The organism is Agromyces sp. NSFZ (assembly GCF_056156205.1).
The window spans coordinates 1515821-1740716 of the sequence record NZ_CM149585.1; the positions used below are offsets into that span (position 1 = coordinate 1515821).

A 224896-nucleotide genomic window follows, 5' to 3' on the forward strand; every position below is an offset into this window, starting at 1 on the left:
GTCTGCCGGGCCTGGGGCTGCGCCGACACTGGCAGGGGGCGATCGCCGCGTGTCTCGCCGATGCCGAGGGCCTCATCGTGGATCTCCGGTCGGAGGGATACGCCGACCTCGGCACGGCACCGGCAAGAACGGACAGCGTGTTCGTGCGCGTCGTGGCCGAGGATGCCGACGGACGCCGGCGTGCCATGAACCACTTCAACAAGCAGGCGAAGGGGCGCTTCACGCGCGCCCTCCTCGAGTCGAGAACCGAGCCCGGCTCGGTCGACGAGCTCATCGACTGGGCCGCCGCGGCGGGATTCACCCTGGAGCTGGGGCGGTCACCGTCGGGCGACGCGCCGCGCGAGCTCCAACTCGTCGCCTGAGCCAGTCGGATCGGGCGCTTTCAGTCCGCGCCGACCACCGCGGGCGCCGCGGTTCGTGCGCGGTGACACCCGGAAAGGTGGTCGTCGACCATGCCGGCGGCCTGCATGAGGGCGTACATCGTGGTCGGGCCGACGAAGCGGAACCCCCGCTTGCGGAGCTCCTTGCTCATCGCGGTCGATTCGGGCGTCACCGCGGGCACCTCGGCGAAGGTACGCGGCGAAGCTTCGCGCGGGGCAGGCGCGAAACTCCAGAGCAGCTCGGGGAGCGGCTGCTCGAGGGCGAGGGTCGCGCGCGCGTTCTGGATGGTCGCCTCGATCTTGCCGCGATGACGGATGATGCGCTCGTCGCCGAGCAGGCGCTCGATGTCGGCCTCGGTCATGGCCGCGACGCGTTCGGCGTCGAACTCGTGGAAGACCTCCCGGAAGGCGGGGCGTCGTCGCAGGATCGTGATCCACGAGAGTCCGGCCTGGAACCCCTCGAGGCAGACCTTCTCGAACAGCCGCACGGGGTCGCGCTGGGGCGTGCCCCACTCCTCGTCGTGATAGCGGCGGTACTCGGGGTCGGTGGCACCCCACCCGCACCGCACGAGGCCGTCGTCGCCCTGGATGAGCTCGGCGCGCGGGATGACGCTCACGCCGCGAACCCGATGCGTTCGTGCCCGAGGAGCCAGAGCTTGGTGGGGATGCCGTTGCCGCCGGAGTAGCCCGTGATGCGGCCGTCGGAGGCGAGCACGCGATGGCAGCCGACGATGATGGGCACGGGGTTCGCGCCGACGGCGCCACCGATCGCCCGGGCCGAGCCTGGCTTGCCGACGGCGGCAGCGAGTGCGCCGTAGGACGTGGCCTCGCCGCAGCGGAGCCGTTCGAGCTCGTGCCAGACCGCCAGCTGGAAGGGCGTGCCGACGAGCCGCACCGGCACGTCGAACTCGGTGCGGGTGCCGGCGAAGTACTCGACGAGCTGCTCGCGTGCGGCATCGAGGACGGCGTTCGATCGCTCGGGCTCGCCGTCGTGAGGGAGTGCACCGTCGCGCTCGATGTTGAGTGCGGTCACGGCGACCTCGTCGCCGAGGAGCTCGAGGCGCCCGATGGGGCTGTCGAGACGGGTGAGGAACACGCTGGTCATGGTTCGAGCGTAGCCGCGGCATCCGACATCGACTCGCGGGAATCGGACATCGCGGAACCTCGACCAGCAGGCCCGCTGTGGAGGACGAGTCCGCCCTAGGCTGAGGGGATGACCGGACTCGAGCACCGTCCCCTCGGCCGCTCCGGCCTCCGCGTCTCGGCGGTGGGCCTCGGCGGCAACAACTTCGGCCGCGCGGGCACCGCGACCGCGACCCAGGAGGGGACCGCGGCCGTCGTCGACGCCGCGCTCGACGCGGGCGTCACCCTCATCGACACCGCCGACGTGTACGGCCGGGAGTACGGGCTCAGCGAGGCGCTGCTCGGGCGAGCGCTCCGCGGTCGCCGCGACGAGGTCGTCATCGCGACGAAGTTCGGGCACAGCGGCATCCGCTCGGCCCTGCCGTCGTGGGGAGCGGGCGGATCGCGTCGCTACATCCGGCTCGCGGTGGAGGGCTCCCTCCGGCGGCTGCAGACCGACTGGATCGACCTCTACCAGCTGCACACCCCGGATCCCGGCACACCCATCGACGAGACGCTCGCCGCGCTCGACGACCTCGTGCGAGCGGGCAAGGTCCGCTACCTCGGGCACTCGAACCTGTCGGGGTGGCAACTCGCCGAGGCGGAGTTCGTCGCACGCGAACTCGGCACCGCCCGCTTCGTCTCGGCGCAGAACGAGTACAGCCTGCTCGCCCGCGGCGCGGAGGTCGAGGTGCTGCCCGCGGCCCGTCACCTCGGCGTCGGCTTCCTGCCCTTCTTCCCGCTGCAGAACGGACTGCTGACCGGCAAGTTCCGACGCGACGAGCGCCCGGCCGACACTCGCATCATGCGGCAGCGGCCGCACCTCGTCGAGCAGGCCCCGTGGGAGGTGCTCGACCGGTATCGTGCATTCGCCGAGGAGCGCGGCCTCACCATGCTCGAGGCGACGTTCGGGTGGATGCTCGCCCAGCCGGCGCTCGCGAGCGTGATCGCCGGGGCGACCCGGCCGGAGCAGGTCCGCCAGAACGCCGCGGCGGGTCCGCGCTGGCAGCCCTCCGAGGCCGAGGTGGCCGAGGTCTCGGAGATCTTCGCGGCTCGCTGACTCCCCCTCAACACGCTCGTTCGGGCGTGCGGTCGCCCCGGACCGGCGGCGGCGACCACGGTGACGGATGCCGCTGCCGCACGCTGGCCCGCATGACCACCATCATCCGCGCCGGCGCGGCACACGACCTGCTGGCGCTCGTTCCGGCGCTGGCCGGCTTCCGTCCGACTCGATCCGTCGTCTGCATCGCCTTCAGCGGCACTCGCTCCATCGGCGTGCTCAGGCATGACCTTCCCCGAAGGGCGCGCGACCGTGTGGCCCTCGTCACGTCCATCGTGGGCACGCTCTGCCGCATGCGCGGCGTCGACGGCGTGGTGCCGATCGTCTACACCGACCGAACGTTCGCCGCAGCACGCGGCCTGCCCGAGCGCACCCTGCTCGGCCTCGTGGTGCGAGGTGCCGAGCAGGCCGGCTTCCTCGTGCGAGACGCACTCTGCCGGGCGTCCGATGGCTGGGGGTCGCTCCTCGACCCCGACACGCCGAGCTCGGGGCATCCGCTGGCCCGCATCGAGCAGAGCGAGGCCGCGGCGCTCGTCCCCGACGGCGATGCGGATGCCCCGGTCGTGACCGGCGCGCTTCCCGAACCCGATCCGGCCTCGGCCGCCGCGATCGCCGAGGAGCTGGCAGCGCTCGCCGACCCGGGGCGCGTGGAGGGATGCCTGGAGCGGCTCGGGCGCGAGGCGGACCCCGTCGAGCTCGTCGAGGCCCTCGTGGCGGAGTCGTCCGCTGCGGATCCTCCGCATCGGCTGGCGTGGTTCGCGCACCTCGCGGCGTCGCCCCCGATACGCGACGCCATGATGCTGCAGCTCGCGTTCGGCGCCGACGTAGGCAGGCTCGCGCTCGACGACGCCGAATCCACCGCTGTCCGTGCCGATTCGAACGGTGAATCCGTCGACCGCCTCGTCGGGCGCGAGCTGGAGCTCGGCACCGAGGGCGAGGTGAGCCGCGCGCTCGGGAACCTCCTGCTCGGGCAGGCCACGACGCGGCCCGAGTCCCGACGTGTCGAACGCGCGCTCGGTGTGCTGCGCCGGCTCATCGTCGAGGCGCCCGCCGACCGGCGGGTGGGGCTGCTCTGCATCGCGGCCTGGCTCGCCTGGTCGCTCGGCCGCGGTTCGGCGGCCGGCGCGCTCATCGATCGCGCGGTCGCGGCCGAGCCGCAGCATTCCATGGCGAACCTGCTGTCGGCGTTCATCGGCAGCGGCGCCCTGCCCGAGTGGGTCTTCGCCGCCGCCGGGGAGGATCCCGGCGATCCCGACGGCGGTGCTCGCGGGTCGCGGAGAGGACCGGGATCCGAACCGGAGACCCCCGACTTCAGTGACCGGTGAGCGGGGCGATCAGGCGCGCGGCCATCGAGGGCCGGCGGGTGACGTGCTCCTCGAGATCGGCCAGCTGCATGCCGAGGATTCCGAGGTTCGCGCCCGCGAAGCGCAGCGGCTCGGGTTCCCACAGCGGCGAGCGGTGGTTCGTCCACGGCAGCCGGGTGAGCTCGGTGTCGCGCCCGAGCACGAGGTCGGCCAGCGTGCGTCCGGCGAGGTTCGTCGTCGACAGCCCGTCGCCGACGTAGCCCCCGGCGAAGCCGACGCCGGTCTTCGGGTTGTAGCTCGCAGTGGCGTGCCAGTCCCGGGCGACGCCCAGGGGGCCGCCCCAGTGGTGCGTGATGCGCGCCGACGCGGCGGCCGGGAAGAGGTCGCCCAGCGACTGCCGCAGGTGCTCGAAGACCCGGTCGACGCGTTCGAACGAGGGGTCGACCCTGCTGCCCCAGTGGTAGCGGGCGCCCCGCCCACCGAACGCGAAGCGGTTGTCGGCGGTGCGCTGCCCGTAGACGAGCAGGTGGCGGTAGTCGCTGAACGTCTGGCCGTGCTCGATGCCGATCTCGTCCCAGACGTCGTCACCGAGGGGCTCGGTGGCGATCATGAGGGAGTACAGCGGCAGGATGCGCCGGCGGACCCTCGGCAGCTGCGGCCCGTAGCCCTCGAGCGCGATGATCACGTGCCGTGCCCGCACGGTGCCCTCGAGACCGTCGTCGACGGCACGGAACCGGACCATGCCGGCAGCCCAGTCGACGACTTCGGTTCGTTCGAAGATCGTGACGCCGAGCGAGTCCACGACCTTCGCGAGCCCGCGCACGAGCTTCGCCGGGTGCACCCTCGCGCAGGCGGGATCGAACGTGGCCGCGGGCCGGCCGTCGTCGACGCCGGTCACCCCGAACCTCGCGGCGACTGCGCCCCCGTCCCAGTACTCGAGCCGGTCGACGCCGACCTGACGGGCTTCCTCGACGTCGGCTCGGGCGGCCCGGCGCTGCACCTCGGTGCGGGCGAAGACCACCGTGCCGCCGCGCTCGTAGTCGCAGTCGATGCCCTCGGCCGACGCGACGCGGCCGACCTCGTCGACCGTGTCGATCATCGCGCGGCGCATCGCGGCGGCGGCGTCGAAGCCGTGCTCGCGCTCGAGGGACGCCGCCGACCGCGGGAACAGCGCCGAGCACCATCCGCCGTTGCGCCCGGAGGCGCCGAAGCCCGCGATCTCGCGTTCGAGCACGGCGATCCTGAGTGTCGGATCGGCCTTCGCCAGGGCGTACGCCGTCCAGAGCCCCGTCAGCCCGCCGCCCACCACGCACACGTCGAACTGCGCGTCTGCCGTGAGCGGGGGTCGGGGCGCGAGGTCATCGCGCCCCGAGACCACCAGGTCGTCGAGCCAGAAGCCCGATCGGCGGTACGAGGCCTGCGACGCGTTCGTCGTCGCAGGCCGGCGCACCCCCGTCATCAGACGCGTGCGGGCACGAGGAGGTGCTCTCCGCCGTGGCGGTGACCCTTGAAGTCCGCCGCGCGGTTCGTGGCCTCGGTGAGCACGCCGCGCAGGATCTGCTCGATCTCCTGGAACTCGGGCACGCCGATCGTCAGCGGCGGGGCGAGCTGGATCACGGGGTCGCCGCGGTCGTCGGCGCGGCAGTACAGCCCGGCGTCGAACAATGCCTTCGACAGGAAGCCGCGGAGCAGGTGCTCGGACTCCTCGTCGTTGAACGTCTCGCGGGTCGTCTTGTCCTTGACCAGCTCGATGCCGAAGAAGTAGCCGTCGCCGCGCACGTCGCCGACGATCGGGATGTCCAGCAGCTTCTCGAGTTCGGCGCGGAACAGCGGCGAGTTCTCGCGGACGCGCTCGTTGAGCCCCTCCTCCTCGAAGATGTCGAGGTTCTCGAGCGCGACGGCGGCCGACACGGGGTGACCGCCGAAGGTGTACCCGTGGTAGAACGACGTGGTGCCGGTGCGGAAGGGCTCGTAGATGCGGTCGGAGATGATCGTGGCGCCGATGGGGGAGTAGCCCGACGTCATGCCCTTCGCGCACGTGATCATGTCGGGCTGGAACCCGTAGGTGGTCGACGCGAACATGTTGCCGATGCGTCCGAAGCCCGTGATGACCTCGTCGGCGACGAGCAGCACGTCGTACTGGTCGCAGATCTCGCGAACGCGCTGGAAGTAGCCGGGGGGCGGCGGGAAGCATCCGCCCGAGTTCTGCACCGGCTCGAGGAAGACGGCCGCGATCGTCTCGGGCCCCTCGAAGAGGATCATCTCCTCGATGCGGTTCGCCGCCCAGATGCCGAAGGCCTCGACGTCGTCGGCCGGCGCGCCCACGTCGGCAGCGCGGTAGAAGTTCGTGTTCGGCACCCGGAAGCCGCCGGGGGTGACCGGCTCGAACATCTCCTTCATGGCGGGGATGCCCGTGATGGCGAGCGCACCCTGGGGCGTGCCGTGGTAGGCGACCGCCCGCGAGATCACCTTGTGCTTCGTGGGGCGGCCCTGGAGCTTCCAGTAGTACTTGGCGAGCTTGAAGGCCGTCTCGACGGCCTCGCCGCCTCCGGTGGAGAAGAACACGTGGTTGAGGTCGCCGGGCGCGTAGCCCGCGAGGCGGTCGGCCAGCTCGATCGCCGCGGGGTGCGCGTACGACCAGATCGGGAAGAAGGCGAGCTCCTCGGCCTGCTTGGCCGCAGCCTCGGCGAGACGTCGGCGGCCGTGACCGGCGTTCACCACGAACAGGCCCGAGAGCCCGTCGAAGTACTCGCGGCCCTCGATGTCGTAGATGTGGTGGCCCTTGCCGCGCGTGATGATGGGAACGCCCGACGTCTCCATCGTCGACTGACGGGCGAAGTGCATCCAGAGGTGGTCCTTGGCCTTCTGCTGCAGCGCCGCGTCGTCGTAGCCCGCGGCTCCGAGGCTCGTGGCCGGGTCGAGGGTGGTCATCTCTGTCCTCCTTTGCGGGGCCCGCTCAGCGGGTGCCCCAGTTGTAGAACTGCTTCTGCAGCTTCAGGTACACGAACGTCTCGGTGCCGAGCACGCCGGGCAGCCCCCTGATGCGCGAGTTGAGGAGATCGATGAGCTCCTCGTCGTTCTCGCACACCACCTCGGCGAGCACGTCGAAACTGCCCGCGGTGAGCACCACGTAGTCGATCTCGGGGATCTCGGCCAGGCGCTCGGCGAGCTCGCGCGTGTCGCCGCCGGCGCGGATGCCGATCATGGCCTGCCGCGTGAAGCCGAGCTGCATGGGGTCGGTGACCGCCACGATCTGCATGACGCCCGACTCCGTGAGTCGCTGCACGCGCTGCCGCACGGCCGCCTCGCTCAGGCCGACCGCCTTGCCGATGTCGGCGTACGAGCGGCGCCCGTCGGCCTGCAACTGCTCGATGATCGCCTTCGACACGTCGTCGAGGATCACCGGGCGCGCCGAGGCCGGGCGGGCTGTGTTCGTCATTCGTCGATTGTGACAGTGAGGGATGCCGCATGCAAGTGAATCAGTCGAAATGCAGGTCCCGGACAACTGATTCCACATCTGCTCCCTCGCTTTCACGACGGATCCCCGGCTACCATGGGCGCACGGCGCCACCCCGAGCGCCGAGGGCGGCCGCGGTCGCCCAGGCACCGACCAGAGGACGCACCCGCATGGGCAACGCACCACTCCGCAACTTCATCGGCGGCGAGTACGTCGAGGCGCGCGGCGACGAGGCCATCGACCTCATCGACCCGGCGACCGAGGAGGTCTACGGCACCTCGCCCGTCTCGACGACGGCCGACGTCGACGCCGCGTACCGCGCGGCATCCGACGCCTTCGAGGTGTGGGGCGAGACGACGCCCGCCGAGCGCCAGCTCGCGCTCTTCCGCATCGCCGACGCCATGGAGGCGCGGGCCGAGGAGTTCGCCGACCTCGAGTCGCAGGACACCGGCAAGCCCCGGGCGACGCTCGTCGCCGACGAGATCGTGCAGTCGGTCGACCAGCTCCGGTTCTTCGCGGGGGCCGCCCGGAATCTCGAGGGCCGCTCGGCCGCCGAGTACCTCAAGGACCACACGTCGTTCGTGCGCCGCGAGCCGATCGGCGTCATCGGCCAGGTGACCCCCTGGAACTACCCGCTCAACATGGCGGTCTGGAAGGTCGCACCGGCCATCGCGGCCGGCAACACCGTGGTGCTGAAGCCGAGCGACACCACGCCGCTGTCGACGCTGCTCCTCGCCGAGGTCGCCGCCGAGTTCCTGCCGGCCGGCGTCTGCAACGTCGTGACGGGCGACCGTTCGACGGGCAGCGAGCTCCTCGGCCACGAGACCCCGCAGATGGTCGCGATCACCGGCTCCGTGCGCGCCGGCATGGAGGTCGCGCGAGCCGCGGCATCGGACCTGAAGCGCGTGCACCTCGAGCTCGGCGGCAAGGCGCCGGCCATCGTGTTCCCCGACACCGACCTCCGCCAGGCCGCCGCGGGCATCGTCACGGCGGCGTACTTCAACGCCGGGCAGGACTGCACGGCCGCGACCCGCGTGATCGTGCACGAGTCCGTGCACGACGAGCTGGTGGCCGCGCTCGTCGCCGAGGCACGCGAGAACGCGCGCACGGGCGGCCCTCGCGAGGACGGCGTGCTCTACGGCCCCCTCAACAACGCCAACCAGCTCGCGCACGTCTCGGGCTTCATCGATCGCCTCCCCGACCACGCCGACGTCGCGCTCGGCGGACGCAGGCAGGGCGAGGTCGGATACTTCTGGGAGGCGACGATCGTCACGGGGCTCCGACAGGACGACGAGGCCGTGCAGCGCGAGATCTTCGGGCCCGTGCTCACGGTGCAGACCTTCCGCGACGACGCCGAGGCGCTCGCCATGGCGAACGGCGTGGACTACGCGCTCGCGTCGTCGGTGTGGACGAGCGACCACGGCCGCGCGATGCGCTTCGCCAAGCGCCTCGACTTCGGCTGCGTCTGGATCAACACGCACATCCCATTCGTGTCGGACATGCCGCACGGCGGGTTCAAGCACTCGGGCTACGGCAAGGACCTCTCCAACTACGGCTTCGAGGACTACACGCGGATCAAGCACGTGATGAGCGCCATCGGCTGACGACCCGGCCCGACGGTGCCAGACTTGTCGGCATGGTCGCGGGATCCCTCATGAGCGCCGCCGTGCCCGGCGCGATCGCGTGGGACATCGTCGTGGGCGAGCGGTTCATCGCCGCGCTCGCCGCCCCCGCAGTCGATGCGGGCGTCTCGGCGCTCGCCGAGGCGGCCGGCGACGACCGCGTGCAGATCGAGGCCCTCGTCGGCGCGATGCCCGCCGGGCCCGCCGGCCACGTCGGGTCGTTCGCGATCGTCTGGTGGCCGGGTCCGGACCCGACCGAGGTGACCGCGGTGGTCCGCGGCGACGCCGTCGTCGACCTCACCTCGCCCGGCGGGACGCGACGGTTCGACGCCCGCGGCATCCGCCCATGGCATCTCGCGGAGTTCGCCGAGGTGGTGGCGTTGCGCATCACCTCGGGCGACGCCCCCCTCGACCGGCTCGGCGGGGCGTCCGACCCCGTGCCGCACGCCAGGGCGAGCCTGTGCGCGACCGCCATCGAGTGGGAGTCCGCCCCGAACGCCGCACGCGATGCGGCACGAGCGCTCCGTGACGCCGCCGCCGCGGCCGCGGTCGCCGACACCATCCTCGTGCCTCGGAGCCTGCTGCCGCACCCCGCAGACGCCGACACCGTCCGCACGACGCGGCGGCCAATGGACGCCCCGACCACCCCGGTTCCGATCCCCGCGTTCGACCTCGAGCTCCCCGGCCGTTCGACCGCCGCGAGCGGGTCTCCGACGGGCGCCCCGCACGCCTCCGGTGAGCCCGTGCCGGCCAGTGCAGCGCCCGCCGAGGCCGAGGTCCTCGTCCCCGCCATCCGCATCGGCGCCGCCCCGCCGCGTCCGATCACTGCGCCCGTGCTCATCGGCCGCCGCCCGGTGCCGCCGCGCGTCCCGGTGGCGGGCGCCCCGCACGAGCTCGTGCCAGTGGACTCCCCGCGCGCGGTCGTCTCCGGCACGCATCTCGAACTGCGCGTCGAGGGCACCCGGCTCGTGGCGACCGACCTCCGCTCCACGAACGGCACGGTCGTGCGCAGCCCGTCGGGAACGCGGCGGATGCGATCGGGGGAGTCCATCGTCGTCGCCCCGGGCACCATCCTCGACCTCGGAGACGGTACGATCATCGAGATCTCCCTCGCTCCCGCCCCCGGAGCCCCCGGAGTCCCGGCAGCCCGATTCCCGACAGACAGCAGGCCGCACCCGTGACGCAGATTGGCAACGGCATCGCCCGGCATCGCGTCGCCCTGCCCGACGGCAGCGAGCTGGAGATCTCGTGGGCCGCGGTGACCGACACCGGCCTGCGGCGCGAGGTCAACGAGGACAGCTTCGTGGCGCAGGCGCCCATCTTCGCCGTGGCCGACGGCATGGGCGGGCACGCGGCCGGCGACTTCGCGAGTGCCGCCGTGGTCACGCGGCTGGCGGAGCACGGCGGCAAGCCGATCATGGGCACGCCCGAGATCGACCAGTCGCTCCGGCTCGCCGTGCAGGACATGGGCCGCGGCGCAGGCGTCACCGACGAGGGCAGCGGCACGACCGTCACGGGCGCCGCCATCGGTGCCATCTCCGACGAACCGGCGTGGATCATCTTCAACATCGGCGACTCCCGCGTCTACCGGCTCGTCGGCGGCGTCCTCGAGCAGCTCACCGTCGATCACTCGATCGTGCAGGAACTCGTCGACGCCGGGCAGATCACGCGCGAGGAGGCCGACACGCATCCGCACTCGAACGTCATCACGCGCGCGGTCGGCTTCCATGAGGCGCCGATCCCCGACTACCGCGCCATTGCGATCGAGGAGGGGATGCGCCTGCTCATCTGCTCCGACGGCCTGACCAAGGAGCTCACTGCGTACGGCATCCGGCACTTCCTGATGGCCAACCGGAAGGCCGACGCCGCGGCGCGGCAGCTCCTCGAGGCGGCCCTGGGCAACGGCGGCCGCGACAACGTCACGGTCATCGTCCTCGACGTGCTGAAGGTCGTGCGTCCCCCGGGGGCCCGGCACAGCGCCGACGGCGGCGACCTGCACTGACCGACGCCCCGGGCTGCGCCATGTGAACACCGCTTCGTCGTGGCATCCGTCGCCAACCTACAATGGGGGCACCGGTCGCCGCCGGATCTCGGGTGGCGTCGAGGCACCGGAGTGCAGGGAGGAACGTGTCGAGGCGTCTGCCGTCCACTCCGCCGAACCTGCCCGGGTTCGCGTTCATCCGCGTGCTCGGCTCCGGCGGGTTCGCCGACGTGTTCCTCTACGAGCAGAACATGCCGCGCCGCCTGGTCGCGGTGAAGGTGCTGCTCGCCGAGGTCGTGAACGACGAGATGCGCCAGATGTTCCAGGCCGAGGCCAACATCATGGCGCAGCTCTCCTCGCATCCGTCGATCCTCACCGTCTACCAGGCCTCGGTCGCCGCCGACGGCCGGCCGTACATGGTCATGGAGTACTGCTCCGCGGCGCTCGGGCAGCGCTACCGCGCGGTGCAGCTTCCGCTCGCCGAGGCGCTCTCGATCGGCGTGCGCATCGCCAGTGCCGTCGAGACGGCGCACCGGCAGGGCGTGCTGCACCGAGACATCAAGCCCTCGAACATCCTGACCACGGCGTACGGGCACCCGGTGCTCAGCGACTTCGGCATCGCGGCGACGCTCGGCGAGGCCCAATCGTCCGACGCCGTCGGCCTGTCGATCCCGTGGTCGGCGCCGGAGGTGCTGCACGACGACATCTCGGGAACCGTCGCGAGCGAGGTGTGGTCGCTCGGGGCGACGGTGTACTCGCTCGTCGCAGGTCGCAGCCCGTTCGAGGTTCCGGGCGGTGACAACTCGTCGATCACGCTGATGTCGCGGATCGAGAAGGCGAAGCTCGCCCCGACCGGCCGGCCCGACGTGCCCGAGAGCCTCGAGCGCGTGCTCGCCAGGGCGATGTCCCGCCGGCCGCGGGATCGGCAGGTGACGGCGCTCGAGTTCATCCGCGACCTGCAGGCGGTGGAGGAGGAGCTCGGGCTCCCGCAGACGCCGCTCGAGGTGGCGATGGACGACTGGGCGCTCGCCACCGCCGTCGACCTCGACGAACGCACCCGCATCAACGGGCAGCACGCGATCGACGGCGGTCTCGGCATGCGCCGGCGCATCCGCAGGTCCACCCCGCGCGGCGCGGGATCCGCGCTCGGCGGCGACGCGCGATCGTTGGAGCCGTCGACGGGCCGAGCCCGCGTCGCGCCGCCGACCGCGAAGCGTCTCGTGTGGGGCATCTCCCTGGCGGCGCTGCTCCTCATCGCCGTGGTCGGCGCGGGGATCCTCACCGTGCTGCAGGGCTCGCGGTCGATTCCCGTCGTCAGCGACGTGGAGGGAGCGTTCGACGGTGCCGCCGTGGTGTTCACCTGGGACGATCCCGGCATCCAGAACGGCGACGCCTACGTCGTCACGGTCGACGGCGAGCCGCGGCCGATGCAGCGCGCGGCTCGCGTCGACGTGGCCGTCGACGACGGAGATCGCGTGTGCGCGAGTGTGACCGTGACCCGCGACGGCAAGTCCGGGGCGCCGAGCGCGGAGCGCTGCGTCGACGTGGAGCCGGGGGTGGGCTGATGCGGATGCCACGCCTCACCGCCCACCGGTCGGCGCTCGCGACGGCGGGCGCCGTCACCGCGATCGTCGCCCTCGTGGCCGGCGTCGCGGTGGCATCGGGAGGGTACGCGGCGCAGCGGGTGGATCTCGGCGACGCGGCCGTGTGGGTCGTGAACGACGGGCTGCAGGTCGTCGGTCGCGCCAACACCGCGGTGCACGAACTGAATTCCGTCGTCGAGACCGGCGGGTCGTCGTCCGAGGTCGTGCAGCACGGCTCGACGGTGCTTGTGTTCGATCCCGACCGCGCGAGCGTCGGGGTGGTCGACCCCACCACGTCGACCGTCGTCGAGACCGTGGCCGTGCCCCCGGAGTCCAGCGCCGTCGCGCTGGCGGGGTCGCGCGTCGTCGTCGCTGCCGACGGCGACGTCTGGTCCGCGCCGGTGTCGGAGTTCGCCGACTTCGACAGTGAGGCCGACCCGATGCTCACGTTCGGCGCGGGCGCCGTGACCAGCGTCGACCCCGCCGGCGTCATGTTCGCGTACACGCCCTCGACGGGTGTGGTCGCCCGGGTGGATGCCGCGGAGGCCGAGACGGTCGCCGCGCGGTGGCAGGTCCCGGCCATCGGCGGGGACCCCGACGTGCAGGTGACATCCGTCGACGGCCGGTGGGTGGTACTCGATGCGAAGGCGGGCACCCTCTGGGTCGACGGACGCAAGGTCGACCTGGCCGAGGTGCTCGAGCCGTCGTCGGACCCGGTGCTGCAGGCGCCGTCCCTCGAGGGCGACGCGGTGGCGATCGCGCATCGGCGCGGCCTCGTGGAAGTGCCGCTCGACGGCGGCGAGCCGCAGGTGCTCGTCGACGACGTCGTGGGCGCGCCGGCCGCCCCGGTGCAGCACGACGGATGCCTCCACGCCGCATGGGGGCGCGGGGAGGCGTGGCGCTCGTGCCCGGGCTCGCGGGAGCGGCAGGTCGAGCTCGACGGCGCCACCGGTGCTGGCGACCTGGCGTTCCTCGCCAACGGTGAGGCGCTCGTGCTCAACGACCGCGGGAGCGGCAAGTCCTGGGCCGCCTCCGCCGACTACGGGCTCATCGACAACTGGGACGACCTCATCCGCGACGAGCGGAACGAGGAGACGGTCGAGCAGAACGACCCCGACCAGAAGCCGGTCCTCGAGAAGAGCCAGGTGCCCCCGGTGGCCGCGGCCGACGAGTTCGGCGCTCGCCCGGGGCGCTCCACCCTGCTGCCCGTGCTGCTCAACGACTACGACGCCAACGGCGACGTGCTCGTCGTCGACGGCGTCGACGGCGAGCTCCCCGGCGGCGCCCGGCTCGACCGGGTGTCGGACAACCAGCAGCTCCAGCTCACCCTCGGCGACGAGGCATCCGGAACCGTCTCGTTCGGCTACACGGTGGGCGACGGGCGCGGCGGCACGGCGCACGCCACGGTGACCGTCACCGTGCGCGACCCCGACGAGAACGCGCCGCCGGTGCAGCGACGCGAGACGAAGGCCTCGGTCGAGGGCGGCGGACGCCTCACCACGGCGGTGCTCGGCGACTGGGTCGACCCCGACGGCGACCCCTTCTTCCTTCGGGAGGTGCAGACCGCCGAACCCGACAAGGTGTCGTCGACCGCCGACGGCGTCGTCGTCTTCACCGAGCAGGGCGGCGCCGGTGCCGCGCGCACGGTCTCGCTCGCCGTCTCCGACGGCCGGGATGACGGGGCAGGAGTGCTCAGCATCACGGTGCGAGCGCCGGGCGAGGTCGCCCTCATCGCCGAGCCGTTCGTGGCCCTCGCCACCGCCGGCGAGGAGATCCGCATCGAACCGTTGCGCCACGTGCGCGGCGGCTCGGGCCACGCCCGCCTCAGCGCGGTGCCCGCCAAGCCCGACGTGGAGCTCGTGCCCGACTTCGACGGCGGGAGCTTCCGGTTCACGAGCGCCGCCGTGCGCACGCACTACATCGAGTACACCGTGAGCGACGGCACGCAGACCGCCACGGGCCTCGTGCGGGTCGACGTGTCGGCGCCGCCCGACCGCGACACGACGCCGATCACCGTGCCGCACACCGCGTTCCTCAGGCTCGAGCGGGCCGTCGACGTGGACGTGCTCGCGACCGACATCGACCCCACCGGCGGCGTGCTCATCGTCACCGGCCTGGTCGGAGAGGACGACGTCGAGGCCGAGGGGGTTCGCGTCGAGATCATCGACCACCGCATCCTGCGGGTCACCCTCACGCAACCGCTGGCCACGGGCTCGACCGTGTTCGGCTACCGGGTGAGCAACGGGCTCGCCGAGGCCGAGGGCGAGGTCACGCTCGTGGAGGTGCCTGAGCCGAGCCGCACGCAGCCGCCCGTTGCGGCACCCGACACGGTCTCCGCCCGCACCGGCGACGTCGTCGACATCGCCGTGCTCGACAACGACGAGCATCCCGACACACTGCCGATCACGCTCTCGCCGCAGCTCGTCCAGAAGCCCTCCGCGGGGCTCCTGTTCGCGGCCGGCGACCGCCTGCGCTACTTCGCCCCGAACGAGGCAGGCGAGTTCGAGGCGGCATATCGCATCGACGGGCCCGACGGCCAGTTCGCGACCGCGACCGTGCACATCTCGGTGCGCGAGGCGGACCCCGAGACCAACAACGCGCCGGTGCCGCAGACCGTGACGGCGCGGGTGCTCGCCGGCGACACCGTGCGCATCCCCATCCCGCTCGGGGGCGCCGACCCCGACGGCGACTCGGTGCAGCTGCTCGGCCAGGAGTCCAACCCGGATCGGGGCGCGGTCGTCGCTCGCGGCGGCGACTGGCTCGAGTACGAGGCGGGGGAGTACTCGGCCGGCACCGACACGTTCCAGTACGCGGTGGTCGACGCGCTGGGCGCACGCGCCACCGGCTCGATCCGCGTGGGCGTCGCCCCACGGCTCGACGGGGCCCGCACACCGATCGCCGTCGAGGACGACCTCACCGTGCGCCCCGGCCGCACGGTCTCGGTGCGCGTGCTGGCGAACGACTCCGATCCCGACGGCGGAGCGCTCGTCCTCCGCTCGGTCGAGCCGACGACGCCCGGAGCACGCGCACGCGTCGAGGGCGACGTCATCCGCGTGGACGTGCCCGAGGGCGAGGGCGACTACGGCTTCATCTACACGGTGGAGAACGAGCGCCTCGGTGCGGCATCCACCTTCCTCCGGATCGAGGCCCGCGACGACGCGCCGCTCGCCCAACCGGAGGCCGGAGACACGGTGCTGACGCTGAGCGACATCCTCGGCGAGGAATTCGTCGACGTGGCGGTGCTGCGGAACGCCTTCCTCGCCGACGGCGACGCGGCCGATCTCGACGTCGCCCTCGTCGACGGGTACGATCGCGGCGCGCAAGTGCGCCGCGACGGGTCGGTCCGCGTCGAGGTCGAAGACGCGCGGCGCATCATCCCGTTCTCGGTGGGCCACCCCGAGGACCCCGAGGTCCGGTCGTACGCGTTCATCTGGGTGCCGGGGCGTGATGACGCGCTTCCGCAGCTCCGTCGCGACGCACCCGAGGTGCGCGTGCAGAGCGGCGAGGAGATCGTGCTCGAGCTCGAGGAGTACGTCATCGCCGCTTCCGGCCGGCCGGTGCGCCTCACCGACGCCGCGACCGTGCGCGCCTCGCACAGCGACGGCGGCGACCTCGTGGTCGACGAGGACACCCTCCGGTTCCAGAGCGAGCCGGGATACTTCGGCCCTGCGTCGCTCTCGTTCACCGTCACCGACGGCGAATCACCGGCCGATCCGACCGGTCGCACGGGCACCATCGTGATCCCGATCACGGTCGAGCCCACCGATGACCAGCCGCCCGCCTTCACGGGCGGGGTCATCGACTTCGAACCGGGCCAGTCGAAGACCATCGACCTCGTGCGGCTCACGAACTACCCGTACCCCGAGGCGCTCGACGAGCTCGAGTTCCGGGTGCTCGAGCCCGAGCCGGCGGGCTTCGGGGTGGCGCTCGACGGCCAGCAACTGACGATCACGACCGCCGAGTCCACGCCGTCCGGCACGCGTCAGGCGGTGTCGATCGCCGTCGCGGACGATCGGGGCGAGGGCAAGCCGGGGCGCATCGAGCTGCGCGTCGTCCCGTCGACGCGTCCGCTCGCGCAGCCGGCCCCCGACCTCGCCGTGGCGGCGCGCGGTCGCACGACGACGATCGACGTGCTCGCGAACGATCGCGCGACGAACCCCTTCCCGGCCACGCCGCTCCGGGTGGTCGGCGTGCGCGGCCTCGGCGACAGCCTGCCCGCCGGCGTGTCGATCGAGCCGAGCGAGGACCGCTCGACGCTCAACGTGTCCGTGTCGCCCGCGGCCGCACCCGTCAACACCACGCTGCAGTACCAGGTGGCCGACGCGACCGACGACCCCAGCCGGTACGCCTGGGGCACCGTCACCATCTCGGTGCAGGACCGTCCCGATCCGGTGACGGGCGCGCAGGTCACGGGCTTCGGCGACGGCAGCCTCGACGTGGTGTTCGGGGCAGGCGCCTTCAACAACTCGCCGATCACCGGGTACGACATCTCGCTCGTCGCCCCCAATGGTGAGGTCGTCGGCACGTCGACCTGCGGCGCGACGACCTGCACGGTGCCCACACCCGGCAACGGCCAGGGCAACGCCGTCACCGTGCGCATCCAGGCGCGGAACTCCATCGGCCTCTCCGACCCCGCCGACGCACCCGGACCCATCTGGTCCGACGTCATCCCGCCGCCGCCCACGGGACTTCGCGCGCTCCCGCTCGACGGGGGACTGCGCATCGAGTGGTCGCCCGTCGACACCGGGGCCGGCAGCGCCGTGCGCTCCTACGTCGTGACGGTCGGCGGGGTCTCCACCGAGGTGGATGCCGCGGGCTCGTGCACGCCGACGACCTGCTCGACGCAGGTCGGCGGCCTCACGAACGGCAGCCAGGTGCCGTTCTCGATCAGCGGTCGCAACGAGGCGTACCCCGCGCTCGCCGTCTGGACGTCGGCGGGCGGCACGGGCGTGCCCTTCGGCGCGCCGGTCGCGGGCGGCATCGACGTCGCCGGCGACTCCGCCGCCGGCACCGTCACGGTGTCCTGGTCGCCGTTCTCCGGCAACGGGGACGCCATCGGCGGGTACTACGTGCAGCGACTCGCCGACGGCCAGACCTCGGTGCCGTCGGGCCCGCAGGCCTGCTCGGTCACGAGCCCCGCGCCCGGTGAGGTGGTGCCGCCCGCGAGCGGCGGCACGGTCGCCGAGGTCGTGCAGGTGGGGCCGGATGCCGCGAGCGTGCAGTTCACGGGCACGGCGACCGAGTCCACCCGCTACTCCTTCGTCGTGTGGGGCTACAACCGGGCCGGATGCGTGAGCACCGAGGTCGCCGGCATCGTGGTGCGCCCCGCGCCGAGGACCGTCACCGACGTCGCGAGCGCCATGGACTGGATGAACGCCGAGACCTGGGACCGCTACATCTCCGACGTCAACGCCGGGCCGCGGCTGCAGATCGTCGCCGTCGACGCCAACGGGGTGCAGCTCGGGTCGCCCGTCGAGTTCCGCGGTTCCGGATGGCTCCGCTCGCTGCTCGGCCGTCCGTTCGGCGAGGCCGCACGGTTCCAGGTGCGCGAGTGCTCCGTCTGGGGCAGTTGCGGTCCCTGGTCGCAGGTGCTGCCGAGCGACGCGCAACCCTCGCTCACCTTCGCCCTGCCGAGCCGGGTGTGGAGCGAGGCCGACAAGACGTGGTCGTGGACCGCGGCCCCCGAGAACTCGGGACTGCCCGTCGCCTTCACCTGCGGCATCGACGGGGACCGCGACGGACGAACCGCCCAGACGGCCACCACGTGCCAGATCCCCGAGGCCAAGCCGGGCGACCGGGTCTGGTTGGATGTTGAGATCGCGGGCGTGAAGGCCAGGTACTGGAACCGATGAGCGAGGAGCAGACATGACGATGACCCCCGAGGAGGCGACGCGTTTCGCCGCGAACCTCGACCTGCTCGTCGGCGCGGTCGAAGAGGTGCTGCTCGGCAAGAACCGCGTCGTCCGGCTCGCGTTCACCGCGTTCCTCAGCGAGGGCCACCTGCTCCTCGACGACGTCCCCGGCACGGGCAAGACGTCGCTGGCGCGTGCGATGGCGCAGTCGGTGCACGGCACGAGCAACCGGGTGCAGTTCACGCCAGACCTCCTGCCGGGCGACATCACGGGCGTGACGGTCTACGACCAGCGGAGCGGAGCCTTCGAGTTCCACCCCGGGCCCGTGTTCGCGAACATCGTGCTCGCCGACGAGATCAACCGTGCGAGCCCCAAGACCCAGTCCGCGCTCCTCGAGGTGATGGAGGAGGGTCAGGTCACGGTCGACGGCCAGAGCCACTCCGTGGGTCGTCCCTTCATGGTCATCGCCACCCAGAACCCCGTCGAGCAGGCCGGCACCTACCGCCTCCCCGAGGCGCAGCTCGACCGCTTCCTGATGCGCACCTCGATCGGCTATCCCGACCATGCATCGACGATCCGCATCCTCGAGGGCGCCGACCAGCGTGCGCACGAGCACCGCGTCGAGGCCCAGCTCGATGCCGACGAGGTCATCGACATGGCTCGCCTCGCCCGGACCGTGTACGTCGACCCCACCATCCACGACTACGTCTCGCGGCTCGTCGAGGCGACGCGCACGGCGCGCGAGGTGCGTCTGGGCGTCAGCGTGCGCGGCGCGCTCGCGCTGATCCGCGCCGCGAAGACGCACGCCGCCGGTCGCGGACGCCACTACGTCGTACCCGACGACGTCAAGGCGCTCGCCGAACCGGTGCTCGCGCATCGGCTCATCCTCGATCCCGAAGCGGAGTTCGACGGGGTCACCGCATCGAACCTCATCGCCCAGGTGCTCATCGAGACGCCGCCGCCGTCCAGCAGGCAGGCCGTGTGACGTTCGCCGAGACCCGAACGACGATCCCCGAGGAGGCGAAACGAGAAGGCCTGCTCGCGGTCGTCATCGGGCGCGCCGTGCGCTGGGCGGGTGCGACCGCCGGCGTCCTCGCCCGCTGGGGGCGGGCGGTCCGCGGAGTGGTCACGCCGCTCGGCTGGTCGGTGGTCGCCGGGGCCGTCGTCGCCCTCGCCGTCGGGTACACGCTCGGCTGGGTGGAGTTCATCGCCATCGGATGGGGCCTCGCCGTGCTCGTGGCCGCGGCATCCGCGTGGCTCGTGGGCCGGGGCGCATCGACGATCGAGCTCGTGCTGCCGAATCCCCGCGTGGTGGTGGGCGAACCGGCCGAGGTGCGGCTCATCGCCGCCAATCCCGGCCGTCGCCGGTTCGGGGGCGTGCAGCTCGAGGTTCCGGTCGGGCAGCAGGTCGTCGAGCGGGTGCTCCCGGGGCTGCCGCGCGGCGGCGCGGTCGACGAGCAGCTCCGGATCCCGACCGAGCGTCGCGGCATCGTGCGCATCGGCCCAGCGCGCACCGTGCGCGCCGACCCGATCGGCCTGATGCGCCGGGAGATCGTGTGGTCGCAGGTCGTCGAGCTGCACGTGCATCCCCGCACCGTCGCCATCGAGGCACTGAGCACCGGGTTCATCCGCGACCTGGAGGGCTCGCCCACCCGCGACCTCACGGCGAGCGACATCGCGTTCCACGCGCTGCGCGAGTACGTGCCGGGCGACGACCGTCGATTCATCCACTGGAAGAGCTCCGCGAAGACCGGCACGTTCATGGTGCGCCAGTTCGAGGAGACGCGGCGCAGCCGGCTCATGGTGCTGCTCGACATCGAGCCCGGCGCGTACACCGACGACGCCGAGTTCGAGCTCGCCGTGAGCACCGCGGCATCCGTCGGCGCACGCGCCATCCGCGACGCGCGCACGGTCTCGTTCGTGGTGTCGGGCCCCGGGCGTGCGAGCGCGGGGCGCGGCAGTGCCATGCGCGAGCTTCCCACGGTCTCCCGCGATCGCCTGCTCGACGCCCTCTGCGTCGTGGAGCGAGAACCCGAGGCCGTCATGCTCCCCGATGTCGCCCGCTCCGCGGCGGAGGGCCTCCCCGGTGTGTCGCTCGCCTTCCTCGTGACCGGCACCGCACGCGGCATCGCGCCGTTGCGCGCCGCCGCCGCGCGCCTGCCGGCCGGGATCGAGGCCGTCGCCGTCAGGTGCGCCCCCGAGGGCGAGGCGTCGGCGCGCACCATCGGCGGCCTCACGGTGTTCGGCATCGGCTACCTCGAGGACCTCCGCGCCCTCTTCGCCAGATCGGCCTCGGTCGCATGAGTCCCGCACGGCGGCCCCTCGGAGCGCAACGACCGTGGCCGACGGCCATCAGCGTGGTGCTGGTCGTGGCGATGCTCGCCGCCGCCCTGGTCCCGTGGTGGCCCGTGTACGAGAGCCCCGCGTTCCTCGTCGCCGCCACGGTCGCGATCATCGCCGGCGCCGCCGTCGGCGTCGTGGGCGCCAGGCTCCGGTGGCCCGCGTGGCGCACGGTGGTCGCCCTCTTCGGCGCGTACCTCGTGCTCGGCGTTCCCGCGGCGGTGCCGAGTCGCGCCATCGGCGGCGTCATCCCGACGCCGCAGGGCATCGTCGAACTCCTCGCAGGCGCCGCGCTCTCGTGGAAGCAGCTGGTGACCATCGCGGTGCCGGTTGGCTCGTACCAGGCGCTCCTCGTGCCGCCGTTCCTGCTCGGACTCGTCGCCTCGGCGATCGCGGTCACCATCGCGTTGCGGAGTCGCCACCCGTCCGCCGCCATCGTGCCGCCGGCGCTCCTCCTCATCGCCGGTATCGCCCTGGGCGTGGTGCACTCCGCGCTCGGGCTCGAGACGGGTCTCCTGTTCCTCGTCGCGACCGTGGCCTGGCTCGTCCGGGTCGGGATCGCGAGGCGGCGCGCCATCACCGTGGGTCGACCGGTCGAGGCCGCCCTCGCCGACGCTCGCCGCGTCCTCGGGGCCACCGTCATCGTGGCGGTCGCGCTCGTCGGCGCCACGGCCGCGGCGTTCGCGATGCCAGGGCCTGCTCGCAGCGTCGTGCGGGCCGAGCTGCAACCGCCGTTCGAGCCGCAGGAGCACGAGAGCCCGCTTGCGGGGTTCCGCGCCGCGTTCGAGCCCGAGATCGCCGACCGGCCGATGCTCACCGTGACCGGATTGCCAGCGGGCTGGGGCATCCGCATCGCCACCCTCGACACCTACGACGGCATCGTGTACTCCGTCGGCGGGCCAGACGGCTCCGCCGAATCCGGGCGATTCACGCGCGTGCCCTACCGGCTCGACCAATCGGGCACGACGGGCCGGCAGGTCGACGTCGAGGTCTCGGTCCTCGGCTACTCCGACGTGTGGGTGCCGGGTGTGGGCCGGCTCAAGCACATCACCTTCCAGGGCGAGCGCGCCGATGTGCTCGCCGACGGGTTCTTCTACAACGACGTGACGGGATCCGCGGCCGTGCAGCCCGCGCTGCGGACGGGCGACCGCTACCGCGCCAGTTCCGTCGCGCCGCCTGCCGCCGAGGACCTCGCGGCGCTCGAGCCCGGAACCAGCGTGCTGCCCGCCGCGCCCGAAATGCCCGAGGAACTGTCGCGGTTGCTCGACCGATGGGCGCCCGCGTCCGACGAGCCGGGAGCGCGGCTCGCCGCCGTGATCGCCGGATTCCAGCGCGAGGGGTACGTGAGCCACGGGCTCGAGGACGAGCGGCCGAGCCGCTCCGGCCACGCCCTGGACCGGCTGGTCGAGCTCGTCACCGAGCGGCCGATGGTCGGCGACGGCGAGCAGTACGCGGTCGCGGCCGCGCTCATGGCGCGCCGCATCGGCTTCCCGGCACGCGTGGTGGTGGGATACCTGCCCGACCGTGCGGACTCCGACGACGAGGCATCCGACGGCACCACCGTGTTCGTGAGCGGCGAGCGGCAGGCCTGGATCGAGGTGCAGACCGCCGATGGCACCTGGGTCGGGATCGACCCGAATCCCGACGTGCGCGAGATCCCCGAGAAGGAGCCTGACGAGCCCACCGTCGTCTCGCGGCCCCAGTCGGCGTTGCCCCCGCCCGCCGAGCGGACCCCGGTCGACGGTCTCGACGCCGACCCCGAGCTCGCCCTCGATGATCGCGACGACGGCGCCGAGCCGTGGCTCGCCGTGCTGCTGGGCGTGCTCACCGTCGGCGGCTACGTCATGCTGGGCCTCGCCGTGCTGCTCAGTCCGTTCCTCGCCATCGTCGCCGCGAAGTTCCGGCGCCGGCGGTTCCGCCGGCTCGCCGCGACGCCAGTCGAGCGCATCGAGGGCGGCTGGCAGGAGTTCGCCGACACCGCCGCCGATTTCGGGTACCCGATCCGGCCCAACGCCACCAGGGCCGAACAGGCCGCGACCGTCGGCGGCCTCGCGCCGCTCGTGCTCGCCTCCGTGGTGGACCGTGCGGTGTTCGCGCCGGGCGGACCCTCCGACGGCGACGACCGTCTGGTCTGGGACAGCGTCGATGAGCTGCAGCATCGCCTCGGCGAGCCGCGCACGCGCCGCGAGCGGCTGCGGGCGGCGATCTCGCTCACCTCGCTCGGCGGGTACGCTGTCACCCGGAGAGGAGCCAGGTCGTGACGTGCCGCATCTGCGGGGCCGTGCTGCCCGAAGGCGCGATGTTCTGCGGCGACTGCGGCAGCTCCACCACCGCGACCCCCGAGTCGCGCCGACGCGTCGATCCCCGCCCCGGGGACACCACCGTGATGGAGGGGTCGGCGGTCCGGGCGAACAGCGGCGTCATCAGCATCCCGGTCGACGGGTTCCACACGCCGCTCCTCCGCGTCGAGCAAGCCGTCGCCGAGGCGCAGCCCTCCGTCCATCCGGCTCCCCGGTTCGTGCTCAGCTTCAGCACGGGGGAGGTCCGCACGGTGTTCGGATCCGGGCTCATCGGTCGCAGGCCGCTGCCGCAGCCGGGTGAGTCGTTCGACCAGCTGGTGCAGATCGCCGACCGCACGCTCTCGGTGTCCAAGACCCACCTCGAATTCGGCGAGCACGAAGGCATGTTGTGGATCGCCGACCGCTTCTCGGGCAACGGCACGATCGTGCGCCGCCCCGACGACGGGGCGCTCCGCTGCGAGCCGGGCCGTCGGTACCTCGTGCCGCGCGGGAGCCGGGTCGAGCTCGCGGAGCAGTTCTTCACCGTGGAGTGACGCCCCGGGGTCGCGGCACGCACCCCGTCTCGTCCTCCACAGCCGTGCGGATGCCGCAGGCCCGCGTCTCCGGCGCGATCGTCGCGGCTCGCAGCTGCACGACGTGATCGGATGCGTCGATGGACCGAGCCGACCCCGCAGCCGACGAGCCGGTCGGCTCGCCGATCGTCCTGCCCCCGCATCCGCCGGAGCAGGGGCCGACGGGGTTCCCGCTGCTCGCCACGGTCGCGCCGATCGCCGGCGCGCTCGTGCTCTGGATGATCACGGGGTCGGCGATCTCGCTCGCGTTCGCGGCCCTCGGACCGCTCGTCGCCGTGGCCTCCGTGCTCGATGCGCGGCGGCAGGCACGGCGCAGCCGACGCCGCGCTGCGGCCGCGCGGGCTGCGCAGCTCGAGGTCGTGCACGCGGAGATCGTCGAGCGGCACGCGGTCGAGCGAATCGCCGCGTGGCGACGCGCGCCCGCGGCACGACGGCTCGGCGAGATCTCCGCCGCCGACTGGCGCGACGCTGCGCCCGGCGCGGTGGTCATCGGACGCGGCGACACGGTGAGCACGCTGCGCGTCGAGGGCAGCCCGGCGGATGCCGCCGATCGCGAGCTCCTCGAGCGGGCGACCCGACTCGGGGACGCACCGGTGCAGGCGCATGCCGCACTGGGCATCGGCATCGTGGGGCCGCCCGCGCTGGCCAGGGCGCTGGCCAGGGGCGTGGTCCTCCAGCTGGCGCACCGCTGCCGCCCCGACCTCGTGGGGCTCGAGGTGCCCGACGACCCCGAGTGGTCGTGGGCCGGGCGGCTCCCGCATCGCGGCGGGGCGAACCACGGCGTGATCCGGGTGGTGGATGCCGGGGCGGCGCCGTCCGAGCGCGCGCAGCGCGGGAGTGCGGCGACCATCGCCGTGGCGCCCGTGCCCGCGGCCCTTCCGCCGGGCCTCGCGACGATCGTGCACGTGCGGGGCCACGGCACGGCGACCGTCGACCGACGCGGAGCCGGCGGTACGGCGAAGGCGATCGTGCCGGAGCTCATCGGCGTCGCCGAGGCGGCGGCCTGGGCGGAGCGGATGCGGGCGGCCGCCGCGCGCGTCGGCTACGCGCTCGACGGGGTGCTCCCGACCGAGGTCGCGCTCGATCAGCTCGACCAACCCGCCGCCGTGCCGGTATCGCGGGCGAGCCTGCGCGTGCACGTCGGGCTGCGTCACGACGGTCCGGTCGAGCTCGACCTCGTCGGGCGCGGCCCGCACGCCATCGTCGCCGGCACGACCGGGAGCGGCAAGAGCGAGTTCCTGCTCGCGTGGCTCGCGGCGCTCGCCGGCGTGCACCCGCCAGATCGCGTCGCGTTCCTCCTCGTCGACTTCAAGGGCGGGGCGGCATTCGAACCCCTCCGCGGGTTGCCGCACGTCGTCGGCATCGTGACCGACCTCGACGAATCCGAGGCGGAGCGCGCCGTGCTCAGCCTGCGCACCGAGCTCCGCCACCGGGAGGGCGTCCTCCGCGACGAACGGGTCCGGGATCTCGTCGAGCTCCGCCCCGGGGTGGACCTCGCGCGCCTGGTCATCGTGGTCGACGAATTCCAGGCGATGATCGAGCGGTTCCCCGACCTCGGCGCGGTCATCGCCGACATCGCCGCTCGCGGAAGATCGCTCGGCGTGCACCTGGTGCTCGCATCGCAGCGACCGAACGGCGTCGTGCGCGACCAGGTCACCGCGAACTGCCCGATCCGCGTGTCGCTCCGCGTCATGCAGCGCGCCGACAGCGTCGCCGTGGTGGGAACGGATGCTGCCGCCGCGATCCCGTCCGACCGGCCGGGGCGCGGCGTCATCGATGTCGGCGACGGTGCCCCGTTCGTCTTCCAGTCCGCACGCGTCGATCCCGCATCGCTCGAGCGTCTCCGCGTCGCCTACGGCAGTACGCCGCCGCCGCGGCGCCCCTGGCTGGACCCCCTGCCCGAGCGCCTCGCACCCGACGGGCTCGACCGCGCCGCGGCATCCGCTCGCCTGCGACCGGGCGCCCTCCCCATCGGACTCGTCGACGTGCCCGAGGGCCAACGGCAGGACGTGCTGACCTGGACGCCGGCCTCCGACGGGCACCTCCTCGTGCTCGGCGCACCCGGCAGCGGACGCACCACGGCGCTCGCGGCCGTCGCCGTCGCGGCCGAGCGGCAGCCACGGCCGCTCGAGGTGGCCTGGCTGGACGGACCGCGGAGCCGACGATGGGACCTGCTTCAGGCGATCCGCGCGCGGGTCGGCGAGGCCCGGCCGCAGCAGGAGCTCCTGCTCCTCGTCGACGACCTCGACACGGCCTTCCGCGATTGGCCCGACGAGCACCGGCATGCCGCGATCGAGACCCTCGAGGCGATCCTGCGCGACGGGCGTCGTGCCGGCGTCGTCGTCGCCGCGAGCGCCGGCGTCGCGCATCGTGTGGGCACGGGGCTCCGCGAGACGTTCGGGCGGCAGCTGCTCCTCCGCCATGCGAGTCGGGCCGACCTCGTGCACGCCGGCGGGGCCGGCGAGTTGTGGCGGAGCCGTGAACCACCAGGGGCGGGCCAGTGGGACGGGCACCGCGTGCAGGTCGTGGATGCCCCGCACCGGCCCGAGGACCCGCACCCGATGGCCGAGCCGCTGCAGGTCGGCGACGGCCAGTTCGCCGTGGTCTCGGCCTCGCCGAGAGCGGACCTCGCGGCGCTCCGCGACGCGGGGCTGCCGGCGATGCTGCTCGAGCCGACCGGGGACACGGCCGTGCGGACGATGATCGCGACCACGGCCGCGGGGTCGGGCTCGACCGCCGAGGCGCCTCGCACGCAGCTCGTCGTGGGCGACGCCGACGCCTGGACGGCCAACTGGTCGATCGCGGCGCTCGTGCGCGAGGACGCCACGATCGTCGTGCACGGCGGCCCACGGGAGCAGCGGGTGTTCCAGACGGGCCGCGGGCTCGCGCCGCTGCTCGACGACGAGGCCGCCCAGTGCGTCGTGAGGGCTCCGGGCGGGCCGCCGCGGAGAGCCGGATGGCCGCCGCGACCGGTGCAACTGAAAACATCACCTGAATGACCGATCGGGAACTGAATCCGAACGCTATGTCGTCAGAAATTAACGATTCGGACATGATCGCGTGATTCCGAGCCCTCAATGTGGCAATATCAACCCACCCCTTGCACGTGCACCACCCGAATGGAGTCCCCGTGAGCGCTCGGCCATTTCCCCAGGACCCGATGATCCGCAACCTGATCGCCCAGGCGCGTCGGGCGCAGCTGAATCGTCGCACCCTCCTCGCCGGCGCCGGCGCCGGTGCATCCGCGCTCGCGCTGGCCGCGTGCTCCACGGGCGGTGGCCAGGCCAAGCCGACGGCCGCCGCCGACGAGTCGGCGAACGACAAGACCCTCAACTGGGCGAACTGGGCCGCGTACATCGACGAAGACGACGCCGGCAACTACCCCACGCTGCTCGCCTTCGAGGAGGAGACGGGCATCAAGGTCAACTACGAGGTGGCCGTCGACGACAACAACACCTACTACGGCAAGGTCAAGGACCAGCTGGCCCTCGGCCAGGACATCGGCGCCGACACCGTCTGTCTCACCGACTGGATGGTCGCGCGCTGGATCCGCTTCGGATACACCCAGGCCCTCGACCACGGCAACATCCCGAACCTCAAGAACCTGACCGCCTCGCTGAAGGACGTCGACTTCGACCCGGGTCGTGAGATGTCGGTGCCGTGGCAGGGCGGCTTCGCCGGCATCTGCTGGAACAAGGAGGCCATCCCCGGCGGGCTCTCCTCGGTCTCCGACCTGTGGAACCCCGAGCTCAAGGGCCGCGTCGGCGTGCTCTCCGAGATGCGCGACACCATGGGCCTGCTCATGCTCGAGAACGGCGTGGACATCTCCGGCGACTGGGGCGACGAGGAGTACAACGAGGCGCTCGAGCAGCTTCGCAAGCAGGTCGACGACGGCCAGATCCGCAACATCAAGGGCAACTCCTACCTCGAAGACCTCAAGAGCGAGGACACCCTCGCCGCGATCTGCTGGTCGGGCGACATCACGGTCATCAACGCGGAGGCCGGCGACAAGTGGGAGTTCCTGATCCCCGCCGGCGGCGGCACGCTGTGGAACGACAACTTCCTCGTGCCCATCGGCTCGCCCCGCAAGACGAACGCCGAGAAGCTCATCAACTACTACTACGAGCCCGATGTCGCCGCCGAGGTCGCCGCCTGGGTGAACTTCATCACCCCGGTCGTCGGCGCGAAGGAGGCCGCCATGGCCATCGACCCCGAGCTCGCCGAGAACCAGCTCATCTTCCCGAACGAGGAGACGCTCTCGAACGCCTACGTGTTCCGCGCGCTCACGGGTGCCGAGGAGCAGAAGTACCAGGCGGACTTCCAGAGCATCCTGCTGGGTGCGTGACGATGTCGGTTCGCGAATTCGCCGAACGCGGCGCCGACCTCGAGCTGGTCGGCATCCAGAAGCGGTTCCCGGGATTCACCGCGATCGAGGAACTCGACCTGGTCATCCCCGCCGGATCCTTCTTCGCGCTCCTGGGCCCGTCGGGGTGCGGGAAGACGACGACGCTCCGGCTCGTGGCCGGCCTCGAGGAGCCGACGAAGGGCCGCATTCTCATCGGCGGCAAGGACGTCACCGACACGAAGTCGCACGAGCGACCCGTCAACACCGTGTTCCAGAGCTATGCGCTGTTCCCGCACATGACGATCATCGAGAACGTCGCGTTCGGGCTGAAGCGCCGCCGCATCGCCGATCCCATGGGCAAGGCGCACGAGGCGCTCAAGCTCGTCGAGCTCGATCACGTCGCACAGCGCAAGCCGCAGCAGCTCTCGGGCGGTCAGCAGCAGCGCGTCGCGTTGGCGCGCGCCATCGTGAACCGGCCGGCGCTGCTCCTGCTCGACGAACCGCTCGGCGCGCTCGACCTGAAGCTGCGACGCCAGATGCAGCTCGAGCTGAAGACCATCCAGGAGGAGGTCGGCCTCACCTTCCTGCACGTGACGCACGACCAGGAGGAGGCCATGACCATGGCCGACACCGTCGCGGTCATGAACAAGGGCGCCATCGAGCAGATGGGCGCTCCCGAGCAGCTGTACGAGCTGCCGCGCACCTCGTTCGTCGCGAACTTCCTCGGACAGTCCAACCTGTTCACGGGCGAGGTCGTCGGCACCACGAGCACGGCCATCACGGTGGCCGCCGCCGGCAGTCGCATCATCGTGCCGATGTCACGCGCACAGCGCCATCAGGGCGAGGTCACCGTCGGCGTCCGTCCTGAGAAGGTCGCACTGCACGTCTCGGAGCCCGCCGAATCGGCGGACCGCAACGTGCTCGGCCCCGGCCGGGTCGTGGATGTCTCGTTCTCGGGCGTGAGCACGCAGTACCTCGTCGACATCCCGGCCGCGGGCACCGTCGTCGTCTTCGCGCAGAACACGGGCGTCGGCCCGATCGCCGATCTCGGCAGCGAGGTCTGGCTGAGCTGGACGATCGACCACGGCTTCGGCCTCGAGGACGAACCGAACGAGGTCGGACGATTCCCCGCCGACGACTCGACGCGATCGATCGCCGTGCAGCGCCGTGAGGCGCTCGTCTCGGAGCTCGAGGAGAGCTGACGATGGCCTTCGCAGCGTTCGCGACAGCGGAGGCGCAGCCGCAGGCACCCAAGAAGAAGAGCCGCATCGCGCTCTTCCTCCTGCTGCCCGGCATCGCCTACCTCGTGCTGTTCTTCCTCACCCCGCTCGTCTCGCTCGTGCTCACCTCGCTGCAGCAGCCGAGCGAGTTCGGCGACATCGGGCAGTACGAATACGCCTTCAACTGGCAGAACTACGTCGTGGTCATCCAGGACTACCTCCCGCACATCGGGAGGTCGTTCGGGTACGCGCTCGCGGCGACGGTGTTCGCACTGCTGTTCAGCTATCCGCTGGCGTACTTCATCGGCGTCAAGGCCAGGCGGTGGCCGCTGCTCCAGAGCCTCATGCTGGTCCTGGTCATCGCCCCGTTCTTCATCAGCTTCCTGCTGCGCACGCTCGCATGGAAGCAGATCCTCTCCGACGAGTCGTTCATCATCACCTCGCTGAAGGCGCTGTCGCTCATGGCACCCGACGCGCACTTCACCGGCTCCGCGTTCGCGGTCATCTTCGGGCTCACGTACAACTTCATCCCATTCATGACCCTGCCGCTGTACTCGACGCTCGAGCGACTCGACATCCGATACCTCGAGGCCGGCAGCGACCTCTACGCCGGCCCGTTCACGGTCTTCCGCAAGGTCACGATCCCGCTCTCGATGCCCGGGATCGTCGCGGGCACGCTCCTCACCTTCATCCCGGCCGCAGGCGACTTCGTGAACGCCAGCCGCGACTTCCTCGGCGGGCCCGACACGCAGATGATGGGCAACGTGATCGAGGCCAACTTCCTCGTGCTGCTCAACTACCCCGCGGCGGCGGCGCTCTCGATCATCCTCATGGCCGCGATCCTCGTGCTCGTCGGCATCTACGTGAAGCGTTCCGGAACGGAGGACCTGCTGTGAGCGGCGAAGTCCAGGCGGGGGCCGTGCTGAGCGGGCTCGCCGAGAGCGAGCAGCAGGAGGCGCGTCGTCCGGCGCCGCGGCCCAGGGGTCGCCGCATCGGACTCGGCGACTGGCTGCTGCCCGCGTACGCGGCGATCGCGCTCGTGTTCCTCCTGATCCCGATCGTCTACACGTTCGTGTTCTCGTTCAACGACTCGATCAAGTCGAACATCTCGTGGCGTGGGTTCACGTTCGACAAGTGGCTGAACGTCTGCAACGTCGAGGGGGGCGCGGTGTGCACCGCGTTCGGCAACAGCGTGGTCATCGGCCTCACGGCCACGGTGATCGCCACCGCGCTCGGCACGATGATCGCGATCGCCCTCGTGCGGTATCGGTTCCGCGCCCGCTCGGCGATCAGCCTCCTGCTGTTCCTCCCCATGGCGACCCCCGAGGTCGTGCTCGGTGCGGGGCTCGCGGCCCAGTTCCTCGCCGTCGGCGTGCCGAAGGACATGACGACGATCATCCTGGCCCACACGATGTTCTGCATCAGCTTCGTCGTCGTGACGGTGAAGGCTCGCGTCGCCAGCCTCGACCCGGCGCTCGAGGAGGCCGGACGAGACCTCTACGCGTCGCCGGCCCAGGTGTTCTGGCGGGTCACCTTCCCGCTGCTCACCCCGGGCATCCTCGCGGCCGCGCTGCTGTCGTTCGCATTGAGCTTCGACGACTTCATCATCACGAACTTCAACTCGGGGTCGACCTCGACGTTCCCGAAGTACGTGTACATCTCGGCGTCGCGCGGCATCCCGGCCGAGGCGAACGTCATCGCGTCGGCGGTGTTCCTGTTCGCGCTCGTGCTCGTCATCGGCGCGCAGGTGTCGCGCGCGGCGCGCACGAAGCGGCTCGCCAAGCTCGGCTGACGAGACCACGGGGGCGGATGCCGCGACGGGGCCGATCCCGTCGCGGCATCCGTCGTCCGCCTTGGGGCGAGGATGCTCCGCGCCTGCGCCACGTCGGGAGCCGGCGCGCCACCTCGAGTGGCGCGGAGGCCGCCGAACCGGCGCAGGCGGCGAGGCTCAGACCGTCGCGCGCACCTCGCCGACGCGCCGCTCGCCGCCCATGACCCAGAGGTCGAGCTCGGTCTGCACGGCATCGACCGCGGCGTGCTCGACGGCGCCGGCGTCGGCGAGGAGCCGGAGGGCGATGATCGTCGACGCGCGCGACGATCCATCGAGCACCTTCAGTGCGGTGGTGGTGCCGTCGGGAGCGGTCATCACCATGACGCCCTCTGCGCCCACCTTCGCGAACACGCCGAGGCGCTCGATCGCGACGGTGTCGGGCTGGCCGGGGCCGCCGACGGCCCACGGGTTCTCGCGAACGGACTCAGTGAGCGCCGCCGCCTCGCGGAACAGCGCGAACGGGGAGGAGGTGGCCGCGGTCGTGATCTTCTGGATGCCGCGCGCGAGCGCGCCCAGGCTGATGGCGTGCACGGGGGCGCCGCATCCGTCGACGGCCGTGGCGGCGGGACGCTCGCCGGTGAGGCGCTCGACGACGTCGAGCACGCGCTTCTGCAGCGGATGCTCGGGGTCGAGGTAGCCGTCGAGCGGCCAGTCGTTGGCGACACACGAGAGCAGCATGGCGGCGTGCTTGCCCGAGCAGTTCATGTAGATGCGCTCGCGGGCCCCGCCGCGGCGGATCAGCTCGTCGCGCGCGACCTGGTCCGACGGCGCCGCCGGCGGGCACCCGAGCGCCGATGGCGGGAGCGACGCGCGATCGAGCAGTCCGCGCACCAGCGCGACGTGCGCCGCCGTGCCGGAGTGGCTCGCGGTGGCGATCGCCGCGTCCTCACCGCGGAGCGTGACGCCCGAGGTCATCACGGCGACGGCCTGGAACGGCTTCAGGCATGACCTCGGGAAGACGGGCGTGCGCGTGTCCCCGAGGGCGCGCAGGACCTCGCCTTCAGGGGAGAGCACGACGGCGGAGCCGGCGTGCCTGGACTCGATGAAACCACTGCGTTCGACCACGGCGAGTTCGACGGCGTCTGCGACGGAGAAAGTGCCGGTCACCGGGTCACCCGAGCGACGCGAGGCCGTCGTCGAGCACGCGGAGTCCGTCGTCGATCAACGCGTCGGTCACGGCGAGGCTCGGCAGGAATCGCAGCACGTTGCCCCAGGTGCCCGCGTTCAGGAACAGCACGCCGTGCTGGGCGGCGTACGCGACGAGCGCCGAGACCGCCTCGGGGTTCGGCTGCTTCGTGGTCTCGCCGGTGCCGGGCTGCACGAGCTCGATCGCCACCATTGCACCCTTGCCGCGGATGTCGCCGATGATGTCGTACCGCTCCTTGAGTCGCTCGAGGCCGGCCTTCAGGGTGCGCTCGACGCGCTCGGCCTCGCCGAGGAGGTGGTTCTCCTCGATGGACTCGAACACCGCGACGGCGGCGGCGCAGGCCACCGGGTTGCCGCCGAACGTGCCGCCCAGTCCGCCGGGGTGCGAGGAATCCATGATCTCGGCACGCCCGGTGACCGCCGCGAGGGGGAGTCCGCCCGCGATCCCCTTCGCGGAGAGCACGAGGTCGGGCTCCCAGCCGAAGTGCTCGCTCGCGAAGTATCGGCCCGTGCGGGCCATGCCGCTCTGGATCTCGTCGGCGATCATGACGACGCCGTGCTCGGTGCACCAGGCCTGCAGCGTGGGCAGGTAGCCGTCGGCGGGCACCATGAAGCCGCCCTCGCCCTGGATGGGCTCGACGACGAGGCACGCGAGGTCGCTGGCACCGACGGCCTTCTCGAGGTACGCGATGGTGCGCGCGGCCGCGTCGTCGCCCGACAGGCCGTCGCGGTAGGGGTACGAGCTCGGCGCGTGGTACACGTCGCCCGCGAACGGGCCGTAGCCGGTCGCGTACGGGTGGGCCTTGTAGTTCATCGCCATCGTGAGGTTGGTGCGGCCGTGGTAGGCGTGGTCGAGCACCGCGACGGCGCGACGGCCGGTGTGCTTGCGCGCGATCTTGACGCCGTTCTCGACAGCCTCGGCGCCCGAGTTCACGAGCACGGACTTCTTCGCCCATGCGCCGGGCGTGTGCTCGGCGAGGAGTTCGGCGACGCGCACGTACTCCTCGTAGGGGGTGATGGTGAACAGCGTGTGGATGACATCCTGCAGCTGGCTCGCGGCCGCCGCCACGACGCGCTGCTCCGTGTGCCCGACCGTGGTGACCCCGATGCCCGCGCCGAAGTCGATGAAGCGGTTGCCGTCGACGTCGACGAGGATCGCGCCGTTGGCGCGCTCGATGTACACGGGCAGCGCGGAGGACACGCCCGCGGACACGACCCTGGTGCGCCTCGCGTGCAGTTCCTCCGACTTCGGACCGGGGATGGCGGTCACGACCTGACGCTCCTGGGGCACGGAGTACACCGGGGCGGTCGCGGTCTCTGCGGGGGTCTGGGTGTCAGTCATGATGTCCCCAAGCCTATCGCCGCGGGCGGAGCCGGCCGTGGCTGCCAGGGTGCACAATCGAGGGCGGGACGGTACCAGGTCGGAAGGACGAGGCATGCTCGGCGAACATCACTACACGCTCGAACTCGAGTGGCTGGGCGACCGCGGCGAAGGCACGTCGCACTACCGCGCGTACAGTCGTGCGCACGTCGTGCGTGCCGCCGGGAAGCTGCACGAGATCGCCGGGTCCAGCGACCGCGTGTTCCATGGCGACCGGGAGCGATGGAACCCCGAGGAGCTGCTCCTCGCGGCGCTCAGCGAGTGCCACATGCTGTCGTACCTGCACGTCGCCACCCGTCACGGCGTGGTCGTGCGCGGCTACACGGACGCGCCGTCGGGCACGATGGTCGAGGACGGCCGGGGCGGGGGCGCCTTCCGGGAGGCGATGCTCCGTCCACGCGTGGTGGTGGCGGATGCCTCCATGGCCGAGGTGGCCCGCGAGATCCACGCCGAGGCCTCGGAGAAGTGCTTCATCGCGGCGTCCGTCAACTTCCCGGTGCACCACGAGCCGACGATCGTGGTCCTCGCTCCCTGAGCCGGTCGAAGGGAGACCGCCGAAGCTCCCTGAACCGGTCGAAGGGAGACCGCCGAAGCGAGCCGGTCATCGCGTCGACGAGACGCGCGTCAGGGCAGCGCCGCCGCCGGCAGCGTCGGCTGCGCCGGACACGGGTGCCCGTCCACGAGCCGCGAGCACGGCGGGAAGAACGCGGGCAGCCGCTCGTCCTGCGGGTCGCCGAACCAGCGGTGCCAGATGCGCCAGAAGTTCAGGTTCCCGAACGCCGAACAGGCGTCGCCCTCGTCGGGATCCGCGAGCGTCGCATCGCTCGGCTGGTACGGCGTGTAGTTGTAGAGGTTCGCGGTGGCCTGGTTTCGGATCTCGACGTGTGCCGCACCGCACGCGGCATCGGGGTGATAGCCGATCTCGACCGTGCCCACCCGGTACGCGCGCTCGGGTTCCTCGGTGTACTGCCGGAACTGCCAGGCCGCGTTGTACACCTGGTTGAAGAAGCCGAAGTACTTCGCCTCGCAGTCGGCGGTGTCGGGGCATCCGTAGCCCGTCGCCCGCTCGTAGCCGTAGGTGGTCGGGCGGGTCAGCAGCGACTGCTCCTTCTGCAGCAGCACGAGGAGCGTGCGCGGACTCACGCCGCAGGCGTCGGCGACCTTGGCGACGATGCGACTGGCGCGCTCGCGGATGCCGCCGCGGTACTCGTCGCAGTGCGATCCGCCGACCGCGGGCTGGGTCGTCGTCGACTGCGTGAAGTCGGCGAGGCAGCGGACGCCCTCATCGGCACGGCAGGGCACCGACTCGAAGAACCGCTGGATCTCGTCCTCGCTCATCGCGCGGCTGTCGAAGAACGCGTCGTCGCTCACGATGTAGCCCGGGTCGAACTCCGACGTGGGCGGCTCGGGCAGGTTCGCGCGGGCGGCGGCCTCGGGTGCCTTCGTCGGCTGGGGTGCGGGCGCTGCGCACGAGGCGAGCGACACGGCCACGAGCGCGACCGCGAGGCATCGGGCGGCGACGTCGGCGATCCTCATCGACGAGACGATACCGGGTGCACGCGAGCGGACGCTGGGAATCGGGTCAGACCCGCTCGCGCGGCACGACGCGGTCGACGATCTTCGCCAGCGTGCCCGAGGGCGGGGTCTCGTTGTAGTGCCCGGCGAGCTCCTGCCCGGTGAGCGCGTGGATGGCGGCCATGATCTCGTCGGTCGCGGCCCGCCGAGCCCGTCCGGACGAGGCGGACCCGTGCCGGCTCAGCTCGAGCGGCGCGCCGAAGCGCACGGTCACGGGGCGGACGCGAGGCAGCTTCGCGCCGACGGGCTGGATCTCCTGGGTGCCGATGAGGCCGACCGGCACGACGGTCGCGCCCGTCTCGAGTGCGAGCCAGGCGACGCCGGTGCGTCCGCGGTAGAGGCGGCCGTCGAGGGATCGGGTGCCCTCGGGGTAGAGCGCGAAGGCGGCCCCGGTCTCGAGGATGCGACGGCCCTGGTCGAGTGCCGCCTGCGCCTGTGCGCCGGCACCGCGTTCCACGCTGACCGCGCCGATCGCGGAGAAGAAGGTGCGGGAGACCCATCCGGAGAACCCGGTGCCCGTGAAGTAATGCGATTTCGCGAGGAACTGCACGGGGCGCGGGGACGCGAGGGGGATGACGACGCTGTCGACGAACGAGAGGTGGTTGCTCGCGAAGATGACGGGGCCGTGCTTCGGAACGTGCTCCGTGCCGGTGATCGTCGGACGGTACACCAGGCGCACGAGCGGCCGCAGGATGCCTCGGACGATGCGGTACAGCGGACCCTGCCGCACGACGGGCGCCGGAACGGCGTCGGCTTCGATCTCGCTCACCATCCGACTTTAGGCTCGGCGGCATTCCGGAGGCGGAATATTGCGCGCCGAGGACCGGAACGCGGCGCGACCGGCCGCGATGCGCGAGGATTGCAGCATGGACGTCACGACGGAGGGCGAGCTGGTCGAGCTCGAGGGCACGGGCGTCCGCGTCGTCGTGTTCGCCGGCTCCCGCCGCCCCCCGTCGGCCGACGCGGCGCTGCGCGGCCTCCTCGCGATGTCGTCGGGGGTGCCCGCCGAGGACGTCGAGCTCGAGCACGCCTGTGCGACGTGCGGGGCACGGCACGGCCGCGTCTCGGTCGGCTACCCGCTGACGCCGTCCGGCGCGCCCTGGTTCGCCGACGTGGCGGTGCACGGCGACGCCGTCGTCGCGGCGGCGGCCACGAGGCATCCGCTCGGCATCGGCATGGAACCCGCGACGCTCGACGCAGGCGAGGCCGTCGACGAGGCGGCGTTCCACGCCGACGAACGGGCGGCGCTCGACGAGCTCGATGCGTCGCGTCGCGCGCTGGTGCGGGCGACGCTGTGGGCTCGCAAGACCGCGCTGCTGCGCGCCGTCGGCCACACCGACTTCATCGAACCGTCGCGGCTCGCGCTCACGCTCCCCGGGGAGGACGGCGGGGTCGGCCGCATCGTGCGCAGCGTCCCCGAGTTCGGCTCCGTGTGGCGGCAGGTCGAGTTCCACGACCTGCAGGTACCCGGCAAGCGCGCGGCATCCGTCGCGATCATCGGCTGACGCGAGGCGACACGAGGCGACACGAGGCGACGCGACGCGAGGCGTCGTGAGCCGACGCGACGCGGCGTCGGCGTGCGCCCGTACAGTGGGAGCGTGCGCAGCGTCATCATCCTCGGCTCATCCGGTTCGATCGGCACCCAGGCGCTCGACGTCATCCGCGCCAACCCCAATCGCTTCGAGGTCGTGGGCCTCGCGGTGGGCTCGAACCGCGCGCTCCTCGACGAGCAGGCCGCGCAGTTCGGCGTCGAGCACACCGCCGTCGGCATCGACGAGGCCGTGCAGCTCGTGCACGACGTCGACGCCGACGTGGTGCTGAACGGCATCACCGGCTCGGTCGGCCTCGGCCCGACCCTCGCGGCGCTCGAGCGAGGCATGACGCTCGCGCTCGCCAACAAGGAGTCGCTGATCGTCGGCGGGGACCTCGTCACCCGACTGGCGCAGCCGGGCCAGATCGTGCCCGTCGACTCGGAGCACTCGGCGATCGCACAGGCCCTGCGGGCCGGTACGCACGCCGAGGTGCGGCGGCTCGTGCTCACCGCCTCCGGGGGACCGTTCCGGGGCCGCACCCGGGACCAGCTCGTGCACGTGACGCCGGCCGAGGCGCTCGCCCACCCCACTTGGGACATGGGCCTCGTGGTCACCACGAACTCGGCCACGCTCGTCAACAAGGGCCTCGAGGTCATCGAGGCGCACCTGCTCTTCGACGTGGACTACGACCGGATCGACGTGGTCGTGCATCCGCAGTCGATCGTGCACTCGATGGTGGAGTTCATCGACGGATCGACCATCGCCCAGGCCTCCCCGCCCGACATGCGCCTGCCGATCTCGCTCGGCCTCGACTGGCCGCACCGGGTCGCCGCCGTCGGCAGGCCGATCGACTGGACCGTCGCGGCCAGCTGGAACTTCGAACCGCTCGATGTCGAGGCGTTCCCCGCCGTGTCGCTCGCGAAGCAGGTCGGCCGCGCCGGCGGCGAGTACCCCGCGGTGTTCAACGCGGCCAATGAGGAGGCCGTCGCCGCCTTCCACGCCCGCCGGCTCGGCTTCACCGAGATCGTCGACACCGTGCGCGCCGTCGTGGAGGGCCATGAGGCATCCGGCGACCAGGTCACCGTCGCCTCGCTCGCCGAGGCCGAGCGCGCGGCTCGCCGGGCTGCCGAGGTGCGCATCGCACGCCTGACGCGATAGCGACCCTTCGACCGGCTCAGGGACCGGTCCCTGAGCCCGAAGAAGGGACCGGCGCGTGAGCCCGTCGAAGGTTCACAGCCGAAGGACAGCCGCCGCCGAGCCGGCGGCAGTACGCTCGTCGGGTGGATTCCGTGCTCGCCTTCATCGTCGGCGTCGTCATCATCGTGATCGGCCTCGCCGTGTCGATCGGGCTGCACGAGATCGGGCACCTCGTGCCGGCGAAGCTCTTCGGCGTCAAGGTCACGCAGTACATGATCGGGTTCGGGCCGACCGTCTGGTCGAAGCGGCGCGGCGAGACCGAGTACGGCGTCAAGGCCATCCCGCTCGGCGGCTACATCTCGATGATCGGCATGTTCCCGCCCGCGAAGGGCGGTCAGGTCGGTGCCGACAGCACGGGGTTCTTCCGCGGGCTCGTCCAGGACGCGCGCGACTCGAGCGCCGAGTCGATCACCCCGGGCGATGAGGACCGCGCGTTCTACCGGCTGCCCGTGTGGAAGCGCATCATCGTCATGCTCGGCGGCCCGTTCATGAACCTGGTGCTCGCGGTCGTGCTGTTCGGGGTGCTCCTCATGGGCTTCGGCGTCGCACAGCTCACCACCACGGTCGCCACCGTCAACGAGTGCGTGCTGCCGGCCACGAGCGACCGCCAGACCTGCGAGCCCGGCGACCCTGCCGCGCCCGGCGCCGAGGCCGGCATCCGCCCGGGCGACCGCATCCTCTCGATCGACGGCACGGCCATCGAGACGTGGGAGCAGTCCACCGAGATCATCCGCGCCCACCCCGACGAGGCGCTCGACGTCGTCGTCGAGCGCGGCGGTGAAGAGGTCTCGCTCACGGTCACGCCCATGCTGAGCGAGCGGTTCGTCATCGGCGACGACGGCCAACCGGTGACGGATGCCGCGGGCGACCCGGTCACCGTGCAGGCGGGCTTCGTCGGCATCGGCCCGACGTCCGAGACGGTGCAGCAGCCGGTCACGGCCGTGCTGCCCGCGGTCGGCGAGAACATCACCGGCGTCGCCGGGATCATCCTGAACCTGCCCCAGCGCATGGTCGACGTCGCCGAGGCGGCGTTCGGGCCGGGGGAGCGCGACCCGAACGGGCCGATCTCGGTCGTCGGCGTGGGCCGGGTCGCGGGCGAGATCGCGAGCATCGAGGAGATCCCCCTCGCGTCGAAGGCCGCCGGCCTCATCGGCATCCTCGCCTCCCTCAACATCGCGCTCTTCGTGTTCAACCTCATCCCGTTGCTCCCGCTCGACGGCGGGCATATCGCAGGCGCCCTCTGGGAGGCCATCCGCCGCGGCTTCGCGAAGCTCTTCCGACGCCCGGATCCGGGCCCCGTCGACCTCGCCAAGCTCATGCCGCTGACGCTCGGCGTCGTGGTGGTGCTCGGCGCCATGAGCGCGCTGCTCATCTACGCCGACCTCGTGAAGCCCGTTCAGCTGTTCTGAGCCGCCGGCATCCGCCGGTGCCGCGTGCCGGCGTACTCCCGTGGGAGTAGCCCGCGAGCGTCCGGGGGGCCGATTCCGAGCGGACGCCGCGGCGCTACGATCGGGGAATGCCCGTCACCGACGGTCGACCCCACTGGGACCAGCGGTGGGACGGACGACCCGAGCGCTTCCGGCCTCCGCCCGGCGTCGTGCTGTGGGTACCCGTGGTGGTCAGCCTCCTCGTGCAGGTGCCGGCGGCGTTGAGCGGCGTGTTCTGGCAGCGGCCCGGCCCCGCGGCCGCCCTCGCCCACGTCGCGCTCGCCGCGGTCGGGCCGCTGGCGTTGCTCGCCTCGCGGCGATATCCGGGACCGACCGTCGCAGTGGTCACCGCCGCCGCACTCGGCGACCTGCTGTTGTTCGCCGACGCCGGGCCGCCCTACCTCGCGCTCGCGTTCGCGATCGTGCTCGCGGTCGTGCGTCGCGCGCTCGTCTGGGCCGTGGTCTCGGTGGTCGTCGGGTGGGTCGGGGCCATCGCACTCGGCGCCGTGGTGGGGCTGGAGTGGCATCCGTTCCGCATCGCCTTCGCGACGCTCGCGCTCGCCGCATGCTTCGGCATCGGCGCGTTCGTGCGCGTGCGACAGGACCGGATCGCCGAGTTCCGCGCGGAGGCGCTGCGCCGCCGCCGCACCGCAGAGGAGCGCGAGCGCGTGCGCATCGCCCGCGAGCTGCACGACGTGATCGGCCACGCCCTGTCGCAGATCAACGTGCAGGCGAGCGTCGGGCTGCACCTCATGGATCGCGATCCCGAGCAGGCGCGCACGGCGCTCGGCAGCATCAAGGAGACGTCGAAGACAGCGTTGGAAGAGGTGCGGAGCGTGCTCGGCATCATCCGCAACGAGGGTGACGCACCGCTTGCGCCGCAGTCCGAGCTCGCCGAACTGCCGCGCCTCGTCGCCGGCGTGCGTTCACCGGGCTTCGAGGTCGAGCTCGTCGACCGGCTCGAAGAGCCGCCCGGCCGGGCCGTGCAGTTCGCAGCGTACCGCATCGTGCAGGAGGCGCTCACGAACGTCGTGCGCCACGCGGCCGCCACCCGAGCGGTCGTCTCGCTGGAGCGGCTCGATGACGAGCTGCTCGTCACGGTCGACGACGACGGACGCGGTGCTCGCGGGGCCGAGGAGGGCACGGGCATCCTCGGCATGCGCGAGCGGGCGGCGCTCCTCGGCGGCTCGGTCGAGATCTCGCCGTCGCCGCGGGGCGGCACACGCGTGACGGCGCGCCTGCCGTGGGGGGCGACGGCATGACCGGCGCGCGAGCCATTCGGGTGGCGCTGGCCGACGACCAGCTCCTCGTCCGGGCCGGCTTCCGCGCACTCCTGCAGGCCGAGGACGACCTCGAGGTCGTCGGGGAGGCGTCCACCGGCGAGGAGCTCCTCGACATCGTGCGCCGCGAGCCCGTCGACGTGGTGCTCATGGACATCCGGATGCCGGGCGGCGACGGGCTCTGGGCGACCGAGCAGATCGCCGCCGATCCCGACCTGGCGGGCGTGCACGTCGTCATCGTCACGACGTTCGAGCTCGACGAGTACGTCGCGCGCGCGGTGCGGGCAGGCGCGAGCGGATTCCTCGTGAAGGACACCGAGCCCGAAGACCTCATCCGCGCCGTGCGGGTCGTCGCGGGCGGCGAGGCGCTCCTCTCGCCGGGAGTCACGAAGCGCCTGCTCGAGCGCATGGCCGTCGGCCTCCGCGACGCGCCCGACGAGGAGCGGCTCGCCTCCCTCACCGAGCGGGAGCGCGAGGTGCTCCGCCTCGTCGGGCAGGGGCTGACGAACGACGAGATCGCGGCCCGCCTCGTACTGAGCCCGCTCACGGCGAAGACGCACGTCTCCCGCATCATGTCGAAGCTGCACGCGCGCGATCGGGTGCACCTCGTGGTGGTCGCCTACGAGTCGGGACTCGTGGCACGGGGCTGGCAGGAGTAGGCGCGGCCACTCGGCACGCATGCTCCCACGGGAGCAGTCGAAGTGCCTTCGCGAGGCGGATTCGCGGATGCCACGGCCGCACGAGCATGGTGTCGACGGCCCATCCCGGGGCCGCACGATCAAGGGACATCTCATGCTCACCACTCTCGCCACCACCGCGGTGGTCACCCACGCCGGCGCCTGGGGCGCCGGCTTCGGATGGCTGTTCCTCCTCATCCCGATCTTCTGGATCCTCGTCATCGGACTCGTGATCTTCCTCGTCACCCGGCGCCGGCACGCCTGGATGGGCGGCGGCCCCGAGGGCTACGGTCCGCCGTGGGCGCGCGGCGCGAGCGCCGAGTCGACCCTCTCCGAGCGCTTCGCGAAGGGCGACATCGACGAGACCGAGTACCGCGCACGCCTCGAGGTGCTGCGCGCGAACCGGCCGAACGCGTAGCCCCGACGTCTGCGCAGGAAGCCCGGAGCTCGCGCAGGGAATTGGACCCCATCCCTCGTCTGAGCGGGGGATGGGGCCCATTCTCCTGCACCAGCTCACGTCTCCTGCACGAGCTCGAGTTCAGGCGGCGAGGAGTCGATCGAGCGCCGCCGCCTGGTGACGGTGGCCGATCGTCTCGAAGCCCACGACGACGACGAGCGGGGAGGCGGCGGTGATCAGGATGCCGACCCCGAAGCTCGCCCCGGCCGCCACCGCGGCGACGGCGAGCGCGAGCACGATGATGCTGCCCGCGAACAGCCAGATGTGGAACGGGTCGAACTGCCGCAGGAGCAACGAGTAGACCGTGAACAACGCGACCATGAAGATCCCGACGGGCACCACGACCGTCAGCAGGGCCTGGACGATGCCGATGTGTGCGACGCCCTCGATCACGTACGCGGCCACGTGCAGGCCCGCGCCGGTGCCGGCCAGCGCGATGAAGATGAAGTAGTGTCCGTACCCCCACACGAAGCCGCGCCTCCGGAAGCGATGGAGCACCTTGCCTGAGGGCATCGTGAAGTACGTCCACCACAGGCCGAACGCGAGGGCCGTGCCGCCGAAGGCGACGAAGACGGTCTCGACCGTCCAGCCCTGCTCCTCGATCACCGCCGAGATGGCGAGGATCGTGCCGAGCAGGATCTCGCCGAGCGTGATGATGACGAGGAGGCCGTATCGCTCGGCGATGTGGTGGGCATGCCACGGCGTGCCGCCGTCGCGGCCGTGCTCGGCGACGTACGGGCCGACGAGTTCGAGGATGATGAGCGCCGCGGTGAAGGCGAGCGTCGGGGCGAGCGGCAGGTTGACGAAGATCAGCACGACCCAGCCGACCTGTGCCGCGGACACGAGCGTCACGTAGGTCAGGGCCGTCCGCCGGCGTGCGGCGTCGTGCCTGGCGGCGCGCAGCCACAGTGCGATCGTCGCGACGCGCATCACCACGTACCCGGCCACGACGATCCCGTTGTCGACATGTCGCCCCTCGTCGAGCGAGTGGAACAGGTCCGGCAGGCCGAGCGCGAGCACCAGCACGCCGAGCATCTCGAGCATCGTGGCGACGCGGAAGAAGATGTCGTCGGTGTCGTAGGCCGAGGCGAGCCACGAGTAGTTGATCCACGCCCACCAGATCGCGAAGACGGCGAAGGCGAACCCGCCGATGGCAGGGCCCCAGTGTCCCAGCTCGAGCAGGTGCGCGGTCTGTGCGCCGGCCTGGCTGAAGGCGACGACGAACGTGAGGTCGAACAGCAGCTCGAGCGGGGTGGCGGCGCGGTGCGGTTCGTCGGGATCGCGTCCGGTCATGCGCCGCAGTCGGTGGTCGAGCGGCGGGTGGGCGAGTGCCATGCGGCATATCGTCGCACGCGCCGAGGCGGCGGTCGAGTGCCGCCCCCGCCCAGAGCTCGTGCAGGAGAATGCGCCCCATCCTCGCCCTGACAGGGGGCGGATTCATACGGTCGTTGCAACATGGGAGGTGTTGCGTGGGTGGCCGGAGGTTGTATCCGGATGCGGTCCGGGAGCGGTTCGTGTCCTTGGTGCTGGGTGGGGAGTCGGTCTCGTCCGCGGCACGGTTGCTCGGCGTGCCGGTGCCGACGGTGGAGCGGTGGTGGAAGGCTGCCAGCGTGGGTGTGCCGTTGCGGAAGGGGCGTCGGGGCGGGCTGGTCGAACCGTTGCCGCCGCCGCATGGGAAGTCGGGCCGGTACCTGTCGGACGCGGATCGGGCGGTGATCCAGGCAGGGCTGGCGTGGAAACTGACCCTTGCCCAGATCGGCGCGATGATCGGCCGGGACAAGTCCGTGGTCAGCCGGGAGGTGACCCGGAACCGGGGCGCGGACGGGGTGTACCGGGCCGCGTTGGCTGATCGGGCCGCGGCCGCGAAGCGGCGCCGCCCGAAACGCGTCAAGCTCGCCGGGAATCCGCGGCTGCGGCGGCAGGTCGAGGAGTGGATGGATGATGGCTGGAGTCCGGGGCTGATCGCGCGGATGCTCGCCGCCGACCCCGACCGGGATCAGACTGGACGGGTGAGTCACGAGACGATCTACCGGGCCCTGTACGTGCAGGGGCGCGGCGTGTTGCGGCAGGACCTGGCGCGGAAGCTGTCCACTGGCCGCACCCGTCGCAAGCCTCGGGGCAGCGTGGATCGACGCGGTCGGGCGATCTACGAGGACGCGTTCACGATCAGCGACCGACCGGCCGAGGTCGCGGACCGGGCGGTGCCCGGGCACTGGGAGGGTGACCTGATCATGGGCGCCGGGAACCGGTCCGCGATCGGGACGCTGGTGGAACGCTCGACCCGGTTCGTGATCCTGCTGCACCTGCCGGACCGGCATACCGCGGACGAGGTCGCGGGCGCGATGATCGAGCGGATGGGTGAACTGCCTGACCATCTTCGCCGGTCGATCACGTGGGACCGTGGTGTCGAGCTGGCCGGCTACGAACGGATCCAGCTCGCCCTGCGGGCGCCGGTGTACTTCTGCGACCCCCACTCACCATGGCAGCGTGGGTCGAACGAGAACACCAACCGGCTCCTCAGGTTCTGGTTCACCAAGGGCACCGACCTGAACGCCTGGGACGCCGACGCGCTACGCCGCGTCCAGGACACCCTCAACCGGCGCCCCCGACCCACCCTCGACTACCGCACCCCAGCCCAAGCCCTCAACGAGCTCCTCACCCGACAAGTTGCAACGACCACTTGACATCGCCCGAGGGATGGGGCCTCTTCTCCTGCACAAGCCCGCTGCCGGGGCGGGGAACAGGTCAGCGCGAGAGCAGGAGCGCCTCGCCCTGGCCGCCGCCGCCGCAGAGGGCGACCGCGGCGCGACCGCCGCCGCGCCGCGCGAGCTCGAGCGCCGCGTGCAGCGCGAGCCGCGCGCCCGACGCGCCGATCGGGTGGCCGAGCGCGATCGCGCCGCCGTGCACGTTGACGAGGTCGTTCGAGATGCCGAGCTCGCGCGCCGACTGCAGCGACACGGCCGCGAACGCCTCGTTGATCTCGACGAGGTCGAGGTCGCCGGCCTGCAGACCGGCCTTCTCGAGCGCGGCGGCGATGGCGTTGGCAGGCTGCGAGTGCAGCGAGTTGTCGGGGCCGGCGACCTGTCCTGCGGCGCCGACCAGGGCGAGCCACGGAAGCCCGCGCTCCTCGGCCCACTCGCGGCTCGCGACCACGACGGCCGCGGCGCCGTCGGACAGCGGCGAGGAGTTGCCGGCGGTGATGCTGCCATCGGCCGAGAACGCCGGGCGCAGCCTGCCGAGCACCTCGATCGTGGAGTCGGGTCGAACGCCCTGGTCTTCGCCGACGACGACGGGGTCGCCCTTGCGCTGCGGCACCTCGACCGGCACGATCTCGTCGGCGAACACGCCGGAGGACTGGGCCCGGCCCGCGCGCACGTGCGAGGCGGCGGCGATCTCGTCCTGTTCGGCGCGGGTCAGGTCGTAGCGGGCGTTGAAGCGCTCGGTCGACGCGCCCATGGAGTCGTGGTCGAACGCGTCGGTCAGGCCGTCGTGTGCGGCGTGATCGACGAGTTCGACGTCGCCGTAGGCGAAGCCCGCGCGCGAGTTCGGCAGCAGGTGCGGCGCGCGCGTCATGGATTCCTGGCCGCCGGCCACGACGACGGATGCCTCGCCGAGGCGGATGAGCCGCGCGGCATCCGTGATGGCGACGAGCCCCGACAGGCACACCTTGTTGACCGTGGTCGCCGGGACGCGCCATGGGATGCCCGCGGCGACGGCCGACTGCTTGGCCGGGTTCTGGCCGGCGCCCGCCTGGAGCACCTGGCCCATGATCACGGCGTCGACGTCGTCGGGGGAGACCCCGGCCTTCTCGAGGGCGCCGCGGATGGCGACCGTGCCGAGCTCGACGGCCGTGCGCCCGGCGAGGTTCCCGCTGATGCGGGCGAAGGGCGTGCGAGCTCCGGCGATGATGACGACGTCGGGGGTGGTCATGGTTCGGTGAACTCCTTCGTTCCGAGGCAGGCCTGCGGTTCAGGTTGCGTGCGCTTCGACTTCCAGCCTATTGTACTTTCCTGAGACCTGAACCAGCTGTCAGGTTCGCACCAGAAGTCCAGCCATTCACTGTCGAGAGGCATTCACATGCGGGTTACGAAGAAGTCCCTCGCGACGGCGTTCATCGCCGCCGCGACCCTTGCGCTGGTCGGGTGCGCACCGACCACGGCGACCGGCGGCGCCGGCGATGCCGAGGAGGCCGGTGCGCCGGTCAAGGTCGCGATGCTCACCTCGCAGACGGGTCCGCTCGCCGCGTACGGCGCGGCCTACACGGCGGGCTTCGAGGCCGGCCTCGACTACGCGACCGACGGCACCGGCACGGTCGACGGCCGTGAGCTCGAGATCGAGTGGGCCGACGACCAGGGCAACCCCGACACGGCCGTCTCGAAGGCGAAGGACTTCATCGGCCAGGGCTACGAGATCCTCGCCGGCACCGCGGCATCCGGCATCGCCACCGCGCTCGCCGAGCAGGCCGCGCAGAACCAGATCCTCTACATCTCGGGCCCCGCGGCCGCCGACGCCATCACGGGCGTCAACGAGTACACGTTCCGTTCGGGCCGCCAGACGTACCAGGACGTCGCCACCGCGGGAACCTTCATCGGCGACCCGGCCGGCAAGAAGGTCGTGGTGTTCGCGCAGGACACCGCCTTCGGCCAGGGCAACCTCGCCGGCGTGCAGGCCGTGCTCGGCGGCCAGGGCGCGACGGTCGAGGGCGTGCTCGTGGCAGAGGACGCCACCGAGTTCACGCCGTTCGCACAGCAGCTGCTCGCCGCGTCGCCCGACCTCGTGTTCGTCGCGTGGGCCGGAGCCTCATCTGGCGCCATGTGGACCGCGCTCGCGCAGCAGGGCGTGTTCGACGCCGTGCCCGTCGTCACGGGCCTCGGCGATGTCGCGACCTACGGCGCCTACGGCGACGCATCCGACAAGATCTCGTTCCTCAACCACTACTTCGGGGGCGCATCCGGCACCGATGCGGAGAAGGCCATGATCAAGCACCTCGAGGAGAACGGCGCCGAGGCCGACCTCTTCTCGCCCGACGGCTTCGTCGCCGCGCAGATGATCGTGCAGGCGATCCGCGAGGGCGGCGACACCGTCGACGGCATGATCGACGCGCTCGAGGGCTGGACCTTCGAGTCCGTCAAGGGCGAGATCACCGTCCGCGCCGAGGACCACGCGATGATCCAGCCGATGTACCAGGCCAAGCTCGTGCAGGACGGCGGCAGCTGGGTTCCCGAGCTCGTCGAGACCATCGACGCCGAGACGGTCGCACCGCCGGTCGCCGGCAAGTGAGGCGACGGCCGCCCGCGTCGCCACTCGGCGCGGGCGGCCCGCCCCATCTCGCCACCAACACCTTCCAACGCAGTGAGGCAGCCATGACCGACCACCCGATGCTCCGTCTCGAGCACGTCGGCCTCCGCATCGGCGGCGCACGCATCCTGAGCGACGTGTCGCTCGACGTGCCGGCGGGCGAGATGCTCGGCGTGATCGGCCCGAACGGCGCCGGCAAGACGACGCTCTTCAACGTCGTCTCCGGCGTCATCCGTCCCACCGAGGGCCGCGTGCTGCTCGACGGGCAGGACGTCACCCACGTGGCCATCCACCGCCGAGCCGCGGCCGGCCTCGGTCGCACGTTCCAGACCTCGAGCCTGTTCCCGGCGCTCAGCGTCGTCGAGAACGTCCGCCTCGTCGCCCAAGCCCACGCCGGCGGCGCGACGAGCGTCTTCCGAACGCCGCGGCGCACGGATGCCGCCACCACGCGTGCCCTCGAGACGCTCGCCGAGGTGGGCCTCGAGCATCGGGCCGAAGCCGCGGCATCCGGCCTCTCGCACGGCGAGAAGCGCAAGCTCGAGATCGCCATGCTCATCGCCATGGAGCCCAAGGTCATCCTCCTCGACGAACCGATGGCGGGCGTCGGCTCTGCCGACGTGCCGGCGCTCACCGAGGTCATCCGCGGCCTCCACCGCGGCGGACGCACGGTGCTCATGGTCGAGCACCACATGGAGGTCGTGCTCGGACTCGTCGACCGCGTCGCGGTCATGCATCACGGCGAACTGCTCGCCGTCGACACCCCGGAGGCCGTCATGGCGAACCCCACCGTGCAGTCCGCCTACCTCGGGGAGGCCGTGTGAGCGAGCCCATCCTCCGCGTCGCGGGCCTCCACGGCCGCATCGGCGGACAGCAGGTCGTCGAGGACGTCTCGTTCGAGGTGCCGGCCACTGGCGTGACCGCCCTGCTCGGCCGCAACGGCGTCGGCAAGACCTCGACCATCAAGTCGATCCTCGGCCTCATCGACCGCTCCGGCGAGGTGCATCTCGGCGGTACGCGCATCGACCGCATGTCGACGCACCGCATCGTGCAGCTCGGCGTCGGCTACGTGCCCGAGGACCGCGAGGTGTTCGGCTCGCTGACCGTGGCCGAGAACCTCCGCCTCGCCGAGCGCGACGGCACGCCCCGCCGCGAGTTCATCCAGCGGCTCTTCCCCGACATCCACGAACGGCGCGCACAGCGCGCCGGCACGCTCTCCGGAGGGCAGCAGCAGATGGTCTCCCTCGCCAGGGCCCTCGTCAACGAGAACCGGCTCCTCCTCGTCGACGAGCCCACCAAGGGCCTCGCCCCGCGCATCGTCGACGAGGTCGCCGACACGCTCGCGGAGGCGGCGCGCACCGTGCCGATCCTCCTCGTCGAGCAGAACCTGCACGTCATCCGCAAGCTCGCCGAGCGCGTCGTCGTGCTCTCCGGCGGGCGGGTGGTGTTCACCGGAGAGGCATCCGACCTCCTCGACGACGAGGACCGCATCCAGCGCTTCCTCGGCGTGCACGACGCCACCGATCACGGCAGCACGGCGGGGAGCACCCGATGAGCACGGTCGTCCTCCTCCTCGTCACGGGCCTCGGGCTCGGCGCACTGTACTTCCTCGTCGCGAGCGGCCTCTCGCTCATCTACGGCCTCATGGGCGTGCTGAACTTCGCGCACGGCTCGTTCCTCACCATCGCCGCGTTCCTCGGCTGGGAGGTCGGCCGACGGGTGTCCGACGGCACCTGGTGGGGTCTCGCGCTCTCGGCCATGGTCGGCCTCGCGGTCGGTGCCGTCGTCGCGGCGGCGACCGAGTACTTCCTCATCCGCCGCCTCTACGAGCGGCACATCGAGCAGGCGCTCGTGACCGTGGGACTCTCGCTCGCGACCGTCGCCCTGTTCGAGGGCATCTGGGGCACCGACCCCATCTACACGCAGAAGCCCGACTGGCTCTCGCAGGTCACCGTGATCCTGGGTGCGAAGATCCCGAACCACGTGTTCCTGCTCATCGCGTGCGCGATCCTGGTGCTGGGCGCCATCGTGCTGTTCCTGCAGCGCACGAGGTACGGGCTCATCATCCGCGCGGGCGTCGAGAATCGGTCGATGGTCACGGCCCTCGGCATCGACGTGCGCCGATCGTTCACGATCGTCTTCGCGATCGGCGGCGCCGCGGCCGGACTCGGCGGCGTGCTCGCCTCCGTCTACTACGGATACGTCTCGGCGCACCTCGGCTCGGTGCTGCTCATCTTCGCGTTCATCGTCACCGTCATCGGCGGGCTCGGGTCGCTCACGGGCGCCGCGATCGCCTCGGTGCTCGTCGCGGTGCTGCAGCAGTTCGCCAACTTCTACCTCGGCGGCACCGGCGACCTCGTGGTCGTGGTCGCACTCGCCGCGGTCCTGCTCGTCCGCCCGCGCGGACTGATGGGGAAGGTCGCATGAACCAGCAGCTCACGGATGCCCCGGCACCCGCTCGCACGTCGGCACCTGCGCCCGTGGCATCCGCTCGGCGTCGCCCGCTCATCATGGTGCTCGGCGGCATCGCCCTCGTCGTCGGGTTCGCGATCCTGCCGCTGCTCGCGATCGAGATCCCCGGCGTGCTGCCGGGTCCGACCTACACGCCGGGCACGCTGCAGCTGCTCGCCTACGCGATGCTCATCGCCGCGCTCGCCCTCAGCTACCGCATGATGTTCGGGCTCGCGGGCCTGCTCTCGTTCGGACATGCGCTGTTCTTCGCGGCCGGCGCCTACGGGCTCGGGATGACGCTCAACGCGTTCGCCCCCGTCGAATGGTCGAGCGAACTCGTGTTCGCCGCGTCGATCGGCATCACGCTCGTGTTCGGCATCGTGCTCGCGGCGACGGTCGGGGCGCTCGCGCTCCGGGTGACCGGCATCTCGTTCGCGATGGTGACCCTGGCCTTCGCGCAGGCGGGCTCGGTGCTCATCCGACGGAACCCGGGCTCGGCCACGGGCGGCGACGAGGGGCTCTCGCTCGACATCGCGAACGTGCCGGAGGGCCTCGTCGGCGTGCGGAACACGGCCCATCTCTACTGGATGGCCCTGGCTGTGCTCGTGTTCGTCTACCTCGTCGTGCTGTGGGTCGAGCGCAGCCGCGCCGGGCACGTCGCCGAGGCGGCCCGTGAGAACGAGCTGCGCGTGCGGGTCATCGGCATCCGCCCCTACTCGGTGAAACTGCTCATCTTCGTCGTCGCGTCGACGCTCGCCGCGGTCGCGGGAATGGGCTACCTGCTGCTGCAGTCGGGCGCCTCGCCGCGCATCGCCACGGCCGACTTCACGCTGACCCTCCTCGTCATCGTGGTGCTCGGCGGAGTGGGGTATCGCTGGGGCGCGATCGTCGGCGGTATCGTCTACACACTGCTCGACCAGCGGCTCACGGCGCTCGCGGGCTCGGACTTCATCGCCGGGCTGCCCGCGGTGCTCCGGGTTCCGCTGAGCGAGCCGCTGTTCATCCTGGGCACGCTGTTCATCCTCGTGGTGATGTTCCTGCCGGGCGGCATCGCGGGGATCCCGCAACGCATCCGGTCGGGCCGCAAGCAGCATCCGGCCGAAGCAGAGGAGGCGACGGATGCCTGACGGCCTGCACACCCTGGGGCGCTGGACTCGGGATCGCGCGCGTGCGACCCCCGAGCGGATCGCCATCGACGACCGCGGAGTGGTCGTGACCTACCGCGAGCTCGACGCCCGCGCCGACCGGCTCGCGGCCGCCTTCCGCGACGCCGGGTACGCGATCGGCGATCGCGTCGCGACCATCACGGGCAACAGCGCCGACCACGTCGTGCTGTTCTTCGCGTGCGCCAGGGCGGGACTCGTGCTCGTTCCCCTGTCGTGGCGCCTGGCGCCGCGTGAGCTCGCGGCGCAGCTCGAGATCGCGGAGCCTGCGCTGCTCCTCGTCGAGGCCGAGTTCGAGTCGCTCGCGAGGGCCACCCTCGGGCGCGTCGCCCGACGCATCCCGACCGCGCCGCTGGGTATGCACGGCATCGAGGGCGAGGTGCCGGCACCCGGGCCTCGCGGCCTCGCGGACGAGGCACCCCCGACCCGCCACGACGTGCACGACGACGACGCGCTCCTCATGATCTTCACGTCGGGCACGACTGCGACCCCGAAGGCCGCCGTGCTCACGCACGCGAACTGCTTCTGGACGAACCTCTCGTTCTCGCGGATCGCCGAGGTCGGCGCGGGCGACACGGTGCTCGCGGTCATGCCGCAGTACCACGTCGGCGGATGGAACATCACCCCGCTCCTCGCGTGGTGGACGGGCGCGACCGTCGTGCTCGAGCGCACCTTCGACCCCGGCCGCGTGCTGCACCTCATCCAGGAGCGGCGCATCACGACCATGATGGGCGTGCCCGCGAACTACCTGTTCCTGGCGCAGCATCCCGACTTCGACGACACCGACCTCTCGAGCCTCGCGCACGCCATCGTGGGCGGGGCGCCCATGCCGCCCGCGCTGCTGCGCACGTGGCACGCACGCGGCGTCTCGCTGACGCAGGGCTACGGGCTCACCGAGGCGTCGCCGAACGTGCTGTGCCTGCCCGACGAGGATGCCCGCACCCGCGTCGGGTCGGCCGGCAAGCCGTATCCGCACGTCGACGTCGCGGTCGCGGACCCGGTGACCGGCGAGCTGCTCGACGGCGAGGGCGAGGGCGAGCTGCTCGTGCACGGCCCCTCCGTGTTCGCCGGATACTTCCGCGACCCGGCGGCGACCGAGGCGGCGCTCGTCGACGGGTGGCTGCGCACGGGCGACCTCGTGCGCCGCGACGCCGACGGCTACTTCACGATCGTCGACCGCATCAAGGACATCTACATCTCGGGCGGCGAGGGCGTCGCACCCGCCGAGGTCGAGGCCGTGCTCATGAGCCATCCCGCCGTCGCCGACGTCGCCGTGGTCGGCGTGCCCGACGAGCGATGGGGCGAGGCCGGCGCCGCGTGGGTCGTGGTGCGCCGCGGACGGGTGACGGATGCCGCCGAGCTCATGGAGTTCGCTCGGGCCTCGCTCGCGCGCTTCAAGGTGCCGCGCGAGGTGCATTTCGTCGCCGAACTGCCCCGCTCGACGGCGGGGAAGGTGCTGCGCCGCGTGCTCGCATCGGAGGCCCGGCCACGCGTGCAGGCGCCGACGACGGAGGAGGCACGATGAGCGCCGCTCCGCGCACCGCCCGCGGCGTCGAGACCCGGGCGAAGCTCCTCGCGGCCGCCGAGCGCGTGTTCGCGGACCACGGCTACCACGAGGCATCCGTGTCCCGCATCACCGACCGCGCCGGGGTCGGCCAGGGCACCTTCTACCTCTACTTCGACTCCAAGCTCGACATCTTCAACGAGCTCGTCGAGGACCTGAACCACCGGGTGCGGCAGGCCATGAGCGAGGGCGCGCGCGGTGCGACGAGCCGGCTCGAGGCCGAGCGCGCGGGCTTCGCCGCGTTCTTCCGCTTCACCGCCGAGCACCCCGCCCTCTACCGCGTGGTGCGCGAGGCCGAGCTGGTGTCGCCCGAGGCGCTGCGGCTGCACTACACGCGCATCGTCGAGGGCTACATCGACGGACTGCGCGAGGCCGCGGCCGACGGCGAGATCTGGGACATCGATCCCACCGTCGCCGCGTGGGCGCTCATGGGCGTCGGCGAGATGATCGGCATGCGCTGGGTGCTCTGGGGCGACCCCGACTCGGCCCCCGGCGACGACGCCGATCCGACGGCCAGCGGCACCGGTCGCGTTCCCGAGCACGTGCTCGACGAGATGATGCGCTTCATCGGCGGAGCCCTCGGGCGACCCGATCTCGCGCAGGGCCCGCGCCCGGGCGCGGGGGAGAAGGAGGAATCGTGACCGATCTCAGCGGGCGACGCGCCGTCGTCACCGGCGGGGCGAGCGGCATCGGGGAGGCCTGCGCGCGGGCCTTCGCGGCGGCCGGCGCGCACGTGACCATCGCCGACCTGAACGGCGAGGCGGCCGAGCGGGTCGCCTCCGAGCTCGGCGGCGAGGCATGGCAGGTCGACCTGGGCGACACCGCGGCGCTCGCCGACCTGCGGCTCGAGGCCGACATCCTCGTGAACAATGCGGGCATCCAGCACGTGCGGCCGATCGAGGAGTTCGAGCCCGAGCGGTTCTCGCTCATCCTGCGCCTCATGCTGGAGTCGCCGTTCCTCCTCATCCGGGCTGCGTTGCCGGGCATGTACGCCCGCGGCTTCGGGCGCGTCATCAACATCTCGAGCGTGCACGGCATCCGCGCGTCGCCGTTCAAGTCCGCGTACGTCGCCGCCAAGCACGGCCTCGAGGGACTCTCCAAGGTCACGGCGCTCGAGGGCGGGCCGCACGGCGTGACGAGCAACTGCATCAACCCCGGGTACGTGCGCACCCCGCTCGTCGAGAAGCAGATCGCCGACCAGGCGCGCGTGCACGGCATCCCCGAGTCCGAGGTGCTGCCGAAGATCATGCTCACGGAGTCGTCGATCAAGCGGCTCGTCGAGCCCGCCGAGGTCGCGAGCCTCGCCCTGTGGCTCGCGAGCCCCGAGGCCGGCATGGTGACGGGCGCGAGCTACACCATGGACGGCGGCTGGAGCGCGCGATGACGTACGAGACCTTCTCCGCGCCGGTCGGGGGCGGCACCCTCGCGGGCGGGCAGTGGCGGGCGGATGCCGCGGGCCTGCCGATCCTCGCCGTGCACGGCATCTCCGCCACCCACCGATCGTGGGACCTGGTGGCCGACGCGCTGGCCGACCGCCGCGTGATCGCCGCCGACCTCCGGGGCCGCGGACGCAGCAACACGCTGCCCGGCCCCTACGGGCTCGAGCGCCACGCCGACGACCTCGCCGCGGCGCTCGATGCCCTCGAGGTCGACCGGGCGTTCGTGGTCGGGCACTCGATGGGCGCCTTCGTCTCGGTCCGGTTCGCCGAGCGACACCCCGAACGGGTCGCCGGCATCGTCCTCGTCGATGGGGGCCTGCCCGTGCCGAACCCCGAGGGCGTCGCGCCCGAGGACCTGCCCGCGGTGCTGCTCGGCCCCGCGCTCGAGCGGCTCTCGATGACCTTCCCCGATCGCGCCGCCTACCTCGACTTCTGGCGGCGGCATCCGGCCCTCGGCCCGTACTGGAACGACGCCATCGAGGCCTACGTCGAGTACGACCTCGACGGCACCGAGCCAGCGCTGCGCAGCTCGGCGCGGGCCGAGGCGGTGGCCGAGAACGCCGTGCAGCTCGACGGCTCCGAGGGATACGCCGCCGCACTCGCCGGCCTTCCGGGGCCGGTCGACTTCTTCCGCGCGCCGCGAGGGCTGCTCGACGGCGCGCCGCTCTACCCTGAAGCGGTGGTCGCCGAATGGGCCGAGCGGATGCCGCAGCTCGTCGTGCACGAGGTGCCCGACGTCAACCACTACACGATCGTCATGACGGCCGAGGGCGTCGGGAACGTGGTCCCCGTGATCGGCACCCGCCTCGCGGCCGTGGAACTGAAGGAAGGTGCATCGTGACACTCGACAAAGTCGTCGGGTCCGCCAGGGAGGCGGTCGCCGACATCCCCGCGGGGGCGAGCCTCGCCGTGGGCGGGTTCGGCCTGTGCGGCATCCCGATGGTGCTCATCCAGGCGCTGCTGGAGGCCGGGGTCGACGACCTGAAGGTCGTCTCGAACAACTGCGGCGTCGACGACTGGGGCCTGGGGGTGCTGCTCGCGCAGCGGCGCATCTCGAAGATGACCTCGTCGTACGTGGGCGAGAACAAGGAGTTCGAGCGCCAGTACCTCGCGGGCGAGCTCGAGCTGGAGCTCACGCCGCAGGGCACGCTCGCCGAGAAGCTGCGCGCAGGCGGCAGCGGCATCGCCGCCTTCTTCACCCAGACCGGCGTCGGCACGCAGGTCGCCGAGGGCGGCCTGCCGCGCCGGTACCACGCCGACGGGTCGATCGCCGCGGCCAGCCCGGCGAAGCCCGTGCAGACGTTCGACGTCGCGGGCGAGCCGCGCGAGTTCGTGCTCGAGGAGGCGATCACCACCGACTTCTCGCTCGTGCACGCACTGCGGGGCGACCGCTACGGCAACCTCGTCTTCGAGAAGTCGGCGCGCAACTTCTCGCCGCTCACGGCGATGGCCGGGCGCGTCTGCATCGCCCAGGTCGAGGAGCTCGTCGAGCCCGGCGACCTCGACCCGGACGCCGTGCACCTGCCCGGCATCTACGTCGACCGGGTCGTCGTGGTCGGCACCGACATCGAGAAGCGCATCGAGCGCCGCACCGTCTCGCCCGAGAAGGCGGCATCCCGCGAGATGCCGGAAGGAGCCTGAGCACCATGGCACTCACACGTCTCGAGATGGCCGCGCGCGCGGCGAAGGAACTGCCAGACGGGTCCTACGTGAACCTCGGCATCGGCCTGCCCACGCTCGTCCCGAACTACGTGCCGGAGGGCACGACGATCCTGCTGCAGTCGGAGAACGGCATCCTCGGCGTCGGCCCGTACCCGACCGAGGACGACGTCGATCCCGACCTCATCAACGCCGGCAAGGAGACGGTCACGGTGCTCCCCGGCGCCGCGTACTTCGACTCGGCCACGAGCTTCGGCATGATCCGCGGCGGCAAGATCGACGCGGCGATCCTCGGCGCGATGCAGGTGTCGGCGACGGGCGACCTCGCCAACTGGATGATCCCCGGCAAGATGGTGAAGGGCCCCGGCGGCGCGATGGACCTCGTGCACGGCGCCAAGCGCCGCATCGTGCTCATGGAGCACGTCGCGAAGGACGGCTCGCCCAAGATCGTGAACGAGTGCTCCCTGCCGCTCACCGGCAAGGGCGTCGTCGATCGCATCATCACCGACCTCGCGGTCATCGACGTCACCCCCGACGGCCTCCGGCTCGTCGAACTCGCCCCCGGCGTCACGGTCGACGAGGTCGTCGCCGCCACCGAGCCGCCGCTCATCACCGACTGAAACGGAACCGACATGGTCGACACCATCTTCCCCGGCATCACCACGACCCGGGTGCAGACCCCGCGCCTCAGTGCGAACGTCCTCGAGCGGCCGGCGGATGCCCCGACGAAGACCGTCGTCTTCGTGCACGGCAACGTCTCGTCGTCGCTGTTCTGGCAGCCGATGATGCTCTCCCTGCCCGTCGACGTGCGCGCGCTCGCCATCGACCTCCGCGGCTTCGGCGACAGCGAGACCCTTCCGGTCGACGCGACGCGCGGCGTGCGGGACTTCTCCGACGACGTGGCCTCCGTCATCGACGCCCTCGAGCTCGGCGCCGTGCACCTCGTCGGGTGGAGCCTCGGCGGCGGCGTCACGATGCAGCTGCTGCTCGACCGACCCGAGCTCGTGGCGAGCCTGACGCTCGTCGCACCCGTGTCGCCCTACGGCTTCGGCGGCACGGCGGCCGACGGCACGCTCCTGACGGCGGATGCCGCGGGCACGGGCGGCGGGGGAGCGAACCCCGATTTCGTGGCCCGGCTTGCCCGCGGCGACCGCAGCGACGAGGCTGGCTCGCCGCGCGCGGTCTACCGCTCGACGTACGTCGCACCCGGATTCGAGTCGGAGCACGAGGACGTCTGGGTCGAGTCCATGCTCACGACCAAGACGGGCATCGACAACTACCCGGGCGACTCGACCACCTCGGAGCACTGGCCGGGCTTCGCACCGGGCGGTCGCGGGGTGCTCAACTCCCTCGCGCCCACGGTGTTCGACACGACCGCGATCGTCGACCTCCCGTCCAAGCCCGCGATCCTCTGGATCCACGGCGCCCAGGACGCGATCGTCGGTGACGCGTCGTTCTTCGACCTCAACCAGCTCGGCGCGGCGGGCATCATCCCGGGCTGGCCGGGTGCCGATGTCGCGCCGGCGCAGCCCATGATCACCCAGACCCGGGCGGTGCTCGAACGCTACGCCGCGCAGGGCGGATCGTTCACCGAGCTCGAGCTCGCGGACTGCGGCCACTCGCCGCACCTCGAACACCCCGAGGAGTTCCGGGCGGCGCTCGTGGCCCACACCGAGGGCGGGGAGCGCGCGGCGGCCTGAACCGGACGACCCGCTCCGTTACGATACCGTGATCCGGCGCGGCGCACCGGGACTCGCGCCGCTGCCAAGATCGTCACAGGCGTCCGGGCAGGCGGGCGTCGCCGATCCCCACGAAGGGCACGCATGACCCGATCCCGCCGTGTCGGCGCCCTGACCGCCGGTGCGCTGCTCATCGCGCTCGCAGTGAGCGGATGCGTCGCCAAGACGCCGAGCCCGGCTGCCGAATCACCGCGTCCCACCCCGGCCGCGACGCCGACGGCCGCGCCGGTCGATCCGCTCACGACCGTGACGGCGATCGTGGCGCGCCCCGAGGTGCTCGAGCTCCGCGACGTGGACGGCGCCGTGGTGCGCTCGATCGACTACCTCGGATCGGCGACCGATGCGGTGGCCGCGCTCTCGATCGTCCTCGGCGGGGCGCCCGAGGACGAGGCGTACGCGGGCGGCAACGAGTTTCCAGCCGGCATCCGACACGTCTGGGACGACGCCATCGTGATCGATGAGCGCTCCTACCCGGAGGAGGAACGGACCGGCCTCCCGAGCCAGCTCGTCTGGCCCCGGTTCGCGATCACGTTCCGAAGCGCTGCGATCCGGGGCGTCGACCTGACGACGACCGCGAGCGCCCACGTCGGCGACGGCTTCGAGGGGTTCGGTGACCTGATCGACGAGGACCTCTGGACGTGCAACGGGTGGGCGCTGGAGCACATCGAGGTGCCGAGAACCGATTTCCCGCCACTGAAGGTGGGTGTCGAGGTGGCGCACTCGACCTATGACCCGGCTTCGGGGAAGTGGATCGCGAACGTCGACCAGGTCGCCGCCATCTCGGCGCCGGTCACCGTCGCCGAAGGCTGCGCCTGACACAGGTTCCGCGGAACCGGCGCCCCGTTCCGATCCGGCCGAAGCGGGCGGGTGCGCACTGTACGTCGTGCGGCCCGCCCCGCCAAGTCCCTCCCGGCGGCGCGCTCGGTCGCGCAGGATGGTCCTTCGACCGACGGAGGGCCGATCATGACCGACACGCGACAGCTCGACGACGACCGGCACGCGCCGCACCCCGAGGATCCGCGCAAACCGAACACGCCGCCTGAGATCACGAAGCGATCGTGGAAGTACGTCTTCCGCAAGACGTTCCGCGAGTTCATCGACGACGAATGCCAGGACAGCGCCGCCGCGCTCACCTACTACGGCGTGCTCGCCATCTTCCCGGGGCTGCTGGCCCTCACCTCGCTGCTCGCGCTCATCGGGCAGCGGGGGAGTGCGATCGATGCGCTCCTCGGCGTGCTCGAGGGCGTCGCGCCACCCGAGGTGCTCGACGTGCTGAGCGAGCCGCTGCAGCGGTTCGCCGACTCGCCGGCGGCGGGGCTCGGCTTCATCACGGGTCTCGTCATCGCGCTCTGGTCGGCCTCGGGCTACGTGGGCTCGTTCGGGCGCGCGATGAACCGCATCTACGAGATCGAGGAGGGACGGCCCTTCTGGAAGCTCCGTCCCATCCAGCTCGGCGTCACCGTCGCGGCCGTGCTGCTGCTCGCCATCGTCGCCGTGATCCTCGTGGTGTCGGGCCCCATCACGGACGCCATCGGCTCGGCCCTCGGCCTCGGCGAGTCGGTCCGGGTCGTCTGGGAGATCGCGAAGTGGCCGCTCCTCGCGCTCGTCGTGGTGCTCATCGTCGCCCTGCTCTACCATGCGACCCCGAACGCGAAGCAGCCGAAGTTCCGGTGGATCAGCCTGGGAGCCCTGCTCGCCATCGTCGTGCTCGTCATCGCGTCGGCCGGCTTCGCGCTCTACGTCGCGAACTTCTCCAACTACGACCGCACGTACGGGTCGCTCGCCGGGGCGATCGTGTTCCTGCTCTGGCTCTGGATCGCGAACAACGCGCTGCTGTTCGGAGCCGAGTTCGACGCGGAGCTCGAACGAGGGCGCGAGCTGCAGGCCGGCATCCCCGCCGAGGAGCGCATCCAGCTGCCGCCCCGTGACACCCGGAAGATCGACAAGGCCGAGCAGAAGGAGCGGGTCCACATCGAGCTCGGCCGGCGCATCCGGCTGGAGCATTCGGATGCCGCGGGCGACGACTCCGCCGACCGCGATCTCGACTCCGGGGAACACCCCCGGCGATAGCCGCTCGCCCCTCCTCGCGGCCCATGTTTCCGTTCCCGCGTCGCGTTCCCGCTGACGCGGAAACGCGACGCGGGAACGGAAACACCGGTTGACCGGGATCGACCGCTCGACGGACCCGAGCACTCGACCTCCACAGGCGTGAGCGGCGATGGCATCCGCAGCGAGTGGGTCTCCCGCTCGGGATCGGGCCATGACGTCCACGAGACTCTCGAGCCATGGACGACGCCGCGATCTCGCTCATCACCGTGCGAGACCTCACGCTGCAGGGCGAGGACATCCGGTTCGTGGGCGAGACCCCGCTCGAGCGGCTCCGCCGCGGTGTCTACGTCGACTCGATCGCATGGAAGCAGGCGAGCCGCGAGCAGCGGCACCTCCTCGCGGTCGCTGCGGTCGCCGCCACGAGGCGCTCACGGCCTGTCTTCTCGCATGCGTCCGCGGCGATCCTGTGGGGCATCCCCATCGTGGGGCCGCACCTGCATCACGTGCACCTGGCCGCCTGCGGCCGTTCGTCAGTGAGGTCCAAGAACGGCGTGGTGTGGCATCATGAGCCCGTCTCAGACGAGGAGATCACCGAACTCGACGGACGTCTCGTCACGTCCTACGAGCGCACGCTCGTCGACGTCGCGCGGACGCTGCCGTTCGCGGCGGCCGTCGCCGCCCTCGATCACGGATGCCGCCCGCAGACGTCCGATCGCGGCGGGAACCCGATCCCGGGCGTCGTGCCCGAGCGACTCGCCGAGCGGCTGCTCGAATTCGGTGCGGCTCCGGGGATCCGGCGGGCCCGCGCGTCGCTCGAGTTCGCCGACGCGCGATCGGGTTCTCCCGGAGAGTCGATCAGCCGAGCGAACATGCACGTCCTGCACTTCCCTGCACCCGAGCTCCAGACATCGTTCGCCCGTGCCGACGGCGGGGTGGACATCACGGACTTCGACTGGCCCGCGCACGGAACGTTCGGGGAGTTCGACGGACTCGGCAAGTACCTCAAACCCGAGCTCATGAACGGGCGCACGGAGCGGGAGGTGGTCATGGCCGAGAAGGAGCGTGAGAACCGGATCCGCAAGCATCGTCCGTTCGGCGCGCGCTGGGACTGGCGGATCGCCATGGACCCGAATCTCCTGCGCACGGAGCTGATGCAGGCCGGCCTGCGCCCGACCCGATGAGTCGGCCGCGGCATCCCCTCGCCTGATGTTCCTGTTCCCGCGCCAGGTTCCCCGTGCGCCGGGTACCTGACGCGGGAACGGAAACGTGGCACGAGCGCGGAGCGCGGAGGCATCCGTTCGATTGAGGATGCGTTCACCCGGCCGGACGTAGACTCGACACGTGCCTGCAGTGAATCTCGGAATGCCCAAAGTCCCTGAGGTCCTGGCCCCGCGACGCAAGTCCCGCCAGATCAAGGTGGGCAAGGTGCTCGTCGGCGGCGACGCCCCGGTGAGCGTGCAGTCGATGACCACGACGCCGACGCCGAACATCAACGCGACCCTGCAGCAGATCGCCGAGCTCACCGCCTCGGGCTGCGACATCGTGCGCGTGGCCGTGCCGAGCCGCGACGACGCCGAGGCGCTGCCGATCATCGCGAAGAAGAGCCAGATCCCGGTCATCGCCGACATCCACTTCCAGCCGAACTACGTCTTCGCGGCGATCGACGCGGGCTGCGCGGCGGTGCGCGTGAACCCCGGCAACATCCGCAAGTTCGACGACCAGGTCGGCGAGATCGCGCGTCGTGCCAAGGAGGCCGGGGTGAGCATCCGCATCGGCGTGAACGCCGGCTCCCTCGATCCGCGACTGCTGCAGAAGTACGGCAAGGCCACGCCCGAGGCGCTCGTCGAAAGCGCGGTCTGGGAGGCGAGCCTCTTCGAGGAGCACGACTTCCACGACTTCAAGATCTCGGTGAAGCACAACGACCCGATCGTCATGGTGAAGGCCTATCGCCTGCTCGCCGAGCGCGGCGACTGGCCGCTGCACCTCGGTGTCACCGAGGCGGGCCCGGCGTTCCAGGGCACCATCAAGAGCGCGACGGCGTTCGGCATCCTCCTCTCCGAGGGCATCGGCGACACGATCCGCGTCTCGCTCTCGGCGCCGCCCGTCGAGGAGGTCAAGGTGGGCCTCCAGATCCTGCAGTCGCTGAACCTCCGGGAGCGCAAGCTCGAGATCGTCTCGTGCCCGTCGTGCGGTCGCGCACAGGTCGACGTCTACAAGCTCGCGAACGACGTCACCGACGGCCTCGAGGGCATGAGCGTGCCGCTGCGGGTCGCCGTCATGGGCTGCGTCGTGAACGGGCCCGGCGAGGCGCGCGAGGCCGACCTCGGCGTGGCATCCGGCAACGGCAAGGGCCAGATCTTCGTGAAGGGCGAGGTCATCAAGACCGTGCCCGAGTCCGAGATCGTCGAGACGCTGATCGCCGAGGCGAACCGCATCGCCGACGAGATGGGGGCGGATGCCCCGACCGGCACGCCGCAGGTGCTGACCCCGTAGGGTCGACGCACATGGCCCGCTTCCTCTCGGTGCTGCCGCTCGCCGGGGGGAACGTGTCGCCGACCCTGCTCATCGCGCGTGAGCTCGAGTCGCACGGGCATGCCGTGCGCATCCTCGGTCACCAGGACCTCGCACCCGAGGTCGAGCGGGCGGGTCTCGCTGGGCGTCTGGAGGCGTTCGAGCGGGCACGACCGTGGAATCCTCGCGTCGGCGATCCGGGCATCCGCAGCATGCTCGCCTGGCTGCCGCTCGCCTCCGATCGGGGCATCGCGCGAGACCTCGAGGCGGCGATCGCGCGCGAGCGACCCGATGCGCTGCTCATCGACTGCATGGTGCCGGGTGCCCTCGACGCAGCCCGGCGCAGCGGCATCCCCTCGGCGATGCTCCTGCACACCCTCCTCGGGTACTGGGAGGCGCAATGGTCGGCTGCCTCGCCGATGGGGATCTGGCTCCGCGCGACGGGCACCCTCCCGTTCTCCGGCGACCGGATGCCCCAGACCCTCGTGCTCGCGACCGACCCCGAGCTCGACCCGGTCGGTGCGGGGCGCATTCCGCGCGACCGCATCGCCCACGTCGGTCCGGTCATCCCCGCCGCCGCTCCGCCGCAGCCGGAGGAGCGCGACCGCCACGTCCTCGTGAGCTTCAGCACGATCGCGTACCCCGGGCAACACGAGGCGATCGCGCGCGTCGTCATGGCCCTCGGTGATCTGGGCGTGCGTGCCGTCGTCACGGCGGGTCCGGCGATCGATCGGGCCGCGCTGCCGAGCCCGTCGGGCATCGAGGTGCGCGGCCTCGGTGACCATGGCGAGCTGCTCCGCTCCGCCCGCCTGCTCATCGGGCACGGCGGCCACGGCACCACCATGCGTGCGCTGGCGGCGGGTGTGCCGGTGCTCATCGTGCCGATGACCCGCCACGCCGACCACCACCTCGTCGCGGCGGCGGTCGAACGCGCGGGGGTGGGTGGGCGGGCCGACAAGGGCGCCGCGCCCGCCGAACTGCGGGCGGCGATCACGGGCGTGCTCGAGGATCGCGACGCGGCGGCGCGTGCGCGAGCGGTGGGCGAACGCCTGCGTCGGTCGTCGGGGGCCGCTCGCGCCGCCGACGTGCTCGAACGACTGGCGGCGGCTCACAGCGCGTGACGCACGGGGGCGGAGAGCGACGGGGTCGCCTAGTCGGTGATGTCGACGTCGAGGTGCTCGGTGGCGTCGGGGTCTCGCGGCAGGCCGTCCTTGCGGGGGCGCTCGGGATCGGTGGCCGCGCCGTTCTCGGTGCCGTCGTCGGGGGAGACGATCGCGTCGGGGTTGCTCATGATGTCGCTCCTTCGTTCCACTTCACGGTGGCATCGCGTGACGGCGAGCGCACGGGGCTTGACAGCTTCCTGTGCGCCGCCGGCGCTGGTCGGCGCTCGCCGCGCGCGAGTAGGGTGAGCGCACGGATGTCCCGTCGCGGCATCCGTTCGCGAGAGGGGGCCGCGATGAGCGGAGACGGCACCGGGTACGAGTACCCCGACGAGGCCGGGTATCCAGACGGCACGGGAACCCTGCACGAGGGCACGGAGGACGCAGCGGAGGCTGCCGACGACGACGAGGCCGAGCTCGAGCACTTCGCCATGGAGGACGAGGAGGACGACGACGAAGGCGTCTGAGCCGGCGCCGCCGGTCAGACGAGCGGCGACCTGAATCCGACCGTCCCGGAACGGATGTCGGCGTGCTCGAGCACGACCGCGACGCGCTCGCCCGCCCGGAGACCGGGCGTCGCAGGGCAGCTCGCCGTCACCGCGGGCTCGACGAGCTGGATCAGCGCGTCGTCGCCCCGGACCTCGAGCACCGTTGCCGTGAACCGCTCGCCGACCCGGTCGGCGAGTACGGCGGCCTCGACCATGGCGACGGATGCCGCGGCGAGTCGGCTCGCTCGTTGCGACGAGGCGCCCATCAGCGACGGGATCTCGTGGAGGGAGTCCCGCACCCAGCCCGGCACGGGACGGCCGGCGAGCAGGGCCTCGCAGACCACGAGTCCCCAGCGGTCGACGAGGCGGCGGAGGGGTGCTGTGACGTGCGCGTACGGGCTCGCGAGCGCCGACTGCATCGGGTCGGCCGGAGCCTCGCCGTCCATCGCCTCGTAGCCGGCGCCGCGGAACAGGCCGCTCGCGGCCTGCATGATCGCGAGTGCGGCGGGGTCGTCGCGGTCGAGGGTGCGCAGGTACTCACCGTAGGTGATGTGCTCGGGCCACGGTCGGCCGAGGGCCTCGGTCTGCGTGCGGAACGCGGCGATCCGCTCGTCGGTCGGCTTCGGCATGGTGCGGAGCACACCCACCTCGGCTTCGAGCATGAGCTCGGCGGCGGCCATGCCCGTCATCAGCGAGAGCTGCGCGTTCCAGGACTCCACGGGCAGCAGGTGGCGACGCCGCAGTGCGTAATGACCGTCGTCGTCGCGCACGATCTCCTCGTCGGGCACGTTCAGGCTCGCGCCGCCGCGGGCGCGTTCCTGCTCGATGCGGGCCAGGCCGATCTCGCGCAACAGGTCGAGCGGGTCGGTGGCATCCGCGTCGATGCGCGCCTGCGCCTCGGGGTAGCTGAGTTGCTCGCGAGAGCGCACCAGCGCTCGCTCCAGGTGCGTCATCGTGACGACGCCCGCGTCGTCGACCTCGAACGACCAGAGATAGGCGCTGCGGTCGACGCCGGGCAGGAGCGAGGCCCGGTCGTCGCCGAGCACCGGCGGATGCAGCGGGATCCGCCCGTCGGCGGCGTACAGCGTCTGTCCCCGCCCGCGGGCCTCGAGATCGACGGCGCCGCCCGGGCGCACGAAGCCCGGGACATCCGCGATCGCATAGTGCACCAGGTACCCGCCCGGCCGTCGCTGGAGATGGAGCGCCTGGTCGAGATCGGTCGAGCCCGCGGGGTCGATGGTCAGGAACGGCAGGTCGCGTCGGTCGGCCTCGGGCGGGGGAGTGGCGGATGCCGCCGCCTGCGCCTCCGCCAGCACGTCTGCCGGGAACGCCTGGGGCAGCTCGAGCTCCACGCGAAGCTCGGCGAGCGCCTCGGCGAGCTCGCCCTGCGCGGCGGAACGAGCGATGCGGGACCGGCGTTCGGGCATGCGCCAAGCCTAGGCGGGCCGCCGAACTAGAATCGTCGGGTGCCCACTCGCCTCTCCAACTACTTCCTCCGCACGCTCCGCGAAGATCCCGCCGACGCCGAGGTGGCGAGCCATCGACTCCTCGTGCGCGCCGGCTACATCCGCCGTCAGGCGCCGGGCGTCTTCGCCTGGCTGCCGATCGGCCTGCGCGTCAAGGCCCGCATCGAGCAGATCGTCCGCGAGGAGATGACCGCGGCCGGCGCGCACGAGGTGCACTTCCCGGCACTCCTGCCACGCGAGCCCTACGAGGTGACGAACCGGTGGACGGAGTACGGCGACGGCGTGTTCCGCCTGCAGGACCGGAAGGGCGCCGACTACATGCTCGCGCCCACGCACGAGGAGGTCTTCACGCTGCTCGTGAAGGACCTCTACTCGTCGTACAAGGACCTGCCGCTCACCATCTACCAGATCCAGGACAAGTACCGCGACGAGGCACGTCCGCGAGCCGGTCTCCTGCGCGGTCGCGAGTTCACCATGAAGGACGCGTACTCGTTCGACGCGAGCGACGAAGGCCTCGATGCGAGCTACCGGGCGCAGCGCGACGCGTACGAGCGCATCTTCGCGCGGCTCGGCCTCGACTACGTCATCGTGGAGGCGGATGCCGGAGCGATGGGCGGCTCGAAGAGCGAGGAGTTCCTGCACCCGAGCCCCGTCGGCGAGGACACCTTCGTGCGGTCGGCCGGCGGGTACGCCGCGAACGTCGAGGCGTACCGCACCATCCCGCCCGAGCCGATCCCGTTCGACGCGCTTCCCGAGCCGGTCGTGCTCGACTCGCCGAACACGCCGACGATCGCGACGCTCGTCGACCTCGCGAACGCCGAGTACCCGCGCCCCGACGGACGGCCGTGGACGGCCGCCGACACCCTGAAGAACGTGGTGCTCGCACTCACGCATCTCGACGGCACCCGCGAGCTGGTCGTCGTCGCCCTGCCCGGCGACCGCGACATCGAGCTGAAGCGAGCCGAGGTGGCGTTCGCCCCTGCCGAGGTCGAGGCGGCGACGGAGGCCGACTTCGCACGTTTCGAGAGCCTCAACGGCCGACCCGGGCTCGTGAAGGGCTACATCGGCCCGTGGTCGCCCGAGGGTCCGGTGCTCGGGGCCGAGTCGTCGACCGGCATCCGCTTCTTCGTCGACCCGCGCGTCGTCGACGGCACCGAGTGGATCACCGGCGCCAACCTCGACGAGAAGCACGTGTTCGGGCTCGTCGCCGGACGCGACTTCACGGCCGATGGCGTCGTGGAGGCGGCCGACGTGCGCGCCGGCGACCCGGCGCCCGACGGATCGGGGCCGGTCGAGCTCGCCCGCGGCGTGGAGATCGGCCACGTCTTCCAGCTCGGACGCAAGTACGCCGACGCGCTCGGGCTCAAGGTGCTCGACGAGAACGGCAAGCTCGTCACCGTGACCATGGGCTCGTACGGCATCGGCGTGACGCGCATCATGGCGATCATCGCCGAGGACCACCACGACGACAAGGGGCTCGTCTGGCCGGCCTCGATCGCGCCGTTCGACGTGCACGTGCTCGCGACCGGCAAGGACGACCGGGTATTCGACGCCGCAGAGGAGGTCGTCGCCGACCTCGAGCGCGCAGGGTACGACGTGCTGTACGACGATCGCCCGAAGGTGTCGCCCGGCGTGAAGTTCGGCGACGCCGAACTCATCGGCGTGCCGAAGATCGTGATCGCGGGCCGCGGCGTCGCCGAGGGCGTCGTCGAGGTGTGGGACCGCGAGTCCGGCGACCGCGTCACGGTGCCGATCGGCGACGTCGTGGCGGAGCTTCAGCGCGGGGCATCCGCCGCGCCCGCCGTCGACGTACCGGTCTGACGCGGCCGCCCGGCCGCGGTACGTCAGAGCCGGGCGTACTTCGCGCGTGCGAAGCAGTACACGCCGTAGATCACGAGGCCGGCGCCCACCAGCCAGAGGATGATCTGGCCGAACGGCAGGGCGGCGAGGCTCTTCAGTGCCGAATCGAGCCCGCCGGCCTTCTCGGGATCGTGGGTGAGGGCGGCGATGACGAACAGTACGCCGACGACCCCGATGGCGATGCCCTTGGCGACGTAGCCGACCGTGCCGAGCGTGCGCACGCCGTCGCCGACCTTGCCGGCCGGCAGTGAGAGGTGCTTCTCGAAGGATCGCTTGATGCCGCGCACCACGAACGCGACGCCCACGCCGAGGATCACCAGGCCCACGAGCACGACCAGCACGACACCTCCCGGCGCGGCCATGAGCTGCGCGGTCATGGTCTGGCTGGACTGGGACGAGTCGGACTGGCCGCCGAGGGCGTACGTGAGCGCCGTGGCCCCGATCGCGAAATAGGCGATGGCGGTGCCGAGGTACTTGACGCGATAGCCCCACTTCTTCTTCGTGTCGGGATTGCGCTCGACGATCGCCTCGCCGATCTGCCAGACCCCGAGCGCGAAGAGGCCGATCGCGATCACCCACAGGACGAACGTGCCGAACGGCACCCGTGCGATCTGCTGCATCGCACCGCCCTGGTCGGCCTCGCCGCCGCCGGCACCCACCGCGACGGACACGGCGATGGCACCGATGACGATGTGCACGATGCCGAGCACCACGTACCCCACTCGGGCCATGGCGCGGAACGCGCGGCTGTTCTGGGCTGAGCTTGCGACGGCCTTGCCGGTATCCGGGTTCATGCGGTCAGGTTAGCGACCGTCGCTTCCGGGTCGCGCCCCCTTGCGAACGCAGCCGGATCTGTGCCTAGAAGGCGGGTCAGGAGCCCGGCGCGTCGTTCATCACCCGCGCTGCAGTTCGCCACCTCGGCGCGCCGCGGCCAGGTGTTCGATCGCCTCGGCCGCCGCAGTTGGTGCATCCGTCGCACGCAGCCGCTCGCCGAGTGCGGCGGCACGCGCCCGAAGCGCATCATCGCCCAGGAGTGCGGCCACGGCCGGCGCGATGCGCGTTGCAGGTGCCGTGCGCGGCAGTGCCAGGCCGACACCGTGGCGTTCGAGGGCCGTTCCGACCATCGGCTGGTCCATCAGCGGGTGCATGGGCATGACGAGCACGGGGACGCCGTGCGCGAGCGCCCGCATGGTCGTGGAGTGGCCGCCGTGGCCGACCACGGCGGAGACCGACGGCAGCACCTCGCCGTGAGGCATCGCATCGCGCACCTCGACGTTCGACGGCACCTGCAGGGCGCGGTCGGGGCGGAGGCCGCCGAGGGTGACGAGGCCGCGCACCGGAAGCGTGCCGAGGGCGTCGATGATCCGCTGGTACGTCTCGGTCTGGCCGGGGAACCAGGTCGTGCTCAGGCTGACGAGCACGAGCGGGGGCCGGTCCGGGTCGGATGCCGCCGCCGTGCCGGTCTCGATGGCGCCGATCCAGTCGCTCGTGCGTGCGAGGCGCGACGAGCGGGACGCGGCCGGATCGAGGCCGGCATCCGCCGCCACGATCCGCGCATCGGCCCGCGCCCATGCGCGAAGCGGATCGGCACCGCGGAGCCGGGCGAGCAGGCCGACCGGTCCGAATGCGAACTCGCGCGCCATGTAGGCGAGGAACGTGTGGATCAGGGTGGCGGTCGACGCCCCGCCCGCGCGGGCTCCGCGGATGGAGCCGGCCATGAGGGAGTCCACGAGGGCGACGTCGGAGCCGCTGGCTTCGACGGCCTCGCGGACCTCCCGCTCCACGGCCGGCTCGGCGGCGAGGCGCACGACGCGGTCGACGGCTGCGGGCACCGACCGCCGGATCGTCGGATCCCAGAAGTCGAGCGATGCCAGCGGCCGGAACGCGAGGCCGGCGGCGGTGATCGCCTCGGCCTGACGGACGTGCCCGAGCACCTCGACGCGATGCCCGCGGTCGGCGAGTGCGGCGGCGATGCAGAGCGCCGGCGGCACGTTGCCACCCGCGTCGACGGTGACGACGGTGACGGTGGACATGGTGGTTTCCCTTCGTCGTGGCGCTCAGTGCAGAGCGCGGGGATCGAGACGGTCGCAGACGGATGCCACGAGCTCGCGCATCCGACGGAGCGTCGTCTCGCGGTCGAGGCCGCGATCGCGACGCCAGAGCTTCCACGTCGTGACGTCCGTTGCCGCGACGAGCAGGTCGACGCCCTCGACGCGTCGCTCCGGGTCGAGTCGGTCGAGCGTGGCGGCGAAGACCTTCTCGACCCATTCGCGATGCAGCCGCTTGCCGTTCGACGTGATGCGGGCGGCGAACGGCTCCCACGACTCCTGACCGAGCATCAGCAGCGCGGTTCCGCCGCGGACTTCGTAGTGGTCGGCGAGCGAGGCCAGCGAGGCGTCGACGTCGTCGGGGTCGGCGAGCCGCTCGGCGAGCACGGCGGCCTCGCTGTGCTCGTGCGCGGCCTCGAACAGCCCGTCGCGGGACCCGAAGACGCGCAGGACCGTCTGCACCGACACGCCCGCGCCCTCGGCCACGGCCGGCAACGTGCAGGCGGCGAGCGGCCGTGAGCCGCCCAGGGCCTCGGTCGCCTCGAGGATCCGCAGCCGGGTCCGCTCCGCCTGCTCGGCCCGGGCTCGCATGGTGTAGGTGCGCGTCGTGGTTTTCATGTCAATCACCATTAACACCGAATTGGCATTTCATGTCAAGACCCATGAACATGGAATTTCCGCGACGGATGTCAGGTGCCCGCGACATCCGGTACCGTAGAGTGTCCGCTCCGAGGGGAAGCGGCTGAGAGCTGAATAGAGGAGGCCGGCGATGGATATCGACCTCAGCGTGCTCCGCATGATGGAGCGCGAGAAGGAGATCCCGTTCGACGAACTGGTGCAGATCATCGAGCAGGCGATCCTGATGGCCTACCTGAAGCACACCAACCCCGGCCAGCACGGCCACACGAACCCCAACGGCGCACGTGCGCACCTCGACCGCAAGACGGGGCACGTCTCGATCTTCGTGCCCGAGCACGATGAAGAGGGCAACGTCATCGGTGAGGCCGAGGACAGCCCCAGCGACTTCGGTCGCATCGCCGCGTTCGCCGCGAAGCAGGTCATCAACCAGCGTCTGCGCGACCTGGCCGACGACGCCGTGCTCGGGGAATTCCGTGGGCGCGAGGGCGACATCGTCGCGGGCATCATCCAGCAGGGGCCGAACCCCCGCATGGTGCACATCGACCTCGGCACCGTCGAGGCCATCCTCCCGCCCGAGGAGCAGGTCCCCGGCGAGGAGTATCCCCACGGGCAGCGCATCCGCGTCTACGTCACGAGCGTCGCCAAGGGCGCGAAGGGGCCGTCGATCACGGTCTCGCGCACGCACCCCGCGCTCGTGCGCAAGCTGTTCGCGCTCGAGGTCCCCGAGATCGCCTCCGGCGTCGTCGAGATCGTCTCGCTCGCCCGCGAAGCCGGCCACCGCACGAAGATCGCCGTGCGTGCGAACCAGCCCGGCGTCAACGCCAAGGGCGCCTGCATCGGCGAACTGGGCCAGCGCGTGCGCGCCGTGACCGCCGAGCTCGGCAACGAGAAGATCGACATCGTCGACTGGAACGACGACCTCGCGACGTTCGTGGCGAGTGCCCTGAGTCCCGCCAAGGTCACCAAGGCGTTCGTGATCGACGAGTCGACGCGTGCCGTGCGGGCGCTCGTTCCCGACTACCAGCTGTCGCTCGCGATCGGCAAGGAGGGGCAGAACGCCCGGCTCGCCGCGAAGCTCACTGGCGCGAAGATCGACATCCAGCCCGACTCGATCCTCGAGTCGCACTGAGCCCGGCCGGGCGTGTCGGCGGGCGTCCCGCCCGGAGGTGTAGGATGGAACCCGTCAGAACGTGCATCGGATGCCGTTCTCGTGCCCCGCGGTCCTCGCTCCTGAGGGTCGTCTCCCGGAATTCCCAGGTCGTCGCCGATGCTTCGGCTGTGCTTCCGGGCAGGGGTGCGTGGATGCATCCGACGCTCGAGTGCTACCAGCTCGCCGTGCGGCGACGCGCCTTCGGACGCGCGCTCCGCATCCGCGGCGAGGTGGACACCAGCAATGTAGAGAACAGGCTGAACGGCTAATGGACAACTCATGAGCGGCTCGAAATGAGACCCGTCCGTCATTGATGGTCCATCCCTGTTTCGGGGTGGACCCGGAACAGGAGAGAAGTGGCTGCGAAACCACGCGTACACGAGATCGCATCAGAACTCGGTGTCGACAGCAAGATCGCCCTTGAGAAGCTCAAGGAGATGGGCGAGTACGTCAAGGGACCCTCGTCCAGCATCGAACCCCCCGTCGCGCGACGCCTGAAGGCGGCGCTCGAGGCGGCCGGGGCGGCGAACGCGGCTGCTGCGGCCGGCACCGCCGGCACTGCCGCGAAGGCGGCGCCCGCGAAGGCGTCGGCGACGTCGTCCGCCGCGAAGCCCGGCCCCAAGCCGGCACCCAAGCCCGTGGCCGCTCCCGCCGAGCCGCCGGCCGAGGCGCCGATGACGGTCGCCGAGCGCCAGGCCCAGGCCGAGGAGAAGGCCGCGGCCGCGAAGGCGGCCCAGGCGGCCCAGGCCTCGGCCGAGACGCCCGCCGAGGCGCCCGCCGCGCCCGCGGCATCCGACGCCGTGAAGCCGTCGGCGGCACCCAAGCCGGGCGGGGCGATCCCGCGTCCGGCGCCGCGACCCGGTGCCCCCCGCCCGGGCAACAACCCGTTCTCGAGCTCGCAGGGCATGGGCCAGCGTCCCGCCCAGCCGCGCCCCGGCAACAACCCGTTCTCCAGCTCGCAGGGCATGGGCCAGCGCCCGTCGCCCGGCAACATCCCGCGTCCGCAGGCGCCCCGGCCCGGTTCGCCGCGCCCCGGCGCACCGCGTCCCGGCGGCCCCGGCGGACGTCCCGGCGGCGGCTTCCAGCGTCCCGGCGGCGCCGGTGCCGGAACGGGCGCTCGCCCCGGCGGTCCCGGCGGCTTCCAGCGCCCGGGTGGGGCGCCCGGCGGCGGCTTCGGCGGCCCGCGGCCCGCGGGCGGCGGCGGTCGTGGCCGCGGCCCCGGCGGCGGCACGGCCGGTGCGTTCGGCCGTGGTGGCGGCAAGAGCAAGGCCCGCAAGTCGAAGCGTACGAAGCGGCAGGAATTCGAGATGCGGGAGGCTCCGTCGCTGGGCGGCGTGAGCGTTCCCCGGGGCGACGGCAACACCGTCATCCGGCTGCGCCGAGGCGCCTCCATCTCGGACTTCGCCGACAAGATCGACGCCAACCCCGGCTCGCTCGTCACGGTGCTCTTCCACCTCGGTGAGATGGCGACCGCGACGGAGTCGCTCGACGAGGCCACGTTCGAGGTGCTCGGCGCCGAGCTCGGCTACAAGATCCAGGTCGTCTCGCCGGAGGACGAGGACCGCGAGCTCCTCGAGGGCTTCGACATCGACCTCGACCAGGAGCTCGAGGACGAGACCGACGAGGACCTGCAGCAGCGTCCGCCGGTGGTCACCGTCATGGGCCACGTCGACCACGGTAAGACCCGACTCCTCGACGCCATCCGCAACGCGAACGTCGTCGCGGGCGAGGCGGGCGGCATCACGCAGCACATCGGTGCGTACCAGGTGCACACCGAGCACGAGGGCATCGACCGGGCGATCACCTTCATCGACACCCCGGGTCACGAGGCGTTCACCGCCATGCGTGCCCGCGGTGCGCAGGTGACGGACATCGCGATCCTCGTGGTGGCGGCCGACGACGGCATCATGCCGCAGACGATCGAGGCGCTGAACCACGCGCAGTCGGCGAACGTGCCGATCGTGGTGGCCGTGAACAAGATCGACAAGCCCGACGCGAACCCCGCGAAGGTGCGCCAGCAGCTCACCGAGTTCGGCCTCGTGGCCGAGGAGTACGGCGGCGACGTGATGTTCGTCGACGTGTCGGCGCGCGAGGGGATCGGCATCCAGGAGCTGCTCGACGCGGTGCTCCTCACCGCCGACGCCGGGCTCGACCTGCGCGCGAACCCCGACAAGGACGCGCGCGGCGTGGCCATCGAGGCGAAGCTCGACAAGGGACGCGGCGCCGTGGCGACCGTGCTCATCCAGTCGGGCACGCTGAAGGTCGGCGACGCGATCGTCGCGGGCACGGCCTACGGCCGCGTGCGTGCCATGGCCGACGAGAACGGCGACCCCGTGCTCGCCGCGACGCCGTCGCGTCCCGTGCAGGTGCAGGGCCTCTCGAGCGTTCCGCGCGCCGGTGACACCTTCCTCGTGACCGAGGAGGACCGCACCGCCCGCCAGATCGCCGAGAAGCGCGAGGCCGCCGAGCGCAACGCGCAGCTGGCGAAGGCGCGCAAGCGCATCTCGCTCGAGGACTTCACGCGTGCCCTCGAAGAGGGCAAGGTCGAGGCGCTCAACCTCATCATCAAGGGCGACGTGTCGGGTGCCGTCGAGGCGCTCGAGGAATCGCTCATGAAGATCGAGGTCGACGACTCGGTGCAGCTGCGCATCCTCCACCGCGGTGTGGGTGCCGTCACCGAGAGCGACATCGACCTGGCGACGATCGACAACGCGATCGTCATCGGGTTCAACGTGCGGCCCGACGTGAAGGCTCGCGAGCGCGCGGCCCGCGAGGGTGTCGACGTACGCTTCTACAACGTCATCTACAACGCGATCGACGACATCGAGAACTCGCTCAAGGGCATGCTCAAGCCCGAGTTCGAAGAGGTCCAGTCGGGTGTCGCCGAGATCCGCGAGGTGTTCCGCTCCTCGAAGTTCGGCAACATCGCCGGTGTCATCGTGCGGTCGGGAACGATCACGCGCAACGCCAAGGCCCGCGTCATCCGCGATGGCGTCGTGGTGGGCGACAACCTCGCCATCGAGTCGCTTCGCCGGTTCAAGGACGACGTCACCGAGGTCCGCACGGACTTCGAGGCGGGCATCGGCCTCGGCAAGTACAACGACATCCAGGTCGGCGACGAGATCGAGACGATCGAGATGCGGGAGAAGCCGCGCGCGTAGTGCTCGAGGGTCGGGGTCCCGCTCTCTTCCTGAGCGAAGAGACGGGGCCCCTTCCCCGATTCACTCAGGAAGAGCGGGACCCCGCCGGCGCAAGCCGACGCGTGGTGAGAGAAGGGCAGAGGAATGGCTGATCCGGCACGGGCCAGGAAGATGGCCGACCGCATCAAGGAGATCGTCGCACGACGCCTCGACAAGGGGCTCCGCGACCCGCGGCTCGGCTTCGTGACGATCACCGACGTGCGCGTCACCGGGGACCTGCAGCACGCGAGCATCTTCTACACGGTGTACGGCTCCGACGAGGAGCGCCGCGACTCGGCGCTCGCCCTCAAGGCGGCCACCGGGATGCTCCGCAGCGAGGTCGGCCGCAACATCACGGCGCGGCTCACGCCGACGCTCGAGTTCATCCCCGACGCGATCCCCGAGAACGCCGAGCACATCGAGGCGCTCCTCCGCGAGGCGCGCACGCGCGACGCCGAGACGTCCGTGCTCGCGTCGACGGCCGCCTACGCCGGCGAAGCCGATCCCTACGTGAAGCCGCGCGACCTCGACGAGGACGACGAGGCCGACAGCACCCGCTGACCACTCCTCGGTCCGCCCCTCCCGCTCACGCGGTCAACCCCTCCCTCTCGCGGCCGCGGCCTCGCCGCAACCGAGGAGATCGCGACATCCGAGGTCGGATCAGCGACAGCGGCCCTCGAAACCGTCGATCTCCTCAGTTGCGGCAGCGGCACCAGTTGCCCCAGCGGCATCAGCGGCCGGCGTGCGCGCCGAGCAGCTCGGGTTCCACGGCGGCGGCGCGCGCATGCAGTGCCTCGATGAACGCGAGCACGATCGGTTGCCGCAGCGCCTCGGGGCGGCAGACGAGCCAGTACGGCAGGCGCTCGTCGATCTCGTCGGGGAACAGGCGCACCAGGTCGTCGTGGGGGTCCGCGAGGAACGCCGGGAGAAGGCCGAACCCGGCCCCGGCCCGCGTCGCGTCGACGTGCACGTAGACGTTGGTGCTCGACACGGACTCGAGCATGCCGCGAGTGGAGCTGCGCGCCTCGTCGAGGGCGTCGACCTGCAGCATCGATTCGATGAAGTACACGAGCGGCGCCCCGTCGAGCTCGGCAGGCGACGACGGGGTGCCGTGCCGCTCGAGGAAGTCGCGGCTCGCGTAGAGGCCGAGGGCGTAGTCGGCGAGTCGGATCGCCTCCGCGCGCTGCACGTGCGGCCGACCGACGACGACCTCGAGATCGACGCCGACCCGCTGCTGCGTCGCACGCCGGGTGGCCGCGACGATCTCGAGCGTCACGTCGGGGTGCGCCCGTCGCATCGCGACGATCGCTGGGGAGGCGATGAAGCCGCTGAACCCGTCGGTCGCCGACAGCCGCACGACTCCCGAGAGCCTCGGACCCTCGGGAGCCAGCGCGTCGAGCGCCCGCTCCACGCCCTCGGCGGCCGCGATCGCGTGTTCACCGAGGGGGGTGAGCACCCACCCCGAGGCGCCGCGGGCGAGCACGCGTCCGCCGAGGGCGTCTTCAAGGGCTCCGATACGCCGGGCGATGGTCGTGTGGTTGAGGCCGAGCTCGGCCGCGGCCGCCGTGTAGCGGCCGGCGCGCGCGACGGCGAGCAGCACGAGCAGGTCGTCGGGGCTCGGTCGGCGCCCCGGAAGCGGCGTCACGGACACCACTGCATACTCCCACATTCGGGGGACAGTGCGGCCGGTCGTTCCGGCGACCGGCCGCCCAAGGTCAGGAGTCGGGCAGCACGAGCGAGCCGCCGTGGCCGACCACCGCCAGCCCGTCGGCCACGAGCCCCGCGATGGCGTGTTCCAGCTGCGCAGCATCCGACCACACGCCGTCGAGTTCGCCGCGCGTGACCGGACGATGCGCCGCGCGCAGTTCCCGCATCACGAGCCCGCGCACCTGCCGATCCGACCCCTCGAAGCGCGACTGCACGGGCTTGCGGGGTCCGTCGTACGCCGGATACCCCGCCGCCCGCCACGCGCACGATCCGGCGACGGGGCAGACGTCGCAGCGCGGGGCACGCGCCGTGCACACGGTGGCGCCGAGCTCCATCGCGGCGGCGTTGAACACCCGCGCCGCGGCATCCCCCTCCGGCAGGAGCGCGTCCATCTCGGCGAGGTCGCGCGCCGTCGACGAAGGTCCGGGATGCTCCTGTCCGAGCACCGCGCGCGCGATGACCCGACGCGTGTTGGTGTCGACCACCGGATGCCGCGCTCCGAACGCGAACGCGGCGACCGCCCGCGCGGTGTAGGGGCCGACGCCCTGCAGCGCGAGGAGGTCGTCGAGCTCCTCGGGCACCCGGCCGTCGTGGCGCTCCACGATCTCGACGGCGGCCCGGTGCAGCCAGAGGGCGCGCCGCGGGTATCCGAGGCGATCCCATGCCCGAACGGCCTCGGCGGGCGGCTCGGCGGCGAGCGCGGCCGGCGTGGGCCACCGGGTGATCCACGCCTCCCAGCGTGGGATGACGCGCGCCACCTGCGTCTGCTGCAGCATGAACTCGCTCACGAGCACGGCCCACGGAGACACCTCGGCGGCGCGCCACGGCAGGGGCCGGGCGGCGTCGGCGAACCACGAGTTCAGCGCGGCCGGGAGGTCGGCGGCAACGGAACGCGGCATCCGACCAGCCTATGCCGACTGCCTATGCCGCATGCCACTGCCGACGCCGATGCCGCGAAGCTAGGCTCGTCGCCATGGAGCTCGTCACCACGCCGCGCGTCACGTTCCTCAGGGGCCTCGCCGACGAGATCCTGCAGCACTACGGGCGCGGACGCATGATCGTCGCGATCGACGGACCGCTGCAGAGCGGCAAGACGCGCCTCGCCGACGACCTCGCCGCGGTGTTCCGCGAACGTGGGCACCGCGTGTTCCGGGCGAGCATGGAGGGCTTCCACCGGTCGCGCGAGGCGCAGGGCGATTTCGGCCCCGACACGCCGGCTCGCTACTACCACTACGGCTTCGACGAGTCGGCCTTGCGCCGCGTCCTCATCGAGCCGTTCCGCATGGGCGGGTCGACGGCGTTCGTGACGGCCGTGTTCGATCCGACGCGCGACGCGTGGGTCGAGCCGAAGTGGCTCACGGGTCCCGCCGACGCGCTGCTCGTGATCGACGGGCGCTTCGTGCTGCGACCGCGCCTCACCGATCTCTGGGACTTCCGCATCGCCCTCGACGGTGACCCGGAGGACGCCGCCGACCGACTCGCCTACGCCGACAGCGACCCTCGGCTCGTCGCCCAGGCGGTCGTCGACGACCGCGACCCCGAGCACCCGAGTCGGCGGTACTTCGACAGCCTCTGACGGCGCGGACCGCGCGACCGCGAGACTGCGCGGTCGTCACACTCCGACGGCCGCGATCACGCGCGCAGCGGGCAGGTGTCCGCTCGCCTCCACGTCGTGCACGAGCGCGGTCAGCGCCGCGTTCACGGGCGCCGCGAGGCCGGCAGCGGAGGCCTCGCGCACGACCGCTCCGTTGAGGAAGTCGACCTCGGTCGGCTGGCCACGGCGCAGGCTCTGCTGGGTCGAGCCGAGGTTCGGCACGTTGCCCATGCGCACCCGCATGAGCCACGGCAGCACCTGCCCGAGCGCGAGCGGGAGGCGCGCGAACAGTCGCAGTCGTCGATCGCCGAGCCCCTGAAGCGACCCGAAGCGGATGCCGCGGGCGATCCCCACCCGCACCGCCTCGCGCATCGACGCGGCGACCACTCGGCGCAGGCGCCGGTCGTCGACGACGTCCTGCACGCTGCGGCCCACGATCGCCGGCACGGCGTTCAGCATGTTCACGATGAGCTTCGTCCACTGCGCGCCGCGGAACCCGGCGATCGCGACGACCGGGACGGCCTCGGAGAGGAGCGTCGCGGTGCGCCGGCTCTCCTCGTCGGGCGGGCCGTCGCCGCGGCCGAGGTAGCTGGTCGCGGGCGTCGTCACCCGCACCACCCCGGGCTCCGTGTAGTTCGCGGCGATGATCGAGAGGAGGCCCATGCACGACGAGTGGGGGAGCAGGCGCTCGGCGGTGGCGACGCCCTCGAGGCCGTTCTGCACGACGACGACCGGCGCCCCGTCGACGACGGCGGCGTTCGCCTCGATGGCGGCCGCGGCATCCTGCGCCTTGGTGCACACGAGCAGGAGATCGGGTCGCACGGTGAGCACCTCCGCCGCGGCGACGCGCGCGTGAGCGTCGCCGTACCCGCCGGAGAGCCGGATGCCGTCGGCCCGGATCGCCTCGAGCCCCCCACCGCGGGCGGTGACCTCCACCTCGTGTCCGGCGCGCGTGAGCAGCGCCGCGAACGTGCCGCCGAGCGCGCCGGCGCCGATGATCCCGATCCTCACCATCCCAGCGTAGGGGTCGGCCGCGAACCGGGCCGCGTCACCCCGGCTGTTAGCCTGTACGGCGTGAACAGCGGCATCCTCCTCGTCGACAAGCCGCAGGGGATCACGAGCCACGACGTCGTGGCCCGCACTCGCCGCCTCGCCGGAACCCGCAAGGTCGGGCACGCCGGCACCCTCGACCCCATGGCCACGGGGCTCCTGCTCCTCGGCGTGAACCACGCGACGAGGCTCCTGCATCACCTCGTCGGCCTCGACAAGACGTACCTCGCGACCATCCGCCTCGGCTGGAGCACGACGACCGACGACGCCGAGGGCGAACCGCTCGCCGCGGCATCCGCAGACCGGCTCGAGGCCGCGACCGACGCCGCCGTCGCGGCCGGCATGCGCGGGCTCACGGGCGTGATCGAGCAGGTGCCGAGCGCCGTGAGCGCAGTGAAGGTGGCGGGCAAGCGCGCCTACCAGCGCGTGCGCGACGGCGAGGCCGTCGAACTCGCCGCGCGCACGGTGACGGTCTCGGCGTTCGAGCTGCTCGACCTGCGCCGCGGCGAGGGCTTCGTCGACCTCGACGTCCGCGTCGAATGCTCGTCGGGCACCTACGTGCGCGCGCTCGCACGCGACCTCGGCGAACACCTCGGCACCGGCGGACACCTCACGGCCCTGCGCCGCACCCGCATCGGCGCCTTCGACGTCGCCGAGGCCGCCGCGCTCGACGAGCTCGACGTCGCCGCCGCGCTCATGAGCCCGGCGGATGCCGCGAGCCGGGCGCTGCCCGTCGTGCACCTGACCGAACAGCAGGCCGTCGACCTCGGCCACGGCAAGCGGGTCGAGGCATCCGGACCCCCCGAGGCATCCGGACCCCCCATCGCGCCGTCGGGCGCGCCGATCGCCGCGATCGGGCCCGACCGACGGCTCGTCGCGATCGTGGAACGACGCGGCGAGACCCTGAAAGTCGTCACGGGATTCCCCGCCGAGGAGGCCGGAGCATGATCGAGTGGTTCACGTGGGTGCAGCTGGCCGTCGCGGTCGCCGCGGGCGTCTTCTGCCTCGTGCTCGGCTTCGCCGGACGTGCGCCGAACGACCTCGCGAACGGCGCGCTCGTGCTCGTCGAGGTGCTGCTCCTGGTGCAGCTCGTCGTCGCCATCGCCGCGCCGGCCTTCGGGAACGAGGCGACCGGCAGCCTCCTCGAGTTCTACACGTACCTCGTCGGCGCGCTGCTGCTGCCGCCCGCCGCGATCTTCTGGGGCCTGCTCGAACGCAACCGCTGGTCGACCGTGGTGCTCGGCGTCGCGGCGCTCGCCGTCGGAGTCATGGTGTACCGCATGCTGCAGATCTGGACCGTGCAGCAGGCCTAGCCGCGTCTGAGAGAATCGAACGACATGACTGACGTGCAGAATGCCCGGCCCGAGACCGATCGCAAGCGCCGGATGACCGGCATCGGCAGCGTGCTCGTCGCCGTCTACGGCGTGCTCGCGCTCGCGGCGCTGGGTCGATCGTTCGTGCAGATCGTCGCCAAGTACGACGAGGCCCCCCTCGCGTACTCGTTGTCCGCACTCGCCGCGGTCGTCTACGTCGTCGCGACGATCGCGCTCGTGCGCTCGGGTCGCGGCTGGTACCGGGTGGCCTGGGCGACCATCGTCTTCGAGTTCACGGGCGTCATCGTCGTGGGTGTCCTGAGCGTCGTCTACCCGGCGCTGTTCCCGCACGACACCGTGTGGTCGTGGTTCGGGCGCGGGTACCTGTTCATCCCGCTCGTGCTGCCCGTGCTCGGCATGTGGTGGCTCGCGACGCACCGGCCGTCGTCGCCGGGGCCGGCGCCGTCGCCGTCGCAGGCGGGCGGGACGCCGTCGAGCGGGGCGGATGCGTCGTGAGGACGTTCAAGGGCCTCGCCGCCGTTCCCCGGGGCTTCGGCCCGAGCGTCGTGACCATCGGCAAGTTCGACGGGGTGCACCGCGGCCACCGGGCCGTCATCGACCGGGTGCACGACATCGCCGCCGCCGAGGACCTGCGCTCGGTCGTGGTGACCTTCGACCGCAACCCGCTCGAGCTCCTCGCCCCCGACAAGTGCCCCGCGGCGCTCGTGAGCGTGCGGCAGAAGCTCGACCTCCTCGGCTCGACGGGCGTCGACGCGACGCTCTTGCTGCCGTTCGACCGCGCGCTCGCCTCGGTGCCGGCGACGGAGTTCGTCGAGCGCGTGCTCGTCGACGCGCTGCACGCGAAGGCCGTGCTCGTCGGCAGCGACTTCCGGTACGGGGCGCGCGGTGCGGGCGACGTCCACCTGCTCGCCGAGCTCGGCGCGACGTTCGGGTTCCGGGTCGAGGTCGTCGACGACGTGCGTCCCGAGTCGGGGCGGCGGGTCTCGTCGACCTGGATCCGCGAGCTCCTCGCCGCGGGCGACGTGCGGCATGCGACCGAGCTCCTCGGGCACGCGCCGACCGTGACCGGGCTGGTCGTGCACGGCGCGAAGCGCGGGCGTGAGCTCGGGTTCCCGACGGCGAACCTGAGCCCCGAGTCCGAGGGCCTGATCCCCGCCGACGGCGTCTATGCCGGGTGGCTCACCGATGCCGGAACCAGGTACCCCGCGGCCATCTCGGTGGGGGACAACCCGACGTTCGAGGGCGTGCGGAAGAAGCAGGTCGAGGCGTACGTGCTCGATCGCGACCTGGATCTCTACGACCACGTCGTCGACGTCGAGTTCGTCGAGCGGCTGCGCGGCATGGTGGCGTTCACGAACGTCCCCGACCTCGTCGAGACCATGCGCGGCGACGTCGACCGCGCTCGCTCGGTACTCGTCGACTGACCCGGCGCGTCACTCGTCGGCGACCTCGCCGTCGCGGGCGCGCCGCGGTGCCTCGGTGCCGATGCCGGCGAGGAAGCGGATGAGCTCGTGCGCCGTGCCGACGAGCGCGGGCCCCTGCCCGATCGTCCAGCCCGCATCGGTCGCGTGCAGCCGGTGGCCCGAGATGACGGCCTTGATCGGGGTCGGTGCGGCGGCCGCGCGCCGGAGTGCGACTGCGCCGGAGGCGAGGGGCGGGACGGTGACCGGCAGGGCGAGGGCGTCGCCGACCAGGATGGCCGCGACGACCGCGTCATCGAGCTCGATCAGGCGGGTCGGCTGCCGGCGCTCGGCGACGAGGATCGCACGGGCCTCGAGGGCGGTCGCGGCATCCGTCGCCCCACTCGGAGCGGCCACGGCCGCGGCCGTGCTCGCCTGCATGCCGAGCACGCGCTGCGCCGAATCGAGGACCCGTCGCGCCGGTGCCCGGTCGAAGCCGGCGATCAGGCGCGCAACGGCGGCCGCCACCGTGCCGCCGTCGTCCGTGGGGGCCTGCCATCCGTCGGCGCCCGCCCCCCGCAGTGCGCCCGCGATCTCGCGGAGCACGGCAGCGGTCGGTGCACGCCGGTCGCTCGTCACGCCGCGTTCGTCGGTGCGTGCACGCTGGCTGAGCGGGAGGTAGCGGGCGAAGTCGGCCACGCGACCAGCCTAGACTCGTGATGATGCCCCCGATCCAGCCCCGACCGCTGTGGGCTGGGCGAACGCTCGCGCTCATCGGCATCGTGCTCGTCGCGTTCAACCTCCGCACGGCCGTGGCCTCGCTCTCGCCGATCATCGTGCAGATCGAGCAGGACGTGCCGCTGTCGCCCGTGATCGTGGGACTGCTCGGCATGCTGCCGCCGCTGTGCTACGCCGTCTTCGGCATCGCCACCCCGGCGATCGCCAAGCGCGTGGGTCTCGAGATCGCCCTCGTCGGCTCGCTCGTGGCGCTCGCCGTCGGCCTCGCCGGACGCGGGCTCGCGGGCGACGCCCTGTGGCTGGTGGCCGCCAGCGCGCTCACGTTCGCGGCGATCGGCGTCGGCAACGTGCTGCTGCCGCCGCTCGTGAAGCGCTACTTCCCCGACCGGATCGGGCTGGTGACGACGCTGTACGTCACGGCGATGTCGGTGAGCACGTTCACGCCCCCGCTCATCGCGGTGCCGGTGGCGGATGCCGCGGGCTGGCGCGTCTCCCTCGGCCTCTGGGCGGTCGTGGCCGCCGTCGCGCTGCTGCCCTGGCTCGCGCTCCTCGTGCACCCGCGCGGCCGGTCGGCTGCCGAGCTGCCCGAGGGCGTTGCGCCGGGGCTGCTGCGTTTCGCGCTGCGCTCGCCGCTCGCGTGGGCCGTCACGATCCTCTTCATGGTGTCGGGGTTCACCGCGTACTCGATCTTCGCGTGGCTGCCGGCGATTCTGCAGGAGGAGGCGGGCGCCTCGCCCGCCGAGGCCGGCGCGCTGCTGTCGCTCTTCGCGGCCATGGGGCTGCCTGCGGCCCTCGTCGTGCCGATCGTGGCCGCACGCCACGGTCGTATCCGCCTCATGGTCGGGATCGCGTCGGCGACGATCGTCGCGGGGTACGCCGGGCTGATCCTCGCGCCGGCCGTCGCGACGTGGCTGTGGGTGTCGCTCGCCGGCATCGGCACCCTGCTGTTCCCCCTCGCCCTCGTGCTCGTCAACCTCCGCACGCGGACGCACCAGGGTGCCGTCGCACTGTCGGGCTTCGTGCAGTCGGCGGGCTACCTGATGGTCGCGGTGGGCCCGTTCGCGGTCGGTGTGCTGCACGACCTGACGGGCGGCTGGCTCTGGCCGCTGCTGTTCCTCATGGGCTCCGCGGTGCCCGCGGCGATCGCCGGGCTCGTCGCGTCACGGCCGCGGTACCTCGAGGACGAGCACGCCGAGGCGTGATCGCCGACGTCGCACGCCTCAGGCGAGGAACTCGGGTCGGTGCACGAGCGCTGCGGCGCCGATGAGCGGTCCCTCGTCGGACAGCGCGGAGGGCACGATCTCGACGCGCGAGACGAACGGGAACGCCGCGCGTTCGGCCACGGCCGCACGAGCGTGCTCGAAGAGCGCGGGGGAGACGCGCGAGAACCCGCCGCCGATGGCGACGACGTCGAGGTCGAGCAGGTTCGCGGCCGACGCGATGGCGTGGCCGAGCGCGGTGCCGGCCCGGGCGACGGCCGCCACGGCGATCGGGTCCCCGGCAGCGTGCGCGACGGCGAGGTCCTCGCCGGTCTGGCCGGCGAACCCCTGCGTCCTCGCCCATGCCACCGTGCGCGGGCCCGACGCGACGGCCTCGAGGCATCCGCTCCCGCCGCACGCGCAGGCATCGTCGAAGCCGCCCACCTCCACGTGGCCGATGTGGCCGCCGTTGCCGGTGGGGCTCGCCGCGGCGCGCCCGCCGAGCACGAGCCCGCCGCCCACGCCCGTCGACACGATCATGCCGAGCAGGTTCGAGACGCCCTGCCCCGCACCCACCCAGTGCTCGGCGAGCGCGATGCACAGGCCGTCGATGCGCAGGGTCACGGGCGCCTCGGGCACCAGTTCGGCGACGGATGCCGCGAGCGGATGATCGCGCCACGCCGGCACGTTGAGCGGCGAGACGAGACCCTGCTCGGCGTCGACGGGACCCGCGGCCCCGATGCCGACGCCCGTGAGCGGCGCTCCGTCGGGCACGGAGTGCAGCGCGTGCTCGACGACCTCGCGCACGGCGTCCCCCAGGTCGATGCTCGACGCGGCGGCACCCGTCGGCCGCCGGTGACGCGAGCCGGGAAGGAGCTGACCGCGATCGTCGACCAACGCGGCTTCGACCTTGGTGCCCCCGAAGTCGACCGCGAGCGCGAGTGCCCGTTGCATGGGCACCAGCATAGGCGCGCGGCATCCGTGCCCGGTCTGCTCATATGAGCAGGATTGCCCGCGAGTGTTGCCGATGCGCAGGGGGCTGCCTACGCTGGTGATCGAGCGGAAGGATGCGTGTGGACGAGGTCGACGAGCTGCTCTCGATTCGGGCGGCCGAACTCTACTACGAAGAGAACAAGACGCAGGACGAGATCGGGCAGGCACTGCGCCTGACCCGGTGGAAGGTCGGTCGCCTCCTCGCGCAGGCGAAGCAGCGCGGATTCATCCGCATCGAGATCCTGCATCCGCGGGCGCGTCGCCTGCCGATCGAGCGCCGCCTCCGCGAGGAGCGCGGGCTCGACGACGCGATCGTCGTCTCGACGGCCGGCGTCCAGCTGCCCGAAGAGCTGCAGGAGCGCACCGCCCAGGCGGCCGCCGACTACCTCACGGCGCTCCGGCCGGTGCCCCGCACGCTCGGCGTGAGCTGGGGCCGCACGCTGTTCGAGATCTCGCAGCACCTCCGCAACGGCTGGGCCACGGGCGTCAACGTCGTGCAGATCAACGGCGGCGTGAGCCTCAATCGCCGCCCCGGCACCGCGGCGGCGACGGCCGTGGGCATCGCGCAGAAGGGCGGCGGCAGCGCCACCCTGCTGCCGAGTCCGGCCATCCTCGAACGCCTCGCGACGAAGGAGGCCATCGAGTCCGACCGCGTCGTCGCCGGCGTCATCGAACTCGCCCGGTCCGCCGACGCATATCTCTTCAGCGCGGGCCCCGCCGACCACACGTCCGTGCACATCGAGAGCGGGTACCTCTCGACGGCCGACGTGGACGTGCTCGTGCAGAAGGGCGCCGTCGGTGACGTCGTGGGTCGGTACGTCGACTCCGACGGCAACATCGTCGACCCAGCGCTCGACGCACGCACGGTCGGCCTCACCCTCGATGAGCTGCGCGCCGCGCCGCTCACCATCGCCGTCATCGCCGGCACCGCCAAGCACGCCGTCGCCGATGCGGTCGTGCGCAGCGGCCTCTGCTCGGTCCTGGTCACCGACGAGGCCACCGCCCTCCACCTCCTCGACGGCTGAGCGCGCCGCCAACAGGCAGCCCAGCGCCCCGACCCCGAAAGCCAGGTCAACACCATGCCAGCTCAAGTCAGCGCAGGCACCTCCCTCGTCTCCGCCAGGGAGCGCGCGCTCGCCGTGCTCGGCGGCGAACCCGACGACGCCACCCTCCGGCGCTACCTGCACGGCATCGCCGGCGTCGACGCGGTGGGGCTCGAGCAGCGCGCCGCCGCGCTCGGCACCCGCTCGATCAAGACCACCTCGAAGCAGTGGGCGCTCGACCGCATCATCTCGCTCATCGACCTCACGACCCTCGAGGGCGCCGATACGCCCGGCAAGGTGCGATCGCTCGTCGCGAAGGCCCTCAACCCCGATCCGGGCGATGCCACGACGCCACGCGTCGCGGCCGTCTGCGTCTACGGCGACATGGTGCCGTCGGCCATCGACGCGCTGGGAGCCGCCCACGGCGACCCCGATGACGGCGGCATCAGCGTGGCCGCGGTCGCCACGGCGTTCCCCTCCGGCCGGGCATCGCTCGACATCAAGCTCGCCGACACCGCCGAGGCGGTTGCGGCGGGTGCCGACGAGATCGACATGGTCATCGACCGCGGCGCGTTCCTCGCCGGGCGCTACGGGCAGGTGTTCGACCAGATCGCGGCCGTGAAGGAGGCCTGCCGACGCGCCGACGGCACGAGCGCGTCGCTCAAGGTGATCCTCGAGACCGGCGAACTTGTGACCTACGACAACGTGCGCCGGGCGTCGTGGCTCTCGATCCTCGCGGGCGGCGATTTCATCAAGACCTCCACCGGCAAGGTGCAGCCGGCCGCCACGCTGCCGGTGACGCTCCTCATGCTCGAGGTCGTGCGCGACTGGCACCTGATGACCGGCCAGCGCATCGGAGTGAAGCCCGCGGGCGGCATCCGGGCTTCGAAGGACGCCATCAAGTACCTCGTCACAGTCGCCGAGACCGCCGGCGAGGAATGGCTCCAGCCCCACCTGTTCCGCTTCGGCGCGTCGAGCCTGCTCAACGACGTGCTCCTGCAGCGTCAGAAGCTCACGTCGGGGCACTACTCCGGCGCCGACTACGTGACGATCGACTGAGCCCTTCGAGACGGCCCTGACGGGCCTCCTCAGGGACCGACCAAAGGAACCACCGACATGAGCTTCCTCGAATACGCACCAGCCCCCGAGTCGCGGGCGATCCTGTCGCTCCGCGACCAGTACGGCCTCTTCATCGACGGCGAGTTCGTCGACGGACGCGGCACCCCGTTCCAGACGATCTCGCCCGCGACCGAGGAGCACCTCGCCACCATCGCGAACGCGAACGAGGCCGATGTCGCCGACGCGGTCGCCGCCGCCCGGCGGGCGTACGCGAACGTGTGGTCGCGGATGCCGGGCCGCGACCGCGGCAAGTACCTCTTCCGCATCGCGCGCCTCGTGCAGGAACGCTCCCGCGAGCTCGCCGTGGCCGAGTCGCTCGACAACGGCAAGCCCATCAAGGAGTCACGCGACGTCGACGTGCCGCTCGTGGCGGCCTGGTTCTTCTACTACGCGGGCTGGGCCGACAAGCTCGACCACGCGGGCCTCGGCGCCGACCCCCGGTCGCTCGGCGTCGCCGCGCAGGTGATCCCGTGGAACTTCCCGCTGCTCATGCTCGCGTGGAAGATCGCCCCGGCGCTCGCCGCGGGCAACACCGTGGTGCTGAAGCCCGCCGAGACGACGCCGCTCAGCGCGCTGATCTTCGCCGAGATCCTGCAGCAGGCCGACCTGCCGCCGGGCGTCGTGAACATCATCACGGGCGCCGGCGACACCGGAGCCGCGCTCGTCGCGCACGAGGGCGTCGACAAGGTGGCGTTCACGGGTTCGACCGCCGTCGGCCGGGCGATCGCCCGGCAGGTCGCCGGAACCGACAAGAAGGTCACGCTCGAGCTCGGCGGCAAGGCCGCGAACATCGTCTTCGACGACGCGCCCATCGACCAGGCCATCGAGGGCATCGTCAACGGCATCTTCTTCAACCAGGGACACGTGTGCTGCGCCGGCTCGCGCCTCCTCGTGCAGGAGAACATCCACGACGAGGTCGTCGAACGCCTGAAGCTGCGACTCTCGACGCTGCGCCTCGGCGATCCGCTCGATAAGAACACCGACATCGGCGCGATCAACTCGAAGGAACAGCTCGAGCGCATCCACGAGCTCTCCGAGATCGGCGTCGCCGAGGGCGCCGATCGCTGGAGCGTGCCGTGCGAGATCCCCGAGAACGGGTTCTGGTACGCGCCCACGATCTTCACGAACGTGCAGACGTCGAGCCGCATCGCACGCGATGAGATCTTCGGGCCGGTGCTCTCGGTGCTCACCTTCCGCACGCCGGCCGAGGCGATCGCGAAGGCGAACAACACGCCGTACGGCCTCTCGGCCGGCATCTGGACCGACAAGGGCAGCCGCATCCTCGCGGTCGCCGACCAGCTGCGGGCCGGCGTCGTCTGGGCCAACACGTTCAACCGCTTCGACCCGTCGAGCCCGTTCGGCGGCTACAAGGAGTCGGGCTACGGCCGCGAGGGCGGCAGGCACGGCCTCGCCGCCTACCTGAAGCCCGCATCCGCGGTGGGTCGAGGAGTCGTGCAACGCCGTCTCGAGACCGGCGCCGCGGCATCCGCGGATGTCGAGACGGCCGCTGCGCGGCCTCCTCGATCAGCACGTTCGAAGAAGAAGGGAGTCGCGAAGTGAGCCGCCTCGCCGTACCCAAGACCTACAAGCTGTACATCGGCGGCGCCTTCCCGCGCAGCGAGTCGGGTCGCACCTACGAGGTCGTCTCGGCGACGGGCACGTTCCTCGCGAACGCGGCGAAGGCATCGCGGAAGGACGCGCGCGACGCGGTCGTGGCCGCACGTTCGGCGGTGCCCGGATGGGGCGGCGCGACCGCCTACAACCGAGGCCAGGTGCTGTACCGCATCGCCGAGCTCCTCGAGGGGCGCCGCGCGCAGTTCATCGCCGAGATCGAGGAGGCCGAGGGCGTCACGCGAGCCGTCGCCACCGCCCAGGTCGACGAGTCGATCGACCGATGGGTCTGGTATGCCGGCTGGGCCGACAAGTTCGCGCAGGTGGCGGGTAACGCGAACCCCGTCGCGGGTCCCTACTTCAACATCTCGGTGCCCGAGCCCACCGGCGTCGTCGCCGTCATCGTGCCGCAGGACTCGTCGCTGCTCGGTTTCGTCTCGGCGGTGGCTCCGGCCGTCGTGGCGGGCAACGCCGTCGTCGCAGTGGCGAGCGAGCGATTCCCGCTCTCGGCGATCAGCCTCGCCGAGGTGCTCGCCACGAGCGACGTGCCCAAGGGCGTGGTCAACGTGCTCACCGGCTCGCCCGCCGAGATCGCCCCGTGGCTCGCCAGCCACGCCGACGTGAATGCGCTCGACCTCGTGGGCGCGGGCGACCTCGACTGGATCTCCCTCGAGATCGACGCGGCGGACACCCTGAAGCGCGTGCTGCGGCCCGAGCAGGGGGCGGATGCCGCGGCACCGACGCTCGACCGCATCAGCGCGTTCACCGAGACCAAGACGGTCTGGCACACGAAGAGCCTGCGGTAGCGTCGGCATGTCCGGACGCAACGGAGCATCGGACGAACGGGGCAGACTCGTGTCTGACCCGTTCGACTATCGCGTCACGAAGCAGGGCGGCCTCATCGTCTCGCGCGGCGGACGCACCGTGATGACGGTCGGCGGACACGTCGCGGCCCGCCTCGTCGCGACCCTGCAACGCGCGGACGATTCACAGGTGCAGCACCTCCTCGCCCGGGCGAGCGGCAACTATCGTCGAGGCAACGAGCGGTCCTGACCGAGACGGGCCGTCGGTCGGGGGGTGGCGGCGTGCGGGTGCTCGTGACCGGTGCCACCGGCTACATCGGCGGACGACTGGTGCCGCGCCTGATCCAGGCGGGCTACGACGTGCGCGTCCTCGCGCGTCGGCCCGAACGACTGCGCGACGTGCCGTGGGCGGGTGACGTCGAGATCGCCGAGGGCGACCTCGTGCACGCGGCATCCGTCGATCGCGCCATGGCCGGCATCGAGGTCGTCTACTACCTCGTGCACTCCATGGGCGGGCGCGGCGACTTCGAGTCGACGGAGCTCGCCATCGCACGCCACGTCGCCGAGGCGGCTCGGCGACACGGGGCGCGTCGCATCGTGTACCTCGGCGGGCTGCACCCGGCGGGGGCGCGACTCTCGCGGCACCTGCGTTCCCGGGCGGCGGTCGGCGAGATCCTCCTGTCGTCGGGCGTGCCGACGGTCGTGCTGCAGGCCGGGGTCATCATCGGCTCGGGCTCGACGTCGTTCGAGATGATCCGTCATCTCACCGAGGTGCTGCCGTACATGCCAGCCCCACGGTGGGTGCGCGACTTCATCCAGCCGATCGCCGTGCGCGACGTGCTGCACTACCTCGTGCACGCCGCTGAGCTCCCGCCCGATGTGAACCGCGCGTTCGACATCGGCGGGCCCGACGTGCACCGGTACGGGCAGCTCATGAACGGCTACGCCGTCGAGGCGGGGCTTCGGCAGCGCCCCATCGCGGCGCTGCCGGTGCTCACCCCGTGGCTCGCGGGCCAGTGGGTCAACCTCGTCACCCCGATCCCACGCCGGCTCGCCGTGCCCATCATCGAATCGCTGCAGTTCGACTGCGTCATGCACGACCACGACATCGACGCCGTCATCCCGCCGCCCGCCGAGGGGCTGCTGCCGTACCGGGCCGCCGTGCGGCTCGCGCTCGATCGCGAACGCGCCGGTGATGTCGAGACGAGCTGGCGAAACGCCGAGGTCGCCGGCGCGCCGAGCGATCCGCTGCCGAGCGATCCCGAGTGGGCGGGCCACACCGTCTACGTCGACGAACGCGTCCGCCGTTCGACGGCGCCGATGACCGCGCTCTGGCGGGTCATCGAGGGCGTCGGCGGCGAGAACGGCTGGTACTCGTTTCCGCTCGCGTGGGCGCTGCGCGGCTGGATCGACAAGATGACCGGGGGAGTGGGCCTCCGCCGCGGCCGCCGGGATCCCGAGGTGCTGCACGTCGGCGACGCCGTCGACTTCTGGCGCGTCGAGGCGATCGAGCGGGGAACCTCCCTCCGGCTGCGCGCGGAGATGCGCGTGCCCGGGCGGGCCTGGCTCGAGCTGTCGGCGGCCGAGGCGCCGGACGGCTCGGTGTATCGACAGCGCGCGGTGTTCTTCCCCAAGGGGCTCGCGGGCCGGCTCTACTGGTGGGCGATCGCGCCGTTCCACGGCGTCATCTTCGCCGGCATGGCGAACCGCATCACCGCCGAGGCGGAGGCGGCGACACGCGCGCGGCATCCCGAGATAACGAAACGGTAACGGTCTTGCTAGAGTGACTCGCACCGATCGGGCAACGTCGCCCGCTCGGTGGAAAGGCCGAACCCATGCTCGACCGGCTCTCGCACCCGCCCCGACGTGCCGTGCGCATCGCGTGCGCCCTGGTCGGCACCGCCGTGATCGCGACGCTGCTCCTCGTCGCGACGACGCCCACCACCGCCTCGGCCGTCGACGTGTTCGGCGCGCTGCGCCTCCCTGGCGAACCCGCGTTCATCGTCGGGCACCGCGGCGACCGCTCGGAGGCGCCCGAGAACACCATGCCCGCGCTCGAACGGGCGATTGACGACCTCGACTTCGTCGAGACCGACGTGCAGCTCAGCCGCGACGGCGTTCCGGTGCTGTTCCACGACACGAGCCTCGAGCGGGTGACCGGCGACCGACGCGGCGTGGGCGAGCTCGATCTCGCCGCCCTCCGGCGCCTGGACGTCGGCGCCTGGTACGACGGCCGGTTCGCAGGTGAGCGGATGCCGACGCTCGATGAGTTCCTCGCGGAGCTCGCCCGCCGCGAGACCGCTCGCGCCCTCGTCGAGCTGAAGGCCGACTGGCGGATCGAGGAGGTGCGCCGGGTCGTGGACCTCGTCGAGCGCCACGGGCTCCGCGGACGCGTGGTCCTGCAGAGCTTCAGCCTCGAGACGCTCTTCGCCATCCAGCAGGTGTCGCCCACCACGCCGCGCATCATGCTCATCCGCGAGCTGCCCGCCGAGCCGGTCGCGCTCGCCGAGCGGCTCGGCGTCATCGGATTCGGCACGACCGCGGCATCCGTCACCGCCGTGCCGGGCGCGCTCGAGGCGCTCCACGAGGCGGGCGTCGCGGTGCTCTGCTACACGCTGAACACGCACGAGACCTGGCAGGAGGTGAGCGCGCTCGGGATCGACGGCATCATCACCGACCAGCCGAGCGAACTCGACCAGTGGCTCGCCGTCACCGCGCCCGGAACGTGACGGGCGGTCAGTCGACGTCGATGCCGAGTCGGTCGGCCGCGTCCAGGAACTCGTCGTGCATGCGGGCCGAGAAGAGCACGAACCGCACGAGCGTCGGCGCGCGTTCGGCCGTGGAAGCCGCGTCGAGCGCGACGGCCGCGGCATCGTCGGCGGGCCAGCCGTAGACGCCCGCTGAGATCGCCGGGACCGCGACGGAGGTCGCGCCGAGCTCGGCGGCGAGGCCGAGCGAGTTGCGATAGGCGCTCGCGAGGAGCCTGCGCCGCTCCTCGGCTTCGGCTCCTGGGCCGGGCCACACCGGTCCGACGGTGTGGATGACCCATCGCGCCGACAGTCGCCCGGCGTGCGTGGCCACCGCCTCGCCCGTGGGAAGGCCGTCGCGGTGGGTCGTCGCTCGGAGCTTGCGGCACTCCTCGAGGATCGCGGGACCGCCCGCGCGGTGGATCGCGCCGTCGACGCCGCCTCCGCCGAGAAGGCTCGAGTTCGCCGCGTTCACGATGGCGTCGACGCGCTCACGGGTGATGTCGCCCGTGACGATCCGGATGCGCCGCATGCGGGTGCTACCCGCGGTTGTTGCTGAGCTCGAAGATGCGAAGCAGCTCGGTCACCGCGGCGTCGCGCTGGTCGCCGCCCTCCTCGTACATGTCGGTGACATGCGTGCGCAGGTGGTTCTCGACGAGGAGCTTGTTGAGCGACCCGAGCGACTTCTGCACGGCGAGCGAGAGCGTGATGATGTCGACGCAGTAGTCCTCGTTCTCGATCATCTTCTCGATGCCGCGCAGTTGACCCTCGATGATCTTCGTGCGGTGCAGGGCGCGCTTCTTGATGTCGTCGATCACCCGTTCAGGATACCGCGCCCCGCTCGATACCCCACTGAGGTATCAGATCCGACGCGGGGCGCTAGCGTTGGGGCATGGTCAGTGCCCCCCTCCGCGCCGCCCTCGCGCTCGTCACGCTCGCACTCGCCGTGGGGCCCGTCGCCGCCGCGTCCGCGACGCCGACGACGGCGGGGCCCGGGCCCGTCGCGAACAGCCGGTCCGCGGCATCCGTCACCGCACTGCCCGCCGGAGTCGACGACTTCACCTTCGCGTCGTTCGACGCCGTGTACGAGCTCAGCCGCGACGAGGGGCGGCGCTCGGTGCTCGACACGACCGAGACGCTCGTCGCGGTGTTCCCCGAGTTCGACCAGAACCGGGGCATCCGGCGGGCCATCCCGCTGCGCTACCAGGGGCATCCGACCGACATCCAGGTGGAATCGGTGACCGACGGCGCGGGGAACGCCCGCGACTTCGAGGTCGAGCGCGACGAGGAGGGCGAGTTCCTGCTCATCACCGTGCGCGCCGACGACTACGTGCACGGCGAGCAGACCTACGTCATCAGCTACCGGCAGCACAACGTCACGCTCGAGCCCGACGACGCCAGCGTCGACGAGTTCTACTGGGACGTGAACGGCACCGGCTGGGCGCAGCCGTTCGGGCGCGTGCGAGCAGAGCTGCGGATGTCGGAGGACGTCGCCGAGGGGCTGACCGGCGCTGTCTCGTGCTACCGAGGCTGGTCGGGCTCGACGACGCCGTGCATGTCGCTGGCGACCGCCGAGTCGATCCCGCCGGTGATCACCGCGGAGGCCGTGGGCCTCGGCCCGTACGAGAACCTCACGATCGCGGTCGGCTTCGACCCGGCCACGTTCGAACCGCGCGACGAGTCGTTCGGCTCCTCCCCGGCCGCGATCACGGGTGCGGTGGGTGCGGCGGGCGCCGTGGCGGTGATGATCTGGGCGATCGTGCTGCGCCTCACGCGCTGGCGCGACCACCCCGGCCGCGGCACGATCATCGCGCAGTACGAACCGCCGCCCGTCAGCGCCATGGTGTCGTCCGAGCTCGTCGGCCAGCCCGGCAAGGGCGTGACGGCGACCATCCTGGAGCGCGCCGTCGAGGGGGAGCTGCGGATCGTCGAGACGGGGCGCAAGCGCTACGCGGTGGAGTTCATGGGCGGCGAGGCGGGCGACGCGGATGCCCGCTCGGTCGTGTCGGCCCTGTACCACGGCTTCCCGTCACGAGGCGCCCGTCGAGATCTCAAGACGCGCGACATCGTGCTCGGCAAGCAGTTGCTCGCCATCCGCCAACGGGTGAAGAAGGACGTCGTGACGAGCGGCCTCCGTCGCCGGCCCGACCTGGGTCGGCGCGTGCTGCTCGCGATCGGTGCCGGCGCGTTCGCGGCCCTGAGCCTCGTCTTCGGCATCATCGCGCTCGACGCGGCCATGGGCGGCGCTTGGCCCGCGCTCCTGTTCATGATCGCGATCGCGGCGGAGGTCGTCGTGATCATCACGGTCGCCGACGTGCGGCCGCTCACCGAGGCCGGACGCGAGCTCCGCGACCACCTCGAGGGCTTGCGGCTCTACATCAGGCTCGCCGAGGCCGACCGGCTGCAAGTGCTGCAGAGCCCGAGCGGCGCCATGCGCGTGGACCGACCCGGCGCGACGGCCACGCTCGACTCGGCCGTGGTGCTGAAGCTCAACGAACGGCTCCTGCCCTACGCGGTGCTCTTCGGACTCGAACGGGAGTGGAGCCGCGAGCTGGCGGCCCTCTACGAGCAGCGTGGTGAGACCCCCTCGTGGTACGCGGGACGCGACGGGTTCAACGCCGGTGCGTTCGCGGCATCCGTCTCATCGTTCTCGTCATCGGCGAGCTCGTCGTGGTCGGGCTCGAGCTCGAGCTCGTCGTCGAGCGGCTCGGGCGGCGGCGGCTCGTCGGGCGGTGGAGGCGGAGGCGGCGGAGGCGGCGGCGTCTGACGCTCCCGTGCGCGCGGTCGGCGGCTAGTCCTCCTCGGAGGGGGCCGCCGGCTCATCGGGCAGCGGCACGCGACGCTCCTCGTCGATGCCTGGCACCTCGTCCTGGAGGCTGTCGTCGAGCGTGCGCTCGTCGTCTTCGAACGCCAGCTCGGTCTCCTCGAACTCGGTGTCCTGCGAAACCGTGAATTCGTCGTCCTCGGGCGTGACGTCCGCCCCCGCGCGCTCGTCCATGCCAGAAGCATAGGCCGACTCGCGCTCGTCCGCACCGGTGCGCACGAGGCGCCGTCGGGGCATCCGGCCGTATGCTCCGTTCATGCCGGAATGGATCGGGGCGGCGCTCTCGGGACTCATCGCGGGAGGCGCACTCGTGGTCGGCGCCGCCATCGCCTGGGTCGTTCGGGTGCCGGTGCGCCTGGTCGCCGCCGTCATGGCGTTCGGTTCGGGCGTGCTCATCTCGGCGCTCGCCTACGACCTCGTGCTCGAGGCGCAGGACGAAGGCGGATTCTGGCCGACGGTCGTGGGATTCGGCATCGGAGCCGTCGTGTACGTCGTCGCGAACCAGCTGCTCGATCACTTCGACCGACGGAACCCGCGCGGCGCCGGGGAGGACCCGGGCACCGGCACGGGCATCGCGCTCGGGGCCCTGCTCGACGGCGTTCCGGAGTCCGCAGTCCTGGGCCTCAGCATGGTCGGTGGCGGCGGGGTGAGCGTTCCGGTGCTCCTCGCCATCGTCATCTCCAACGTGCCGGAGGGACTCTCCAGCACCGCCGAGCTCAAGCGGGCCGGGCGCCCGTCGTGGTACGTGTTCCTCCTCTGGTCGGGGATCGCCGTCGCGAGCACCGTCGCGGCGGTGCTGGGCTTCGTGCTGCTCGACACGGCGGGCGGGGCGACGACGGCGTTCATCACGGCGATCGCCGCCGGCGCGATCCTCGCCATGATCTGCGACACCATGATCCCCGAGGCGTTCCGCTCGGCGCACGCGCTCACGGGGCTCCTCGTCACGGCGGGCTTCCTCCTGAGCTACGCGGTGCACAGCGCGGCGTAGCTCGTCGAGCGTCACGCGTCAGCGCGGGTGCCGCGGAACCGCTAGAATGGCAGGGCGCCCGACGAATCCGTTCTTCGGCCGACCGCGTGAGCTCCGCTCACGTGCTGCTCGGTTCGGGATTCGGCGTACCGCGAGCGGGGGCTCCGATGCCCCGAGCGGTCCGGCCACCGTGACCGGTGCATGGGGCGCATGGCAGTCGGCCGGAAACTGGAGGACCATGGCCCAGCAGACGAGGCAGCGTCAGCGAACGCGATCGCGCGACGACGACGCGCCCATCATCCCGATCCTCGCGCGCAAGGTGCGCGAGGTGGAGACGAAGGCCCAGAAGGGCAAGCTCGGCCCCACGAACCGCACGAAGTTCCAGGTCATCGCGCTCCTCATGCGCGAGGAGCGCGCCCGCGTCAAGGCCGACCCCGAGCTCACCGACGCCGCGCGCGCCGAGCTCCTCAAGCGCCTCGACGGCATCGCGCAGATCCTCGCGAAGACGGCGGCCCGCGACACGAGCCTCATCTCGCTGCTCGAGCCCGACGCCTCGATCTCCACCGTCGCGCAGCGGTTCCGCCGCGACTGGCTGCTCGAGTCCGGCGCCGAGCTGAGCCCAGACGAGCTCATCATCACGCGCGAGCCGATCGTGGTGCCCGAGCTCGCCGAGAACCAGGTGATCCCGGCATCCGTGCGCTCCCGCCAGCTCGCGAACCCGTTCCTCGCGCCCGACTTCTCGCGCGCCGCCGCGCCCGTCGTTCCCGTGCGCCGCCTCGCCAACTGGGAGCTGCTCGGCCCGCTGTTCAAGTCGTTCGAGCTCGGGTCGGGTGGTCAGGCCGCCTCCATGGAGCTGCCCGAGGCGCCCGCGGTCGATCGGCTCTCGCCGCGCGGCCTCGAGCTGATGAAGCACCAGGCGCGCTTCATCGAGTCGGCCCGCCAGGGCCACCGCACGTTCCTGCTCGCCGACGAGCCCGGACTCGGCAAGACCGCGCAGTCCGTGCTCGCGGCATCCGTCGCCGGAGCCTACCCGCTGCTGGCCGTGGTGCCGAACGTCGTGAAGATGAACTGGGCTCGCGAGGTCGAGCGATGGACCCCGCATCGCCGGGCGACCGTGATCCACGGCGACGGCGACTCGCTCGACGCGTTCGCCGACGTCGTGGTCGTGAACTACGACGTGCTCGACCGGCACATGGCGTGGCTCTCGACGCTCGGGTTCCGCGGCATGGTCGTCGACGAGGCGCACTTCATCAAGAACCTCCAGTCGCAGCGTTCCCGCAACGTGCTCGCGCTCGCCGACAAGATCCGGAGCACCGCTCCCGGCGGAGACCCGCTGCTGCTCGCGCTCACCGGCACGCCGCTCATCAACGACGTCGACGACTTCCGGGCGATCTGGCAGTTCCTCGGCTGGATCGACGGCGACAAGCCGTCGCCGGCGCTCCTCGGCAAGCTCGAGGAGACCGGACTCACGCCCGCCGACCTGGGGTTCTACCCCGAGGCGCGTCGCATCGTGATCGACCAGGGCATCGTGCGCCGACGCAAGGTCGACGTGGCCGCCGACCTTCCGGCCAAGCGCATCGCCGACCTCCCCGTCGAGCTCGACGACGAGCTGGGCCGCTCGGTGCGCGCCGCCGAGCGCGAGCTCGGCAATCGTCTCCTCGGCCGCTTCCGCGCGCTCGTGGAATCGCGGAACCTGCGCATCGGCAACCTCGACGACGACCTGCGCGACCAGTTCATCCGCGCCGTCGCACACGCCGAGCTCGAGGAGTCGAAGTCGGCGAAGTCGGGCGAGAACGTCTTCACCATGGTGCGCAAGATCGGCCAGGCGAAGGCCGGACTCGCCGCCGACTACGCCGCCCAGCTCGCGCGGTCGGTGGGCAAGGTGGTGTTCTTCGCCAAGCACATCGACGTCATGGACCAGGTCGAGGCCGCGCTCGCTGCTCGCGAGCTGCGCACGGTGTCGCTCCGCGGCGACCAGACGGCGCTGCAGCGCCAAGCCGCGATCGACGCGTTCAACAAGGATCCCGAGGTCGCGGTCGCCGTCTGCTCGCTCACCGCGGCGGGCGTCGGCGTGAACCTGCAGGCGGCCTCGAACGTGGTGCTCGCCGAGCTCAGCTGGACGGCGGCCGAGCAGACGCAGGCGATCGACCGCGTGCACCGCATCGGCCAGGACGAGCCCGTGACGGCATGGCGCATCATCGCCGCGCACACCATCGACGCGCGCATCGCGGAGCTCATCGACTCCAAGCATGGCCTCGCCGCCCGGGCCCTCGACGGCAGCGACGTCGAGCCCGGATCCGCCGACTCGGTGCAGCTCGACGCGCTGCAGCACGTGCTGCGCTCGGCGCTCGACGGCACCCTCTGAGGCGCGGAACCGAGCGGTCCTCGGCAACGCTATAGACTGCCGCAGTCGAATCGCCCCGAGGACGTGGCCTCCGGCAGCATCCATTCGAGTCGAGCACCTTTGGAGACGTCCACACATGAAGATCGGGATCCTCACGAGCGGCGGCGACTGCCCCGGCCTCAACGCCGTCATCCGCGGCGCCGTGCTGAAGGGCGTCATCTCGTATGACACCGAGTTCGTCGGATTCCGCTGGGGGTGGAAGGGCGTCGTCGAGGGCGATCTCATGCCGATCACCCGCCACGACGTGCGCGGGCTCTCGAAGCAGGGCGGGACGATCCTCGGCTCGAGCCGCACCAACCCCTTCGAGGGCGAGCACGGCGGTCCCGAGAACATCCAGCGCATGCTCGACGAGAACGGCATCGACGCGATCATCGCGATCGGCGGCGAAGGCACCCTCGCGGCGGCGCAGCGGCTCACCGATGCCGGGCTGAAGATCATCGGCGTGCCGAAGACGATCGACAACGACCTCGCCGCGACCGACTACTCGTTCGGCTTCGACACGGCCGTCGAGATCGCCACCGAGGCGATCGACCGCCTGCGCACCACGGCCGAGTCGCACAACCGCGCCATGGTGCTCGAGGTCATGGGTCGTCACGTCGGCTGGATCGCCCTCCACTCCGGCATGGCGGGTGGCGCGCATGCGATCCTCATCCCCGAGCAGCCCATGGGCATCGACGAGATCTGCCACTACGTGGACTCGGTGCGCGACCGCGGCCGTGCCCCGCTGATCGTGGTCGCCGAGGGCTTCAAGCTCGACACCATGGAGGAGGCGCACTCGCACCTCGGTCTCGACGCGTTCAATCGTCCGCGCCTCGGCGGCATCGCCGAGAAGCTCGCCCCCATGATCGAGGAGCGCACCGGATTCGAGTCGCGGCACACGGTGCTCGGCCACATCCAGCGCGGCGGCGCGCCGAGCGCCTACGACCGCGTGCTCGCCACCCGCCTCGGCATGCACGCCGTCGACGCGGTCTACGAGGGCGCGTGGGGCTCGATGGTCACGCTCCGCGGCACCGACATCGCGACGGTCTCGATCGCCGAGGCCGTCGGCAGCCTGAACCGCGTGCCGCAGCACCGGTACGACGAGGCCAAGATCCTCTTCGGCTGACGGATCCCACGGATGCCGCTGCCACAGGTCTGCGTCTGCTACCTCCTGCGCGAACACGCGGGCGGCACCGAGGTGCTGCTCGGACGCAAGAAGAAGGGCCTCGGCATCGGCAACTTCGTCGGACTCGGCGGCAAGCTCGAGCCGGGGGAGTCAGCCGTCGAGGCCGCGGTGCGCGAGGTGCTCGAGGAGTCGGGGCTCGTGGTCGCGGCATCCGACCTCGAACCGCGAGGGCTCCTGACGTACCACTTCCCGCATCGCCGGTCCTGGAGCCAGGAGTCGAGCGTCTTCGTGTGCCGCACCTGGTCGGGCGACCCCCGCGGGTCCGCGGAGCTGGATCCCGAGTGGTTCCCACTCGACCGGGTGCCGTACGCCGAGATGTGGGATGACGCGCGTCGGTGGCTCCCCGGCGTGCTCGACGGGGCATCCGTGCGACGCACCTTCGTGTTCGGCCCCGACCTCGCCACCGTGGTGGAGGAGCGGGAGTCGGTCGCGTAGTATCGTGCGGGAAGCACGGCGATCGCCGGTTCTGCAACCAACGTCCCCTGAACATCCGGTGAATATCAAGCACCGATCCAGAGAAGGTCGCCGGTGGATCTCACCCTCATCGTCGTGCTGGTCGTCGCACTGGCCCTCTTCTTCGACTTCACGAACGGGTTCCACGACACGGCCAACGCCATGGCGACGCCCATCGCCACGGGCGCCCTCCGGCCCAAGGTCGCCGTCGGGCTCGCCGCGATCCTCAACCTGGTCGGGGCGTTCCTCTCGACCGAGGTCGCGAAGACCATCTCGGGCGGCATCATCCGCGAGGGCGACGACGGGGTGTTCATCACCCCGGAGCTCATCTTCGCCGGGCTCATCGGCGCGATCATCTGGAACATGGTGACGTGGCTGCTCGGCCTGCCCTCGTCGTCGAGCCATGCGCTGTTCGGCGGACTCATCGGCGCGGCGCTCGTGGGCTTCGGCCTGCAGGCCATCGACTTCTCGGTCGTGATGTCGAAGGTGATCCTGCCCGCGTTGCTCGCACCGCTCACGGCCGGCCTCGTCGCGTTCGCGGCCACGAAGCTCGCGTACGCCATCACCCGCCGCTACGACGGCAAGCCCGACGGTCGCGACGGGTTCCGCTACGCCCAGATCTTCTCGAGCTCCCTCGTGGCCCTCGCGCACGGCACCAACGACGCCCAGAAGACCATGGGTGTGATCACGCTCACGTTCATCTCGGTCGGGCTCCAGCCCGTCGGCAGCGGCCCCCAGTTCTGGGTCGTCGTGGTGTGCGCCGTCGCGATCGCGCTCGGCACGTACATGGGCGGATGGCGCATCATCAAGACGCTCGGCACGGGACTCACCGACGTGAAGCCGGCGCAGGGCTTCGCCGCCGAGACCTCGACGGCCGCCACGATCCTCGCGTCCAGCCATCTCGGCTTCGCGCTCTCGACCACCCAGGTGGCGTCGGGCTCGGTCATCGGCTCGGGCCTCGGCCGCCGAGGCTCGAAGGTGCGCTGGCGCACCGCCGGCCGCATCGGCATCGGATGGCTGATGACGCTTCCCGCAGCGGGCGCGGTCGGCGCGCTCGCGGCCCTCGTCGCGCACCTCGGTGTCGTCGGCATCGTCGTGGACGTGATCGCGGGCGCCGTCATCATCACCGGCATCTTCCTGTGGTCGCGCCGGAGCGAGGTCTCGCATCGAAACGTGCTGAGCGAGGTCGCCGTCTCGGGCCGCGCCGTGAAGATCAAGCGCAATCCGAAGCCCAAGCGGAAGGTGACGTCGTGATCGACTGGTTCTCGTTCCTCATCGTCCTCGTCGCGGCGCTCGTGGGCGCGTCGGTCGTGGTCAGCGCCTACGCGCTCGGCATCCGCCTCCTCACCGTCTCGGGCCGCACCCCGATCGTGACGCCGGCCGCGTTCACCGACGCCATCACGATCATCTCCGCGACGGAGGCCGCGGCCGCCGCGAAGCGTGCCGCCAAGGCCGCGAAGAAGAGCCCGCTCACCGCGAATCAGAAGCGGGCGGCGTTCATCGGCGCCTGGGCGTGCTTCGTCGTCAGCGGGGTCGCGGTGCTCGTGGGCATCTACCTCATCGTCCCGGCGCTGCACGGCTGATCTCGAGCGATCCTCCCGGTGTACGAGGTCGAAGCGCCCTTCAGCTGACCGGCGGCGCCGTCGGCTGTGCCGGCGTCGTCGGCGGGGCAGGCTCGGCCGCCTCGTCGGTGCCTCGGAGGCGCGCGATGCCGCTCATCACGTGATAGATGACGATCGCGGCGATCGTGCCGAGGGCGATGCCGTTGAACGACACCGTGCCCGCCGCGAACGTGAAGTCGGCGATGCCGATGATGAGCGCGGTCGCGGCGGTGAACTGGTTGACGGGCCGGGTGAAGTCGACCCGGTTGTCGAGCCAGATCTTCACGCCGATGATGCCGATGAGGCCGTAGAGCGCGGTCGTCACCCCGCCGAGCACGCCCGCCGGGATCGTGTTGATGACGGCGCCGATCTTCGGCGACAGGCCGAGCAGCACGGCGAAGCCGCCCGCCACCCAGTACGCGGCGGTCGAGTAGACGCGGGTGGCCGCCATCACGCCGATGTTCTCGCCGTAGGTGGTCGTGCCCGAGCCGCCGAAGAAGCCCGCGACGGTCGTCGCGAGCCCGTCGGAGAACAGGGCCCGGCCCGTGGACGCGTTGATCGAGGCATCCGTCATCTGGGCGACGCCCTTGATGTGGCCGACGTTCTCGGCGATGAGCACGAGCACCACGGGCAGGAACGCCGGCAGCACGCCCCAGATCGCGGCGTCGGCGAACGGGTTGGCGGGGAGGTGGAACTGCGGCAGGCCGATCCACGCGGCATCCGCGACACCGCTGAAGTCGACCTCGCCCTGGATCACGGCGGCGACGTAGCCGATGACCACGCCGACGAGGATCGACATGCGTCCGAGGATGCCGCGGAAGGCGACGCTCGCGATGATGACCGCCGCGAGCGTGATGAGTGCGGTGAGGGGCGCGATGGTGACGTTGGCCTTCGCGACGGGCGCCAGGTTGAAGCCGATGAGGGCCACGATGGCACCCGAGACGACGGGAGGCATGAGCACGTCGATCCAGCGGGTGCCGGCCCATTGCACGACGAGGCCGACGAGCGCGAGCAGCACGCCGACGACCACGATGCCGAACAGCGCCGCCCCCATGGGGTCGTCGATGCCGGCGGCGCCGGTCGCCGCGACGATCGGGGCGATGAACGCGAACGACGAGCCGAGGTAGCTTGGTACGCGGTTGCGGGTGACGAGGAGGAACAGGATCGTGCCGATGCCCGAGAAGAAGAGCGTCGTCGCGGGAGGGAAGCCCGTGAGGATCGGCACGAGGAACGTGGCGCCGAACATCGCGACGACGTGCTGCATGCCGAGGCCGATGGTGCGCGGCCAGCTGAGCCGCTCGCCGGGGGCGACGACCTCGCCGGGGTTCACGTGCGCGCCGTCGCCGTGGACGGTCCAGGGCAGGGACATGCTGCTCCGATCGGGAGGGGGTGGGGGATCCCTGCGATCGTAGCGGGATGCGCGCCCACCGCTCGACTCGGGGGATAGCCCCATACCGGGCGACCACGTGGCATCCGTACCGTGGAATCACATCCGCGAACAAGGAGAGAAACCCCATGACCACCGCAACCCCCACCCAGCCGCAGGCGCCGTTCGGCGAGCCGAACCCCTACGCGGCACCCGCCGCGCCCGCGGAGGAGTCGCGCGGGTTCAGCATCTCGAGCCTCGTGCTCGGGCTCGTGTCGATCATCGCGAGCTACACCTTCTTCGTCCCGGCCGCGGGCCTCGTGCTCGGCATCATGGCGCTGAAGCGGGAGCCCGCGTCGCGCACCATGGCGATCTGGGGCATCGTGCTCAACGCCGTCATGCTCGGCGGCGCCGTGCTCGTGACGCTCGGCGCGCTCGTCTTCGGGCTCGCGATGCTGCCGTTCCTGCCGTTCGCGTTCATCTGATCGCGGGGCGCCACCGCGTTCAGGCGTAGAAGCCGCGCAGCAGCGCCTCCGTGCCCTCGACGTGCTCGGCCATCGCGGCCGCGGCGTCGTCGGGATTGCCGCGCAGGATCGCACCGACGATCGACCGGTGCTGCTCGTCGGAGTGGGCGATGTTCGGGGCGAGCAGCGGGATGCCGTCGAGCAGCTCGTTCACGCGCATGCGGACGTCGGCGACGAGCGGGATGAGGCTCGGAGCGCCGATGACCTCGGCGATCAGCAGGTGCAGCCGCGAATCCGCCATGCGGTACTGCGCGCCCGGCGCGGAACGGCACTCCTCGTACGCCTGCCAGAGGCGCTCGCGGTCGGCCGCGCTGAGTTCGCGCTCCGCGGCCCGGCGTGCGGTGCCGACCTCGAGCACGGCTCGCAGTGCGAGCGTGTCCTCGAGGTCGGCCACGGCCGTCGGCCGGCCGCTCTCGGCGCGTGCCGAGTGGGGCGACGGCGACGGCAGCTCATCGCAGACGAAGGTGCCGCCGTTGCGTCCGCGCCGGGACACCACCCAGCCGGCGTCCGCGAGCGAGGCCAGCGCCTCGCGGAGCGTGTCCCGGCTCACCTGCAGCATCCCCGCGAGCTCGCGTTCGGGCGGGAGCCGCTCGCCCGGGCCGATGAGCCCGAGGCGGATCGACTGCAGCAGGCGCTGCACGGTCTCCTCGAACGCGTTCGCCGGACGTGCGGGCGTCAGCAGGAGGCCGGCGCTCAGCACCTCGCCCGCGACATCCGCCGGCCCGTCGTCCCCCTGTCGCGCCATGGTTCGAGCCTAGAGCGGCGTGACGTAGGCCGAGCTGATCCCGCCGTCGACGAGGAACGTCGAACCCGTGATGAACGACGCGTCGTCGCTCGCCAGGAAGGCGACGGCGGCGGCGAGCTCCTCGGGTTCGGCGAAGCGGCCGACGGGGATGTGCACGAGCCGTCGCTGGGCTCGCTCGGGGTCCTTCGCGAAGAGCTCCTGCAGGAGCGGCGTGTTGACCGGACCCGGGCAGAGCGCGTTCACGCGGATGCCCTGGCGGGCGAACTGCACGCCGAGCTCGCGGCTCATGGCGAGCACGCCGCCCTTCGACGCCGTGTACGAGATCTGCGACGTGGCCGACCCGAGCACCGCGACGAACGACGCGGTGTTGATGATCGAGCCGCGGCCCTGGGCGACCATGTGCCGGAGCGCCGCGCGCGAGCAGAGGTAGACCGACTTCAGGTTCACGTCCTGCACCTTCTGCCAGGCCGGCAGCTCGGTGGTCTCGATCGAGTCGTCGTCGGGCGGCGAGATGCCGGCATTGTTGAACGCGATGTCGACCGACCCGTAGACGCGGGCGGCCTCGTCGAACAGGTGGTCCACCTGCTCCTCGTCGGTCACGTTCACCTGCACGAACAGGCCGCCGACGAGGTCGGCGGCGGCGGGGCCCGCCGTGGCATCCATGTCGCCGATGACGACGCGCGCGCCCTCGGCTGCGAGGCGCTTCGCGGTAGCGAGCCCGATGCCGGACGCGCCGCCCGTGATGACGGCGACGCGGCCCGCGAGCCGCTGGGTGAGGTCGATGCGGGGGAGGTCTGCCATGGTGCTCCAGTCTGTGCGTTTCGTGTCGGTCATTCGACGGCGATGAAGACGTTCTTCGTCTCCGTGAAGGCGAGGGGGGCGTCGGGCCCGAGCTCCCGGCCGAGGCCGGACTGCTTGAACCCGCCGAACGGCGTGGCGTAGCGCACCGAGGAGTGCGAGTTGACACTGAGGTTGCCGGACTCCACGGCACGGGCCACGCGGATGCCGCGGCTGAGGTCGCGGGTCCAGATCGAGCCCGACAGGCCGTACTCGCTCGCGTTCGCGAACCGGATCGCGTCGGCCTCGTCGTCGAACGGGAACACCGAGACGACCGGGCCGAAGATCTCCTCTCGCGCCGCGCGCGAGTCGCGCGACGGGGTCAGCACGGTCGGCGCGAACCAGAACCCGGGCCCGTCGGGCGCCGCGCCGCGGAAGGCCACGTCGGTGTCGTCGGGCACGAACGATCGCACCCGCTCCAGGTGCTGCCGTGCGACGAGCGGGCCCATCTCGGTGGTCTCGTCGGCGGGGTCGCCGACCTTCACGCCCTGCACGGCGGGCTCGAGGAGCTCCATGAACCGTTCGTAGGCGCTGCGCTCAACGAGGATGCGGCTCCGCGCGCAGCAGTCCTGCCCGGCGTTCTCGAAGACGCCGTAGGGTGCCGTGGCGGCGGCCTGCTCGAGGTCGGAATCCGCGAACACGATGTTCGCGCTCTTGCCGCCGAGCTCGAGCGTCACGCGCTTCACCTGCGCGGCGCAGCCGGCCATGATGTGCTTGCCGACCTCGGTCGAGCCGGTGAAGACGACCTTTCGCACGGTCTCGTTCGTCACGAAGCGCTCGCCGACGACGGAGCCCTTGCCGGCGATCACCTTGAACAGCCCCTCGGGAAGCCCGGCCTCGAGGGCGAGCTCGGCGAGCCGCAGGCTCGTGAGCGGGGTCCACTCCGCGGGCTTCAGCACCACGGCGTTGCCGGCCGCGAGCGCCGGGGCGAAGCCCCACGACGCGATCGTCATCGGGAAGTTCCACGGCGTGATGACGCCCACGACGCCGAGCGGCTCCTGGAACGTGACGTCGAGGCCGCCCGCGACGGGGATCTGGCGGCCGAAGAGACGCTCTGGGGCGGCAGAGTAGTACTCGAGCACGTCGCGCACGTGGCCGGCCTCCCACCTGGCCTGCCCGATCGGATGTCCCGAGTTGCGCACCTCGATCGTCGCGAGCTCCTCGACCGCCCCGTCGACGGCCGCGGCGAACCGGCGGAGCATCCGGGCGCGGTCGACGGGTGCGACGGCCGCCCAGGTGCGTTGCGCGACGGCGGCACGCGCGATCGCGGCATCCGTCTCCTCGATCGACGCGGCGGTGACGGTCGCGACGACCTCCCCGTCGGCGGGGTTCACGATCGTGTGGCTCACGAACGGCTCCTTCCCATGCGGTGCGTGCGGGCGGCGTCGACGAGGCCGGCGAACAGCCGGCGGTCGGCGGCGTTCTCCTCGGGGTGCCACTGCACGGCGAGGCCGAACGGCACCGAGTCGAGCTCGACGGCCTCGATGACGCCGTCCTCGCTGCGGGCGGTGACGGTGAGCCCATCGGCGACCTCGTCGAGCGCCTGGTGGTGGTAGTAGTGCACGGGCAGCGTGCGCTCGCCTGCGCCGAGCACCGATTCCAGGCGGGAGCCGGGCTCGACGGAGACCTCGCCCTCGCCGAAGACGGCGGGGGCCGGCTGGTACTTCTCGCTGCCGACGAGGTCGGGGAGGTGCTGGGTGAGCGTGCCGCCGAGCGCCACGTTGAGCACCTGCGCACCGCGGCAGATGCCGAGGAACGGCAGTTCCACGGCGATCGCCTCGGCGAGGAGGGCGTCCTCCCACGCGTCGCGGTCGGTGCGCGGGCGGCCGGTGCGCGGATGCGCCTCCTGGCCGTAGCGGGCGGGGTCGACGTCGGCTCCGCCCGACACGATCAGTCCGTCGAGCGTCGCGATGACCGAGCGCGCGATCTCTCGGGTGACGGGCTGCGGCGGCAGCAGCACGGCGATGCCGCCGGCGTCGGTCACCGCGTCGAGGTACACCTTCGGCAGGAACGACGCGGGCACGTCCCACACGCCCGTCTGCGCCTGCTCGAGGTAGGTGGTGACGCCGATGACGGGTCCCACCTCGTGGTGCGGTGCCCGCCCCTCGCGTCCATGCGGCTCAGAGTCGTTCGAAACCACGCACCCGCTCCCAGTCCGTGATGGCCGCGTCGTACGCGGCGAGCTCCACCTTCGCGTTGTTCAGGTAGTGGTCGACGACCTCGTCGCCGAAGGCCTCGCGCGCGAGCGTCGACCCCGCGAACAGGTCGGCCGACTCCCGCAGCGTGGCCGGCACGCGTGCGACGTCGCTCTCGTACGCGTTGCCCATGAAGACGTCGCCGGGCTCGAGCTCGTTGTCGATGCCGTGCAGGCCCGCCGCGATGAGCGCGGCGACCGCGAGGTACTGGTTCACGTCGCCGCCCGGCACCCGGTTCTCGACCCGCATGCCGAGACCGTGCCCCACCACGCGTAGGGCGCAGGTGCGGTTGTCGAGCCCCCAGGCGATCGCGGTCGGCGCGAAGCTGCCCGGAACGTACCGCTTGTACGAGTTGATGTTGGGCGCCGAGAACAGCGTGAGCTCGCGCATCGCGGCGACCTGGCCGCCCAGGAAGTGCCGGAACATCGTCGACATGCCGTGCGGCTGGGACTCGTCGCTGAAGACCGCGCTGCCGTCCTCCCCGCGCAGCGAGATGTGGATGTGGCAGCTGTTGCCCTCGCGTTCGTTGAACTTCGCCATGAACGTGAGCGACTTGCCGTGCCGGTCGGCGATCTCCTTCGCCCCGTTCTTGTAGATCGAGTGGTTGTCGCACGTGCCGAGGGCGTCGGTGTAGCGGAACGCGATCTCCTGCTGGCCGAAGTTGCACTCGCCCTTCACGCCCTCGCAGTACATGCCGGCACCGTCCATGGCGTTCCGGATGTCGCGGAGCATCGGCTCCATGCGCGTCGAGGCGAGCAGCGCGTAGTCGATGTTGTAGTCGCTCGCCGGCGTGAGGTCGCGGTAGCCCTTGCGCCAGGCGTCGCGGTAGGAGTCGTCGAAGACGATGAACTCGAGCTCGGTGCCGACGTAGGCCGTCAGGCCGCGCTCGGCGAGCCGTTCGAGCTGTCGCTGCAGGATGCGTCGAGGGGATGCCTCGACCGGGCGTCCGTCGAGCCACTGCAGGTCGGCGGTGACGAGTGCCGTGGCCTCGAGCCAGGGCGCCATGCGCAGCGTCGAGAGGTCGGGCACGAGGGCCATGTCGCCGTAGCCGCGCTCCCAGCTCGACATCTCGTAGCCGTCGACGGTGTTCATCTCGACGTCGACCGCCAGCAGGTAGTTGCACGCCTCGGCGCCGTGGTGCGAGATCTCCTCGATGAAGAGCCTGGCCGATGACCGCTTGCCGACGAGCCGGCCCTGCATGTCGGTGAACGCCACCACCACGGTGTCGACGTGGCCGTCGGCCACGGCGCTGCGGAGCTGGTCGAGCGAGAGGTATCCGGTCGGTGCCGACATCCGTGAGCTCCTCCTCGAGCGGGTGAAAAGGTCTGCAATGGCGACCATTACATCACAGGCGCCAATGGCCGCGACAGCATGAATTCGCCGAGGCGCGCTTCTTCGTCGCGGCGGCCCCCGAAAAAAGGTCTGTACGGGCGACCATTCCGCGTCCTATAGTCAGGGCCACACGCATCGCACCCCGCGCCCGCCCCCAAGGGCTTCGCGCGATGAGAGCAAGGGAGCCGTCATGGCGAAAGACACCCTCAGAGTCTCGGGAGTGAAGTACACGACCGCCGACTCCGGATACTTCGAGAAACGCAAGCTCACCCGCGCCGCCGGCGTCTGGGGCCTCTGGGGCCTCGCGGTCGCGGCGGTCATCTCTGGCGACTTCTCCGGCTGGAACTTCGGCATCGACTTCGCCGGGTTCGGCGGCATGCTGATCGCCTTCGCGATCCTCGTCGCCATGTACTACGGCCTGATCTTCTCGATCGGGGAGATGGCCTCGGCGATGCCGCACACGGGCGGCGCGTACTCGTTCTCGCGAGCGGCGATGGGGCCGTGGGGCGGGTTCATCACGGGCCTCGCCGAGACGATCGAGTACGTCGCGACGACCGCGGTGATCGTCTTCTTCTCGGCGTCCTACGCCGACGCGATCACGAGCGAGCTGCTGGGCTTCTCGATGCCCGGCTGGCTGTGGTGGGTCATCCTCTACGCCGTCTTCATCGGCATCAACGCCGCCGGCGCGAACATCTCGTTCAAGTTCGCCATCGTCGTGTCGATCATCTCGATCGCGATCCTGCTCGTGTTCAGTGCGATGGCGATCTTCTCCGGCCAGTTCTCGTGGGACGCACTCTGGAACATCGCGCCCGACGAGGGCCAGAGCGCATTCCTTCCGCACGGCGTGCTGCCCATCCTGTTCGCGCTGCCGTTCGCGATGTGGTTCTTCCTCGGCATCGAGGAGTTGCCGCTCGCCGCCGAGGAGTCGCACGACCCGGTGCACGACATCCCGCGGGCCGGACTCATCGCGCGGGCGACGCTCATCGTCACCGGGCTGCTCGTGCTCTTCCTCAACACTGGCGTCGTCGGCGCCGAGGAGACCGCGACCGCCGGCGAGCCACTGCTCGACGGGTTCCGGGCGATCGTCGGCGACGGGCTCGCGGCCGTGCTCGCGCTGTTCGCGCTCATCGGCCTGCTCGCGTCGCTGCAGGGCATCATGTTCGCCTACGGACGCAACATGTACTCGCTCTCCCGCGCGGGGTACTACCCGAAGTTCCTCTCGCTCACCGGCAAGCGGCAGACGCCGTGGGTGGCGCTCGTCGCGGGCGCGGTCATCGGCTTCGTGGCACTGGTCGTGCTCGACGTGCTCGCGCAGGTCGACGCCGAGGGGGCCGGAGCGGTCGCCGGTGCGATCGTGCTGAACATCGCGGTCTGGGGCGCGGTGCTGGCCTACCTCCTGCAGATGGTCGCCTTCGTGATCCTGCGACGCAAGTACCCGAACGCCAAGCGGCCGTACCGCAGCCCATGGGGCGTCCCCGGCGCGGTCGTGGCTGCCGTGATCGCCGCGCTCATCTTCCTCGGATTCCTCCTCAACCCGACGTTCGTGCCGGCGATCATCGCGATCGCGGTCGTGTACGCGGTCATGCTCATCGGGTTCGCGATCTACGGCAGGCACCACCTCGTGCTCTCGCCCGAGGAGGAGTACGCGGTGTCGGGCGGCCTGCACGGCGACCCGCAGAAGGAGGGCTACGGCGGCGCGGTCGAGGAGGAGCTCCTCGCGGCCGACGGCGTCGACACCCCGAGTCCCGAGCCCGACAAGGTCTGACCGGAGCGGCGGGCGGCGAGGCGGGGGGCCTCGCCGCCCGTTTCCGTGCTCACGCGGCGGTAGGCTCGAGACGAGTACGAGGCGCGGCGATCCCGCGCGAACCAGAGGCAATGGAGCCAAGACAGTGTCGATGACCCGACCCGACCACCTGCCCGAGCACACCTTCGCGGAGGAGCACGTGACGAACCCAGGCGATGTCCACCCGGCCACCCGAACGGAGACCGATTCGCTCGGCACCGTCGAGGTCCCGGCCGACGCGTACTGGGGCGTGCACACCATGCGCGCGCTCGAGAACTTCCCGATCTCGAAGCGCCCGATCTCGGTCTATCCCGAGCTCATCGTGGCCCTCGCCTCGGTGAAGCAGGCCGCCGCCCGCGCGAATCGCGAGGTCGGGGTGCTGGGCGCCGAGAAGGCCGCCTGGATCGACGAGGCCTGCCAGCGCATCATCGACGGTGAACATCACGACCAGTTCGTCGTCGGCGTGATCCAGGGCGGCGCGGGCACGTCGACCAACATGAACGCCAACGAGGTCATCACGAACCTCGCGCTCGAGGTCGCCGGCTACCCCAAGGGTCGCTACGACGTCCTGCACCCCATCGACGACGTCAACCGCAGCCAGTCGACGAACGACACCTACCCGACCGCGCTCAAGATCTCGCTGGCGTTCTCGCTGAAGACGCTGCTCGCCGAGCTCGAGCTGCTGCGGCAGTCGTTCGGGCGGAAGGCCGACGAGTTCCACGGCATCCTCAAGGTCGGCCGCACGCAGATGCAGGATGCCGTGCCGATGACGCTCGGCCAGGAATTCCACGGCTACGCCACGACCCTCGGCGAGGATCACGCGCGGCTCACCGAGACCATCTGGCTGCTGTCCGAGATCAACCTCGGCGCGACCGCGATCGGCACGGGCATCACCGCCGACCCAGGGTACGCGGCCGCGGCCGTGCGGCACCTCCGCGAGATCACGGGGCTGAACCTCGAGACGGCGCCCGACCTGATCGAGTCGACGAGCGACGCGGGCGCGTTCATGTCCTTCTCGGGGTCGCTGAAGCGCAGTGCGATCAAGCTCTCGAAGATCTGCAACGACCTGCGACTGCTCTCCTCGGGGCCGCAGGCGGGCCTCGGCGAGATCAACCTCCCGCCGCGGCAGGCCGGCTCGAGCATCATGCCCGGGAAGGTGAATCCGGTCATCCCCGAGGCGGTCAGCCAGGTCGCCTACGCCATTGCGGGCACGGATGTCACGGTCACCATGGCGGCCGAGGCGGGCCAGTTGCAGCTCAACGCGTTCGAACCCGTCATCGCCCATTCGCTGTTGCAGTCGATCACGTGGATGCGCCAGGCGTGCTGGACGCTGCGCGTGAACTGCGTCGACGGAATCACCGCGAACGTCGATCGCCTGAACAGCATGGTCGCATCGAGCGTCGGCGTCATCACGGCCCTCATCCCGTTCATCGGCTACACCGCGGCCGCGTCGCTGGCGAAGCAGGCACTCGCGACGGGTCGTCCCGTGGCCGACCTCGTCGTCGAGGCGGGCCTGATGACGCGGCACGACGTCGAGCGGCAGCTGGCTCCGTCGCGCCTGTCGGGCATCCACCCCGTGACCCAGGCCATTCCCGTCATCGACCTGCACGGCGAGCCCTCGGAGTAGCGCCGCCGGGCCCGACCCGCTCACCCGATGTTCCCGTTCCCGCGCCACGTCGCCGGCCCAGAGGGAACGTCGCGTAGGAACGGAAACACGGCCACCGAGTCGCGCCGCCCGTCCGAATCGGGAGCGGCGCGACCGGCGGCCGGCGTCGGCGGGGGACTCAGCTGCTCGTGTCGGTGCCGGCATCCGCGTCGGCGTCGGCGTCCGACTCGGCGTGGTCGCCGTGGTCGCCGTGGTCGCAGTCGCCCTCGCCACCGGCGCCCTCGCCAGCGGCGCCTCGTTCGCCGGCGTGCCCACCCGCGCTGCCCGCGCCCATGCGTCCGTTGCCGGTGCTGCCGCCCGTCTCATCCGCCGTCTCTGCGGACGTCGCGCCGTGGCGGTGCTGGGCCTGGTGCTGCGACAGGCTCGTCGTCGACTCGGTCGCGGCGTCAGCCGGATTCGTCTCGGCGGCCGATGCGGCACCCATGGTGAGGGTGCCGACGACCGCGGCGCCCGCGAGGCCGGCCATGATCATCCCTGCGCGCCGCGCGCGGCGGCCCGTCCGTGCGCTCTCCGGCGAGCGGGTGGGGGAGGTGCTCTGATCGTTCACTGGGGGATCCTTTCGTCGACGGCACCGGGGGAGATGCCGTACGACCACCGTCGCGAGCCGGGCTATGCGACCCCTCTGGCGACGCGGCGGAAACGCTGGACGTCGCGTGGCAAAGCCCTGAGCGGCGGACGCGCGGGTCAGATCACGCGGCAGTGCGTGGTGAGGGAGCCGATGCCCTCGATGCTGACCGTGACGGTCGAGCCGTCGCGCAGGAACACCTGCGGGTTGCGGGAGTAGCCGGCACCGCCGGGGCTCCCCGTGGAGATGAGCGTGCCGGGCGGGATCGTCGCCGACCGCGAAAGGTAGGAGATGATCTCGGCGACCGTGCGCACCATCTCGTTCGTGGAGGCGTCCTGCAGGATGCGGCCGTCGAGGTTCGTCGTGAGCCAGAGATCCTGCGGGTCGGGGATCTCGTCGGCGGTGACCACGACCGGTCCGGTGGGGGTGAAGCCGTCGAAGGACTTGCAGCGCGACCACTGCGCCTCGCTGAACTGCAGGTCGCGTGCGGTGATGTCGTTGACGACCGTGTAGCCCCAGACGTAGTCGAGGGCGTCGCGCACGTGCACGCCGCGGGCCGGGCGGCCGATGATCACGCCGAGCTCGGCCTCGTAGTCGACCTGCTTGGTGAGGTCCTCGGGCCACGCGGTGGTGGCGCCGTGCCCGGCGAGCGAGTTGGGCCAGAGCGAGAAGATCGTCATCGCCGTCTCGGAGCGGAGCTTCAGCTCGGATGCGTGCGCGGCGTAGTTGGCGCCGATCGCGATGATCTGCGCCGGCCTGAGCACCGCCGACGAGTGCCGCAGTTCGTGCACGGGCGAGAGCACGGCACCGGCCGCGAGCGCCGTGTCGACCGCCTCGCGCACCTCGGCCAGGCCGCCGGGGCCGCGCTCGATGAGGTCCTGCAGGTCGCGTGGCGGATTCGGCATGACCTCGTCGAGGAAGAGCGCCGCTTCGGCCACCACCGCCGAGAGTCGAGGGGTGGTCTGGCCTTCGACTCTCAGGTGCGCGAACTTCACCCGTTCAGGCTATCGGGCGGCGATCGGGCGAAGCTGTGCGCGATCCACAATGAAGCCGGGCGGCTGTGCACGGTGGTCGACAAGCTGCGTCATGCGTCGACGGATGCCGCGGCCGCCCGCCACAGGTGCATGGACGCGTAGCTGCGCCACGGCGCCCATCGGGCGCCCGCGGCGTCGAGCTCCCTGGCCGCGGCCGGAAGCCCGAGCCGCACGGCGCCGTTGCGAAGGGCGAGGTCGCTCGTGAGCAGGATGTCGGGCGCCCGCGTGACCCGCATGGCGAGGTACCCGGCCGTCCACGGGCCGACGCCGGGCACCGCGAGCAGGTCGGCGACGAGCTCCTCGCGGTCGCGCTCGGGCGCGACCACGAGTTCGCCCGAGTCGAGTCGCCTGGCGACGTCGACGATCGTGCGGATGCGCGCGCGGGGGCCGCGAAGCACGGATTCGCCGTCGGCGGCGATGGCGCCCGCCGTGGGGAAGAGCAGGCCGTGTTCGTCGTCGGAGGCATCGGCCACCCGCTCACCCAGTGCGACTGCGAGCCGGCCGAGCGCGGTGCGAGCGGACGCGACCGACACCTGCTGCCCGACGAGCGCGCGGAACACCAGCTCGTGCGCGTCGAGGCATCCGGGCACCCGCATGCCGGGCACCGCCGCGACGGATGCCGCGAGCGCCGGGTCGGCGGCGAGGGCCGCGTCGATCGCCACGGCGTCGGCGTCGAGGTCGAAGAGGCGCCGAACCCGAGCCACGAGCGGCGCGAGGTCGGCGAGGGTCGCGAGCCGAGCCTCGACCTCGATGGCCGGCGCGCCGCTGGCGTCGTCGGCGGCCGCGAAGCCGACGAGGGCCGGGCCGCCCGGCAGCAGCAGGGCGCGCCGGTACCGCAGGGCTTCGGCCGACTCGATGCCGGGCAGGGCTCGTGCCCGCAGCCACGCGAAGACCCCCGCCGCATCGAACGGCGCGCGGGCGGGAAGCCGCAGTCGCACGATGCCGGCGGCATCCGTCGTGGCATCCGCGCCCGAAGGCCGAGCCGGCGCAGACGCCGCAGACGCCGATGGGCGCCCCCGCCGGCGCAGTCGCGCCGCCGCCCGGAGCTCGAGCGGGCTGCGCTCGTAGACCTCGCGGATGGTGTCGTTGAACTGCCGAACGCTGCCGAACCCCGACGCGAACGCGACGTCGGCGACGGGCAGGCTCGTGGCCGTGAGCAGTGACCGTGCCGTCTGTGCACGGTGCGCCCGCGAGAGCGCGAGCGGCCCGGCGCCGAGCTCGGCGGTGAGCACGCGGGTGAGGTGTCGGGGGGTGTAGCCGAGCCGCGACGCGAGCCCCGGCACGCCCTCGCGCTCGACGACGCCGTCGGCGATGAGCCGCATGGCGCGTGCGGCGAGGTCGTCGCGCAGGTCCCACTGGGGGGAGCCGGGCACGGCGTCGGGCAGGCACCGCTTGCATGCGCGCAGGCCCGCCTCGTGGGCCGCCGCGGCGGTGAGGTAGAAGCTCACGTTGGTGGGCTTGGGCGAGACCGCGGGGCAGCTCGGCCGGCAGTAGATGCCCGTGGAGTGCACGCCCGTGATGAACTGGCCGTCGAAGCGGGCGTCGCGCGACTGCATGGCGCGGTAGCGCTCGGCGAAGACCGGGTCGTCGAGGGGATCGGCGGTCGATCGGAGGCTGCGGGCCGGGGTGGTCATGCCTCAAGCGTCGCATGCGCCGCCGACATCGACTGGCGGGAATCGGACATGGCCCATCTGGCTAGGGTGGAGGGATGCCGCTCGCCACGCTCGCCCGCCTGCAGGACGCACTCGGGGCATCCGTCTCCCTCGATCCCGACGTGCTCGACGCCAGCCGTGAAGACCGCTCGGGCTGGCGCGGCGCGACGCCGCCGCTCGCGGTCGTGCACGCGGCATCCGTCGCCGAGGTGCAGCAGGTCATGCGCATCGCCCACGAGACCGGCACCCCCGTCGTGCCGCGTGGCGCGGGCACCGGGCTCGCGGGCGGCGCCATCGCGAGTCCGGGCGCGATCGTGATCGACCTGTCGCGCCTGAACCGGATCCTCGAGATCTCCGAGGCCGACGAGCTCGCCGTCGTCGAGGCCGGGGTGCTCAACGGCGACCTCAACGACGCGCTGGCCCCGCTCGGGCTCTGGTTCGCTCCCGACCCGGCGAGCCGCGCCATCTCCTCGATCGGCGGCAACATCGCCACCAACGCGGGGGGCCTGCTCTGCGCGAAGTACGGCGTGACGCGCGAGGCCGTGCTGGGCCTTGCGGTCGTGCTCGCCGACGGACGGCTCCTGCGCACCGGTCACCGCACCGTGAAGGGCGTCACGGGCTACGACCTCACCGCGCTCATGACGGGCTCCGAGGGCACGCTCGGCGTCATCGTCGAGGCGACCGTGCGCCTGCGCCCGATCGCCCGGGGCGAGGTCGTCACGGTCGCCGCCGCGTTCCCCGACGTCGAGGCCGCCGCCGCGGCATCCGCCGCCGTCACCGCCGCGCGCATCCGGCCCGCCGTGCTCGAGCTCATCGACGCGGCCGGGCTCGCCCGCGTCGTCGCCCACCTCGGGCCCGACGGCATCGCGGGCACCCCCATCGAGCACATCACCCCGGGCGAGACGTTCCTGCTCGCGCAGAGCGACGCCGACGGCGCCGGCGTCGAAGCCGACCGCATCGCCGAGGTCTTCGCCGCGGCAGGGGGCCGGGTCTCGCGATCGGCGGATGCCGCGGACGGCGAGCGCCTCCTCGACATCCGCCGGGCCATGCACCCGGCGCTCGCCGCCTCGGGCCAGGTGCTCATTGAAGATGTCGCCGTGCCGCGCTCGCGGCTGCCCGAGATGTTCCGCGCGATCGACGAGATCGGCCGCCGGTACGGCATCGAGATCCCCACGATCGCCCACGCGGGCGACGGCAACCTGCACCCGAACTTCGTGTTCACGGGCGACGAGGTGCCGGCGGAGGTCTGGGCCGCGGCCGATGACATGTTCCGCACCGCGGTCGCGCTGGGCGGCACGCTCACGGGCGAGCACGGCGTCGGCGTCCTCAAGCGCCGCTGGCTCGCCGATGAGCTCGGCGACGACTCGTTCGAGCTGCAGCGCGGCATCAAGGCGCTCTTCGACCCGACGGGCATCCTGAATCCGGGCGTGATGTTCGAGGCATCCGACCGCTGACGCGGTCCGCCGGACGCCCGCTGACGGCCGGGATCGATATGCTGCGCGAGTGAGCACTCCGCAGTCGTCGCCGGCACCCAACCCGTCGCCGGCCCCGCCGATCTGGTCGGCGCCACCGCCGCGTTCCCGAGTCGGTGGAGGCGCGTTCGCCGCGGTCGGCATCGTGCTCGCCGGCGTCGTCGGCCTGCTCGTGATCGGCTACCTCGCCCTCGGCCTCGGGGTGTCGGCCCTCGTCATCGGCTCGCTGCTCGCGCTCGTGCCGCTCATGATCGTGCTGCTCGCCGTGCGCTGGGTCGACCGCTGGGAGCCCGAGCCGAGGTGGGCCCTCTGGTTCGCGTTCCTCTGGGGCGCGGCGGTGTCGGTCGCGGTCGCCCTCGTCGTCGACCTCGGCGTGCAGCTCGCGCTCGCCTTCGCGGCATCCGGCGGGCCCGACGACGCCATGCAGGCGGTCGTCCAGGCGCCGATCGTCGAGGAGCTGGCCAAGGGCATCGGGGTGCTCCTGATCTTCGCCTTCCGGCGCTCCCACTTCGACGGCCCGGTCGACGGGCTCGTATACGGGGCCACGGTCGCGGCCGGGTTCGCCTTCACCGAGAACATCCTCTACTTCGGGGCCTCGCTCGCCGAGGGCGGTGCCGCCGGACTCGGCGCGACGTTCGTCGTGCGCGGCCTGTTCTCGCCGTTCGCGCACGTGCTGTTCACGGCTTGCACGGGGCTCGCCCTCGGCATCGGCGCGCGTCGCGGCGGCCGCGTCGGCGTGCTCGGATGGTTCCTCCTCGGCCTCATCGCGGCCGTGCTGCTGCACGGCTTCTGGAACGGCTCGCTCGCGTTCGCGAGCGACGCCATCGGCCTCTACTTCACGGTGCAGGTGCCGATCTTCATCGGCTTCATCCTGATCACCTGGTTCCTGCGACGTGAGGAGATGCGGGTCACGCGTGCGCGCCTCGCGGAGTACGGCGCGGCCGGCTGGTTCAGCCCCGCCGAGGTCGAGATGCTCGCGACGCCCGCCGGGCGCCGTCAGGCCGTGGCGTGGGCACGCGCGCAGACGCCGTCGCGCACCGCCGCGATGCGCAAGCTGATCGCGGATGCCACGCACCTGGCCTTCACACGTCACCGGCTCGTCACCGGCCGTGGCGGCAGCCGGGCCGCGGCCGACGAACACGCACTGCTCACCGCCGTGACGGCCGACCGGGCCGCGTTGCTGCGCTGAACATGGGGCATCGGGATGCCACGGCTATGATGTCCGCATCCTGAATCGACGGCGATCGGAGACGGCATGTCCGTGCCGGGGCGGCATCCGCAGTGGGGCGACGCGAGCACGCTGCGCGAGCGCCTGCTGCGCGCCCAGCAGGACGCCATCGAGACGGGCGAGGTGCCGTTGAGCCTGCGTCCCGTCGTCCGCGACTCATGGGAGCGCGCGATCCGCGGCGCCATCGACCCCGACCGTGCGCTGCCGCGCATCGAGCTCGACGAGGACGCGTTCCACCGCTACCGCGCCTCGCACGCCCTGGCCCCGGTCATGCCGGTCATCCGCCGGCTCCTCGTCGACGGGGCGGATGACGCGGGCCTCGTCGTCGCGGTCGGCGACGCGCACGGGCGACTGCTGTGGGTGGAGGGCGACCCGGCGCTGCGCCGTCGTGCCGAGGACATGCTCTTCGTCGCGGGCGCCGACTGGTCGGAGGCGAGCATCGGCACGAGCGCACCGGGCACCGCGCTCGAGCTCGACCGCGCCGTGCAGATCCGGGGCGCCGAGCACTACAACCGCATCGTGCACCCGTGGAGCTGCACGGCGGCGCCCGTGCACGACCCCGCGACCGGTGCGCTCATCGGCGTGATCGACATCACGGGCACGGACCTCGCCGTCGCGCCGCACACCCTGTCGCTCGTGTCGGCGACCGTCGCCGCCGTGGAGGCCGAGCTGCGGATCGCGAGCCTCGAGTCGGCCGTTCGCACCACCATCCGTCGTTCCCGCATGCGCGCCGTCGTTCCCGCCCGCACGGCCCTCACCGTGCTCGGCGAGGGCCGGCCCCGGCTGGCCGGGCAGGAGCTCAGCCCACGGCACGCCGAGATCCTCACCCTCCTCGCCTGGCATCCGCGCGGCCTCGGGGCCGAACGCCTCACCGCGCTCCTCTACGAGGGCGAGGCGTCGCCGGTGACGCTCCGCGCGGAGCTCGTGCGACTCCGCCGCGTGCTCGAGGCGGCGGGGGAGCCGCCGCTCGAGTCCCGCCCGTACCGGCTCGGCCGCGACGTCGAGCTCGACGCGGCATCCGTCGCCAGCCTCCTCGGCCGGGGATCGCTGCGCCGGGCCGCGGAGCGCTACCCCGGACCGGTGCTGCCGTCGTCGAGTTCCCCCGGCATCGTGGAGATCCGGGAGGAGCTCGCCGGCCGGATGCGGGAGTCCATGTTGGCGGACGCCCCACCCGAGCTGCTGCTCGAGTTCGCCGAGCGCGACGAGCACCGCTACGACCTGGAGCTCTGGCGGGCGGCGCTCGAGCTGCTGCCGGCTCGGTCGCCGCGCCGGGCCTCGGTCGTCGCGCACCTCGAGCGCATCGACGCCGCCATGCGCTGACGGCACTGCAACCGGGTTGCAACGTTCGGGCAACGCGACCGCAACGGTGCGGCGCCTACCGTGACGAGCACCCCCGCACCGCGCCTGCGGTGCGGGGCACCAGACAACGACGTCACGAGGAGACACGATGACCGTGTACGCAGCGCCCGGCACGCCCGGGGCACTGATCGACTTCAAGCCGCGCTATGAGCACTTCATCGGCGGCGAGTGGGTGAAGCCCGCGAGCGGCGCCTACTTCGAGAACATCTCGCCCGTGAACGGGAAGCCGTTCACCGAGGTCGCCAGGGGCACCGCCGCCGACATCGACGCGGCCCTCGACGCCGCGCACCGGGCCGCGCCCGCGTGGGGCCGCACGAGCGCCGCGCACCGGGCCGCCGTCCTGAATGCCATCGCCGACCGCATCGACGAGAATCGGGAGCTCCTCGCCGTCGCCGAGACGTGGGACAACGGCAAGTCGATCCGCGAGCCGCTGAACGCCGACCTGCCGCTCGCGAGCGACCACTTCCGGTACTTCGCGAGCCTCATCCGCGCACAGGAGGGCAGCTTCACGCAGCTCGACGAGGACACCGTGGCGTACCACTTCGACGAGCCCCTCGGCGTCGTCGGCCAGATCATCCCGTGGAACTTCCCGCTGCTCATGGCCACCTGGAAGCTGGCTCCCGCGCTCGCCGCGGGCAATGCGGTCGTGCTGAAGCCGGCCGAGCAGACGCCCACGTCGATCCTCGTGCTCGTCGAGCTCATCGCCGACCTGCTGCCCGCCGGGGTGCTCAACGTCGTCAACGGCTTCGGCGTCGAGGCGGGCAAGCCGCTCGCGTCGTCGAACCGCATCCGCAAGATCGCGTTCACCGGCGAGACCTCGACGGGCCGGCTCATCCTGCAGTACGCGTCGGCCAACATCATCCCGTCGACCGTGGAGCTCGGCGGCAAGAGCCCGAACATCGTGTTCGAGTCGGTCGCCGACCGACGCGACTCGTTCTACGACAAGGCGCTCGAGGGTTTCAGCCTGTTCGCGTTCAATCAGGGCGAGGTCTGCACGTGCCCGAGCCGCTCGCTCATCCAGCAGTCGATCTACGACACGTTCCTCGACGACGCGATCGAGCGCACGAAGCAGGCGAAGCAGGGCAACCCGCTCGACACCGAGACGCAGGTCGGCGCGCAGGCCTCGAACGACCAGCTCGAGAAGATCCTCAGCTACATCGACATCGGCAAGCAGGAGGGCGCGAAGCTGCTGCTCGGCGGCGAGCGCGTCGACCTCGGCGGCGACCTCAGCGAGGGGTACTACGTGGCGCCGACGATCTTCGAGGGGCAGAACCGCATGCGGCTGTTCCAGGAGGAGATCTTCGGCCCGGTCGTCGCCGTCACGAGCTTCCGCGACTACGACGACGCCATCCACATCGCCAACGACACGCTCTACGGGCTCGGCGCGGGCGTCTGGAGCCGCAACGGCAACGAGGCCTATCGAGCCGGCCGCGACATCCAGGCCGGCCGCGTGTGGGTGAACAACTACCACGCGTACCCGGCGGGCGCGGCGTTCGGCGGCTACAAGTCCTCGGGCATCGGCCGTGAGAACAACAAGCAGGCGCTCGACCACTACCAGCAGACGAAGAATCTCCTCGTCAGCTACGGCGAGAATCCGCTCGGGTTCTTCTGATCGGGGCGGACGGATGTCCCCGGATCGCCCGGCTCGCAGGGTCATCGCGTCCGTGACGATCGGCGGCGGGTCGTCGTCGCGGGTGGAACTCGCACCCGCGGCGGTGGCCGCTCCGCACACAAAGAGACTCGCCGCCCTGTGGTGTGGCACTGCCGACATCTCTACCAGGCGACGAGTTCTCGGATTCCAGCGTGCAGGCTGTTCGCAGTCAGCGCAAGAGCGTGGTGGACGGTTGTCCCTGCGGCCCGCGTCGGTTTGGATGGAACGCATGACTGACACCAACAGCAAGCCCGAGGTCGACGCTCCCGAGGGTCCCGCCCCGGCAGATCTCGTCATCGAGGACGTCGTCGAGGGCACCGGCGCCGAGGCGAAGCCCGGCTCGACCGTCGACGTGCACTACCTCGGCGTCGAGTACGAGACGGGCGAGGAGTTCGACTCGTCGTGGAGCCGCGGGCAGTCGATCAACTTCCCGCTGCAGGCGCTCATCGCCGGCTGGCAGGAGGGCATCCCCGGCATGAAGGTCGGCGGCCGCCGCAAGCTCACCGTCCCGCCCCAGAAGGCCTACGGCCCCGCCGGCGGCGGACACCAGCTCTCGGGCAAGACGCTCATCTTCGTGATCGACCTGCTCGGCGTGAGCTGAGTTCCGCCATTCGCCCACGAGGAGGCCGCCGGGATTCCGGCGGCCTTCGGCGTTTCCACGCAGTGGATGACGGCGGCGTCGAGGGCCCTCGCAGGGGTTAGCATCGGAATACCTATCCCGAGAGGCACGACGACGTGACCCAGACCAGTGCGCCCACGCGCAGCAGCTCCACTCGACCGGTGTTCGCGGCGTTCGCGCCGTACGTCGTCGTCGGAGTGGTGCATCTCGTGATCCTGGCGACGGGGCCCGGCTGGGCGGTCACGGCCACGAAGGCGCTGCTCATGCCCCTGCTCGTGCTGGCCGTCGTGATCGTGGCACGTCCGCTGGCGGATGCCACGCTCCGATACCTCGTGCTCGCGATCGCGTTCTCCTGGGCGGGCGACATCGCCCTCTCCTTCCCGGGTCCGATCGCCTTCGTGGTGGGGCTCGGCTGCTTCCTCGGCGCGCACGTCGTCTACATCGGGGTCTTCCTCCGGATGCCCCGGGCCGCGCGTCGACCGCCCGCGTGGACGCTCGTCTACCTCGCCTGGTACGTGGTGTTCCTCGCGCTCCTCGGCCCTCACACGGGCGCGCTCCTCGTGCCCGTCGCCCTGTACGGCCTCGTGCTCGGCGGCATGGCGGCGGCCTCGGCGTGGCACGGCCCGCTCGTCGCCGCCGGCGGCGCGCTGTTCGTGCTCTCCGACTCGGTGCTGGGTCTCGGACGCTTCCTGCCGGGCTACGACTTCGCCCTGCACGACCTCGTCGTGATGTCGAGCTACGTCGCGGCGCAGGGCCTCATCGCGGCCGGAGTGCTGCGCACGCTTCGCACGGAACGGTGGTGATCCCATGTCACGCATCACGGCACGTCGCCGCGTCGCCCGCTACACGCTCGGGGAGCGCACGTCGCGGCGCGAGGACGAACTCACGGTCGAGGAGCCGCTCGAGGTCCGCGTCGGCGGCACGGCGCTCGCGGTGACGATGCGCACGCCCGGGCACGACGTCGAACTCGCGCTGGGCCTGCTCGTCTCCGAGGGCGTGCTGCGCCGGCGCGACGACGTGCTCGGTGCCCGCCACTGCGCCGGCGACCCGCTCGAGGGTTCGGGGGAGTACAACGTGGTGGACGTCGCGCTCGCACCGGGCGTGGCTCCGCCCGCGGCATCCGCCCAGCACGCGCTCATCATGACGAGTGCGTGCGGGCTCTGCGGCAAGGACTCGATCGACGCCGTGCGCTCGAAGTCGGCGTTCGACGTCGCCGACGACCCGGTGCGCCTCGACCCGGCGTGGCTCGCGGGGCTTCCCGACCGCATGCGCGACGCGCAGGCGGTGTTCGCACGCACGGGTGGCCTGCACGCCGCCGCGCTCGTCGATGTCGAACGCGACGAGCTCCTCGTCGTGCGTGAAGACGTCGGCCGCCACAACGCCGTCGACAAGGTCGTCGGCTGGGCGCTGCAGCACGACCTGTTGCCGCTGCGCGGCACCGTGCTCGTCGTCTCGGGCCGGGCGGGCTTCGAGCTCGCGCAGAAGGCCTCGATGGCGGGCATCCCGGCGATGGCCGCGGTGTCGGCCCCGTCGTCGCTCGCCGTCGACCTCGCGAACGAGGTCGGCATGACCCTCGCGGGCTTCGTGCGAGGGGCATCCCTCGTCGTCTACGCCGGAGATCAGCGGATGCAGTCCGCCAACGCCGCAGTGGAGGTGCGCGCATGACCAAGCAGATTCCCCAGCACGCCGAGTACCCCGACCTCGAGGTCGGGCACCCGAAGCACGAGGCCGTCGGCCCCGAGGCGATCGTCCGCACGCTCGACACGACGATCCGGGCGCTCGGGCCGGCGCGCGCCGCACGCCTCCTGCTCGACATCAACCAGAAGGACGGCTTCGACTGCATGAGCTGCGCGTGGCCCGACCCGGGCGACCGCAACAAGCTGGAGTTCTGCGAGAACGGCGCCAAGGCCGTCACCTGGGAGGCCACCCCCGTGAAGGTGGAGCGATCGTTCTGGCCGGAGCATCCGGTGTCGTCGCTGCAGGATGCCACGGAGTACTGGCTCGGCCAGCAGGGTCGTCTCATCGAGCCCGTGTACAAGGCGGCGGGCAGCGACGTGTACGAGCCGATCGGCTGGGATGTCGCGTTCGAGCTCATCGGCGAGCGGCTGCGCGGGCTCGATTCGCCCGACGAGGCGGCGTTCTACACGAGCGGGCGCACCGCGAACGAGACGGCGTTCCTCTACCAGCTGTTCGTGCGCGCGTTCGGCACGAACAACCTGCCCGACTGCTCGAACATGTGCCACGAGTCGACCGGCACGGCGATGGGCGAGGTGCTCGGCGTCGGCAAGTCGACCGTCACCTACGACGACTTCGGCAAGGCCGACCTCGTGATCGTGATGGGGCAGAACCCGGGCACGAACCATCCGCGCATGCTCTCGGCGCTGGAGGTCACCAAGCGCAACGGCGGCTCGATCGTCGCGGTGAACCCGCTGCCCGAGGCCGGGCTCATCCGGTACAAGAACCCGCAGAAGGTGCGCGGTGTCATCGGCAAGGGCACCCCGATCGCCGATCAGCACCTGCAGATCCGATCGGGTGGCGACCTGGCCCTGCTGCAGGCGGTGTCGAAGCGCGTGCTCGACGCCGAGGCGGCCGCGCCCGGAACGGTGCTCGACCATGCGTTCCTCGCCGAGCACACCGCGGGCTTCGAGGCGTTCGCCGAGGGGCTCGCCGACCTCGACGAGGCCGAGGTGCTCGCGGCGACGGGGCTCACGTCGGGCGCGATCGACGAGCTCGCGGCACGATATCTCGCGGCCGACCGGGTGATCATCACGTGGGCCATGGGCCTCACGCAGCAGCGCCGCGCGGTCGACACGATCAAGGAGATCGTGAACCTCCTGCTCCTGCGCGGCAACATCGGCAAGCCGGGCGCCGGCGCGTCGCCGATCCGCGGGCACTCGAACGTGCAGGGCGACCGCACGATGGGCATCTGGGAGAAGATGCCCGACACGTTCATGGACGCCCTCGGGCGCGAGTTCTCCTTCGAGCCGCCGCGGAAGCACGGGCTCGACGCGGTCGACGCACTGCAGGCCATGCGCGAGGGCCGGGTGAAGGTGTTCATCGCGCTCGGCGGCAACTTCGTCGGCGCCATCTCCGACACCGCGGCCGCCGAGGCCGCCATGCGGAGCGCCGACCTCACCGTGCAGATCTCGACGAAGCTCAACCGGTCGCACGTGGTCACCGGGAGGGAGGCGCTCATCCTGCCGACGCTCGGTCGCACCGAGGTCGACCTGCAGGAGACGGGGCCGCAGTTCGTCTCGGTCGAGGACACCGTGTGCGCGGTGCACGCGTCGCACGGCAGCATCCCGCCGATCTCCGACGAGGTGCGCAGCGAGATCGCGATCGTGGCCGGCATGGCGCGCGCGACGCTCGGCGACTCGACCGGCATCGACTGGACCGGCATGGAGCGCGACTACGACGTCATCCGCGACCACATCAGCCGGGTCATCCCCGGGTTCGAGCGGTACAACGAGGACGTGCGCCGCCGCGACGGCTTCGTGCTGCCGAACGGGCCGCGCGACTCGCGCACCTTCCGCACCGCGACGGGCAAGGCTCAGTTCAGCGTGAACGCGCTCGAGGCCATCGAGTGCCCGCCCGGTCGGCTCATCCTGCAGACGCTGCGGTCGCACGACCAGTTCAACACCACGGTGTACAGCCTCAACGACCGGTATCGCGGCATCAAGAAGGGCCGCGACGTGGTGTTCGTGAACCCCGACGACCTCGCCGACCTGGGCCTCGCCGACGGCGAGCGCGTCCACGTGGTCAGCGAGTGGCCGGGCGAGCCCGATCGCGTGCTGCCGAACCAGCGCATCGTCGCATATCCGACGGCCCGCGGATGCGCGGCCGCGTACTTCCCCGAGGCGAACGTGCTCGTGTCGCTCTCGAGCACGGCGATCGGCAGCAACACGCCGGTCTCGAAGGCCGTGATCGTACGGCTGGAACCGGTGGCCGCGAAGCCGGCGGATTCCGAGCCGGTGGGGGCGCGCATGTCGCGTTAGAAGAAAGTTCGGATGCGATGCATCCGTTTGCATGGATTCTCCGGAAACAGGTGGTGAAGGCAATTCACCGCCCCTCGTGGGCCGGATCTGGAGGACACCATGAAGAAGACCATCGTCGCCGCGCTCGGCGCCGGCGCACTCGTGGCATTCGCCGGCGCAGCGCCCGCGAACGCCGCACCGACCGACGCCGCCATGCTCTCGGTGCTGCACGGCGTGCCCGGCCTCACGGTCGACGTCTACGTCAACGACGAACTCACGCTCGACGACTTCGAGCCCGGCGACCTCGCCGGTCCGCTCGAGCTGCCGGCCGGCACCTACACCGTCGCGATCACGGCGTCGGACGCGACGGATGCCTCGTCGCCCGCGATCGGCCCGATCGACCTGCCGCTCGAGGGCGGCGTGAACTACACGGCCGTCGCTCACCTGAACGAGGCAGGCGACCCGACCGCGACGCTGTTCACCAACGACACGTCGCAGCTCGCCGCCGGTCAGGGCCGGCTGACCGTGCGCCACGTCGCCGCGGCCCCGGCCGTTGACGTGCTCGCGGGCGGCAGCCCCGTGATCACGGCGCTCGCGAACCCGCAGGAGGCGAAGCTCGACCTCGCGGCCGGCACCGTCTCGGCGGCGGTCGCCGCGACCGGCACGACCGAGCCGGTGCTCGAGCCGGCAGACGTCGAGGTCGCCGAGGGCGCCAACACCATCGTCTACGCGTGGGGCAGCCTCGAGGACGACAACCTCGCCCTCGCCGTGCAGACCGTCGCGGTCGCGGGCATGCACTCCAGCCCCGACGGCGTTCCCGCGGGCTCGGCCGGCCTCGTCGCCACCAATGGACCCGAGTCCGGCGCGCCGGTGTGGGCTGCCGTGATCGGGGGCACGCTGCTCGCCGCGGCCGCACTCCTCCTGGGCGTGTCGCGTCGCCGGGCGGCGGCTCGGGCGGAGCGCTGATCGGGATGCTCCGGGCGAGGGTCGCGAGCGGGGTCGTGGGGGCCCCGATCGCGGCCCTCGCCGTGCTCGTGCTCGCGGCGCTGGCGGGGTGCACGGTGGCGACGGGCGCGGGGCAGGCGGGCGGCGCGCAGGATGCGGCATCCACACCGGCTTCGGCGCCGACGCCCGCGACCCCGGCCGTTCCCGACATCCCGCGCACCTCGGCCGCGCTCGCCGACCGCCCGGCGCTGTCGGCGCCCGCGCCCGTGCGGCTCGTCGTGCCCGACCTCGGCATCGACGTTCCCATCGAGGCCGTGGGGCTCGACGACCAGGGCCGCATGGGACTTCCGGCCGATCCGAAGATCGCGGCGTGGTACCGCTTCGGCTCGGCGCCGGGCGACGCGACCGGCTCGACCGTGGTCGCCGCGCACGTGGACTCGGCGGTCTACGACATCGGGCCGTTCTCCCGGCTGGCGGGCGCGCCGGCCGGCACCCGCGTCGAGGTCACCACGGCCGACGGCGTGGTGCACGCGTATGCGTTCCAGTCCACGGCCGTGCTGCCGAAGGAGTCGGTGGACTGGACCGACACGTTCGCGCGCGACGGCAGCGCTCGGCTGACGCTCGTCACGTGCGGGGGCGAATTCGATGACGACGCCCGCCGCTACCTCAGCAACGTCATCGTGACCGCGACACCGGTCGGGTGATGGGTGATGGCTATGCTGATCGAGACGATGGAAATGATCCGGCCGCTGCCGGCCCTCCCGGTTCCCCGCGGACGGATCGACGGTCGACGAAGGGGTGGCTGGCGCGAGGTGACTGCTGCTGACCCGCGACCCTCCGACGACGAGGCGCTCGTCGCCGGCTTCCGGGCGGGCGAGGAGGCGGCGCTCCGTGACGCGTATGCGCGCTGGGGTGCGCTCGTGTTCCGGCTCGCCCTGCGCTCGCTCGGCGATCGGTCGGACGCCGAGGACGTCACGCAGCAGGTGTTCATCTCGGCGTGGCGCGGACGCGCCGGGTTCGACCCGTCGAAGTCGGCACTCGGTGCCTGGATCGTGGGCATCACCCGGCACCGGATCGCCGACGCACACGAGGCGCGCTCGAAGCGGGCACGCCTTGGCGACACCCTCACTGCCGAGGCCATCGCCTCGCCCCCCGTCCAACACGACGACCTGGCCGAACGCGCGATGGTCGCCGAAGAGCTCGATCGCCTCGAGCCCGTGCCGCAGCGGGTCATGCGACTCGCGTTCTTCGACCAGCTGAGCCACACCGAGATCGCCGAGACGCTCGACCTGCCGGTCGGCACGGTGAAGAGCCATATCCGACGTAGCCTGATGCGCATGCGCACCCGATGGGAGGTGGACGATGGGGCACATCGAGCCTGACGAACTCGCCGTCATCGCCCTCGAAGGGCAGGAGCCCGACGCGGCCGTGCGCGACCATCTCGATGCGTGCGCCGAGTGCCTCGCCGAGTACGAGGCGTACGCCCACACGGCGGCCCTCGGCCGCGGCGGCGTGCCCGAGCACGGAGACGACCTCCCGTCGGAGGCGGTGTGGGCGGGCATCCATTCCGAGCTCGGGCTGGATCGCGCGCTCGAGGCGGATCCGCTCGCAGCGTCGGCGCAGGCGGAAACGTCCCGCCACGAGCCGTCTCCACGTCGTGGCGGCGGCACCGGCGCCAAGTGGTGGACGTTCGCGCTCGCCGCGGCCGTCGTGGGCATCCTCGCCGGCGTGGCCATCGGCTTCGGCATCGCGCGCCCCGGGTCGCCGCCGCCGCAGACCGTGCTCGCCCGGGCCGAACTCGACCCGTTCCCGGGCTGGGAGGCGAGCGGCGAGGCCCTCGTCGAGGAGGATGCCGACGGCGCCCGGTCGATCGTGGTCGACCTCGACGCGACCGTGCCGTCGGGATCGGTGCGGGAGGTGTGGCTGATCCGGTCGGATGCGTCCGGGCTCGTGAGCCTCGGCCTGCTCGACGGGACATCCGGTCGGTTCGTCGTGCCGAGCGGGGTCGACCTCGCGGAGTTCCCGATCGTGGATGTCTCGGCGGAACCGCTCGACGGCGAGCCCGCGCACTCGGGCGACTCGATCGTGCGCGGCGAGCTGCACGACGACGAGACGTGAACGCGGGCGTCAGTCGTCGCGGTCGTGTCGGACGACCCCGCGGTCGGAGTCGCCACCGGGTCGCGCACGTTCGGGCTCGGCCGTGTCCTGGACGCGTTTCACGAGCGTGCGCCACGGGCCGGTGAGCTGGCGTTCGGCGAGGGTCGTCTCGTACGGATCGCAGCGGATGCGGTAGATGTACCGGTCGGGCTCGGGCGGAACGGGCGGCGGCTGCTCCCAGGGGATCTGCCTGATCAACAGGTACCACTCGTCGCGGTCGGGTTGCTCGTCGACGTGGACGTGCCAGACGAGCCGGAGCCCCGCCAGGCCGCCGCTCCGCGACACGATGACGTCCATGTCGTGATGGTACTCCGGCGCTACTCGAGCGGCGCCACTCCGAGTCCGACCTCGGCCCAACCGCCGGCGATGGCGCGCGCCTCGCGCGAGGTGCTGCCGTAGCGCTCGTTCGCGGCCCCGACGATCTCGCGCGCGAAGGCGCGGAAGTCGCTGGTCGGGCGAAGCCGTCCGGACGTGAGCACGTCGTACCAGATGCGTCCGGTGTGCTCCCACGCGAACCCGCCGAGCTCGACCGAGGCGAGCGCGAACGCGCGGTTGGGGATGCCGGAGTTGAGGTGCACGCCGCCGTTGTCCTCGTCGGTGTGGATGTAGCGGTCGAAGTGCGCGGGTTGCGGATCGCGGCCGAGCACGTCGTCGTCGTAGGCGGTGCCCGGTTCGATCATGGATCGGATGGCCCGACCCTCGACGGCCTCGGTGAAGACGCCCTCGCCGATGAGCCAGGTCGCCGACTCCGCGTCCTGCCCCGTGGAGTACTGCTCGACGAGCGCGCCGAAGACGTCGGAGACGTGCTCGTTGAGGGCGCCCGACTGCCCCTGGTATCGCAGTTTGGCGGTGCGCTCGGTGACACCGTGCGCGAGCTCGTGGCCGATGACGCTGAGCGAGCTGGTGAACCCGAGGAAGATCTCGCCGTCGCCATCGCCGAACACCATGCGCTCGCCGTCCCAGAAGGCGTTGTCGTAGTGGTCGCCGAAGTGCACGGTGGCCTCGAGCGGCATGCCGGCGTCGTCGATGGAGTCGCGGGCGAAGACCCGCGCGAACAGCTCGAACGTGTCGCCGAGCCCGTCGTAGGCCTGGTCGACCGCCTGGTCGCCCGTGTCGGGCTGGCCCTCACGACGTACGAGCCGGCCGGGAAGCGCGTCGGTGTTCTCGGCGTCGGAGATGCGGCGGTCGGGTTGCGGTGCCGTGCCCGGAGCCGCTGCCGGCCGTTCGTCGCGCGCGGCGTGGTCGCTGATGACGAACGACGGCGGTTCACCCGGGATGCGCCACTCGAGCATCGACCAGTCGCGCACGAGCGAACGGCGTGCGGCGTCGGCCGCGACGTCGAACCGCGGGTCATCGCTCGCCGCGATGCGGGCGAGCAGGTACGGCGGCACGATCGCCGCGTGCCGCGGCGGATGGAGTGAGGGCGGGAGCATCCGCGTCATGCATCGATCGTGGCATGATCTGCCGACAGCCATGCGAAGCTGAGGGGGTGTCCGCTACGCTCGCAGCCCCGGCCGACGTGCGCACCCACCCGATCGGCCTCGTGCCGGCGGCACTGGTGTGCGGCGCGGCCGTGCTGCTGTTCGGATTCATCCTGCTGGTTCCGGGGTACCTCATGCTCGCGGCCGGCCTCCTCGCCGCGTGGCTCACCGATCGCTCGGGCCGCACGAGCCGGCTGCTCGCCGATCTCGCGCTCATCGCGCTCGGCCAGGTGATCATCTCGACCATCTCGCTGCGAGCCGACATCAGCTACCCGAGCATGGCGCGGTTCGCCGTGGTGCTCGGCTCGGCCGTCGCGGTGCCGTACCTCATCTCGCGGTACGTCTACGGCGATCGGGTCATCCGATTCCCGTGGCGCACTGGTCGCCGCTGGACGCGCACGCAGTGGATCTACGTCGTCTCGGTCATCACGGCCGGATGGGTCATCCTGCCGTTCTACTTCATCACCTCGGGCGTCTACCAGAACTGGCCGACCGTGACCGCGCCAGACGAGATCATCCGCCTGTTCATCGGCGTCAACGCGGTCGGGACGTGGGACGAGCTGTTCTTCATCTGCACCGTCTTCGCGCTGCTGCGGCGGCACTTCCCGACGTGGCAGGCGAACCTGCTGCAGGCGGTCGTGTTCGTGTCGTTCCTGTGGGAACTCGGCTACCAGTCGTGGGGACCGCTGCTCACGATCCCGTTCGCGCTCATCCAGGGCTACACGTTCAAGCTCACGAAGTCGCTCACGTACGTGCTCGTCGTGCACCTGCTCTTCGACGCGATCGTGTTCGCGGTCATCGTGTACGCGCACAACGGCTGGCCGGCGATCTTCCCGTTCGTGCCGACGTGAGCGAGGGCGAGCGGATGCCGCGAGCCGACGATCGCTCGTATGCCGACGCCGTGCAACTCGACCGGGTCCTCGACGTGGTCGACCGGGTGCTCGGTGACCGGGTGGTGTCGGCGGTGCTGTACGGGTCGGCTGCGGCCGGCGGATTGCGCCCCGACAGCGACCTCGACCTGCTCGTCGTCGTGCCTTCGTCGCTGGGCGCCGCCGAGGTGCGCGAGCTCGTCGATGGCCTGCTGCCGATCTCGGGGCGGCGCGCCACCGTGGTGCCCGGGCGTCCGGTGGAGCTCACCGTCGTGGCACTCGACGACGTCGTGCCGTGGCGGTTCCCGCCCCGGCGCCAGCTGCAGTACGGCGAGTGGCTCCGCGACGAGCTGGCCGCCGGCACGATTCCGCCGCCCGCCGACGACCCTGATCTCGCGATCCTGCTCACGCAAGCACTGAGAGCGCACCGCCTCCTGCGCGGCCGGCGGCTCGCGGACGTGCTCGAGCCGGTGCCCGCCGCCGACGTGCGCCGCGGCATCCATGCGTCCCTGCCCGCGCTGCTCGACGACCTCGTGGGCGACGAGCGCAATGTGCTGCTCACGCTTGCCCGAATGTGGGCGACGCTCGAGACCGGCGATCTCCTCGCGAAGGATGCCGCGGCGGCGTGGGCGATCGAGCGGCTCGATGAAGCGGGGGAGGGTACGGGCGCGGCGGCCTCCGCCTTGCGAAGCGCTCGCGCAGGCTATCTCGGTGATGCCGACGATCGGTGGGACGAGCGCGGCGACCTCGCTGCGGCGGCCGCAACGGAACTCGCGGCGCGGGTGCGCGGCTGAGTGGGGCTCTCGCGTCGGTCGCATCTGCCAGACTCGAACCGCGGCGGCACGGATGCCGCACCAACTGGAAGGACGGCGACACCACAGTGGTCACGGGTGAATTGCGCAGCAAGGTCGACAGGGTCTGGGATGCGTTCTGGTCGGGCGGTATCGCGAACCCGGTCGAGGTGATCGAACAGATCACATACCTGCTCTTCATCCGGCGGCTCGACGAGATCCACACGCGCGAAGAGCGCAAGGCGAATCGCACCCACAACCCCATGGAGCGTCGCGTGTTCCCCGAAGGCTTGGACGACGCGGGTCGGGTGCCGCGGCCCTACGATGACCTGCGCTGGAGCGTGTTCACGAACCGTTCGCCGCAGGAGATGTTCGAGATTATCGGGGAGCACGTGTTCCCGTTCCTACGACGCATGGGCGGCGAGGGTTCAAGCTACGCACGAAACATGAAGGACGCGCGGTTCACGATCCCAACGCCGGCGCTGCTCGCGAAGGTGGTCGATCTCCTCGCCGACATCCCGATGGAGGATCGCGACACCAAAGGCGACATCTACGAGTACATGCTCGCGAAGCTCTCGCAAAGTGGGCAGAACGGCCAGTTCCGCACGAGCCGCCACATCATCAAGCTCATGGTCGATATGGCGGCGCCGACGCCGAATGACCGCATCATCGACCCGGCGGCGGGCACGGCCGGCTTCCTGGTGATGGCCGAGGAATACCTGCGAGAGCACTACGGCGACGAGATCTTCTCGGATGCCGCGAAGCGCGAGTTCTTCAACACGCGTGCATTCACGGGCTACGACTCGGATGCCTCGATGGCCCGCATCGCGAGCATGAACATGCTGCTCCACGGTGTGGAGGAGCCGGTCATCGAGCGGGCCGACTCGCTCGCCGAGGGGCATCCGGCCACCGAGGACTACACCCTCGTGCTCGCCAACCCGCCGTTCGCCGGAAGCCTCGACTACGAGACCACGGCCAAGGACCTGCTGCAGGTCGTGAAGACGAAGAAGACCGAGCTGCTCTTCCTCGCGCTCATGGTGAAGCTGCTGAAGAACGGCGGGCGTGCCGCCGTGATCGTGCCCGACGGCGTGCTCTTCGGCTCATCCAATGCGCACAAGTCGCTGCGCCGGATGCTCGTCGAAGACCACAAGCTCGACGCGGTCGTGAAGCTGCCAAGCGGAACGTTCAAGCCCTACACGGGCGTGTCGACCGCGATCCTGTTCTTCACAAAGACGTCGTCCGGCGGAACCGACGACGTCTGGTTCTACGACGTGCGCGCCGACGGCTTCACGCTCGACGACAAGCGCACCCCGATCGCGGCGAACGACCTGCCCGACGTGCTTGCGCGGTGGCAGACTCTGTCGCAACCTGAGTCACCCGAGCGCGCGCGCCCGCGCACCGCCCCGAGCTTCCTCGTGCCCAAGCAGGAGATCGTCGACAACGGCTACGACCTCTCGATCAACCGCTACAAGGAGATCGAGCACGAGGAGGTCGAGCACCGGTCGCCCGAGGAGATCCTCGATGAGCTGGAGGCGCTCGAGGGGGAGATCGCGGACGGGCTGAAACGACTCCGGGCGATGCTCTCGCTTGAAGAGGCCGAGGAAGGTGCGGCGTGACTACCGTTCAGCTGCGCGACGTTGCGCAAGCGGTCGGTGGCGGGACACCTCGGCGTAGCGACTTCCGCTATTACGGCGGCGACATCCCGTGGGTTACGCCCAAGGACATGAAGCGATCCATCATCTCCGCGGCGCAGGTCTCGCTGACAGAGCTCGGCGTACAAGAATCACCCGCCAAACTCGTACCTGCCGGCTCTGTGCTTGTCGTCGTTCGGTCGGGGGTACTGAAGCACACGCTTCCGGTTGCGCGCACCACCGTTCCGGTCACCGTCAATCAGGACATGAAGGCGCTCGTTCCTGGTCCCGCGATCGATGGTGCCTATCTTGCTCGGATGGTGAAGGCCATGGAGCCCATAGTCCTTAGCTGGGTGCGAGCAACAACCGCGGACAACTGGCCGATCGAGAAGCTGCTCGACCTCGAGTTTTCGCTTCCACCCCTCCCCGAACAGCGCCGCATCGCAGCCATCCTCGACGAGGCCGACGCGCTCCGAAACGTACGGAGCTCCACGCTCATGCTGTCCGAATCACTCGAGGATTCGATGTTCGCCTCGATGTTCCTAAATCAGGGATATCCGACGCGTCCTCTTGGTGAACTCGTCCGTGAATTTCGCTATGGCACCTCGGCGAAATCAGGCCCGGAGGGAATCCCCGTGCTTCGCATTCCGAACGTTCGAAGCGGCACCATCGACGATTCCGACGTGAAGGCTGTGGCGATCACCGACGCTGAGCGTGCGCGCTTGAGGCTCGGACCGGCCGATGTTCTCTTCGTTCGATCGAACGGAAATCCGGACCTTGTTGGACGATGCGCGGCGTTCGAGGGCTCATCGTTCCACACGTCGAATGCGGAGACGGTCTTCGCTTCGTACCTCATTCGCGCTCGACTCGGGGACGCTCTTCGTCCGCGCTACCTTGCCGCTTACGCGCGGACTTCTCAGGCAAGGCGCGAGCTCCGATCCATGGCGGCCACCTCAGCCGGACAGTACAACCTCAACACCAAGTCGCTGGCCTCCCTTGGAATCGTCTACCCGCCACTCGCCAGGCAGATCGAATTCGAGGAGCGGTTTCTGCTCCTTGCCGACCAGCGCGGGGCTCTCCGAGCAAGCAGTCGAAGCCTTGAGGTCCTCTTCGCATCCCTCCAGCACCGCGCCTTCCGCGGCGAGCTCTGATGATGAACCTCGCCGCGGCACCGGAACTCATCGGGTTCAGCGGGTTCGTGCCATTCGCCGACCTCCCAACGGCCGACGTCCCGCGCGGTCCCGGTGTCTACATGGTGCTCCGGTCCGAGCTGACCGCAGCCGTCTTCCTCGCGCAGAACCCGGCCGGCCGCTTCAAGGGGAAGAACCCGACGTTGACGAGCGCCGCGCTCGCAGCGAAGTGGGTGCCCGAGGCATCCGTCGTCTACATCGGCAAGGCTTCGCGCAGCGCCGACGGCCGCCGTGGGCTCAGGAAGCGGCTCGACGAGTTCCGTCGACATGGCGCGGGGGAGCCGGTCGGGCATTGGGGCGGGCGCATGATCTGGCAGCTCGCCGACAGCGACCGACTGCTCGTCGCCTGGCGAGAGACGCCTGACTCCGATCCAGAGGACCTCGAGTCCGCGCTGATCGATGAGTTCGTCGCGGCGCACGGGCGGCTTCCCTTCGCGAACCGCAAGCGTGGCCGCCGGCGCTCCGCCCGACCACCCCATCGAGAAGGAACGCTCGAGTTCAGCTCTGAGGCTGGACGAGTCTGAGACCGAGCCGCTGGTAGACGTCGAACGGCGACATCCACCTCACGCCGTGTGCATCGCACGCGTCGGGGATGAGGATTCGCTTCTTCGAGGCCGGCGCCGGTCTTTCGCGCGTCACCACGATGTGGTCGCCGGTCAGCCCGGCGACGACGAGGCGGTAATCGGCAGCCGCAAGGAACTCCACCCGCGCCCGGCATCGAGTACTGCGTTTCGCCGTTCATCGCCCACGTCGCGACTGCACGTAGGGCAGGCTGCGACTCATCTGCCTCTTCGAGCCAGAACTCCGATGGGAGCGTTCTCGCCCAATCAGCCAGTTCGTCGTCTTGGCGGAGGAGTTCATCACGCACGGCCGTGATGGAAGCGATGCGACCGGCATCGTGTTGCGCTCGCAACCAGTCCCAGTATCCGGGGCGACGTCGAATGGGTAGTACAGGTTCTTCGCTTCGATGAATGAGTTGGCGTCGAGGAGATGGGTCAATGCAGACCCAGCTTCCTCGCGTACGTGTCGACCTGCTCAGCGGATCGCATACCCAAGAGCGCGAACGCCTCCGTATACGTGACGGCGCCTCGATAGGTCTCGTTGATGACCGCTCGGGAGAATGCCTCGCCGAGCCTGAACGGCTGGTTGAGGTAGTGGTCGCCTCCGGAGCGAACTGGGGCACTTCGGAGGACCTCCGCCACGTGCCGAGTCTCCGCTTCCATGAGCTCGTCGAACCGCTGCTGGGATAGGAAGCCGGTGACCCGGAGCTTCACCAGGATCGTGAGCGTACTGGCGTGGTAGCGCTGAGAGAGCCGATCGAGTTCGACGCGTAATGGCTCGTCGTTTCGGAAGGTCTCTCGGAGGTCGCCTGCAGGCACGAGGACCTCTGCGGCAACACTGTTGCACCAGGCCTCGATTCCGCCGACCGCCCGAGCGATGAGGGCGGCATCCTCATCGCTGACGCCGCTTTGGCCGCGCGTGACGTGAGCGTACTCGTGCAGGAACGTGAAGATCTGGCCGCTTAACGTGTCATCGGCGGTGTTCACGAAGATGAGCGGTGCGATCGGGTCAGCGAGTGTGAAGCCGCGGAACTCGTCGCGGTTCAGGAGCCGGTGGTTGTCGTTGCCGACCATGCTCGTGAAAACGGCGATTCCGCCGAGCCGCTCGAATGCATGCCGAACGTGATTCCTGGCCTCGTTGCGCAGCAACCGACGGCGGCGGTCGACGCTGAAGTCGAGGTCGCGTGTGATCTGCTGCGCCGCGGCCACGACATCTGTATCCGCCTGAATGTTCGTCACCTGGGCGGGTCCGATCTCGTTCGCAAGCGCGTAGTCCCGATACCAGTCCTGACGCAGCTGGCTTGCGGAAATCACCTCGAGAAGGTCTTGGCTCGGAGCGCCGCGTCGTGCCATCTTGCCGAGTCGGTAGTCGGCGATGGGCAATTCGACATCGGGAGGCGTGGAGAGGAACAGGACTCCGAACGGGACGTGGGCATACCGAGCGACGTCTTCGACCTGTCGTACCGTGGGGCGCTTCTTCCCCTCGAGCCATGCATGCCAAGACTCGAACTTCCGTTCAAACTCGGCGACGCCGCGGCCGGACCGGTCGGCAGCCCATTGGAGGAGACCTGGCTCCACGTGTACTCGGTTCGCCATCGACGTCACCACCTTCGCCATAACCTTCGCTCAGCGCCTGCAGAGCGAGATTCCGAACACTCCGTAGCGTACCGAGGCTGGTCCGCAGATCGCCCGATCAGGTTCAGAACGGCACCGGGTCATACAACTCGATCAACGACCGCCACTCATCGTCGAACGACGAGAGCGGGTCGGGCGGAATCGGCGGGTCGTCGATGAACGACGCCGCGACCGGTGGACTCACCCCTTCACCCGCGCCCACCGACATGAACGGCCGCTCGGGCAGGGTTCGCAGCACGTGACCGGCGGGAGACATCCACCGCATGACGCCGCCGGATTCGTGCTCTACGCGCCAGCCGCTCTCGTGCTTGAGGCGATGGTGGTGGCGGCACAGGGCCGCGAGATTCGAGGCATCGGTTTCGCCGCCGTGCACCCAGGCGCTGGTGTGATCGAGATCGGCGTACTCGGCGCGGCGAGCGCAGCCCGGGAACCGGCATCGGCCGTCGCGCACGCGCACGAAGCCGTCGAGATCGGCCGGTGCACGGTAGTGCTCGCGACCGTAGCTGAGGGTGACGCCTGTCTCTGGGTGCACGAGGATGCGCCGCATCGACGGAGCGTGCGCCGCGAGACGGCGGGCCGTGTCGTCGTCGATGGGCCCGTAGCCCTCGAGTTCGGCGGGATCGTGGTCGAGCCCGAGCAGCGTCAGCATCGGAACGGTGACATTGAAACGCGGCTGCACCGCACCGGTCGAGCCCGCCACTCCCCAATGCGTGCGTTCGTCGTCGGCGAGCACACCGCCGAGCAGCAGGTCGGCGGCGAGGTCGGCGGCGCGCTGCGCAACCGTGCGGGTGTCGTCGGATGCCTCGCGTGCAGCCAGCACCGTGAGCCGCGCATCGATCGCGACCGCTCGTTCGGCCTCGACGTACAGCCCGAGCCAGGCCATGCCGTCAGGAGCGGGATCGACGCAGACGCGTCGCTCGGCGACAGCGCGAGCGTGCCGGTCGACGAGCGGCTCGGGATGCACCCGCTCGCGCACCCTGCGCATGCGGCGACGAAGGTCGGCGTTCGTCGAGACGATGCCGAGGGCCATCGCGTAGGAGGCGGTCTCGAGGGCGACCCCCTCGACGGCGTCGGCGACCTCGGCCGGCACGCCCTGCGTGAGTTCGAGCACCGACCGCACCTGCGTGAGCCCGAGCTCGCCCGCCTCGAGCGCGTCGAGCGTCGCACGACGCGGCCCGGTCAACCGGTCAGCCTCACTCATCAGTCGCGACGCGGATGCCTCGTGCTGGCCGAGCGTGGTCGCGAGCTCGGCGACGAATGAACGGGTGGCCATGTCGCGCTCGCTCGACGTGCTCGCGGCCGTGACGCCCTCGACCACGGCTGCGAGTTCACGCGCCCGCTGGATGCGGCGGTACTGCTCGGCGTGGAGCCGCCGGATGGTCATGTCATGCGTGCTGATCTCGGCCAGTTCACGCTCCAAGGCGGCGCGCGGGGTGGCGTCGGGGGCGGCTGGCATGGTTCCATCCAAGCAGGACCCTCTGACATTCGTACCCGGCCCGAAAGCGCAGGTCACCGGGAAGATCGACGACCGAGCGCGCCCCAGAACAACGCAACGAATCCGCCCCCTGAACGGGGGTGACCGTCGCGCCGCGGCATCCGTCGACCGCGCCCTTCGATACGCTCGGACCGAACGCCGACCCGACCCTGCAACCGGCGCCTCCGAGAAAGGAACTGCCCGGGGTGGGCAACTTCGACTTCATCAAGGCCGACTGGCCCGAGATCGCCACCGAAGCCGCGCGCGCCGAGTTCTACACCTTCGGCGACCCTCGGTCGAGCCTCTTCTACGCGCGACGCACGGTCGAGCTCACGGTCTACTGGCTCTACCGAGCGGATGCCTCGCTGCAGAAGCCCTACAAAGACGACCTCGTCTCGCTCCTGCACGAGCCGACATTCAAGCGGCTCGTCGGCGGCGCGGTGTTCACGAAGATGAACCTCATCCGCAAGCGTGGCAATGACGCCGTGCACAAGACGTTCCAGCTCACCGGCCAAGACAGCCTCGCCATCGTGCGCGAACTGTTCCACATCCTGATCTGGCTGGCGACGCACTACGCGAGCGGCACCGAACGCCGGCCCACACCCGGCCTGCCGTTCGAGGCCGCGTCCATCCCGAAGCCGCAGCCCGGCCTCGTCGCGAAGACCAAGGCCGAACTCGCGAGGGCGCTCGAAGAGAACGCGGCAAAGGATGCCGCGCTCACGGCGAAGGAGGTCGAGAGCGTCGAACTCCTCGCCCAGATCGCGGCACTCCAGGCCGAGGTCGCCGCGGCGAAGGCGGCCAACGCCGTTGTCGCCGACACCCACGACTATCGCGAAGACGAGACCCGCGATCTCTACATCGACCAGCTGCTGCGTGAAGCCGGCTGGGATCCGTCCGACGACCGCGCCACCGAGGTCGAGGTACGCGACCTCGAAGGCGCACCGAACGGGGTCGGCCGCATCGATTACGTGCTCTGGGGTGACGACGGCCTGCCGCTCGGCATCGTCGAGGCGAAGCGCACCACGCGCGACGCCCGCAACGGACAGCAACAGGCGAAGCTCTACGCCGACGCCCTCGAGCGGCAGTACGGGCAGCGGCCGGTCATCTTCACCTCGAACGGGTACGAACACTGGATCTGGGACGACGTCGGTCACCCGCCGCGCGAGGTGCAGGGCTTCTACACGAAGGACGAACTGGCGCGGCTGCAGCAGCGCCGACGACCGGGCGTGCGAAAGCCTCTGGCCTCGCTCCCGATCGATGAGCAGATCGCGGGGCGCGCCTATCAGCATCAGGCCATCCGAGCCGTCGCCGAGGCGTTCGAGCACGACCGTGAGCGCCGAGCGCTCATCGTCATGGCCACGGGCGCGGGAAAGACGCGCACCGTCATCGGACTCGTCGACCTGCTGACCCGTGCCAACTGGGTGAAGAACGTGCTCTTCCTCGCCGATCGCACGGCACTGGTCACGCAGGCGACGAACGCGTTCAAGGCGCATCTGCCCGGCAGCCCCACGGTCAACCTCCTCGACCGACGCGACATCGACGGGCGAGTCTACGTCTCGACCTACCCGACCATGCTTGGCCTGCTCAACAACGGCGACGACGCCCGCCGCTTCGGCCCCGGATTCTTCGACCTCATCGTCATCGACGAAGCGCACCGCTCGGTGTACCAGAAGTACGGCGCCATCTTCGACTACTTCGACGCGCCCATCGTCGGCCTCACCGCCACGCCGAAAGACGAGGTCGATCACAACACCTACCGGCTGTTCCACCTCGAGGACGGCGTGCCGACGTTCTCCTACGACCTCGCCACCGCGATCGACGAGGGGTACCTCGTGCCGCCGGTCGCACACCGCATCGAGTCGAAGTTCGTGCGCAGCGGCATCCGGTACGACGATCTCACCGACGAGCAGAAGGAGATCTGGGACCTCACCGAGTGGGGCGAAGATGGCGTGATCCCCGACCGCATCGAGGCGGATGCCGTCAACCGCTGGCTCTTCAACGAGGACACCGTCGACGACGTCCTGGCGATCGTGATGACACAGGGCCGAACCGTCGCCGCCGGTGATCGCCTGGGCAAGACCATCGTCTTCGCGAAGAACATTGCGCACGCCCGATTCATCCAGGAGCGGTTCGACGCCAACTACCCCGAGTACGCGGGACACTTCGCGCAGGTCATCGTGTCGAGCGACGATCGCGCGCAGTACCTCATCGACCAGTTCGCGCAACCCGTGAAGTCACCGCACATCGCGATCTCGGTCGACATGCTCGACACCGGCATCGACGTGCCCGACGTCGTCAACCTCGTGTTCTTCAAGGCCGTGTTCTCGAAGTCGAAGTACTGGCAGATGGTCGGACGTGGAACACGCCTGCGGCCCGACCTCTTCGGCCCTGGCGACGACAAGCGCGACTTCATCGTCTTCGACGTCGGCGGCAACATCGAGTACTTCAACCAGCAGGTGCCCGAGATCGCATCATCATCGGGTCGCTCGCTGCACGGCCGGCTCTTCGATGCCCGCCTCGCGCTCATCACCGAAATCGACCGGTCGGATGCCACCACCGACGCCGATCGGGAACTCCGCGCCGCCCTCGCCGAGCGGCTTCAGGGCATCGTCGTGGGCATGAACGAGCACAACGTGCTGGTGCGCCCCCACCGGCGCCTCGTCGAACGGTTCGCGGGCGGCGACGGGTGGCAGGCCGGGCAGGCCGGCGCCGGCGAAGACGCGCTCGCCGATGCATCCGCGCTCGCCGAACTGCCCTCGGCCGCGCTGGTCGACGACACCGACGAGCGTGCCAAGCGATTCGACCTGCTCGTGCTGCGCGCGCAGCTCGGCGTGCTCAACGCCGACAGCGGGTTCGCGAACGCGCGCGACCGGATCCGTGCAATCGCCACAGCGCTCGGTGAGCAGCGTTCCATTCCCGCCGTCGCCACGCAGCTCGACCTGATCGACGCGGTCGCGGGGGAGGAGTGGTGGCAGGACGTCACGCTGCCGATGCTCGAACTCGTGCGCACACGCCTTCGCGACCTCGTGAAGCTCATCGACGCCACCGGTCAGAAGGCGATCTATACCGACTTCGACGACGTCGTGCGCTCGGGCGAAGGCGAGTTCGTCATCACGACGCCCGGTGTCGACCGCGACCGCTTCCGCGCCAAGCTCTTCGCGTACCTGCGGGCGCACGAGAACCATGTCGTGCTCCGCAAGCTCCGCACCGGTAAGCAGCTCACCTCGACCGATCTCGACGAACTGGAGCGCATGCTCACCGAGAGCGGCGAGTTCCGCGCCGACGAGCTCGCGCCTGCCGTCGAATCGGCACACGGGCTCGGCCGGTTCATCCGCTCGATCGTCGGACTTGAACGCTCCGCCGCCCAAGCGGCGCTCGCGAGCTTCGTGGCGAAGCGCCAGCTTGGTTCGCGTCAGATCTCGTTCGTCGACCTCATCGTCAACCGGCTCGCGCAGACCGGGTCGGTGCCCATCGGCGCGCTCTACGCGCAGCCGTTCTCGGAGACGGCGCCCGGTGGACCCGAGGATCTCTTCACCGAGGCCGAGATCGTCGAACTCCAGTCGGTGCTGAGCGCGGTGGACGCCACAGCGGAGCCGGCGGACGCCTCCCGAACCGCGTGACGGTCCAAGCCCCCGCTACCGCAACTGCCCGCGCACCTCGCCGGGCATGTTCATCGGCGTGTGCACGTTGACGTAGTACGCCTGCGGGTCGGCTTCGATGGCCGCAAGCAGCGCGGCGTCGGCCGTCGTGCAGGCGCTGACCTCGAAGCTCGTCGCATTCTCGACCATGAGCGGCACGACGACGGGCCCGGGCACGTTGCGCTCGCCGACGTGGATATGCGCGGCGGCGGCGGGCGACGAGAGCCCGGACACCTCGAGCGTGTAGCAGAGCTCGTCGCCGTCGATCTCGTACGAGAAGAAGCCGTGCGCGCCGCCCTCCGTCGGGGCCGGAACCTCCTGGCCCGTGTTCAGCGGCACCTTCGTCATGGTCGGCGGTGCCGCCTGTGCGGCGCCCGCGGCACCGAGGGTGAGGGCCGCCGCGGCGGCGAGAGCGAGGGCGAGAGAACGGGAATGGCTGGGCTTCATGATCTTCACTCACTTCCACTCGATGCCCGGCACGCTACGCCGACCGCGCGGGGCCCACAAGGTCACGACACGACGGATGCCCCGTGGTCGCCGAGCCACGCCAGCAGCACGGCCGCGTGGTTGACCTGCTCGTCGCGTGCGCCGAACAGCAGGGTCACGCGGTCGTGCTCGCGGCCGAGTGCGAGCAGCCGTTCGGCCGCCGGGTTCACGTCGAGTTCTTCGCGGTAGCGCCCGGCGAACTCGTCGAAGCGATCGCGATGGTGGTGCCACTCGGCACGCAGTTCGGGGGAGGGGGAGACCTCCTTGGCCCACTCGCCGAGCTCGGCGCGCTCCTTCGACACCCCGCGCGGCCACAGCCGGTCGACGAGCACCCGGTAGCCGTCGGATGCCTCGGCGGGCTCGTACACCCGCTTCATCACGAACCCCATGCCTGCCAGTGTGCGCCAACCGCGGGGCATCCGCTCTGCTAGACTCTTGAGGTTGCCGTGAAACGGCCGCGCATCAAGAGAGCCCAGGCACAAGGCCCCGGGCAGCGCGCAACGAGAGAAAGGGGATCCCATCTATGGCACTCGAAGCAGATGTCAAGAAGGCGATCATCGAAGAGTACGCGACGCACCCCGGTGACACTGGATCCCCCGAGGTCCAGATCGCGCTCCTCACGAAGCGAATCAAGGACCTCACCGAGCACCTGAAGGAGCACAAGCACGACCACCACTCGCGTCGTGGCCTGCTGCTCCTCGTCGGTCAGCGTCGTCGTCTGCTCGGCTACCTCGCCGACGTGGACATCAACCGCTACCGCTCGCTCATCGAGCGTCTCGGGCTGCGCCGCTAAGCGACATCCCGCCGCGGCTCTCGATGACACCGCGATCTTCTTGCGAAGGCCCCTGCCCCTGGCAGGGGCCTTCGTCATGTCAGCAGCGCATGCCGCGAGCGGATGCCGCGAGCGCGCGCCCGGCGGTGATCGCGAACGTCGCCCCCGCAACGAGGTGCATCGTGACGAGCAGCATCGCGGTCGCGGCATCCTGAGCCCCCCAGATGGCGCCGCCCACCGAGCCGACCGCGAAGAGCACGCCGACCACGAGGACCGTCGCCGCGAGCCGGCGCGATCGCCGGAGCGCCGCGGCGAACAGCCACATGCCCGCCGCCAGGAGGATGAACGTCGCCGGTACGACGAGCAGGATGCCGACCTCGCCGCCGGCCTCGGGCCGGACGTGGAAGCTCGCGCCGGCGGTCCGTCCCGCCAGCCAGATGCCCGTGTTCAGGGCGGTCGCGGCGACGGCTCCGACGAGCGCCTCGCGTCGCAGCGAACGCCGCGGAGTAGTGTCGATGCTCGAGTCGATGGTGGGTGCGGTGTGCATGGTGTGCTCCTCTCGGAGGTACGACGACGCGACGGGCCGAGGTGTGAGGCGGCGCTGCGCCTCACATGTCGGGGCGCAGCGTCGTCGTACCCGTGAGGACGTCGACCGAGGGGGACCATGACCACGCCATCCGAACCGCACGGCCACGAGGATGCGCAGCTCGCGGCGATCATGGGCGAGCGCCGTCGGTTGATCGGTCTCGCGTACCGGCTGCTCGGCTCGCTCGCCGAGGCCGAGGACGTGGTGCAGGAGGCGTACGCGCGCTGGTACGCCATGTCACCCGAGCGGCAGGCGGGCATCGACTCGCCCGGCGCGTGGCTGTCGACGGTCGCGAGCCGCGTCGCCCTCGACGTGCTGCGCTCGGCACGCGTCCGCCGTGAGCGGTACGTGGGGGAGTGGATCCCCGAGCCGGTGCCGGGCGGGGAGTGGGCCGACGTCCACCCGACTACTGTCTCCGCCGATCCCGCCGACCGGGTGACGCTCGACGAGTCCCTGAACCTCGCGTTCCTCGTCGTGCTCGAATCCATGACGCCCGCCGAACGGGTCGCGTTCATCCTGCACGACGTGTTCCGCTACTCCTTCAACGAGGTGGCCGGCATCGTCGGACGAAGCCCGGCGGCCTGCCGGCAGCTCGCGACCTCGGCCCGGCGTCGCCTCGACGCCTCCCGCCCTCCCGAGACACCCACGCCGACCTCCCGTCGCGCGGACCTCGTGCGGGAGTTCAAGGCGGCCTGGGAGGCGCAGGACATCGAGGCGCTCGTCGGCATCCTTGATCCCGATGCCACGGCGCGGGCCGACGGCGGCGGGCGGGTGAGCGCCGAGCCGCAGCCGGTCGTCGGCGCCGGCGCGATCGCACGGCGACTCGTCGGGCTCCTTCGCGAGGCCGCGGAACTCATGATCCTCGAGCGTTCCGTCAACGGGCAGCCCGGGTTGGTGCTCCTGCAGCACGGGGTGGTCGGCACGGTGATGGCGTTCGACTTCGCCGGCGACCGGATCACCGAGGTCTGGGCCATCCGGAATCCCGAGAAGCTCCGGAGCTGGACCACGGGCTGACGATTCGCGGATGCCTCGTCTCGCCGCCTACGGTGGACGCATGCCCCGACTCGCCCTCGCACTGCGCGTCATCCTGCCCGCATTCTGGCTCGGCGCCCTGATCGCGATCTCGTTCATCGAGGCGCCCCTGAAGTTCACGGCGCCCGGCATCACCATCCCGCTGGGACTCGGCATCGGACGGCTCGTGTTCACTGCGCTCAACGTCCTCGGGGTCATGGTCGCCGCGGTGCTCACGATCGCGAGCGTCGTGCGGCCGCGCGCAGAGCGGGTGTCGGCGTGGCTCCTCGGGAGCGTCTGGGCCGTGCTGCTCCTCGAGATCCTCGTGATCCGGCCACCCCTCAACGCCCGCACCGATCTCGTGATCGCGGGCGCCGAGCCGGGCCAGTCACCGTTCCACTACCTGTACATCGCGGCCGACGTGGTGCTCGCGCTGCTGCTCACCGCGCTCACGGTCGTGAACGCGCGCCGCGTCATCCCGAGTCCGCAGGTGTCAACCCCGTAGCATCCGGTCACGCCCGGTCGTAGCTTGTGGCTCGACGAGAGGAGATCCGCATGGCTGAGCAGCTGGCCGGCAGGAAGGTCGCCTTCCTCATGACCGACGGCTTCGAGCAGGTCGAGTTCACCGAACCGTGGAACGCGGTGAAGGCCGCGGGCGCCGACGTGAAGCTCGTCTCGCCCATCGAGGGCACGGTGCTCGGCTTCCACCACACCGACAAGGCCGACACGTTCGACGTCGACGCCGACGTGGCGACCGCCGACGCGTCCGAGTACGACGCCCTCGTGCTGCCCGGCGGCGTCGTGAACGCCGACCACCTGCGCATGGACGTGCATGCCGTGGCGTTCGTCCGCGCGTTCTTCGAGCAGCACAAGCCGGTCGCGGCCATCTGTCACGCCGGGTGGATCCTCATCGAGGCCGGGGTCGTGCGCGGCCGCAACGTCACGTCGTATCCGAGCCTCAGGACCGACCTGGTGAACGCGGGCGCCGACTGGAGCGACGAGGAGGTCGTCGTCGACCAGGGTCTCGTGACGAGCCGCCGGCCGGCCGACCTGCCCGCCTTCATCGACAAGACGATCGAGGAGATCGCCGAGGGGGAGCACGCCGGGCAGACCGCCTAGCAGACCACCGAGGCGTCAGGCCGTCACGCGGTGCGCGCCCGGTACGCGCGCACCGCCATGCGATTGCCGCAGCGCGTGCTGCAGAACCGGCGCGACGCGTTCTTCGACACGTCGACGAAGATGCCGTCGCAGTCGTCGGCATCGCATTCGCGCAGCCGGTGCATCTCATCGGCGCGGATCACGTCGATGAGCGCCATGGCGGCCTCGACGAGGATGCGCCGCGCGAGCGGCGCGTCGGGCTGCGTGGCGTGGATGTGCCAGTCGAGGTCGTCGTGCCGCACCAGGCGGGGGAGGGCGCGCGCCTCCGCGAGGAGGTCGTTCACGGCCTCCGCGGCGGCATCGCGATCGAAGAGCCAGAGCGCGCGCAACCGGGTGCGCACCTCGCGGACTTCGGCGAGTTCGCGCTCATCGCCGTCACGGCGCCCCGAGTACTTCCACGCGTCGAGCAGTGCGTCCAGCTGCGCCGGGTCGGCGAGCTCGTCGTCGCCGGAATCGGATGCTCCGGGCGCCGTGTCCGCGAGTGCGGCGACGAACCCCAGGGCCGCCTCCGTGTCATGGGTGAAAATCATTTGACTCCTGACACTCGATGCGAGTACTGTCACGAGCATAACCACTTTCGGGCATGACAGGGGCAGCGACATGGGCGGCAGGCGCAGCATCATCGGGATCGCGCTGGGCCTCGCAGCCGGGCTGGCGTTCGGCGCCGGCGGCGCGATCGTGAAGCCGCTCCTCGAGGCGGGCTGGTCGCCCGGGGCGGCCGTGCTCTTCCGCGTCATCGTCGCGGCGCTGCTGCTCGCGGTGCCGGGGCTCATCGCGCTGAAGTTCGACCTCCGCCCGCTGTGGCGCGCGAAATGGACGGTGCTCGTCTACGCCGTGATCGCCGTCGCAGGGGTGCAGCTCGCGTTCTACACCGCACTCGCCCGTATCCCGGTGAGCACCGCACTGCTCATCGAGTACCTCGCGCCGGTGGCGCTCGTGCTGTTCGCCTGGGTTCGCACGCGGCACGTCCCGCAGCTGGTGGTGCTCGCCGGGTCGGTCGTGGCGATCGCCGGCCTCGTGCTCGTGGTCGGTCCGGCCGGGGGAGCACTCGACCCGTTCGGCGTGCTCATGGCGGGCGTCGCCATGATCGGCGTCGCCGTCTACTACGTCATCGGCGAACGCGACGACCTGGGCGTGCCGCCGATCGCGCTCGCGGCGGCCGGGCTCGCGATCGGCGCCGTGGTGCTCGGCATTGCTGCGCTCACCGGACTCGTCCCCTTCGAGGTCGCGTTCGTCGAGGTCGACTTCCTCGGCGCGACGGCGCCATGGTGGGTGCCCGTGCTGACGGTGGGCGCGTTCTCGACGGCGTTCGCCTATGTCGCCGGCATCCAGGCCATCCGGATGCTCGGCACGCGGCTGTCGTCGTTCCTCGGCCTCTCGGAGGTGATCTTCGCGGCCGTCGTCGCCTGGGCGCTCCTCGGTGAGGCGATCGGCGCCGTGCAGGCCATCGGCGGCCTCCTGATCCTCGGCGGCATCGTGCTCGTGCGACTGGAGCGCAAGCCGACCGACCCGATCGCGGTCGCGCTCGACGTCGACCTCGTTCCGGTCGCGACGGGAGCGGTGTCCGCATCCGAGCGGCCGACTCCCGCGCCGTAGGCTCGGCCCATGCGCGTCGGCATCGTCATCCTCCCGCAGTACGACTGGCCAGCGGCCGCACGGCGCTGGCGGGCCGCCGAGGAGCTCGGGTTCGACCACGCGTGGACCTACGACCACCTCTCCTGGCGAGGGCTCGCCGGCGAACGGTGGCACGCCACGGTGCCCACGCTCACGGCCGCGGCCACCGTGACGAGCCGCATCCGCCTCGGCACGTTCGTCGCGTCGCCGAACTACCGCCATCCGGTGCCGTTCGCGAAGGACATCGCCACGGTCGACCAGGTCTCGGGCGGCCGGATGCTCCTGGGTGTCGGTTCCGGCGGCACGGGGTTCGACGCCTCCGTGCTCGGGCAGGCGGAGCTCACGCCGCGGCAGCGCTTCGAGCGCTACCGCGAGTTCGCCGAGGCCCTCGACGCGCTGCTCCGCTTCGAACCGCCGGGCTCGGGCGGCATCTCGTTCGAGGGCGACTGGTACACGGCCGTGCGCGCACGCATGGTCGGCGAGCCGTCGCAGGCGCCGCGGATGCCGCTCCTCCTCGCCGCCGACGGCCCGAAGGCGCTCGCCCTCGCGGTGCGCCTGGGCGACGGCTGGGTCACCACCGCCGGCTCGGCCGACGATGCGGAGTCGTGGTGGCGTCGTGCGGGTGAGCTGATCAGCCGCCTCGATGACGCGTGCACCGACGTCGGACGCGACCCGTCGACGATCACCCGCACGCTGCTGCTCGACGACGAGGGACGCTACGCCCTGTCGAGCATCGGCGCGTTCGATGACGCGGTCGGGCGTGCGACCGAACTCGGCTACACCGACGTGGTCACGCACTGGCCGCGGGAGCACGGCCTCTACGCGGGCGACGAGGCGGTGCTCGACGAGGTGGCGCAGCGGCTAGCCTGAAGGCCATGCCCGCGCGACGTTCGAAGCCCATCACCCGCTGGGAGCCGGCCCCGTTCATCGTGCTGGCGGTGCTCCTCCTGCTCACGAGCGTGGTGCGTCCCGACGCGCCGCCCGTGCTGTTCTGGGGCCTCCTCGCGCTCATCGTCGCGGCGCTCAGCTGGATGGTGGGGTCGCTCGTGACCTCCGCCCGCCGCGAGAATCCCGACCGGTGGGGCGACCTCTCCACCCTCGAGGGGCTCGAGATCGTCGACGCTCCTCGGCGCTCGCGCGACGTGCGCACCGTCGTGCCCGTCGACGACACGCAGCGGCACCAGCCGGCCATCGAGCTCGCGCGCCTGCACGGCGGCGCCGAGCAGCAGGCGGTGCTCGTGCCGCGGGCGAGCCGGTGGCTCTCGCGGCGCTACCGCATCGGCGTGCAGCTCGTCGGCGGCGACCGTCCGCGGCACGCGGGATTCCTCGGCCGGGCGACCGAGGACCGCTGGGTGGACTCGCTCGACGGCCTCCGCGAGCGCGGTCGGTTCGTGCGCGTGCCCGCATTGATCACGGGAGCCGCGCGACCCCATGGTGTCGAGCTCGACCTCAGCGGGCTCGACGGCGTCGCGGCCCGGGGCGGCGACGCATAGCGCCGGCTCGCGGCATCCGCCCGCTTCGACGGGCTCAGCGACCTGGGGTCACTCCCCGACGGCCTCGCTCGAGGCGATCGCCTGCTCGGTCTCCTGGCGAGCGAGGTCGGCACGCACACGGTCCATGTCGAGCGCCCGCACCTGCGAGATGAGGTCGTCGAGCATGGCGCGGGGGAGCGCCCCGGCCTGCGCGAAGACGCCGATGCCGTCCTTGAACGCCATGATCGTCGGGATCGAGGTGATGTTCATCGCGGCAGCCAGCTGCTGCTGGTCCTCGGTGTCCACCTTCGCGAACACCAGGTCGGGGTTCGCCTCGGACGCCGCCTCGTAGTTCGGGGCGAACTGCACGCACGGACCGCACCAGCCCGCCCAGAAGTCCACGAAGACGGTGCCGCCGTCGAGGATGGTCTTCTCGAAGTCGTCAAGGGTCAGCGCTACGGTAGCCATCAGTCCACCCTACGCGCGTGCCGCGAACCGTCGCCGGGGTTGCCTCTGCGCCGCCGGTGTGCCGCTATCGTGAAGACGTGGTCGCATTCGGTGGGGTGCCGGGGTCCTCCCGCCGCCGCGGCACGCCAGACGTGGCGGCAGCCGCCGACGAGGCACGCCTGCTCGACGCGGCCATCCCCGACCTCGACTGGCGGGCGTTCCCGCGCGGCACCGAGATCACGCGCTTCGACGCCCCCAGCGGTCCGCTCGCACGGGTCGCACTCGGCCCGACGTCTGGCCCGCGCGTCGTGCTCGTGCCGGGGGCGACCGGCTCGAAGGAGGACTTCGTGCTGATGATGCCGCTCTTCGCGGCATCCGGCTACCGCGTCGAGTCCTTCGACCTGGCCGGACAGTACGAATCGGCGGATGCCGGACCGTGGAACCTCGAGCCGCCGCGTCCGCGCTACGACGAACGCCTCTTCCTCGACGACCTCCTCGCGGTGCTCGACGACGGCGCCGGTCGGGCCCACGTGCTCGGGTACAGCTTCGCGGGCACCCTCGCGCAGCAAGCGCTCCTCGAGCGCCCCGACCGGTTCGCGAGCCTCACGCTGCTCAGTGCGCCGCCCGTGCCGGGGCAGGTGTTCCGCGGCATCAAGCGCATCGGCCCGATCAGCGTCATCACGTCGGCGCGTCAGGCCGCGGCGCTCATGCTGTGGGGCATCCGGAGGAACTTCAACCGCGTGCCGCCCCGCCGGCTCGCGTTCGTGCGCGACCGGTTCGCGCTGACCCGCCGCGAGAGCGTCGACGACATCATCGAGCTCATGATGCGAACCCCCGACCTGCGTGTCGCCGTGGCCGCCTCCCCGGTGCCGAAGCTCGTCGCGGTCGGTGAGCACGACATCTGGCCGAGGGAGCTGCACGCGCGGTTCGCGCGCGAGATCGGCGCCCGCTTCGCCGTGTACCTCACCGGCCACAGCCCCTGCGAGACCGCGCCGCACCAGCTGGTGCGCGACATGCAGGCGCTCTTCGCCGAGGCCGACGTCACGCCCTGAGCAGCGTGAGTGACGGATGCCCCGCGCCGATCAGGCCGGCACCGGCTCCTCGCCCTCGGGGCTCTCGTCGACGTCGTCCACCTCGGATTCCACGTGCCACTGCTCCTTCGCCCGCCGGCGCGCCGCCCGGCGATGCGCTGCCCGGCGCTCGAGCGGCGACCACGCGCGCAACTCGATCGCGAGCGTGTGGAACGCGATGCGCACCCGGCGCCAGAGCCCCTCGACCGTGTCGAACGGTCGGGCCGAGACGCCCACGACGAGCAGGTCGTCGCGCACCACCGTCATGCCCGGCTGGATCCACCACGACAGGTCGAGGTCGTCGTGCACGTCGGCGCGGTCGCGATGCACGAGTTCGCGCAGCTGAAGCCAGGCGTCGCGGCGCATCGCGTAGTTGGAGCCGAAGATCGGCGGGTGCCCGAGCAGCGGCCCGATGACCCCGAAGTATCCGCCGATGTAGACGTTGCGGGCGATCCAGCGGATGAGCGCGTTGCCCCCGTAGAAGACGCCCGAGCCGGTGACGACGGTCGGTCGATCGGCCCGCGACATCCGGTGCTCGACCTCGGCCAGCCACCCGGGCCCCGGCACGGAGTCCGCGTCGAGGCGCGCGAGGAGGTCGCCGGTCGCGGCGTCGAAGCCCGCCGCCGTCGCCGGCCAGATGCCGCGCAGCGGTTCGACCACGAGCCGGGCACCCGCGGCGCTCGCCACGTCGGCCGTGGCATCCGTGGAACCGTTGTCGACCACGACGACCTCGTCGGCGGGCCGCGTCTGCTGTGCAAGGGCATCGAGGCAGGCCGCGAGGTACCGTGCATCGTTGAAGCTCGGAACGATGACCGAAATCGTGCCCATCACGGCGAGTCTAGCCACGGGCGTCCGGGTGGCGCTCAGGATGCCGTGCGGCACACTGAGCGGGTGGACACGATCGTCAAACGCCGGACGGATGCCCCCGACCGGTTCTTCGAGGCCGAGGCGGCGGGTCTCGCCTGGCTCGCGGCGGCCGGCGGCGCTCGCACCGTGAGGGTCGTCGCGGCGGAGGAGGGATGGATCGAGCTCGAACGCGTCGCCGAGGTGCGGGCCGACCGCGCCTCGGCGCAGGCGTTCGGCGCGGCGCTCGCGCGCACCCACGCGGCCGGCGCCCGGGCCTTCGGCGCCCCGCCCAACGGGTGGGAAGGCCCGCTCTACATCGGCCGCCGGCCGCTGCCCGCTGCCGCCGAGGCGTCCTGGGGCCTGTTCTACGCGCGCGACCGGGTGCTGCCGTTCCTCGAGATCGCCGAGGAAGTGGGGAACGTCACGCACGCAGAGACCGACCTCGTGCAGCGCGCGGCGGCCGTCGTGGCATCCGGTGCCTTCGACGACGACGAGCCGCCCGCACGCATCCACGGCGACCTCTGGAACGGCAACGTGCTCTGGTCGGCGGAGGGGGTCGTGCTCATCGACCCTGCGGCGCACGGCGGTCACCGGGAGACCGACCTCGCAATGCTCGCGCTGTTCGGCTGTCCCTTCCTGGAGGACGTGCTCGGCGCATACGACCGGACGGCACCACTGCGCGCCGGGTGGCGCGACCGGGTTCCGCTGCACCAGCTGCACCCGCTCGCGGTGCACGCGGCCGGGCACGGACGCGGCTACGGCGTCGCCCTCGCCGAGGCCGCCGACGCCGTCCTGGAACTCGGGCGCAGCACCCGGGAATAGATTCGACGGGGCATCCGTTCGATACATTTGCATGCAAACGCATGGAACACGAGGAACAGCCCAGGAGGGCGAGATGCAGTTCGGAATCTTCACCGTCACGGACATCACCCAGGACCCGACGACCGGTCATACCCCGAGCGAGGCCGAGCGCATCCAGGCGACGCTGACCATCGCGAAGCACGCCGAGGAGGTCGGGCTCGATGTCTTCGCGCTCGGTGAGCACCACAACCCGCCGTTCTGGTCGTCGTCGCCCACCACGACGCTCGCGTACATCGCCGGACAGACATCGACCCTCCAGCTCTCCACTGCGACCACGCTGATCACCACGAACGACCCCGTGAAGCTCGCCGAGGACTACGCGATGCTGCAGCACGTGTCGGGCGGCCGCGTCGACCTCATGCTCGGCCGCGGCAACACCGGGCCCGTGTATCCGTGGTTCGGCCAGGACATCCGCCAGGGCCTGCCCCTCGCCCTCGAGAACTACGAGCTCCTGCACCGCCTGTGGCGCGAGGACGTCGTCGACTGGTCGGGCAAGTTCCGCACGCCGTTGCAGGGCTTCACGGCCACGCCGCGCCCGCTCGACGACGTGCCGCCGTTCGTCTGGCACGGCTCGATCCGAACCCCCGAGATCGCCGACCAGGCCGCGTTCTACGGCGACGGCTTCTTCGCGAACCACATCTTCTGGCCCGCGTCGCACACCCAGCGCATGATCGCGCTGTACCGCCAGCGCTTCGAGCACCACGGCCACGGCCCGGCCGCGCAGGCGATCGTGGGTCTCGGCGGGCAGGTGTTCATGCGCAAGAACTCGCAGGACGCCGTGAACGAGTTCCGGCCGTACTTCGACAACGCCCCCGTGTACGGCCACGGCCCGAGCCTCGAGGACTTCACGCAGCAGACCCCGCTCACGGTCGGCAGCCCGCAGGAGGTCATCGACAAGACGCTCGGCTTCCGCGACTACGTCGGCGACTACCAGCGCCAGCTGTGGCTCATCGACCACGCGGGCCTGCCGCTCAAGACCGTGCTCGAGCAGCTCGACCTGCTCGGCGAGGAGGTCGTACCGGTGCTCCGCGAGGAGTTCGCGAAGAACCGTCCGGTCGAGGTTCCGGATGCCCCGACGCATGCGTCGCTCGTGCGCGCCAAGTACGGCGACGCCGCACCTCGCCAGGCGACCCCCAACGCCAACCGCGGCGACAACCTGACCCTCGGCTCGCCGTACCAGGACACCTCGGTCGTGGAGTCCTCGAAGCCCGGCTCCGCCTTCGGCGCCGCCGCCACTCGCAAGGAGTTCGTGCGATGACCACCAAGCGCATCGTCGTCATCTCGGCCGGCCTCTCGACGCCGAGTTCCACCCGCCAGCTCGCCGACCGGCTCACCGCCGACGCCGCCGCGGTCCTCCGCGAACGCGGCGTCGAGGTCGAGGCGCAGGTCTTCGAGCTCCGCGACCTCGCGCACGACATCACGAATCACCTGCTGCTCGGCTTCGCCCCGCCGAAGCTCGAGGCGGCGCTCGACGCCGTCGCGACGGCCGACGGCCTGATCGCGGTCACGCCGATCTTCACCACGAGCTACGCCGGCCTGTTCAAGTCGTTCATCGACGTGATGGACCCGCAGGCGCTCACCGACCTGCCCGTGCTCATCGGCGCGACCGGCGGCACTCCCAGACACTCGCTCGCGATCGACTACGCGATCCGGCCGTTGTTCACGTACCTTCACGCGATCCCGGTCACGACGGGCGTGTTCGCCGCCACGAGCGACTGGGGCACCGGTGGTGACGGCGTCCGCTCCCTGCCCGACCGCATCTTCCGCGGCGCGAAGGAGTTCGCCGACCTGGTCGAGCGCACCGACCGCTCGGAGCGCGTCAACGACCCGTTCGCGCTCGACCGCCCGACCGGACACGTCGTCGGCGGCTTCACCGGCCAGTAGGCCCGACCCTCGCGGGCACCACTACGGGGCTCGACGCCGTGTGCGTCGAGCCCCTGCCGCGTCGGTCGGGAGTCAGTCGAGGACGAAGGTGACCTCGAGCGTGACCGACCACCCCGTGATCTTGCCCTCGCTCGCCTCGACCTTCTGCTCCTTGACCCAGGCGCCGCTCACGTGACGCAGCGTCTCGGACGCGCGGGCGATGCCCGACGCGACGGCGTCCTCGAAGCTCGTGTCGGAGCGGACGGTGATGGTGGTGACCCTTGCGACGGATGACATGGTGTTCCTCCTCGATCGAGCGGATGATCCATTCGCGGCCCATGATGGCCCCATGCGGTCCCCGCCGCGAGGGGTTGACGGACGGATGCCACGAGCCGACCTTCCGGCGACGCACCGGGGAACGGCAGCCGACGATCCGATGAATCCTCGGGTCGGGAGGGGCGATCCGGCCCCGGCGGCTCCCTGGGGCGCCCACGCTGGACTCGTGAAGGTCGCCCTCCTCGCAGAATCGTTCCTCCCGCACATGAACGGCGTGACGCATTCACTCCTGCAGGTGCTCCGCCACCTGGAGCGCCGAGGCCACGAGGCGCTCGTCATCGCACCCCGCTCCGGGCCGATCGACCAGCCGTTGCACGGCGCGCACACCGTGCTGCTGCCCTCCGTGCCGCTGCCGAGCTACCCCGACGTGCGGGTCGTGCTCTCGGGCGCGCACCGGCTCGGCAGCATCATGCGCGAACACGGAGCCGACGTCCTGCACTTGGCCTCGCCGTTCGTGCTCGGCTGGCGCGGACTCGTGGCCGCCGAGCCCCTCGGCATCCCGTCGGTCGCGGTGTACCAGACCGACATCCCCTCGTACGCCGAACGCTACGGCGTGCCCGGCGCTGCACCCGCACTGAGACGGCACTTGGGCCGGCTGCATCGCCGGGCCACGCTCACGCTGGCCCCCTCGACGTCGGCGCTCGACCGGCTCGGCGAACTCGGCGTCGGCGCCGACCGCCTCCGCCTCTGGCGACGCGGCGTCGACACCGAGCGCTTCACGCCGAGCCGGCGCAGCGAGCGCTGGCGACGCGGCATCGCCCGCGACGGCGAGGTGCTCGTCGGCTACGTCGGTCGGCTCGCCCCCGAGAAGCAGGTGGAGGACCTGCGCGCGATCGCCGACCTGCCTCGCACGCGACTCGTCGTCATCGGCGACGGTCCGTCGCGTCCGGCGCTCGAACGGCTCCTGCCCGAGGCGCACTTCACCGGCTTCCTCGGCGGCCGCGCGCTGGCGGAAGCCATGGCGAGCCTCGACGTGTTCGTGCACCCGGGGGAGAGCGAGACGTTCTGCCAGACCATCCAGGAATCCCTGGCGAGCGGGGTGCCCGTCGTCGCCACCGGTCGGGGAGGACCCCTCGACCTCGTGCACTCGAGCGTCGACGGCTGGCTCTACCGGCCGGGCGACCTCATCGAGCTCCGCGACCGGGTTCGCGACCTCGCGGGCGACGACGCGAAGCGACGCGCGTTCGGGGACAGGGCCCGGCTCGGCGTGCAGGGACGCGGCTGGGACGTGCTGGGCGACGAACTCCTCGCCCACTACGAGGATGCCGTGAGCGGGCGCGTGACGGCCGCCCGTACGACGATCGGGCTCCGGGAACGCCCGGCCGCGTCGTCGGATCATGCGGATCGGGACACCGCGCCGCCGGCTCCCGTGCCGCCGTGGCGTCGCTACGTCGCCGTCGGCGACTCGCTCACCGAGGGCCTCTGCGACCGCTCCCGGATGCCGCCCGGCGAGTACCGCGGCTGGGCCGACCGGCTCGCCATGCTGCTCGCGGTCGCCGCACCCGCCGCCGATCCGGTCGCGTACGCGAACGTCGCCGTTCGCAGCCGGAAGGTCGCGGACGCGGTGGAGGTGCAGCTCCCGCAGGCGACGCGGCTGGGCGCCGACCTCGTGACGGTGCTCATCGGCGCGAACGACCTCGTGGGTCCGCGCGCCGACCCGGGTCGCCTCGCGTCGTCACTCGACGACGCGGTCGCCGAGGTCCGCGAGGCCGGCGCCGACGTGCTGCTCGTCACGCCGTTCATGCCGAGGCGGCCCGCCTCCCGGTGGTTCGACGCGCGATTCTCGGCATTCGCCGACCGGCTCGGCGAGCTCGCGCGCGAACACGGCGCGAGGTTCCTCGACGTGCGTACGCTCGACGAACTCGTGGATCCGTCCGTATGGGCCGAGGACCGGGTGCACCTGGCCTCCGCCGGACACCGGGTGCTCGCCTACCGCGCCGCCGAGGTGCTCGGCGTGCGTGATGCCGGCGAACTCGGTGCACTCGAGCAGGCGATGCACGACGAGCCCGTCGTGCGTCACCTGAGCGACGGCGAGTGGCTGGCACGTCATGCGGCGCCGTGGCTGCTGCGCCGCGCGCGAGGCCGGACCGCCGGCGACGGACTCGATCCGAAGCACGTTGCGCTCACGCGCGTGCTCGAGGACCCCCGCCTTCGAGGGGTCCGGGTGGGATAGGCGTGCCTCGCCTGCGGCTCAATCCGTCCTCGCAGCGGAGACGTCGACGCAGACGGCTCCCGTGTTGCCGTCGGGGTCGGCGATCACCGTGAGCGATGGCGCGTCGCGGTCATCGACGACGGTCCCGCCCGCGGCGAGGGCGGCGGCGATCCGTTGTTCAGCCACCTCGGGCGCCACGTAGACCTCGATGTGGAACCGCTGACGCGGAGCCTCGTGCTCGTCGTCCCCGAACCAGAGGTTCGGTACCCGTCCCGTGGCGTCCCGGACCTCGTCGCTGGGGGACCCGCGTCCCTGGGACGCGGCGCTCCCGGTCAGCAGGGCGGCCCAGACCGGGGCGATGGTCGCGGAGCGCCCCGTGTCGAGGCCGAGCTCGATCTCACTGACCGAGGTCGGGTCGGCGGTGATCCGGTGTGCGGCGGCGATCTCGGTGATGCGTCGCGCGAGGTCGACGTCCTGCTGGGTCACCCATTCGACGACGTGTTCGGTGCCCTCGTCGTCGCGGTAGACGGCGTCGGCGCTGACCAGTTCGAGGTCGACGTACCCGTCGCCGATCGACACGCGCGGGTGGTGGCCGAGCGCGTCGCCCGCCTCGCCCACTGCGATCACGAACCGTGCGCCGGTGCCGAAGTCGTCGACCAGGTACCGGGCATGCAGCCCCTGCGCCAGCTTGCGCCAATCGGTCAGGCCGGCCGCGGCGATCTGTTCGCCCTTCAGCATGTCCATGGACGCGGAGTGTAATCCGATCGCAGCCGCTGCGGCAGCCCCGGATCCGTGTCCGGGGGGATCAGCCGCTCTTGCGCCGGAACTCGCGCTTGTGGTCGGCCGGGCCCTGGCTCTGCCGGGCCGCGCCGCCGCCGTCGAGGTGCGACTCGCCCTCACGACGCCTGGCAGCGTTGTTCTTCCGTTCGAGCGCCTCCCGGAACTTGCGCTTGGTCTCCTCGGAGGGGCCGGAGGTGCTCTGCTCGTCGGACGTCATGGGTTCGAGTCTGGCACGGATGCGGGGACGGCACGGCACGAAACCGGGGTCGGAACACGCCACCTGCTAGAGTTGAAGCGGTTGTCCGATGGACACCGTCGTCTGATGTGCCGCGAAGCGGTGCGACATCCGATTCGGATGCAGGCCACAACCGAACATCGACATCCATGGAGCAGGCCGGCAGGAAGCTGGTCCCCTGTGGTGGATTACCAAGCACGGCTTGGTGAACTTCTACTGGTGGCCAGCGTGAGCGTATCGCCTGATGCGTTTCGTAATGCCTGTTCCTGCTCCCGACGTTGAGTCGCGCCCATACGGGGTGCGACGTAAAACAAAGGAGACGACCTCTTGGAAGGTCCTGAAATCACGTTCGCCGAAGCCGTCATCGACAATGGCCGCTTCGGCACCCGCACCATCCGCTTCGAGACGGGGCGGCTCGCGCAGCAGGCGCAGGGCTCCGCCGTGGCCTACCTCGACGAGGAGACCATGCTGCTCTCGGCGACCTCGGTCTCGAAGCAGCCGAAGGAGCACTTCGACTTCTTCCCGCTGACGATCGACGTGGAAGAGCGCATGTACGCCGCGGGCCGCATTCCCGGCTCGTTCTTCCGTCGCGAGGGTCGCCCCTCGACCGACGCGATCCTCACCTGCCGCCTGATCGACCGTCCGCTGCGTCCCTCGTTCGTCGAGGGCCTCCGCAACGAGGTGCAGGTCGTCGTCACGGTGCTCGCCATCGAGCCCGACGAGCTCTACGACGTCCTCGCCATCAACGCGGCGTCGCTCTCGACGCAGCTCTCCGGCCTGCCCTTCTCCGGCCCCGTCGCCGGCGTGCGCGTCGCGCTCATCGACGGCCAGTGGGTCGCGTTCCCGAAGTACTCCCAGCTCGAGGACGCCGTCTTCGACATGGTCGTCGCCGGCCGCGTCGTGACCGAGGCCGACGGCTCGCAGGACGTCGCGATCATGATGGTCGAGGCCGAGGCCACCGACGTCGCCTGGAACCTCATCCAGGGCGGCGCCGTGAAGCCGACCGAGGAGGTCGTCGCCCAAGGGCTCGAGGCCGCGAAGCCGTTCATCAAGCAGCTCGTCGAGGCGCAGCAGCAGGTCGCGGCCACGGCCGCGAAGGAGACCGCCGACTACCCGACGTTCCCGCCGTACCAGCAGTCGACGTACGACGTCGTCGCCGCGTACGCGTACGAGGAGCTCAAGGGCATCTACCAGATCGCCGGCAAGACCGAGCGCCAGGACGCCGACGACGCCCTCAAGGCCCGCGTCAAGGACGAGGTCGCGGCGAAGGTCGCGCACGGCGAGCTCCCCGAATCCGCACTCGGCGAGGTGTCGGCCGCCTACAAGTCCGTCACCAAGCTCGTGGTGCGCTCGCGCGTGCTCGAGGAGGGCGTGCGCATCGACGGTCGCGGGCTCCGCGACATCCGCCCGCTCGACGCCGAGGTGCAGGTCGTGCCCCGCGTGCACGGCTCGGCCATCTTCCAGCGCGGCGAGACGCAGATCCTCGGCGTCACGACGCTCAACATGCTGAAGATGGAGCAGCAGATCGACTCGCTCTCGCCCGAGACGAAGAAGCGCTACATGCACAACTACAACTTCCCGCCCTACTCGACGGGTGAGACGGGTCGTGTGGGTTCGCCCAAGCGTCGCGAGATCGGCCACGGCGCGCTCGCCGAGCGTGCCCTCGTGCCGGTCCTGCCCACGCGCGAGGAGTTCCCCTACGCGATCCGCCAGGTGTCCGAGGCGCTCGGCTCCAACGGATCGACCTCGATGGGCTCGGTCTGCGCGTCCACGCTGTCGCTCCTGAACGCCGGTGTGCCGCTGCGCGCGCCCGTCGCGGGCATCGCGATGGGCCTCATCTCCGACACCAAGGACGGACAGACGCGCTACGCGGCGCTCACCGACATCCTCGGTGCCGAGGACGCCCTCGGCGACATGGACTTCAAGGTCGCCGGCACGAGCGAGTTCATCACCGCGATCCAGCTCGACACCAAGCTCGACGGCATCCCCGCCTCGGTGCTCGGCGGCGCGCTGACGCAGGCGAAGGAGGCGCGCACCACGATCCTCACGGTGCTGAACGCCGCCATCGAGGGTCCCGACGAGATGGCGCCCACCGCGCCGCGCGTCATCAGCGTGCAGATCCCCGTCGACAAGATCGGCGAGCTCATCGGGCCCAAGGGCAAGACGATCAACGCGATCCAAGACGAGACCGGCGCCGAGATCTCCATCGAGGAGGACGGCACCGTCTACATCGGCGCGACCGACGGCCCCTCGGCCGAGGCCGCCCGCGCCCAGGTCAACGCGATCGCCAACCCCACCAACCCCGAGGTCGGCGAGCAGTTCCTGGGCACGGTCGTGAAGATCGCCGCCTTCGGCGCGTTCGTCTCGCTGCTGCCCGGCAAGGACGGCCTGCTGCACATCTCCGAGGTGCGCAAGCTCGCCGGCGGCAAGCGCGTCGAGAACGTCGAGGACGTGCTCGGCGTCGGCCAGAAGATCCTCGTCGAGATCACGAAGATCGACGACCGCGGCAAGCTCTCCCTCGCCCCGGTGCTGGCCGAGGAGGCCGAGGCCAAGGGCGAGGCCGACGGTGGCGACACCGCCCGCGCCCACGCCGAGGAGCCCGCGGAGGGCGTCGAGGTCTAGGTCTCGCCGCTTCCGAACACACGGATGCCCCGCTCCGATCCCTGAGCACGTCGAAGGGTCGGGCGGGGCATCCGTCGTCTCCGGTGAGCGGAGGCGTCTCCGGCTAGAGGAGCGGGAACGTCGCCCGGTGGGCGGCGTCCCGCTCGGCCAGTGCCGCTGAGGCGGCGGACTGCTCCGCCATGCGGCGCAGGAACCGTTCGCGGTCGGCGCGACGCGCCGCGCGACGCCGGCCCCAGCGGGCGAGGGCGAGGCCGCCGCGCACGGCCCACGCCGAGAGCCGGCCGGATGCGGGGGAGAGGGTCACGGAGTTCATGGGTGCTCCTTCGAGGGCGGATCGCTCGCGCGATCGTTCGGCTCGCCCGTGGGCTCTCCGCGCACGAGCGGGAATGCGTTGATGTGGATCTGCACCGGGCGCGAGCCCGGCGACGGCGTGCGCTTGTACGCATCGATGTACTGCTTCAGCACGAGGTCGATGTCGGTCACGAGGCCGTGCAGCTGGTCGGGCGTGAGGCGCAGGTTGATGGTGTCGGAGGTGGCCACGTCGAGCCATTCGGGCCCGAACACGTGCTCGCCCTCTGCGGTGAAGTCGCGGAAGTTCTGTTCGCGCGACCGGTACCACTCGTCTTCGACGAGCTTCACGGCCAGACGCTCGGCGCTGCCAGGGGGCAGGTCGCGGGCGTCGGGGATGGCGATCGAGCCCGGACGCCGCTCCCACCACCGCTCGCGTCCCTTGCCGCGCGTCTCGTCTTCGCGAACGAGCCCGGCTCGCTCGAGTTGGCGCAGGTGGTAGCTCGTCGCCCCGCTCGACTCGCCGAGACGTTCGGCGAGGCCGCTCGCGGTCATGGGGCCGTAGGCGGACAGTTCATCGTAGATGCGCACCCGCAGCGGGTGGGCGAGGCTCTTCAGGCTCGCACTCGTGAGCACATGGTCGATGCCCGGGTGGCGAGTGCTGCTCGGCTGGGACTCCAGGTCCTCGGGCGGGGTCGTGTTCATAGTGCAAAGGTACCGCTGCAAAGAAAACGTTGCAAGAGTTTATTTGCAACATTTTCTTTGCACCGCCGCCGCGAGTCGGTCGGCGCTGCCCGGCGCGCGGTCGAGGTAGAGCATGGGCTCGATGGCCTCCAGCTCGAGCACGCCGAGTCGGCCATCCACGCGGATCAGGTCGAGGCGGGCGTACACGAGGTCGAACGGGAGGCGGCCGAGCATCGCCTCAACCTCGGCGAGGTCGTCGGCAGGCAGTCGGTCGGGCAGCACCGACCCGCCGTAGATGCCGTGCGCGCGGAAGTCCCCGGCCGCCGGCGTCTTCCGCAGCACGTGGCTCGGCCTGCCGTCGATGACGACGACCGACCATTCGCCTTCGGAGACGACGGACGACACGAACGGCTGCACCATCAGGTCGCGCCCCGTTTCCAGCGCCTCGAGCGCCTCGGGAAGCTCGTCGGCCGAGACGCGGCGCACCTCCATCGCGCCCGCGCCGACCACGGGCTTCAGCACGAGTTTCCCCCAGCGCTGCCGCGCCACCGCGTCGAGCACCTGCGCGCGCGTCGCGATGGAGGCGCGGAGCGTGGGCACGATGGGCACGCCCCAGCGCTCGAGGTCGAGGAGGTAGCCCTTGTCGGCATTCCAGCGCGCGATGTCGGCGGCATTGAAGAGGGTGCAGGAGGACGCCTCGATGCGGTCGAGCCGGTCGAGGAACGCGGTCGTCTCGTCGACGTAGTCCCACGTGCTCCGGATGACGGCGGCGTCGAAGTCGTTCCAGTCGACATCGGGATCCGCCCAGACGACCGGTTCGGCGTCGACGCCGAGCGACCCGAACGCCGCGACGAGCAGCCGGTCGTCGGTGAACAGCGCGTCGACGTCGGGGATCTCCCACGTCACGAAGCGGGGGAGTCGTCGGCAGCGCAGCACCGCGACGCGCACGGGCTCACTTCCGGCGGTCGAGCAGCGGTCGCAGCCGGAAGGGGATGAGCTCGCCCATCGCGAGCGACGTCTCGGTGCGTTCCACGCCGTCGATGGCGAGGATGTCCCGGTCGATGCGGAAGAGGTCGTGCGCGTCGCGGCACACCACCCGCACGAGCAGGTCGACCGATCCCGAGAGGCCGTGCGCCTGGATCACCTCGGGGATCCCGGCGATCTCGTCGACCACCGCGGCGAGCCGCTTCTGCTGCACGTGCACCGAGATGAACGCCTCGAGCGGGAAGCCGAGCGGCACCGGATCGATGCTGCGTTCGAACGAGAGGAACGCGCCGGATGCCTCGAGCCGCGACATCCGCGCCTGCACCGTGTTGCGCGACAGGTTGAGCCGATCGGCCAGCGCGACGACCGTCGCTCGGGGGTCGGCGGTGAGCGCGGTCAGGAGCGATCGGTCGACGGCGTCGTAGCCTCTCATAACGTCGCACGATACCACCCAGGCTGAGCGTGGACTGTGCAACATGCTCAACCGTCCCGCGAATGCTTGAGCTAGGTGACCGATCGACGTACTCTCGCAGTATCCGGCAGAGCCGCCGGGCGCGGGGCAGCTCACGAGGCGAACCCGCCGAACGCGAGGATCGACGATGACCCCATCCGACCGAGACGCCACCGGGCTCCTCACCCGATCAGACCAGTACGTGCAGCTCATCAGCCCGACGGGCGAGCGCCGTCACGACCCCGACTACGACCCGTGGGTCGCCGATGTCGACGCCGACGCGCTCACGCGCCTCTACCGCGACATGGCGATCGTGCGACGGCTCGACGCCGAGGCCACCGCGCTCCAGCGTCAGGGCGAGCTCGGGTTGTGGCCACCCCTCGCGGGCCAGGAGGCCGCCCAGATCGGTTCCGCCCGCGCCCTCCGCGACGACGACTTCGTGTTCTCGAGCTACCGCGAGCATGCCGTGGCCTGGTGCCGCGGTGTCGGCCCCGCGGAGCTCCTCACCGTGTGGCGCGGCTCCGCGGCATCCGGATGGAACCCCTTCGAGCACGCCATGGCGGTGCCGCAGATCATCATCGGCGCGCAGACCCTGCACGCCACCGGCTACGCCATGGGCCTGAAGTGGGAGGAGTCGGATGCCGCCGCCATCTCGTACTTCGGCGACGGCGCCACGAGCGAAGGTGACGTGAACGAGGCGTTCGTGTTCGCCTCGAGCTTCGACGCGCCCGTCGTGTTCTTCTGCCAGAACAACCAGTGGGCGATCTCCGAGCCGGTCGACCTGCAGTCGAAGCAGCACCTCGCGCGCCGCGCCGACGGCTTCGGCATGCCGGGCATCCGCGTCGACGGCAACGACGTGCTCGCGGTGCTCGCGGCGACCCGCATCGCCCTCGACCATGCCCGCCGCGGCAAGGGGCCGACGCTCATCGAGGCCGTCACGTACCGCATGGGCCCGCACACCACGGCCGACGATCCCAAGCGCTACCGCACCGACGACGAGCTCGCCGACTGGCGCACGCGCGACCCGCTCGCGCGCGTGCTGGCCCTGCTCGCGACCCTCGGCACCGACGCCGACGCGCTCGAGCGCGAGGTCGCCGAGGAGTCCCGGGCCGCCGCCGCCGAGCTGCGCGCCGCCGTCACCACCATCCCCGACCCCGAGCCGATGAGCGTGTTCGACCACGTGTACGCCGAGCCGAACACGCACCTCGCACGTCAGCGCGACCACTACGCGCGCTACCTCGCGATGTTCGACGAGACCGGTGCCGGCGCGGCATCCGGTGCCGCAGGGGGTGCCCGATGACGACCCTCACGCTCGGGAAGGCCCTCAACGAGGGGATTCGGCGTGCGCTCGCGGCCGACGACAAGGTCGTGCTCATGGGCGAGGACATCGGCACGCTCGGCGGGGTGTTCCGCATCACCGACGGGCTCAAGGCCGAGTTCGGGCCGAACCGCGTCGTCGACACCCCACTCTCGGAGGCGGGCATCGTCGGCACCGCGGTCGGGCTCGCGTACCGCGGCTTCCGGCCCGTGGTCGAGATCCAGTTCGACGGGTTCATCTACCCGAGCTTCGACCAGATCGTCGCCCAGGTCGCGAAGCTCCACTACCGCTCGCGCGGGAACGTGCGGATGCCGCTCACGATCCGCGTGCCGTTCGGCGGCGGCATCGGCGCCGCCGAGCACCACTCGGAGTCGCCGGAGGCGTACTTCGCGCACACCGCCGGCCTCCGGGTCGTCGCGTGCTCGAACCCCGCCGACGCGTACGTGATGATCCAGCAGGCCATCGCGAGCGACGATCCCGTGCTGTTCTTCGAGCCCAAGCGGCGCTACCACGTGAAGGGCGAGGTCGACCTCGACGCCAGCCTCGCCGACGCGAAGCCCATGGGACTCGCGACCTTCGTCGCCAAGGGCGACGATGTGACGCTCGTGACGTACGGCGGGCTCGTGCCGACCGCCCGCGACGCCGCCATCGCGGCAGCCGAAGACGGCATCTCCATCGAGGTGATCGACCTGCGCTCGCTCGCGCCCATCGACTACGAGTCGGTGGCGGCATCCGTGCGCCGTACCGGTCGCCTCGTCGTCGCACACGAGGCGGGTCAGCAGGGCGGGCTCGGCGGCGAGCTCATCGCCGGCATCACCGAGCGGTGCTTCGACTACCTCGAGGCCGCGCCCGTGCGGGTGACGGGACACGACATCCCGTACCCGCCCGCCAAACTGGAACGGCACCACCTGCCCGACCTCGACCGCATCCTCGACGGGGTCGACCGGGTGCTCGGCCGGCCCAACTCGCTGAGCGGAGTGGAGGCGGGCGCCCGATGATCAAGGAATTCCCCCTGCCCGATCTCGGTGAGGGGCTCACCGAAAGCGAGATCGTCGCCTGGCGGGTCGCGGTGGGCGACCACGTCGAGCTCAACCAGATCATCGCCGACGTCGAGACGGCCAAGGCGGTCGTCGAACTGCCCTCGCCGTACGAGGGCACCATCACGGCCCTGCACGCGAAAGAGGGCGAGGTCGTCAACGTCGGCGAGCCGCTGTTCTCCTGCGAGACCGACGCGGCAGGCGCGGCGGTCGCTGAGCCCGCGGTCGCCGAGGCGGCGGTCGCTGAGCCCGTCGAAGCGACGGCTCCCTCCCCGAACTCGGGAACCGGAACCGCCGAGGCCGCCATCGAGCCCAACCTCGTCGGCTACGGCGCTCGCGACGAGGGCGGCCCCAAGCGGCGGCCGCGTCGGAGCATCGCGCTGGCCGACGACCTCGTGCCCGAGGCGCCGGTCGCCGTCGACGAGGTGAGCACGACCGAGCGTCGGCTCGAGCCGCCGATGCGTCCCGAGCGTCCTCGCTCGACCCCGCCCGTGCGCAAGCTCGCGCGCGATCTCGGCGTCGACCTCGCCGAGCTGACCGGCACGGGCGAGCGCGGTCTCATCACGCGCGCCGACGTGGAGGCCGCGGCTTCCGGCGCGATGCTCCCTGAGCTTGTCGAAGGGAGCACTTCCGCAGCCGACGATTCGACGAGCTCCGCGAGCGCTCCCGCCGAGACCCGCATCCCGATCAAGGGCGTGCGCAAGCACACCGCCGCCGCGATGGTGCGGAGCGCCTTCACGGCGCCGCACGTGACCGAGTTCCTCACGGTCGACGTCACCGCGACCATGGAACTGCTGCGGAGCATCCGCGACGACCGCGCCTTCGCCGGACACAAGGTGACGCCGCTCACGGTCGTGGCGAAGGCCGTGTGCATCGCGGCCGCACGTACGCCAGAGGTCAACTCGCGGTGGGACGACGAGGCGCAGGAGATCGTGCAGTTCGGCGGCGTGAACCTCGGCATCGCCGCGGCCACCGACCGCGGGCTCGTGGTGCCCAACGTCAAGGGCGCCGAGCGGATGACGCTCATCGAGCTCGCCGACGCCATCGCCGCGCTCGCCGACACGGCGCGGGCGGGCAGGTCGAGTCCTGCCGACCTCACGGGCGGCACCATCTCGATCACGAACATCGGCGTCTTCGGCATCGACGCGGGCACGCCCATCCTGAATCCGGGGGAGGCGGCCATCATCGCGATGGGCGCCGTGCGCCGTCAGCCCTGGGAGCACCGCGGCGAGATCGCACTCCGCGAGCTCATGACGCTCTCGCTGTCGTTCGATCACCGGCTCGTCGACGGCGAGCAGGGCTCGCGGTTCCTGGCCGATGTCGGCTCGATCCTCAGGGAACCGGGTCTCGCCCTCACCATGGCGTGATGTCGCGTTCGGCGGGAGGATGGGCGTATGGACGAACGCAACATCCTCTCGCCGGCCGACACCGCCGACGAGCTCGACGGCACGGCGTTCCGGCACACCCAGGATCACCTGGTCGCCGCCTTCACGACCGCCGACTTCCGCAGCGCCGTGCGCCTGCTCGACGCGGTGGCGGTCGTCGCCGACGAACTGAACCACCACCCCGATGTGCGGCTCGGCTGGGGGCGGGTGGAGTTCGCACTCACCTCGCACGACGCGGGAGGGGTCACCGGCCGCGACGTCGAACTCGCGCGCCGGGTCGTCGCGATCGCCGAGGAGCACGGCGCGAAGCCCGTCTAGGTCCGGATGGGCTCAGCTCGGCGAAGCGCCGCGCACGCCGCGTCTGCGCCTGCGCCTGCGCCTGCGCTCAGCGCAGCTCGAGCACGACTTCGTCGATCTCGATGCCGCGCGCGGCTGCGAAGCCCCGATCGTGACCCACCACGGTGAAGCCGAGCTTGCGGAGCACCGCCAGCGAGCCGGCGTTGTCGGCGGCAGCGTGCGCCCGGACGGGGCGCTGTTCGGTGTCGAGGAAGAGCCGCATGGCGCGGGTAGCGATGCCGCGGCCCCAGTGCGCGCGGTCGATCCAGTACGTGATCATCGGCCCCTCGTCGGGGTCGGTCCATCGGCCGGCGTCGCCCACGATCTCGCCGTCGGCGCGGATCGTGACCAGCCGCTTCGACGGGTCGGCGTGCAGCCGCGCCCAGCGTGCGTCGAACGTGGCCCGGTCGGTCAGGTACGGACCGGTGAATGCCGCCATGCGGATCGCCTCGTCGTCTTGCCGGAGCCGGAACAGTGCATCGAGATCCCCGTCGCGGGTCGCGCGCAGGGTCACGACATGAGGCTGGCCCATGTCATCTCCTCCAGGATGCCGCGGATGGTGCCGTCGGCGAGTCGGCGCCCAGGGATGCGGGCGCTGTGCGGAGTGGAGTTCAGGAGTCCGAAGGCGGCGTGCGCCCGGAACCTGAGCTCCGCCTCGGCCCGATCGGGCCGGAGTCGGGAGAGCGTATCGACCCAGTGCTCGACGTAGCGCCGCTGCAGGGACCGCACCTCGTGGCGTGCGTCGCGGTCGAGGCGATCGAGTTCGCGGTCCTGCACGACGATGACGTCGGCCTCGCCGAGCGCGAAGTCGACGTGGAAGCGGATGAGGGAGCGCAGCGCGTCGGCGGGTTCAGGTGACGCGTCGAGCACGCGTTCGGCCCCCTCGAGCAGCACCCGGCTGGCGCCCTGCAGGATCGCGGCGAGCACCGCGGCCTTGCCGGGGAAGTGCCGGTAGACGGCCGGCCCGCTCACGCCGACCGCGGTGCCGAGATCTTCGATCGTGACGCCGGCGTACCCTCGCTCCGCGAAGAGCGTGGCGGCGGCGGCGAGGATCGCGACGCGGCGATCGGCCTTCTGCCGCCCGCGCTCGGTGCGCGGCAGCTCGCCGTCGGCGACCGCTCCGTGCGCGTCGAGGGTGCTTGCCATGTCGGTGAGTGCTCGCTAACATCGGGAATCGAGTTAGTGAACACTAACCGAAATCGCGTGCCCCGCACAAGGGGGCGCGTCGTCGACGGAGACAGGCGGACGCATGACCACCCTCACGACGGCCATCGACCCGACGAGCCAGTCGTCGCGGCGCAACGCCGACGAGCACGCCGAGCTCGTGCGCGAGCTTCGGGAGAAGCTCGCGACGGCGGCGCTCGGCGGGCCCGAGAGCTCTCGCGAGCGGCACGTCGCACGCGGCAAGCTCCTGCCCCGCGACCGCGTCGATCGCCTCCTCGACGAGGGCAGCCCGTTCCTCGAGCTCTCCCCGCTCGCGGCCGACGGCCTCTACGACGGCGACTCGCCCGGCGCGGGCATCATCACGGGCGTCGGGCTCGTGCACGGGCGACCCGTCGTGGTCGTCTGCAACGACGCCACCGTGAAGGGCGGCACGTACTACCCGATGACGGTCAAGAAGCATCTCCGCGCCCAGGAAGTCGCCCGCGAGCACCGCCTGCCGTGCGTCTACCTGGTCGACTCGGGCGGGGCGTTCCTGCCCCTGCAGGACGAGGTCTTCCCCGACCGCGAGCACTTCGGCCGCATCTTCTACAACCAGGCGCAGCTGTCGTCGATGCGCATCCCGCAGCTCGCGGCCGTGCTGGGGTCGTGCACGGCCGGGGGTGCGTACGTGCCCGCGATGAGCGACGAGACGGTGATCGTGCGCAACCAGGGCACGATCTTCCTCGGCGGCCCGCCGCTCGTGAAGGCCGCCATCGGCGAGGTGGTCACCCCCGAGGAGCTCGGCGGCGGCGACCTGCACTCGCGGGTGTCGGGCGTCACCGACCACCTCGCCGACGACGACGAGCACGCGCTCGAGCTCGTGCGCGACATGGTCGCGACCCTGCCCGAGCAGGCACCGCGTGCCTGGCCGGTGCGCGAATCGCGACCGCCCGCGGTCGATCCTGCCGGGCTCACGGCGGCCGTCCCGGTCGACGTGCAGCAGCCCTACGACGTGCGCGAGGTCATCGCACGGCTCGTCGACGACAGCGAGTTCCACGAGTTCAAGCGCGAGTACGGCGACACGCTCGTCACGGGCTTCGCGCACCTCGACGGTCATCCGGTCGGCATCGTCGCCAACAACGGCGTGCTCTTCAGCGAGTCGGCCATGAAGGGCGCGCACTTCATCGAGCTGTGCGACCAGCGCGGAATCCCGCTCCTCTTCCTGCAGAACATCTCGGGCTTCATGGTCGGCCGCGACGCCGAGGCCGGCGGGATCGCCAAGCACGGCGCGAAGATGGTGACGGCGGTCGCCACGACGCGCGTGCCGAAGCTCACGGTCGTCATCGGCGGGTCCTTCGGCGCCGGCAACTACTCCATGTGCGGGCGCGCGTACTCGCCCCGCTTCCTCTGGATGTGGCCGAATGCCCGCATCTCGGTGATGGGCGGTGAGCAGGCGGCATCCGTGCTCTCGACCGTGAAGCGCGACCAGCTCGCGGCGCGTAGCGAGGAGTGGCCGGATGCCGCGGAGCAGGCCTTCCGCGAACCGATCCGAGCGCAGTACGAGGAGCAGGGCAGCCCCTACCACTCGACGGCGCGGCTCTGGGACGACGGCATCATCGATCCCGCCGACACGCGCACGGTCCTCGCCCTCGCGCTGGAGCTCGCGAGCCGAACACCGCTGCCCGAGCCGTCGTTCGGCCTGTTCCGCATGTAGCGGCCGAGTGCGGCTCGCTCGACGGGGTGTGCGGAGTGGCGCCGCGGGCTCCGGGCGATGACGAGGAGATCGGCGATTCAGAGGGCGCCCCGGCCCGGATCGTCCGCGGGATTGCCGATCTCCTCGCATTCCTGCGCCCGCGCTCGCCCCCGCCACGGTTCCTCCACAGCGGCGCCCGGAGCGGAGTTCCGCACGGATCCGGCCGTGCCGGCACCAGGCGATCGAGCCTCGCCGAGAGTCGTGTCGTGGCCAATACTCCAGCGACCGAACGCGCACCGGCGACCGAACGCGCGCCGGCGACCGAGCCCCGACCGGCGACAGGGCCTGCGCCGACGACCGAACCCATCGCCCTCGCCGGGCACGCGCAGGGCGGTGTCGTCCGCACGCGCAACCTGATCCGGGCCGGATACAGCCGGCACCGCATCGACCGGGCGCTCGCGACGGGAAGCCTCATCAGGGTACGGAAGGGCTGGGTCGCCGTCCCCGGTGCCGATCCCTACCTCGTGGCGGCCGCACGTGCCGGCGTCGTGGTCTCCTGCATCACCCAGGCCCGGCGCCTCGGACTCTGGGTGCTCGACGAAGATCGCCCGCACGTCGCCGCGCCGGCGCACTCCGGTTGCGCCACCCCGAGGAACGCGACCGTGCACTGGGCGAAGCCGGTCGCGCCGCGCCATCCCGACGCCCTCACCGACCCCATCGAGAACGTCGTTGCGCTCGTGGCGCTGTGCCAGCCCTTCGAACCCGCCCTCGCCGTGTGGGAATCGGCACTCCGTCAGCAGTTGGCCGACCGCCAGGAACCCCAGCGGATGCCCCTTTCCGCCGCCGCACGCACCGGTGCTCGAGTCGGCGTCGCCGTTCTCGGACTCCGGCCTCGAGTCGTTCATCGTGCCCCGCCTGGGGTGGATGAAGGTCCCGATCGTGCCGCAGGTCTGGATCTCGGGGCACTGGGTCGACTTCCTGATCGGGGAGCGGCTGGTGCTGCAGGTCGACGGCGGTCATCATGTCGGTGAGCAGCGCGAGTCCGACGTCGAGCATGACGCCCAGCTCACCTTGCTCGGCTACCACGTGATCCGGGTCGGCTACTGGCAGATCGTGGACCGGTGGCAGACCGTGCAGGACCTCATCATGCGCGCCGTCGCCCAAGGCCTGCACCGGGTGCGACGAGGTTGCCGCGATGACGAGGAGATGGGCGATCCCGAGGTCACTCCGACAGCTCTCCGCCCTCGGGATCGCCGATCTCCTCGTCATGGCGGTGATGGCGGGCGTCGCGCGCGTCGTGGCGGGCCGTTCGGCGCGTCGAGGGCCGATCAGAGTGTCGAGGGCCCCTCCGGGCGGTGAAGGCCCAGTTCAGGATGCCGCGGCCGCGCGCTGCACCTCGCGCACTGCCTCGTCGACGCCGCGCGACCAGGGCGTGCCGTGCCCGGGCAGCACCCAGGTGGCTCCGAGTCCGCGGAGGCGAGCGAGCGACGCGACGGCGCCCGCGGGGTCGTCCGTGAAGGGCGCGGGCTGCGGGCCGTCGGCACCCGTGAGCACGTGGCGCGTGGTGAGGGCGTCGCCGACGAAGACCGCGTCGGCGGCCGGCACGTGGATCGCGATCGAACCGGGGGAGTGCCCGGGGAGTCCGATGACGCGCGGCGAACCCGGCAGGTCGAGCACGTCGCCGTCGCGCACGGTCACCACCTCGGTGAGGGGCGTCGTCTTCAGGCCGTTCTTCCGGAGTGCGTACCAGAGGAACCGGGCGACGGCGGCGACCTTCACGTGGCCCCAGGCGGGCTTGGTCGACTCCTCGCCGCGTGCGCGGGCGGCATCCGCCTCGTGCACGAACACCGGCACGCCGTGGTCGCGCCGGAGCCGCTCGGCGAAGCCGATGTGGTCGGAGTCGCCGTGCGTGAGCACCAGGCCGCGCACGTCGTCGATCGAGCGGCCCATGGCCGCGAGTTCCGCGAGGAACTCCGGCCACTGCCCGGCGAGGCCGGCGTCGATCACGGTCACGCCGCCCGGGGCGTCGACGAGGTACACGGCGACGATGTCGTTGCCGACACGGTGGAGGCCGGGTGCGAGCTTCATGGTGCCTCCTCGATGGAGCGGGTCCGACGTACGACGGCTACGATACCTAACAAATCGGCTAATAGCAATAGCTAACTTCTGAATCCGCTCACGACCGCGCCACCCGCTTGTCATTCCAGTTAACGGCCACTAACATCGGTTCCAGTTAGTGCGCGCTAACTGATCGTGGCGCGCGTCCTGCAGAGAGGCGGATGGAACGCTCATGAGCACGCCCGACCTCGCGACGCCCACGCTCGCCACCGTCGCTCGATCCCGCCCCTTCGACCGCGTGCTCGTGGCGAACCGCGGCGAGATCGCGGTGCGGGTCATCCGCACCCTGAAGCGACTCGGCGTGCGCTCGATCGCGGTCTTCTCCGACGCCGACGCCGATGCGCCGCACGTGCGTCTCGCCGACGAGGCCGTGCGCATCGGACCGGCGCCGGCCACCGAGAGCTACCTCGACCCCGATCGCATCGTGGCCGCCGCCGTGGCGACCGGTGCGCAGGCCCTGCACCCGGGCTACGGCTTCCTGTCGGAGCACGCCGGATTCGCACGCGCATGCCGAGAGGCCGGCATCGTCTTCGTCGGCCCCGGCGACGAGGCGCTCGACGTCATGGGCGACAAGATCCGAGCGAAGCGGCACGTCGCGGCATCCGGTGTGCCCATCGTGCCCGGCGTCGCCGACCCCGCCCTCGATGACGCCGCACTCGTCGCCGCGGGCGAGCGCGTCGGGTTCCCGCTGCTCGTGAAGCCGTCGGCGGGCGGCGGCGGCAAGGGCATGCAGGTCGCCCGCGACGCGGCCGAGCTCGAGGCGGCGATCGGCGCCGCGCGCCGCGTCGCGACGGCCGCGTTCGGCGACGACACGCTGCTCCTCGAACGCCTGATCGAGCGGCCCCGGCACATCGAGGTGCAGGTGCTGGCCGATACCGCGGGCACCGTGATCCACCTCGGCGAACGCGAGTGCTCGTTGCAGCGTCGGCACCAGAAGGTGATCGAGGAGGCGCCGTCGCCGTTGCTCGACGCAGAGACCCGCGATCGCATCGGCCGGGCCGCGTGCGAGGCCGCCCGGAGCGTGGGCTACCTCGGCGCGGGCACGGTGGAGTTCCTGGTGTCGGATGCCGCGCCCGAGGAGTTCTTCTTCATCGAGATGAACACCCGGCTGCAGGTCGAGCACCCCGTGACCGAACTCGTCACGGGCGTCGACCTCGTCGAGCAGCAGCTGCGGATCGCGGCGGGGGAGCCACTCGCGCTCGCACAGGAGGACGTGCGGCTCGTCGGCCACGCCATCGAGGCTCGCGTCTACGCCGAGACCCCGCACCGCGGCTTCCTTCCCTCGACCGGCACGGTGCTCGCCTGGCGCGAGCCGGCCGGCGAGGGGGTCCGCGTCGACGCGGGCATCGCCGAGGGCCAGGAGATCACCGCCCATTACGACCCCATGATCGCCAAGGTGATCGCGTACGGCTCCGATCGCACGCAGGCGATCGAGCGGCTCGATCGCGCCCTCGCCGACACGGTCGTGCTCGGCGTCGACACGAACGCCGGGTTCCTCCGGCGGCTCATCGCCCAGCCCGACGTGCGTGCCGGCCACCTCGACACGGGCCTCATCGACCGCATGCCCGAGGCCGGTGCGGGCGTCGTGGATCCCTCGCCCGCGCTCGTCGACGCGGCGGCGCGGCGATTCGCCGACGACGAGGCGCGCGGACGGCAGGCGGCGGATGCCTCGGGCCCCCACTTCACCGCGAATCCCGGGTTCCTGCCGCCCAACCCGCAGGAACCCGGGATTCGGGCGGGTGGTGGACGTGACGGGATTGGGGCGGGTGGTGGACGTGCGACCGGGACCGCCGTGCATGACTCGCAGCACGGGCCGTCGGTATGGCGGACGGCGGTAGGCTGGCAGCCGGGCGGCGTGCGTCCCATCCGGGTGCTGCTCGCGCCGCGCGACCACCCGCACGATGTCCACACGGTCCCGGTGGCGGGCGCAGCCGCCGACGAGGCCGCGACCCGAACCATCGTCCGCGTCGGCGACGACGGCGCCGTCTGGGTGCACCACGACGGCGAGGCGGCCGCGTTCGTGCGCCTCGACCGACGCGCCCACGCGCAGCAGCGTCGCGACGCGGCCGAGCGCGGCGGGCTCGCCGCCGAGCCCGAGCTCCGGGCACCCATGCCCGGCACCGTGACGGCGGTGTTCGCCGCCGATGGCGACGCCGTCGAGGAGGGCGACGCCATCGTCGCCATCGAGGCCATGAAGATGGAGCACCGCGTCGTCGCCGGACTCGACGGCATCGTGCGGGTCGCCGTTGCGGTCGGCGACCTCGTGGTACGCGACCAGGCCGTCGCCCGCATCGAACCCCATGCCGACGAACCCCGTGCCGACGAACCCCGTGCCGGCGTCGACGACACCCAGTCCCACAAGGAATGAGGATCATCCCATGCAGTACCAGCTGAGCGACGAGGAGCAGGAGCTCTACGACACGGTCTGCGAGTTCGCCGATACCGTGGTCGCCCCGCAGTCGTACGAAGCCGACCGCAGCCACACGCTGTCGATGGACGTCGTCGGCCAGATGGGGGAGATGGGCCTGTTCGGCCTGCCCTTCCCGGAGGAGGTCGGCGGTCAGGGCGGCGACTACCTCGCGCTGTGCCTCGCCATCGAGGCGCTCGGCCGCGTCGACCAGTCCATCGCCATCACGCTCGAGGCCGCCGTCGGACTCGGTGCCATGCCCATCTACCGGCACGGCACCGACGAGCAGAAGGCCGAGTACCTGCCCGACCTCCTCGCCGGACGTGCGCTCGCCGGGTTCGGGCTCACCGAGCCGGAAGCAGGGTCGGATGCCGGAGCCACGCGCACCACCGCCGTGCTCGACGGCGACGACTGGGTCGTGAACGGCTCGAAACAGTTCATCACCAACTCGGGAACGCCCATCACCCGGTTCGTCACCGTCACGGCCGTGACCGGTGAGCGCACCCGCCCCGACGGCTCCGCCGACAAGGAGCTCTCGACCATCATCGTCCCGAACGGCACGCCCGGCTTCACGGTCGGACCCGGCTACGACAAGTCGGGCTGGCGGGCGTCCGACACGCATCCGCTGACATTCGACGACGTCCGGGTGCCCGCGGCCAACCTGCTCGGCGAGCGCGGTCGCGGCTTCGCGAACTTCCTGCGCACCCTCGACGAGGGCCGCATCGCGATCGCGGCGCTCGCGACCGGTGCGGCGCAGGGATGCCTCGACGAGGCCGTCGCCTACGCGAAGACGCGCAACGTGTTCGGCGTGCCGATCGCGTCGCACCAGTACATCGCCTTCACGATCGCGCAGATGCAGGCTCGGGTGCACACTGCCCGCCTCGCGTGGCATCACGCGGCCCGGCTCGTCGATGCCGGACGGCCGTTCAAGCAGGAGGCGGCGATCGCGAAGCTCGTGTCGAGCGACGCCGCCATGCTCAACGCGCGAGACGCCACCCAGATCTTCGGCGGCATGGGATTCATGAACGAGACGCTCGTCGCGAGGCACTACCGTGACTCGAAGATCCTCGAGATCGGCGAGGGCACGAACGAGGTGCAGCTCATGGTCATCGCGCGCGAGCTGGGCATCGGCTAGGAGGTTCAGATGTCGGACGTCCCCATGCGCGAGGTCGTGGAGCGCGGACTGTGGTTCGAGGAGTTCGAGGAGGGCGTGCGCTACCTGCACCGCCCCGGACGCACCGTCACCGAGGCCGACAACGTGCTGTTCACGACGCTCACGATGAATCCGCAGCCGCTGCACCTCGACGCCGCCTGGTCGGCCGGACAGCCCTTCGGGCAGCCGCTCGTGAACTCGCTCTTCACGCTCTCGACGCTCGTGGGCCAGTCGGTCAGCCAGCTCACGCGCGGCACCCTCGTGGCGAACCTCGGATTCGGAGCGGTCGCGTTCCCGCACCCGGTCTTCGTGGGCGACACGCTCTACGGCGAGAGCGTCGTCGAGTCGAAGCGGCTCTCGTCGTCGCGGCCGGGGGAGGGCATCGTGGTCATCGCCCATACGGCCCGCAACCAGGACGGCGTGGTCGTGGCCACCGCGTCGCGCACCATGCTCGTGTGGACGCGCGAGGCCGGCGAGCGGGCGTCCGGTGGAGGCGCCGCGGCCGGTGCGGTCGCGGCATCAGGCCACGCGGCATCCGGCACCGACGACGGAGCCGACCGATGACGCATCCGCCGTTCCGCTTCGGACCAGCGCTCCTGTTCTGCCCGGCCGATCGCCCCGACCGCTACGCGAAGGCAGCCGAACGGGCCGACGCCGTGATCCTCGACCTCGAGGACGCCGTCGCCGACACGGCCAAGCACGAGGCGCGACTCGCACTCGTCGAGTCGTCGCTCGACCCCGAGCGGGTGATCGTGCGGCTCAACCCGGCCTCGAGCGCGCACTTCGCCGAGGACCTCGCCGCGGTGCTCGCCACCGACTACCGCACGGTCATGCTCGCGAAGTGCGAGGGCACGGCCGATCTCGTCGACCTGGCCGAGCTCGAGGTGATCCCGCTGTGCGAGACCGCGCGAGGCGTCGTCGCGGCCGAGGCGCTCGCCGAGTTGCCGAACGTCTCGGGCCTCATGTGGGGCGCCGAAGACCTCGTGGCGTCGCTCGGCGGCTCCTCGAGCCGTCACGCCGACGGCCGGTTCCGCGACGTTGCCACGTACGCCAGGTCGCGGGTGCTCCTCGCCGCCGGCGCCAACGGCATCGCGGCCATCGACGCCGTGCATCTCGACATCGGCGACACGGCCGGGCTCTCCGCCGAGGCGGAGGATGCCGCGGCGCTCGGGTTCGCCGCCACGGCCTGCATCCACCCGACCCAGGTGCAGGTCGTGCGCGACGCGTACCGGCCGAGCGCCGAGCGCATCGCGTGGGCGCGTGACGTGCTCGCCGAGGCGCGAGCGCACGGTCGCGGGGTGTTCGCCTTCCGCGGCGGCATGGTCGACGCGCCCGTGCTGCGGCAGGCGGAGGCGATCGTGCGGCGCGCGGGAGACTGAGCGGACCGCCACAGGTCGCAGGCGGCATCACACGGCGACGTCGCGCTGCCGGAACACGAGCCAGCCGACGAGCACGAGGGCGGCGGCGACCGCGAACAGCAGCCAGATCGGGCCGGCCCACCCCTCGGACATCGGGTCGTCGGCGTACGCCCAGCTGTAGGGCGACCAGTCGTGCAGCCACGCGAGATCCTCGCTCTGGTTGCCGAGCGCGCTGAGGGCGTAGCCGTACACCGCGACGCCGGCTCCCGCGCCGAGCGCCCAGGTGCGACGCCCCGTCATGCCCCCGACGGAGATGGCGGCGACCGCGCTCAACCCGACCAGTCCGAGGAAGGCCGTGGATGCCGCGATCAGCCCCTCGAGCGGGATCTCGAGTTCGGCGGGCTCGTTGAGCACCAGCACCACCGCCACGGCGACGGCGGTGAGCCATACCAGTTTCACCAGCACGGCGGCGGTGCGCTCGGCGTACAGCTGCCCCCGCGTGACGCCATGCGCGAGCGTGAGCTCGAGCTGGCCGTTCTCCTCGTCGTTCGCGATCGCGCCCGTGCCCCAGCCGACGCCGGCGATCGTGACGAGCACGAATCCGATCAGGCCGAAGAAGGTCGCCTGCGCATAGCCGGGGCCCGAGGTGATGTCGTCGTACCCCAGCGCCTGCACGAGCTCGGGCGGCAGCGCAGCCAGCATCTCCTTCATCTGGTCGCTTCCGCCGATCGACGGGTACAGCGGCAGGTAGAGGAGCAGCGCGGCCAGGATGCCGATCGTCCAACCGACGAGTCCGCGCCAGGTGTCGGCGAGGTTCCGGCGGAGCAGCGGAAGCACGCGCATCATCGCTCCACCTCCGCCGGGGTCTCGTCGGTGTCGTAGAAGGCGAGCACCGTCTCCTCGAGGTCGGGTTCCTCCATGGTGAGGTCGATGAGCCGCACCCTGGCGATCGCCTTCACGAAGGCGTCGACGTGCGAGTTCAACGTCGTCGCGAGGGTGCGGATGCCGCTGCTGTCGCCGCCCTCGGCGAGCTCGCCGATTCCGGGCACCTCGGCGAGCGCGGCACGGGCGGCGGAGAGATCCGCCTCGGCGACGACCACGCGGACGTGCCGCACCGCGCTCTCGCGAAGTGCCGCGACGGTCGACAGCTTCTCGATGCGCCCCGAGCGCAGGATCGCGATGTCGTCGGCGGTCTGCTGGATCTCGCTCAGCACGTGCGAGCTCAGGAAGACCGTCTGGCCGTTGGCCTTCGCCTCGCGCAGCATCGCGTGGAACTCCTGCTGCACGAGGGGGTCGAGCCCGCTCGTGGGCTCGTCGAGCACGAGCAGCTCGGGCTCGTGCATGAAGGCCTGGATGAGCCCGACCTTCTGCTTGTTGCCCTTCGAGAGGCTGCGCACCGGACGTCCGAGATCGAGGCCGAGCCGCTCGGCGAGCGACTCGACGGCGCCGGATCGCACGTCGCCCGAGATCTCGGCGTAGTGCGCGAGCAACTCGCGTGCACGCACGCGCGCCTGGAGGTGGAGCTCGCCGGGCAGGTAGCCCACGCGGCGGCGGAGGCTCGCCCCGCCCGCGCGCGGGTCCTCGCCGAGCACGCGCAGGTCGCCGCCCGACGGGCGGATGATGTCGAGCAGCAGGCGCATGGTCGTGGTCTTCCCCGCGCCGTTGGGGCCGATCATGCCGAACACGCGGCCGCGGGGGATGTCGAGGTCGATGCCGTGGAGCGCGGTGTGCGATCCATAGCGCTTGGTGAGGCCGCGCGTGGTGACGGCGGCCGCGTGGTCGGTCATGCCGGTCCTTCCGGTCGGGATGGGTTGGGCGGGATGGTGGGCGCTTCCGCCGCGAGCGCGGCGCGCGCCGCGTCGAGGATGCTGCTGTCGGTGTAGAGCCCGTGCGTGTACAGCTCGAGGATCGGCAGGGTCATCCGCCGCACGGCCGCGGGGCTCGTGAGCGGCACGCCGAGCACCCGCGCGAGCTGGTCGCGCAGGAGGAGGGGGGCGAGGCCGTTGAGGGTGACCATGATCGCGCGCATCTCGGGGTCGGCCGAGGGCAGCATGCTGCCGTCGGCGACGCCCTCGTCGAGCATCGTGCGGGTCTCGCGCAGCAGCCGGTCGAACAGGCGGTTGCCGCCCGCGCTGCCCTCGGAGAGCATCGTGGCGAAGTAGTCGATGTAGGCGCCGAACCGCTCGGGACGGTCGAGCCACTCGCGCATGGTCTCGGCGATGGCCGGGGCCCGCGTCTTCGCCTTCTCGGTCATGAGCTCGCGCACGAGCGTCTCGTCGCAGGCCGTGCGCAGCCCCTCCTTCGACCCGAAGTGATGGATCACGAGGCCGGGCGAGACCCCGGCATCGGCCGCGATCCGGCGAACGCTCGTGCGCTCGTATCCATGCCTGCCGAAGCGCACGATCGCGGCCTCGCGGATCCGGGCGGCCGCGGTGGCATCCTCGAGCGGGACTGAACGCACGTTCACCATGCTAAACACCTGTTCAACCAATCCGCAAGCGAGTCCTCCGAAGTGAGGACCGCAACCTGGCGTTCTCACGCCCATTCGGGGGACAGAGATGCGGATGTCGCAAACGATTCGGTAACGGTTCACGCAAGTCTTCGGGGGACACGTACCCCGAGGCCGTATCGTCGAATCAATCCTGGGGAGGAGGAGCGCGTGGCACGACGGCACAGTTACCGAGCGCACGCGGCGAGCGGCGCGTCGGCCACGTTCGCCGACGACGAGCGCGCCGTCACCATCGACACTCCGGCCTGGGAGCCCACGCCGACCGCGCTGCCGACCCCACGCGTGCGCACCGAGACCGTGGAGTCGAACACCCTCTCCGGCCCCATCACCGTCCCGGTGCGTCGAAGCCTCGGCGGCACCGGCATCGCGACGCATCCGCTCGCCCTCGGCGGCAGCACGTTCGGATGGACCCTCGGCCCCGACGCCGCGTTCGCGGTGCTCGACCGCTTCGCCGGCATCGGCGGGAACCTCGTCGACACGGCCGACAGCTACGCGACCGGCCGCAGCGAGTCGATCATCGGGTCCTGGCTCGCCTCCCGTGGCTGCCGCGAGCGTGTGCACGTCATGACCAAGGTCGGCAGGCACGCCGACCACCCCGGCCTCGCGCCGGCTGAGCTCCGCGCGGCCGTCGACGACTCGCTCACGCGTCTTCGCATCGACCGCATCGACGTGCTGTTCTTCCACGGCGACGACCCCGTCGTGCCGCTCGAGGAGAGCCTCGGCACGGTCGGGGCGCTCGTGGCGGAAGGCAAGGTGCGCGCGCTCGGCGCCTCCGACTTCCCGCCGGAACGGCTCATCGAGGCGCGCGTGCTCGCCGCCAACGGGCTGCCGCGGTTCGAAGTGCTCACCACCTCCTACAACCTCATGCAGCGCCGCCCGTTCGAGGGCGCCACCGAGCTCGTCGCGCACGCCCAGGGCCTCGCCGTGCTGCCCTACTTCGCCCTCGCGAACGGATTCCTCGGTGGTCGGGTGCGCCGCCGCGCCGACGTGCGTCGCGATGCTCGTGGAGAGCGTGTCGCCCGCCACTTCGGCCGCCGCGGCTCTCGCGTGCTCGCCGCGCTCGACGAGATCGCGTTCGCGCACGGCGTCGAGCCGGCCACGGTCGCGCTCGCATGGCTCCTGGCCAAGCCGACCGTCGTGGCGCCCGTCGCGAGTGCGACCGCACCCGAGCAGGTCGAGGCGCTCGTGGCTGCGGCATCCGTCGACCTGCAGCGCTCGGAGATCGTCGAGCTCGACCGCGCGTCGGCCTGAGCCGACCGTCTCGACCGCCGGGCGCCGTTCCCGCCCGCGTGACATAGGCTGGGCTGGATGAACGGCGCTGTCGACCTCCCCCTCAGCCAGCCCGAACTCTCCTTCACCGCCGCCGGTGATGCCGTGGTTCGGCGCAGCGTCCTCCCTTCGGGCGTGCGGGTACTGAGCGAGCAGGTTCCCGGCAGTCGCAGCGTCACGGTCGGCTTCTGGGTGGCCGTCGGCTCACGCGACGAGCAGCACGCCGACGGCGGGCTGCCCGCGACCTACGGCTCCACCCACTTCCTCGAGCACCTGCTGTTCAAGGGCACTGCCGAGCGCACGGCGCTCGACATCGCCATCTCCTTCGATGCCGTGGGCGGCGAGCACAACGCGCTCACCGCGAAGGAGTACACGTGCTACTACGCCAAGGTGCAGGATCGCGACCTGCCCATGGCCGTCGCCGTGCTCGCCGACATGTTCACGTCATCGGTCCTCGACCCCGTCGAGTTCGACAACGAGCGCGGGGTGATCCTCGAGGAGCTCTCGATGGCGGGCGACGACCCGGCGGATGTCGCGAACGAGCGCTTCTTCGAGGCCGTGCTGGGGCGGCATCCGCTCGGCCGGCCGATCGGCGGCGACCCCGACACCATCCGAGCCGCCACGCGCGACGCCGTGTGGGCGCACTACCGCGCGAACTACCGGCCGCAGGACCTCGTGGTCACCGTGGCGGGCGCCGTCGACCACGACCTGCTGGTCGCCGAGCTCGAGCGCGCGCTCACCCGCGCCGGGTGGGACCTCGAGGTCGAGTCCGCGCCCGTCGAGCGTCGCGCCGGCGCGCCCGCCGAGCTCGCCGTCGGGCCGGCCGTCACGGTCGTGCCGCGCCCGATCGAGCAGGTCAACCTGCTCCTCGGGGTTCCCGGCCTGGTAGCCACTGACGAGCGCCGCTCCACCATGAGCGTGCTCAACGCCGCCTTCGGTTCCGGCATGTCGTCGCGGCTCTTCCAGCAGGTGCGCGAGCGCCGCGGCCTCGCGTACTCGGTCTACTCGTTCGCTCCGGCGTACTCCGACGCCGGCCTGTTCGGCATGTATGCGGGGTGTGCGCCCGCCAAGGCGAGCACCGTCGCCGCGATCATGCGCAGCGAACTCGAACGCGTCGCCTCGCACGGCATCACCCCCGATGAGCTCCACCGGGCCGCGGGGCAACTCGGCGGGGCATCCGCCCTCGCCCTCGAGGACTCCGATACCCGGATGTCCCGGCTCGGTCGAGCCGAACTCACGCTCGGCGAGTTCATCGACCTCGACGAGGCCCTCCGACGCATCGCGCTCGTCACCATCGACGACGTGCAGGCGCTTGCGCAGGAGCTCGTCTCCCGGCCGTTCTCGCTGGTCGCCGTCGGTGCGACCGACGAGGCGGCGCTCCACGGCGCGGTCGATGAGGCCGCTCCGTCCCTCGGCGTCGCCTGACGCCCGACAACGACGTCGCCACAGGAAGCAGGACCGTGCCACATCATCTCTACCTCGTCCGCCACGGGGAACAGCTCGACGCCGAGCACGGCATGCCCGACGGCCCGCTCTCGCCGCGCGGCCGGCGTCAGGCCGAGCACCTCGCCGAACGCCTCGGCGGCGTGCCGTTCGACCATGCCTGGCACTCGCCGCTGCAGCGGGCCGCCGAGACGGCCGCCATCATCGCGGCGAAGATGCCGGCGCTGACGCCCGAGCCCTCGGCGCTGCTCTTCGACTGCATCCCGTCGGGCCCGGCGCCCGAGACGCCGAAGGTCTACGATCCCTTCTTCGGGTCGGTGACCGAGGCCGAGATCGAGGCGGGCAGCGCGCAGATGGCGGATGCCGCCGCCGAGTTCCTGCGCGGCCACCGCGAGGACCGTCACGACCTGCTCATCACGCACAACTTCGTGATCGCCTGGCTCGTGCGCGAGGCGCTCGGAGCCCCCGACTGGCGATGGCTCTCGATCAACCAGGCGAACTGCGGGCTCACGGTGCTCACGCAGAAGTCGGGCCGGCCGTGGAGCCTCGTCACCCACAACGACATCGCGCACCTGCCGCCCGAGCTCCGCACCGGGCTGCCGGAGCCCTACCTCATCTGAGGTCCGAGCCGACCCCGGGCCCTGCCTGACGCTGCACGCGCTTGGCGTACCAGTGCGTCGCGTTCGGGTTGTCGTTGTACGGTTCGACCGTGGCGTACCCGCTCGAGCGGTACAGCCCGCCGGCGGCCTCGAGGCTCGCGTTCGTGTCGAGCACGAGCTCCTCGGCCCCGAACGCCGCGGCACGACGCTCGAGTTCCCCGAGGATGCGCCGTCCGGCCCCTCGACCGCGCGCCTCGGGCCGGAGCCAGAGGTGCTTGATCTCGTAGCGCACCGCGCCGGTCCTCGGATCGGGGTCGATGCGGCGCACGCCGCCGCATCCGATCGGCTCGGCGACCCCCTCGCCCTCGCTTTCGCCCTCGTCGTCGCCCTCGTCCTCGACCAGCAGGAACACGCCGGCCGGGGGCGTGAAGGCGGCCGAGGCGGGGTACGTGGGCCGGTACTCGCCCTGGGCTCGAGGGAACCCGGCCGCGCGCTCCGCGAAGTAGGCGTCGAGCGCGGTCGTCGCCTCGGGACTCGTCACGTCGACCTCTCGGAACCGCATCCCGACAGCCTACGACCGCCCTCTTGCTAGGGTGAAGCGGTGACGATACGGGTCGCCGTGGCCGGGGCCACGGGCAGGATGGGACGGTTGGCGATTCGGCTCATCGAGGAGGCCGACGACCTCGAGTTGCACGCGGCACTCAGCTCCCGGTCGAACCTCGACGAGATGCTGGGCGCGGATGTCGCGTTCGACGTCACCCATCCGGCCGCCAGCGCCGCCATCGTGGAGTTCGCCACCGGTGCCGGGATCCCCGTCGTCGTCGGCACCTCGGGGTGGTCGAGCGACCGCATCGCCGAGATCGCCGCGTTCGTGCGTGGGCACGACGACGCGGGGGCCGTGCTCTTCGTCCCGAACTTCTCGATCGGCAGCGTGCTCGGCACCGCATTCGCCGCGCTCGCCGCACCCTACTTCGACTCCATCGAGATCGTGGAGGCGCACCATGCCGGCAAGGTCGACTCCCCGTCGGGCACGGCGGTGCGCACGGCCGAGCTCATCGGCGAGGCGCGCGGCGACGCCGGACCCGTCGCCGCGCCTCATGCCGATCAGCGGGCCCGCGGGCAGCTGGTGTCGGGCGTGCCCGTGCACAGCCTTCGTCTGGCGGGCGTGACGGCCGAGCAGCGCGTGATCCTGGGCGGCGACGGCGAGACGCTCACCATCTCGCACTCGACGGCGTCGCAAGCGGCCTACGAGCAGGGCATCCTCCTCGCGCTCCGCCGGGCCCCGGCCGCGACCGGCGTGCTCGTCGGGCTCGACGCGCTGCTCGACCTGGGTCTTCCCGGCGCGGCCGCCCGACCCGGCGCCGCGGCACCCGGCACGTCCGCATGAGTGCCAAGGTCGGGGCCATCGTCATGGCCGTGCTGCTCGCGCTGTACCTCGTGCTCGTCGGATGGCGGGCCGTGCAGTTCGTCGCCACGGGCGAGCCCATCGCCGTCGCCATGGGCATCGCGCTCATCGTGCTCCCGCTCATCGCGGCGTGGGCGCTGTGGCGCGAGATCAGGTTCGGCGTGCGCTCGCAGGCCCTCGTGCGGCGCCTCGAGGCCGAGGGCGGGCTCGACCTCGGCATCCCCGTGACGCCGAGCGGACGGCCCGAGCGGGCCGCGGCAGACGCCGCGTTCGGCGGGTTCCGGGAGGCGGCCGAGGCCGAGCCCGAATCCTGGCGCGCGTGGCTCCGGCTCGGGCTCGCCTACGACGCCGCCGGCGACCGGCGACGGGCGCGTGCCGCCGTGCGCCAGGCGATCACGCTGGAGCGCGGGGAGCGCGGGGAGCGCGCGGAGCGCTGAGGAGCATCTCGTCGAGCGCTGCCTCGACGGTCACGTGCGTGAAGCGGAATCCGTCGTCGATCAGCCGCTGCGGCCGAACCTTCTGGCTCGAGAGCAGCAGCTCGTCGGCCGCCCGGCCGAGGGCGAGGCCGAGCATGCGCTCGGGCACCGCGAAGGCGTACGGCCGGTTCATCCGCTCGGCCATCGCGTTCATGATGCGGTCGGCCGTCGCCGGAGTCGGACCCACGAGGTTCACGGGACCCGCGAGCCGGGACTCGAGCAGGTGCACGATGGCCGCCACCTCGTCGTGGAGCGAGATCCACGGCCAGTGCTGCCCGCCCGTGCCGAGCCGCCCGGAGAGGCCCATGCGCGTGAGCATGGCGACCCGCTGCATGGCCCCGCCGTGTCCGACGACGATGCCCGTGCGGAAGATCGCGGTGCGGGTCTCGTCTGGCGCGAGCATCGCCGCCGCCTCCCAGCGTTGCACCACCTCGGCGAGGAAGCCCGAACCCGCGGCGCAGAACTCGGTGAGCAGTTCGCCCGGCCGGTCGCCGTAGTAGCCCACCGCCGACCCGCTGAGGAACACGGGCGGCGGACGACGGGCCTTGCGCATCGCCTCGGCGAGGGTCCGGGTCGCGGTCACGCGCGAGTCGACGATCTCGCCCTGGTAACCCTTGGTCCACGGCAGGCGCGAGAGCGACGCGCCCGACAGGTTCACGACCGCGTCGACCCGGTCCATGACCGAGAAGTCGATGATGCCGGCGGCCGGTGACCACGACGCCTCGTCGGCGCCCTGCGCTCGACGCCGCACGAGGCGCACCACCTCGTGACCGTCGGCCGTCAGTCGGTCGACGAGCGCGCTGCCGATGAAGCCGGACGCGCCGGCGATGAGCACCCGCACGGTCAGGCGAGCTCGGCTTCGATCGTGATCGGGATCGACAGGGCCTGCGAGATCGGGCAGTTCTCCTTCGCACCGTCGGCGAACGCCTCGAACTCCTCCTCGGTGATGCCGGGCACGCGTGCGCTCACGAGCAGGTGGCTGCCGAGCACGCCCTTGCCGGCCTCGAACGTCACCGCCGCGGTGGTCTGGATGCTCTCGGCCGGGTGGCCGGCCTGCGCGAGCGCGAGGGAGAGCGCCATCGAGAAGCACGAGGAATGCGCCGCGGCGAGCATCTCCTCGGGGTTCGTCATGTTCGAGACGCCCTCGGACCGGGCCTTCCAGTTCACCGGGAACGTGGCGAGCCCTGAGGAATCGAGGGTCACGTCACCCGATCCCTCGAAGAGGGTTCCCTTCCAGATGGTGGTCGATTCACTCGTCAGTGCCATGTTCGTCCTCCTCGTCGAGCCGGGATCTCAGCCTAGCCGGGAGGACGCCGCCGGGTCAGGTCCGATCAGCTACTGGGGATGACGCGGGCCCGCACGAGCAGCAGATACAGCTGGCATCCGAGGCAGTACCCGAACACCGCGTTGAGGAACGCCGCGACGAACGCCGCCGCCGCAGCGATCGGTACCGCCGGCGCCACGCCGATCGCCCCGAGGATGACGCCCACGATCGTGACCACGAAGCCCACGCCCTGCGCGAACGTCGGCGGACGCGGGTCCTCGAGCTCTGCGGGCGGCCGGAGCCGCGGCCGCACGAACGAGCGGAACACGAGCGAGAACGGGTTCCTGCGGACGCCGGCCAGGGCGCTCCACGCGAACACGAGGCTGAGCGCGGCGAGCAGGATCCAGGCGGCGAGAGCTGCCCCACCGGCGCCGAGCACGACCGTGACGAGGAGCAGCACGGCGGTGACGCCCGCCGCGAAGCGCGGGCCGCGAGGGTCGATGCCGGTCGGGTCGATGCCCGTGGCGTCGACGACGGCGGAGTCAGGATGCGACATGGGTCCTCCGGGTGAGTTGCTCGAGGTGCTCGTGTACGGCGGCCAGACGCGGGACGCCGCCGATGCGCGCGCTCGCGCGACCGCGCGCGTCGAGGATCAGCGTCGTCGGCGTCTGGAGCACGCGGAACCGGTCGGCCAGGTCGGCGCGGTGCGTGAGATCGACCTCGACGTGCCGAACGCCGTCGTATCGTGCCGCGACCCCGGCGAGCTGGCGCGCCGTGCCCGGGCACCGGCTGCAGTACTCGGTCGAGAACTGCACGAGCGTCGCCGACGATCCGAGCGCCGTGGGGGAGAGGTCGAGTGCCGACGCATCCGACTCGGGTGCATCCTCGGATGCGACCGCCTGGAGGCGACCCGTGCGCCACCGCCACGCGAGGCCGACGGCCGTGGCGACGGCGGGCAGGCCGATGCCCGCGATGAGCGCCGTGAGCCAGTCCATGCGGCGATGCTACGGCGGGGCGGATCGTCGCCCGCCCCGTGTGACGGTGCGTGACGTGCGCGGCGCGCCCGACGCATCCGCCCGCCCGGCGCCACGCGCGAGTACCATCGACGCGATGGCCGAGACGATTCCCACGCCCTACGAGGACATCCTGCGCGACGTGCTCGAGCACGGCACCCCCAAGTCCGACCGCACGGGCACCGGCACGCGCAGCGTCTTCGGGCGCCAACTGCGCTTCGACCTCTCGCAGGGCTTCCCGCTCGTCACGACGAAGCGCGTGCACTTCCCGTCGATCGCCTACGAGCTGCTCTGGTTCCTGCGCGGCGAGTCGAACGTGCGGTGGCTGCAGGAGCACGGCGTCACCATCTGGGACGAGTGGGCGGATGCCTCGGGCGAGCTCGGTCCCGTCTACGGCGTGCAGTGGCGCTCATGGCCGACCCCATCCGGCGAGACCATCGACCAGATCACCCAGGTCGTCGACGAGATCCGCCGCAATCCCGACTCGCGGCGGCTCATCGTCTCGGCGTGGAATCCGGCCGACATCCCGCGCATGGCGCTCGCGCCGTGCCACGCGTTCTTCCAGTTCTACGTGGCCGACGGGCGGCTCTCCTGCCAGCTCTACCAGCGCAGCGCCGACCTCTTCCTCGGGGTGCCGTTCAACATCGCGTCCTACGCGCTGCTCACGCACATGGTGGCCCAGCAGACCGGCCTCGGGGTCGGCGACTTCGTCTGGACCGGCGGCGACTGCCACATCTACGACAACCACGTCGAGCAGGTGCGCCTCCAGCTCGAGCGCTCGCCGTATCCGGCGCCGACGCTGCGGTTCGCGCGTACGCCCGACTCGATCCTCGACTACGCGTTCGAGGACTTCGTCGTCGAGGACTACCGGCACCACCCGGCGATCCGCGCGGCCGTCGCCGTATGAGCGGCGCCGGTGACGCGGGCGCTGCGGATGTCGCGGCGCCCGCGGAGGTCGCGGGGCCCGCGATCGGGCTGATCTGGGCCGAAGCGCGCGGCGGCGTCATCGGGGCCGGCGGCGGCATGCCGTGGCACGTGCCCGAGGACCTCGCGCACTTCAAGGAGCTGACCGGCGGCGCGCCCGTCATCATGGGACGCAAGACCTGGGACGGGATCCCGCCGCGGTTCCGTCCGCTGCCCGGGAGGCGCAACATCGTCGTGACTCGGCAGGCGGGGTGGTCGGCCGTTGGCGCCGAGGTGGCCGCATCCGTCGACGAGGCGCTCGCGCTCGCGGTATCCGACGCCTCGGCGGCCGACACGGTCTGGGTGATCGGCGGCGCCGAGATCTTCGCCGCGGTCATGGACCGCGCCGACCGGCTCGAGGTGACCGAGCTCGACCTCGCCGTCGAGGGCGACACGTTCGGCCCCGCGGTCGACGGCTCCTGGCAGGTCGCCGACGTCGACCCCGCCGAGGGCTGGCACACCTCCACGAGCGGCATCCGGTACCGCTTCCTCCGCTGCGACCGCGCCTGACGCGCCCGCCCGCCCATCCACCCACTTCCTTCCGCGTCCCATTCGGCGGATATACGATCCGGCGCGCCGGGGTTCCGGCGGATGTGGTGGCGAGCCGGATCGTATATCCGCGATGTGGGTCAGGGGACTCGTCCTCCACACCGCAGCGGACGGAGCCGGCATGCACAGCCCGAGCCGGCGTGCGCCGGATCGCGCGGCGCTTCGGCGACTATGGCGAAATGTTGGATCCGGCGAGCGTCGCGGCGATCTGCGGCGAGCTCGGCTCGGTCGCCCGACGCTCCGAGCTCGTCGAGCACGGTGTCGACTCGCGCTCGCTGCGCGGCGCGGTGTCGGCAGGCGCCCTGACGCGGGTACGGCCGGGCGTCTACGCCGACCCAGACCTCCCCAGACCGACCAAGGTCGCCCTACGGCATGGGGGCGTGCTCGCGTGCGTCTCCGTCGCCCGGCAGCTGGGCCTCTGGGTGCTGCCGATCGACGAGATCGTCCACGTCTCGCTGCCGCCGCACGGTCACGCCCACGAGCACGACGGGTGCGCGTGCGTGCAGCACTGGAATGCTCTTGACCCGGCGAAGACCGCGGTGTCGCTCGTCGACGCGCTGCTGCAGATCCGCGGATGTCACGGGGAGGACGCCTTCTTCGCTGCACTGGAATCCGCGCTTCACCTGGGCTTCCTCGACGAGGAAGGACGGATCGGCCTCCGCGAACGGATCACGGAGTCGGCTCGGTGGCTCGTCGATCTTGCTCGCTCCGACGCGGAGAGCGGACTGGAGTCGCTCCTCCGGGTTCGGCTTCATCGACTGGGCATCGAGTTGCGCACCCAGGTCGACATCGGCGGCGTCGGCCGCGTCGACTTCGTCGCCGGTGATCGGCTCATCATCGAGGTCGATGGCGCGCCGGGCCATGACGACCAACCGAGCCGGCACAAAGACCGGGTGCGCGACGCGGTGGCCGCGGCGCACGGGTTCCTCACCGTCCGTTTCGACTACGCCCTCGTGGTGCATGACTGGCCGACCGTCGAGGCGGCGATCGTGACGCTCCTGGCCCACGGCCTCCACCTCCACCCGTGGGCCGAGAGCGTGCGCTCGGCCTGACCTGGTTCGCTCGACCGTGCGCGCCGGTCGCGGAGCCGGGGTCGTCCCTCGTTGAAGATGGCGGATATACGATCCGGCGCGCGGGCTCCGACCCGTGCAAGGCCGGGGTGGTGGATCGTATATCCGCAGAACGGAACCTCCGGCGGGGAGCGCGAGCGAGGCGACAAGGGAAGCCGAGCGCGGCGGGACGCCGGCGAGCGCGGCGGGACGCCAGCGAGCGCGGCGGGACGCCGGCGAGCGCGGGGGCCCGGCGGGCGCGACGCGCTCGAACCGATACGCTGGAGGGCGTGGCTCAGGAAAACCCCTTCGGACAGGTGCTCGTCGCGCTCGTCACGCCCATGACGGCGGACGGCGAGGTCGATTGGCCCGGGGTCGAGAAGCACATCGACGACGTGATCCAGGCCGGCGCCGACGGCATCGTGGTCACGGGCACCACCGGCGAGACGTCGACGCTCACCGACCCCGAGAAGATCAGGCTCGTCGAGGTCGGCAAGGATGTCGCCGCGGGGCGCGCGAAGATCATCACGGGCGGCGGCTCCAACGAGACCGCCCACGCGATCGAGTTGTACCGCCACTCCGCCGACGCCGGCGCCGACGGCATCATGATCGTGACGCCGTACTACAACAAGCCCACGCAGGCGGGCATCCTCACGCACTTCCGGCTCGTGGCCGACGCCACCGACCTGCCCGTCATCCTCTACGACATCCCCGGCCGCACGGGCGTCCCCATCATGTACGAGACCATCCTGCGGCTCGCGAAGCATCCGAACATCCTCGCCATCAAGGACGCGAAAGGTGACTTCTCCGAGGTCAGCCGCGTGCTCAACCAGACCGACCTGATGTACTTCTCGGGCGACGACGCGAACGTGCTGCCGCACCTGTCCATCGGCGCGACGGGCCTCATCGGCGTCACCGCGAACATCGCCCCCGCGCCCTACCGCACCATGGTCGATGCGGTGAACCGAGGCGACCTCAAGGCCGCCACCGCCGAGCACCAGCGGCTCGAACCGCTCGTGCGCGCCGTGATGACCCACGTGCCCGGCACGGTGTCGACGAAGTACATCCTGCACGGCCTCGGACGCATCTCGAGCCCCCGCGTGCGGCTGCCACTCGTCGGCCCCGAGGAGTGGGAGGCCGCGCTCATCGAGGACGAGATCGACCTCGTGCAGGGCATCCCCGGCGTCGACTTCCACAACTTCCGCCCCGACCGCAACGCCGCCGCGGGCGGCGCACTGCCGAAGATCGCGGGCACGACGCGCTGAGGCGCGCCGCGCGACCGCGACCGGACCACCCCGAGACATCCGCGAGGCCGGAGGGCCCGCACGAACTGAACACCGCAACGTGAGGAGGGCATATGCCCGACGTCGTCATCGATCCCGAGCCGCTCGAACCCGGGACGCTCCGCATCATCCCCATCGGCGGCCTCGGCGAGGTCGGCCGGAACATGACGAGCTACGAGATCGACGGCAAGATCCTCATCGTCGACTGCGGCGTGCTCTTCCCCGAGGAGCACCAGCCGGGCGTCGACCTGATCCTGCCCGACTTCGGGTTCCTGCGCGAGCGCCTCGACGACATCGTCGGCGTGGTGCTCACGCACGGCCACGAGGACCACATCGGCTCGGTGCCCTACCTCCTGCGACTGCGCGCGGACATCCCCCTGATCGGGTCGACGCTCACGCTCGCGCTCGTCGAGGCGAAGCTCAAGGAGCACCGCATCCAGCCGTACAGCCTCACGGTGAGCGAGGGGCGGCACGAGCGCATCGGGCCGTTCGACCTCGAGTTCGTCGCCGTGAACCACTCGATCCCCGACGCACTCGCAGTCGCCATCAAGACGCGTGCGGGCACCGTGCTCGCCACTGGCGACTTCAAGATGGACCAGCTGCCGCTCGACGGCCGGCTCACCGACCTGCGCGAGTTCGCGCGCCTCGGCGAAGAGGGCGTCGACCTCTTCATGGTCGATTCCACGAACGCGGATGTCCCGGGCTTCACGCCGCTCGAGCGCTCGATCGGTCCCGTGCTCGACGAGGTCATCGCGCGGGCCCCGCGCCGGGTCATCGTGGCGAGCTTCTCGAGCCACGTGCACCGCGTGCAGCAGGTGCTGCACGCCGCCCACCAGAACGGTCGTCGGGTGGCGCTCCTCGGCCGGAGCATGGTGCGCAACATGACCATCGCGGCCGACCTCGGCTACCTCGAGGTTCCCGAGGGCGTGCTCATCGACTACAAGAAGGCGCGCGACATCCCCGACGACCGCATCGTCTACATGTCGACGGGTTCCCAGGGCGAGCCCATGGCGGTGCTGAGCCGCATGGCGAACCGCGACCACGAGATCGAGGTCGGCGACGGCGACACCGTGATCCTCGCGTCGAGCCTCATCCCCGGCAACGAGAACGCCGTCTACCGCGTGATCGACGGGCTCACGAAGCTGGGCGCGAACGTCGTGCACAAGGGCAACGCGAAGGTCCACGTCTCGGGGCACGCGGCCGCCGGCGAACTGCTCTACTGCTACAACATCCTGAGGCCCAGGAACGTGCTGCCGATCCACGGCGAGTACCGGCACCTGTTCGCCAACGCGAAGCTCGCACAGGACACGGGCATCGCCGAGCGCAACACGTTCATCGGCGAGAACGGCACGGTGTACGACCTCCGCGACGGCGAGGTGCGGGTCGCGGGCCAGCTCGACCTCGGCTTCGTCTACGTCGACGGGTCGACCGTCGGCGAGATCACCGACGCCGACCTGAAGGACCGCCGCATCCTCGGCGAGGAGGGCTTCATCTCGGTGATCATCGTCGTGGATGCCTCGACGGGCCACATCATCGTCGGACCCGAGATCCACGCCCGCGGCTTCGCCGAGGACGACGCCGTGTTCGAGGAGGTCAAGCCGAAGATCTCGGCCGCCCTGAAGGAGGCGGCGCAGAACGGGGTCCGCGACCAGCACGGCCTGCAGCAGATCGTGCGCCGCACGGTGGGCACGTGGGTGAACCGCCGCCTGCGTCGCCGGCCGATGCTCGTGCCGCTCGTGATCGAGGCGTAGCCGGCTCGCGAAAGGGGCGCACGCCCGCCGCGAAACCGCGCCGAAACACGCGGGCCGTAATATCCGCGCATGGCGGACCACGAGATCCGCCCGGCCTTCCCGGCGGACGGCTCGTTCCTCGCCGACATGGTGGTCGAGGCGGCGAACTGGCGGGCGGGCAGCGCCCGGCCGAGACCCGCGGTGCTCGCCGACCCGGTCTACCGCGCCCATATCGCCGGTTGGCAGCGCCCGGCCGACCATGGCGTGGTCGCGGTCGACGACGAGGGGCGACCGGTCGGCGCCGCGTGGTACCGGCTCCTCGCCGCCGACTCGCCCGCGCGGGGCTCCGTCGCCGTGGGCGTGCCCGAGCTCATCATCGGCGTCCGGCCGCTCTGGCGCGCACAGGGCGTCGGGCGTGCCCTGCTGCGATCGCTGACGAATGCCGCGCGCTCGGCGGGCTTCGCCCGCATCGCGCTGAGCGTGGAGCATGGCAACTTCGCCCACGACCTCTACCGGTCGGAGGGATTCGTCGTCGTGGCGTCGGTGGGGGGCCGCGACACCATGGTGCGCCGCCTCACCTGATCGCGGACACTCGCTTCGCGCTGCCGGCCTGAGTCGGCCGTCGGCCGTAACGTTGGGGGCATGGCTACGCGCACCAGGTCGAACGGGCGTGCCTCCGGCACGCCCGCGCGCGGCTCGAGCGCGAAGGCGACCGCCAAGACGGCGCCCACGAAGAAGCTGCCCGCGGCGACCGCACGGGGTTCGGCCGCGCCGAAGCGGCAGCCTGTGGCATCCGAGCGCCCCAACCTGTTCGTGCGCGCGTGGATGGGCCTCGCGCACCTCACCGGCGGCGCGGCCAGAGCGCTCGGCCCCGAGACGCTCGCGAAGGAGGAGCGGCGCGACGGCCTGCCGTTCTTCCTCGTGCTGCTGGCCATCGCCGGCGCCGTCGTCGAATGGTTCTTCATCAACGACCCCTGGGCGCAGGTGCTCGACTCGTGGACCTTCGGCGGCCTGTTCGGGCGACTGGCGTTCGCCCTGCCGGTCATCATGCTGGGCTTCGCCGTGTGGCTGTTCCGGCATCCGAGCTCCGTGCACGACAACACGCGCATCGGCATCGGCATGGGGCTGCTGCTCCTCGCCGTCTCGGGTCTCAGTCACCTGTTCGGCGGGCAGCCCGAGCCGCGCGAGGGCATGGCCGTGCTCGCCCGGGCGGGCGGCATCCTCGGCTGGATGCTCGCCCAGCCGCTCATCCTGTTGATCACCGAGGCGGGCGCCGCGGTCGTGCTGATCGTGCTGCTCCTGCTGTCGCTGCTCATCATCACGAAGACCCCGCCGAACCGCATCCCGGCGCGGTTCCGAGAGCTGTACGCGTGGCTCTTCGGCGCTCCCGAGCCCGACGAGGAGGCGACGGATGCCGCGAAGCCGTCGCGTCGCGACCGACGCAGGTCGGTGCCGACCGAGCTCGACGGCATCGACGGGCCGGCCGACGAGGACGGCGAGCGCAGCGGCCTCGTGCCGTGGTGGCGGCGGAACGCGTCGAACCGCGAGGAGGACCCCGAGTACCAGGCACCCGGAGTCGAGGGCATCACCGAGGTGTTCGGCGCGGGGTCGGCTGCGGGCAGCTTCGAGTCGCCGATCGAGGGCGTGGCCACCTCGTACGGCAGTGAGGTCATCGGCGACCTCGAGCGTGCCGAGACGGCGCTGCAGCGGTTCACGGGAGACGTGCCGCGCGGCGGCACCGGGCTGCGCAGCGACGACGGCGCCGCGACGAGCGTGCTTTCGGTCTTCGACGAGTCGGCTGATGGCGACCCGAGCGAGCCCGGCCCGGCGGGTCACCCGGGTGCGACCGGCCCGAGCCTCGCGGGCGGCGACGAGCTCGCGGCATCCGAGCCCGAACGTCCCTACCACCTGCCGGCGGCGTCGACCCTCGCGGCCGGTCCGCCCGCCAAGGCCAGGTCGGCCGTGAACGACGACGTCGTGCGCCAGATCACGGCCGTCCTCGACCAGTTCTCGGTCGACGCCAGGGTCACGGGCTTCTCGCGCGGGCCGACGGTGACCCAGTACGAGATCGAGCTGGGCCCCGGCGTCAAGGTCGAGCGCGTCACGGCGCTGTCGAAGAACCTCGCCTACGCGGTCGCGTCGAACGAGGTGCGCATCCTCTCGCCGATCCCCGGCAAGAGCGCGATCGGCGTGGAGATCCCGAACGCCGACCGCGAGACGGTCACGCTCGGCGACGTGCTGCGCTCGGGCGCGGCCGTCAACGCGAAGCACCCCATGACGATCGGCGTCGGCAAGGACGTCGGCGGCGGCTACGTCGTGGCGAACCTCGCGAAGATGCCGCACCTTCTCGTCGCCGGCTCCACGGGATCGGGCAAGTCGAGCTTCGTGAACTCGATGATCACGAGCCTCCTCATGCGTGCGAAGCCCAGCGAGGTGCGCATGGTGCTCGTCGACCCGAAGCGCGTCGAGCTCGCGCCGTACGCGGGCGTGCCGCACCTCATCACGCCCATCATCACGAACCCGAAGAAGGCGGCCGAGGCGCTGCAGTGGGTCGTGAAGGAGATGGACATGCGCTACGACGACCTCGCGTCGTTCGGCTTCCGTCACATCGACGACTTCAACAAGGCCGTCATCAACGACGAGATCGTGCTGCCGGCCGGCAGCGAGCGCCGCCTCAAGCCGTACCCGTACCTGCTCGTCGTCGTCGACGAGCTCGCCGACCTCATGATGGTGGCTCCGCGCGACGTCGAGGACTCGATCGTGCGCATCACCCAGCTCGCGCGCGCCTCGGGCATCCACCTCGTGCTCGCGACGCAGCGCCCGTCGGTCGACGTCGTCACGGGCCTCATCAAGGCGAACGTGCCGAGCCGGCTCGCGTTCGCCGTCACGAGCGTCACCGACTCGCGCGTCATCCTCGACCAGCCGGGCGCCGACAAGCTCATCGGCCAGGGCGACGCGCTCTTCCTGCCGATGGGCGCGTCGAAGCCCATCCGGGTGCAGGGCGCGTGGGTGACCGAGGCCGAGATCGAGCGCGTCGTGAAGCACGTCACGCGACAGGCGCGCCCCGAGTACCGGCAGGATGTCGCGGCCGCCGTCGAGAAGAAGGAGATCGACTCCGACATCGGCGACGACCTCGAGTTGCTGCTCGCGGCGGCCGAGCTCGTGGTGTCGACGCAGTTCGGGTCGACGTCGATGCTCCAGCGCAAGCTCCGTGTGGGATTCGCCAAGGCCGGCCGGCTCATGGACCTGCTCGAGTCGCGCGAGATCGTGGGCCCGTCCGAGGGCTCGAAGGCGCGCGACGTGCTGGTGACCGCCGAGCAGCTGCCGGGCGTGCTGGCACGCCTGCGCGGCGAGGAGCCGGCCGGCGCGCCCGCTGGGGCGACGGCCGCCGCACCCGCCGCCGCGCCGCGGCCGAGCGCGCCGCCCGCACCCGACGACCGGTACGACGACGACCCCGTCGAGCGGCAGACCCACGGGCTCCCCGAGGTCGAGGCGGAGTCCGACGAGGACGCGTGGGGGCTCACCGGCCGCGACTAGCGGTGTACGCACGCGACCGACGCTGCCGCGGCATCCGTGCCCGCTATCCTTGGTCGCATGACCTCTTCCGCCGGCGGTTCCGAGCGATCGTCGAACTGGAATCTCCCGAACGCCATCACCATCGTCCGCATCATCGTCGCTCCGGTCTTCTTCTGGATGCTGCTCGCCGACGGGGGGCAGGACGGCTGGCTGCGGTGGGTCGCCGCCGTGGTCTTCATCGTCGGCATCTCGACCGACAGCCTCGACGGGTACCTCGCCCGGTCGCGCGGCCTCGTCACCGATCTCGGCAAGATCCTCGACCCGATCGCCGACAAGCTCCTCACGAGCGGCGCCCTGGTATGCCTCTCGATCCTCGGCGAGCTGCCGTGGTGGGTCACCGCGATCATCGTCGTGCGCGAGGTCGGCATCACGATCTGGCGCTTCGTGGAGCTCGGCCGCGGCAACGTCGTGCCGGCCTCCTCGGGCGGCAAGCTCAAGACGCTCGTGCAGTCGTTCGCCATCTCGTTCGCGCTCCTGCCGTTCTGGACGCTCGTGGGCGACACGTGGATCCACTGGGTGAACGGCGCCCTCATGACGGCGGCGGTCATCCTCACCGTCTGGTCCGGCCTGCTCTACGTGCGCGACGCGGCGCGACTGTCGCGCGAACGTCACGACCAGCACGAGGGCTGAGGTGGCGGAGCGGATGCCGCAGCCGTCCGATCCGGCCGCGGCCGTCATCGCGGAGCTCACCCGACGCGGGCTCCGCATCGCCGTGGCCGAATCGCTCACCGGCGGCCTCGTGGTGGCGGAGCTGACGCGGATCCCCGGGGCCTCGCTCGCGGTGAACGGCGGCGTCGTCGCCTACGACACGGGCGTGAAGCACACCGTGCTCGGCGTCTCGGCCGAACTGCTCGAACGAGAGGGTGCAGTGCACCCCGAGGTCGCGCGGCAGATGGCCGACCGGGTGCGGCGCGTGCTCGCGGTCGCCGGTCGCCCCGCCGATCTCGGCATCGCGACCACGGGCGTGGCCGGGCCCGACCCGCAGGACGGCAAGTCCGTCGGCACCGTCTTCCTCGGCGTCGCGATGGGCGACGAGGTCGAAGCGATCGCCCTCGACGTGCCGGGGGACCGCGCCGAGATCCGCGCGGCCACGGTGCGCGCGGCGATCGGCGCCGTGCTCGAGCGGCTGTGAGCGTTCAGCGCCCAGGCGTGCGGTACCGGTGCTCCGGCCGCCCGGCCGAGCCGTACCGTGGAGCCACCTCGGCGGCGCCCGTGGCGACGAGGTGCTCGAGGTAACGACGGGCGCTGACGCGGCTCATGCCGAGCGATTCGGCGATCTCGGCGGCCGAGGCATCCGTTCGGCACTCGCCGAGCCTGGCCGCGACGCGCGCGAGGCTGACGGGTGACAGCCCCTTCGGGAGCGTCGCGCTGCGTGACGGCGAGCGGGCGCCGCCGAGCACCTGGTCGACCGCGCGCTGGTCGAGCGCGGTGCCGGGGGCGAGCCGGTCGGCGGCGATGCCGCGGCGCACGTCCTCGAGCCGTTCGCCGAGGCTCGCGCCCGAGAACGGCTTGACGAGGTAGTGCCGCACCCCGAGGAGCCGCGCGCGCCGCACGGTGTCGAGGTCGCGCGCCGCGGTGACCGCGATGACCTCCACGTCGTCGCCGGTCGCCCGGAGGCGGCGCAGCACGTCGAGGCCGCCGAGGTCGGGCAGGTAGACGTCGAGCAGCACGAGCTGCGGCCGGTGGAGCTCGATGGCGGCGAGGGCGGCGGCGCCGGTGTGTGCCTCGGCGACGACCGTGAACCCCGGTTGCGCGTCGACGAAGGCGCGGTTCACGTGCGCGACGGCGAAGTCGTCGTCGACGATCACGGCGCGGATGTCGCTCACCGGCGCACCCCGATCGGACTCGGCTCGGCTGCGCGTGCCGGCGGCGGCGCCCAGGGCAGCACCACCGTGAACCGCGCCCCGCCCGCGGGCGAGGCGCCCACGCCGGCGGTGCCGCCCGTCCGCACGGCGACGCGCTTCACGATGGTGAGTCCGATGCCGCGCCGCGCCTTCCCGGGCACGGCCGACTTGCCGCTCACGTCAGGCTCGAAGATGGCGTCGCGGAGCTCCGAGGGCACGCCGGGTCCGTCGTCGTCGACGCGCACCACCACGGCGCCCGGCTCGAGGTCGTCGCGCACCGACAGGGTGATCCGCCCGCCGAGCCCGCACGCCTCGATGGCGTTGTCGAGCAGGTTGCCGACCACCGTGAGCAGGTCGGTGCGAGGCAGGTCGCCCGGTGCCGCGTCGAGGTGCGAGGCGGGGTCGAGTTCGAGCGCGATGCCGAGCTCCTGTGCGCGGGAACGCTTGGCGAGCACGAGCGCGGCGGTCTCGACGTCGGCGATGCCGTCGTGCTCGTCGAGCGAGGAGAGCGCGCCGCCGGCGCCCACGCGTTCGATGAACGAGATCGCCGCGTCGACGTGGCCGAGCTCGAGGAGGCCGCTCACGACGTGCAGCTTGTTCGAGAACTCGTGCGACTGGGCGCGCAGCCCCTCGGCGAGGCCCTGGGCGCCCTGCAGTTCGCGCAGCATGGTCTCGAGCTCGGTGCGGTCGCGGAGGATCGCGATGGAGCCGACCTCGCGACCGTCGACCCGCACCCGGTCGCCGTGCACGAGCAGCACCCGTTCGCCCGAGAGCACGGGCGTCTCCCGGTTCTCGCCCGACGCGATGAACCGGGCGAGCTCGCGGTCGAGCACGCCCGCGACGTCGCTGCCGAGCACCGCCTGCGCGTCGTCGATGCCGAGGAGCCGTGCCGCCGCGTCGTTCATGAGCACGATCCGCCCGGAGTCGTCGACCGCGACGAGCCCTTCGCGGATGCCGTGCAGCATGGCCTCGCGCGTCTCGAGCATGGCGCGGATCTCGTCGGGCTCGAGGCCGTAGATGCGGCGCCGGATGACCCGGCCGATCCACGCCGAGCCGACCACCCCCACGATCGCCGCCACGATGAGCGCCGCGAGCAGGCCGCTGAGGCCGCCCACGAAGTCGGCGCGCAGTTCGGACTCGAGGATGCCGACCGACACCTGACCCATGACCTCGCCGTCATCGGTGAAGATCGGCACCTTCACGCGCCACGACTCGCCGAGCGTGCCGGTCTGGGTGCCGACGTACACCTGGCCCGACAGCGGTATGGCGGGGTCGGTCGACACCCGCTCGCCGATCCGGTCGGGGTTCGGGTGCGAGTAGCGGATGCCGCGGTCGTTCGCCACGACGACGTACGTGACATCCGACGCCTTGCGGATCACCTCGGCGACCGGCTGGATCGTCGCCGACGGGTCGGCGTCGTCGAACGCGTCGGTGATGACCGGGAGCCCGGCCACCGACTGGGCGACGGCGATCATGCGGTCCTGGTAGGCGTCGCGCAGCTGCTGCTCCTGCAGCCACATCGCCGTGAGCCCCGTGCCGACCACCGTCGTGAGCACGATCGCGACCTGCAGCAGCAGCAGCTGCATGCCAAGCGTCATCGACCGGCCCACCCGTCCAGTGTGACGCACACGGCCCGGCATGGGGCATCCGGAGCCGTGACCAATACGACCGAATCGACCGAAACGACCACTACGACCCTTACGAACGCAGCATTCCCCGCGCCGCATGGCGTCCGTAGCGTCATCCGCACATCGATCGTCGCCCGGCGAGGCTGCCGGGGGCTCAAGGAGGAGAACGTTGCGATCACACCGCAGGCCGCTCACGCCGGCCGGAACCCGCACCATCACCCGAACGGCTGCTCGCGGCACCCTCGCGGCCGCCGGCATCGCCGCGATGCTCGGCCTCGCGGCCTGCAGCACGCCGGCCGGGGGCGCCGACGGCGAGGCGGATGCCGCGGCCGCGGCATCCCTCGACACGGTGCACCTCATCGCCCCCGCCGACCCGGGCGGTGGCTGGGACCAGACCGCACGCGCCCTCGCGCAGGTGCTCACCGATGAAGGCCTCGTCGGGTCGGCGCCCGTGGAGAACATCGGGGGCGCCGGCGGAACCGTCGGGCTCGCGTCGCTCGCGAACGAGAAGGACCCGGCGACGCTCATGGTCACGGGCCTCGTCATGGTCGGCGCCGTCGAGACGAACGCCTCGGAGGTGCGCATCGAGGACATGACCCCCATCGCGCGCCTCACCGAGGAGGCGCTCGTGCTCGTGGTGCCGGCCTCGTCGCCGTACGAGACCGCCGAGGACCTCGTCGACGCCATCGTCGAGGAGGGCGCGGCGATCTCGGTCACGGGCGGCTCGGCGGGCGGTGCCGACCACATCCTGGCCGGCATGCTGCTCACCGAGGCCGGGGTGGACCCCGCCGACATCCCGTCGACGCTCAACTACATCCCGAACTCGGGTGGCGGCGAGGCCGTCACGATGCTCCTCGGCAACACCGTGCAGGCTGGCATCTCGGGCGTCGGCGAGTTCGTCCAGCAGATCGAGGCGGGGGAGCTGCGCGCGCTCGCCGTGTCGTCGCCCGAGCCCGTCGAGCTCCTGCCCGACACGCCCACCCTCATCGAGGAGGGCTACGACGTCGAGCTCACCAACTGGCGCGGCCTCCTCGCCCCCGGCGACCTCTCCGACGCCGACGTCGAGGCGCTCACGACCCTCGTCACCGACCTGCACGGATCGGAGGCGTGGACGGCCACGCTCGAGGAGAAGGGCTGGGCCGACGCGTTCCTCACGGGCGACGACTTCCGCACCTTCCTCGACGACGACATCGCCGAGGTGACGCAGACGCTGCAGTCCATCGGCCTGGTGTCGAAATGACCGAGTCCGCATCGGCTCCCCTCGACGCGCCGGCGTCGGGGGGAGCCCCCGTGGCGGAGCCGGCCAGGCCCCGGCGCCCGATCGGCGAGCTCGCGTTCGCCGCGGCCTGCGCGGCGCTCGGCGTCTACGCCATCGTGGGCGCCGGGTTCATCCGCGTGCCACCGGGCTCGGCGAGCGTGCTCGGACCACGCGTCTTCCCGTACGCCGTCGGGGTGCTGCTCGTCGCGGCATCCGTCGCCGTCATCGTGCAGGTCGCGCGCGGCCGCCGCGGCGTGCCGGACGACGGCGAGGACATCGATCCGGATGCCCCGACCGACTGGCTCACCGTACTGAAGCTCGTCGCCTTCTTCCTCACCCAGCTCGTGCTCATCGAGTGGGCGGGCTGGCCCATCGCCGTCACGGTGCTCTTCGGCGGCGCGGCCTGGTCGCTCGGCGCGAAGCGCTGGTGGGCCGCCGTGCTCGTCGGACTCGGACTCGGGCTCGTGACGCAACTCGTCTTCGGCGCCTGGCTCGGGCTCTCGCTGCCCGCCGGCCCCCTCCTCGACTGGATCCCGATCTTCCATGGATAGCCTCACCGCACTCCTCGAGGGCTTCGCCACCGCGCTCCAGCCCCAGTACCTCCTCTATGCGCTGTTCGGCGTGTTCATCGGCACCGCCGTCGGCGTGCTGCCCGGCATCGGACCCGCCATGACGGTGGCGCTGCTGCTGCCGCTCACCTACTCGCTCGACCCCACCGGGGCGCTCATCGTGTTCGCCGGCATCTACTACGGCGGCATGTACGGCGGCTCGACGACCTCGATCCTGCTGAACACGCCGGGGGAGTCCGCGTCGATCGTGACCGCGCTCGAGGGCAACCGCATGGCGAAGGCCGGCCGCGGCGCCGCCGCGCTCGCCACCGCCGCCATCGGCTCCTTCGTGGCCGGCACCGCGGCGACCCTCGCCCTCACCTTCCTCGCGCCGGGCATCGCGAAGCTCGCGGTGCAGCTCGGGCCGGCCGACTACTTCGCGCTCATCGTGGTGGCGTTCCTCACCGTCGGAGCCCTGCTCGGATCGAGCGTGCCGCGCGGACTCGTGTCGCTCGGCCTCGGGCTCCTCGTGGGCCTCATCGGCACCGAGGTGCTCTCGGGGCAGCAGCGCTACACGTTCGGCATCCCGAGCCTCGCCGACGGCATCGACGTGGTCATCATCGCGGTCGGGCTCTTCGCGCTCGGGGAGACGCTGTACGTGGCCTCGCGACTCCGGCACGGCCCGGTGCGCGTCATCCCGGTGACGCGCGGCTGGCGCACCTGGATGACCCGGCGCGACTGGTCGCGGTCGTGGCGGCCCTGGCTGCGCGGCACGGCCATCGGCTTCCCGATCGGCACGATCCCGGCGGGCGGGGCGGATGTCGCGACCTTCCTGTCGTACGCGACCGAGCGCAAGCTCGCCCGCGGCGAGGCGAAGGGCGAGTTCGGCCGGGGCGCCATCGAGGGCGTCGCCGGTCCCGAGGCGGCGAACAACGCGGCCGCCGCGGGCGTGCTCGTGCCGCTCCTGACGCTCGGACTCCCGACGACCGCGACGGCGGCGATCATCATCTCGGCGTTCCAGTCCTACGGCATCCGGCCGGGACCCATGCTCTTCGAGAACCAGTCCGGCCTGGTCTGGGCGCTCATCGCGAGCCTCTACCTGGGCAACGTCATGCTGCTCGTGCTGAACCTGCCGCTCGTCGGCATGTGGGTGAAGGTGCTGCGGATCCCGCGGCCGTACCTCTACGCGGGCATCCTCGCGTTCGCGGGGCTCGGTGCGTACGCGCTGCACTTCAACGTGCTCGACACACTGAGCCTGCTCGTCATCGGCGTGGTCGGCTTCCTGATGCGCCGATACGGCTATCCGGTGGCGCCCATGGTCGTCGGCGGCATCCTCGGGCCGATGGCCGAGGAGCAACTGCGCAAGTCGATGGCCATCAGCCAGGGCGACCTGTCGTACCTGGTGCACAGCCCGTTCGCGATCATCGCCTACTCGACGCTGGCGGTCATCATCGGGCTCGGCATCTGGCTGAAGCGGAGGAAGGCCCGGCTCGAGGCATCCGCGCCACTCGCCGTCGAGCCTGCCGCCCGAGACGTCGAACGCGTGGAATAACCATTGTGAACACCCTGTTACACGTGGCAGGTTCACACGAAAGCCCCAGTGTGCAACGCTAGATTGAATGGACGGAGAGTCGGCGCGACCGGCGCTCCGAAGTTCGACTCCGGCGGAGTCGCAGGCAGAGAGAAGGAGGTTCCCGATGGTTCTGGTTCGACAGGAGATCGGCGACGTTCTGAGGGACTTCCGTCTGCAGAAGGGGCGCACCCTTCGCCAGGTGGCGTCCAAGGCGAGTGTCGCCCTCGGCTACCTCAGCGAGGTGGAGCGCGGCCAGAAGGAGGCCTCCTCCGAGATCCTCGCCTCCGTCGCCGAAGCGCTCGACACGCCCATCTCGGTGATCATGCACGAGGTCGGCGACCGCATCGCGGTGCTCGAAGGCATGGCCGTCGTTCCCGAGAGCGTTCCCGACGAGCTCGTCGCGGAGTTCGACGCGGGCATGATGGTCCGCTGACCCGACCCAGTACGTCGTCGCATCGGCCGGTCATTCGACCGGCCGATGTCGTTTCCGGAGAGCATGCATGAAGCTGAGCGAGTTCCAGATCGCGGTCGATGAGGAGTTCGGCGCCGGCTACGGGAACGTGGTCGTGAACGACCTCGTGCTCGCGGCGGTGGGCGATCGCACCGCGCGCGAGGCGCTCGCGGCCGGGGTGCCGCCCCGCGACGTGTGGCTCGCGCTCTGCGAGGCGACGGATGTCCCGGCCGCGCGCCGGCACGGCGCCGGACGCCGCGAGCCGGGTCGCCGCGGCGTCGGCGGCGCGCGCTGACGCGGCCGCCGGTCCGCGTCGACCGCGTCGGCCACCCGCCCGAAGACGTGTTCGACACGCGGGCGCGGCTTCGAACATCCGTTCGGATGTTCGGCTAGGCTCGTCCTCGACAGCAGGAGGAGCGACGCATCCCTCCACATCCCGCCCTCCTGGGCCACGGATGTCGGTGGTCGGCCATACGGTCGATGCGTCGGAACACACCGCAACCGCCTTGTCGCGAGACGCCGCGGGTCAGCGCCGAAGAGCGGGGCTCGCAACGTGGAACGACAGCCTAGAGGCAGCAGCATCGAGCATCCAAGGAGCCAGCAATGCCATCACCCGCAGACCGCGAGAAAGCACTCGAGACGGCGCTCGCCCAGATCGACCGACAGTTCGGCAAGGGGTCGGTCATGCGGCTCGGCAGCGAAGAGCGCGCTCCGGTCGAAGTCATCCCCACGGGGTCCATCGCGCTCGATGTCGCGCTCGGCGTCGGCGGGCTTCCCCGCGGCCGCATCATCGAGATCTACGGGCCCGAGTCCTCGGGCAAGACCACGCTCACGCTGCACGCGATCGCCAACGCGCAGCGCGCCGGCGGCATCGCCGCGTTCATCGACGCCGAGCACGCGCTCGACCCCGACTACGCGAAGAAGCTCGGCGTCGACATCGACTCGCTGCTCGTGTCGCAACCCGACACGGGTGAGCAGGCGCTCGAGATCGCCGACATGCTCATCCGTTCCGGCTCGATCGACCTCGTCGTGATCGACTCGGTCGCGGCGCTCGTGCCCCGTGCCGAGATCGAGGGCGAGATGGGCGACTCGCACGTGGGCCTCCAGGCGCGCCTCATGTCGCAGGCGCTGCGCAAGCTCACGGGTGGCCTCAACCAGACCAAGACGACCGCGATCTTCATCAACCAGCTTCGCGAGAAGATCGGCGTGTTCTTCGGCAGCCCCGAGACCACTGCGGGCGGCAAGGCGCTGAAGTTCTACGCGTCGGTCCGCCTCGACATCCGCCGCATCGAGACGTTGAAAGACGGCACCGAGGCGGTCGGCAACCGCACGCGGGTCAAGGTCGTGAAGAACAAGATGGCGCCGCCCTTCAAGCAGGCCGAGTTCGACATCCTCTACGGGGTCGGCATCTCGCGCGAGGGCAGCCTCATCGACTACGGCGTCGACCAGGGCATCGTCAAGAAGTCGGGTGCGTGGTACACCTACGACGGCGACCAGCTGGGGCAGGGCAAGGAGAACGCCCGCAACTTCCTCATCCAGAACCCCGACATCGCCGCCGACATCGAGCAGAAGATCCTCGTGAAGCTCGGCATCGGTCAGGCTGCGGGCGCCGCGCCGGCACCGTCGAACGTCGAATCGATCGCGCCCAAGCTCGGGCGCAAGGGCGCCTGACCTCATGCAGCGACGAGACCGGGAGGGGAGTGGGATGACCGACGCCGCCGAACACCTCGCCCCGGTCTCGTACCTGCCGTGGGTCGTGCCGGGCGAGCCCGCCGTGGAGGCGGGGCCTTCGCCCGAGCGCGTACCCGAACCGGAGCCCGAGACCGACGAGTCCGCATTCGAACGCGAGCCCGAATCCGAGCGCGAGCCCGAATTGGAACGCGAGCCCGAACCCGAGCGCGAGCCCGAATCCGAGCGCGAGCACCGGCCCGACGCGTGGGCGCGCGGTGGCCGGAGCGCCATCGGCCGTCATCCCGCCGGTTCGCGGCGGCGCAGTCGATTCACCATCGTCGACGACGATCTCGATGAGACCGGCGCTGAGCGAGACGCCCGAGTCGACCGGCTCGTGGTCTCCCGGCTCCGCCGGTCGGCGCTGTCGGTCGCCGAGGTCAGGGCGGTGCTCGCCGAGCACGGGCTCGACGAGGCCGAGATCGAGGAGTGGATCGAACGCTACGAACGGCTGGGCTACCTCGACGACGCCCGTCTCGCCGAACAGCTCGTGCATGTCAGCGGGTCGCGGCGAGCTCGGGGCAGCGGCGCCATCCTGCAGGAGCTCAGCCGCCGTGGTGTCGATGATTCGGCCGCACGATCGGCCATCGAACAGCTCGACCCCGACCTCGAGCGCCAGAACGCCCTCACCGTCGCGGAACGCCGGGCGCGCCAGCTCACGGGGCTCGACCGGCAGACCGCCGAGCGGCGCCTGGCGGCGTTCCTGCAGCGTCGGGGCTACCCGTCCGACGTCGTGCGCGAGGCGGTGACGGCCGCGCTCTCAGCCGAGGGCTCGTAAACTGGTGCGATCATGAGCACCCTGCACCAGGTCTCGCCCGCCGAGGCCACCGAGACCGCGCCCGCGCCGCGGACCTATGAGGTCCGCACCTTCGGGTGCCAGATGAACGTGCACGACTCCGAGCGGCTGAGCGGCTCGCTCGAGGCGGCCGGGTACGTGCCCGCCGACGGAGCCGAACCCGACATCGTCGTCATCAACACGTGCGCCGTTCGCGAGAACGCCGACAACAAGCTCTACGGCAACCTCGGCCACCTGGCCGGAGTCAAGCGACGCCACAAGGGCATGCAGATCGCCGTCGGCGGCTGCCTGGCCCAGAAGGACAAGAACGTCATCCTCGAGAAGGCTCCGTGGGTCGATGTCGTCTTCGGCACGCACAACATGGGCTCGTTGCCGAGCCTGCTCGAGCGCGCCCGCCACAACGACGAGGCGCAGCTCGAGATCCTCGACGCGCTCGAGGTCTTCCCGTCGACGCTGCCCACGAAGCGCGACTCCACCTACAGCGGCTGGGTCTCGATCTCGGTCGGCTGCAACAACACCTGCACGTTCTGCATCGTGCCGGCCCTGCGCGGCAAGGAGAAGGATCGGCGCCCCGGCGAGATCCTCGCCGAGATCCAGGCCCTCGTCGACGACGGCGCCGTCGAGGTGACACTCCTCGGCCAGAACGTGAACTCCTACGGCGTCGAGTTCGGCGACCGTCAGGCGTTCGGCAAGCTGCTGCGTGCGGCAGGCGAGATCGAGGGGCTCGAGCGCATCCGCTTCACCAGCCCGCATCCTGCGGCGTTCACCGACGACGTCGTCGACGCCATGGCCGAGACGCCCGCCGTCATGCCGCAGCTGCACATGCCACTGCAGTCGGGCTCCGACCGCATCCTCAAGGCCATGCGTCGCTCGTACCGTTCCGAGAAGTTCCTCGGCATCCTCGACCGCGTCCGCGCGCGCATCCCGAACGCGGCCATCTCGACCGACATCATCGTCGGCTTCCCCGGCGAGACCGAGGAGGACTTCCAGGAGACCCTCCGCGTCGTCGAGGCCGCGCGATTCGCCTCGGCGTTCACCTTCCAGTACTCCGTCCGGCCGGGCACACCCGCCGCCACCATGGCGGAGCAGGTGCCGAAGGAGGTCGTGCAGGAGCGCTACGAGCGGCTCATCGCCCTGCAGGAGCGGATCTCGTGGGAGGAGAACCAGCAGCTCGTCGGCCGCCCGGTCGAGGTGCTCGTCTCCACGGGCGAAGGCAAGAAGGACGCCGAGACCCACCGGCTCAGCGGGCGCGCCGAAGACAGCCGGCTCGTCCACTTCGAGGTGCCTGCGGGCTCCGAGCTCCCGCGTCCGGGCGACGTCATCTCGGTCACCATCACCCAGGCCGCGCCCTTCCACCTGCTCGCCGACTCGCTCGACGACGCCCCGCTGAAGATCCGCCGTACGCGCGCGGGCGATGCGTGGGATCGGGCCGAGGCGGAGAGCTGCGCCGTCCCGGCCGTGTCCGGGGCCTCCGGCGGACGGGTCTCGCTCGGGTTGCCGACCCTCCGCGCGCGGGGTACCGAGCCGCTCGTGGCCCCCGGCGTCGGCACGATGCCGATCTACGACCCGAGCGACGACCAGCGCTGACGTGACCCTCATCGCGGTCGTCGGGGCGACGGGCACCGGCAAGTCCGACTTCGCGCTCGACCTCGCCGAGGCGTTCGGCCGTGTCGGTCGCGTCGCCGAGGTCGTCAACGCCGACGCCATGCAGCTCTACCGCGGCATGGACATCGGCACGGCGAAGCTGACCGAGTCCGAGCGACGCGGCGTGCCGCACCACCTGCTCGACGTGCTCGACGTCACCGAGGAGGCGTCGGCCGCCGCCTACCAGCTCGACGCCCGCGCGGCCATCGACGACATCGTCGGCCGTGACGGGGTCGCCCTCCTCGTGGGCGGATCGGGGCTGTACGTGTCGAGCGTGATCCACGACTTCCGATTCCCGGGCACGGATGCCGCGATCCGCGCGCGCCTCGAGGCCGAGCTCGCCGAGACGGGCCCGGGCCTCCTGCACGCGCGTCTGCGCGCCATCGACCCCGAGACGGCCGCGAGCGTGGATGCGCAGAACGGACGCCGGATCGTGCGCGCCCTCGAGGTGATCGAACTCACCGGCGAGCCGAAGGCCGCGCGCCTGCCCGACGAGCCAGTGCCGTGGCGCGAGCACCGCATCGTGCACCTGCGGAGCGTTCGGGCCCGGTTGGTCGAACGGCTCGACGCGAGGGTGGCGCGCATGTGGGCGCAGGGCCTCGTCGACGAGGTTCGGGGCCTCGTGCCGCTGGGCCTCGAGCGCGGCGTGACGGCCAGGCGGGCGATCGGGTACGCCCAGGCCCTCGCGGAGCTTCAGGGGCGATCCTCGCAGGACGAGGCCATCGCCGAGACCCGCCGGCTCACCCGCACCTACGCGAGACGTCAGGTCGGCTGGTTCGGGCGCTACCGCGACGCGACCGAGATCGACGCCGACGATGAGGTCGCCCGAGGCGCCGAACTGGCCCGGCAGGCGGCCCTAGACTGAGTCAATGTCCTTCGATCTGCGATTCACCAAGGGGCAGGGCACCGGCAACGACTTCGTGCTCTTCAGCGACCCCGAGGGCGACACCGAGCTCACGCCGACGCAGATCGCGGCCGTCTGCGACCGTCGGTTCGGGGTGGGCGCCGACGGGATCATCCGGGCCGTGCGCTCCGCCAACCTCGACGCCGGCGCGGCCGCCCTCGCCGAGGATCCGAAGGCGACGTGGTTCATGGACTACTGGAACGCCGACGGCAGCGTCTCCGAGATGTGCGGCAACGGCATCCGCGTGTTCACGCGGTACCTCCTCGACCAGGGGCTCGCCGACCTGCACCCCGGCGAGTCCATCGCGATCGGTACGCGTGCCGGTGTCCGCGCCGTCTCGCGCAACGGCGACGGGTTCCAGGCCGACCTCGGCGTCTGGCGGCTCGCCGGCGGCGAGCCGCTCGTGCGCGCCAAGAACCTGCCCGTCGCACGCCCGGGCCTCGGCATCGACGTCGGCAACCCGCACGTCGTCGTGGCCCTCGCCGACGACGACGAGCTCGATGGACTCGACCTCGCCTACCTGCCGATCCTCGACCCCGTCCCAGAGGCCGGCGCCAACGTCGAGTTCGTCGTGCCCGCCGAGCCGCTCGTCGAGGAGGGCGTCGGTCGCATCCGCATGCGGGTGCACGAGCGCGGCTCCGGCGAGACCCTCTCGTGCGGCACGGGCGCGGTCGCCGCGGCCCTCGCCGTGCGTCACTGGGCGGGCGCCGGTGCGCCCGACGTGTGGCGCGTGCAGGTGCCGGGCGGCGTGCTCGGCGTCCGCGTCGTCGCCGAGCCCGACGGTGAGCACGTGCTGCTCTCGGGTCCGGCCGAGCTCGTCTTCGACGGGGTGCTCAGCCTCGCCTGATCGCGTCGGCGCTCAGGTGCCGGCCGCGCGACCGGCTGCCAGCACGCGGAATCCCTTGGAGTTCGCGGCGCGTTCGACGTCGAGGTGCAGCTCGTCGCCGAGCCACCGCTGCAGCGACTCGGCGCCGAGGTGCTTGGCCACCACGAGCCAGGCCACGGCGTCGTGGTCGAGGCGCGGCAGCCACTGCCCGAGCATGGCATGCAGCTCCTGCTTGCCCACGCGGATGGGCGGATTCGACCAGATCGTCGCGAATCGCACCTCCGGCGGAACATCGGAGGGCAGCACGGCGTTGACATTGGTGATGCCGAGTCGGGTGCAGTTGCGACGCACGAGGTCGAGGGCGCGTTCGTTCACATCGACGGCCCACACCGTGGCATCCGGTGCTCGCATCGCGAGGCTCAGCGCGATCGGTCCCCAGCCGGCGCCGAGGTCGAGAAGGTGTCCCGAGGCGGGCGGCTCGGGCACGGTGTCGAGGAGCAGGCGAGTGCCCTGGTCGAGATGCTCGGGGCTGAAGACGCCGGCCGCCGTGACGACCTCGACGTCGCGACCGGCGAGGCGCACGCGGATCGTGCGGGTGCCGGGATCGCTCCGAGGCGACGACGAGAAGTAGTGGTCGGAGCTCATACACGCAAGCTATCGCACACGAAGAGAAGTAGGGTTGACACGATGAACGAAGCCGAAGACCGCCCCATCGACGACGCCGTCGAGCGGGTGCTGCGCAGCGCCGACTCCAGGGCGGGCGTGGCGCGGTTCGGTGCGGCCGGTGCCGCCGCGATCCAGCACGAGGTGGATGCCGCCGACGCGCCGTCGACCGATGGCGACCAGTTCGACCGTGAAGACCGCGCCGCGCTCCGGCGGGTGAGCGGCCTGTCCACCGAGCTCGAAGACGTCACTGAGGTCGAGTACCGACAGCTCCGGCTCGAGAACGTCGTGCTCATCGGCGTGTACTCCCAGGGCTCGCAGGAGGACGCCGAGAACTCCATGCGCGAGCTCGCCGCCCTCGCCGAGACCGCCGGCGCGCGCGTGCTCGACGGTCTCCTGCAGCGGCGTCCGCACCCCGATCCCAGCACCTACCTCGGCAGCGGCAAGGCCGAGGAGCTCCGGCACGTCGTGGCGGCGCTCGGCGCCGACACCGTGATCGCCGACACCGAGCTCGCGCCGAGCCAGCGGCGTGCGCTGGAAGACGTCGTGAAGGTCAAGGTCATCGACCGCACCGCGGTCATCCTCGACATCTTCAGCCAGCACGCGAAGAGCCGGGAGGGCAAGGCGCAGGTCGAGCTCGCCCAGCTCGAGTACCTCCTCCCGCGCCTGCGCGGCTGGGGTGAGTCGATGTCACGCCAGGCCGGTGGCCAGGTGGGCGGTGCCGGCGCCGGCATGGGCTCCCGTGGCCCCGGTGAGACGAAGATCGAACTCGATCGCCGCCGCATCCACTCGCGCATGGCGAAGCTGCGCAAGCAGATCGCCGGCATGAAGCCCGCCCGCGAGGCCAAGCGCGCCAACCGGCGACGCAACGCCGTGCCCTCGGTGGCCATCGCGGGCTACACGAACGCCGGCAAGTCGAGCCTCCTCAACCGCATCACGGGAGCGGGCGTGCTCGTCGAGAACGCCCTGTTCGCGACCCTCGACGCCACCGTGCGACGCAACACGACCGAAGACGGCCGCGTCTACACCATCGCCGACACGGTCGGCTTCGTCCGGAACCTCCCGCACCAGCTCGTCGAGGCGTTCCGCTCGACGCTCGAGGAGGTGGCCGACGCCGACCTCATCGTGCACGTCGTCGACGCGGCGCATCCCGACCCGGCCAGGCAGATCGCGACCGTGCGCGACGTCATCGGCGAGGTGGGCGCACGGGACATCCCCGAGCTCGTGGTGTTCAACAAGGCCGACCTCATCACTGCCGAGGAGCGGCTCGTGCTCCAGGGCCTCGAACCCGACGCGGTGTTCGCGTCGGCGCGCACCGGGGCAGGCGTCCCCGAGGTGCTCCGGGCCATCGGGCGCATGCTGCCCGACCCGGCGGTGGAGATCGACCTGCTCGTGCCGTACGACCGGGGTGACATCGTGTCGGGCCTGCACGAGAGCGGGCGCGTGCTCTCGGTCGACTACGTCGAAGACGGCACCCGCATCCGGGCGCTCGCCTCGCCCGAGCAGGCGTCGCACCTCGCCGAGTTCACCGCAGCATCGGTGCCCGCGTAACATTCCGCGTCTCCCGGTGTCACGCGGTGTCACACGCGTGACCGGGTCATCGGCCCTCGCGTATCGTCGCACCTGATCGTGGCGAGCGGCCGGATGCCGCCCGCCTGGAGCGACCGCCGAGCCCGGCACCCGCCCGCGACACCCACCCGCCGTGACGGCTGGTCGGACGCGGCGTGTGCTGCGTCCCGACCTCCCGGTGCGGCATCCGCACCAGGAGCACCATGACCGGAATCGCGCGCGGGAGCGGCAGCGGTCGGTCGAGGCCGCCCGTCTCGTTCGAGCTGTTCCCACCCCGAACGGATGCCGCGGCGCTCGCCCTCGGCAGCACGATCGACCGGCTCGCCGACGTCGACCCGGCGTTCATGTCGGTGACGTTCGGCGCGGGCGGATCCTCGCGCGACCGATCCCTGACCGTGCTGCGGCACATGCTCGAGCACACCGACGTCGAGCCGATGGCGCACCTCACGTGCGTCGGATCGAGCCACGCCGAGGCGAACCGCCTCGTGCGCGAGTTCCTCGACGCCGGTGTCACGAGCTTCCTCGCGCTCCGCGGCGATCCGCCCGCCGGCGCCGACCCCGAGGCGGGCCTCGGCGACCTGCAGAGCGCCGCCGAGCTCGTGCAGCTCATCCACCGCGTGCAGGAGGAGCGGGAGCCGTTCGGGCAGGCGGGGATCCCAGGCATCCCGGGCGTCACCCGCATCCGTGCGCGGCCGAGACCCGAACGGGTCGCGGTGGCGGCGTTCCCCACAGGGCATCCGCGCTCACGCGACCTCGAGCAGGACATCGACACGCTGCTCGCCAAGGAGGTCGCGGGCGCCAACCTCGCGATCACCCAGCTGTTCTGGGAGGCCGACGACTACCTCGGATTCGTGGCGCGCGCCCGCGCGGGCGGCGTGACCATCCCGATCCTGCCGGGCATCATGCCGGTCACCACGCCGGCGCGCCTCACCCGGCTCGCGGAGCTCACGGGCGTGCCCGCACCCCGGTCGCTCGCCCACGCCCTCGAGCGCGCATCCGACCCCGACCGGCAGTTCGCGATCGGCGTCGAGCACGCCACGCGCCTTTCCGTCGACGTGCTCGCCGGCGGCGCCCCGGGGCTCCACCTGTACACCTTCAACCGCCATGAGGCCGTGCTCGCCGTGCTCGACCGGCTCGGCCTCCGAACGCCCGCGAACGCGGCCATCGAGAGGAACACGACACCATCATGAACGCCCCCGCATTCCCCACCGGAACCATCCTCGGCTACCCCCGCATCGGACGCCGCCGCGAGCTCAAGCACGCGGTCGAGGACTTCTGGGCGGGCCGCATCGACGCCGCCGAACTCGAGGCGCGCGCCGCCGAGCTGCGCGCCGCGACCCGCGAGCGCCTCGTCGAGCTCGGGCTCGGGCGCGACGACTCGTCGATCCCCGAGTCGTTCTCGTACTACGACCAGGTCCTCGACGCGGCACTCGCCGTGGGTGCGGTGCCCGAGCGGTTCCGCCGGCTGCAGGACGAGCACGGCGAGGTCGACCTCGCCGGCTACTTCACCATCGCGCGCGGCGAGGGCGATGACGCTCCGCTCGAGATGACGAAGTGGTTCGACACGAACTACCACTACCTCGTGCCCGAGATCGGGCCCGACACCGAGTTCTCGCTGCACGCCGAGCGGATCGTCACCCGGTTCGCCGAGGCCAGGGCGGCCGGATACCTCACCCGGCCCGTCATCGTCGGCCCCGTGACCCTCCTGCTCCTCGCCAAGCCCGCCGACGGTGCTCCCGCCGAGTTCCATCCGCTCGACCGGGTCGCGGATCTCGTGCCCGTGTATGCCGCGCTCCTCGCCGAGCTCTGTACCGCGGGGGCCGAGTGGGTGCAGCTCGACGAGCCGGCGCTCGTGAGCGAGAGCATCGACGTGCCGCGCGAACGCGTGATCGCGGCGGTCGGCGCCGCGTACGATGCGCTCGGCGCCGCCGACCGCCGACCCTCGGTGTTCGTCGCCACGCCCTACGCGGCACTCGACGTCGCGCTGCCCGCCCTCGCGGCGACACCGGTCGAGGCGATCGGTCTCGACCTCGTGCGGGGCAGCGTGCCCGAGCACCTCGACCCGGCGACCGCCGCATCCCTCGCCGCGAAGACCCTCGTCGCCGGCGTCATCGACGGGCACAACATCTGGCGCGGAGACCTCGCCGAGGCGTTCGAACGCCTCGAGGCGTTGCGACGGCTGTCGGCCGACGTCGCCGTGTCCACGTCGACGTCGCTCCTGCACGTGCCGCACGACGTGACCGAGGAGACGGCGCTCGACCCGCGGCTCGTGAGCTGGCTCGCATTCGCCGACCAGAAGGTGGCCCAGGTCGCCGCGCTCGAGCGGGGCCTCGTCGCCGGTCGCGCCACGATCCAGGAGGAGCTCGACGCGGCATCCGCCGCCCTCGCCGATCGAGACGGCGCACCCGGCGTGCGGGTGCCCGCCGTGCGCGACCGCTTCGCCGGGCTCGCCGACCACCACTTCGCGCGCGCCGCCTATGAGGAGCGCGTCGAGGCGCAGGAGTCGCTCGACCTGCCCGCGCTGCCGACCACGACGATCGGCTCGTTCCCGCAGACGGGCGACATCCGCCGAGCCCGCGCGCGCCTCCTCACGGGGGAGCTGAGCGAGCCCGAGTACCGCGCGCTCATGCACGAGGAGATCGCGCGCGTCATCCGGCTGCAGGAGGACCTCGGCCTCGACGTGCTCGTGCACGGCGAGCCCGAGCGCAACGACATGGTGCAGTACTTCGCCGAACTGCTCGACGGCTTCGCGGTGACGCAGCACGGCTGGGTGCAGTCCTACGGCTCGCGCTGCACGCGTCCGTCGATCCTGTGGGGGGATGTCTCCCGGCCCGAGCCGATGACCGTCGCGTGGTCGACGTTCGCCCAGTCGCTGACCGACAAGCCCGTGAAGGGCATGCTCACCGGGCCCGTGACGATCCTGGCGTGGTCGTTCGTGCGCGACGACCAGCCGATCGGCGATACGGCCCGGCAGGTGGCGCTCGCCCTGCGCGACGAGATCGCCGACCTCGAGGCCGCGGGCATCCGCATCGTCCAGGTCGACGAGCCGGCGCTGCGGGAGCTGCTGCCGTTGAAGCGAGCCGACCAGCCGGCCTACCTCGACTGGTCGGTCGGGTCCTTCCGCCTCGCGACGGGTGGTGCGGCGGCCGCCACGCAGGTGCACACCCACCTCTGCTACTCCGAGTTCGGGGTGGTCATCGATGCGATCCGCAACCTCGACGCCGATGTCACCTCGATCGAGGCGGCGCGCAGCCGCATGGAGGTGGTCGACGACCTCGCGACGAGCGGCTTCGACCACGGCATCGGCCCGGGTGTCTACGACATCCACTCGCCGCGCGTGCCGGGCGCCGCCGAGGTGCGGTCGCTCCTCGAACGGGCGGTGGCCGAGATCCCCGCGTCGCGGCTGTGGGTCAACCCCGACTGCGGACTGAAGACGCGCGGCTACGAGGAGACGGTGGCGTCGCTCGGGCACATCATCGAGGCCGCGCGTGCCGTGCGCGAGGCGATCCGGGTGCCGGCGACGGTCGACTAGGCCGAGGATCCGGCTGCGGCATCGCCCAATGTCGCCGTTCCCGCGTCACGTCGCCTGCGCAGCGGGCACGGGACGCGGGAACGGAAACGTGCGAGGGCCGGATGTCGCGAGCATGCGGCATCCGGCCCCGGACCTCGACGGCCGCGGCACACCGTCGCTCGGAATGCAACCCCACCGCCGCGTCAGGCGATCGCTCAGGGACGTGACGTACCGTCGGATCATGCGACTCGCGGTTCACGAATGGGGTGGCGGCACCAAGACCGCCGTCCTCATCCACGGCATCATGTCGGACTCGCGCGCCTGGCACCGGGTCACGCGCGAGCTCGAGGAGCACGGATTCCGCGTCATCGCCGTCGACCTCGCCGGCCACGGACGCAGCCCGCGGTCGAGGAACTACTCGCCCCGCGCCTGGGCCGACGACGTGGTCGAGACGCTCGCGCCCCTGCTCGACCGTCCGCCCGATGTCGTGATGGGTCACTCGCTCGGCGGCCTCGTCGCGAGCCTCGTCGCCGACCGACTCGCGCCGCGTGCGGCGATCTACATCGATCCGGCGTTCTCGTTCCCGACCGGCCTGCGCGGCTTCGCGTTCAAGCTGTTCTTCGCGATCGCCCCGCGCCCGCGGCGTTCGGCGCTCGTGCGGATGAACCCGAAGTGGAGCGCCGCCGACGTCGACATCGAAGTGGCGACGCTGCGCGACTGGGACAAGCGCACCATCCTCGGATTCGTCGACACGCGACGCCTCGTGCCGCCCGCCCGCGTCGTGGCGCCGAGCCTCGTGGTGCTCGCCGAGAAGAGCCTGCTCATCACCGAGCGGGTCGCGGCGCAACTGCGCCGCACGGGCATGACCGTCGCGACCGTTCCCGGCACGGGCCACACGGTGTTCCGCGACGACCACGCCGGGTTCATGGAAACGGTGTGCGAGTGGTTGTGCGACCACGTGCGCATCGGTGAGCGCGTGCAGGTGCCCGCCGCCGTCGCGGCGTAGCGGCCGTGCCGTAGCCGGCCGCACGCCCGGAGGCATCCTGCCGCGGATCAGACCGCGCGGAGCACCGCGACGACCTTGCCGAGCACCTCGGCCTGGTCGCCCAGGATGGGCTCGAACGCGGAGTTGCGTGGCAGCAGCCACGTGTGTCCGTCGCGCTGGCGGAACACCTTGACCGTCGCCTCGCCGTCGAGCATGGCCGCGACGATCTCGCCGTTCTCGGCGGTGGGTTGCGACCGCACGACGACCCAGTCGCCGTCGCAGATCGCCGCATCGATCATCGAGTCGCCCACCACCTTGAGGATGAACAGCTCGCCCTTGCCCACGAGCTGGCGGGGGAGGGGGAACACCTCGTCGATCTGCTGCTCGGCCGTGATGGGGATGCCTGCGGCGATGCGGCCGACGAGCGGCACCATGGCGGCGTCGCCGACCGGCGCGGGACCGGCGTCGCCCGCGGTCGCCGGTCGATCGGTGCCGGGCAGCTCGATGAGCACCTCGAGTGCGCGCGGACGGTTGGGGTCGCGGCGGAGGTAGCCGGCGAGCTCGAGCTGGTTGAGCTGGTGGGTGACGCTCGAGAGGGAGGAGAGGCCGACGGCGTCGCCGATCTCGCGCATGCTCGGCGGGTACCCGCGGGAGGCGACGGAACGCTGGATCACCTCGAGGATCGCGACCTGCTTGGCGCTCAGGCTCTTGCGTCGACGCTGCCTGCCGGCCTCGCGCACATCGTCGATGTCGGTGCTCAACGTCTCCGCCCCTCGTTGCGGTCGCACGCGACCGGATGTCGGTGGTGTCTGATCGACTGTCGTCGGACATTCGAAACTGTATCCGGCTGCGGTCGGTGCGGCAAACATTCGTTCGAGTGTGTCGCGGAATTCGCGCCGCACGAGACTGCGGGTGTCGCTTGCGGGTTCGATTGTTCGAAGATATATTCGGAACAGAGTTTCGCATCGGCCCTCCCGGCCGAGGGCCGATGCGGCTCCCACAGGAGGTGTGACATGAGCGCAGCGATCGTTTCCGGCGGGTTCGGCGCATCCGTGCGACCGCAGTCCGCCATGGTTCCGCCCGCGACGGCGACGTCCTCACCCCGTACGCGGCTTCGCCTCACACGTCGCGGCCGTGTCGTCTTCACGAGCCTCGCCGCACTCCCGCTCGTGGCCTGGGCCCTCGTCACCATCCTCGGTTCCGGGGGCGCGGCGGCCGATGCGGGCGCAGAGCTCGGCACCCGCACGTTCGAGTACGTCACGGTGCACCAGGGCGACTCGCTCTGGGCGATCGCCGAGTCCATCGCCCCGCAGGGCGACCCACGAGACGTGATCGCCGAGATCATGCGGCTCAACGGGCTCGATGTGGCCACCGTCGAGCCCGGTCAACGGCTCGCCCTCCCGGTCGTGCCCTGATCGGCGTGGCCGAGACGGCCGAGGTCGCGTGGCTAGCATGGACGGGTGACGAGCCTCGATGACCTGCCCATCCGCGACGACCTGCGTGGTCGCACTCCGTACGGCGCCCCTCAGGCGTCCGTGCCCGTCGCGCTGAACGTCAACGAGAACACGCATCCGATCCCCGAGGATGTCGCGCACGACATCGTCGCCCGCGTGGCCGCCGCGATCCTCGGCCTCAATCGCTATCCCGACCGCGAGTTCACCGCCCTCCGCGGAGCGCTCGCCGACTACCTCGGCCATGGACTCGACCCCGACCGCATCTGGGCGGCGAACGGATCGAACGAGGTGCTGCAGCACATCCTGCAGGCGTTCGGCGGCCCCGGCCGCTCGGTGCTCGGCTTCGCGCCGACCTACTCCATGTACGGCCTGCTCGCCTCGGGCACCGGCACCGGGTGGATCACCGCCGGCCGAGACGAGGACTACGAGCTCGGTCCCGAGACCGCGGTCGCCGCCGTGCGCGAGCACGATCCCGACATCGTGCTGCTGTGCGCGCCGAACAACCCCACCGGAACCCCGCTCTCCCTCGACACCATCGCCGCGGTCGCCGACGCGGCACGGGGCATCGTGGTGGTCGACGAGGCGTACATCGAGTTCGCCGACCCGGGCACGCCGAGCGCGCTCACCCTGCTCGAGGGCCGGCCGCGCCTCCTCGTCTCGCGCACGATGAGCAAGGCTTTCGCCTTCGCGGGCGCGCGGGTCGGGTACCTCGCCGCGGATCCCGCCGCGATCGACGCGCTCCGACTCGTGCGGCTGCCGTACCACCTCTCGGCGCTCACGCAGGCGGCGGCACTCGGTGCGCTCGCACACTCCGACGAGATGCTCGCGATGGTCGGCGAGATCCGCACGCAGCGCGAGCGCATCTCCGCCGAGCTCGCCCGGCTCGGGTTCCGTCCGTACCGCAGCGGCGCCAACTTCGTGCTCTTCGGGGGGGTGGACGACCCGCACGCGGTGTTCGAGGCGCTCCTCGCGCGGGGCATCCTGATCCGCGAGATCGGCCTGCCCGGAAGCCTCCGGGTGACCGCGGGAACCGAGGCGGAGACGACCGCCTTCCTCGAGGCGATCGCCCTGTTCGCCCCGGCGGACGCCCAGCAGGGCGGCGAATAGGCCAGCAGGGCGGCGAATAGGATGGAGCCATGACCCCTCCCGGCTCCCCGCGTACCGCGCGCGTGCAGCGTGAGACGAGCGAGTCGAGCATCGACCTCTCGCTGAACCTCGACGGTTCGGGCGTGAGCGACATCGAGACGACCGTGCCGTTCTACGACCACATGCTCACGGCGTTCGCCAAGCACTCGCTCACCGACCTCACCGTCCGCGCCAGCGGCGACATCGAGATCGACGTGCATCACACCGTGGAGGACGTCGCGATCGTGCTCGGCCGGGCCATCCGCGAGGCGCTCGGCGACAAGCGCGGCATCTCCCGCTACGGCGACGCGCTCGTGCCGCTCGACGAGGCGCTCGCGCAAGCCGTCGTCGACGTGTCCGGCCGACCGTTCCTCGTGCATTCCGGTGAGCCCGCGGGCTTCGAGTACCACCTCATCGGCGGCCACTTCACGGGCTCGATGGTGCGGCACGTCTTCGAGGCCATCGCCTTCAACGCCGGGCTCACCGTGCATGTCAACGTGCTCGCCGGCCGCGATCCCCACCACATCGCCGAGGCCGAGTTCAAGGCCTTCGCGAGGGCGTTCCGGCAGGCGAAGTCCCTCGACCCGCTCGTCAGCGGCGTCCCGTCCACGAAGGGCGCGCTGTGAGCCGAACGCGACGCGTCGTCGTGCTCGACTACGGTTCGGGCAATGTCCACTCCGCGGCCAAGGCGCTCGAGCACGCCGGCGCCGACGTACAGGTCACGGCCGACCGCGCGGCGGCGATGGAGGCCGACGGGCTCGTCGTGCCGGGCGTGGGCGCGTTCAAGGCCGTGATGGACCAGCTCCGCGCGGTGCGCGGCGACGAGGTGATCGACCGCCGCCTGGCCGGCGGCCGCCCGGTGCTCGGCATCTGCGTGGGCATGCAGGTGCTCTTCGAGCACGGCGTCGAGCGCGGTGTCGACACCGAGGGCCTCGGCGAGTGGCCGGGCACGGTCACCGAGCTGCCCGCCCCGGTGCTTCCGCACATGGGCTGGAACACCGTCACCCCCGACGAGGGATCGGTGCTCTTCGCGGGCATCGAGCACGAGCGGTTCTACTTCGTGCACTCCTTCGGCGCCCAGAAGTGGGAGCTCGACGTCATGCCTCCGTTCCCGAAGCCGAAGCTCACGTGGGCGGAGCACGGCGGGCCGTTCCTCGCCGCCGTCGAGAACGGGCCGCTGTCGGCCACCCAGTTCCATCCCGAGAAATCGTCGGACGCCGGCATCCGGCTCCTGGGCAACTGGCTGGGCTCGCTCGCCTGATCGCACGGCGTGCGGAACGTGCGGCGTCATGCGCGAACGGCGGTGCCTCGGTCGGACTAGGATGCTGTGACTGTGCCGACGTGGCGTTCACAGCCGACGAACAAGGACAGTGATGAGTGAGTTCAACAAGACCCCGCGTCTCGTGCTGCTGCCGGCGGTCGACGTCGCCGGTGGCAAGGCCGTTCGCCTGACGAAGGGCGAGGCGGGCACCGAGACGAGCTACGGCGACCCGGTCGATGCAGCGGCCGACTGGGCCGCCCAGGGCGCGGAGTGGATCCACCTCGTGGACCTCGACGCCGCCTTCGGCCGCGGCTCGAACGCCGGCGTGCTGAAGAAGGTGATCCGGCAGGTGCGCGGCGTCAACGTGGAGCTCTCCGGCGGCATCCGTGACGACGCGTCGCTCGAGCACGCCCTCGAGATCGGTGCCAAGCGCATCAACCTCGGCACCGCCGCGCTCGAGAACCCCGAGTGGGCCGCTTACGTCATCGCGCAGTACGGCGAGGCGATCGCGATCGGCCTCGACGTGCGCGGCAGCACGCTCGCCGCCCGCGGCTGGACGAAGGAGGGCGGCGACCTCTGGCAGGTCATGGACCGCCTCGAGGAGGCCGGCGCCGCGCGCTACGTCGTCACCGACGTCACGAAGGACGGCACACTGCAGGGTCCGAACGTCGACCTGCTCCGTCAGGTGATGGAGCGCACCCACCGCCCCGTGGTGGCGTCCGGCGGAATCTCAAGCCTCGACGACATCGCGGCGCTCCGCGAACTCGTGCCGCTCGGCCTCGAGGGCGCGATCGTCGGCAAGGCCCTCTACGCCGGCGCGTTCACGCTGGCCGAGGCGCTGGATGTCGCCGGACACTGATCCCGGCGCGGCGCACACCGGGGCCGACTCCGCGGGCGTCCCGTGGGCGGGCCGGTCGTTCCAGCCGAACCCGCATGCCGCCGACGACGGGCGGGCGCCCGAGGCCCTCGCCGCCGCGATCCGGCGGTTCCGTTCGGGTGACGGCGCGCAGGGGGATGTCGTCGCGGCGTTCGCGACGTCGCGCCTGCTGATCCCGCTGCTCGCCGAACTCGGCGATGGCGGGGCCGAGGTGGGCGCGCACGGCCTTGCCGTCGACAAGAGCCAGGAGCTCTCCATCGTGACGGTGGAGGGCCCCGACGGTCGTCGCGTGCTCCCGGTCTTCGCGTCGGTCGAGGCGATGTCGCGGTGGAACCCCGGGGCCCGGCCGGTCCCGGCCGACGGCGTGCGGGTGGCGCTCGCTGCGGCCGACGACGGCACCGACCTGGTCGTGCTCGATCCCGGCTCCGACACCGAGTTCGTGCTGCGCCGGCCGGCGGTCTGGGCGGTGGCGCAGCAGCAGTCGTGGCATCCGTCGTTCGAGGCGCCCGAGGTGCGGGCAGCGTTCGAGCGCTCGATCGGCACCGAGCTGTCCGTGCTCGGTATCGAGCTCGGCCCGGGGGACCCCGACGCCAGGCTCGCCGGCCCCGAACTCGTGGTGCGGGTCTCCCTCGTCGACGGCCTCACGCGACCGGAGCTCGATGCGGTGCTCCAGCGGCTCGCGGCCCGGTGGGCGGCCGACGACGCGATCGCGACCCTCGTCGACTCGCTCGCCGTGCGGCTCGTCGGAGCGCGCCCGGCTCCCGACGCCCCCTCCGACTGAGCGCGCCCCGCCGCCGCGGCGTCGTAGGGTGGCCCGTATGGGGGAACGCGAATGGGAGTCACCGGGCGGCGACACGGGAGAGCAGGGCAGGACGGCAGAGCGACGGATGCCGCTGCGCCCGCCGTCCCTCGACGATGACGACGTGCCCCCGCCCCCACCGCGGCCGCCGCTCACGGACGAGACCAAGCCGCCCGTGCTGCGTGCCATCCCGACGCCCGCGATCGTCAGGACCGCACGGACGCTCTGGATCGTCGGGTTCGTGCTCGGAGGCGCGGCGGTCTTCATCGCGTTCCTCTCCCGTGACTCGATCGTCGACGAACTCACCGAACGGCTCGGCCGGCTCGCGCCGGGCTACGACGCCGACGAGGTGGCCTCGCTGGTCGATGTCGTGTACTGGTCGAGCATCGCCGGGCTCGGACTCATCATCACGATCGAGGCGGTGCTGCTCGGATCGCTGATGAATCGTCGCGGCGGGGCGCGGTGGCTGCAGCTGATCATCCTGGTGCTGCACGCGGGTGCGGCGCTCGTCGGCTCGGCGTTCCTCGCGATCGGCGACCGCGCCCTGCTCGTCGCGGCCCTACTGGTGGCCGGCTTCGCGCTCGGTGTCATCGCGTGGGCGCTGTGCCTCGCGCCCCCCGCCAACCGCTGGTTCCGCGTGCGGGACGAGGCGCAGCGGGCTGCGCTGGACTGACGTCGGCGCAGCCTGCACCACGAGCCCCTCGCAGGTCCGCGTGACCACCTGGCACGCCTCGACGGCGGCTCGGTCGAGGAGCGGGCTCCCCAGCAGCATCCGCCAGCGCTGGAGCGCATCGACGGCCGACCGGTGGACCTCGTCGTCGGGTGCGTCGTCGGCGAGGCCCAGCCGGCGTCGTGCCGAGGTGCCCGATCCGCCGATGAGCCGCTCGGCATCGGCGGCCTGCCCGGGCGCGAGCCCCAGCCCGACGGTGCGCGCGGCGGACAGCAGCGCGAGCTCGCGCAGTTCGTGCGCGTTCGACTCCAGGCGTTCGATCGCGTTCGCGAGGTCGGCAGAGCTCGGGCCGGGACGTTGCTGCATCAGCACTCCGAGCGCGGCCAGGGCTGTGCGCACCTTGAGGGCGTCGGCGCGGGAGCGGAACTGGTCGGACACGTGTCGTAGCAGCTCCTGCATGCCGCTGCGTCGGTAGAGCTCGTCGGCGAGCTCGGTGGCGTCGTCGCAGCCCGAGCGGATGACGACGGCCGACAGCCGGATGCCGAACATGCCGTAGCGGTCGAGGAGGCCGGCGCGATCCTCCGCAGACACGTCGATCGAGGCATCCGGCCGCACGAACCGGTCGACCGACACCAGCATCCGCTCGCGAGCCTGGCGGCCGAGCCGCGCGATCTCGCGGAATGCGTCGAACTCGCGCTGCCGCAGGGTGCGCGCCGACTGGGCGACGAGACCGGCGATCGGCACGACGTCGAGCGCGAGCGAACGCAGGGCGCCGTCGGATCGGTAGCGCTCGGCGATGGTCCGTGCGGAGAGGAGGGCGTCGATGCGGCCGGCGCCGATCTCGTCGGCGCGTGACAGCACGGCCATCGCGTTCACCGTGGCCGACGTGCCCGCGGCGGTGTCGTGGAACGCCGACAGGAACCCGAGGTCGGTCGAGTGCAGATGTCGCATCAGGTAGATGATGGCGTCGGCCTCCGATGGGGCGTCCTCGGGCGTGAGGAACGACGCCGACCGGGCGGAGACCGCGGTCGAGAGCGAGGCGATGCCCGGGGTGTCGATGAGGGTGACCTCTTCGAGCCGTGTCGACGGCCACTCGACCTCGATGCGTTCGACCTCTTCGATCGGGGTCCCGCCGAGGTCGATGACGAGCCGGCCGTCTTCGCGTCGCACGGGCAGGGGCGTCGTCGCGCCGCCCACGAGGTGCATCGTGATGCGCGGGGTCGGTCCGTGTCGGTACCAGGTGATCACCTTGGTGCATTCCCCGGCGTCGGTCGGGGCGATCTCCTCGCCGATGATCGCGTTCAGGAGCGTCGACTTGCCCGCCTTCACCATGCCCGCGATGGCCACGCGGATCGGCTCGCCGAGGCGACGGCGGAGCTCCTCGATCCGGGCGAGCGCCTCGGCGTCGTCCCGGTAGCCGGCGGCGGCGTCACCGAGGAGCGCGTCCGCCTCGTCGAGCAGGCGCAGGTTCACGCCCGGGCCGTTCCGGCCCTTGCGCGGGCCGCGCCGACGGCGGACACGGCGTTCGGGTCCGCCGCGTCCGCCGTCGGGGTGCCGGCAGAGCTGTCTGCGTCGACGTCGATCGCGCGGGCGCGTTTCGTCAGGGCGTCGACTCGCGCGAGGTCCCGCTTGAGGGCGGCCACGCGCTGGTCGCGCTCGGCCGCGTACGTGCTCGCCGCCTTCTGCGCCGCGAGCACCGAGTCGGCCAGGGAGCGGTGGTGCTCGTCGGCGATCGTGGTGAAGTGGTCGCGGGTCGTTCGCTGCACGAGCCGCAGCCGGTCGCGCAGCTGCTTGCCGACCTGGAAGATGATCTCGTCGACCTGACGGCGGATCAGGAACTTCGCCTCGTTCCGGCGGCGCTGCAGCCTGGCCTCGGTGTCGTCCTTGTACGCCTTGCGACCGATCACGGCGCCCGCGGCGAGCGAGAGCGGGTTGATGATCGACATGCCGATGATGCCCGTGATGATCCCCACCATGAGGACGCCGCCGTACGACCCCTTGAGCCCGATGTAGAACTTCTGCCCGGCCCCCAGGCGGCCCGAGTCGAGCTCGGCGACCTCGCCGACCGCGTCGAGGACGTCGCGCGTGTCGTCGACGTTGATGACGGGAAGCGCGACCTCGTCTTCGGTGAAGTGGCGCGCCACCTTCTCGGAGAGCCACGTTGCGCGCTCCTGAGTCCACACGAACGTGTCGGTGACGGCCGATGAGACCCGCCGCTCGAACCACTCCACGAACCGGTCCCACACCGGCCCCGGGTCGCCCTCGTCGATCGAGTCCTCGGCCTCGCGCTGGATGGAGCGCATCCGGTCGCGCAGGTCGTGCTCCATGTCGGCGATGAGGTCGGTGACGCCGTCGTTCAGGGTCGTCTGCCACCGCGACGACAGGCGCCGGAGCTCGTCGGCCCGACCCTTGGTGGATTCCAGCTGCGCCACGATCTCGGGGGTCTTCTCGGGGTTCTCGAGCGCACCGAGCTCCGCGTCGATGGCCAGACGCACGTGTTCCGAGGTCGAGAGCAGGTCGCTCGCCGTCGAGCGTCGTTGCAGCAGCTCGGCCCGGCCGACGATGTCCTTCCGGAGGTACGAGACGAGCGCCGGGAACCCGGACTCCGCGTTGAGCTCGGGGTCGGATGTCTCCACCGCCGTGAGCCGCAGGTGCGACGACACCGGGAACAGCGGGATGCCGGGGTCGATCGCTCGCAGGTGCGCGCGGTTCAGCTCCTCGACCTGACGCCATTGCGGGTACATGTCGGTCTTGGTGAGCACGCAGGCCACGTTCGGCGTGATCCGCATCGCGTGGCGGAGGAACTGGATCTCGGGCTCGGTGTACTCCTGCGAGGCATCCGACACGAAGAGCATCGCGTGGGCGGATGGCAGTGTCGCGAGCGTGGTGAGAGCGTGCGCGGAGGTGAGCCCGCCGACGCCGGGGGAGTCGATGAGGGTGAGGCCGCCGCGCAGGAGCTTCCGCGGGAGGAACACCTCGGCGCCGGTCACCTGGCGGTCGGTCTCGGGGGTGGCACGCTCCGACACGTAGTCCGCGAGCCGCGTGGGCGGCACCTCCACGCGTTCCACCCGTGCACCCGACTCCACCGTGCCGCCGCTCGACCGCTGCGCGAGCACGAATGCCGCGGGCGTCTCGCCGTGCCGCACGCTCGTGGGCACCGCCGTCGCGATGTCGTCGTCGACGGGACAGACCGGGGCGTTCACGAGCCCGTTCACGAGTTGGCTCTTGCCCTGCTTGAACTCGCCGACGACGATCACCCGGATGCTGGGGTCGAGCAGGCGTTCCCTGGTCTGCTCGAGCCGCCGACGCAGGTCGGCACGCGCGCTGCGCTCGGCCAGCGCGATGCCGACGTCGACGAGCTCGATGAGGTGCTGCATCACCGCGATCCCCCTTCGCAGGTCGTAGCCCATTCAACCAGACCCCGCACGGACCGGGCCCGGGGCGGATGACTCCGCCCCGGGCCGGGCCGCTGTGGTGGATGGATTACAGGGTCACGTCCTCGACCTCGACCTCGACGTCGGTCAGATCGCCGCCGCCCTGCTCGAGGTTGTTGTCGTTGAACGACTCCTCGACCTCGAGGTCGTCGACGAGGTCGCCGCCGCCCTGCTCGAAGTTGTTGTCGTTGAAGGAGTCCTCGACCTCGACCTCCTCGTTGAACGACTCCTCGATCTCGACATCGGTCACGACCTGGTCGCCGGGGCCGCTCTCGAGGTTGTTGCCGTTGAACGAGTCCTCGATGTCGGTGTTGGTGGAGTTGTCCTCGTTGAAGGACTCCTCGATGTCGACCTCGACGTCGGTCTCGTTGTAGGAGTCCTCGTTGAAGGAGTCCTCGATGTCGACCTCGACCTCGGTCTCGGTCTCGTTGAACGAGTCCTCGATCTCGACCTCCTCGTTGAAGGATTCCTCGATGATCGTCGTCGTCGAGTTGTCGGAGTTGTCGTTGAAGGAGTCCTCGATCTCGAGCTCGTTCTCCTCGTTGAAGGAGTCCTCGATGTCGACCTCGAGGTCGTACTCGGTGTTCCCGGCGATGACCGTGCCACCGGTCGTCGCGACGATGCTGCCGTCGCCGACGTTCGTCGCCGTGTTCTCGACCTCGTTGTTCACACCGACGATGCTGTCCTCGGCCCAGATGTTCGTGTTCACCGACTGGTCGTTGATGACGTCGCGGTCGTCGATGTAGGAGTAGTTGTGCACGACGTTGAGCAGCTTCGCCTTCGCCGCGGCGTAGTCGCCGTGGTCGTGGTCATGGCCGCCGCCGCCCCAGTGGCCGCCTCCGCCTCCGCCTCCGCCGCCGTTGCCGCCGCCGCCCCAGCCGCCTCCGCCGCCGTTGCCGCCGCCGCCGCCCCAGGCGCCGCTGTTGAT

217 protein-coding genes and 1 pseudogene (2 of these 218 cut by a window edge) are annotated in these 224896 nt (G+C 71.4%); 148 read left to right on the forward strand and 70 right to left on the reverse strand.

Features of this window, described 5'->3' with window-relative positions:
• Nucleotides 1-362: the final stretch of a YaaA family protein gene (locus ACVFI9_RS07145; protein ID WP_474765379.1), read on the forward strand. Its footprint begins 400 nt before the window's first position; only the last 362 of its 762 coding nucleotides appear in the window; its start codon lies beyond the left edge, outside the window; its stop codon occupies nt 360-362.
• A gap of 20 nt (nt 363-382) precedes the next feature.
• Here ACVFI9_RS07145 and ACVFI9_RS07150 read toward each other — a convergent pair whose 3' ends face one another.
• Together ACVFI9_RS07150 and ACVFI9_RS07155 are read right to left on the reverse strand one after the other, a co-directional pair.
• Entirely contained in the window at nt 383-988 is a 606-nt protein-coding gene (locus ACVFI9_RS07150) for a DNA-3-methyladenine glycosylase I (protein WP_474766197.1), read from the reverse strand.
• A 5-nt stretch (nt 989-993) separates the two neighbouring features.
• Complete coding sequence (locus ACVFI9_RS07155) at nt 994-1485, reverse strand: methylated-DNA--[protein]-cysteine S-methyltransferase (RefSeq protein WP_474765381.1); 492 nt, start codon at nt 1483-1485, stop codon at nt 994-996.
• A gap of 108 nt (nt 1486-1593) precedes the next feature.
• Here ACVFI9_RS07155 and ACVFI9_RS07160 point away from each other — a divergent pair, with 108 nt between their 5' ends.
• Nucleotides 1594-2562, forward strand: coding sequence for an aldo/keto reductase (locus tag ACVFI9_RS07160; RefSeq protein ID WP_474765382.1), 969 nt, complete (start codon nt 1594-1596; stop codon nt 2560-2562).
• A gap of 92 nt (nt 2563-2654) precedes the next feature.
• A complete protein-coding gene (locus ACVFI9_RS07165) occupies nt 2655-3887 on the forward strand; it encodes a DUF4192 family protein (protein WP_474765383.1) in 1233 nt (410 codons plus the stop codon).
• On the opposite strand, the gene ACVFI9_RS07170 is transcribed toward ACVFI9_RS07165, so the two are convergent.
• The 3 genes from ACVFI9_RS07170 to ACVFI9_RS07180 are packed head-to-tail and all read right to left on the reverse strand — an operon-like array spanning nt 3874 to nt 7305.
• The gene (locus ACVFI9_RS07170) at nt 3874-5316 is read right to left on the reverse strand and encodes an NAD(P)/FAD-dependent oxidoreductase (protein WP_474765385.1); all 1443 of its coding nucleotides are present in this window, start codon (nt 5314-5316) and stop codon (nt 3874-3876) included. The two genes, ACVFI9_RS07165 and ACVFI9_RS07170, sit on opposite strands and share 14 nt — an antisense overlap.
• A gap of 8 nt (nt 5317-5324) precedes the next feature.
• Nucleotides 5325-6797: an aspartate aminotransferase family protein gene (locus ACVFI9_RS07175; protein WP_474765386.1), complete on the reverse strand. Its 1473-nt coding sequence runs from the start codon at nt 6795-6797 to the stop codon at nt 5325-5327.
• A 25-nt stretch (nt 6798-6822) separates the two neighbouring features.
• The gene (locus ACVFI9_RS07180; RefSeq protein WP_474765388.1) at nt 6823-7305 is read right to left on the reverse strand and encodes an Lrp/AsnC family transcriptional regulator; all 483 of its coding nucleotides are present in this window, start codon (nt 7303-7305) and stop codon (nt 6823-6825) included.
• A gap of 188 nt (nt 7306-7493) precedes the next feature.
• On the opposite strand from ACVFI9_RS07180, the gene ACVFI9_RS07185 reads away from it, so the two are divergent.
• The 14 genes from ACVFI9_RS07185 (at nt 7494) to ACVFI9_RS07250 (ending at nt 30930) form a co-directional block, all read left to right on the forward strand.
• Complete coding sequence (locus ACVFI9_RS07185) at nt 7494-8927, forward strand: gamma-aminobutyraldehyde dehydrogenase (protein ID WP_474765389.1); 1434 nt, start codon at nt 7494-7496, stop codon at nt 8925-8927.
• Between the two features lie 32 nt (nt 8928-8959).
• Entirely contained in the window at nt 8960-10126 is a 1167-nt protein-coding gene (locus ACVFI9_RS07190) for an FHA domain-containing protein (protein ID WP_474765391.1), read from the forward strand.
• Nucleotides 10123-10947, forward strand: coding sequence for a PP2C family protein-serine/threonine phosphatase (locus tag ACVFI9_RS07195; RefSeq protein WP_474765393.1), 825 nt, complete (start codon nt 10123-10125; stop codon nt 10945-10947). The genes ACVFI9_RS07190 and ACVFI9_RS07195 overlap by 4 nt, the downstream gene beginning before the upstream one ends.
• Before the next feature lie 125 nt (nt 10948-11072).
• Nucleotides 11073-12491 carry a serine/threonine-protein kinase gene (locus tag ACVFI9_RS07200; protein ID WP_474765394.1) on the forward strand — a complete coding sequence of 473 codons (1419 nt, stop codon included), beginning with the start codon at nt 11073-11075 and terminating at the stop codon, nt 12489-12491.
• A 5-nt stretch (nt 12492-12496) separates the two neighbouring features.
• Nucleotides 12497-18361: an Ig-like domain-containing protein gene (locus ACVFI9_RS07205; protein ID WP_474765395.1), complete on the forward strand. Its 5865-nt coding sequence runs from the start codon at nt 12497-12499 to the stop codon at nt 18359-18361.
• Nucleotides 18362-18374: 13 nt separating this feature from the next.
• On the forward strand, nt 18375-19346 hold the full coding sequence (locus ACVFI9_RS07210; protein ID WP_474765397.1) for an AAA family ATPase: 972 nt from the start codon (nt 18375-18377) through the stop codon (nt 19344-19346).
• On the forward strand, nt 19343-20665 hold the full coding sequence (locus ACVFI9_RS07215) for a DUF58 domain-containing protein (RefSeq protein WP_474765398.1): 1323 nt from the start codon (nt 19343-19345) through the stop codon (nt 20663-20665). The genes ACVFI9_RS07210 and ACVFI9_RS07215 overlap by 4 nt, the downstream gene beginning before the upstream one ends.
• Nucleotides 20662-22962, forward strand: a complete 2301-nt coding sequence (locus ACVFI9_RS07220; RefSeq protein WP_474765399.1) for a transglutaminase TgpA family protein — start codon at nt 20662-20664, stop codon at nt 22960-22962. The genes ACVFI9_RS07215 and ACVFI9_RS07220 overlap by 4 nt, the downstream gene beginning before the upstream one ends.
• Complete coding sequence (locus tag ACVFI9_RS07225) at nt 22959-23534, forward strand: hypothetical protein (RefSeq protein ID WP_474765400.1); 576 nt, start codon at nt 22959-22961, stop codon at nt 23532-23534. The genes ACVFI9_RS07220 and ACVFI9_RS07225 overlap by 4 nt, the downstream gene beginning before the upstream one ends.
• Nucleotides 23535-23653: 119 nt before the next feature.
• Complete coding sequence (locus ACVFI9_RS07230) at nt 23654-26572, forward strand: FtsK/SpoIIIE domain-containing protein (protein ID WP_474765401.1); 2919 nt, start codon at nt 23654-23656, stop codon at nt 26570-26572.
• Nucleotides 26573-26733: 161 nt separating this feature from the next.
• Nucleotides 26734-27918, forward strand: a complete 1185-nt coding sequence (locus ACVFI9_RS07235) for an ABC transporter substrate-binding protein (protein ID WP_474765402.1) — start codon at nt 26734-26736, stop codon at nt 27916-27918.
• A gap of 2 nt (nt 27919-27920) precedes the next feature.
• Nucleotides 27921-29120, forward strand: a complete 1200-nt coding sequence (locus tag ACVFI9_RS07240; RefSeq protein ID WP_474765403.1) for an ABC transporter ATP-binding protein — start codon at nt 27921-27923, stop codon at nt 29118-29120.
• Between the two features lie 2 nt (nt 29121-29122).
• A complete protein-coding gene (locus tag ACVFI9_RS07245; protein ID WP_474765404.1) occupies nt 29123-30034 on the forward strand; it encodes an ABC transporter permease in 912 nt (303 codons plus the stop codon).
• A gap of 95 nt (nt 30035-30129) precedes the next feature.
• Nucleotides 30130-30930, forward strand: coding sequence for an ABC transporter permease (locus ACVFI9_RS07250; RefSeq protein ID WP_474766198.1), 801 nt, complete (start codon nt 30130-30132; stop codon nt 30928-30930).
• Nucleotides 30931-31086: 156 nt separating this feature from the next.
• Here the strand turns inward: ACVFI9_RS07250 and ACVFI9_RS07255 are convergent, their stop codons facing one another.
• Both ACVFI9_RS07255 and gabT read right to left on the reverse strand, forming a co-directional pair.
• Nucleotides 31087-32076 carry an asparaginase gene (locus ACVFI9_RS07255; protein ID WP_474765406.1) on the reverse strand — a complete coding sequence of 330 codons (990 nt, stop codon included), beginning with the start codon at nt 32074-32076 and terminating at the stop codon, nt 31087-31089.
• Nucleotides 32077-32080: 4 nt separating this feature from the next.
• Entirely contained in the window at nt 32081-33457 is a 1377-nt protein-coding gene (gene gabT / locus ACVFI9_RS07260) for a 4-aminobutyrate--2-oxoglutarate transaminase (protein ID WP_474765407.1), read from the reverse strand.
• Between the two features lie 94 nt (nt 33458-33551).
• On the opposite strand from gabT, the gene ACVFI9_RS07265 reads away from it, so the two are divergent.
• Nucleotides 33552-34031, forward strand: coding sequence for an OsmC family protein (locus ACVFI9_RS07265; RefSeq protein WP_474765409.1), 480 nt, complete (start codon nt 33552-33554; stop codon nt 34029-34031).
• A gap of 89 nt (nt 34032-34120) precedes the next feature.
• Here ACVFI9_RS07265 and ACVFI9_RS07270 read toward each other — a convergent pair whose 3' ends face one another.
• Together ACVFI9_RS07270 and ACVFI9_RS07275 are read right to left on the reverse strand one after the other, a co-directional pair.
• Complete coding sequence (locus ACVFI9_RS07270) at nt 34121-35032, reverse strand: hypothetical protein (RefSeq protein WP_474765410.1); 912 nt, start codon at nt 35030-35032, stop codon at nt 34121-34123.
• A gap of 46 nt (nt 35033-35078) precedes the next feature.
• A complete protein-coding gene (locus tag ACVFI9_RS07275) occupies nt 35079-35843 on the reverse strand; it encodes a lysophospholipid acyltransferase family protein (protein ID WP_474765412.1) in 765 nt (254 codons plus the stop codon).
• Between the two features lie 94 nt (nt 35844-35937).
• On the opposite strand from ACVFI9_RS07275, the gene ACVFI9_RS07280 reads away from it, so the two are divergent.
• From ACVFI9_RS07280 to ACVFI9_RS07305, 6 genes are all read left to right on the forward strand, one after another.
• Nucleotides 35938-36576, forward strand: a complete 639-nt coding sequence (locus ACVFI9_RS07280; protein WP_474765413.1) for a 4'-phosphopantetheinyl transferase family protein — start codon at nt 35938-35940, stop codon at nt 36574-36576.
• Nucleotides 36577-36669: 93 nt separating this feature from the next.
• Nucleotides 36670-37761 (forward strand): 1-deoxy-D-xylulose-5-phosphate reductoisomerase, encoded by a 1092-nt coding sequence (gene dxr / locus ACVFI9_RS07285; protein ID WP_474765414.1) that lies wholly within the window; start codon nt 36670-36672, stop codon nt 37759-37761.
• 122 nt (nt 37762-37883) lie between these two features.
• Complete coding sequence (locus ACVFI9_RS07290; protein WP_474765416.1) at nt 37884-39209, forward strand: M50 family metallopeptidase; 1326 nt, start codon at nt 37884-37886, stop codon at nt 39207-39209.
• A 107-nt stretch (nt 39210-39316) separates the two neighbouring features.
• Nucleotides 39317-40489, forward strand: a complete 1173-nt coding sequence (locus ACVFI9_RS07295; RefSeq protein ID WP_474765417.1) for a sensor histidine kinase — start codon at nt 39317-39319, stop codon at nt 40487-40489.
• A complete protein-coding gene (locus tag ACVFI9_RS07300) occupies nt 40486-41166 on the forward strand; it encodes a response regulator (protein ID WP_474765418.1) in 681 nt (226 codons plus the stop codon). Before ACVFI9_RS07295 ends, ACVFI9_RS07300 begins: the two co-directional genes overlap by 4 nt.
• A 133-nt stretch (nt 41167-41299) precedes the next feature.
• The gene (locus ACVFI9_RS07305) at nt 41300-41602 is read left to right on the forward strand and encodes an SHOCT domain-containing protein (protein ID WP_474765420.1); all 303 of its coding nucleotides are present in this window, start codon (nt 41300-41302) and stop codon (nt 41600-41602) included.
• Between the two features lie 120 nt (nt 41603-41722).
• Here the strand turns inward: ACVFI9_RS07305 and ACVFI9_RS07310 are convergent, their stop codons facing one another.
• Entirely contained in the window at nt 41723-42976 is a 1254-nt protein-coding gene (locus ACVFI9_RS07310; RefSeq protein ID WP_474765422.1) for a low temperature requirement protein A, read from the reverse strand.
• 134 nt (nt 42977-43110) lie between these two features.
• On the opposite strand from ACVFI9_RS07310, the gene ACVFI9_RS07315 reads away from it, so the two are divergent.
• Nucleotides 43111-44325, forward strand: coding sequence for an IS30 family transposase (locus ACVFI9_RS07315; RefSeq protein WP_474762373.1), 1215 nt, complete (start codon nt 43111-43113; stop codon nt 44323-44325).
• Between the two features lie 61 nt (nt 44326-44386).
• On the opposite strand, the gene ACVFI9_RS07320 is transcribed toward ACVFI9_RS07315, so the two are convergent.
• On the reverse strand, nt 44387-45571 hold the full coding sequence (locus ACVFI9_RS07320; RefSeq protein WP_474765423.1) for an acetyl-CoA C-acetyltransferase: 1185 nt from the start codon (nt 45569-45571) through the stop codon (nt 44387-44389).
• 147 nt (nt 45572-45718) lie between these two features.
• Between ACVFI9_RS07320 and ACVFI9_RS07325 the strand changes: the two genes are divergently transcribed.
• From ACVFI9_RS07325 to ACVFI9_RS07405, 17 genes are all read left to right on the forward strand, one after another.
• Nucleotides 45719-46921 (forward strand): substrate-binding domain-containing protein, encoded by a 1203-nt coding sequence (locus ACVFI9_RS07325; protein WP_474765425.1) that lies wholly within the window; start codon nt 45719-45721, stop codon nt 46919-46921.
• Nucleotides 46922-47004: 83 nt separating this feature from the next.
• Nucleotides 47005-47760 carry an ABC transporter ATP-binding protein gene (locus tag ACVFI9_RS07330; RefSeq protein ID WP_474765426.1) on the forward strand — a complete coding sequence of 252 codons (756 nt, stop codon included), beginning with the start codon at nt 47005-47007 and terminating at the stop codon, nt 47758-47760.
• Complete coding sequence (locus ACVFI9_RS07335; RefSeq protein ID WP_474765428.1) at nt 47757-48491, forward strand: ABC transporter ATP-binding protein; 735 nt, start codon at nt 47757-47759, stop codon at nt 48489-48491. The genes ACVFI9_RS07330 and ACVFI9_RS07335 overlap by 4 nt, the downstream gene beginning before the upstream one ends.
• Nucleotides 48488-49363 (forward strand): branched-chain amino acid ABC transporter permease, encoded by an 876-nt coding sequence (locus ACVFI9_RS07340; protein ID WP_474765430.1) that lies wholly within the window; start codon nt 48488-48490, stop codon nt 49361-49363. The genes ACVFI9_RS07335 and ACVFI9_RS07340 overlap by 4 nt, the downstream gene beginning before the upstream one ends.
• Nucleotides 49360-50514: a branched-chain amino acid ABC transporter permease gene (locus tag ACVFI9_RS07345; protein WP_474765432.1), complete on the forward strand. Its 1155-nt coding sequence runs from the start codon at nt 49360-49362 to the stop codon at nt 50512-50514. The genes ACVFI9_RS07340 and ACVFI9_RS07345 overlap by 4 nt, the downstream gene beginning before the upstream one ends.
• The gene (locus ACVFI9_RS07350) at nt 50507-52075 is read left to right on the forward strand and encodes a class I adenylate-forming enzyme family protein (RefSeq protein WP_474765433.1); all 1569 of its coding nucleotides are present in this window, start codon (nt 50507-50509) and stop codon (nt 52073-52075) included. Before ACVFI9_RS07345 ends, ACVFI9_RS07350 begins: the two co-directional genes overlap by 8 nt.
• Nucleotides 52072-52755, forward strand: a complete 684-nt coding sequence (locus ACVFI9_RS07355) for a TetR/AcrR family transcriptional regulator (RefSeq protein ID WP_474765435.1) — start codon at nt 52072-52074, stop codon at nt 52753-52755. The genes ACVFI9_RS07350 and ACVFI9_RS07355 overlap by 4 nt, the downstream gene beginning before the upstream one ends.
• Nucleotides 52752-53498: a 3-hydroxybutyrate dehydrogenase gene (locus tag ACVFI9_RS07360; protein ID WP_474765437.1), complete on the forward strand. Its 747-nt coding sequence runs from the start codon at nt 52752-52754 to the stop codon at nt 53496-53498. Before ACVFI9_RS07355 ends, ACVFI9_RS07360 begins: the two co-directional genes overlap by 4 nt.
• Entirely contained in the window at nt 53495-54394 is a 900-nt protein-coding gene (locus tag ACVFI9_RS07365) for an alpha/beta hydrolase (protein WP_474765438.1), read from the forward strand. The genes ACVFI9_RS07360 and ACVFI9_RS07365 overlap by 4 nt, the downstream gene beginning before the upstream one ends.
• Nucleotides 54391-55194 carry a CoA transferase subunit A gene (locus tag ACVFI9_RS07370; protein WP_474765439.1) on the forward strand — a complete coding sequence of 268 codons (804 nt, stop codon included), beginning with the start codon at nt 54391-54393 and terminating at the stop codon, nt 55192-55194. Before ACVFI9_RS07365 ends, ACVFI9_RS07370 begins: the two co-directional genes overlap by 4 nt.
• A 5-nt stretch (nt 55195-55199) precedes the next feature.
• Nucleotides 55200-55832: a CoA transferase subunit B gene (locus ACVFI9_RS07375; RefSeq protein ID WP_474765440.1), complete on the forward strand. Its 633-nt coding sequence runs from the start codon at nt 55200-55202 to the stop codon at nt 55830-55832.
• 12 nt (nt 55833-55844) lie between these two features.
• Nucleotides 55845-56912, forward strand: coding sequence for an alpha/beta hydrolase (locus ACVFI9_RS07380; RefSeq protein ID WP_474765441.1), 1068 nt, complete (start codon nt 55845-55847; stop codon nt 56910-56912).
• A 123-nt stretch (nt 56913-57035) separates the two neighbouring features.
• On the forward strand, nt 57036-57767 hold the full coding sequence (locus ACVFI9_RS07385; protein ID WP_474765443.1) for a hypothetical protein: 732 nt from the start codon (nt 57036-57038) through the stop codon (nt 57765-57767).
• 147 nt (nt 57768-57914) lie between these two features.
• Nucleotides 57915-59021: a YihY/virulence factor BrkB family protein gene (locus tag ACVFI9_RS07390; RefSeq protein WP_474765445.1), complete on the forward strand. Its 1107-nt coding sequence runs from the start codon at nt 57915-57917 to the stop codon at nt 59019-59021.
• 215 nt (nt 59022-59236) lie between these two features.
• Complete coding sequence (locus ACVFI9_RS07395) at nt 59237-60181, forward strand: hypothetical protein (protein ID WP_474765446.1); 945 nt, start codon at nt 59237-59239, stop codon at nt 60179-60181.
• A 181-nt stretch (nt 60182-60362) separates the two neighbouring features.
• A complete protein-coding gene (ispG, locus tag ACVFI9_RS07400) occupies nt 60363-61493 on the forward strand; it encodes a flavodoxin-dependent (E)-4-hydroxy-3-methylbut-2-enyl-diphosphate synthase (protein WP_474766200.1) in 1131 nt (376 codons plus the stop codon).
• An 11-nt stretch (nt 61494-61504) separates the two neighbouring features.
• On the forward strand, nt 61505-62632 hold the full coding sequence (locus tag ACVFI9_RS07405; protein ID WP_474765448.1) for a glycosyltransferase: 1128 nt from the start codon (nt 61505-61507) through the stop codon (nt 62630-62632).
• A gap of 29 nt (nt 62633-62661) precedes the next feature.
• Here ACVFI9_RS07405 and ACVFI9_RS07410 read toward each other — a convergent pair whose 3' ends face one another.
• Nucleotides 62662-62802, reverse strand: coding sequence for a hypothetical protein (locus ACVFI9_RS07410; RefSeq protein ID WP_474765450.1), 141 nt, complete (start codon nt 62800-62802; stop codon nt 62662-62664).
• A gap of 165 nt (nt 62803-62967) precedes the next feature.
• Here ACVFI9_RS07410 and ACVFI9_RS07415 point away from each other — a divergent pair, with 165 nt between their 5' ends.
• Nucleotides 62968-63138, forward strand: coding sequence for a hypothetical protein (locus ACVFI9_RS07415; protein ID WP_474765451.1), 171 nt, complete (start codon nt 62968-62970; stop codon nt 63136-63138).
• 14 nt (nt 63139-63152) lie between these two features.
• Here the strand turns inward: ACVFI9_RS07415 and ACVFI9_RS07420 are convergent, their stop codons facing one another.
• On the reverse strand, nt 63153-64586 hold the full coding sequence (locus tag ACVFI9_RS07420) for an RNB domain-containing ribonuclease (protein ID WP_474765452.1): 1434 nt from the start codon (nt 64584-64586) through the stop codon (nt 63153-63155).
• 39 nt (nt 64587-64625) lie between these two features.
• Between ACVFI9_RS07420 and ACVFI9_RS07425 the strand changes: the two genes are divergently transcribed.
• A complete protein-coding gene (locus ACVFI9_RS07425; RefSeq protein ID WP_474765453.1) occupies nt 64626-66446 on the forward strand; it encodes a proline--tRNA ligase in 1821 nt (606 codons plus the stop codon).
• Between the two features lie 23 nt (nt 66447-66469).
• Here the strand turns inward: ACVFI9_RS07425 and ACVFI9_RS07430 are convergent, their stop codons facing one another.
• The 3 genes from ACVFI9_RS07430 to ACVFI9_RS07440 all read right to left on the reverse strand — a co-directional run bounded on the left by ACVFI9_RS07430 (nt 66470) and on the right by ACVFI9_RS07440 (nt 69151).
• Nucleotides 66470-67279 (reverse strand): DUF1206 domain-containing protein, encoded by an 810-nt coding sequence (locus tag ACVFI9_RS07430; RefSeq protein WP_474765454.1) that lies wholly within the window; start codon nt 67277-67279, stop codon nt 66470-66472.
• A 99-nt stretch (nt 67280-67378) separates the two neighbouring features.
• The gene (locus ACVFI9_RS07435) at nt 67379-68518 is read right to left on the reverse strand and encodes a glycosyltransferase (protein WP_474765456.1); all 1140 of its coding nucleotides are present in this window, start codon (nt 68516-68518) and stop codon (nt 67379-67381) included.
• Between the two features lie 24 nt (nt 68519-68542).
• A complete protein-coding gene (locus ACVFI9_RS07440) occupies nt 68543-69151 on the reverse strand; it encodes a TetR/AcrR family transcriptional regulator (RefSeq protein WP_474765457.1) in 609 nt (202 codons plus the stop codon).
• Between the two features lie 151 nt (nt 69152-69302).
• Here ACVFI9_RS07440 and nusA point away from each other — a divergent pair, with 151 nt between their 5' ends.
• The 4 genes from nusA to rbfA all read left to right on the forward strand — a co-directional run bounded on the left by nusA (nt 69303) and on the right by rbfA (nt 74062).
• Nucleotides 69303-70301, forward strand: coding sequence for a transcription termination factor NusA (gene nusA / locus ACVFI9_RS07445; RefSeq protein ID WP_474765459.1), 999 nt, complete (start codon nt 69303-69305; stop codon nt 70299-70301).
• A 44-nt stretch (nt 70302-70345) separates the two neighbouring features.
• Complete coding sequence (locus tag ACVFI9_RS07450) at nt 70346-70591, forward strand: YlxR family protein (protein WP_474765461.1); 246 nt, start codon at nt 70346-70348, stop codon at nt 70589-70591.
• Between the two features lie 87 nt (nt 70592-70678).
• The gene (gene infB, locus ACVFI9_RS07455) at nt 70679-73483 is read left to right on the forward strand and encodes a translation initiation factor IF-2 (protein ID WP_474765462.1); all 2805 of its coding nucleotides are present in this window, start codon (nt 70679-70681) and stop codon (nt 73481-73483) included.
• A 123-nt stretch (nt 73484-73606) separates the two neighbouring features.
• Nucleotides 73607-74062 carry a 30S ribosome-binding factor RbfA gene (gene rbfA / locus ACVFI9_RS07460; RefSeq protein ID WP_474765464.1) on the forward strand — a complete coding sequence of 152 codons (456 nt, stop codon included), beginning with the start codon at nt 73607-73609 and terminating at the stop codon, nt 74060-74062.
• Nucleotides 74063-74231: 169 nt separating this feature from the next.
• Here rbfA and ACVFI9_RS07465 read toward each other — a convergent pair whose 3' ends face one another.
• The gene (locus ACVFI9_RS07465; protein ID WP_474765465.1) at nt 74232-75152 is read right to left on the reverse strand and encodes a LysR family transcriptional regulator; all 921 of its coding nucleotides are present in this window, start codon (nt 75150-75152) and stop codon (nt 74232-74234) included.
• Between the two features lie 64 nt (nt 75153-75216).
• On the reverse strand, nt 75217-76107 hold the full coding sequence (locus ACVFI9_RS07470; RefSeq protein ID WP_474765466.1) for an HhH-GPD family protein: 891 nt from the start codon (nt 76105-76107) through the stop codon (nt 75217-75219).
• 74 nt (nt 76108-76181) lie between these two features.
• On the opposite strand from ACVFI9_RS07470, the gene ACVFI9_RS07475 reads away from it, so the two are divergent.
• Nucleotides 76182-76784, forward strand: coding sequence for a nucleoside/nucleotide kinase family protein (locus tag ACVFI9_RS07475; RefSeq protein WP_474765468.1), 603 nt, complete (start codon nt 76182-76184; stop codon nt 76782-76784).
• Nucleotides 76785-76820: 36 nt separating this feature from the next.
• Here ACVFI9_RS07475 and ACVFI9_RS07480 read toward each other — a convergent pair whose 3' ends face one another.
• A complete protein-coding gene (locus ACVFI9_RS07480) occupies nt 76821-77813 on the reverse strand; it encodes a ketopantoate reductase family protein (protein ID WP_474765469.1) in 993 nt (330 codons plus the stop codon).
• A 63-nt stretch (nt 77814-77876) separates the two neighbouring features.
• Here ACVFI9_RS07480 and truB point away from each other — a divergent pair, with 63 nt between their 5' ends.
• The 4 genes from truB to ACVFI9_RS07500 are packed head-to-tail and all read left to right on the forward strand — an operon-like array spanning nt 77877 to nt 80610.
• Nucleotides 77877-78800 (forward strand): tRNA pseudouridine(55) synthase TruB, encoded by a 924-nt coding sequence (truB, locus tag ACVFI9_RS07485; RefSeq protein WP_474765471.1) that lies wholly within the window; start codon nt 77877-77879, stop codon nt 78798-78800.
• Nucleotides 78797-79165 carry a hypothetical protein gene (locus tag ACVFI9_RS07490; protein WP_474765472.1) on the forward strand — a complete coding sequence of 123 codons (369 nt, stop codon included), beginning with the start codon at nt 78797-78799 and terminating at the stop codon, nt 79163-79165. Before truB ends, ACVFI9_RS07490 begins: the two co-directional genes overlap by 4 nt.
• Nucleotides 79166-79189: 24 nt before the next feature.
• Complete coding sequence (locus tag ACVFI9_RS07495; protein WP_474765474.1) at nt 79190-79681, forward strand: hypothetical protein; 492 nt, start codon at nt 79190-79192, stop codon at nt 79679-79681.
• On the forward strand, nt 79678-80610 hold the full coding sequence (locus ACVFI9_RS07500) for a bifunctional riboflavin kinase/FAD synthetase (RefSeq protein ID WP_474765475.1): 933 nt from the start codon (nt 79678-79680) through the stop codon (nt 80608-80610). The genes ACVFI9_RS07495 and ACVFI9_RS07500 overlap by 4 nt, the downstream gene beginning before the upstream one ends.
• A 9-nt stretch (nt 80611-80619) precedes the next feature.
• On the opposite strand, the gene ACVFI9_RS07505 is transcribed toward ACVFI9_RS07500, so the two are convergent.
• Nucleotides 80620-81285 carry a hypothetical protein gene (locus ACVFI9_RS07505; protein ID WP_474765477.1) on the reverse strand — a complete coding sequence of 222 codons (666 nt, stop codon included), beginning with the start codon at nt 81283-81285 and terminating at the stop codon, nt 80620-80622.
• A 23-nt stretch (nt 81286-81308) separates the two neighbouring features.
• Here ACVFI9_RS07505 and ACVFI9_RS07510 point away from each other — a divergent pair, with 23 nt between their 5' ends.
• Entirely contained in the window at nt 81309-82526 is a 1218-nt protein-coding gene (locus ACVFI9_RS07510) for a CynX/NimT family MFS transporter (protein WP_474765479.1), read from the forward strand.
• A gap of 18 nt (nt 82527-82544) precedes the next feature.
• Here the strand turns inward: ACVFI9_RS07510 and ACVFI9_RS07515 are convergent, their stop codons facing one another.
• Nucleotides 82545-83477, reverse strand: coding sequence for an ROK family protein (locus ACVFI9_RS07515; RefSeq protein ID WP_474765480.1), 933 nt, complete (start codon nt 83475-83477; stop codon nt 82545-82547).
• A gap of 113 nt (nt 83478-83590) precedes the next feature.
• Here ACVFI9_RS07515 and ACVFI9_RS07520 point away from each other — a divergent pair, with 113 nt between their 5' ends.
• From ACVFI9_RS07520 to ACVFI9_RS07550, 7 genes are all read left to right on the forward strand, one after another.
• Nucleotides 83591-84541, forward strand: a complete 951-nt coding sequence (locus ACVFI9_RS07520) for a sugar-binding transcriptional regulator (protein WP_474765482.1) — start codon at nt 83591-83593, stop codon at nt 84539-84541.
• 54 nt (nt 84542-84595) lie between these two features.
• Nucleotides 84596-85618 carry a deoxyribose-phosphate aldolase gene (gene deoC / locus ACVFI9_RS07525; RefSeq protein ID WP_474765483.1) on the forward strand — a complete coding sequence of 341 codons (1023 nt, stop codon included), beginning with the start codon at nt 84596-84598 and terminating at the stop codon, nt 85616-85618.
• A gap of 57 nt (nt 85619-85675) precedes the next feature.
• Nucleotides 85676-87238, forward strand: coding sequence for an aldehyde dehydrogenase family protein (locus ACVFI9_RS07530; protein WP_474765485.1), 1563 nt, complete (start codon nt 85676-85678; stop codon nt 87236-87238).
• A complete protein-coding gene (locus tag ACVFI9_RS07535; protein ID WP_474765487.1) occupies nt 87235-88095 on the forward strand; it encodes an aldehyde dehydrogenase family protein in 861 nt (286 codons plus the stop codon). Before ACVFI9_RS07530 ends, ACVFI9_RS07535 begins: the two co-directional genes overlap by 4 nt.
• A 49-nt stretch (nt 88096-88144) precedes the next feature.
• Entirely contained in the window at nt 88145-88342 is a 198-nt protein-coding gene (locus tag ACVFI9_RS07540) for a hypothetical protein (RefSeq protein WP_474765488.1), read from the forward strand.
• A gap of 32 nt (nt 88343-88374) precedes the next feature.
• On the forward strand, nt 88375-89862 hold the full coding sequence (locus ACVFI9_RS07545; RefSeq protein WP_474765490.1) for an SDR family oxidoreductase: 1488 nt from the start codon (nt 88375-88377) through the stop codon (nt 89860-89862).
• Between the two features lie 65 nt (nt 89863-89927).
• Nucleotides 89928-90821, forward strand: a complete 894-nt coding sequence (locus tag ACVFI9_RS07550) for a glycerophosphodiester phosphodiesterase (protein ID WP_474765492.1) — start codon at nt 89928-89930, stop codon at nt 90819-90821.
• A gap of 7 nt (nt 90822-90828) precedes the next feature.
• Here the strand turns inward: ACVFI9_RS07550 and ACVFI9_RS07555 are convergent, their stop codons facing one another.
• Together ACVFI9_RS07555 and ACVFI9_RS07560 are read right to left on the reverse strand one after the other, a co-directional pair.
• Nucleotides 90829-91371 (reverse strand): O-acetyl-ADP-ribose deacetylase, encoded by a 543-nt coding sequence (locus ACVFI9_RS07555; protein ID WP_474765494.1) that lies wholly within the window; start codon nt 91369-91371, stop codon nt 90829-90831.
• A 7-nt stretch (nt 91372-91378) separates the two neighbouring features.
• A complete protein-coding gene (locus tag ACVFI9_RS07560; protein WP_474765496.1) occupies nt 91379-91657 on the reverse strand; it encodes a metal-sensitive transcriptional regulator in 279 nt (92 codons plus the stop codon).
• A gap of 74 nt (nt 91658-91731) precedes the next feature.
• Between ACVFI9_RS07560 and ACVFI9_RS07565 the strand changes: the two genes are divergently transcribed.
• Nucleotides 91732-93606, forward strand: a complete 1875-nt coding sequence (locus tag ACVFI9_RS07565) for a DUF2207 domain-containing protein (RefSeq protein WP_474765498.1) — start codon at nt 91732-91734, stop codon at nt 93604-93606.
• 24 nt (nt 93607-93630) lie between these two features.
• Here the strand turns inward: ACVFI9_RS07565 and ACVFI9_RS07570 are convergent, their stop codons facing one another.
• Nucleotides 93631-93837 (reverse strand): hypothetical protein, encoded by a 207-nt coding sequence (locus tag ACVFI9_RS07570; RefSeq protein ID WP_474765500.1) that lies wholly within the window; start codon nt 93835-93837, stop codon nt 93631-93633.
• A gap of 82 nt (nt 93838-93919) precedes the next feature.
• Between ACVFI9_RS07570 and ACVFI9_RS07575 the strand changes: the two genes are divergently transcribed.
• From ACVFI9_RS07575 to ACVFI9_RS07600, 6 genes are all read left to right on the forward strand, one after another.
• Entirely contained in the window at nt 93920-94651 is a 732-nt protein-coding gene (locus tag ACVFI9_RS07575) for a ZIP family metal transporter (RefSeq protein ID WP_474765502.1), read from the forward strand.
• A 217-nt stretch (nt 94652-94868) separates the two neighbouring features.
• Nucleotides 94869-96995, forward strand: a complete 2127-nt coding sequence (locus ACVFI9_RS07580; protein WP_474765504.1) for a DEAD/DEAH box helicase — start codon at nt 94869-94871, stop codon at nt 96993-96995.
• A gap of 115 nt (nt 96996-97110) precedes the next feature.
• Nucleotides 97111-98139: a 6-phosphofructokinase gene (locus ACVFI9_RS07585; RefSeq protein WP_474765506.1), complete on the forward strand. Its 1029-nt coding sequence runs from the start codon at nt 97111-97113 to the stop codon at nt 98137-98139.
• 12 nt (nt 98140-98151) lie between these two features.
• Nucleotides 98152-98634 (forward strand): 8-oxo-dGTP diphosphatase, encoded by a 483-nt coding sequence (locus ACVFI9_RS07590; protein ID WP_474765507.1) that lies wholly within the window; start codon nt 98152-98154, stop codon nt 98632-98634.
• Between the two features lie 93 nt (nt 98635-98727).
• Entirely contained in the window at nt 98728-99906 is a 1179-nt protein-coding gene (locus ACVFI9_RS07595; protein WP_474765509.1) for an inorganic phosphate transporter, read from the forward strand.
• Nucleotides 99903-100235 (forward strand): peptidase, encoded by a 333-nt coding sequence (locus ACVFI9_RS07600; protein ID WP_474765511.1) that lies wholly within the window; start codon nt 99903-99905, stop codon nt 100233-100235. The genes ACVFI9_RS07595 and ACVFI9_RS07600 overlap by 4 nt, the downstream gene beginning before the upstream one ends.
• A 40-nt stretch (nt 100236-100275) precedes the next feature.
• Here the strand turns inward: ACVFI9_RS07600 and ACVFI9_RS07605 are convergent, their stop codons facing one another.
• On the reverse strand, nt 100276-101622 hold the full coding sequence (locus ACVFI9_RS07605) for a uracil-xanthine permease family protein (protein ID WP_474765512.1): 1347 nt from the start codon (nt 101620-101622) through the stop codon (nt 100276-100278).
• A 146-nt stretch (nt 101623-101768) separates the two neighbouring features.
• Here ACVFI9_RS07605 and ACVFI9_RS07610 point away from each other — a divergent pair, with 146 nt between their 5' ends.
• Nucleotides 101769-102104, forward strand: a complete 336-nt coding sequence (locus ACVFI9_RS07610; protein WP_474765514.1) for a hypothetical protein — start codon at nt 101769-101771, stop codon at nt 102102-102104.
• Between the two features lie 19 nt (nt 102105-102123).
• On the opposite strand, the gene ACVFI9_RS07615 is transcribed toward ACVFI9_RS07610, so the two are convergent.
• The 5 genes from ACVFI9_RS07615 to ACVFI9_RS07635 are packed head-to-tail and all read right to left on the reverse strand — an operon-like array spanning nt 102124 to nt 107213.
• Nucleotides 102124-102888, reverse strand: coding sequence for a FadR/GntR family transcriptional regulator (locus tag ACVFI9_RS07615; RefSeq protein ID WP_474765515.1), 765 nt, complete (start codon nt 102886-102888; stop codon nt 102124-102126).
• Between the two features lie 9 nt (nt 102889-102897).
• On the reverse strand, nt 102898-103689 hold the full coding sequence (locus ACVFI9_RS07620; protein WP_474765517.1) for a 3-oxoacyl-ACP reductase: 792 nt from the start codon (nt 103687-103689) through the stop codon (nt 102898-102900).
• A gap of 29 nt (nt 103690-103718) precedes the next feature.
• The gene (locus ACVFI9_RS07625; protein ID WP_474765518.1) at nt 103719-105074 is read right to left on the reverse strand and encodes an aldehyde dehydrogenase family protein; all 1356 of its coding nucleotides are present in this window, start codon (nt 105072-105074) and stop codon (nt 103719-103721) included.
• On the reverse strand, nt 105071-105865 hold the full coding sequence (locus tag ACVFI9_RS07630) for a gamma-glutamyl-gamma-aminobutyrate hydrolase family protein (RefSeq protein ID WP_474765519.1): 795 nt from the start codon (nt 105863-105865) through the stop codon (nt 105071-105073). The genes ACVFI9_RS07625 and ACVFI9_RS07630 overlap by 4 nt, the downstream gene beginning before the upstream one ends.
• Nucleotides 105846-107213: a glutamine synthetase family protein gene (locus ACVFI9_RS07635; RefSeq protein ID WP_474765520.1), complete on the reverse strand. Its 1368-nt coding sequence runs from the start codon at nt 107211-107213 to the stop codon at nt 105846-105848. The genes ACVFI9_RS07630 and ACVFI9_RS07635 overlap by 20 nt, the downstream gene beginning before the upstream one ends.
• A gap of 229 nt (nt 107214-107442) precedes the next feature.
• Between ACVFI9_RS07635 and ACVFI9_RS07640 the strand changes: the two genes are divergently transcribed.
• Nucleotides 107443-109017 carry an amino acid permease gene (locus tag ACVFI9_RS07640; protein ID WP_474765521.1) on the forward strand — a complete coding sequence of 525 codons (1575 nt, stop codon included), beginning with the start codon at nt 107443-107445 and terminating at the stop codon, nt 109015-109017.
• 130 nt (nt 109018-109147) lie between these two features.
• Nucleotides 109148-110662, forward strand: coding sequence for an aspartate ammonia-lyase (locus tag ACVFI9_RS07645; protein ID WP_474765522.1), 1515 nt, complete (start codon nt 109148-109150; stop codon nt 110660-110662).
• A gap of 157 nt (nt 110663-110819) precedes the next feature.
• Here the strand turns inward: ACVFI9_RS07645 and ACVFI9_RS07650 are convergent, their stop codons facing one another.
• The 3 genes from ACVFI9_RS07650 to ACVFI9_RS07660 form a co-directional block, all read right to left on the reverse strand.
• Entirely contained in the window at nt 110820-111248 is a 429-nt protein-coding gene (locus tag ACVFI9_RS07650) for a hypothetical protein (RefSeq protein ID WP_474765523.1), read from the reverse strand.
• Nucleotides 111249-111385: 137 nt separating this feature from the next.
• Nucleotides 111386-112261 carry a fumarylacetoacetate hydrolase family protein gene (locus ACVFI9_RS07655; protein ID WP_474765524.1) on the reverse strand — a complete coding sequence of 292 codons (876 nt, stop codon included), beginning with the start codon at nt 112259-112261 and terminating at the stop codon, nt 111386-111388.
• 89 nt (nt 112262-112350) lie between these two features.
• Nucleotides 112351-113934 (reverse strand): AlkA N-terminal domain-containing protein, encoded by a 1584-nt coding sequence (locus ACVFI9_RS07660; protein WP_474765526.1) that lies wholly within the window; start codon nt 113932-113934, stop codon nt 112351-112353.
• A gap of 74 nt (nt 113935-114008) precedes the next feature.
• Here ACVFI9_RS07660 and ACVFI9_RS07665 point away from each other — a divergent pair, with 74 nt between their 5' ends.
• The 12 genes from ACVFI9_RS07665 (at nt 114009) to ACVFI9_RS07720 (ending at nt 127318) form a co-directional block, all read left to right on the forward strand.
• A complete protein-coding gene (locus ACVFI9_RS07665; RefSeq protein ID WP_474765527.1) occupies nt 114009-115406 on the forward strand; it encodes an FAD-binding oxidoreductase in 1398 nt (465 codons plus the stop codon).
• Nucleotides 115407-115455: 49 nt separating this feature from the next.
• Nucleotides 115456-116613: a PrsW family intramembrane metalloprotease gene (locus ACVFI9_RS07670; protein ID WP_474765528.1), complete on the forward strand. Its 1158-nt coding sequence runs from the start codon at nt 115456-115458 to the stop codon at nt 116611-116613.
• 66 nt (nt 116614-116679) lie between these two features.
• On the forward strand, nt 116680-117972 hold the full coding sequence (locus ACVFI9_RS07675) for a GAF domain-containing protein (RefSeq protein WP_474765529.1): 1293 nt from the start codon (nt 116680-116682) through the stop codon (nt 117970-117972).
• Between the two features lie 127 nt (nt 117973-118099).
• Nucleotides 118100-119623: an acetaldehyde dehydrogenase ExaC gene (gene exaC / locus ACVFI9_RS07680; RefSeq protein WP_474765530.1), complete on the forward strand. Its 1524-nt coding sequence runs from the start codon at nt 118100-118102 to the stop codon at nt 119621-119623.
• Between the two features lie 268 nt (nt 119624-119891).
• Nucleotides 119892-120263, forward strand: a complete 372-nt coding sequence (locus ACVFI9_RS07685) for an FKBP-type peptidyl-prolyl cis-trans isomerase (RefSeq protein WP_474765531.1) — start codon at nt 119892-119894, stop codon at nt 120261-120263.
• Between the two features lie 134 nt (nt 120264-120397).
• The gene (locus tag ACVFI9_RS07690; protein WP_474765532.1) at nt 120398-121084 is read left to right on the forward strand and encodes a lysoplasmalogenase; all 687 of its coding nucleotides are present in this window, start codon (nt 120398-120400) and stop codon (nt 121082-121084) included.
• A gap of 4 nt (nt 121085-121088) precedes the next feature.
• The gene (gene fdhD / locus ACVFI9_RS07695; protein ID WP_474765534.1) at nt 121089-121946 is read left to right on the forward strand and encodes a formate dehydrogenase accessory sulfurtransferase FdhD; all 858 of its coding nucleotides are present in this window, start codon (nt 121089-121091) and stop codon (nt 121944-121946) included.
• The gene (locus ACVFI9_RS07700; RefSeq protein ID WP_474765535.1) at nt 121943-124276 is read left to right on the forward strand and encodes an FdhF/YdeP family oxidoreductase; all 2334 of its coding nucleotides are present in this window, start codon (nt 121943-121945) and stop codon (nt 124274-124276) included. The genes fdhD and ACVFI9_RS07700 overlap by 4 nt, the downstream gene beginning before the upstream one ends.
• Before the next feature lie 99 nt (nt 124277-124375).
• Complete coding sequence (locus ACVFI9_RS07705) at nt 124376-125221, forward strand: DUF4397 domain-containing protein (RefSeq protein WP_474765536.1); 846 nt, start codon at nt 124376-124378, stop codon at nt 125219-125221.
• Nucleotides 125222-125226: 5 nt separating this feature from the next.
• On the forward strand, nt 125227-125904 hold the full coding sequence (locus ACVFI9_RS07710; protein ID WP_474765537.1) for a class F sortase: 678 nt from the start codon (nt 125227-125229) through the stop codon (nt 125902-125904).
• A 108-nt stretch (nt 125905-126012) separates the two neighbouring features.
• Nucleotides 126013-126582, forward strand: a complete 570-nt coding sequence (locus tag ACVFI9_RS07715; protein ID WP_474765538.1) for a sigma-70 family RNA polymerase sigma factor — start codon at nt 126013-126015, stop codon at nt 126580-126582.
• Nucleotides 126563-127318, forward strand: a complete 756-nt coding sequence (locus ACVFI9_RS07720) for an anti-sigma factor (RefSeq protein ID WP_474765539.1) — start codon at nt 126563-126565, stop codon at nt 127316-127318. Before ACVFI9_RS07715 ends, ACVFI9_RS07720 begins: the two co-directional genes overlap by 20 nt.
• Before the next feature lie 9 nt (nt 127319-127327).
• Here the strand turns inward: ACVFI9_RS07720 and ACVFI9_RS07725 are convergent, their stop codons facing one another.
• Together ACVFI9_RS07725 and ACVFI9_RS07730 are read right to left on the reverse strand one after the other, a co-directional pair.
• Complete coding sequence (locus ACVFI9_RS07725) at nt 127328-127654, reverse strand: protealysin inhibitor emfourin (protein WP_474765540.1); 327 nt, start codon at nt 127652-127654, stop codon at nt 127328-127330.
• A 20-nt stretch (nt 127655-127674) separates the two neighbouring features.
• Nucleotides 127675-128799, reverse strand: a complete 1125-nt coding sequence (locus tag ACVFI9_RS07730; RefSeq protein WP_474765541.1) for a M4 family metallopeptidase — start codon at nt 128797-128799, stop codon at nt 127675-127677.
• A 47-nt stretch (nt 128800-128846) separates the two neighbouring features.
• Here ACVFI9_RS07730 and ACVFI9_RS07735 point away from each other — a divergent pair, with 47 nt between their 5' ends.
• The 5 genes from ACVFI9_RS07735 (at nt 128847) to ACVFI9_RS07755 (ending at nt 133843) form a co-directional block, all read left to right on the forward strand.
• Complete coding sequence (locus ACVFI9_RS07735) at nt 128847-129689, forward strand: CPBP family intramembrane glutamic endopeptidase (protein WP_474765542.1); 843 nt, start codon at nt 128847-128849, stop codon at nt 129687-129689.
• Nucleotides 129686-130501 carry an aminoglycoside adenylyltransferase family protein gene (locus ACVFI9_RS07740; RefSeq protein WP_474765544.1) on the forward strand — a complete coding sequence of 272 codons (816 nt, stop codon included), beginning with the start codon at nt 129686-129688 and terminating at the stop codon, nt 130499-130501. Before ACVFI9_RS07735 ends, ACVFI9_RS07740 begins: the two co-directional genes overlap by 4 nt.
• Before the next feature lie 86 nt (nt 130502-130587).
• Complete coding sequence (locus tag ACVFI9_RS07745) at nt 130588-132114, forward strand: type I restriction-modification system subunit M (protein WP_474765546.1); 1527 nt, start codon at nt 130588-130590, stop codon at nt 132112-132114.
• A complete protein-coding gene (locus tag ACVFI9_RS07750; RefSeq protein WP_474765547.1) occupies nt 132111-133280 on the forward strand; it encodes a restriction endonuclease subunit S in 1170 nt (389 codons plus the stop codon). The genes ACVFI9_RS07745 and ACVFI9_RS07750 overlap by 4 nt, the downstream gene beginning before the upstream one ends.
• A complete protein-coding gene (locus tag ACVFI9_RS07755; protein WP_474765548.1) occupies nt 133280-133843 on the forward strand; it encodes a hypothetical protein in 564 nt (187 codons plus the stop codon). Before ACVFI9_RS07750 ends, ACVFI9_RS07755 begins: the two co-directional genes overlap by 1 nt.
• On the opposite strand, the gene ACVFI9_RS07760 is transcribed toward ACVFI9_RS07755, so the two are convergent.
• The 4 genes and pseudogenes from ACVFI9_RS07760 to ACVFI9_RS07775 all read right to left on the reverse strand — a co-directional run bounded on the left by ACVFI9_RS07760 (nt 133818) and on the right by ACVFI9_RS07775 (nt 136970).
• Nucleotides 133818-134024: a DUF4411 family protein gene (locus ACVFI9_RS07760; protein WP_474765549.1), complete on the reverse strand. Its 207-nt coding sequence runs from the start codon at nt 134022-134024 to the stop codon at nt 133818-133820. The genes ACVFI9_RS07755 and ACVFI9_RS07760 overlap by 26 nt on opposite strands.
• 76 nt (nt 134025-134100) lie before the next feature.
• Nucleotides 134101-134232 (reverse strand): annotated as a pseudogene (locus tag ACVFI9_RS07765) (DUF4411 family protein); the annotation flags it as partial.
• An 82-nt stretch (nt 134233-134314) separates the two neighbouring features.
• Nucleotides 134315-135496, reverse strand: coding sequence for an ImmA/IrrE family metallo-endopeptidase (locus ACVFI9_RS07770; protein ID WP_474765550.1), 1182 nt, complete (start codon nt 135494-135496; stop codon nt 134315-134317).
• A gap of 82 nt (nt 135497-135578) precedes the next feature.
• Nucleotides 135579-136970: an HNH endonuclease signature motif containing protein gene (locus tag ACVFI9_RS07775; RefSeq protein WP_474765552.1), complete on the reverse strand. Its 1392-nt coding sequence runs from the start codon at nt 136968-136970 to the stop codon at nt 135579-135581.
• A 119-nt stretch (nt 136971-137089) separates the two neighbouring features.
• On the opposite strand from ACVFI9_RS07775, the gene ACVFI9_RS07780 reads away from it, so the two are divergent.
• Entirely contained in the window at nt 137090-140608 is a 3519-nt protein-coding gene (locus ACVFI9_RS07780) for a DEAD/DEAH box helicase family protein (protein WP_474765553.1), read from the forward strand.
• A 15-nt stretch (nt 140609-140623) separates the two neighbouring features.
• Here the strand turns inward: ACVFI9_RS07780 and ACVFI9_RS07785 are convergent, their stop codons facing one another.
• Both ACVFI9_RS07785 and ACVFI9_RS07790 read right to left on the reverse strand, forming a co-directional pair.
• Nucleotides 140624-141073, reverse strand: a complete 450-nt coding sequence (locus ACVFI9_RS07785; RefSeq protein ID WP_474766202.1) for a CHRD domain-containing protein — start codon at nt 141071-141073, stop codon at nt 140624-140626.
• 62 nt (nt 141074-141135) lie between these two features.
• Nucleotides 141136-141501 carry a DUF488 domain-containing protein gene (locus ACVFI9_RS07790; protein ID WP_474765554.1) on the reverse strand — a complete coding sequence of 122 codons (366 nt, stop codon included), beginning with the start codon at nt 141499-141501 and terminating at the stop codon, nt 141136-141138.
• A 134-nt stretch (nt 141502-141635) separates the two neighbouring features.
• Here ACVFI9_RS07790 and rpsO point away from each other — a divergent pair, with 134 nt between their 5' ends.
• Entirely contained in the window at nt 141636-141905 is a 270-nt protein-coding gene (gene rpsO, locus ACVFI9_RS07795; protein WP_130351110.1) for a 30S ribosomal protein S15, read from the forward strand.
• Nucleotides 141906-141984: 79 nt separating this feature from the next.
• Here rpsO and ACVFI9_RS07800 read toward each other — a convergent pair whose 3' ends face one another.
• Nucleotides 141985-142431: a DUF6069 family protein gene (locus ACVFI9_RS07800; RefSeq protein ID WP_474765556.1), complete on the reverse strand. Its 447-nt coding sequence runs from the start codon at nt 142429-142431 to the stop codon at nt 141985-141987.
• Nucleotides 142432-142548: 117 nt separating this feature from the next.
• Between ACVFI9_RS07800 and sigJ the strand changes: the two genes are divergently transcribed.
• From sigJ to ACVFI9_RS07815, 3 genes are read left to right on the forward strand one after another with little or no spacing between them, the layout of a single operon-like run.
• On the forward strand, nt 142549-143484 hold the full coding sequence (gene sigJ / locus ACVFI9_RS07805) for an RNA polymerase sigma factor SigJ (protein WP_474765558.1): 936 nt from the start codon (nt 142549-142551) through the stop codon (nt 143482-143484).
• 40 nt (nt 143485-143524) lie between these two features.
• Nucleotides 143525-143986: a hypothetical protein gene (locus ACVFI9_RS07810; protein ID WP_474765559.1), complete on the forward strand. Its 462-nt coding sequence runs from the start codon at nt 143525-143527 to the stop codon at nt 143984-143986.
• A 50-nt stretch (nt 143987-144036) separates the two neighbouring features.
• Entirely contained in the window at nt 144037-144600 is a 564-nt protein-coding gene (locus ACVFI9_RS07815; protein ID WP_474765561.1) for a type 1 glutamine amidotransferase domain-containing protein, read from the forward strand.
• Nucleotides 144601-144623: 23 nt separating this feature from the next.
• On the opposite strand, the gene ACVFI9_RS07820 is transcribed toward ACVFI9_RS07815, so the two are convergent.
• Nucleotides 144624-145241 carry a CGNR zinc finger domain-containing protein gene (locus tag ACVFI9_RS07820; RefSeq protein WP_474765562.1) on the reverse strand — a complete coding sequence of 206 codons (618 nt, stop codon included), beginning with the start codon at nt 145239-145241 and terminating at the stop codon, nt 144624-144626.
• Between ACVFI9_RS07820 and ACVFI9_RS07825 the strand changes: the two genes are divergently transcribed.
• The 3 genes from ACVFI9_RS07825 to ACVFI9_RS07835 are packed head-to-tail and all read left to right on the forward strand — an operon-like array spanning nt 145240 to nt 147746.
• Nucleotides 145240-146235, forward strand: a complete 996-nt coding sequence (locus tag ACVFI9_RS07825) for an EamA family transporter (RefSeq protein WP_474765564.1) — start codon at nt 145240-145242, stop codon at nt 146233-146235. The genes ACVFI9_RS07820 and ACVFI9_RS07825 overlap by 2 nt on opposite strands.
• Nucleotides 146236-146244: 9 nt before the next feature.
• Nucleotides 146245-147123 (forward strand): LLM class flavin-dependent oxidoreductase, encoded by an 879-nt coding sequence (locus tag ACVFI9_RS07830; RefSeq protein WP_474765566.1) that lies wholly within the window; start codon nt 146245-146247, stop codon nt 147121-147123.
• Between the two features lie 5 nt (nt 147124-147128).
• Nucleotides 147129-147746 (forward strand): hypothetical protein, encoded by a 618-nt coding sequence (locus ACVFI9_RS07835; protein WP_474765568.1) that lies wholly within the window; start codon nt 147129-147131, stop codon nt 147744-147746.
• Nucleotides 147747-147794: 48 nt separating this feature from the next.
• Here the strand turns inward: ACVFI9_RS07835 and ACVFI9_RS07840 are convergent, their stop codons facing one another.
• The gene (locus ACVFI9_RS07840) at nt 147795-148193 is read right to left on the reverse strand and encodes a thioredoxin family protein (RefSeq protein WP_474765569.1); all 399 of its coding nucleotides are present in this window, start codon (nt 148191-148193) and stop codon (nt 147795-147797) included.
• 77 nt (nt 148194-148270) lie between these two features.
• On the opposite strand from ACVFI9_RS07840, the gene ACVFI9_RS07845 reads away from it, so the two are divergent.
• Complete coding sequence (locus ACVFI9_RS07845) at nt 148271-149224, forward strand: alpha/beta fold hydrolase (protein WP_474765571.1); 954 nt, start codon at nt 148271-148273, stop codon at nt 149222-149224.
• 30 nt (nt 149225-149254) lie between these two features.
• Here the strand turns inward: ACVFI9_RS07845 and ACVFI9_RS07850 are convergent, their stop codons facing one another.
• A complete protein-coding gene (locus tag ACVFI9_RS07850; RefSeq protein ID WP_474765572.1) occupies nt 149255-150070 on the reverse strand; it encodes a glycosyltransferase family 2 protein in 816 nt (271 codons plus the stop codon).
• Nucleotides 150071-150142: 72 nt separating this feature from the next.
• Here ACVFI9_RS07850 and ACVFI9_RS07855 point away from each other — a divergent pair, with 72 nt between their 5' ends.
• The 3 genes from ACVFI9_RS07855 (at nt 150143) to ACVFI9_RS07865 (ending at nt 152833) form a co-directional block, all read left to right on the forward strand.
• The gene (locus ACVFI9_RS07855; RefSeq protein WP_474766203.1) at nt 150143-150910 is read left to right on the forward strand and encodes a fructosamine kinase family protein; all 768 of its coding nucleotides are present in this window, start codon (nt 150143-150145) and stop codon (nt 150908-150910) included.
• Between the two features lie 73 nt (nt 150911-150983).
• Complete coding sequence (locus tag ACVFI9_RS07860; protein WP_474765574.1) at nt 150984-152207, forward strand: LLM class flavin-dependent oxidoreductase; 1224 nt, start codon at nt 150984-150986, stop codon at nt 152205-152207.
• Nucleotides 152204-152833 carry an FMN reductase gene (locus ACVFI9_RS07865; RefSeq protein WP_474765576.1) on the forward strand — a complete coding sequence of 210 codons (630 nt, stop codon included), beginning with the start codon at nt 152204-152206 and terminating at the stop codon, nt 152831-152833. The genes ACVFI9_RS07860 and ACVFI9_RS07865 overlap by 4 nt, the downstream gene beginning before the upstream one ends.
• Before the next feature lie 72 nt (nt 152834-152905).
• Here ACVFI9_RS07865 and ACVFI9_RS07870 read toward each other — a convergent pair whose 3' ends face one another.
• Nucleotides 152906-153109 carry a dodecin family protein gene (locus tag ACVFI9_RS07870; protein WP_474765578.1) on the reverse strand — a complete coding sequence of 68 codons (204 nt, stop codon included), beginning with the start codon at nt 153107-153109 and terminating at the stop codon, nt 152906-152908.
• 205 nt (nt 153110-153314) lie between these two features.
• Here ACVFI9_RS07870 and ACVFI9_RS07875 point away from each other — a divergent pair, with 205 nt between their 5' ends.
• Nucleotides 153315-155321, forward strand: a complete 2007-nt coding sequence (locus ACVFI9_RS07875; protein WP_474765580.1) for a glycosyltransferase — start codon at nt 153315-153317, stop codon at nt 155319-155321.
• 18 nt (nt 155322-155339) lie between these two features.
• On the opposite strand, the gene ACVFI9_RS07880 is transcribed toward ACVFI9_RS07875, so the two are convergent.
• Both ACVFI9_RS07880 and ACVFI9_RS07885 read right to left on the reverse strand, forming a co-directional pair.
• Complete coding sequence (locus tag ACVFI9_RS07880; protein ID WP_474765582.1) at nt 155340-156044, reverse strand: VOC family protein; 705 nt, start codon at nt 156042-156044, stop codon at nt 155340-155342.
• A gap of 61 nt (nt 156045-156105) precedes the next feature.
• Nucleotides 156106-156297, reverse strand: a complete 192-nt coding sequence (locus tag ACVFI9_RS07885; protein ID WP_474765584.1) for a DUF5302 domain-containing protein — start codon at nt 156295-156297, stop codon at nt 156106-156108.
• A gap of 345 nt (nt 156298-156642) precedes the next feature.
• Between ACVFI9_RS07885 and ACVFI9_RS07890 the strand changes: the two genes are divergently transcribed.
• Complete coding sequence (locus ACVFI9_RS07890) at nt 156643-158937, forward strand: polyribonucleotide nucleotidyltransferase (protein ID WP_474765586.1); 2295 nt, start codon at nt 156643-156645, stop codon at nt 158935-158937.
• 103 nt (nt 158938-159040) lie between these two features.
• Here ACVFI9_RS07890 and ACVFI9_RS07895 read toward each other — a convergent pair whose 3' ends face one another.
• The 4 genes from ACVFI9_RS07895 to ACVFI9_RS07910 are packed head-to-tail and all read right to left on the reverse strand — an operon-like array spanning nt 159041 to nt 161326.
• Nucleotides 159041-159250: a hypothetical protein gene (locus ACVFI9_RS07895; protein ID WP_474765587.1), complete on the reverse strand. Its 210-nt coding sequence runs from the start codon at nt 159248-159250 to the stop codon at nt 159041-159043.
• The gene (locus ACVFI9_RS07900; protein ID WP_474765588.1) at nt 159247-159930 is read right to left on the reverse strand and encodes an ArsR/SmtB family transcription factor; all 684 of its coding nucleotides are present in this window, start codon (nt 159928-159930) and stop codon (nt 159247-159249) included. The genes ACVFI9_RS07895 and ACVFI9_RS07900 overlap by 4 nt, the downstream gene beginning before the upstream one ends.
• Before the next feature lie 39 nt (nt 159931-159969).
• Nucleotides 159970-160857, reverse strand: a complete 888-nt coding sequence (locus ACVFI9_RS07905) for an ATP-grasp domain-containing protein (protein ID WP_474765589.1) — start codon at nt 160855-160857, stop codon at nt 159970-159972.
• A 4-nt stretch (nt 160858-160861) separates the two neighbouring features.
• Complete coding sequence (locus ACVFI9_RS07910; RefSeq protein WP_474765591.1) at nt 160862-161326, reverse strand: Lrp/AsnC family transcriptional regulator; 465 nt, start codon at nt 161324-161326, stop codon at nt 160862-160864.
• 166 nt (nt 161327-161492) lie between these two features.
• Between ACVFI9_RS07910 and pdhA the strand changes: the two genes are divergently transcribed.
• The 4 genes from pdhA to ACVFI9_RS07930 are packed head-to-tail and all read left to right on the forward strand — an operon-like array spanning nt 161493 to nt 165402.
• Nucleotides 161493-162644, forward strand: coding sequence for a pyruvate dehydrogenase (acetyl-transferring) E1 component subunit alpha (gene pdhA / locus ACVFI9_RS07915; RefSeq protein WP_474765592.1), 1152 nt, complete (start codon nt 161493-161495; stop codon nt 162642-162644).
• Nucleotides 162641-163660 (forward strand): alpha-ketoacid dehydrogenase subunit beta, encoded by a 1020-nt coding sequence (locus ACVFI9_RS07920; RefSeq protein WP_474765594.1) that lies wholly within the window; start codon nt 162641-162643, stop codon nt 163658-163660. Before pdhA ends, ACVFI9_RS07920 begins: the two co-directional genes overlap by 4 nt.
• Entirely contained in the window at nt 163657-165066 is a 1410-nt protein-coding gene (locus ACVFI9_RS07925; RefSeq protein ID WP_474765596.1) for a dihydrolipoamide acetyltransferase family protein, read from the forward strand. The genes ACVFI9_RS07920 and ACVFI9_RS07925 overlap by 4 nt, the downstream gene beginning before the upstream one ends.
• Nucleotides 165067-165093: 27 nt before the next feature.
• Complete coding sequence (locus tag ACVFI9_RS07930) at nt 165094-165402, forward strand: 4a-hydroxytetrahydrobiopterin dehydratase (protein ID WP_474765598.1); 309 nt, start codon at nt 165094-165096, stop codon at nt 165400-165402.
• Between the two features lie 67 nt (nt 165403-165469).
• Here ACVFI9_RS07930 and ACVFI9_RS07935 read toward each other — a convergent pair whose 3' ends face one another.
• Nucleotides 165470-165952 (reverse strand): GNAT family N-acetyltransferase, encoded by a 483-nt coding sequence (locus ACVFI9_RS07935; RefSeq protein ID WP_474765599.1) that lies wholly within the window; start codon nt 165950-165952, stop codon nt 165470-165472.
• Nucleotides 165931-166566, reverse strand: a complete 636-nt coding sequence (locus ACVFI9_RS07940; protein WP_474765601.1) for a TetR/AcrR family transcriptional regulator — start codon at nt 166564-166566, stop codon at nt 165931-165933. Before ACVFI9_RS07940 ends, ACVFI9_RS07935 begins: the two co-directional genes overlap by 22 nt.
• Before the next feature lie 103 nt (nt 166567-166669).
• Between ACVFI9_RS07940 and ACVFI9_RS07945 the strand changes: the two genes are divergently transcribed.
• From ACVFI9_RS07945 to ACVFI9_RS07955, 3 genes are all read left to right on the forward strand, one after another.
• Nucleotides 166670-168277: a carboxyl transferase domain-containing protein gene (locus ACVFI9_RS07945; RefSeq protein WP_474765603.1), complete on the forward strand. Its 1608-nt coding sequence runs from the start codon at nt 166670-166672 to the stop codon at nt 168275-168277.
• Nucleotides 168278-168522: 245 nt separating this feature from the next.
• Nucleotides 168523-169287, forward strand: coding sequence for a type IV toxin-antitoxin system AbiEi family antitoxin domain-containing protein (locus ACVFI9_RS07950; RefSeq protein WP_474766204.1), 765 nt, complete (start codon nt 168523-168525; stop codon nt 169285-169287).
• Nucleotides 169181-169615 carry an endonuclease domain-containing protein gene (locus ACVFI9_RS07955; protein WP_474765605.1) on the forward strand — a complete coding sequence of 145 codons (435 nt, stop codon included), beginning with the start codon at nt 169181-169183 and terminating at the stop codon, nt 169613-169615. Before ACVFI9_RS07950 ends, ACVFI9_RS07955 begins: the two co-directional genes overlap by 107 nt.
• A 9-nt stretch (nt 169616-169624) precedes the next feature.
• Here ACVFI9_RS07955 and ACVFI9_RS07960 read toward each other — a convergent pair whose 3' ends face one another.
• The gene (locus ACVFI9_RS07960) at nt 169625-170344 is read right to left on the reverse strand and encodes an MBL fold metallo-hydrolase (RefSeq protein WP_474765606.1); all 720 of its coding nucleotides are present in this window, start codon (nt 170342-170344) and stop codon (nt 169625-169627) included.
• A 202-nt stretch (nt 170345-170546) separates the two neighbouring features.
• Here ACVFI9_RS07960 and ACVFI9_RS07965 point away from each other — a divergent pair, with 202 nt between their 5' ends.
• The 4 genes from ACVFI9_RS07965 to ACVFI9_RS07980 are packed head-to-tail and all read left to right on the forward strand — an operon-like array spanning nt 170547 to nt 175313.
• Complete coding sequence (locus tag ACVFI9_RS07965; RefSeq protein WP_474765608.1) at nt 170547-172742, forward strand: acetyl/propionyl/methylcrotonyl-CoA carboxylase subunit alpha; 2196 nt, start codon at nt 170547-170549, stop codon at nt 172740-172742.
• Nucleotides 172743-172752: 10 nt separating this feature from the next.
• Nucleotides 172753-173916 (forward strand): acyl-CoA dehydrogenase family protein, encoded by a 1164-nt coding sequence (locus ACVFI9_RS07970; protein WP_474765610.1) that lies wholly within the window; start codon nt 172753-172755, stop codon nt 173914-173916.
• A gap of 9 nt (nt 173917-173925) precedes the next feature.
• On the forward strand, nt 173926-174498 hold the full coding sequence (locus ACVFI9_RS07975) for a MaoC family dehydratase (protein WP_474765612.1): 573 nt from the start codon (nt 173926-173928) through the stop codon (nt 174496-174498).
• A complete protein-coding gene (locus ACVFI9_RS07980) occupies nt 174495-175313 on the forward strand; it encodes an HpcH/HpaI aldolase/citrate lyase family protein (protein ID WP_474765614.1) in 819 nt (272 codons plus the stop codon). The genes ACVFI9_RS07975 and ACVFI9_RS07980 overlap by 4 nt, the downstream gene beginning before the upstream one ends.
• Before the next feature lie 27 nt (nt 175314-175340).
• On the opposite strand, the gene ACVFI9_RS07985 is transcribed toward ACVFI9_RS07980, so the two are convergent.
• Genes ACVFI9_RS07985 through ACVFI9_RS07995 form a run of 3 tightly spaced genes read right to left on the reverse strand, consistent with a single transcriptional unit; the run spans nt 175341 to nt 177753 of the window.
• Entirely contained in the window at nt 175341-176138 is a 798-nt protein-coding gene (locus ACVFI9_RS07985) for an ABC transporter permease subunit (protein ID WP_474765616.1), read from the reverse strand.
• Complete coding sequence (locus ACVFI9_RS07990) at nt 176135-177079, reverse strand: ABC transporter ATP-binding protein (protein WP_474765618.1); 945 nt, start codon at nt 177077-177079, stop codon at nt 176135-176137. The genes ACVFI9_RS07985 and ACVFI9_RS07990 overlap by 4 nt, the downstream gene beginning before the upstream one ends.
• Complete coding sequence (locus tag ACVFI9_RS07995; RefSeq protein ID WP_474765619.1) at nt 177076-177753, reverse strand: TetR/AcrR family transcriptional regulator; 678 nt, start codon at nt 177751-177753, stop codon at nt 177076-177078. The genes ACVFI9_RS07990 and ACVFI9_RS07995 overlap by 4 nt, the downstream gene beginning before the upstream one ends.
• A gap of 198 nt (nt 177754-177951) precedes the next feature.
• Between ACVFI9_RS07995 and ACVFI9_RS08000 the strand changes: the two genes are divergently transcribed.
• Genes ACVFI9_RS08000 through ACVFI9_RS08010 form a run of 3 tightly spaced genes read left to right on the forward strand, consistent with a single transcriptional unit; the run spans nt 177952 to nt 181133 of the window.
• Nucleotides 177952-179052 (forward strand): aldo/keto reductase, encoded by a 1101-nt coding sequence (locus ACVFI9_RS08000; protein WP_474765621.1) that lies wholly within the window; start codon nt 177952-177954, stop codon nt 179050-179052.
• 57 nt (nt 179053-179109) lie between these two features.
• The gene (locus ACVFI9_RS08005) at nt 179110-180495 is read left to right on the forward strand and encodes a M16 family metallopeptidase (RefSeq protein WP_474765623.1); all 1386 of its coding nucleotides are present in this window, start codon (nt 179110-179112) and stop codon (nt 180493-180495) included.
• 35 nt (nt 180496-180530) lie between these two features.
• Nucleotides 180531-181133, forward strand: coding sequence for a histidine phosphatase family protein (locus ACVFI9_RS08010; RefSeq protein ID WP_474765624.1), 603 nt, complete (start codon nt 180531-180533; stop codon nt 181131-181133).
• On the opposite strand, the gene ACVFI9_RS08015 is transcribed toward ACVFI9_RS08010, so the two are convergent.
• The gene (locus ACVFI9_RS08015) at nt 181126-181674 is read right to left on the reverse strand and encodes a GNAT family N-acetyltransferase (protein WP_474765626.1); all 549 of its coding nucleotides are present in this window, start codon (nt 181672-181674) and stop codon (nt 181126-181128) included. The two genes, ACVFI9_RS08010 and ACVFI9_RS08015, sit on opposite strands and share 8 nt — an antisense overlap.
• 39 nt (nt 181675-181713) lie before the next feature.
• Between ACVFI9_RS08015 and dapB the strand changes: the two genes are divergently transcribed.
• Nucleotides 181714-182499, forward strand: a complete 786-nt coding sequence (gene dapB, locus ACVFI9_RS08020; RefSeq protein WP_474765628.1) for a 4-hydroxy-tetrahydrodipicolinate reductase — start codon at nt 181714-181716, stop codon at nt 182497-182499.
• The gene (locus tag ACVFI9_RS08025; RefSeq protein WP_474765629.1) at nt 182496-182954 is read left to right on the forward strand and encodes a hypothetical protein; all 459 of its coding nucleotides are present in this window, start codon (nt 182496-182498) and stop codon (nt 182952-182954) included. Before dapB ends, ACVFI9_RS08025 begins: the two co-directional genes overlap by 4 nt.
• On the opposite strand, the gene ACVFI9_RS08030 is transcribed toward ACVFI9_RS08025, so the two are convergent.
• The 4 genes from ACVFI9_RS08030 to ACVFI9_RS08045 form a co-directional block, all read right to left on the reverse strand.
• Complete coding sequence (locus ACVFI9_RS08030) at nt 182911-183834, reverse strand: TIGR01777 family oxidoreductase (RefSeq protein WP_474765630.1); 924 nt, start codon at nt 183832-183834, stop codon at nt 182911-182913. The genes ACVFI9_RS08025 and ACVFI9_RS08030 overlap by 44 nt on opposite strands.
• 2 nt (nt 183835-183836) lie before the next feature.
• Nucleotides 183837-184259 (reverse strand): OsmC family peroxiredoxin, encoded by a 423-nt coding sequence (locus ACVFI9_RS08035; RefSeq protein WP_474765632.1) that lies wholly within the window; start codon nt 184257-184259, stop codon nt 183837-183839.
• A gap of 65 nt (nt 184260-184324) precedes the next feature.
• Entirely contained in the window at nt 184325-184813 is a 489-nt protein-coding gene (locus ACVFI9_RS08040) for a DUF4395 domain-containing protein (protein WP_474765633.1), read from the reverse strand.
• On the reverse strand, nt 184800-185252 hold the full coding sequence (locus ACVFI9_RS08045) for a TlpA family protein disulfide reductase (RefSeq protein WP_474765634.1): 453 nt from the start codon (nt 185250-185252) through the stop codon (nt 184800-184802). The genes ACVFI9_RS08040 and ACVFI9_RS08045 overlap by 14 nt, the downstream gene beginning before the upstream one ends.
• A gap of 115 nt (nt 185253-185367) precedes the next feature.
• On the opposite strand from ACVFI9_RS08045, the gene ACVFI9_RS08050 reads away from it, so the two are divergent.
• The 9 genes from ACVFI9_RS08050 (at nt 185368) to ACVFI9_RS08090 (ending at nt 195552) form a co-directional block, all read left to right on the forward strand.
• Nucleotides 185368-186177 (forward strand): thymidylate synthase, encoded by an 810-nt coding sequence (locus ACVFI9_RS08050; RefSeq protein ID WP_474765635.1) that lies wholly within the window; start codon nt 185368-185370, stop codon nt 186175-186177.
• Nucleotides 186174-186743, forward strand: a complete 570-nt coding sequence (locus ACVFI9_RS08055; protein WP_474765637.1) for a dihydrofolate reductase — start codon at nt 186174-186176, stop codon at nt 186741-186743. The genes ACVFI9_RS08050 and ACVFI9_RS08055 overlap by 4 nt, the downstream gene beginning before the upstream one ends.
• Nucleotides 186744-186961: 218 nt before the next feature.
• On the forward strand, nt 186962-187834 hold the full coding sequence (locus tag ACVFI9_RS08060) for a DUF559 domain-containing protein (RefSeq protein WP_474765638.1): 873 nt from the start codon (nt 186962-186964) through the stop codon (nt 187832-187834).
• Between the two features lie 338 nt (nt 187835-188172).
• Nucleotides 188173-189096 carry a 4-hydroxy-tetrahydrodipicolinate synthase gene (dapA, locus tag ACVFI9_RS08065; protein ID WP_474766206.1) on the forward strand — a complete coding sequence of 308 codons (924 nt, stop codon included), beginning with the start codon at nt 188173-188175 and terminating at the stop codon, nt 189094-189096.
• A 92-nt stretch (nt 189097-189188) separates the two neighbouring features.
• Nucleotides 189189-190865 carry a ribonuclease J gene (locus tag ACVFI9_RS08070; protein WP_474765639.1) on the forward strand — a complete coding sequence of 559 codons (1677 nt, stop codon included), beginning with the start codon at nt 189189-189191 and terminating at the stop codon, nt 190863-190865.
• 69 nt (nt 190866-190934) lie between these two features.
• Nucleotides 190935-191426, forward strand: coding sequence for an N-acetyltransferase family protein (locus tag ACVFI9_RS08075; RefSeq protein WP_474765640.1), 492 nt, complete (start codon nt 190935-190937; stop codon nt 191424-191426).
• 60 nt (nt 191427-191486) lie between these two features.
• Nucleotides 191487-194381 carry an FtsK/SpoIIIE family DNA translocase gene (locus ACVFI9_RS08080; RefSeq protein ID WP_474765641.1) on the forward strand — a complete coding sequence of 965 codons (2895 nt, stop codon included), beginning with the start codon at nt 191487-191489 and terminating at the stop codon, nt 194379-194381.
• A 57-nt stretch (nt 194382-194438) separates the two neighbouring features.
• Entirely contained in the window at nt 194439-195050 is a 612-nt protein-coding gene (gene pgsA, locus ACVFI9_RS08085; RefSeq protein ID WP_474765643.1) for a CDP-diacylglycerol--glycerol-3-phosphate 3-phosphatidyltransferase, read from the forward strand.
• A 13-nt stretch (nt 195051-195063) separates the two neighbouring features.
• Nucleotides 195064-195552, forward strand: coding sequence for a CinA family protein (locus ACVFI9_RS08090; protein WP_474765644.1), 489 nt, complete (start codon nt 195064-195066; stop codon nt 195550-195552).
• 4 nt (nt 195553-195556) lie between these two features.
• Here ACVFI9_RS08090 and ACVFI9_RS08095 read toward each other — a convergent pair whose 3' ends face one another.
• Both ACVFI9_RS08095 and ACVFI9_RS08100 read right to left on the reverse strand, forming a co-directional pair.
• On the reverse strand, nt 195557-196246 hold the full coding sequence (locus tag ACVFI9_RS08095) for a response regulator (RefSeq protein ID WP_474765645.1): 690 nt from the start codon (nt 196244-196246) through the stop codon (nt 195557-195559).
• Complete coding sequence (locus ACVFI9_RS08100) at nt 196243-197862, reverse strand: ATP-binding protein (RefSeq protein WP_474765646.1); 1620 nt, start codon at nt 197860-197862, stop codon at nt 196243-196245. The genes ACVFI9_RS08095 and ACVFI9_RS08100 overlap by 4 nt, the downstream gene beginning before the upstream one ends.
• Before the next feature lie 199 nt (nt 197863-198061).
• Here ACVFI9_RS08100 and ACVFI9_RS08105 point away from each other — a divergent pair, with 199 nt between their 5' ends.
• The 10 genes from ACVFI9_RS08105 (at nt 198062) to dapF (ending at nt 207641) form a co-directional block, all read left to right on the forward strand.
• A complete protein-coding gene (locus ACVFI9_RS08105) occupies nt 198062-199132 on the forward strand; it encodes a Bug family tripartite tricarboxylate transporter substrate binding protein (protein ID WP_474765647.1) in 1071 nt (356 codons plus the stop codon).
• A complete protein-coding gene (locus tag ACVFI9_RS08110) occupies nt 199129-199701 on the forward strand; it encodes a tripartite tricarboxylate transporter TctB family protein (RefSeq protein ID WP_474765648.1) in 573 nt (190 codons plus the stop codon). The genes ACVFI9_RS08105 and ACVFI9_RS08110 overlap by 4 nt, the downstream gene beginning before the upstream one ends.
• On the forward strand, nt 199694-201250 hold the full coding sequence (locus tag ACVFI9_RS08115; RefSeq protein ID WP_474765650.1) for a tripartite tricarboxylate transporter permease: 1557 nt from the start codon (nt 199694-199696) through the stop codon (nt 201248-201250). The genes ACVFI9_RS08110 and ACVFI9_RS08115 overlap by 8 nt, the downstream gene beginning before the upstream one ends.
• Nucleotides 201251-201395: 145 nt before the next feature.
• Nucleotides 201396-201704, forward strand: coding sequence for a helix-turn-helix domain-containing protein (locus ACVFI9_RS08120; RefSeq protein ID WP_474765651.1), 309 nt, complete (start codon nt 201396-201398; stop codon nt 201702-201704).
• A gap of 67 nt (nt 201705-201771) precedes the next feature.
• Nucleotides 201772-202017, forward strand: a complete 246-nt coding sequence (locus ACVFI9_RS08125; protein ID WP_474765653.1) for a DUF3046 domain-containing protein — start codon at nt 201772-201774, stop codon at nt 202015-202017.
• A 308-nt stretch (nt 202018-202325) separates the two neighbouring features.
• The gene (recA, locus tag ACVFI9_RS08130) at nt 202326-203393 is read left to right on the forward strand and encodes a recombinase RecA (protein ID WP_474765654.1); all 1068 of its coding nucleotides are present in this window, start codon (nt 202326-202328) and stop codon (nt 203391-203393) included.
• Between the two features lie 34 nt (nt 203394-203427).
• Nucleotides 203428-204228: a regulatory protein RecX gene (locus tag ACVFI9_RS08135; protein WP_474765656.1), complete on the forward strand. Its 801-nt coding sequence runs from the start codon at nt 203428-203430 to the stop codon at nt 204226-204228.
• A gap of 12 nt (nt 204229-204240) precedes the next feature.
• Nucleotides 204241-205833 (forward strand): tRNA (N6-isopentenyl adenosine(37)-C2)-methylthiotransferase MiaB, encoded by a 1593-nt coding sequence (gene miaB, locus ACVFI9_RS08140; protein ID WP_474765657.1) that lies wholly within the window; start codon nt 204241-204243, stop codon nt 205831-205833.
• A gap of 1 nt (nt 205834) precedes the next feature.
• Complete coding sequence (gene miaA / locus ACVFI9_RS08145; protein WP_474765658.1) at nt 205835-206755, forward strand: tRNA (adenosine(37)-N6)-dimethylallyltransferase MiaA; 921 nt, start codon at nt 205835-205837, stop codon at nt 206753-206755.
• 4 nt (nt 206756-206759) lie between these two features.
• Nucleotides 206760-207641 (forward strand): diaminopimelate epimerase, encoded by an 882-nt coding sequence (dapF, locus tag ACVFI9_RS08150; RefSeq protein WP_474765660.1) that lies wholly within the window; start codon nt 206760-206762, stop codon nt 207639-207641.
• Nucleotides 207642-207653: 12 nt separating this feature from the next.
• Here dapF and ACVFI9_RS08155 read toward each other — a convergent pair whose 3' ends face one another.
• The gene (locus ACVFI9_RS08155; RefSeq protein WP_474765661.1) at nt 207654-208265 is read right to left on the reverse strand and encodes a class I SAM-dependent methyltransferase; all 612 of its coding nucleotides are present in this window, start codon (nt 208263-208265) and stop codon (nt 207654-207656) included.
• Nucleotides 208266-208307: 42 nt separating this feature from the next.
• Here ACVFI9_RS08155 and hflX point away from each other — a divergent pair, with 42 nt between their 5' ends.
• From hflX to ACVFI9_RS08175, 4 genes are all read left to right on the forward strand, one after another.
• A complete protein-coding gene (hflX, locus tag ACVFI9_RS08160; protein ID WP_474765662.1) occupies nt 208308-209834 on the forward strand; it encodes a GTPase HflX in 1527 nt (508 codons plus the stop codon).
• 221 nt (nt 209835-210055) lie between these two features.
• On the forward strand, nt 210056-211042 hold the full coding sequence (locus ACVFI9_RS08165) for a methylenetetrahydrofolate reductase (protein WP_474765664.1): 987 nt from the start codon (nt 210056-210058) through the stop codon (nt 211040-211042).
• Nucleotides 211039-213384 (forward strand): 5-methyltetrahydropteroyltriglutamate--homocysteine S-methyltransferase, encoded by a 2346-nt coding sequence (gene metE, locus ACVFI9_RS08170; RefSeq protein ID WP_474765665.1) that lies wholly within the window; start codon nt 211039-211041, stop codon nt 213382-213384. The genes ACVFI9_RS08165 and metE overlap by 4 nt, the downstream gene beginning before the upstream one ends.
• A gap of 220 nt (nt 213385-213604) precedes the next feature.
• Nucleotides 213605-214369, forward strand: a complete 765-nt coding sequence (locus ACVFI9_RS08175) for an alpha/beta fold hydrolase (RefSeq protein WP_474765667.1) — start codon at nt 213605-213607, stop codon at nt 214367-214369.
• 47 nt (nt 214370-214416) lie between these two features.
• On the opposite strand, the gene lexA is transcribed toward ACVFI9_RS08175, so the two are convergent.
• The gene (lexA, locus tag ACVFI9_RS08180; RefSeq protein WP_474766207.1) at nt 214417-215097 is read right to left on the reverse strand and encodes a transcriptional repressor LexA; all 681 of its coding nucleotides are present in this window, start codon (nt 215095-215097) and stop codon (nt 214417-214419) included.
• A 264-nt stretch (nt 215098-215361) separates the two neighbouring features.
• On the opposite strand from lexA, the gene ACVFI9_RS08185 reads away from it, so the two are divergent.
• From ACVFI9_RS08185 to ACVFI9_RS08215, 7 genes are all read left to right on the forward strand, one after another.
• Nucleotides 215362-215763, forward strand: a complete 402-nt coding sequence (locus ACVFI9_RS08185; protein WP_474765669.1) for a LysM peptidoglycan-binding domain-containing protein — start codon at nt 215362-215364, stop codon at nt 215761-215763.
• A 45-nt stretch (nt 215764-215808) separates the two neighbouring features.
• Nucleotides 215809-216909, forward strand: a complete 1101-nt coding sequence (locus ACVFI9_RS08190; RefSeq protein ID WP_474765670.1) for a histidinol-phosphate transaminase — start codon at nt 215809-215811, stop codon at nt 216907-216909.
• Nucleotides 216910-216938: 29 nt separating this feature from the next.
• Nucleotides 216939-217553 (forward strand): imidazoleglycerol-phosphate dehydratase HisB, encoded by a 615-nt coding sequence (gene hisB, locus ACVFI9_RS08195; protein WP_474765672.1) that lies wholly within the window; start codon nt 216939-216941, stop codon nt 217551-217553.
• Nucleotides 217550-218188 carry an imidazole glycerol phosphate synthase subunit HisH gene (hisH, locus tag ACVFI9_RS08200; protein WP_474765673.1) on the forward strand — a complete coding sequence of 213 codons (639 nt, stop codon included), beginning with the start codon at nt 217550-217552 and terminating at the stop codon, nt 218186-218188. The genes hisB and hisH overlap by 4 nt, the downstream gene beginning before the upstream one ends.
• 112 nt (nt 218189-218300) lie before the next feature.
• Nucleotides 218301-219047 carry a bifunctional 1-(5-phosphoribosyl)-5-((5-phosphoribosylamino)methylideneamino)imidazole-4-carboxamide isomerase/phosphoribosylanthranilate isomerase PriA gene (priA, locus tag ACVFI9_RS08205; protein ID WP_474765674.1) on the forward strand — a complete coding sequence of 249 codons (747 nt, stop codon included), beginning with the start codon at nt 218301-218303 and terminating at the stop codon, nt 219045-219047.
• Entirely contained in the window at nt 219031-219846 is an 816-nt protein-coding gene (locus ACVFI9_RS08210; protein ID WP_474765676.1) for an SseB family protein, read from the forward strand. Before priA ends, ACVFI9_RS08210 begins: the two co-directional genes overlap by 17 nt.
• A gap of 37 nt (nt 219847-219883) precedes the next feature.
• Nucleotides 219884-220537, forward strand: a complete 654-nt coding sequence (locus tag ACVFI9_RS08215; protein WP_474765677.1) for a hypothetical protein — start codon at nt 219884-219886, stop codon at nt 220535-220537.
• Here ACVFI9_RS08215 and ACVFI9_RS08220 read toward each other — a convergent pair.
• The 3 genes from ACVFI9_RS08220 to ACVFI9_RS08230 form a co-directional block, all read right to left on the reverse strand.
• Complete coding sequence (locus tag ACVFI9_RS08220; protein ID WP_474765678.1) at nt 220424-222007, reverse strand: dynamin family protein; 1584 nt, start codon at nt 222005-222007, stop codon at nt 220424-220426. The two genes, ACVFI9_RS08215 and ACVFI9_RS08220, sit on opposite strands and share 114 nt — an antisense overlap.
• Nucleotides 222004-223911 (reverse strand): dynamin family protein, encoded by a 1908-nt coding sequence (locus tag ACVFI9_RS08225; protein WP_474765679.1) that lies wholly within the window; start codon nt 223909-223911, stop codon nt 222004-222006. The genes ACVFI9_RS08220 and ACVFI9_RS08225 overlap by 4 nt, the downstream gene beginning before the upstream one ends.
• Before the next feature lie 106 nt (nt 223912-224017).
• Nucleotides 224018-224896 carry the 3' portion of an IniB N-terminal domain-containing protein gene (locus ACVFI9_RS08230; RefSeq protein WP_474765680.1) on the reverse strand. The gene runs 210 nt beyond the window's last position, so the window shows 879 of its 1089 coding nt (coding positions 211-1089); its start codon lies off the right edge, out of view; it ends in the stop codon at nt 224018-224020.

Excerpts from the sequence above, each read along its gene's own strand:
- ACVFI9_RS07155 (WP_474765381.1), bottom strand. The coding sequence starts at position 1,485 with ATGACCAGCGTGTTCCTCACCCGTCTCGACAGCCCCATCGGGCGCCTC.
- ACVFI9_RS07160 (WP_474765382.1), top strand. The coding sequence starts at position 1,594 with ATGACCGGACTCGAGCACCGTCCCCTCGGCCGCTCCGGCCTCCGCGTC.
- ACVFI9_RS07165 (WP_474765383.1), top strand. The coding sequence starts at position 2,655 with ATGACCACCATCATCCGCGCCGGCGCGGCACACGACCTGCTGGCGCTC.
- ACVFI9_RS07175 (WP_474765386.1), bottom strand. The coding sequence starts at position 6,797 with ATGACCACCCTCGACCCGGCCACGAGCCTCGGAGCCGCGGGCTACGAC.
- ACVFI9_RS07180 (WP_474765388.1), bottom strand. The coding sequence starts at position 7,305 with ATGACGAACACAGCCCGCCCGGCCTCGGCGCGCCCGGTGATCCTCGAC.
- ACVFI9_RS07185 (WP_474765389.1), top strand. The coding sequence starts at position 7,494 with ATGGGCAACGCACCACTCCGCAACTTCATCGGCGGCGAGTACGTCGAG.
- ACVFI9_RS07190 (WP_474765391.1), top strand. The coding sequence starts at position 8,960 with ATGGTCGCGGGATCCCTCATGAGCGCCGCCGTGCCCGGCGCGATCGCG.
- ACVFI9_RS07205 (WP_474765395.1), top strand. The coding sequence starts at position 12,497 with ATGCCACGCCTCACCGCCCACCGGTCGGCGCTCGCGACGGCGGGCGCC.
- ACVFI9_RS07210 (WP_474765397.1), top strand. The coding sequence starts at position 18,375 with ATGACGATGACCCCCGAGGAGGCGACGCGTTTCGCCGCGAACCTCGAC.
- ACVFI9_RS07220 (WP_474765399.1), top strand. The coding sequence starts at position 20,662 with ATGAGTCCCGCACGGCGGCCCCTCGGAGCGCAACGACCGTGGCCGACG.
- ACVFI9_RS07230 (WP_474765401.1), top strand. The coding sequence starts at position 23,654 with ATGGACCGAGCCGACCCCGCAGCCGACGAGCCGGTCGGCTCGCCGATC.
- ACVFI9_RS07235 (WP_474765402.1), top strand. The coding sequence starts at position 26,734 with ATGATCCGCAACCTGATCGCCCAGGCGCGTCGGGCGCAGCTGAATCGT.
- ACVFI9_RS07240 (WP_474765403.1), top strand. The coding sequence starts at position 27,921 with ATGTCGGTTCGCGAATTCGCCGAACGCGGCGCCGACCTCGAGCTGGTC.
- ACVFI9_RS07245 (WP_474765404.1), top strand. The coding sequence starts at position 29,123 with ATGGCCTTCGCAGCGTTCGCGACAGCGGAGGCGCAGCCGCAGGCACCC.
- gabT (WP_474765407.1), bottom strand. The coding sequence starts at position 33,457 with ATGACTGACACCCAGACCCCCGCAGAGACCGCGACCGCCCCGGTGTAC.
- ACVFI9_RS07265 (WP_474765409.1), top strand. The coding sequence starts at position 33,552 with ATGCTCGGCGAACATCACTACACGCTCGAACTCGAGTGGCTGGGCGAC.
- ACVFI9_RS07270 (WP_474765410.1), bottom strand. The coding sequence starts at position 35,032 with ATGAGGATCGCCGACGTCGCCGCCCGATGCCTCGCGGTCGCGCTCGTG.
- ACVFI9_RS07275 (WP_474765412.1), bottom strand. The coding sequence starts at position 35,843 with ATGGTGAGCGAGATCGAAGCCGACGCCGTTCCGGCGCCCGTCGTGCGG.
- ACVFI9_RS07280 (WP_474765413.1), top strand. The coding sequence starts at position 35,938 with ATGGACGTCACGACGGAGGGCGAGCTGGTCGAGCTCGAGGGCACGGGC.
- ACVFI9_RS07295 (WP_474765417.1), top strand. The coding sequence starts at position 39,317 with ATGCCCGTCACCGACGGTCGACCCCACTGGGACCAGCGGTGGGACGGA.
- ACVFI9_RS07300 (WP_474765418.1), top strand. The coding sequence starts at position 40,486 with ATGACCGGCGCGCGAGCCATTCGGGTGGCGCTGGCCGACGACCAGCTC.
- ACVFI9_RS07305 (WP_474765420.1), top strand. The coding sequence starts at position 41,300 with ATGCTCACCACTCTCGCCACCACCGCGGTGGTCACCCACGCCGGCGCC.
- ACVFI9_RS07310 (WP_474765422.1), bottom strand. The coding sequence starts at position 42,976 with ATGGCACTCGCCCACCCGCCGCTCGACCACCGACTGCGGCGCATGACC.
- ACVFI9_RS07320 (WP_474765423.1), bottom strand. The coding sequence starts at position 45,571 with ATGACCACCCCCGACGTCGTCATCATCGCCGGAGCTCGCACGCCCTTC.
- ACVFI9_RS07325 (WP_474765425.1), top strand. The coding sequence starts at position 45,719 with ATGCGGGTTACGAAGAAGTCCCTCGCGACGGCGTTCATCGCCGCCGCG.
- ACVFI9_RS07330 (WP_474765426.1), top strand. The coding sequence starts at position 47,005 with ATGACCGACCACCCGATGCTCCGTCTCGAGCACGTCGGCCTCCGCATC.
- ACVFI9_RS07340 (WP_474765430.1), top strand. The coding sequence starts at position 48,488 with ATGAGCACGGTCGTCCTCCTCCTCGTCACGGGCCTCGGGCTCGGCGCA.
- ACVFI9_RS07345 (WP_474765432.1), top strand. The coding sequence starts at position 49,360 with ATGAACCAGCAGCTCACGGATGCCCCGGCACCCGCTCGCACGTCGGCA.
- ACVFI9_RS07350 (WP_474765433.1), top strand. The coding sequence starts at position 50,507 with ATGCCTGACGGCCTGCACACCCTGGGGCGCTGGACTCGGGATCGCGCG.
- ACVFI9_RS07355 (WP_474765435.1), top strand. The coding sequence starts at position 52,072 with ATGAGCGCCGCTCCGCGCACCGCCCGCGGCGTCGAGACCCGGGCGAAG.
- ACVFI9_RS07365 (WP_474765438.1), top strand. The coding sequence starts at position 53,495 with ATGACGTACGAGACCTTCTCCGCGCCGGTCGGGGGCGGCACCCTCGCG.
- ACVFI9_RS07375 (WP_474765440.1), top strand. The coding sequence starts at position 55,200 with ATGGCACTCACACGTCTCGAGATGGCCGCGCGCGCGGCGAAGGAACTG.
- ACVFI9_RS07380 (WP_474765441.1), top strand. The coding sequence starts at position 55,845 with ATGGTCGACACCATCTTCCCCGGCATCACCACGACCCGGGTGCAGACC.
- ACVFI9_RS07385 (WP_474765443.1), top strand. The coding sequence starts at position 57,036 with ATGACCCGATCCCGCCGTGTCGGCGCCCTGACCGCCGGTGCGCTGCTC.
- ACVFI9_RS07390 (WP_474765445.1), top strand. The coding sequence starts at position 57,915 with ATGACCGACACGCGACAGCTCGACGACGACCGGCACGCGCCGCACCCC.
- ACVFI9_RS07395 (WP_474765446.1), top strand. The coding sequence starts at position 59,237 with ATGGACGACGCCGCGATCTCGCTCATCACCGTGCGAGACCTCACGCTG.
- ispG (WP_474766200.1), top strand. The coding sequence starts at position 60,363 with ATGCCCAAAGTCCCTGAGGTCCTGGCCCCGCGACGCAAGTCCCGCCAG.
- ACVFI9_RS07405 (WP_474765448.1), top strand. The coding sequence starts at position 61,505 with ATGGCCCGCTTCCTCTCGGTGCTGCCGCTCGCCGGGGGGAACGTGTCG.
- ACVFI9_RS07410 (WP_474765450.1), bottom strand. The coding sequence starts at position 62,802 with ATGAGCAACCCCGACGCGATCGTCTCCCCCGACGACGGCACCGAGAAC.
- ACVFI9_RS07415 (WP_474765451.1), top strand. The coding sequence starts at position 62,968 with ATGAGCGGAGACGGCACCGGGTACGAGTACCCCGACGAGGCCGGGTAT.
- ACVFI9_RS07420 (WP_474765452.1), bottom strand. The coding sequence starts at position 64,586 with ATGCCCGAACGCCGGTCCCGCATCGCTCGTTCCGCCGCGCAGGGCGAG.
- ACVFI9_RS07430 (WP_474765454.1), bottom strand. The coding sequence starts at position 67,279 with ATGAACCCGGATACCGGCAAGGCCGTCGCAAGCTCAGCCCAGAACAGC.
- ACVFI9_RS07435 (WP_474765456.1), bottom strand. The coding sequence starts at position 68,518 with ATGTCCACCGTCACCGTCGTCACCGTCGACGCGGGTGGCAACGTGCCG.
- ACVFI9_RS07440 (WP_474765457.1), bottom strand. The coding sequence starts at position 69,151 with ATGAAAACCACGACGCGCACCTACACCATGCGAGCCCGGGCCGAGCAG.
- nusA (WP_474765459.1), top strand. The coding sequence starts at position 69,303 with ATGGATATCGACCTCAGCGTGCTCCGCATGATGGAGCGCGAGAAGGAG.
- ACVFI9_RS07450 (WP_474765461.1), top strand. The coding sequence starts at position 70,346 with ATGGAACCCGTCAGAACGTGCATCGGATGCCGTTCTCGTGCCCCGCGG.
- rbfA (WP_474765464.1), top strand. The coding sequence starts at position 73,607 with ATGGCTGATCCGGCACGGGCCAGGAAGATGGCCGACCGCATCAAGGAG.
- ACVFI9_RS07470 (WP_474765466.1), bottom strand. The coding sequence starts at position 76,107 with ATGCCGCGTTCCGTTGCCGCCGACCTCCCGGCCGCGCTGAACTCGTGG.
- ACVFI9_RS07475 (WP_474765468.1), top strand. The coding sequence starts at position 76,182 with ATGGAGCTCGTCACCACGCCGCGCGTCACGTTCCTCAGGGGCCTCGCC.
- ACVFI9_RS07490 (WP_474765472.1), top strand. The coding sequence starts at position 78,797 with ATGATCGAGTGGTTCACGTGGGTGCAGCTGGCCGTCGCGGTCGCCGCG.
- ACVFI9_RS07495 (WP_474765474.1), top strand. The coding sequence starts at position 79,190 with ATGACTGACGTGCAGAATGCCCGGCCCGAGACCGATCGCAAGCGCCGG.
- ACVFI9_RS07510 (WP_474765479.1), top strand. The coding sequence starts at position 81,309 with ATGCCCCCGATCCAGCCCCGACCGCTGTGGGCTGGGCGAACGCTCGCG.
- ACVFI9_RS07515 (WP_474765480.1), bottom strand. The coding sequence starts at position 83,477 with ATGCAACGGGCACTCGCGCTCGCGGTCGACTTCGGGGGCACCAAGGTC.
- ACVFI9_RS07520 (WP_474765482.1), top strand. The coding sequence starts at position 83,591 with ATGCGTGTGGACGAGGTCGACGAGCTGCTCTCGATTCGGGCGGCCGAA.
- deoC (WP_474765483.1), top strand. The coding sequence starts at position 84,596 with ATGCCAGCTCAAGTCAGCGCAGGCACCTCCCTCGTCTCCGCCAGGGAG.
- ACVFI9_RS07530 (WP_474765485.1), top strand. The coding sequence starts at position 85,676 with ATGAGCTTCCTCGAATACGCACCAGCCCCCGAGTCGCGGGCGATCCTG.
- ACVFI9_RS07550 (WP_474765492.1), top strand. The coding sequence starts at position 89,928 with ATGCTCGACCGGCTCTCGCACCCGCCCCGACGTGCCGTGCGCATCGCG.
- ACVFI9_RS07555 (WP_474765494.1), bottom strand. The coding sequence starts at position 91,371 with ATGCGGCGCATCCGGATCGTCACGGGCGACATCACCCGTGAGCGCGTC.
- ACVFI9_RS07565 (WP_474765498.1), top strand. The coding sequence starts at position 91,732 with ATGGTCAGTGCCCCCCTCCGCGCCGCCCTCGCGCTCGTCACGCTCGCA.
- ACVFI9_RS07570 (WP_474765500.1), bottom strand. The coding sequence starts at position 93,837 with ATGGACGAGCGCGCGGGGGCGGACGTCACGCCCGAGGACGACGAATTC.
- ACVFI9_RS07575 (WP_474765502.1), top strand. The coding sequence starts at position 93,920 with ATGCCGGAATGGATCGGGGCGGCGCTCTCGGGACTCATCGCGGGAGGC.
- ACVFI9_RS07580 (WP_474765504.1), top strand. The coding sequence starts at position 94,869 with ATGGCCCAGCAGACGAGGCAGCGTCAGCGAACGCGATCGCGCGACGAC.
- ACVFI9_RS07585 (WP_474765506.1), top strand. The coding sequence starts at position 97,111 with ATGAAGATCGGGATCCTCACGAGCGGCGGCGACTGCCCCGGCCTCAAC.
- ACVFI9_RS07590 (WP_474765507.1), top strand. The coding sequence starts at position 98,152 with ATGCCGCTGCCACAGGTCTGCGTCTGCTACCTCCTGCGCGAACACGCG.
- ACVFI9_RS07605 (WP_474765512.1), bottom strand. The coding sequence starts at position 101,622 with ATGTCCCTGCCCTGGACCGTCCACGGCGACGGCGCGCACGTGAACCCC.
- ACVFI9_RS07610 (WP_474765514.1), top strand. The coding sequence starts at position 101,769 with ATGACCACCGCAACCCCCACCCAGCCGCAGGCGCCGTTCGGCGAGCCG.
- ACVFI9_RS07615 (WP_474765515.1), bottom strand. The coding sequence starts at position 102,888 with ATGGCGCGACAGGGGGACGACGGGCCGGCGGATGTCGCGGGCGAGGTG.
- ACVFI9_RS07620 (WP_474765517.1), bottom strand. The coding sequence starts at position 103,689 with ATGGCAGACCTCCCCCGCATCGACCTCACCCAGCGGCTCGCGGGCCGC.
- ACVFI9_RS07635 (WP_474765520.1), bottom strand. The coding sequence starts at position 107,213 with ATGTCGGCACCGACCGGATACCTCTCGCTCGACCAGCTCCGCAGCGCC.
- ACVFI9_RS07640 (WP_474765521.1), top strand. The coding sequence starts at position 107,443 with ATGGCGAAAGACACCCTCAGAGTCTCGGGAGTGAAGTACACGACCGCC.
- ACVFI9_RS07645 (WP_474765522.1), top strand. The coding sequence starts at position 109,148 with ATGACCCGACCCGACCACCTGCCCGAGCACACCTTCGCGGAGGAGCAC.
- ACVFI9_RS07660 (WP_474765526.1), bottom strand. The coding sequence starts at position 113,934 with ATGACCACCCCGGCCCGCAGCCTCCGATCGACCGCCGATCCCCTCGAC.
- ACVFI9_RS07665 (WP_474765527.1), top strand. The coding sequence starts at position 114,009 with ATGCCGCTCGCCACGCTCGCCCGCCTGCAGGACGCACTCGGGGCATCC.
- ACVFI9_RS07675 (WP_474765529.1), top strand. The coding sequence starts at position 116,680 with ATGTCCGTGCCGGGGCGGCATCCGCAGTGGGGCGACGCGAGCACGCTG.
- exaC (WP_474765530.1), top strand. The coding sequence starts at position 118,100 with ATGACCGTGTACGCAGCGCCCGGCACGCCCGGGGCACTGATCGACTTC.
- ACVFI9_RS07685 (WP_474765531.1), top strand. The coding sequence starts at position 119,892 with ATGACTGACACCAACAGCAAGCCCGAGGTCGACGCTCCCGAGGGTCCC.
- fdhD (WP_474765534.1), top strand. The coding sequence starts at position 121,089 with ATGTCACGCATCACGGCACGTCGCCGCGTCGCCCGCTACACGCTCGGG.
- ACVFI9_RS07700 (WP_474765535.1), top strand. The coding sequence starts at position 121,943 with ATGACCAAGCAGATTCCCCAGCACGCCGAGTACCCCGACCTCGAGGTC.
- ACVFI9_RS07705 (WP_474765536.1), top strand. The coding sequence starts at position 124,376 with ATGAAGAAGACCATCGTCGCCGCGCTCGGCGCCGGCGCACTCGTGGCA.
- ACVFI9_RS07710 (WP_474765537.1), top strand. The coding sequence starts at position 125,227 with ATGCTCCGGGCGAGGGTCGCGAGCGGGGTCGTGGGGGCCCCGATCGCG.
- ACVFI9_RS07720 (WP_474765539.1), top strand. The coding sequence starts at position 126,563 with ATGGGGCACATCGAGCCTGACGAACTCGCCGTCATCGCCCTCGAAGGG.
- ACVFI9_RS07725 (WP_474765540.1), bottom strand. The coding sequence starts at position 127,654 with ATGGACGTCATCGTGTCGCGGAGCGGCGGCCTGGCGGGGCTCCGGCTC.
- ACVFI9_RS07730 (WP_474765541.1), bottom strand. The coding sequence starts at position 128,799 with ATGACGCGGATGCTCCCGCCCTCACTCCATCCGCCGCGGCACGCGGCG.
- ACVFI9_RS07755 (WP_474765548.1), top strand. The coding sequence starts at position 133,280 with ATGATGAACCTCGCCGCGGCACCGGAACTCATCGGGTTCAGCGGGTTC.
- ACVFI9_RS07770 (WP_474765550.1), bottom strand. The coding sequence starts at position 135,496 with ATGGCGAAGGTGGTGACGTCGATGGCGAACCGAGTACACGTGGAGCCA.
- ACVFI9_RS07775 (WP_474765552.1), bottom strand. The coding sequence starts at position 136,970 with ATGCCAGCCGCCCCCGACGCCACCCCGCGCGCCGCCTTGGAGCGTGAA.
- ACVFI9_RS07785 (WP_474766202.1), bottom strand. The coding sequence starts at position 141,073 with ATGAAGCCCAGCCATTCCCGTTCTCTCGCCCTCGCTCTCGCCGCCGCG.
- ACVFI9_RS07790 (WP_474765554.1), bottom strand. The coding sequence starts at position 141,501 with ATGGGGTTCGTGATGAAGCGGGTGTACGAGCCCGCCGAGGCATCCGAC.
- rpsO (WP_130351110.1), top strand. The coding sequence starts at position 141,636 with ATGGCACTCGAAGCAGATGTCAAGAAGGCGATCATCGAAGAGTACGCG.
- ACVFI9_RS07800 (WP_474765556.1), bottom strand. The coding sequence starts at position 142,431 with ATGCACACCGCACCCACCATCGACTCGAGCATCGACACTACTCCGCGG.
- sigJ (WP_474765558.1), top strand. The coding sequence starts at position 142,549 with ATGACCACGCCATCCGAACCGCACGGCCACGAGGATGCGCAGCTCGCG.
- ACVFI9_RS07810 (WP_474765559.1), top strand. The coding sequence starts at position 143,525 with ATGCCCCGACTCGCCCTCGCACTGCGCGTCATCCTGCCCGCATTCTGG.
- ACVFI9_RS07815 (WP_474765561.1), top strand. The coding sequence starts at position 144,037 with ATGGCTGAGCAGCTGGCCGGCAGGAAGGTCGCCTTCCTCATGACCGAC.
- ACVFI9_RS07825 (WP_474765564.1), top strand. The coding sequence starts at position 145,240 with ATGGGCGGCAGGCGCAGCATCATCGGGATCGCGCTGGGCCTCGCAGCC.
- ACVFI9_RS07820 (WP_474765562.1), bottom strand. The coding sequence starts at position 145,241 with ATGTCGCTGCCCCTGTCATGCCCGAAAGTGGTTATGCTCGTGACAGTA.
- ACVFI9_RS07830 (WP_474765566.1), top strand. The coding sequence starts at position 146,245 with ATGCGCGTCGGCATCGTCATCCTCCCGCAGTACGACTGGCCAGCGGCC.
- ACVFI9_RS07835 (WP_474765568.1), top strand. The coding sequence starts at position 147,129 with ATGCCCGCGCGACGTTCGAAGCCCATCACCCGCTGGGAGCCGGCCCCG.
- ACVFI9_RS07840 (WP_474765569.1), bottom strand. The coding sequence starts at position 148,193 with ATGGCTACCGTAGCGCTGACCCTTGACGACTTCGAGAAGACCATCCTC.
- ACVFI9_RS07850 (WP_474765572.1), bottom strand. The coding sequence starts at position 150,070 with ATGGGCACGATTTCGGTCATCGTTCCGAGCTTCAACGATGCACGGTAC.
- ACVFI9_RS07860 (WP_474765574.1), top strand. The coding sequence starts at position 150,984 with ATGCAGTTCGGAATCTTCACCGTCACGGACATCACCCAGGACCCGACG.
- ACVFI9_RS07865 (WP_474765576.1), top strand. The coding sequence starts at position 152,204 with ATGACCACCAAGCGCATCGTCGTCATCTCGGCCGGCCTCTCGACGCCG.
- ACVFI9_RS07870 (WP_474765578.1), bottom strand. The coding sequence starts at position 153,109 with ATGTCATCCGTCGCAAGGGTCACCACCATCACCGTCCGCTCCGACACG.
- ACVFI9_RS07880 (WP_474765582.1), bottom strand. The coding sequence starts at position 156,044 with ATGGACATGCTGAAGGGCGAACAGATCGCCGCGGCCGGCCTGACCGAT.
- ACVFI9_RS07885 (WP_474765584.1), bottom strand. The coding sequence starts at position 156,297 with ATGACGTCCGACGAGCAGAGCACCTCCGGCCCCTCCGAGGAGACCAAG.
- ACVFI9_RS07895 (WP_474765587.1), bottom strand. The coding sequence starts at position 159,250 with ATGAACTCCGTGACCCTCTCCCCCGCATCCGGCCGGCTCTCGGCGTGG.
- ACVFI9_RS07900 (WP_474765588.1), bottom strand. The coding sequence starts at position 159,930 with ATGAACACGACCCCGCCCGAGGACCTGGAGTCCCAGCCGAGCAGCACT.
- ACVFI9_RS07910 (WP_474765591.1), bottom strand. The coding sequence starts at position 161,326 with ATGAGAGGCTACGACGCCGTCGACCGATCGCTCCTGACCGCGCTCACC.
- pdhA (WP_474765592.1), top strand. The coding sequence starts at position 161,493 with ATGACCCCATCCGACCGAGACGCCACCGGGCTCCTCACCCGATCAGAC.
- ACVFI9_RS07920 (WP_474765594.1), top strand. The coding sequence starts at position 162,641 with ATGACGACCCTCACGCTCGGGAAGGCCCTCAACGAGGGGATTCGGCGT.
- ACVFI9_RS07925 (WP_474765596.1), top strand. The coding sequence starts at position 163,657 with ATGATCAAGGAATTCCCCCTGCCCGATCTCGGTGAGGGGCTCACCGAA.
- ACVFI9_RS07930 (WP_474765598.1), top strand. The coding sequence starts at position 165,094 with ATGGACGAACGCAACATCCTCTCGCCGGCCGACACCGCCGACGAGCTC.
- ACVFI9_RS07935 (WP_474765599.1), bottom strand. The coding sequence starts at position 165,952 with ATGGGCCAGCCTCATGTCGTGACCCTGCGCGCGACCCGCGACGGGGAT.
- ACVFI9_RS07940 (WP_474765601.1), bottom strand. The coding sequence starts at position 166,566 with ATGGCAAGCACCCTCGACGCGCACGGAGCGGTCGCCGACGGCGAGCTG.
- ACVFI9_RS07945 (WP_474765603.1), top strand. The coding sequence starts at position 166,670 with ATGACCACCCTCACGACGGCCATCGACCCGACGAGCCAGTCGTCGCGG.
- ACVFI9_RS07955 (WP_474765605.1), top strand. The coding sequence starts at position 169,181 with ATGAAGGTCCCGATCGTGCCGCAGGTCTGGATCTCGGGGCACTGGGTC.
- ACVFI9_RS07960 (WP_474765606.1), bottom strand. The coding sequence starts at position 170,344 with ATGAAGCTCGCACCCGGCCTCCACCGTGTCGGCAACGACATCGTCGCC.
- ACVFI9_RS07965 (WP_474765608.1), top strand. The coding sequence starts at position 170,547 with ATGAGCACGCCCGACCTCGCGACGCCCACGCTCGCCACCGTCGCTCGA.
- ACVFI9_RS07970 (WP_474765610.1), top strand. The coding sequence starts at position 172,753 with ATGCAGTACCAGCTGAGCGACGAGGAGCAGGAGCTCTACGACACGGTC.
- ACVFI9_RS07975 (WP_474765612.1), top strand. The coding sequence starts at position 173,926 with ATGTCGGACGTCCCCATGCGCGAGGTCGTGGAGCGCGGACTGTGGTTC.
- ACVFI9_RS07980 (WP_474765614.1), top strand. The coding sequence starts at position 174,495 with ATGACGCATCCGCCGTTCCGCTTCGGACCAGCGCTCCTGTTCTGCCCG.
- ACVFI9_RS07985 (WP_474765616.1), bottom strand. The coding sequence starts at position 176,138 with ATGATGCGCGTGCTTCCGCTGCTCCGCCGGAACCTCGCCGACACCTGG.
- ACVFI9_RS07990 (WP_474765618.1), bottom strand. The coding sequence starts at position 177,079 with ATGACCGACCACGCGGCCGCCGTCACCACGCGCGGCCTCACCAAGCGC.
- ACVFI9_RS08005 (WP_474765623.1), top strand. The coding sequence starts at position 179,110 with ATGAACGGCGCTGTCGACCTCCCCCTCAGCCAGCCCGAACTCTCCTTC.
- ACVFI9_RS08015 (WP_474765626.1), bottom strand. The coding sequence starts at position 181,674 with ATGCGGTTCCGAGAGGTCGACGTGACGAGTCCCGAGGCGACGACCGCG.
- ACVFI9_RS08025 (WP_474765629.1), top strand. The coding sequence starts at position 182,496 with ATGAGTGCCAAGGTCGGGGCCATCGTCATGGCCGTGCTGCTCGCGCTG.
- ACVFI9_RS08035 (WP_474765632.1), bottom strand. The coding sequence starts at position 184,259 with ATGGCACTGACGAGTGAATCGACCACCATCTGGAAGGGAACCCTCTTC.
- ACVFI9_RS08040 (WP_474765633.1), bottom strand. The coding sequence starts at position 184,813 with ATGTCGCATCCTGACTCCGCCGTCGTCGACGCCACGGGCATCGACCCG.
- ACVFI9_RS08045 (WP_474765634.1), bottom strand. The coding sequence starts at position 185,252 with ATGGACTGGCTCACGGCGCTCATCGCGGGCATCGGCCTGCCCGCCGTC.
- ACVFI9_RS08050 (WP_474765635.1), top strand. The coding sequence starts at position 185,368 with ATGGCCGAGACGATTCCCACGCCCTACGAGGACATCCTGCGCGACGTG.
- ACVFI9_RS08055 (WP_474765637.1), top strand. The coding sequence starts at position 186,174 with ATGAGCGGCGCCGGTGACGCGGGCGCTGCGGATGTCGCGGCGCCCGCG.
- ACVFI9_RS08060 (WP_474765638.1), top strand. The coding sequence starts at position 186,962 with ATGTTGGATCCGGCGAGCGTCGCGGCGATCTGCGGCGAGCTCGGCTCG.
- dapA (WP_474766206.1), top strand. The coding sequence starts at position 188,173 with ATGACGGCGGACGGCGAGGTCGATTGGCCCGGGGTCGAGAAGCACATC.
- ACVFI9_RS08070 (WP_474765639.1), top strand. The coding sequence starts at position 189,189 with ATGCCCGACGTCGTCATCGATCCCGAGCCGCTCGAACCCGGGACGCTC.
- ACVFI9_RS08075 (WP_474765640.1), top strand. The coding sequence starts at position 190,935 with ATGGCGGACCACGAGATCCGCCCGGCCTTCCCGGCGGACGGCTCGTTC.
- ACVFI9_RS08080 (WP_474765641.1), top strand. The coding sequence starts at position 191,487 with ATGGCTACGCGCACCAGGTCGAACGGGCGTGCCTCCGGCACGCCCGCG.
- pgsA (WP_474765643.1), top strand. The coding sequence starts at position 194,439 with ATGACCTCTTCCGCCGGCGGTTCCGAGCGATCGTCGAACTGGAATCTC.
- ACVFI9_RS08090 (WP_474765644.1), top strand. The coding sequence starts at position 195,064 with ATGCCGCAGCCGTCCGATCCGGCCGCGGCCGTCATCGCGGAGCTCACC.
- ACVFI9_RS08100 (WP_474765646.1), bottom strand. The coding sequence starts at position 197,862 with ATGACGCTTGGCATGCAGCTGCTGCTGCTGCAGGTCGCGATCGTGCTC.
- ACVFI9_RS08110 (WP_474765648.1), top strand. The coding sequence starts at position 199,129 with ATGACCGAGTCCGCATCGGCTCCCCTCGACGCGCCGGCGTCGGGGGGA.
- ACVFI9_RS08115 (WP_474765650.1), top strand. The coding sequence starts at position 199,694 with ATGGATAGCCTCACCGCACTCCTCGAGGGCTTCGCCACCGCGCTCCAG.
- ACVFI9_RS08120 (WP_474765651.1), top strand. The coding sequence starts at position 201,396 with ATGGTTCTGGTTCGACAGGAGATCGGCGACGTTCTGAGGGACTTCCGT.
- ACVFI9_RS08125 (WP_474765653.1), top strand. The coding sequence starts at position 201,772 with ATGAAGCTGAGCGAGTTCCAGATCGCGGTCGATGAGGAGTTCGGCGCC.
- recA (WP_474765654.1), top strand. The coding sequence starts at position 202,326 with ATGCCATCACCCGCAGACCGCGAGAAAGCACTCGAGACGGCGCTCGCC.
- ACVFI9_RS08135 (WP_474765656.1), top strand. The coding sequence starts at position 203,428 with ATGACCGACGCCGCCGAACACCTCGCCCCGGTCTCGTACCTGCCGTGG.
- miaB (WP_474765657.1), top strand. The coding sequence starts at position 204,241 with ATGAGCACCCTGCACCAGGTCTCGCCCGCCGAGGCCACCGAGACCGCG.
- dapF (WP_474765660.1), top strand. The coding sequence starts at position 206,760 with ATGTCCTTCGATCTGCGATTCACCAAGGGGCAGGGCACCGGCAACGAC.
- ACVFI9_RS08155 (WP_474765661.1), bottom strand. The coding sequence starts at position 208,265 with ATGAGCTCCGACCACTACTTCTCGTCGTCGCCTCGGAGCGATCCCGGC.
- hflX (WP_474765662.1), top strand. The coding sequence starts at position 208,308 with ATGAACGAAGCCGAAGACCGCCCCATCGACGACGCCGTCGAGCGGGTG.
- ACVFI9_RS08165 (WP_474765664.1), top strand. The coding sequence starts at position 210,056 with ATGACCGGAATCGCGCGCGGGAGCGGCAGCGGTCGGTCGAGGCCGCCC.
- metE (WP_474765665.1), top strand. The coding sequence starts at position 211,039 with ATGAACGCCCCCGCATTCCCCACCGGAACCATCCTCGGCTACCCCCGC.
- ACVFI9_RS08175 (WP_474765667.1), top strand. The coding sequence starts at position 213,605 with ATGCGACTCGCGGTTCACGAATGGGGTGGCGGCACCAAGACCGCCGTC.
- ACVFI9_RS08185 (WP_474765669.1), top strand. The coding sequence starts at position 215,362 with ATGAGCGCAGCGATCGTTTCCGGCGGGTTCGGCGCATCCGTGCGACCG.
- hisB (WP_474765672.1), top strand. The coding sequence starts at position 216,939 with ATGACCCCTCCCGGCTCCCCGCGTACCGCGCGCGTGCAGCGTGAGACG.
- priA (WP_474765674.1), top strand. The coding sequence starts at position 218,301 with ATGAGTGAGTTCAACAAGACCCCGCGTCTCGTGCTGCTGCCGGCGGTC.
- ACVFI9_RS08210 (WP_474765676.1), top strand. The coding sequence starts at position 219,031 with ATGTCGCCGGACACTGATCCCGGCGCGGCGCACACCGGGGCCGACTCC.
- ACVFI9_RS08215 (WP_474765677.1), top strand. The coding sequence starts at position 219,884 with ATGGGGGAACGCGAATGGGAGTCACCGGGCGGCGACACGGGAGAGCAG.
- ACVFI9_RS08225 (WP_474765679.1), bottom strand. The coding sequence starts at position 223,911 with ATGCAGCACCTCATCGAGCTCGTCGACGTCGGCATCGCGCTGGCCGAG.